Raw genomic sequence first — 230686 nt, 5'->3', positions numbered from 1 at the left:
CTCATAACGTCTGTGCGGTCATAGTCGATGGTAGGAGCTGTATCTTCTGTTGCTGCCACGGCTTTAGGTTGTGACCCTATCTTGATAGCCAGCATCAATGAACCCAAAGCGATAATGCAAACCCATAAGCCAATGGCAACGGTTTTTATCATTTGTACTGCCCGCTATTGACTGTGAAAGGATCGTAAGTCCCGTCTGTTTCCTGTTCGCGCGCCGCTTCCTGCATCATTTGCGAAAGTTCAGTCACAGCTTCGAGGTGAATTTTCAATAATTCACTGTTCCGCTCGAGTTTCTTTTTCAAACCACCCAGCAATGTCTCTACTTTACTTTCCACCACATTATCGAAATAACGGGCAACATCTGCCATGGACTGGTTCAAATCACGCAAACCGCGAGCTTTACGGGCATTAATGTCGTTATAGTCCGGATTTTGATGCTTTTCGAGTGCATCTGTTTCATAATCGACAACCTCTTCAAGAGAGTTGACAACGGCTGCAAACCTCGCCAAAGCGACATCCCGCGCGGCGGGATCATCAATGTGCACTTTTGCCGGAACCACGGCCGGATTCTGTTCACCCGATTGCTCAGCTAAAGACATGTGAAACTCCTTTGATCGAGCATGTTATCATAAATTGTTATAAAACGTTTAAGTATTTTTAGTCATTTGTTTACGCACGAAGTTAATATCGTGGTTGTGAACAATATTATCGACTGTGGCTTGTGTATTTTGGTCGGAGCGGGCAAGTTGACCAAAAGCAGCTCCCATTTCCTGATTGCCAACTTCCGGAACTTTACCTTGCTTGATCTCTTCATCGCGAGCGAGCATTTTCGCAACGCCAATTCCACCGCGGTCAGCCACTTCCTTGGCCATTGATTCAGCCATCATGGATTTCCAATATTCCCCGGCTTGTCCCTTACCAAAAACCGACGGTGTATCTGTCGTAAACATATTCTGGATAAAGGATTGCAACATAAAAGCTTCAAACTTTTTGTATGCCTCGGTATGATCGGCATTTGCCGATTTTTCTTTTATCTTTACCTGATTGACAGATTGGCCGGATTGGGAAACCGGACTTGTGTTATCATTCGTTCTTGCCAACTCGGAAAAACCGCCGTCCGCTATTTGCTGATTTGCAGCACGCACCGCACTTTGCGCGTTACGCAACTTTTCGACCGAAGCTCTATATTCGAGAGGATCAGCCGCTCTTGACACATCAAGTACCAAGTCTGAAGGTGGTTGAATGGCCATTATTTGTCCTCTTATAGCATATGCCCGATAAATCAGGCACCTCAATTGCCGGGAAACCCGTCCCTTCCTTAAAAATGATCAGGACCGTTTTTCCTCATGATTTACTATATTGAACAAAGCTTATCCCAAACTGGTGTCTTTGACGATTTTTGCCGCAACATATTCTTCAAGCATTTTGGCCATTTCTTTGCGCTCTTCTGCTTCTTCGGCAGCTTTACGTTTCTCGTCGATTACGTCGCACCGGCGCGACGACTGCAACAGTGTTTTTCTTTGTTGGGCAATGAGATTATCAAGAATAGCTTCTTTTCGTGCATTTTTATCAAGGCGTTTGGCAACCATCATCGGATCGAACAAACTGGAAGCAGAGCCATTTTCCATGAGAGAAAACAGAAATTTGTCTTCATCGGATAACGCCGAACGTTGGTTCTGTGTCCCCTCGAGTTCGGCTTCATCACGTGCCTTCACCAGTTTTTGTGCTTTTAATAATCTTGCATATCGTTGGCTTGATGTCGGCATCAGGGCCCCCTGTTCAACCATGAAGCATATTCTGCCCCGAAAAATGTTAATATTTCCGGCAATAGATAATAAATAAGCAAAAGACCACCGAACATAACAAATGGCATGGAAATAAAATAAACTGGAATTGTCGGCGTCAGTTTATTGATCAGCCCGACAGCGATATTGACCAATATGGAATAGATAATGAACGGCGAAGCAATACGCAATGTTGTCAGAAATGTTTGCGATAATGCATCCTGAAAATCGATTAAAGCCGATTGCGGTTCCGGCGTTAACGAAGGCGGGATAATTTGATAGGATGTCATTAACCCGCGAATGACAACCATATGAAGATCGGCCGCGAAAAACAACATCAACGCACCGATTGTGATCATATTGGCAACCTGTGTTTCGGGCATGGATTCAATCACACTCGTACCCGGTTGTCCGGAATAGCCGATCGACATGCCAATAATATTGGCCATAAATTGCAAAGCCCACATATAGGCTTGGGCAATAACGCCGAATGTAGCGCCTATGAGCGATTCACTGATTATGCCGCTCAGCAAAGTTGCCAAAGTCGGATTTTGCGCAATGTTTGTAAAATTGGAACCTGAAAGCGGTACCATGATCAAGGAAAAGGCGATGGCTAAAAACAATCTGAAATTCATCGGAATACGGGCACTCGATATGCCCGGCATCAACATCAGACATGCCCCCACACGCGCAAAGATCAACATGGCGACAATCACCAGCTGATCAATGGGCACCAGCTGATCAATGGGCAAAAGTGCAAAGGACATGTCCTATTCCTTTTAATCGGAGATCGTCCCCAAAGTCTTGACTTCGACACCGCGGGCAATTTCCGCGTGCGAAAGAACTGGCAGGGTCGCAAACAACCGTTCAATAATCATGCGAACATAAGGACGGGCTTCCGGCGAAGTGATAAGAACAAATCTTTCGCCCTTCTCCATATGTTTGCGAATAGCATTTGTAGCCTCTGTACCAAATTTTTCAAGTTCCCTCGGGTCGATATCGAATTCGACAATTTCGCCTTTTGAATCCCGTTTCAAGGCCTGATGGAAAACCAGATCCCAATGACTGCCGAGACGTAAAACATTCAATACACCATTATCTGACAGATCGCCACAAATCTGTTGCGACATACGCATCCGGACATGTTCAACAATCAGTTCGGCACGACGGACATGAGGAGCAATTTCGGCAATCGCTTCAAGTATCTGGTCAAGGTTACAAATCGAAACACGTTCAGCCAACAATAATTTCAAAACCGATTGTAAACCGGAATAAGAAAGATGTGCAGGACAAATTTCTTCAAGGAGTTTGCGGTATTCCGGTCCCAGACGTTCAAGAAGAATGCGCATATCTTTATAAGATAATAATTGTGCAAGATTATTCCGTAATACTTCACTTAAATGGGTGAGCAAGACCGAAAGATTATCAACAGCCATATATCCTTCGCGTGCAAGTTCGGAACGGAAAGTTTCAGACGTTGCAAAAGCACGCATTCCGAAAGCCGGTTCACGGACTTCCTCACCGGGAAGATTCGGTGCCGGTTTTTCGCCAAGCATAACCAACACATCGCCAATGCGCATTTCATAGGAAGCAACAACTGTCCCGTGTAATTTGATCTGATAGGATTTCGGCGGTGTTTTATAGTCGTCGGTCACTTCGATTTCAGGAATAACAAAACCGAAATCGGTTGCAAATTTCCGACGCATTTTGGCCACGCGGTTGGCAAGCTCTGTCTGGTGAGGCAAAAGACGGGTTGCCAATTGTTTACCCAAAGTAAGTTCAATTGCCGGTTTTTCAAGAGAAGCTTTGACAGACTGGCTTTCCTCTTTTTCAGCAATTGCATCGGCTTGAGCCTTCAAAGCTTGTTCTTCTTCAGCCTGACGTTGTAGGCGCCGCGGTATCGAAAAGCCGATGCCGGCGAGCAGTGCTGCAATGGTCAAAAATGGAAAAGCAGGTAAACCCGGCATCAAGCCCAAAACAGCAAGCAGGACCGAAGCCACAAACAAGGCCTTCGGATAACCACCCAACTGGCCAAAAACCGCTTTTTCTGTTGACCCGCGTGTTCCTCCCTTGGAAACCAGCAAACCGGCAGCAAGAGAAACGATAAGAGCAGGAATCTGGGTTACCAGACCATCACCAACCGAAAGCTTGGTAAAAACATCGGCAGCCTGTGAAATATCCATGCCATGACGGGTAACGCCAATGACAATGCCACCAAAAATATTGACTGCCGTAATGATAAGACCGGCAACGGCATCACCACGAACGAATTTGGAAGCACCATCCATAGAACCGAAGAAGGAACTTTCTTCCTCCAGCTCGCGACGGCGAACCTGAGCCTGCTTCTCATCTATCAAACCGGAAGAAAGATCGGCGTCAATTGCCATCTGTTTACCTGGAATAGCATCCAAAGTGAAACGTGCGCCAACTTCAGCAATACGTGTTGCACCTTTGGTGATAACCAGAAAATTTACAATAATCAGAATTGCGAAAACAACGAGACCGATAACAAAGTCGCCGCCCATCACAAATTGTGAAAAACCGTGAATAACGTGGCCGGCAGCCGTGTACCCCTCATCACCGTGGGTAAGAATAACACGTGTTGTTGCAATATTGAGAGACAAACGCAGCATAGTTGCAATCAGCAACACAGTCGGAAAGGCCGAAAAATCGAGAGGGCGTTGAATCCATAACGCCACCATCAAAATCAAAACCGAAAAAGCTATCGAAAATGACAGCCCCATATCCAGCACGAATGAAGGAACAGGTAAGAACAAAACGGTCAGAATAATGACAATACCGGCAGCGAAACCGATATCACTACCGGAAAATTTACTGCTTTTACCAATCGCGTTTACGGCACTTTGCTGCACGTTGATCTCCTTAACGCAAAAAAAGCGTGACAATGTGATCACAATTGTCGTGGCTTTTTACTCTTGCCACAAAAATAGAAAACGAAGCTTGCGCGAAGGTGGTGGTCAAAAATTTTGTCTTGCTCACGAAATTTTACAAATTAGTAACCAACGAGGCCTAAAAGTGATAGAAAAAAGGCAATTGTCCTAGATAAAGTGAAAGGCAGTTCCCCAAAAACTGCCGGAAATATCGGGAAAAACCGAAAAATAAAAAAAATTTTGGGAACTTTATGCAATTGCCCGAATTGTAACACATTGTTATATTACGTGTTGTAATGTATCGTGATAGACAGAAATATTCGAGGTGAAGTTATGGCTGATATGATGAAAATCGCAGTATTCTATTCCATGATGATTGTTAGCACGAATGTTGCAATCGCTTTTGCAGTAATGGGTTTGAACTGAGATTACAGATTTTTGCGTGCGTGAATGATATGTGCGCCATAGTATTTCGCATACGGCCAATTCGGGCCGATGCTTGACGAGTTGCGACGGGAGATGGATTAGATGATCCATTCTTTGCCGCAATAAATCTCGAAGTCGTTTTCTCTCGTGCGACCAATTAAAGTCATATTACATTTTTGACCTATTCGAATGGCCTCGGCCGTTGCTGCCGACACTGCTACCAGCGTAGAAACGCCTAAAACTGCAGCTTTTTGTACCATTTCAACTGACAGGCGGCTGGTTACCACAACAAAACCGGAACTGACATCCTTGCGATTTAAAAATAGATGACCGCAAAGTTTGTCCAGCGCATTGTGCCGGCCTACATCTTCACGAACTGCAATTATCCCTTTATTTTTTTCATAAAAAGCGGCGGCATGAACGGCTCTTGTTGCATTGTTCAGAATCTGTTTTCCGCAAATTTCACGTGCTGCGTTAAAAATTTCATCCCGATCAAAATGGATATCTGTCCGTTTTACCTTGTCTATTTCACGCATTGCCGCGTCAATTGATTCGATGCCGCAAAGACCGCAACCGACAGGGCCTGCCATAGAACGGCGGCGTTTGCGAAACGCATCACGCCGGTCAACGCGTAAAGCGATTTGTACATCTATTCCGCGCGATAGCGGGACAATATCAATATTTTCTATCTCATCCGGATCATTAATGAATTCTTCGGTCCGACTGAAGCCATAGGCAAAGTCTCTAAGATCATCGGGGGACGCCATCAAAACGGCTTGCGTGGTACCATCGTAAGAAAGCGCAATCGGCACTTCTTCGGCAACAGTCTTCTCGATCTGTTGTCTTTTCCCGTCGCTTGCTGAAACGACCTCCGCATCAACATGCACTGTATCACTGAATTTTGAATCCGTCTTTTCTTCGACAGAACATGCCTTTTTCAAAATAGTCATTTAACCGTCATTCATTTCGAATAAAATTGCTTGACCCGCCATATAACGCTATTCTGTTCAGCCTTATCGGTCATATTCATCTATTACCAAAACCGTGGGGCCGCTTTCAATTTTGATGTTTTATAAGTTGGAGATGTGCTTGCCAAGGCTCCGGCAACAGAATATTTTCATGAACACGTGACAATGAATATATTTTAGAGAGTGAATTTCTGATGGACTTGACCGAAATTGATGATGGCGTTTTCGTCTGTGGGCAGATTACGGAAGACTTTGTTGACGAACTTGCCAAAGCCGGCTTCAAGACAATCATTTGTAATCGCCCCGATAATGAACAGCAAAACCAGCCAACTTTTGCCTCTATTGAAAAAGTTGCCAAAGCTCATGGTCTCACAAGCTATTACATTCCCGTGACACCCCCGAATATAGAACAGAAAAGTATTGCCTCTATGAGAGACGCTTTAAAGACATGCGAATATCCGGTTCTTGCTTATTGTAAATCCGGACACCGGGCTCAAACACTTTATCACCTTGCAAAGAACTGAGCCCGCTTCTCCCCCTCATGTTTTTTCGGCTTTTCCGACATTTCGGAAATCATCAATCCAACGATAACTGGCGGTGGAATAATGCCCGTAAAAGAATGCAGATGACCGACGAAAGTCTTTATCCCGCTAGTCGGTTGGTCTTAAAGATGTGAGAAAAGCAAAGCATTAGGCTTCTTTATTGTAATGTGTGTCGCGATAAAGACTAATCCGATGGGCAACATCGCAAATAGCGCCAAAAACAGTCATCACGATACCAAAGGCCAGCAATAAAGTGGAAATATTGACAAGAGAGTCCACCACTTCGACGCGCGTCATTGTTATTGCGAGCGACACAGCACCCACAATCGTCAATATGGACGAGATGTCAAAAAATCTTGCCCATTCGCTATCTGATAGTGACTTCCATAAAGAAAAACCTAAAGAAATATTAACAATAATCACCAATAACGCGGCATTCATCAGTTGATAAGGTTGCCACTCAATTAAAGTATTTATATTATCCATTTTTCACTCCCCAATGTCTAATTAATATATGGGGATTAAATCGGTCAATATAAAGGCTTGTAAAAAAAATCACCGATCACATTTCATGAAAAATTGTATTAATTTTGATATGATATAAAAATTAAAACAATTCATTATAATATTATGATTATCTGAAACTACTATCTTTTATAATAGTAGTTCCAGTTTTTATTATATTAATTCAAGATCTTTTCAACCCATTTTCCAAATGATTGTACTATATTTGAAAAGAACTTGGCTGCATCATCATTGGCCGGTTTCCCGTCATCGGTGACCAAATCCTGAATTCTCCCGATATAGGCTTCAGGCTGTTGCATCGTCGGAACGTCATTGAACACCAAAGCCTGTCGCAATTGATGGTTGGCACCAAATCCGCCCAATGCACCTTGGGAAATGGAAACAACTGCACCCGGCTTGCCATTCCAGACGCCTTTACCATAAGGACGAGAAGCAACATCAATTGCATTTTTCAATACTCCGGGAATAGCCCGATTATATTCCGGCGTTATAAAAATAACCGCATCAACTTTCTTCAGCGCGTTTCTGAAATTTTGCCAGGCAGCCGGCGGAGTCTCTGTTTCCAAATCTTCATTATAAAGTGGCAAATCACCTATTTCGATAAAATCGAGAGACAAATTTTGCGGTGCAAGACCGATAAACGCCTTGCCCAGCTTCCGGCTATAAGATTCTTTGCGCAAACTGCCAATCAATATGGCTACTTTGAATCGTTTGGTCATTTTTTCCTCTATCATTTTTTAGGTGTTCTGCATTCTTTAATTAAATAGGATTTTTTCATCATGTTTCAAAATGAAGATCGTTCGACACACTGTCATCATTTGATTGACAATAAAATTTATTGTTTTTTAACCATGAATCTGAAAAGCACTTCCCGACCTTAATTTTAATTTCGATAAAGCTTCCTTTTGGGGCACTATGAAAGACACTACCAGAGTCTGTTGAAAGGTGAAGCACAATGCTCAAACACAGTTCGGATGCATTGCAACTGTCGACTTACACAAGAAGGTCGCATTTCGTTTATAGCGTATTCGAATATTTTCTGGTTATTATAGTTACACTGGCAGCAGCCGTTGTCATCTCTGCCATTTGTGTTGACGAATTTTCCAAATTGATTGAAATGAACGGCAATAGCCCGTTGATAAACACTGCAGTTGATAACCGGTAACACTGCTTTTCAAGCTTTTGTGCCAAAACGCTGGCAATAAACTTTCACATAAAGCATTGCTCTATTGCTCTGCGTTTGCAGCTTTATCTATCTTTAACCCGCTTTTTCAGCGCAATGTAAAATCAAAACGATAAGATGCCGAAATACCCATGGTAAACTGGTTCTTGTCCCCACGTTGGAAAACGAGAGATGAATCACCGGCATCGCCAGTTAACCGCTTATATTCGCCAAACACACTGGTTGTAATTTTGTTTGTGGCTTTCCAGGTAATTGCACCACCGGCACCAAAGGACCCCCAGCCACTATCGGGATGAAATTCTTTCAACCCCGAACGAAGAGATTCTTCTGCATCAACGCCGTAATAGGTTTTGAAATAGTCTTGTGTCGCGTAAAAAGCGCGCGGCCCGCCGGAAACCTGTACAGAAGGTGTCAAATTTTTATAGACGTCAACAGCAATGTCGGACGTAACACCATTATGACTGCGTATACCTTTACGCACTTCTGCTCTCGCCCGCAGCCAATCGAGCGGATAGATTTCGGCAAAGCCACCAATCTCGCCGCCCCATTTCACCCGTTTTAACCCCTTGAGATCGCCTGACGTGTCACTGTCACGCTCTTGCAAAATTTTTCCCACAACACCAAGACGAATAAGGCTCTTTTCCAACAAAGCAAAAGACATATTATCGTTGCGCGAAGAGAAACGATCGTCACCACCCCTTTTGCCTATGGAAAAAATCGGGTCAACAGCGATGTCGTAGGTGTCATCCCCTTCGAATTTCGGGGCTTCATAAACCGATGCGCCAAGGGTTAGCGACCAGTTTCCGCTGTAGAAATGTTTTTTGGCCGGTGCTGTCGAACGATAATTTTGGTCGTCGACCGCACGTTGTTCAGCCGAAACATTGGTAACTTTTCCCGTCTGGTAATCGTATAGCTCTTCTGCATTTGCCTGAAAACATGAAATCGTCATCAAGCCGGTCATGCCTGCGAAAACTACTTTCAATATATTATCCGACACCTATACACTCCAGACGCTTTGACAAAGCAGCTGATTAAACACTGCCAAACACCAACTCTTTGCAAACTGGCCAATCATAAATATTCAATCAACATTTTAAGAATGTCTTAAAACTTTATTTTCTCAGAAATGTTGTTGGCCTATCGTTACCGATTGGTAAATGTAAAATTTCTGTCCAATGCCGACAGCGGTGAAGCCGCAGAAAGTGCTGCTTCGGCTTCTTCTTTATCTTTATTCATTTGGGCAATCAATGGTTGTAAACCGTCAAATTTCTTTTCTCCACGCAAATATGAATAAAAGGAAACAGATGCCGTTTCATCGTATAAATTGCCATCAAATGAAAACAGAAAGCTCTCAAGCAATGGCACACCATCGCCCTCCACTGTCGGCCTTTTCCCGAAACTTGCGACCCCGTCATAAAGTGTTCCGTCACTCCGGCGAAAGCGGATTGCATAGATTCCGAAAACAAGGCCTGTTTCTTCGGGAAGCGCCATATTGGCAGTCGGAAAACCTAATGTCCGACCGAGCTTTGCTCCATGAATAACTTTCGAGCAAACGGTATAGTGGTAGCCGAGAAGGCCTGCTGCTTCCTCCACTTTTCCGTCAGCCAATAATGCACGAATGCGGCTTGAAGAAATGACTTGACCGTTTTCGTCACAAAAAGGCGGAACTTTAACAACAGCAAAGCCCAGTTTTTTTCCACAATCGGCAAGATAATCAGGCGTACCGACACGCTTGCTTCCGAAATGGAAATCACTTCCGGTAACCACTGCCGAAGCATGAAAATTTTCGCACAAAATATGTTTGACAAATTCTTCGGCAGTAAGGTGAGCAAATTTTGCATCAAAGTGCTGTTCGACAACACCATCAAATCCCATCAATTCCAGTATTCTGGCTTTTTCTGCTGCCGGTGTGAGCCGATCAACCGGCTTTTCCGGCTTAAAAAAGCTTTTGGGATGCGGTTCGAATGTATAAACAATTGCCGGACGGCCGGTTCGTTTGCCAATATTGAGAGCCTTTTCCAAAACTGCCTGATGGCCCCTATGGACACCATCAAAATTACCAATTGCTACAACCGAATTCCTATGACTTTCCGGCAATGCAGCGAGATTTTTCAACCGCAAAAATTTATTGGTCATTTAAGCGTCCACATGGTGGCAATAGGCTGGCTGCCATATTTGTTTAAAAATTCGGTCAGAAATGAACGGTTGATGTCGCCATCTTTGGCATATTCATTCTGATGGATGCCGCCAGAGATATAAAGCGTGTCAAGTCCATATTGTTGTCCGCCTTTCATGTCGGTCAATATGCCGTCCCCAATCGCGAGAATACGGTCTTTGGCTATTCTGCCTTTTCGTTCGGCGAGTTTGTCCATAGCCAAATCATAAATCGGGCGATGCGGCTTGCCGGCAATCAATGTACGCCCGCCCAATTGTTCATAAGCGCGCGCAAGTGCACCAGCGCACCATAATATCTTGTCGCCATGATGCACGGTAATGTCGGGATTGGCACATATAAAAGGCAAATTCTTCGATCTTAATCTGAGCAAAAGATCATGATAATCATCCGGCTCTTCATGCTCGTCGTCGAAAAGTCCTGTACAGACGATTGATGTTGCCTCGAATTCTTCAACAAGCTCGACATCAAGCCCGTCAAACAAGACAAGGTCACGCTCTGGCCCGATATGGAAAACTTTCCTCGGTGCTTCCTTGATGAGATGACGCGTTGCATCACCGGAAGTAACAATGTCATCATAAACTTCGGGGCCGATTTTCAAGGAAGCCAACTGCTTCGCCACACCGTCATGCGGACGGGGCGAATTGGTGAGCAATATGACCGATTTTCCGGATTGTCTGACTTTGATCAAAGCTGCAACAGCTTCTTTAAAAGCGTGAACGCCATTATGAATAACACCCCACACATCACAAAAAACAGCATCATAACGGTCGATTATTTCCTGTAAATTTTCAGGTTCTTCCATCTTGCTACCATACCCTATTAGAAACTCGCCATCTGTCGGAATTTCAGACCTTCGCAGAAATATTGCCTAGACACCTAACGCAAGACGAGGATGATGTCATCCTCTTTCTCGTGGGCTCACAAATATAGGCTATTCCAAGAACTTCAAATATAGTCTAGATTCCTTTCCAGTTACAAAAATGCGTCAGAAGCAGATCGGTCAATAATGAGCACTTCAACAAAAAATCTTGTTCTGATTGAAGAAAAAGATCTTCGTCAAAAAATGGAAGAACTCATCAAAAATGAAGAGGGTGCAGACATAGGTTTGAAAATCAAACCGAAAATTGTTTCACTTTTAAAGGCGACTATTGCTGATGGACAAAAAGAAGCGGAAATTATTCTTCAACAAAACGGTAAAGGGCGCCAATGCGCCCGCCGGTTAAGTTTGCTCATCGATACCGTCATCACAACACTTTATAATTTTGTTATCGAAAGAGTTTATCCCCTTCCCAACCCTTCAAGCGGTGAACGCATTGCTCTTGTCGCAGTTGGTGGTTATGGACGCGGAACCTTAGCGCCGCATTCCGATATAGATCTTCATTTTTTGCTGCCATGGAAACAGACACCATGGGGCGAACAGGTGATGGAATATATTCTCTATATGCTATGGGATGTTGGCCTTAAAGTCGGCCATGCAACAAGAAATATCGACGATTCAATCCGCATGGCAAAAGAGGATATGACCGCGAGAACCGCCCTCCTTGAAGCGCGTTTTCTGATCGGTAATCGGGGGATTTTCACCGAATTGATGCGCCGCTTCGAAGACGAAGTTGTCAAAGGAACTTCTCCGGCTTTTATTCGGGCAAAACTTCTGGAACGCGACCTTCGTCACAAAAAAGCCGGTGAAACACGTTATCTGGTCGAACCGAATGTTAAAGAAAGCAAAGGCGGTCAGCGCGATTTACAAACCCTGATGTGGATTGCCAAATACCATTATCGTATCACCTCGACCGACAAACTTGTAACACTTGGCGTGTTATCCAAAGCCGAGCTTCGTATTTTCAAAAAAGCCGACGATTTTTTATGGGCCGTTCGTTGTCATATGCATTTTCTAACCGGCAAGGCACAGGAGCGGTTGTCTTTTGATATCCAGCGCGATATTGCCCATCGTCTGGGCTATACCGCCCACCCCGGAATGGAAGATGTCGAACGCTTTATGAAGCATTATTTTCTTGTTGCCAAACAGGTTGGTGATTTGACGCGAATTGTTTCAGCGGCACTCGAAGAAGAATATGCAAAACCGGTTCCGGGATTAAATCGGGTATTTTTGACATTTTCCCGTCGCAAGAAAAAATTTGCCGATTATCCAGGCTTTGTCGTAGATACACAACGCATCAATATCGATGATGATGATGTTTTTATCCGCGATCCGGTCAATCTTATCCGCCTTTTTTATTTATCCGATATTCACGGGCTGGAATGCCATCCCCATGCTGTGCAGGAAGCCTCCCGTTCGCTCGGGCTCATCACCCAGAAAGTGCGTGACGACAAAGAAGCAAACCGGCTTTTTATTGCCATTCTGACCTCGCCCCGCAACCCGTCACTCATCTTGCGGCGAATGAATGAATCCGGCGTTTTGGGTAAATTCATCCCCGATTTCGGCAAGATTGTCGCGATGATGCAATTCAACATGTATCACCATTACACTGTAGACGAACATTTGTTGCGCTGTATCGCCTATCTTAGCGAGATCGATCATGGCGAAGTTTATCAGGATCATCCACTTGCTTCGGCAATTGTGCCAACGTTCAAAAAAGAGCGGACGATTCTTTTTGTTGCTTTATTTTTACACGACATTGCCAAAGGAAGGCCGGAAGACCATTCGACTGCGGGCGCAAAAATTGCCCGCAAGCTTTGCCCGCGTTTCGGACTGTCGCGAGCTGATACAGAGCTTGTTGCATGGCTCATCAAAGAACATCTCACCATGAGTATGGTTGCCCAGTCACGTGATCTCAATGACCGTAAAACAATCGAAGACTTTACCAATATTGTTCAGACAACCGACAGGCTCAAATTGCTGCTGGTTTTGACCATATGTGATATCAAAGCTGTTGGTCCCGGTGTATGGAATGGCTGGAAAGGGCAATTGTTACGCACACTTTATCACGAGACTGAAATTGTTCTGACCGGAGGTTTTTCACAAGTTCCAAGGACCGACCGCATCAACGCCTCGAAAGAACGCCTTTATAATGCACTTGAAAATTGGAGCGAAGCTGAAAAACAACATTATATCGGCCTGCAATACCCGAACTACTGGTTAACGGTTTCACCGGAAGATCAGGTCCGGCAAGCCAATTTTATCCGCGATGCCGATAAACGCAACGCCCCGCTTGCAACAATGTCGGACCCGCACCGTTTTGCCGGTGTCACAGAGCTTACAATTCTTGCGCCTGATCATCCGCGGGTTCTTTCCATTGTTACCGGTGCATGCGCTGCTGCTGGCGGCAATATTGTCGACGCCCAAATTTTTACCACCACAGATGGCCGCGCTCTTGATATCATTCTGATCACCCGCGAATTCGAGCTTGATGATGATGAAACAAGGCGGGCAAAACGTGTCGGTAAAATGATAGAAGATGCCTTGAAGGGAACCATCCGCCTGCCGGAAGTGATTGCACAACGCGCCAAACCGCGCCGTGCAGCCAAGGCCTTTGACGTTACACCAAGTGTGGAGATCAATAATACGCTGTCGGACAAATTCAGCGTCATAGAAATCGAGGGTCTCGACAGACCAGGGCTACTTTTTGAAATTACAAAAACGCTATCCGATCTTTCGCTTGACATTGCTTCTGCACATATTACGACCTTCGGAGAAAAGGTTATCGACAATTTTTATGTCAATGATCTTTTCCGTCATCAAATTATCAACCCGCAAAAACAGGCTGCTATACGCCGCAAATTACTGGCTCTTATTGCTGCTGAACAAATGGAAAATATAAAAAGAACATGAGCCTCATCAAACAATTCGCGACCGTTGCATCCGGCACGTTGATGAGTCGTCTGTTCGGCTTTGTCAGAGAAATGCTTATGGCAGCGGCTGTTGGAACAGGGCCTGTGGCCGACGCGTTCAACGCGGCCTTCCGTTTCCCCAATACATTCCGGCGCCTCTTTGCAGAAGGTGCATTCAATTCTGCCTTTGTGCCCTTGTTTGCCAAGCAGATAGAAGAAGACGGTGTCGACAGTGCACGGCGTTTTTCCGAAGAAGTCTTCGGTGTGCTGTTTTCGATATTATTGATCCTCACGATCATCATGGAGTTATCCATGCCTTTTCTGGTGCGTTATGTCATCGCACCGGGCTTTACCGATGATGCAACAAAATTCAATGCAACCATACGTTTTGCCGTGATCATGTTCCCCTATCTTGCCTGCATGTCACTGGCGGCAATGATGGGCGGAATGCTCAATTCTCTTCACCGCTATTTTGCTGCGGCAATCGCACCGGTTTTTCTCAATATTATTCTGATCGGCGTTCTCTTTTACGCATGGGTCTATAAGCTTGACCCCTGGCATGTCGGTATTGATCTTTCATGGGGCGTGATGGCCTCCGGTATTGTGCAACTCGTTATTGTGTGGATTGCCGTTGCTAATGCCGGTATGAAAATCGGTTTTCGCCTCCCGAAATTCACCGAAAATGTTCGCCGCCTCCTCTGGCTTGCATTACCGGCAGCGATTACCGGCGGCATCACACAGATTAACCTCCTCATCAATACCAATATTGCTTCTGCACAATCGGGCGCTGTCTCCTCACTTGTTTATGCCGACCGGCTTTATCAACTTCCATTGGGTGTTGTCGGCATTGCCGTTGCCACAGTACTTTTACCCGAACTTTCCCGTGCACTCAGAAGTGGCAATCTGAAAGAAGCCGATAACTTACAAAACCGGTCTGTCGAATTCACTCTGCTTTTGACCTTACCTGCTGCTGCCGCTTTTTTGGTTATGGCAGAACCGATTGTGCGCCTATTGTTCGAACGCGGGCATTTTTCTTCCCAATCAACGACAATCGTTGCAGGAATTTTATGCATATATGGTCTGGGTCTTCCGGCTTTTGTATTGATAAAAGCATTCATTCCGGGTTTCTTCGCCCGTGAAGACACCAAAACACCAATGATTTTTGCCGGAATTTCGGTGGTCGTCAATATATCACTTGCTTTGACGCTCTTTCCGGTCTTATCGGCCCGTGGAATAGCCATAGCCGAAATATCGGCCGGCTGGGTCAATGCCGTTTTACTGTTCATCACTCTTGTCAGAAGGCGCCAATGGGGACGCGATAAAGTTCTTTTAAAGCGTATTCCAAGAATATTGCTCGCGACATTGGTCATGGCAATCGCCCTCCATTATGCTGTCGGCTATCTTGATTATCCGCTGTCGGCAAAAGCTCCGTTAGCTTATCGTGCAAGCGGCGTACTTGCTCTGGTATTTGGAGCCATAATAGTCTATTTCGGTTCTGCATTTCTTTTCGGTGCAACAAATATATCGTTGCTTAAAAGAGGATTGCTGCGCAAGCGCTAAAGGTTTTCAAATGCTTTCAACAGAAAGCTTTGACACAAACAGTTATAATTTTTTGAAAGATCGGATTGTCTATTATGAGCACATTCAAACAACGTGTTTTTTCTGGAGTTCAAGCGACCGGAAATCTTCATCTGGGAAATTATCTCGGTGCGATCAAGCGTTGGGTTGAATTGCAAAAAGACTATGAATGTATCTATTGCGTGGTTGATATGCATGCACTCACTGTCAACCCCGATCCGCATGATTTGATGCGTTCAACGCGCGAAGTGACAGCAGCATTTCTGGCAGCCGGAATTGACCCGAAACACCACATTGTGTTCAACCAGTCACGCGTTCATCAGCATGCCGAGCTTGCATGGATTTTCAATTGCGTTGCCCGCATCGGCTGGATGAACCGTATGACCCAGTTTAAAGACAAAGCGGGAAAAGATCGTGAAAATGCTTCTCTCGGCCTCTTTGCCTATCCGAGTTTGATGGCTGCCGACATTCTGGTTTATCGCGCCACAAAAGTCCCTGTCGGGGAAGACCAGAAACAGCACATCGAGCTTACCCGCGACATCGCACAAAAATTCAATAATGATTATTCCGAACGCATTGCCGAACTCGGCGTGGGTGTTGAAATGCAGGTCGGTGACGAGACCGTCAACGGTTTCTTTCCGCTCACTGAAGGGTTGATCGGCGGCTCCGCCACACGTGTCATGTCACTGCGTGACGGAACGAAAAAAATGTCGAAATCCGACCCGTCCGATTTGTCGCGTATCAACCTCATCGACACGGCTGACGATATTTCCAAAAAAATCAAAAAGGCAAAAACCGATTCGGAGCCATTGCCTGACACTGTTGAGGGCCTGAATGACCGGCCGGAAGCCGATAACCTCGTAGGGATTTATGCAGCTCTTTCCGGATGTGACAAAAAAGCCGTTATAGAAGAATTTGCCGGTAAACAGTTTTCCGAATTCAAACCTGCACTTGTAGATTTGGCTGTCAGCAAATTGTCGCCGGTTACAGAAGAATTGCGTCGTCTCAATAACGAGCCTTCCTATATTGATCAGGTTTTAAGAGAAGGTGCGGAACGTGCGAGCGTTCTTGCCGAAGATACAATGAAACATGTGCGCGATATTGTGGGCTTCCTTCAAGGATGAGTTTCAAAACAATGATGATGAAGGTGCTTTAAATAAAAGCACCTTCATCTTGAAGTCCGCCGCCAAAAATAGTTTGCACAAAAAGCGAATTGCACTAAATTTGAAAATAGTGTCAATTTTCGATTGGAATATTGTGTGACGTTTTCTTTAAAAACCGAAAATAGAAAAACAGACAATAACAAGACTACCAAACCGGAGTTCCACGATAAGCTTGAAGGCGAGCGTTCCCGCTTTATTGCCGAAATCGATTTTTTAAAAGACCTTGTCCAGCAGGCACCGGGCTTTGTCATAGTTTTGCTCAATCGGGATCATCGTTTTTATCTTGTCAACAATGCCTTTATGGAACTTGTCGGTAGCAGAGAATTAATCGGGCGTACCGTCGCGGAAGCCATGCCGGAAATTCCCCGACAAGGCTTCATTGCTCTTCTTGATCAGGTTTGGGAAACCAAAGAGCCGTTCCGTGGTGCAAGTGTCCCGCTTCTCATTGAACGACCGGGCAGCGAAGAACCTGTTTTGCATTATGTCGATTTCATCCATCAACCGATCAAGAATAGCGATGGTGAGGTTATCGGTATCTATGTTCAGGGCATTGATATCACAGAACGCATCAATTTCGAAAACCAGTTACATATCCTTGCCGGCGAATCGGCCCACCGCGTTAAAAATATTTTGGCCATGGTCAATGCGGTGGTTGCACAAACACTCAAGAGCAGCTCCGATCTTGAAAGTGCGAGCGAAAAAGTGGGGGCAAGACTCAGAGCAATTGCCGAGGCGCAAAGCACTTTGAAAGAGGATAGCGGGAAAAAAAGCGACCTCAAGATACTTGTTGAAAATACTATGGCAGTTGCCATGGAAACTTATGGCAATATCAAAATCGGTGGCCCCAAGGTCAATGTATCGGAAAAGGCGGCGCTGGCGCTTGCTTTAACGCTTCACGAGCTTATGACCAATGCGATCAAATATGGAGCGCTTTCGGTTGCCTCCGGCCATGTTTCGGTGAATTGGTCTCTCTCGAAAGACGGAATTATCAATCTGAAGTGGAGTGAAAGCGACGGACCTGAAATTTCCTCCCATCATAAAAAGGGGTTCGGTTCAACGCTGATTGAACGGAGTTTGAGCTATAATCCGCATAATGACGTGAAAATTGATTATGCGCCTAAGGGGCTGATATGCCATATTCAGCTCGCTCCCGATAATGCTGCCAGCAGGTGAACAGACATGTTATCAAAACGATTAAGTCGCCAATACGGTCATAAGCGAAAATTTCTGGCAATTATTGATGAGACACCGGAATGCCGCCGTGCTGTCGCCTACGCATCAAGGCGGGCAAAAAACACCGGCGGAAGGTTGATTTTGCTTTATGTTATCGACAGTTCGGAATTCCAGCATTTCCTTGGTGTTGGTGATATTATGCGCGCTGAATCCCATGAGCAGGCGCGCCAGACCTTATCGGCAATTTCTGCAGAGGTAAGGGAAAATCTAGGGATAGAGACGGAAACCAAAATTTGCGAGGGGCAAAAGGCTGCTGAAATCGTCAAGCTTATTGAAAGTGATCAGGATATTGCGGTTCTTGTGCTTGCGGCCGGATCGGGGGCTGAAGGACCAGGGCCTCTTGTGCAGTCCATTGCGGCAAAAGGAAGCGCGTTTCCCATTCCTGTTACAATTATTCCCGATGGTTTGAGTGCGGAAGACATCGATTCCGTCGCCTGACCATTTTTTCCGCACGATTAGAAACAAAACTTTTCGTAAAAAGAAGCTCTTCACTGTAATATCATTTTGAAGGCCTGACTTGCCTCTTGAATTTTTGTTCCTTAAAGCAGCATATAAAGGTAATTGAATAATGCACCTTGCATGCCTTGACCATGAAAAGGAAATTATATGTTCATCCAGACAGAAACCACGCCCAATCCCGCAACACTAAAATTCCTGCCGGGGCGGGTTGTATTGGAAGAAGGCGTTGCCGAATTCCGTGACAAAGAAGACGCATCCGAACGTTCGCCTCTTGCTTCCAAACTTTTCGCTATTCCCGGTGTTACCGGCGTTTTTTTCGGCTATGATTTCATCACAGTCACAAAAGACAACACGGAATGGCAGCATCTGAAACCTGCAATATTGGGAACTATTATGGAACATTTCATGTCCAATAGTCCAATCATGGCAGCGCATGTCAATGATGTGCCCGATGTACCGGTTGGAGAAGAGTTTTTCTCTGACGAAGATAAAGATCTCGTTGACACGATCAAGGAGCTTATCGAAACACGGGTTCGTCCTGCTGTGGCCAATGATGGTGGTGATATCACGTTCCGCGGTTTCGAGCACGGTGTTGTCTATTTGAACATGCGTGGTTCTTGCTCGGGGTGTCCGGCTTCAACAGCAACCCTCAAACATGGAATCGAAAATCTTTTGCGTCATTTCGTTCCGGAAGTTGCAGGCGTTGAGGAATACCCCACGTGACGGATCCCGAATAGAGCGAATCCTGACTGTGGAAACTTAAAAATGTAACAATCCGAGTAGCTATGCTTGTGAATAATTCATTCTTTTTTAACCTTTTGCACAAGGACAGGATGAATCTTGTTACGATCGTTATTCTCGTCATTTGAGTGGCTATTCCGATTATTGGCGTTAAAGTAAGTTTCCTTTTTAAATTTGCGATAAGACATCCAAACGTTAGAAAAATATCTCTAGCCTTATGTGTTTAACCCATTGAAGCTTATATATTTGTTTGAATTTTTGCTCCTTTAGACAAACTCGATCGGGCCGCATTTTTTAAGCGCTGTCCGATCTCTTTTCATCAATGTTCCACAACATGCGGCTTTTTGCGCGCGTCTTTTTGCGTTGAAGGAACAAAGTTCCTAGAAGCCAATTCACTAAAAATTAAAACCACCTTCTTGACATTATAGGGGGCAATTTTTATCTGTTCTCATGAGTTAGCACTCTCTCATCGAGAGTGCTAATCGAGGAAATACCTCAACGAAATCGAGTTTAATTAAAGTTAAACATTTTAAGGGTTCAAGACATGGCAAAAACCAAATTCCGCCCATTACACGATCGCGTAGTCGTTCGTCGGGTTGAATCAGAAGAAAAAACCGCAGGTGGGATCATCATCCCAGATACAGCCAAAGAAAAGCCACAGGAAGGCGAAGTTCTCGCTGTAGGTCCGGGTGCACGTGATGAAAGCGGCAAGCTCGTTGCTCTTGACGTTAAAGCAGGCGACCGCGTTCTCTTTGGCAAATGGTCAGGAACGGAAGTCAAGCTTGATGGCGAAGACGTTCTGATTATGAAAGAATCCGACATTATGGGTATTCTCGGCTGATAGCCATTTTCCCATAAATTTTAAAAACAATTCCGGGATAATTCCCAAGGAGATATATTAAATGGCTGCAAAAGAAGTCAAATTTGGCCGCGACGCGCGTGAACGTATGTTGCGTGGTGTCGATATTCTCGCCAATGCCGTGAAAGTAACACTTGGTCCTAAGGGTCGTAACGTTGTCATCGACAAATCTTTCGGTGCTCCACGAATTACCAAAGACGGTGTTTCGGTTGCGAAAGAAATCGAACTTGAAGACAAGTTTGAAAATATGGGCGCACAGATGTTGCGCGAAGTTGCTTCCAAAACCAACGATATTGCCGGTGATGGTACCACAACAGCAACTGTTCTGGGTCAGGCAATTGTTCAGGAAGGCGCAAAAGCTGTTGCTGCCGGCATGAACCCGATGGATTTGAAGCGCGGTATCGATGCTGCTGTTAATGAAGTTGTCGAAAATCTTCTGAAAAAAGCAAAGAAAATCAAAACTTCAGCCGAAGTTGCACAGGTTGGTACCATTTCAGCAAATGGCGAAACCGAAATCGGTAAAATGATTTCCGAAGCCATGCAGAAAGTCGGCAATGAAGGCGTTATCACAGTCGAAGAAGCAAAGACTGCCGATACAGAGCTTGAAGTTGTTGAAGGTATGCAGTTCGACCGCGGTTACCTTTCACCTTACTTTGTAACCAATACAGAAAAAATGGTTGCCGATCTTGATGACCCTTACATCCTGATCCACGAAAAGAAACTTTCAAACTTGCAGGCTCTGCTTCCGGTTCTTGAAGCTGTTGTCCAGTCAAGCAAGCCTTTGCTTATCATTGCCGAGGATGTTGAAGGTGAAGCTTTGGCAACTCTCGTTGTCAACAAGTTGCGCGGCGGCTTGAAAATTGCTGCTGTCAAGGCTCCGGGCTTTGGTGATCGTCGTAAGGCAATGTTGGAAGATATCGCCATTCTGACATCCGGTCAGGTTATTTCCGACGATCTCGGCATCAAGCTCGAAAATGTCACACTCGACATGCTTGGCCGCGCAAAGAAAGTTACCGTTTCGAAAGAAAACACAACGATCGTTGACGGTGCTGGCAAGAAGCCTGAAATCAATGCACGTGTTAACCAGATCAAGGCTCAGATCGAAGAAACAACTTCCGATTATGACCGTGAAAAACTTCAAGAACGTCTTGCAAAATTGGCAGGCGGTGTTGCTGTTATCCGCGTTGGCGGTGCTACAGAAGTTGAAGTTAAAGAGAAAAAAGACCGCGTTGACGATGCTTTGAATGCAACCCGCGCCGCTGTTGAAGAAGGCATTGTTGCCGGTGGTGGCACTGCACTCCTGCGCGCAGCAGCCGATATCAAGGTTAAAGGGACCAATTCCGATCAGGAAGCCGGTATCAATATAGTTCGTCGCGCTTTGCAGGCTCCTGCCCGTCAAATTGCTACCAACGCTGGCGATGAAGCTTCTATCGTTGTTGGTAAAATTCTTGAAAACAAGAGCGAAACATTCGGCTACAACACAGCCAATGGCCAATATGGCGATTTGATTGCTCTGGGCATTGTTGACCCTGTCAAGGTTGTCCGTTCTGCTCTGCAAAACGCTGCTTCCGTTGCCGGATTGTTGATCACAACCGAAGCCATGATTGCAGAATTGCCAAAGAAAGAGGCTCCAATGCCTGCAATGCCGGGCGGCGGCATGGGCGGCATGGACTTCTAATAAAGTCTTAGACAACATTAATGAACGGGCCTTCGGGCCCGTTTTTATTTTAAATCATAATAAAACGCGCGAATAACAAATTCGCCATTATTCTATCAGGGGCTAATTTTTCAGCTTATCGCGATTTTAAAACGCGACCAAACAATTCATCCGATACGGATATTAAACAAGCCGAGATATTCGACAAGCTGATTTTCAAATTGTTCTTTTAGCCGGAGATGGTTCCCGTCCATTTATCTTCCCCCTCTAAAAATCCGTTTTTATCTCGATAATTTGTTTTAGCGGCGGTTTTTGCCATCGGAAGTCAAAATATCGGAAAAAAAATCCGCCGGATTTTAACAATCCCGTTATGGTCATCTATGTTTTATTCCAAACTTCGTTTTTTTTTCACCAAAATATGTTTAAAAACACGTTCAAGAAATAGATCTCATCCTGTTTAAGGCCTTTTCTCATTGGCTCTCTTGGTCTATCGTCTCCTCAACCACAGAGGAGTTTTATCATGGTAAAGACCCGCACAGAAACGGATACATTCGGTCCGATCGAGGTTCCTGCTGACCATTATTGGGGGGCACAAACAGAACGCTCTTTGCACAATTTCAAGATTGGCGGCGAAAGGCAGCCTCTCCCGCTCATTCACGCCTTGGGGCTTATCAAAAAAGCAGCAGCCATGGCCAATATGAAAGCGAAAAAGCTTTCGCCGGACTTAGGCAAAGCAATTATTGCAGCAGCCGATGAAGTTATTGACGGCAAACTTGACGACAATTTTCCTCTCGTCGTCTGGCAGACCGGCTCGGGTACGCAAACCAATATGAATGTCAATGAAGTCATTGCTAACCGTGCTATCGAGATGCTCGGCGGGGAAATGGGATCAAAAAAGCCTGTTCACCCCAATGACCACGTCAATATGAGCCAGTCATCAAACGACTCATTTCCGACAGCCATTCATATCTCGACAGCTTTAGAGACCATCAATAAACTTTTTCCGGCAATCGACCATCTGACGATCGCGTTGAAGGATAAGGAAAAAGAATTTTCCAAAATTATCAAAATCGGTCGCACCCACACACAGGATGCCACCCCGATTACGCTGGGACAGGAATTTTCAGGTTACCGTGCAGCGCTCGAACATAATAGAAAACGCATTGAAGCGGCACTGCAAGATGTTCTCAAACTTGCACAAGGTGGTACGGCAGTCGGTACCGGTTTGAATGCTCCAATCGGTTTCGACAAGGATTTCGTCGAAGCAGTGACCGACATTACAGGTGTTGCATTCGAAACGGCCGATAACAAATTCGAAGCTCTGGCAAGCCACGGCGCAATTACCAATTTCCACGGCAGTCTCAACGCTTTGGCGACCGATCTCTTCAAAATTGCCAATGATATTCGCCTTTTGGGCTCCGGCCCGCGCTGCGGACTTGGTGAATTGAGTTTGCCGGAAAACGAGCCCGGCTCTTCGATTATGCCTGGCAAAGTCAACCCGACCCAGTGCGAAGCGATGACTATGGTTGCTTGTCAGGTTTTTGGCAATGAAACCACGGTTACAGTTGCGGCAAGTCAGGGACATTTCGAGCTCAATGTCTATAAACCGGTTATCGCATTCAATGTTTTGCAATCGATCAAGATTTTGTCGGAATGCATGGTTTCTTTCGCAGATAATTGCGTCAAAGGCATCAAAGCCAATGAAGCACGCATCCATGATCTTCTCGAAAAATCCTTGATGCTGGTTACAGCACTTGCTCCGGCAATCGGATATGACAAAGCTGCAAAAATTGCGAAAACTGCTCATAAAAACGGTACAACACTGCGCGAAGAAGCTTTAAAGGCCGGTGTATCCGAGGCTGATTATAATCGTCTGGTCAAGCCGGAAAATATGATCCATCCGAAATGAATTAAACAAAACGAACGTTTATCGTTCCGGTTTGTTTTCGCTTCTTTAATTCAAAAGCCCTGTAAAAATTTACAGGGCTTTTTGTTATATTTGATTTACCATTTTAAAAAGGGCTTGCCGCGAGCGATAAGCGATAACTGAAAAGGCAAGGTCTATCCTTTATCTTGAAGGAACATTCCTGCCTCAACCCTCGCCTTTTATTCTCAAGTAATAACACTCGGTGCATCACGGCCGAGCTTTTTCTTCAAATCTACAAGCTCGTCGGCGGCAACAATCAAGGCAGCGAGTGCTTCTTGTGTGTTGTCATCCTGCTTCAGCGGATCCGCAACATAATGTTCCATATAAACGCGAACCGTGGCGCCCGATGTTCCGGTTCCTGACAAACGATAGACGATGCGTCCGCCACCTTCAAAGAAAATCCGGATTCCTTGATGCTCGCTTACCGAGCCATCAATCGGATCGTGATATGAAAAATCATCAGCCTTGGCGATCGTCAACCCTGCAACCTCGGTTCCGGCAAGTTTTCCAAGACGTGAGCGCAAATCCTCCATAAGAGCCTTGGCTGCGGTCTGATCAACTTCCTCGTAATCATGACGTGTATAATAGGAACGGCCGAATTGTTGCCAATGTTGTTCGACAATTTCACTTACACTTTTACCGGTTGCCGCAAGCAGATTGAGCCAGAACAATATTGCCCACAAACCGTCTTTTTCACGCACGTGATTGGAACCCGTGCCAAAGCTTTCCTCACCGCAAAATGTTACCTTTCCGGCATCAAGCAAATTGCCGAAAAATTTCCAGCCTGTCGGTGTTTCATAAATGTTGAGACCGAGTTTTTTGGCCACATAATCGGCTGCAGCACTTGTCGGCATAGAGCGTGCAATGCCGGCAATACCATTGCGATAGCCCTTAACGAGCTTTGCATTGGCAGCGAGAATAGCAAGGGAATCGGATGGTGTGACAAACCGTTTCCAGCCGACAATCATATTACGGTCGCCATCACCATCGGATGCAGCTCCAAGATCAGGCCCGTCTTCAGACATCATCAATTCATAAAGATCATGGGCATGAACGAGATTGGGGTCGGGATGGCGCCCGCCGAAATCGGGAAGCGGTGTACCATTCACAACTGTTCCTTCCTTCATGCCCAGACGTTTCTCGAAAATTTCATGAGCATATGGACCGGTCACAGCATTCAATGCATCAAAGCGGAATGTTAAACCGCCGGCAATTGCTTTGCGGATGAGGTCGAAATCGAACAGTTCTTCCATCAGATTTGCATAATCGACAACCGGATCAATGACTTCGACAACCATTGAACCGACTTGCGTTTTTCCCAGTTTTGCAATGTCGATATCGCCACAATCTTCTATTTTATAAGACGTAATTTTTTTTGAAGATTCAAAAATTGCTTTTGTTACTTTTTCCGGTGCAGGACCGCCATTGGAAATATTGTATTTGATACCGAAATCGCCGGATGGACCGCCCGGATTATGACTTGCCGACAGAATAATGCCGCCGAAGGCCTTATATTTGCGGATAAGATGGGAAGCGGCCGGTGTCGACAAAATGCCGTTCAAGCCAACTTTGATATGGCCGACTTTGTTGGCGGCAGCCATTTTTAAAATTTTCTGGATAACTTCTTTATTAAAAAAACGCCCGTCGCCTCCAAGAATAAAAAGTTTCCCGGAAACATCACCAACGCTATTGAAAATAGATTGGATGAAATTTTCGACGTAATTCGGCTTTTGGAAAACTTTCACCTTCTTCCGCAATCCGGAAGTTCCAGGATTTTGATCATCGAAGGCAGTCGTAGAAATTGTCAAAATCGCCATATTCATCACCATATGTTCTTTACTGTGATCAATTTAAAGCGATTAACCAAAAATATCGAGTATAAAATTATCAATCTTTCGGGGGCGAGCTTGCAAGTTAACGGCCGATCTCTTACCTTTCTTATGTGAATTCCGGCTCACACTGCCTGCCTTATCGGACAGGCCGAAGGATATAAAAATACAGGAGCAAATTAATGATCGGACAAAAAGTTCCAAATGTAACATTTCATACGCGTGTACGTGATGAATCTATTGGGGGTTCAAACCCGTTCCGTTGGCAAGATGTCAACACAGACGAATATTTCAAGGGCAAGCGCGTAGTATTGTTCTCCTTGCCGGGCGCATTTACCCCAACATGCTCGACCTATCAGTTGCCGGATTTTGAAAAACTTTATCCGGAATTCAAAAAGCTTGGCATTGACGAAGTTTACTGCCTTGCTGTCAATGATGCCTTCGTTATGAATGCTTGGGGCAGACACAACAAATTGCAGCACATCAAGCTTATTCCTGATGGCAATGGCGAATTCACTCGTAAAATGGGTATGCTCGTCAACAAATCCAACTTGGGTTTCGGCATGCGTTCATGGCGTTATGCTGCTGTTGTCAAAGATGGTGTTGTTGAAAAATGGTTTGAGGAAAAAGGTTTCTCGGATAACTGCGAGACTGATCCTTATGGTGAATCTTCACCACAGAACATTTTGAAAGTCCTCAAGGGCGAAAAGTAATATCAAACAAGGCTCCTGCATATCTTGGCAGGAGCCTTTTTTATTCAAGAGGTCTATATGGGTATTTCGTTCAATCTTGACGCACAAACATTGACAGCTTTGCAAAATTTCCTGCGTGATAATCATAAGATTAAAAGCGAAGCTCAAGCTGTCGAGTTTTTTTTAAAAAAATCGCTTCAGGAATTGGGCTATTTGGGTCGAGAACCGGGTGTAGGGACGAGTCCGGACCGTTTAAACTCCAGCAATGACGACTAATCTCAAAGCCGATAATTCTGATCCGGCTTCAATGGAAAAACGCCGCATTAGATCGCGTTTTTTTGTTTTGCTGGTTGCAGCTGTCATCCTTGTGATATTACTTGTCTTTATGACATTTATATTTTTCGATATGGCAGGCATCGACGCGCTGGATGCTATCGTTTGATTTAAAAAAACAAGTTTCCGCAATCAATCTCGTTCAAATTTCAGTTTTGAGCGGGAACAATTTTGCCCAATTTTTTGATAACTTCTTGAACTTCCGTCTTCTCGCGGCTTCTCAATGCCGAAACGAGCGATGCCTGTGACTTCAATATAACCCCGTCTTCCAATATCTTGAGCTTGTTTGCCCTGAGCGTCTCTCCGGTAGAGGTTATATCGACAATCATATCAGCCGAACCGGCCGCCGGTGCCCCTTCAGTTGCCCCGAGGCTTTCGACAATGCGATAGACTTGTATTCCGTGTTTTTGTGAAAAGAACTGCTGTGTCAAACGCCAGAATTTTGTTGCAATACGAAGCCGCCTTCCATGCCGTTGACGAAATTCGGCCGCAACGTCATCAAGGTCGGCCATTGTTACAACATCATGCCAGACATCAGGAACAGCAACCACCACATCGGCAAAGCCGAAACCGAGCGGAACTTCAACTTTTACTTTTGTTTCCGGATGAGCCAGTGTTTCGTTTATCAAATCTTGCCCTGTAACCCCGAGATCAACATTCCCGTAGCCAAGTTCGCGGGCAATTTCGGAAGCCGATAGAAAAAGAATATCAATATTCTTGTCATTGGCGACCGCCGCCCGATAGTTACGGTCATTATCGCCAAGAACAATCTCATAACCGGCGGCTTTCAAGGTTTCCAATGTCTTATCTTTAAGACGGCCTTTAGATGGAAGTGCAAGTGTAATTGTCATAACTATTTCCCTTGCCCCTTTTGAAACCCGATTGTGCTTTCTTCATCTTTCATGAGCCTGTCAAGCCAAACCGAAAAACCGACAGCCGGTATCGGTCGATCGGCGCCCAGCATTGTCATCAAACGATTATAACGTCCACCACCGATGACGACATCACCACTATTCTTACGAATTTCAAAAACAAAACCGGTATAATAGTCAAGCGGGCGGCCGAAAGCTGCGTCATATTCAACAGCTTCAAGCTTGATCCCTTTATTTAAAAAAGCGCGATTTCTTGCCTTGAACGGCATCAGAAACTGATCGCTCACCAATTCATATTTTTTCCCGAAATCGAAAAGTGCGTCTTCCGCGTCATCAAGGGGCAAGCGAATTGCCAAAAATTCTTCCAAAGCTTCGAGAACCGGTTTTGTAAGTTTTACTGAAGATAAAAGCTGTTTTTCCAACAGCCTTCTTGCAATTTCTGTCGGACTGCGTCCTGCCGACGGGGAAATGCCCGCATCAAGCATTTCTTCCTCTATGTAATTTGTCAATTCCGACTCATCTTGTGCTTCGACCAATTTCATAAGATTGTCCGGCAAGCTTTGTTCGCTTTTGGGTTCAGCCAGAATATGCAAAAGATCGCGTAATTGTTTGGCATTACCAAAACTGCGCAACAGCCTTTTTTGCCATGTCGGAACAAGCCCCAAGCCCTGAAGCACAGAAGCAAAAACATTCTGATCGCCCAGAAATATGGTATAGTCGATATTCGTCGATATATGCTGTAATAAGGCCGACGCATCATGAAGTGTGCGTGCATCGGCATTTGCCTCGTCGACATCTCCCAAATCTTCAATGCCTGCCTGATAAAAGCCGTTTTCGCCCGCGCGGCTCTGCCTGAAAACTTCGCCTATATAAGCATAGCGGCGTGGCGTTGTTGCACCTGTTTTAATATGCTCGATGCAGACAGGAATTGTAAATTCAGGCCGCAAGCACAGACTGTCGCCATTTTCATTTTCTGTCATAAAAATGCGGCGGCGCAAATCTTCCCCTGCCATATCCAAAAACGGTTCAGCCGGTTGCAAAATCGGAATTGAAACAGTTTGTAAATGATTATTGCCAAAAAAATCTTTGATTGCATTGGCTGTTATTTCACATCCGGTCATGTTTTTCCCGCTCGACACTATCTATTTTGTTCTTGCGCGGCGAGAATTTCTTTAACCGCGTCAACCATTTTGTTTTCGTCTACAGTAATCTGTGCCGGACGGCTTTCACGCCACGTTTTATTATCTTCAATTTCAGCCGACAATCTTGCACCTTCAACAAGGTCCTTGATCTGCACCTGATTTTCCGCCCGCTCTTGCGAACCTTGAATAATAACGCAAGGGGCATGACGGCGATCGGCATATTTCATTTGCGCTTTCATGCCCGAACCACCAACATAAAGTTCGGAACGAATACCGGCATTACGAAGCTGTGCAACCATATTCTGATAGCGTTCAAGCGAGGTCCGGTCTTTATCCATTACCAAAACGACAACCGGTCCTCTTTTTTCATCAAGGTCAAGTTTGCCAAGGTTTTTCAAGGCTGTCATCAATCTTGAAACACCGATTGAAAAACCGGTGGCCGGAACCGGTTCGCTGCGAAAACGCGATACCAATCCGTCATAACGCCCGCCGCCTCCGACCGAACCGAAAACAACTTTTTGCCCGTCTTCATTGACAACATCGAATAACAATTCGACCTCGAAAACCGGTCCCGTATAATATTCAAGCCCGCGAACAACAGATGGGTCAATTTTTATCCGTTTTTCATAACCGGCGGCTGTAAAAAGTGCCAACATATCCTGAAGCTCGTCAACGCCTTCTTTGCCACGGTTACTTCCAGCAACCACCTTCGAGAGATTATCAAGGGTGGCATGGCCATTTTCAGCACCGGCATTGATAAAGGAAAGAACTTTGGCAATTGCCTCGTCGGAAAGCTCTGCTCCTTTGGTAAAATCTCCACTTTCATCCAGCCGGCCTTTACCGAGGAGCAGCTTCACGCCTTCGGGACCGAACTTATCAAGCTTGTCGATAGCGCGAAGAACAGTGAGCCTTTTTTCTGCATTATTGTCACCTTGAAGGCCGACCAGCTCCAACACACCGTCAAGAATTTTACGGTTGTTTACGCGAACGACATAATCACCCCGATCAATACCGAGCTGTTCCATTGTATCGGCTGCCATCATGCAAATTTCGGCATCGGCAGCAACAGTCGGCGTTCCTACAGTATCGGCGTCAAATTGCATGAATTGACGGAAACGGCCTGGCCCCGGCTTCTCGTTACGGAAGACCCAGCCGACGCGATAACTGCGATAGGGCTTTGGCAGACTTTCAAAATTTTCAGCGAAATAACGTGCGAGCGGCGCTGTCAGGTCATATCGCAATGACATCCACTGCTCATCATCATCCTGAATAGAAAAAACACCGGCATTCGGACGATCCTGATCGGGGAGGAATTTTCCCAATGCATCTGTATATTCGAAAATCGGCGTTTCAACGGCTTCAAATCCGTAAAGCTCGTAGACATTGCGGATAACCGACATCATCTTTTCAGCGGCATGGAGTTCCGCACTCGTGCGATCAACAAAACCACGAGGAACGCGCGCTATCGTCTTTACCTGTCTATCTGCCATTTTATTCCTGCCGCTAAATTATTATTGAATTGAAGGATTGCTGGTTTGTAACCCATCCGACACAAAGCGGCAAGCCATGCGCGTCAAGCTCACAAAAGTTTATTTATATGAATGATTTCGGAAATTTCTTTTTTAAAAATTCAGGATACTGTTTTAATAGTAAATACCACCCTTCCGGATTTTGCCTTGCCGAACAAATAAAAGAATTTATCCACACTTTCTTTCGTCGATTGTCGACTATCAAACAAGTAAACCATTTTGTTTGTCAAAATTAATTGCTATCAATTCTACTTAATTAAATTGATCATCTTACAGTCGAAAAATGTTGAATTACCGGATTTTATTACTTGTTTTTGTATCCATTTTTTCCGTGAGCTGCGCGGATACCAAGAAAAATGACATTAATAGCGATGAAGCTGTTAATTTCTTCCAGAATACCATTTCCCAAAAAGGTGCGGCCATTGCTGTCAGAGTCGTTTATGAAGGCCGGTTTTGCCAAAGCACAACAATACGCTTGCGACAAATCGTTGGTGACAGGCTTGACCAGAAAAATTATACAAATATTTATTCCGGTAGAGATAATTATACAATTGCCGGTTTACCCGACAAAGCGATTTCGCAAACCAAATGGTTTCTTGGCAAATCGGATAAATGGTTCCTCGGTAAAGTAACCTTTGAGACGATTTCGGAAAAGCTCACCAATAAAACAATTGCAACAGCATTTTCTCCAATTGCTCCGGGCGATTATATATTGACGGGCCTTGAATGTAATATTGACGCAAATGCTCGTGTCTCGATGGGCGAAAGCGGGCACAATACCTTTTTCGCCGATTTATTTTCTCCCGAGAAGTTACCTGTGGCCGGTGCAAATTTTATCCATATCGACAAAAACGAACTTGTTGATGCCGGTATTCTCGACATAAGACATCAATCCAGTCACAGTTTTCTGTTCGGCTCCAACACTGGAACGGCAGAAGGGAGCCCGACTTCTGCCCGTTTTCAGGATTATTTGAATAGCCATTTTGCAGATCTTGCCAAAAAAATTAAATTTACCAGTTTTGAAGTTGAAAAAAGTCTGGCTTCAGCACCACAGGAAAATACCGAGAAAAAATAAGTCCGTTTTAATAAGGGAATTTGCTGTTTTCAAAAAGTCGGAACCACATATTTTAACGGCAAAAACAACCTTCGATATGGTCATTGACGATACCGATGGATTGCATAAAAGCGTAACAGGTCGTGGGGCCAACAAAGCTCCATCCGCGTTTTTTCAAATCTTTTGACAGGCGGATTGAAGCCGGCGTTGTCGGATTTAATTTAAGCGTTGCATAATCGACATGTTCGAACCGTTCGGATTCGGGCGGTTGAAAAGACCAGAAATAATCGGCAAGGCTTCCCTTTTCTTCAACAAGTTTACGAGCGCATCTGGCATTGTTTACAGTCGAACGGATTTTTCCGATATGACGGACGATACCCGGATTTTTCAATAGTTCATCTATTTTTTCTTCGTCATAAAAAGCAATTTTGTTAAAATCGAACCCGTCGAATGAATTGCGAAAATTTTCCCGTTTTCTCAATATTGTCAACCATGACAAACCGGCCTGAAATCCTTCCAGACAAATTTTCTCGAACAAATGATTGTCGTCATAAACAGGTTTGCCCCATTCATGATCGTGATAGGCTAAATAGAGAGCATCTTCGCCCGCCCATGCACAACGGATTTTTCCGTCAGCACCAAGCATCAGCCCTTCTGCAAGAGCTTTCAAAAGAGATCTCCCTGATTGTCATCATCAATCGGATGGCGTTTTTGTTTTTTCGCCGGCTGGTGGGTTCTGCCGATTGCCGTTGCGTCAATCGTGTCATCAGAAAATCTGATTTTCAAAAACCCGTTTTCAGGAACTTCACGAGCATTTTTGACGATTTTTCCTTCTGTATCAAGAACCAGTGCAAAACCGCGCTCGAGTGTTTTTTCATAAGAAACCGAGTTTAACAACCGCGCCGCCATATCAATTTTCTGGCGTTGTTTTTCAACAATGAGCACAAAAGCGTTCTGAAGGCGCATGAAATAAAACAAACCTGCTTCCTTGGATTTGTCCATAATGCTTTCGGCAAGTCGCGGGGTGAAACTCCTTGTCACCGACACAAGCTTTTGTCTTTTGCTTATCGTTAATGCAATAAATGCCTGTTCCAGTCGCAAGGCCAAATGGTTTGTCTTTTGACGATTCTGGTTGACAAGATTGATAACCAGATGCGGTGAAAGCCCGCGCGCCAACAGATTGAAAACCTGTCTTTTCTTTTCTGTATTGACCGAGAGGGACCGTTCCAACCTGCTTGCTGCTTCGTCAAAACGGCGGCGCGGCAATGCAAGGAGCTGGTCTACAGAGGGAAGTGCACGCACTGCACTATAGAGCTTTTGCTTGCGGAAATCGAATTGGCGGGAAATTCCGCCCAATAATCTCGCATAAAGAGAAGCAACACTTGCCTCCAGTTCCGCTTTGACGGGAACTGCCATTTCTGCAGCGCCGGTTGGTGTCGGGGCACGTACATCCGCCGCGTAATCCACCAATGTCCAATCAGTCTCGTGGCCGACAGCAGAGATTACCGGAATGAGTGAAGAGGCAACGGCCCTTACAACAATTTCATCATTAAAGCCCCATAAATCTTCAAGACTGCCCCCACCGCGTGCAACAATAATAAGATCAGGCTTCGGAATCGGGCCACCTGTTTTCAAAGCATTAAAGCCTGAAACTGCCGCTGCAACCTCGGCCCCGCAGGTCTCTCCCTGCACACGCACCGGCCAAACAATAATATGAAGGGGAAAGCGGTCGGAAATGCGATGGATAATATCGCGGATGACGGCGCCCGTCGGCGATGTTACAACACCGATGACCTTGGGCATAAAGGGCAATAATTGTTTGCTGGCAGCGTCAAATAGCCCTTCGGCAGCAAGTTTCTTTTTTCTTGCTTCCAGAAGTGCCATCAAGGCCCCTACGCCCGCTGGCTCCAGATTATCAATCACAATCTGGTATTTCGATGAACCGGGATAGGTTGTGAGTTTACCTGTCGCAATGACTTCCATTCCCTCTTCGGGAAGGAATTTGAGTTTGCCCATGACGCCGCGCCAGATAACCGCTTCAAGACGCGCTTTATCGTCTTTTAGTGCAAAATAGGCGTGGCCTGAAGCATGCGGGCCTCTGTAACCGGAAATTTCACCACGCACACGAACATGTCCGAACCGGTCCTCGACCGTGCGTTTCAAGGCGCCCGATATTTCGGAAACCGTATATTCGACCGCATTGCTTGCAGCACTATTTTCAGCAAAAAAGTCACTCATATGCGCACATTATATCAATTCTTCCGGTTAATCCACTAGGCACAAATTAGGCTGACTTCAAGACGTTTTTAAAACCGCCACCATGCGATTGTCGGGAACAATTATTTGCGTTTTTCGTTTAACTTGAATGAACTTCGGGAGTAAAAAATGGGAAAATTACCTGTAAATCATGAGCGCGCAAGTGACGTTGCAAAGGAAGTAACACCACCTTTGAAAGGCGGGAAACTTGAAAAGCAAGTGGAAAAAGAAAAGTCAACAAAAAACAAAAAGCGTTAAAAACTTCGGCAAAGAGTGTCACCGTATTTTTCAAGCAGAAACTGCAATGATTGCAGAAATTATTACTAGTTCTGTGCCCTTCCTCGCGGCCAAGATTCTTGCTACATTCCACTCTGCTGTTTGTCGTTTTATCCGGCTGCCTTTATTCAGCTGCCTTTATTCGGCTACTTTGAGTGACGAAAACGGTTTTGCCGGATAAAGTGCAAGTTGGATCACAATTTTGCATCAAGATTTGCGATGGTTTCGAAACACTATTTATAGCGATCGGCTCATCCGATATTCAAGAAAGATAGTCGTAAGAAAAGCCGGATTTGGATAATTTGCTCGTTTGAGGTTGGTTGTTATAGTCTTGAGGTTGAAAAAACGCAGATTGAACTTTAAACCGTTGAAACCTATTTATGGTTTTGTTTTGCACCCTTGAAGGATAAAAAATGTCAAAGCCACTCAATTCATTTCTTGGAGATACTCCCGGACGCGTTGTTATAAAATTGCTGGTTTTTTCTATCCTGGTCGGCATCGTTATGACACTTCTTGGCTGGACGCCAATGGATGTTGTTTGGAAAATTGTGCATTTCTTTAACTCGCTTTGGTCAATGGGATTTGATGCATTCGAAAAACTGTTCAACGTGGTGATTGTGGGCGCTGCAATTGTGATCCCGATATTTATCATTATGCGCATCCTGAACCTGATCCGTTAATGGCTTCGACTCTTGATCCGTTTAGCGACTGCCCGCGTTTATATGAGAATAACCCATTGTTTTGATTATATAATTATATATTTTCAGCAAAGGCCAAATTCGCAGTTTTTCGATATCAACGATATAAAAGCTAAAAATTTTATAGCTTGCCCAAGAAATTCCATAAAAGCTTAATAGTAACTTTAGCGAGTTTATAATTTTCGGTGCATTAATGCGAACGGTGTGGTGGCTAACTATTGTTTTTCATAGTCACGAATTTTAAAAGACCCGTTGTTTTTATGAACCTGTTAAATTGTTGGGTGATATTTTGCTGACACGTAGAAATTTTTTCGTCTTTTCCAGCGCTGTTATCATGAGTGCAACGGGGTTAATACCCGCCTTTGCTGATGATGAAGATCCGACGAAACTGATCAACGCTTTGCGATCTCAAAATGGACAAGGACCGCTTCAACCCGACAAACAATTGGAAAAAATGGCACAGGATCAAGCCAATTTAATGGCTGATGCCCAGAAAGTTGCCCATACTGTCAGCTTCGGTAATGATTTTGTAACGCGTTTGCGTAAATTCGGCATTCATGGCGCGGCAGGCGAAAATCTTTGTGCTGGCCGGTCGACTGTTGCAGCGGCTTATAATGTGTGGATGAATTCCCCCGGTCACAGAAGCAATATGCTTTATCCGAGTTTCCATTATTATGGTCTGGCAAAAGCAACGTCTCCAAAACGGCCGAATTACGTTTATTGGGCAATTGAATTCAAACGTTGAATAAAGAAAAGACCTATGGCATCGGGCTTCATAGGGCAACTTTTTGAATATATTTTCGAATGATATTCGTATTCAACGATCAGGATATCGTTGACGATTGGTTTCATAAATTCAAGGTTTATATTTTACCCGTTTCCAATGCCCGTGGGTCAAGTAATTGACATAAATTCCCCATAGCCCGATTTTTGCGCGTGAGAAAAAACGTTTTATTTCTCGCCTTAACGTCTTGGATGCGACACGCTTACTTTTATTCTCCCGATCGATTTTTATGCGGTCATCTGAAAGTGTGCTGATCAAGCCTGCCTGACGTACAATTGCCGGATCGAGTTGCCACATTTCGAAGTGTTCGAATACATGACATTTCGGATTAAAAAGAAAATGGTCAAAGGGAAAGGTAATTTTTCCCATCATTGCGCAAAGTTTTTTCGCCGCCTGTCGTGAAACAATATATCCGGCCGCCATGATATGACGACTTTTCAACGGCGCAATTTGATAGCCTTCTTTAAGACTTTGGCTTTTTCCGAGCCAGACTTTTTTGTTATGGGTTTCGATTTTTATAATATCGGCTCCAGCCGGAATCCAAAGGTCATTATTTAAAAAATCGCCCGCGTCTCCCGACAATATAACATCATCTTCAAAAATCGCGGCAAAATCATCATCTCCGGCTGCTACTTTTTCGAGCACTGCCCTATGACTTAAAAAACAGGCGATTTCTCCGCGCGTTAGCGGATCCGGCCAAAGCTGGTTTCGTCTAACATCGGCAATGAATTTTTCATCAAGATGAAGCCCGTCTATTGCAGCAACGCGCGTAAAGCCGAGGTTCAAATTCCCGAATATTTTTTCAAGACGGTCTAAACGGTCTGGTGAACGATCAAGATTGATCACATATAGCTTCATGATAAATTTAACCGGGAACTTGGCGAATATAGTCACGCATATTAAATAGGTTTTATGGACGACGATCAACGCAATTCAGTTCAGCAAAATGAACTTTCTCTTTTACCTGACCGGTTTTACAACTGGTTTCAGAAAAAAGGATGGAGCTTGCGTCCGCATCAGGCTGAACTTCTAAAACGTTCGAAAAGTGGACAATCAACCCTGCTCATTGCCCCCACAGGTGCCGGTAAAACTCTTGCCGGTTTTTTGCCTTCCATGGTTGCACTTTCTCGCACGAAACATCATCAGCATCTTCATACGCTTTATATTTCTCCACTCAAAGCATTGGCTCAAGATATTGAACGCAATTTGAAAACGCCCGTTCAGGAAATGGGACTTGATATTGCAATTGAAACAAGAACCGGTGATACCCCCCAACATAAAAGACAGAGACAAAAGTTCATTCCTCCTGATATATTATTAACAACGCCGGAGCAAGTGTCACTCATTCTATCATCACACGAGGCAGAAAAATTTTTCGGCTTTCTTGATACTGTCATTTTGGATGAGCTCCATTCTCTTGTCACCTCGAAGCGGGGACAATTGCTTTCTCTTGCACTTGCCCGTTTAAGGACATTGCGGCCGGATTTGAAAACAATCGGCCTTTCGGCCACGGTTTCCGATCCCGATTCCTTGCGGCGTTGGCTGGTAAGCCAGAAACAGAAATCAGCCATGGCAGGGCTTGTAACTGTCGACGGTGGTGCCAAACCGGAAATTCGTATTTTACAAACAAAAGAGCACATTCCCTGGGCGGGACACTCTGCCCGTTATGCCGTGAAAGACATTCTTGACCTTGTGAAACGCGCACAAACAACATTGATTTTCGTGAATACTCGCTCGCAAGCCGAAATGTTGTTTCAGGAATTGTGGCGGATGAACGAAGACAGTTTACCGATTGCGCTTCACCATGGTTCACTTGATGTCGGGCAACGACGAAAGGTAGAAGATGCAATGGCCTTGAACAAGCTTCGCGCCGTTGTTGCCACCTCGACACTTGATCTCGGCATAGACTGGGGAAATATTGATCTGGTCATCCATGTTGGTGCTCCGAAAGGCGCGAGCAGACTTGCCCAGCGTATCGGCCGCGCCAACCACCGCATGGACGAGCCGAGTAAAGCGGTGCTTGTTCCGGCAAACTGTTTTGAAGTTCTCGAATGTCAGGCAGCACTTGACGCAAATTATATCGGCGCACAAGATAGCCCTCATTTAAGCGAAGGTGCTATCGACGTTCTTGCCCAACATATTCTCGGTATGGCCTGCGCCGGACCTTTCAATGCCGACGAGCTTTATCAGGAAGTCAAAACGGCAGAACCTTATTCGACACTCAAAAGAGAAATATTTGATGAAACATTGAACTTTGTTGCAACCGGTGGATATGCCCTTAAAGCTTACGAGCAATACGCAAAAATAAGGCGCACAAAAGATGGCCGCTGGCGTGTTTCCAACCCTAGAATAGCGCAGCAATACCGGCTCAATATGGGAACCATTATCGAAGCGGCCGAACTCAATGTCAGGCTTGTTAAATCCGGCAATATGAACGCAATGCGGGGCGGCCGGATGCTGGGACGCATTGAAGAAAGTTTTCTTGAAAGCCTGACAAAAGGTGACACATTCATTTTTGCCGGTCATGTTCTTTGTTTTGAAGGCATCCGCGAAAACGAATGTTATGTGAGCTTGTCGAAAAAACCGGAAGCACGTGTTCCAAGCTATATGGGGGGACGTTTTCCGCTTTCGACCTATCTTGCGGAGAGATTGCGCAAAATGCTCGCAAACCCGAAAGAATGGCATGTTTTGCCCGGGCAAGTGCAAAAATGGCTTGAACAACAAAAAATCTCGTCCATTCTGCCCGACACCAATCAATTATTGATCGAAACATTTAATGAAAAAAACCGGTCTTTCCTTGTTGCCTATCCATTCGAGGGGCGCCTTGCCCATCAAACACTTGGAATGTTGTTGACACGGCGCCTCGAAAGGGCCGGTTTAAATCCCGTCGGTTTTGTGGCTACAGATTATTCCATAGGCCTTTGGGCACTTGATGATATGGGGGAAGCCATAAAAGCCCGAAGCCTATCGTTAAAAGAACTTTTTTCCGAAGATATGTTGGGCGATGATCTCGAAGCATGGCTTGATGAAAGCTATCTGCTCAAACGGTCTTTCCGTAATTGTGCCATGATCGCCGGTTTGATAAACCGTCGTCATCCGGGGCAAGAAAAAACCGGAAGACAAGTCACTGTCTCGACCGACCTTATTTTTGACGTTTTAAGGACGCATGAACCAAATCATATTCTGCTTCAGGCAACGCGGCAGGATGCGGCACGCGGACTTTTAGACATCAAGCGGCTGGGTGATATGTTGAAGAGGATCAAAAATCATATTATCCACCGTCCGGTTGACAAGATGTCGCCGCTTGCGCTTCCGGTTATGCTTGAAATAGGAAAAGAAATGATTCCGGGAAGTGCGGAAGACAATATATTAACAGAAGCAGCGGAAGAACTTATTCATACCGTTCTTGAAAATTGAAGCGAAGACGTATTTGAACATAAGAAGCAAAATTGAAAGTTTCACAATGGTCGTCAACGGCGCTGAAATAATTTGCGATTTCAGCGGTGCGGCTTTTTGGGAAGCTGAAAATTTGCTTATTGTTGCCGATCTTCATCTCGAAAAATCCTCATGTTTTGCCCGTCATGGGCAATTATTGCCTCCCTATGATAGTGAACGCACACTTAAGCGTTTGAAAAATGTGATTGAAAAATATCAACCGCAAAAAATTATCGCCTTGGGTGACAGCTTCCATGACAATCAGGCTTCTACGCAACTGTCGGGGAAAAACCGGCAATTGCTTGAAGACATCATTGCCAACCGCGAGATGATCTGGATTGCCGGAAACCATGATGATGAAAAAACCGAGTTTGCCGGTCAATGGACACATGAAATTCAAATAGGTCCGTTGATATTTCGCCATGAACCACGCGTTGGCGCACAGAACGGAGAAATGGCCGGACATCTTCATCCCGCGCTTCGAATCTTCAGACGTGGAATGTCGGTTAGACGCTTTTGTTTTGCAAGCGACGGAAACCGGATGATTTTGCCGGCTTTTGGTGCCTATGCCGGAGGAATGGATCTTACTCACAAGATTTTTTCAAATATTTTTAAAAAATCAGAACTTATCGCATGTCTTTTAGGAAAAAATACTATTTACCCAATTCACCAAAGAGATTTCTTTTCGCGCTAAAACATAGATACTATTGTCGATTGTTACAAAAAAACTAAATCTGTCTTCTGTTTTTATTTGTCCGGAAGGTTTGAGGAAATGATATATTTTTCTATGATATTTCTTGGCCTTGCGATTTTGTGTATGTTCCTACACGTTTTTAGTTTTATTGTCGTTCTGTGTCGTCGTTTTTGGAAACCGAAAGGCATATTCGGTGAGGGTGAAGAAGAAAAAGTTACTATTTTGCGCCCTGTCTCAAATCTCGAATACGGACTGCGGCGCACATTGGCTTCAACTTTCGAACTCGATCATAAAAATTATGAAATAATTTTTTGCGTGGCAGACAAAAACGACAAAGCCATTCCGTTAATTGAAAGCCTGATTTTAGAATATCCCGATGCCGATGCAAAATTGCTGATCGGTAATGATAAAATTAGCGATAATCCCAAGTTGAATAATCTCGTCAAAGGTTGGCATCAGGCAAAATATCCGTGGGTTGTCATGACTGATAGCAATGTACTGATGCCTAAAACCTATATTGCAGATATTTTTTCCCGTTGGAGAAAGAACACCGGCCTCGTCGCCTCTCCTCCTCTTGGAACAGAACCGGAAAATTTCTTTGCTAATCTCGAAGCTGCATTTCTCAATTCCTATCAAGCACGCTGGCAATTAACTTCCGATACAATCGGAAACGGTTTTGCACAGGGAAAAACATTATTCTGGTTTCGCGATATTTTAAACCGCGCCGGTGGCATTGAAGCATTGAATTGCGAACTGGCCGAAGATGCCGCGTCAACAAAAATTGTGAGGGAACAGGGATTAAAAGTGCGTCTCACACCAATGCCATTTGCCCAACCTTTGGGGAACAAAAGCTGGCGAGCTGTTTGGCAACGCCAGATACGCTGGGCAAAACTGCGACGAGATTCATTTCCCTTATTTTTTTATCTTGAAATTTTATCAGGCGTTGTTTTCCCCGCATTATGTTTGCTTCTCTTCTGTTATCTTGGCGGCGCCGCCTACTCGCTCATTCTTTTTTATTTCTTTATCTGGTATTTCGTCGAATTTTCCATAACATCAATCGTCGGTTGGCCATTTTCTCTTTCGCAGGCTTTAGCCGAAATCGTCCGCGATTTATTATTACCGGTATTATGGCTATCAGCTTTTTCAAGTCGTGGATATGAATGGCAAGGTCATAACGTCAATATCAAGAAATAAGAGCGATGCGGGGATGCCGGAAAGCATTTAATCTTTACGGAATATCAGCCGCCCCAGAATGCCGGTGAAAATTGCTACAAAGACTGCAACAAAACCGTAATAGATGCTGTTATCCTGAGCAAAACGGTAAATTGCATAGGCTGTGTGGGCTTTAACAATTTCAAGTTCTGTTGACACTGTTTCCACAAACTCGCCATCACGAAAGAGATAAGCATGAATTGTATGATGACCAACGGGGATATTGGCAGGCAGCTTGAAATTTGCTGAAAATAGCGAAGCAGAGCCAAAGGTGACAGCTCCGATATTTTCACTATAGAGATGTTGATCGCGCTTGATCTTGATAAGTTCGTCACGGAATAATTTGAGTTTATCTGCGTCCCCTGTTTCTGCACGCAGCGGTACATATTCAAGCCCCACGCCCAATCTTTTATAATTGATCGGGCTGGTAATATCCCTGATTTCACGTGTGGTTGCCATTTCATAGGATTGCGGAACCGCTACAAATGTCAGTGCATCCGTATTCACCCATACGCCCAGTTTACGCTTTTTCTCGCGCATCACCATCGGCCGTATCGGACCTTCCATAACAACGATAATATCATAACGCCCCTGACGCCTTAGTTGAGGATCGGCATTTTCGAGAACACCTGCAATATAGACGTTGCGACCGGCAAAATTGGTATCAAGTGTAATTTCATTGGTCGTCACAATGATCTGTATATTTTCTTTCGGTGCGGCAGATGGTGTCGCTGTATCCGCATATGTCGTTTCACATGTCAGAAAGGCTGCCAGATAAACCATTATTGCGGCTAAAAATATTTTCATTTTACCCGCCGATAAAGCTTAGCGAAAAAAGATCGTCGGGACGAACAAAGAGTTCGAATGCAAGACGGGCACAAACCAGCAAAACAAGGATTGCAAGAAGCATTCGCAATTGTTCGGCTTTGAGCTTTCTACCTATCCTTGTTCCATAAGTTGCACCGATAACGCCGCCAACCATCAACAGAAATGCCAGCACAATATCAACCGATTGGTTGGTTATACTTTGTAGAATTGTTGTGAAGGCTGTAACAAAAGTAATCTGGAACAGAGATGTGCCGACAACAACATTGGTCGGAACGCGCAACATATAAATGAGCGCAGGAACCATAATAAAGCCGCCGCCAACACCCATGACGGACGAAAGTAGGCCTATAACAAGTCCGATGCCGAGAACCGGAATAATGCTGACATAGATTTTCGATGCGCGAAACCGCATTTTCAAAGGTAAACGCTGTGCCAGACTATGGTGTCCGGGACGGTGAACAATAACGGTTTTCCCCTTTTTTGCATTGACAATTGCCCGCCAACTTTCAATGGCCATAAGGCTTCCGACCCCGCCTAAAAGGATAACATATAGCAGGGAAATAATGAGATCGAGCTGACCAAGTTTACGCAGATAAGTGAATAATTCGACACCAAGACATGATCCCAATATGCCACCAACGACCAGAAGAATTCCGAGCTTGATATCAAGTGTCCCGCGTTTGAAATGTGTGAGAGCACCAGTCACTGACGAAGCAATAACCTGATTTGCTCCCGTTCCGACAGCGATAGCCGGTGGAACATTGTAAAAAATTAGAAGCGGCGTAATCAGAAAACCGCCACCGACACCAAACATTCCTGAAAGAAAACCGACAACCCCGCCCATGCCGATAAGAATCAGCATATTGAGTGACATTTCTGCTATCGGTAAATAAATACTCACATCTCTCACCTAACAGGAAAACGAACCTTTGTTTTGCCGGTTTCTGCTGTTTGTTTTGTCTCTCAAGGTTGATACCAGAAAAGCCACAACAAGTGTTAAGATATATATCTTATAATCCGAACACCGATTGTCACTTCCGCCGGCCTATTAAACATATCAAAAATTCGTCAATTCATGTCGTAAAACGATTTTTAAAGCCAATCAATGGAGCAATGAAACAACCGATGCATTGTCGAGCATAGCGAAATGCTCCTTCAAACCGTAAGCCAATGCCACCATCAATAAAAGCGCGCTCACACGTGTGATTGTCTTTTTTGTTTTGTTATCTCCATTTTGTGCGCGCAGGACTTTAACTTTTTCCTCATGGATTTTGACTGCTCGCCCACATTTGTTCAATTGCGTAACTGTTTCTGAATCGCATTTTTGAAGGTCTGTTTTCAACTTGCTATCACCAATTTCGCACTTTTGAAGACCGACTTCATCTTCACGCCCGTATTTATCAAGCTCTACAGGTGTTTTATTCAGCTCCGAAGTTTGTTCCGGCGTTTTTTTTTCAGCCAATATGCGAATAACCGGCTTGTCGAAAGATTTTTTTATCTCAAGATGATTTTGTCCGCTATCGGATGCAGGCAATTGTTGCGGGCTTGTCGTTGACAGAAGCTCTTCGTCCAAATGCTCGCTCTTTTCTTCATGCGCACAACTTGTTGGTGATTTATCATGGGCATCAAGTGTCGCCTGAAGGTTTGTGATTTGCCGCTGGAGTGAAACAAGTTGAACAGAAAACCGTGATGCAGCAACGGCTTCGCGCAATTGGCGCGAAATTTCCTGATTAGTTTTCCGGCTCTCGTCGGCCAAACTTTTTGTTTGTTCGGTTAGTTCCTGTTTCAAGCGCGAGTGCACTTCACCGGCAATGGCGTTCGTCAATGCCTGCCTGTCTTTCTCCGCGCTCTGTTCAAGCTCCTGTTTGTTTGCCTCAAGAATTTGCTCGATTCTGGCAAGATGACGAACAAGTTGGGACTGTTCGGTCTTTCTTGCCTCATATTCTTTAAGCAAAGCGCGTGCTATATCGTCGAGATAAGCCTTTACATCATCGTTATTTTTCTGCGGAAAAGGCATAACATTTTCCGACTTGACCGGCGCTTTCGTTTTCATTTGTTCATGAACCGACCGCAACCGTGCGGCAATATCCGAAAGTGTGATCTCTCGGCGCTGTATTTCCTGTGTATCTATTTCTTGTGGTTGATGTCGCGCAAACTGCTTTTCACCCGCTTCATCTGAAATAAGCGATAAACGATTCATATTCATTGCACGGCCTTTTACTCAAAACACGACAGACTGAAACATTCCGGGCTTTAAGCGCTTGATGCCTTCAAGCCCTTGTTATTCATAGCCCGAGTTTGGTAAATTTAGGCTTAACTATAAATGCAATCATGGTTTCGGTGATCAACGGTTTGTTTCCCGCTTTGAACGCACCTACAATGCTTTTTCAACAAGAGGCACCACGTAATTTTATTTCGTGTAAGGAACTCAAAATTTTTCATATTTTACTTGAAAAACGCGTTTTTATAATTTTTCTTTTATCCTGATAGCCGATGTGGCAAACGAAAAACCAATTGAAATGCGATTTGCTGCATCACAATGAAATTATGGAATAAAAGAATGCCTGAAGGAACAGAACAATATCAATCCGGCGCAATAACTCTTCCACCAGCCGTCAAACTCGATGATGTAAGCGTGGTTTTCAACAATTTCACGGCTGTAAAAAAGGCTGATCTTGAAGTACCGTCAGGACAGTTTTTAGCAATTGTCGGCCCGACCGGATGCGGAAAATCGACTTTGCTCAATGTTGCAGCAGGACTCTTGCCAGCTGCACATGGCACATGCGAGATATTCGGTCATCCTCTTTCAGGCATCAATCACGAAGCCGGTTATCTTTTCCAGTCTGATTCATTAATGCCGTGGAAAACGGCCATAGACAATATTGCAATTGGTCTGGAAATCCGCGGTGTCAAAAGACAGGATGCATTAAACCAATCCAGAGAATGGCTTGCCCGTGTCGGACTCCAAGCATTCGGCAACCGCTATCCGCACCAATTATCGGGCGGACAAAGAAAGCGTATCGGACTTGCACAGGTTTTAATCCTTAATCCCAAGCTTATTTTGATGGATGAGCCGTTCGGACCGCTCGACGCACAAACACGGGTTCTGATGGGCGATCTCCTTTTGAAACTTTGGTCTAGAGACCGCAAGGCCGTTATGTTTGTTACACATGATCTGGAAGAAGCAATTACCCTTGCCGATCGCGTTATTATTATTTCGGCGGGACCTGCCTCACATGTCAAAGGTGATTATCTCATCAATTTGCCGCGCCCGCGCAATTTACAGGAAATCCGGCTCACAACCGAATTTGCCGAGATCCACCGGACATTATGGAACGATCTTAAAGAAGAGGTGCTCAAAGCCTATGAACAAGGAGATAAATCATGAAGCGTCTGAAGATTTTTCTGTTACAGCTTTCGGTTGCTATTATCTTCTTCTTTCTGTGGGAAATAGGAACAACTGTTCCGCTTTTTAACGGAAAACCCGTTCTGCCGCCATTCTTCTTTTCAACACCGATTGATATTTTCAAACGCATTGGCCTTGATTTCCAGAGCGGTAAAGTCTGGTATCATTTATGGATTACGCTGCTTGAAACAATTTTGGCTTTCGCGATCGGTGCAGGTGGCGGCATTCTGTTGGGCTTCTGGTTTGCACAAAAGAAAATGCTGGCTGCGGTTTTCGACCCTTATATCAAAGCGGCAAATGCTTTGCCGCGCGTCGTTCTGGCACCGATTTTCGCGCTGTGGTTCGGGCTTGGCATATGGTCCAAGGTTGCACTCGGCTTTACACTTGTGTTTTTCGTTGTGTTTTTCAACGTTTACCAAGGGGTAAGAGAAGTCAATCCGACTATTCTCGCAAATGCCCGTATGATCGGCATGAACGAGCGGCAATTATTGCGCCACGTTTATCTCCCTTCTGCCATGACATGGGTGTTCTCTTCGCTTCATACATCTGTCGGCTTTGCTATGGTGGGGGCAGTTGTCGGCGAATATCTTGGCGCATCTGCCGGTCTTGGTTATCTTATTTCGCAAGCAGAAGGTGTTTTTGATGTCACCGGCGTTTTTTCAGGTATGTTAATTCTCACCATTTTTGTTATTCTGATTGATATTCTCGTCAGTATGATCGAAAAACGGCTTCTGATCTGGCGGGCAGACCCGCGTGACAAACAATCTTGAGAAAAAAGCAATCTTGAGGAGAAAGCTTATGAAATCCAGTTCCCATTTCAGAAAATTCATCTTTCGATTGGGTCTAATGCTCGCCGTTTTGTCCGTCACACTCACGGGAAATGCTTTTGCCAATGACGAACCGGAAAAGAAAGACATCACTTTAAGCGTGGGCGGTGCACCACTTTTCTATTATTTGCCCTTGGCCATTGCCTCGCAAAAAGGCTTTTTCAAAGAGGAAGGACTGGATGTCAAAGTGGTGGATTTGAAAGGCGGTTCACAATCGCTTCAGGCACTTCTGGGAGGGTCGGCCGATGTGACGACCGGCGCTTACGATCAGGTCATTCGTATGCATTCCAAAGGTCAAGATGTCCGTGCCGTGCTGGAACTTGACCGTTATCCGGCAATTGTGCTTGCAGTCCGCGCCGATCTGAAAGACAAGGTAAAAAAGGTCGGCGATCTTAAAGGAATGAAAATCGGCGTTACAGCACCTGGTTCTTCAACAAACAATTTTCTCAATTATCTGCTGGATAAAGATGGCGTCAAACCCGACGAAGTTTCAGTGATCGGCACCGGAGCCGGTGCAACAGCGATAGCAGCAATGAAACGCGGCGAAATTGATGCCATTGTCAATCTTGACCCTGTGATCTCGACCTTGATGCACGACAATTCGGTTTTCATCCTTGTCGACACAAGAACCGAAGCGGACATGGAAAAAATATTCGGCACACGCACAATGTCTTCCGGTGTCCTTTATACAAAAAAGGACTTTATCGACAACTATCCGAACACTGTCCAACATATCACCAACGCTTTCGTAAAAGCCTTGAAATGGTTACAAACAGCAACACCGGATGATGTCGCCAATGCTGTTCCGCCAGAATATATCGGTAATAATCGCGAAGTTTATCTGGAAGCCGTCAAAAATTCGCTTCCTTCCTATTCGCATGACGGCATGATTTCGAGAGGAAGTCAGGAAGCAACTTTGAAGCTTCTTTCCTATGACAAAACAATCGACGGAAATAAAATTGATTTGTCGCAAACTTTCGATGATCGTTTTGTCAAAAGAGCACTTGAAAACCATTAACATTTGAAAGCCGGATATGATTTATTATCCGGCTTGCTGTTGAATTGATTTTTTAATAAAAATCTCGAAAAACTGGCGGAGGAGACAAAGTGGCAAATTTTATCGATTGGGTAGGAAAAACAGAAACGATCGAGGATGTGATCGATTATGTGCTGGTGGGCCGCATGGCCGCCACACTTGGCACAAAGCTTCCCGAGAGAACAGGTCCTCTGCCACATTTATGGCACTGGATGTATTTTCAGCCAACGCTTTCCTTTCATTCATTAGGTGAAGACGGGCATCCCTCACGCGGAGAATTTTTGCCTCCTGCAGAAAATCTCAACCGGATGTGGGCTGGCGGAAGGCTGAAATTTTTCCACCCTCTTATTATCGGAGAGCCTGCAAAACGTATATCGACTATCCGTAAGATTACCGAAAAGCAAGGCAGAAGCGGAAAACTTCTCTTTGTAACTGTCGAACATAACCATATTCAAAACGGTGAAACCGCAGTTCTAGAAGAGCAGGATATCGTTTATCGGGAACCGACAAAATTTGTGAATAAAAAATCGACACCTTGTCCTCACGGCCAATGGTCAGAAACACATGAAGCCAATAGTGTCACTTTATTCCGTTATTCGGCAGTGACTTTCAATGCCCACCGCATCCATTATGATTATCCCTATGTTACTGATAAAGAAGGCTATCCCGGCTTGCTGGTACAAGGCCAATTACTGGCAACTTTAGCACTTCAGGCTTTCAAAAATGCCAATCCGGATACGAGACTATCAAGCTTTTCCTTCCGCAGCCAAAGGCCAATTTTTTGTCCGGATAAATTTATAACGGCCGGTCAAAAAACAAGCACCGGCAAAGCCGACCTTTGGGTGGGGAATGAAAACGGCATTGCACAATCAAGCAGCGTCGAATTCACGCTTGAACACTAAAATTCTTCTCCAAAATAGCATCTTTCAAGAGATCGGTTCTCTGAAGATTGCCGATCTTCCGCTCTCTGTCGGTCACATTTTTAATTTCATACCGGTTTTATGGTGATGACCAAGTTTGATTTGATATTCAAGCCTTACAATTTTCTTCGCTTTCTTACCTATTGCTAGAAAGAATTTTGGATTTGTTATCTCGAAATTATCAACTTTCCGCATGGCCTTCGGTTACCCGACTTATATCCGATATATGAATAGCATTCATAATAACATGCGGCTTTTCCCGTCTAAACAGCGCAATGAATTATGTTAGTCTCTTCAAGAACAGCCCGTGGAATTTCATTGGCGAAGCTTGAATGTCGCATAACACTTTTCGATTCAAAAACTCGTTCAAGCGTCCGATCTGATCGGCAAATTTTGTCAAATGACAAGGCGCGCTTTGCCAATCGATTTTTCCGTGAAGTTAATAGAAGCAAGAACAAGCGTGCAGAAAACCACGTGAAAGTGTGAGGACCGGTTTCGTCAGGAACTTTACGGAAGTTAGCCCATCCAATCAATCACACTCAATTTTCACGCAATCTGTCCTTAAAGAGAAAAATAAATGAAATATACTCATCTTGGTCGTACCGGTCTTAAAGTCAGCCGTTTGGCATTGGGGGCGATGAATTTCGGCTATCTAACGGACGAAAAAGAAGCATTCAATATTATGGATGCTGCCGTTGACAATGGCATCAATCTGTTTGACACAGCCGATATTTATGGAACGCGTCAATATCCGAAAATTCCGAAAGGTAGCGGAATTTCGGAAGAATTTATCGGCAACTGGATCAAAAACAGCGGCAAACGTGACCAAATTGTCCTTGCCACCAAGCTCTATCAACCGATGGATTATGGCGTAAACGATAGACACCTTTCCGCCTACCATATAAGGCGTGCTTGTGAAGCAAGTCTGAAACGGCTTAAAACCGATCATATCGACCTTTATCAAATGCACCATATCGACCGTGGAACGCCTTGGGACGAGATATGGGAAGCAATGGAGGTTCTCATCACGCAAGGGAAAATATCCTATGTCGGTTCGTCGAATTTTGCCGGTTGGCACATTGCGACAGCGCAAGGCAAAGCCATTGCACGGCATATGCTTGGCCTTGTCAGTGAACAGGACATTTATAATCTCAGAAATCGCGCCATTGAAACCGAAGTTATTCCCGCCTGCCGCTATCACGGTTTGGGATTAATTTTATGGAGCCCGCTTGATGGCGGATTGCTCGCCGGTGCGCTTGACAAATTCGAAAGTGGCCGTCGTGCCGATCTTGAAAATGTTGTTGCCGAACACCACGACCAACTCGTTGCCTATGAAGCTTTATGCAAAGAATTGAACGAAAAACCGGCAGATGTGGCGCTTGCATGGTGTCTTCATAATCCCGCTGTGAGCGCTCCTATCATCGGGCCCAGAACAAAAGCCCAATTGGAAGCAAATTTGAGCGCTTTAGATATTTCTTTGTCGGCAGAAACACTGGATAAACTCGACAAAATTTGGCCCGGCCCGAAAGGCGAAGCGCCCGAAGCTTATGCTTGGTAATCACTATCGAAACCGGATAGAAAAACCGGCACCGCCGACAACCTCTCTTTATCAGGAAAGGCGGCAGTGCCGAATGGTTTGACGGGACGTGTAAGGCGGTTAGGCAAACACATAGGTTCGCCGTCAAATCTTTTTCACTTTGAACATATTGATAAAAAAATTTTTATCTTTTCCGTTGATAACGGCCAAGCCCGTTTACTCCCATCAAATTATTAAAATCCGTTTTGATGATAAGCATCTTGAAAATATCAACAATTATGGCAAGCTCAACACTTGAACATCAAACTTTATCCGGGGTTGTCAAGTCCAACAAAAATTGGTTGGATTAAGCCGGTGTTAATTCTATACATTTGATTGTCGACCGAATAACATAACATAAGGGAATGGTAACGATTAGCGGTTCTAGCAAAGGGATAGGCCTATGAAAATATTGGTAGCTGTAAAACGCGTCATAGATTACAACGTCAAACCGCTCGTAAAAAGCGACGGGACAGGCGTCGAGCTTGCTAATGTCAAAATGTCGATGAATCCGTTTGACGAAATAGCACTTGAACAAGCTGTTCGCGAAAAAGAAGCCGGTCACGCAAGTGAAGTTGTTGCCGTGAGCGTTGGTCCGCAAGCTGCTCAGGATACATTGAGGACAGCTTTGGCGGTTGGGGCGGATCGGGCCATTCTTGTCCAGACTGATGAAGAAGTCGAACCGCTCACGGTTGCTAAAATATTGAAAGCGGTCGTCGAAAATGAGAAACCGGATATGGTTTTCCTCGGCAAACAGGCAATTGACGATGATTCCAACCAGACAGGACAAATGCTTGCAGCATTGCTAGGCTGGGGACAAGCAACTTTCGCTTCGAAAATCGAATTGAAAGATGGCGAAGCCGTTGTAACACGTGAAGTCGACGGCGGCTTGCAAACCGTAGCCGTCAAACTTCCTGCTGTAATGACCGCCGATCTTCGTCTTAACGAACCACGTTACGCTTCTCTTCCTAACATTATGCGGGCACGTAAAAAGCCGATCGAACAGAAAACTCTGGCTGAACTTGGTGTGACCAACAAACAGAGATTAAAAATCCTGAAAGTGGAAGAACCGCAAACCCGCAAGGCCGGTGTAAAAGTCAAAAATGTTGCCGAACTTGTCGAAAAATTGAAACAAGACGCTGGCGTCCTCTGAGCATCAAGGGAAGGATTTATTCATGACCATTCTTTTATTGGCTGAACATAATAATGTTGCCTTGTCAGAACAGACAGCAAAAGCTTTAACCGCAGCCCATGCTATCGGGGGGGACATTGATATCCTCGTTTGCGGGAAAAATGCACAAACGGTTGCTGAACAAGCTGCAAAACTCGACAATGTCCATAAAGTTCTTCTGGCAGAAGCCGACTATCTCGAACAACAATTGGCCGAACCGGTCGCTGCAACAATTGTTGCTGAAAGCAAAGATTATGATGTCATCATGGCTGCTGCCACGACCAACGGTAAAAATATTATGCCACGGGTGGCAGCATCTCTTGATGTCATGCAAATTTCCGACATTATCGAAGTTGTTTCGCCCGACACATTCAAACGTCCGATTTATGCTGGCAATGCTATCGAAACCGTCCAATCAACGGATGGGAAAAAGGTTATTACGGTTCGTACCGCTTCATTCAAGGCAAAGGCAGGAAATGGTACAGCACCGATTGAAAAAATCACGCCGGCAGCAGACCCGTCCCTGTCACGCTATGTCAGTGAAGAGGTGAAGAAGAGTGACCGGCCGGAACTCACTTCGGCAAAAATAATTGTTTCGGGTGGCCGTGGCCTCGGCTCGGAAGAAAATTTCATGTCCATTCTGCTTCCGCTTGCCGACAAACTCGGTGCTGCTGTGGGTGCAAGCCGTGCAGCCGTCGACGCCGGTTATGCCCCCAATGATTGGCAGGTCGGACAGACCGGAAAAGTTGTCGCACCGGAGCTTTATATCGCTGTTGCGATTTCCGGTGCCATCCAGCACCTTGCAGGCATGAAAGATTCACGCGTCATCGTTGCAATCAACAAGGATGAAGACGCACCGATGATGCATATTGCCGACTATGCATTGGTTGGTGATCTTTTCGACATTATTCCGGAGCTTGAAAAGGCGCTTTGAAATGAATGAATTACCTCCGCGCGAAAGCATGGAATTTGACGTTGTTATTGTCGGCGCCGGTCCGGCAGGCCTTTCGGCTGCTATAAGACTGAAACAGATCAACCCTGATCTTTCGGTTGTTATTGTAGAAAAAGGTGTCGAAGTCGGTGCCCACATTCTGTCCGGTGCTGTTGTCGATCCAATCGGCATTGACACGCTGTTGCCGGATTGGCGCAACGAACAAAACCATCCTTTCACAACAGAGGTAAAAGAAGACCATATTTTCGTGTTGGACGAGACCAAAGCCAAGCAGCTTTCCAACCGGATTATGCCGAAGATTCTCTCCAATCATGGAAAATACATCGTCTCTTTGGGAAATGTTTGCCGGTGGCTTGCCACAAAAGCCGAAGCGCTTGGCGTGGAAATCTACCCCGGTTTTGCTGCCACGGAAGTTCTTTATAACGAAGACGGTGCTGTTACAGGCATTGCAACAGGCGATATGGGGGTTGAAAAAGACGGTGGTCAAGGCCCCAATTATATGCGGGGCATGGAGCTTCTTGGCAAATATGTTCTGATTGGTGAAGGAGCACGTGGGTCACTTGCGAAAACGCTCATCAACAAATTCGATCTTGATAAAGGGCGCTCACCCCAGAAATATGGTATAGGCCTGAAAGAATTATGGGAAATCGACCCGTCAAAACATCACGCCGGCCTTGTCCAGCATACATTGGGCTGGCCTCTTGATGACGAAACGGGTGGCGGTTCTTTTCTCTATCACATGAAAAACAACCAGATTGCGGTCGGTTTCGTTGTTCACCTCAATTATAAAAACCCTTACCTTTCTCCGTTTGAAGAATTCCAGCGTTTCAAAACACATCCGGCAATTCGCCCGATATTTGAAGGTGGAAAACGCATTGCCTATGGAGCCCGTGCTTTGACTGAAGGCGGCTGGCAATCCGTCCCGAAATTGACTTTTCCGGGTGGTGCTTTGATTGGCTGCTCTGCCGGTTTCATGAATGTTCCCCGCATAAAGGGGTCGCATAATGCGGTTTTATCCGGCGTTTACGCTGCCAACGCAATTGCGAGCGCCATAAAATCCGGTCGTAGTCATGATGAAATCAACGAAATTGAAAATGGCTGGCGCGACAGTGCAATCGGAAAAGATCTTTATCCGGTCCGCAACGTAAAGCCGTTATTATCGAAATATGGCACGAAAAGAGGTGTTCAACTGGGCGGCTTTGACATGTGGTGTCAGGCGCTCTTCCACTTTTCGTTTTTCGGCACAATGTCGCATGGTCTACCGGATTATCTTTCTCTTGAACCGGCAGAAAAACACAAACCGATCGACTATCCGAAACCTGATGGCATTGTCAGTTTTGACCGCCTCTCGAGTGTTTTTCTTTCCAATACCAATCATGAAGAGAATGAGCCTTGCCATTTGAAAGTAACCTCGCTTGATGTTCAGGAAAAATCGGAATTGAATATCTATGCCGGTCCCTCGACACGCTATTGTCCGGCGGGCGTTTACGAATGGATAGAAAAGGATGGCAGGGAAACCTATGTCATTAACGCGCAAAACTGCATCCATTGCAAGACATGCGACATCAAGGACCCGAACCAGAATATCACATGGACATGTCCACAAGGTGGCGAAGGTCCTGTTTACCCGAATATGTAATTGTGTTTCCCGATAAAGGCCTAAATATTTTAGCGAAATAATTGGCCTTCGGGCTGACAGAACCGGAGAGAACGCCTCATTGAGTTATTTTGTCTGAATAACAGCAGGCAAAATAACTCAACGGTTGCTTTCTGATTGATAAAAACCTGAACAGTTATTTCCTTGAATATCATTATAAATAAAATCGAACGAATTTACTTGATGTCGGGGGGATAACATCTCGCAACCGGTTTTAAAAAGAGCGCTTCTTGCTTTACGTAAAAACCACAGCGAAATTTGTGTAAATTTTACAACATAAAGTCTTCAGCAATGAAATTGCCGATATATGAAGCGAAGCACTCGTTTTGGGCGGAGCTTCAAACCTAAATTTCCGTGTTGAAGAAATTGCCTTGTTGACCGAAGGAAGTTTGCAAAAATCAGAGATTTTTCAAAACTTCTTCACACCAGAGATTGAAAATTTTTTCAGCTTTTGTTCTCAAATCCCCTTGGTATTTTTTTGCGTCATTGCGTAGATCAACCGGATCAATTCCGGCTTGCGAAAGCTCTGAGGCATGTCCTACCAACCAATGTTCAAAATAATCAAGATCCGCTTCAAGATGAAATTGTAACGCCAAAATATTTTCATAAGAAAACGCCTGATTGGGACAAATACCGGTTTCTGCCAAACGCTTCGCCCCTTCCGGAATTTCGAACTGGTCACCGTGCCAATGAAGAACCGGTGTTGTGCCGATCAATGAAAGCGGACTTTTCTGCCCCTCATCGGTTAATTGCAGGCTTGAAAAGCCGATTTCTTTTTTACCCATCGGTTGTACTTTCGCGCCGAGAGCACTTGCAATCAATTGTGCGCCTAAACAGACTCCGATCATCGGTTTTTTGATTTTCAAAGATTTTTCGATGAGCTTTAATTCCTGATTGATAAAGGGATAATGTTCTCCATCATAAACGCCGATAGGTCCGCCCAGAATAATGACGATATCTGCTTTATTGACCGGAAAAGCCGAAATGTCATCGCGCGTTGCATCAAGGTTTTTCAGTTCATATCCACGTTTGCCAAGAACATTCCCGATCAAACCGGCATTTTCAAATGCGAGATGTCGTAAAACAAGCGCTGTTTTCATTTTCTTCTCCGGTAGAACTTTATCGGCTTTTTGATTATGAAAAATATTAAATAACGAGTGTCAATTATATGAAAGAGGTATCTTCTGCCAACTTAAAAATATTTTTTGAGAAAAATTTCCGGTCTCTCTTATCCGTTTCTTACTCTTAAAGTTTAGTCCACTTCCAGGAACCGGATTATTGATATTTCATTTTATCGCTGCACCTGTTTAAACCCGGATTTGTAGAAATTATCTCGCCATAAATTTCATTGATTGAAAACGGCTTTATTTTTATTGTCCGGTAAAAATTTACCCTTAACTTTGAAAAATCCGCCTGTTGTAACTGAAGGTTACAAAAAGCTTCCGCGGCCTTAAAAAAGTGAACTATTTAGCTTTCAAGTTAGAATTTCGAATGCTGGCGAGGGCTTTGTAACCGCATTTTTATGAGCTTTTCGGGCAAAGATAAGTTTTGTTACTAAAGCAAAACACAAACACAACAGCCCTAACTTTTTCGCGCTCTAAAATTCAGACTATCTTTAGTTTGGAGTGCAAATATGGCAAAACCAGAAAAAATGACAAATTCTGATGCCAAGGCTTTCGAGTCTCGGCTACTTGCCGATGAAGCAAAATATTGCTCTTTCGGTGATACTGTCCACTACGTAAACCCGCCAAAAGTATTTGCCGGCTGTGAAGGCTCCTATATGTATGATCTCGAAGGTGTCCCTTACCTTGATCTGCAAATGTGGTATTCCGCCTGTAACTTTGGCTATGCAAATCCCCGCCTTGATAATGTTCTGAAAAAGCAGATCGACACTTTACCACAGGTTGCCAGCCAATATTTGCATCCGACAAAAATTGAATTGGCCAAAATCATCGCCGAAGATATGAAGAAGAAATTCGGTCTTGACGGGCGTATCCATTTCAATGTCGGCGGCTCGCAATGTATTGAAGATTCTTTAAAAGTCGTGCGTAATGCCAAGGCCGGAAAGAGCCTGATGTTTGCCTTTGAAGGTGGCTATCACGGCCGCACATTGGGCGCTTCTTCCATTACATCAAGCTATCGCTATCGCCGTCGCTACGGGCATTTTGGCGAACGCGCCATGTTCTTGCCTTTCCCTTATCCGTTCCGTCGTCCTAAAGGAATGACGGTTGAAGAATATGGCGAACATTGCGTCAACGAATTCGCCCGCCTGTTTGAAACAGAATATAATGGCGTATGGGATCCGAGAGCAAACGAAACCGAATATGCTGCCTTCTATATCGAACCTCTTCAGGGGACTGGCGGTTATGTTATTCCGCCGAGAAACTTCTTTAAAGGCATCAAGAAAGTTCTGGACGAGCATGGCATTCTTCTTGTGGTCGACGAAATCCAGATGGGATTTTATCGCACAGGCAAATTATGGTCGATTGAACATTTCGGCGTAACCCCTGATATTCTTGTTTTCGCCAAATCGCTTACCAATGGTCTTAATCCTTTGGGCGGCCTTTGGGCACGTGAAGAATTGATCAATCCGAAAATATTCCCTCCGGGGTCAACCCATTCAACATTCGCTTCGAATCCGCTCGGAACCGCGCTCGGTGTTGAAGTTTTCCATATGCTTGGTGAAACCGATTATGAAACCATGGTTATGGAAAAGGGCAAACATTTTCTGGAAGGATTGCAAGATCTTCAGAAACGCCATCCGGAAATTGGTGATGTTGACGGTTTGGGCTTGGCCTTGCGTGCCGAAATTTGCACCGAAGATGGCTTCACACCGAACAAAGCGCTTCTTGACCGCATGGTCGACATCGGCCTTTCGGGCGATCTTGACTGGCAGGGCAAAAAAACCGGACTGGTTCTTGATGTCGGTGGCTATTATAAAAACGTTATCACACTTGCACCGTCGCTTCTCATCACAACAGAAGAAATTGACAAAGCAATTTCACTGCTTGATCAATTGATTACGCGTGCAAAGAAAGAACAATAAAATGACGTCGGACCGGCTTCAATTCCGGTCCGGAAAACCATTTGTGTGAAGGGGGAAATTTCCCCTTCACAGTGTTTTCTAAAATGCTCGCTTCGCATTTTTTGAAATTCCAAGCTTTTTATAAAGCGTGGTGACGACAGTTCCGTACGAGGTGAAAACGCGTAAGCGAATTTCTATTCGCTTCTTTCAAAACATTTGATGGGTAAACCGGCGAAATATGGATAATCGAAAAGAGACAGACAATGCCATTAAAGCTTGGTCAAACAAGCTTGAACCCGATTATCTTTTAAGCGATTTTTTGCGCCACCCGCCTGTTGATTTCAAGGCAACCATTTCCGAAGTCGGACTTCCGGTTTTTTCAGCTCTCTTTGATCTCACCACAACAATGGATAATGAAGATCAGAAGCGTTTGAAAAAAATACCTTTCTATAAATTCTGGTCACGGCTGTTGAAATACAAAACATTGTTTGTCGGCACAACTGTATCGGAATTTTCGCCGCTGCCCACACCTTTTGATGCAACTCAAGCGGCGCTTTTTTTGAAAGAAAAAGAAGGCAAAAATTATCCGCTTGTTATTGTCAAAGATTTGCCCTCCCCTTCGCTATTAATATCCGATATAGACGCAAGAAAAACTGCCGATTTTCTTGAAAATCTGGAACAAGCGGGCTTTATTTCTGTTGCCGGACAAGCGCTTGCCTATGTGCCTGTCGATTATTCTTCACAGGATGATTTTCTTTCCCGTTTTTCTAAAAATCGCCGTAAGGATTTTCGCCGGAAACTCCGTGCCATGGAAAATCTGGAGATTGATGTTTTAACCGCCAACTCGCCTTATCTTCAAAGTGATGAAGTGATCAAACACTTCTACCAGCTTTATTTACAGGTCTTTCAACAGAGCGAAATCCATTTCGATCGCTTAAGCGAAGATTTTTTCTACGATTTGTTACATACGGACGACGAAAGCCTGCGGGTTATTGTCTATAAAAAATGTGGCAAGCTCATCGGTTACAATATCTGTTTTGCCTATAAAGACATGCTTGTCGATAAATATATCGGCTTTGATTACCCGCTTGCAACCGACAATAATCTCTATTTCATAAGCTGGTTTTTCAATCTTGAATATGCCCGCCTCAACGGTTTCAAATATTATGTTGCCGGATGGACCGATCCTGAAATCAAAGCCTATCTTGGCGCAAAATTCGTTTATACACGGCATGCTGTCTATATTCGCAATCCTTTATTGCGAGCGATATTGAAACACTTCCGGCATCATTTCGAAAGTGATGCCCATCTTGAACTTCAAGGAGACCAAAACTGATGAAAAATCCGGTTGTCCTCGATTTTGACAATAGTGTGGGAACATTCGACAATTCCATCAATATCGATTTAAGCGGATGGCAAGACCGTATCCGTTACGCTACGACTTTTGCCAATTTTCGTAAGCTCGAAATGGAACTTGAAAAACAAATGCCGGAAACTTATGGACCGGTTTTTCTTGGAAGTGGCGATTATCACCATGTCAGCCAATTATTGATAAAGCATTGTCACAAACATTTAAAACAAGAACCTTTAACGCTCATTGTGATTGATAACCATCCGGACAATATGCGTTATCCTTTCGGTATCCATTGCGGTTCATGGATCAGTCATGCTGCTTCTTTGCCATTTATCGACCATGTTCATGTTGTCGGCATTACCTCTGGCGATATTGGGGTTAAACACGCTGTCGAAAACCGCTTGAAGCCGCTTATGTCCAACAAATTGACCTATTGGTCTACAAAAGTGGATGTGAGCTGGGCAAATATTCTGGGCTTGAAAAATGCTTTCCAGACATTTGCCAATGTCGATGACATGATGTCAGCCTTTATCAGCAGCATTTATAAGGAAAATCTTCCCGTCTATCTGTCAATCGACAAGGATGCGCTCTCGCCGCAATTTATCCATACCAATTGGGATCAGGGCGAGATGGAGCCGCGGCATTTGACCGACCTTATCACCAATATCGGTTCCAGACTTAGAGCCTGTGATATTACCGGAGAAGTTTCCAATTACACTTATCACAGTTTCTGGAAAAGTCTTTTAAGTAAACTTGACGGGCAAACAAGCGTTTCCGACGAACTCGTTACAAAGTGGCAAAAAGAACAGCATGAGTTGAATAGCAAACTCATTGAAACGCTTTCCGCTTATCTTTAAAAAGCGTATTTTTCAAGAAAGCGCGTATTTTTCAGGCGCTCTCTCTAAAGCCCGAAGCGCATGACAAAACGTGCGCCTCCCAAGCGGCTTGAAAGGACAAAAGCCGAACCATGGTGGAGCTCGGCAATAGCCCGCACGAAAGAAAGACCAACCCCATATCCCTCATGTGAGCCGGATTTATCATTATCAAGCCGGAAAAAAGGCGAGAATATTTCTTCTCTGACGTTTTCCGCCACCCCCGGCCCATCATCATCGAATTCGAAAATCAGCGCATCATCCTGTTTATAAACATGGATGTAAACCTTTGAACGGGCATATTTGAAAGCGTTCAGAATGATATTGCGAAACGCCATTGCAGCCAATTTCGGGTCAATAAAACTATCCACATTGGCAATATTATAACTGACTTCAAATCCCTTTGGCTTCAACAATGACAGATCATCAATGATATTTTCTGCCCAACGCTTGATATGGACATTTTCAAGCTTTGTCGGCATGTTTTTGTTGTTCATGCGGAAATAATCGAGCGATATTTTTATCAATTGCTCAAGCTCGTCTATATCCTTGTCAATTCCTGCATAAAGCTTCTTTTTTTCTTCCGGATCGGAATCTTCCAACATGCTCAAACCAAAGCGCAATCGGGCGAGAGGTGTGCGGAATTCATGCGCCATAGCATGCATCATGGTACGGCTATGACCGACGAGAAGCTCAAGACGGGTTGCCATATCATTGATAACATGGCCGATCATTTTTAACGGTTCGCTACGAATTTTCGGAACACGTGCCGTCAAATTCCCTTCGCCCAATGCGTTGGCTGTCAATCTGATGGCTCGCGCTTCGCGCCACAATGTGGAAAAAGCAAAATATAAAATGGCAAAAAACAGCAAAGCGTTGACGATTGTGAGCAATGCCAGAAGAATGAAAATTGCGCTGGCATTGGCATCATTGATGTCGGTCGTAATGAGCGGCCCCAGTTTCAAATAGCCGCCTGATTGCAATTTGGCATAGATATGATCATCTTCATCATCATAAGCGAGATCATAAGATTTCAATTGCTCTTTCACATCGTCGGAGAAATGGTCGGGCTTATCGATATAAACGAGGCGGAAATGAAAATGCGGCTGCAACTCCTGAAGCACGTCAGCAGGATTCTTCATCGGCTCGCTCGCAATTGCCTGATCAATCATGTAGACGGTGCCCTGATGGGCATCGCGTTCAATATCCGCGTCGTCAATAATGCCGGTCCAGTTGGCAGGCAAAGCAAGAAACAATTGCAATGTTCCGTAAGCAACGCCACCTTGCAAGAAGAACAAAATGATAAGCACACTGATCGAGCGTAAAATAACCATGCGGCGACGGCTTTTTTGCAGCCCATCATGTTCTTCGTTCGTCATAGCATTTCACCCGTTATTGCCGTCATTCGCATTTTTCACGTAATTCGGCTTATCTTTCCCGAAGATTATAGCCGATTATCCACTTTTTATATCATTGGCAGATTTTAGGTTAAATCATTGGCAGATTGTATGCCATTTTGTTTGCTTCTTCCTGCTATCTTTTTATTCGGATCAGCTCTTCATCCTTGGCAACTGCTTCAGCCTATTTTCTTATTCTCCTTCCCATTGCAGAAAAAGATACCCTTTGGCGCGCACTGTTTTGATAAAACGCGGGTTTTCAAGGTCATCGCCAAGTCGGCGGCGAAGCCTTGAAATACGCGCATCAATCGACCGATCAAGCCCGTCAAATTCGATACCACGCAAAGCATTTAATATATCGTCGCGTGATAATATCTGTCCGGCGTGGCTTGCAAGAAGCCACAAGAGATCAAATTCGGCCGTGGTTAAATCAACCGGTTTATTATCAATCAGGACTGCTCGGTTATCCTTGTCGATGACAAGATTGCCAAAAACAAGTTTGGTGCGCGACAAAGGTGATGTTTCACTTTCCGGATGGCTTTCCTCGACAATTTCACTTTCTTTGCGCCTTAGAAGTGCCCTTATATGGGCAAGCAAACGGCGTGGCTCGACCGGCTTTGACATATAATCGTCGGCACCAAGTTCCAATCCGATAATTTCATCAATATCATCCTCGCTTGCCGTCATAATCAATATCGGGCCTTTATAGAAGGGTCTCACATCACGGCAGACATCGAAACCGGATTTTCCGGGCAGCATGACATCAAGAATAACAAGATCAGGCAGCAACTGCTTGATGACCTCTTCGGCTGTATCGCCGCGAGGATGCACCTCTACATCATAGTTCTGTCGCTTCAGATAATTGGCAACAAGCTCGGCAAGCCTTGTATCATCTTCTATTATAAGAATTTTCTTGTTCATGCAGGTCTTTCTTTTCCGGTTACAGAAATGCAACAAAGAACGCATAGTCGTCTTTATTGTTTATAGGTAAAAGGTCGCTATGTATCAAGCTGACCAAATTCCAGTTTATGGCTTCTATTGGAGATTAAGACGAATATGACAAGAACGTTCCCGAATGCTTTTCAAGCTTTGAGCGCTCCCGTATTCTCACAAGGGCCCATATTTTCCCGCGTCTTTGTCGATTTTGACGGCACAATTGCCGATAATGACGTGACAGACGTTCTTTTGGAAAGATTTGCATCTCCAAACTGGGAATCAATCGAACAGGATTGGCTTTCGGGCAAAATCGGTGCACGTGAATGCATGATGAGACAAATCGCGCTTATCAAGGCCTCGCCTGCCGAGCTCAAAAAATGTCTTGATGAAATGAAAATCGATCCGGCTTTTCCGGATTTTGTCCGCTTGCTTGACGAGCAAGGTGTCGATATTGCCATTTTAAGCGACGGGCTTGATTATAGCATCCGCACGATTTTGAAACGCTATGGTCTCGAAAACGTCAAGGTTTTCGCAAACCGTCTTCTTTATGCCGGTAACAATAATTGGCAGTTACAATTTCCCTACAAAAATGTTGCTTGCCCCGCCGGCAATTGCAAATGCCGCCATTTTGCCAATGCGGGTAACGGATTTACCCTTTATATCGGCGATGGAACATCGGATTTCTGTGCAGCCGGAAAAGCCGATCTTGTACTCGCCAAAGGAAAACTTGCCGATTATTGTGCGGCAAACAGCATTGACCACATCAAGGTCGATAACTTCGCCGAAATTATGCAAATCTGGCACAAACTGCAACGGCCGGAAAAAGCCCGCGAAAGGGTGGCTTCATGATTACCGATGTCAGCTTTTTCTATAAAGGTGGTCGGGCTGGCGTTCTTCTCATTCATGGTTTGACAGGTACACCGGCCGAAATGCAAATTCTGGGCAAAGGTTTGCATAAGCACGGTTTTACTGTTTACGGTATGCAACTTGCAGGCCATTGCGGTGATGAAAATGATCTTTTGGCAACAAGCTGGCATGACTGGTATGATAGTGTCATACGTGCAGCAGATCGGCTTTTGGAACATGTTGACACAATGTTTGTCGGCGGACTTTCCATGGGTGCGGTTCTGGCACTCAAATATACGGCCGATCACCCTGAAAATGTAAAAGGTGTCGGCGTATATGGTCCGACATTTGTTTATGACGGCTGGTCGATACCACGCTATATCCAGCAGTCTGTATTTTTGTTGAAATGGTTCAAAGCGCTTGGCATTTTCCAGAAAAGTGTGTTTATCGAACGGCCACCTTATGGTTTGAAAGACGAGCGTATACGCAAAACCATTTCCGAAAGTATGCTTTCTGGCGACAGTGCCAAAGGTGGACTTGCAGGAAATCCGCTCGGTTCACTTGCCGAAATGCAGGAACTTGCAAAACAAACCGAAACACAATTGCATGATATAAAAGCTCCCTGCCTTATCATGCATTCAAGCCATGATGACATTGCCAATATGGAAACAAATTCGGGACGTGTTGCCCGTTCGGTTTCAGGCCCCGTCAAGATGATACCATTGGAGAACAGCTACCATATGATAACAATTGACCGTGACCGTAAAAAAGTCATTCAGGAAAGCGCCGATTTCTTTGGTGCCTTATGCACAAAAGATCAATTGGTACCCCCTGCTGTAAACCCGTTTATTCGCGAGATGGCCTGACAATGAGTTGGCTGATTTTTCTGGTGTGGTTTGGAAATATTGTTTGTGACACTGTCGGCCAGCTTGCCTTCAAAGGTGCGGCCACAGAACCGGACGAGGAAAATAAACCTCAATCGCTTTTTCAATATTGGCTAGCACTTTTCCGTCAACCACTTCTATGGCTCGGCATAATCTCCTATGTCGCCGAATTTTTGTTATGGATGGCATTTTTAACATTGGTTCCGCTTTCGGAAGGCATATTGCTCGGATCAATCAATATCATTGTCATTATGGTATTGGGGCGGCTGTTTTTTGATGAAAAACTCACCTCTATGCGGGTTCTCGGCATCAGCTTTGTTGCCATTGGTGTTGCTATTGTGGGAGCTTTTTAATGCGTCGCTTCTATATTCTGGGCTTTTTCTTTTTGATGATGTTCGACACGCTCGGCCAGATCAGCTTCAAGCTTTCGGCAACCGCCGCCCTGCCCTTGGAAGCAAGCCTCGGATGGTTATACCGGATTTTTTCCCAACATTTTGTCTATTTTGCTATCCTCGGCTATGTCGGGGCATTCTTCACATGGATGACGCTTTTAAGACGTGCGCCTGTCGGTCCGGCATTTGCGGCGTCCCATCTTGAAGTCGTCACTGTCATGATTGCTTCCGTTCTGATATTCGGCGAAACAATTTCATTGGCACATTTTGCCGGTGCACTGTTTATTGTTGCGGGCATTGTGTGCCTTGCATTTGCTGAACGTGATGTTATCAAAAAAGAAAACGAGAAATCCTGACAATGACGAGACAAGGCGAAATTCCACCAACCGCCGGTCTCCCTATGGTTTGGCATGATTGGTTGCCAACAAAAAAAGAACTCTGCCCTAATTTAAGCGACTTGTTCGATTTGCCGCCGCTCATTCTGGAATGTTCAGGCACGGCGTCACTTATTGTTGCCCTTCAAACTCTGGCAAATATGCCCAAGAACGAAGGGCGAAGAGACGTTATCATACCGGCTTATAATTGCCCTCTCGTTGTGCTTGCCATTGCCCATTGCAATTTGACAGTAAAACTCTGTGATACCGCAAAAAACAGTTTCGATTTCGATTTTGATTGCCTCGACAAGCTGATCGACGAAAAGACACTGGCTGTTATTCCAACCCATATTGGCGGCCAATTGGCAGATGTTGAACAATGCGTTGAAATCGCTCACAAAAAAGGTGCTTATGTCATTGAAGACGGGGCACAGGCACTTGGTTCGGCAGCCGGCAAAACGGGGGATATTGCTTTTTTCAGCCTTGCCGTCGGAAAGGGGCTTACCCTTTATGAAGGCGGCCTTTTGACATCGTTTAATGATGAAATCCGTCTGGCATTAAAAGAAACCCACAAAAAAATAGTAAAACCCCGTTTTTTCTTTGAACTTAAACGCATAAGCGAATTGTTGGGATATTCTATCGCCTATCGTCCGCGGCTTTTGTCGCTCGCTTATGGCATGCCGAGGCGCAGGGAACTTGCAGCCGGCAATATAGAGGAAGCGGTCGGCGATGTTTTTGATGACGATATTCCCGTTCATCTTGTAAGCCGTTTCAGAATGAAAAGAGGTGCAAATGCCGCTTCAAGGCTCAAACCTTTTTTAGAGGACATAAAAAAACAGGCGCAACTTCGCGTCGACAAGCTTGCAAAAATTCCGTCGATCACGGTTGTTAAAGGCCTTGATGATGAAGGGGCTATTTGGCCATTTATTATGGTGCTTTTTAAAACCAAAGAAGCAAGAGACAAAGCACTTGAAACCTTGTGGCCTTCGCCATATGGCGTCACCCGCCTGTTCGTTCATGCTTTAGCGGATTATTCCTATCTTGAACCGCATTTCAACAAGCGTTTTTCAACCCCTAATGCCCGCGATTTTGCGGCGAGAATGTTGACCATATCGAATAGTCCATGGCTTGACGACGAGACGTTCGACAAGATTGTAACAATCATTGCAAGGTCTGTTTGAAAAAATGGACCGGCTATCACAAAGCTTGCACAACATGGATGCCGGTCAAAATGTAACTTTGAACAGGTCACCGAAAACTGTAGCCATTTATGTCATGGCAAATTTCAGCCCGTTTCACATTTCTGTTCCGGTCATGGCCTTCGGTTCAGCCATGCCGGACAAAACTTATTACAAGCCAATTCTGTTTTCAGAAAAAACCGGAATTGTTGAAGGTCAGGATACTTTCTCGATAAAAGTCGACCACGATCTTAAAAGCCTTGATGACGCCGATATAATCGTCATTCCTTATTGGCCGGATCCTGAACAACCGATCTCTTCAGACCTTAAGACACATCTTAACAATGAAGCGCGAAAAAATAAAACCATTATGGGGCTATGTCTTGGCACTTATGTTCTCGCCTTTAGCGGGCTTTTGAAGGGGAAAAGAGCTGCAACGCACTGGGCCTATGAAAAACAGTTTGCCGAACAGTTTCCTGATACGGAAGTCGATTTTAATGCCCTTTATGTCGAAGATGGTAATATCATCACATCTGCCGGCACTGCGGCGGGTATTGATTGTTGTCTTCACCTTATTCGAAAAAATTATGGTGGCGTTGTTGCCAATCATGCCGCACGGATGATTGTCACACCACCGCACCGCGAAGGTGGCCAAGCCCAATATCTTGCTACCCCTGTTCCAATATCGACAAGCGACCAGCGCATAAATTCACTGCTTGAAACAATCAGAAAAAACCTCGCCTCTCCCTATTCTCTTGACAATATGGCCAAGAATGTCGGTATGAGCCGACGCACATTCACCCGCCGTTTTCATCAGGCAACCGGCCGTTCACCAATGGAATGGCTTACTCATGAAAGGCTGCATTTTTCGAGACGCGCATTGGAAACAACAAAACTTTCCATCGAGGAAATTGCGCAACTTGCCGGATTTGTCTCTACCCAATCATTCCGTCGCAGCTTTATTGATGCATTTCAGGTCACACCTACCAAATGGCGCCAGACGTTTTCAATTTAACCAATCGTTTTATTTCGCCAAAAAAACTCCGCTAAATTTTGGCCCGATATGAATGCCTTTTGACCATCAGGCCAGTTTTTATTCAGAAAAAGCATGATTACATAAACTTCAAGAAATTGAAGAGGTTTTAACCATGAAATTCACATTCATTCGTAACGCAACGGTTATTCTTGATTACGCCGGAAAACACATTCTTATTGATCCGATGCTGGCAGAAAAAGACCGTTACCCCGGACTTCCCGGTACAGTTCATAGCGAGCGGCGGTTCCCGCGTGTTGAACTGCCTTTTGAAGCCAAAGACATTATCAAAAATGTGGATGCCATTTTTTTAAGTCATACCCATCCCGATCATTGGGACGAGGTTGCAACAGGACTTATAGACAAAGAACAAAAAATATTCGTCCAGAATGAAAAGGATAAAGAATTTCTTGAGAGCCAAGGTTTCAAAAATCTCGCCGTTCTGCCGCAAAAACTCGATTATGAAAACGGCATTCATGTAACCAAAACTTTATGCCAGCACGGAAGCAATGAAGCTTTCAAAAACCATGAGGTTGGCGAAGTCCTAGGCCATGCCACCGGTTTTATATTTGAAGCACCAAATGAACCAACGCTTTATTTTGCAGGCGATACAATATGGATTGACGCTGTCGAGGATAATTTAAAACACTATAAGCCGGAAGTTATTGTTCTTCATGCAGGTGACGCACAGCTTCAAGGCTTCGGTTCCATTATTATGGGCAAGGAGGACGTGGTTCACGCCCATAAGATCGCGCCACAATCAAAGCTCGTTGCTATCCATATGGAAGCCTGCAACCATGCTGTTTTAAGCCGGAAAGAACTTCGTTCTTATGTTGATAAAGCAGGTATTGGCCAATCGGTTATTATTCCGCTTGAAGGTGACAAACTCGAATTCTGAGCCACTTGCCAATGAAAAAGTGAAAAAGCGCTACCGGCTTTCATATTTTCAAGTCAAGTCTGTGCGCCCCTTTTAAAATGCTATTAAAAAAGGCCGGCAGTTAGGAAACTGTCGGCCTTTTATGTAAAACTTTCATTTTGCTGTTTTGAAAAACGATAACCAACAATGACCCATCAGGCTTTTATGATTTTGATTGTTGCGGCTTTCGCTCTCTCGCCCACCATTGGTCCGACATAGGGGCTTGGATCATATTTTTTGTGATAAGCCTCATCAATTTGATTGAGAACCGCCGGATCTTTGACAGCTTCGTAATGAACCGCTTCCATCTTTCCGGCCACAATAATTTTCCCGCTTTTTTGTTTGATTGCAGCCTGATACCAGCGCGAGGACGTGCCGCTATAGGCACGCACATAAAGGTCGCCATCAACAACCACTTCCCATATCCACACAGGTGTACCCGTTGTCTTTAAATCCTCATGGTAGGGAGCCATTTTGAGATCATCGGCTGCATCAATTGCCGCAACCTCGCTCTTTGTCCATTCACTCATTATTCAGCCTCATTCAGCCTCTTGAAAAACACTTCCATCAAAAAGTTCAACCATTCAGAAAGCTATCAAGCACTTCGCTTGCATGTTTTCCAACTTCCGGACAAACCTTCTCTTCAAGAATGGTAACAATTTCCTGCAAATCCTTTTTTTCAAGGCCGGTGTTCGTTCCCATCTGATAATGTGATTTCAATTGCGACTGCGCGCCTTGAAGTGCCGCAAGCATAGCAATTGTAGCAACTTCTCTTGTTTTATAATCAAGATTGTCACGCACAAAAATATCGCCAAAAAGGTGACTTTTCAAAAACTGGTCAATTGCGGGAGCAAATTCAAAAAGCGGGCCTGTCACCGGTTGACCGACCAGTTTTGTCTGGATTCCGGTTCCTACCTTCAACATTGTTTTATCTGTTTGGACGGGCGAGGCATCTCTGCCTTGTTCATCTTTTTTACCCGCGTTATGTCTTTTATTGACCACATCCATAAACGCGGAAAGTGCATTCAGACTTCTCGGGAACCCAGCATAAGCATAAGTCTGAACCAGAACTTCTTTGATTGCGTTGATCGCAACCTTGTCATCAAGTGCTTGCGTCAAAGCATTTCTTAACCCATCAATATTTCCTTCGGTTGCAAAAGCGGCAACAGGAACAAGTCTTTTTTGTTTAAGTGTCAACATTGTTTTTTCCTGTAATTTTGCAAAACTGTTTTGTGAAAAATAAGTTAGCGTGCTGGCAGAAATTAAACCCGCCTCAAAAAAACGTCGTCAATGAAGATTTAACGCCGATTTCAAGCGGACTTACCTGACGCAAAGTCGATAACAAACCGGTAGCGAACATCTTTGGCCATAACCCGTTCATAAGCGCGATCAATTTCGTCGGGTTTGATAAGTTCTATATCGGCCTCGATATGACGTGCCGCACAATAATCAATCACTTCCTGTGTTTCGGCAATGCCGCCAATCATCGAACCGGCAAGACTTTTCCGGCCAAAGCCATTGGCCATACCACTCAAACCGCCTGTCAATTCTCCAAGCGCACCAACATTAACGAGTGTCGCGTCAAGTTTGAGCATATTCATGAAAGGCTGCATCGGATATGAAACCGGCACTGTCGAGATCATCAAATCGAAATGATTGGCAAGGCGCTCGAAAGCTTTTTCGTCACTCCACAAAAATGCAGCATTTGCGCCCAAACGTTTGGCATCGGCAATCTTACCTTCCGTTGTCGTGAATACCGTGACATCGGCACGCATGGAATGGGCAAGTTTCAATGCCATATGGCCAAGACCACCAAGGCCGACAATTGCGATTTTCTGATCTTTTTGTAATTTCCAATGACGCATGGGGGAAAAGGTGGTCACACCGGCACAAAGAAGCGGCGCATAAGCAGCAAGATGCACTTGGGCTGGAATATGAATAACAAAACGCTCGTTTACAACCACGCGGTCGCTATAACCGCCAAAAGTATAACCACCGCTTATCTTGTCGGGTGAATCATAGGTAAAGGTGGTCCCGTTCAGACAGTTTTGTTCGCGGTCATCAAGGCAATTTTCACATGTACCGCACGAATCCACCATGCAGCCCACCCCGCCAATATCGCCGACTTTGAATTTCGTAACCTTTGAACCAACCGCCAGAACACGGCCGACGATTTCATGACCGGGCACGATAGGATAATGGGCGGCGCTCCAGTCCGAATGAACAGCATGAATATCGGAATGGCAAATGCCGACATAAAGAATGTCGAGAAGCACGTCGTCCGGTCTCAAAGCACGTCGTGTGATGGTGATCGGCGAAAAACCGGATGTTGCACTTTTTGCAGCATAGGCACGGGTTTCAAAAGGCTCCTTGCCAATAACCATCTTGCCTTCCGAAGGGGCTGCCTTTGCAGCTGTACTTGTTCCCATCAGTGCACCGGCGGCAAGAACAGACGCGCCACCTTCTTTCAAAAATTCGCGCCGCGGCAAAGTTTCGTGTTTTTTATGGCTAGAATTTCCACATGCTTCACACATTTTCAAATCTCCCGAACCGGCATAATGGATTTATCACCCTGTCAATCCGGTCCTTGCCGGTTCATCGCAAAGAGCCCTTAAGCCGTTGGCATTTTATCTAAATCCGGATGACAAGCCTGAGTGATGCCCGAATGACGGGTCTCAATGACAATCGTTCAAAGCGTACCCAGTTGACGAACTAACGCCTTACTTCATCCTGTTATTTAAAATCCATGACGCTCATAAAATAAGAGAATATTTGTGCATGTCTCTATGAATTCAATTCATAAATAAACGTGATATAATGGAGATCTTTTTCAATAACGGATTTTATCTCATAAAAAAATGCTTAGAGAAAACATCCATGATCTCATGTCTTTTTTCGTAGTTGCACGAGAAAAAAGTTTTACCCGTGCGGCAAGCAAACTGGGTGTCTCACAATCGGCTTTAAGCCATGCCATGCGTGGTCTTGAAGAACGATTGGGAATTCGTCTTCTCACACGGACAACACGCAATGTTTCCACAACAACGGCAGGCGAGCGGCTGATAGAAGAGCTTTCGCCGCTCATCGAGACAATGGACGAGAAGCTTGATCTCATCACCAATGCCGCCGAAGAGCCGAAAGGAAAAATCCGCATCACTACTGTGGATTATCCCGCTTCCTATATTTTGCGGCCGAAATTGCGGTCTTTTTTACAGAAATATCCGAAGATCGAGGTCGAGATTAATATCAATTATGGTCTTACCGATATTATCGAAGAACGTTTTGATGCGGGTATTCGTATTGGTGAACATCTCGCCAAAGACATGATTGCCTTTCCGGTTGGGCCAGCAATGCGAATGGCAATCGTCGGGGCGCCGAGTTATTTTGAAACACATAAAAAACCTGAAACCTTGCACGATCTGATGGAGCAGAATTGCATTAATTTGCGGGTTCCAACATCCGGCGGACTTTATCCGTGGGAGCTTGATGACGAAAATGGAGAGGTCAATGTGCGCCCGAAAGGACAGCTCATTTTCAACACCTATCCACATATTCTTGAAGCTGCGCTTGACGGATTCGGACTTGCTTATATTCCCGAACAGGAAGTCGAGGAATTTATGAGACAGGGGAGGCTCATCCGCGTTCTTGAAAAATATTGTTTACCGTTTCCCGGGTATTATCTTTATTATCCCAATCGTCGTCATCATCCGATTGCTTTCCGATTGTTCATTGAAGCCTTGAGGCGGCATGAACCCGAATAATTTTCCAACCTGAAAACTATTATCTATTCTATTTGACGTGCCCGTTTTCATTTTGTCGTCAAGCGATCTTTGTTGAACAGCTTGAACCATCCCGACATATTTTCTGTCAGATATTTCTTGTTGATTTAAAAATAGCTTGATTAGCAGAGCCTAACAGGCCATGTTCTTCGCGAGCCTTATAACCACTTCATCTCATGGAGAAGAAACCGCCTTTTTGCTTTGAACTGCTTTGCCGGTAACAGTAAAAAATTGCTTGTTACCCGAATTTCAATAATGCCGGAACAGCTTAATTTCAGGATCATTCATCAATGACAAGTTCTTTTCCCTTATTGGGTATCAAAGCTCGAAACATTTCTCTCGATTATGAAGGCAAACCGGTTTTCCGGTCGCTGGATTTTGATATTCCTGCCGGTGAATTTGTCGGGCTTTTAGGGCAAAGCGGAATTGGCAAAACCACCCTTCTGAAAATCATTGCCGGGCTAGTTAGCCCCGATAGCGGAAAAATTTCAGGTTCCGACGGTGACAGTCTTCATGGTCGTATAACCTATATGGCGCAACAGGATTTGCTATTTCCCTGGCTCAAGGTGATAGAGAATGTTTGCCTTGGAGCAAGACTGCGCCATGAGAAGAAAGACTACAAAAAAGCCGAAGAACTACTGGAAAAGGTCGGTCTTTTATCGGTCAAAGAGCAGCTTCCCGAAACTTTATCGGGCGGTATGCGCCAAAGAGTGGCTATTGCCCGTACATTATATGAAGACAAACCCGTTGTATTGATGGACGAGCCTTTTTCGGCGCTTGATGCGGTTACCCGCGCCACCATACAGGAACTTGCATTTGATCTTCTTAAAACTAAAACTGTATTGCTTGTTACCCATGATCCATCCGAAGCTGCACGATTATGTCGGCGTATACTGGTTCTTAAAGGTCAACCGGCAATTTTCCTGCCCGCTATCCTTGTCGAGGGAACAGCCCCCCGAAATTATGATGATAAAAACCGCATAAAGAGCGAAACCGAATTGATGCATTTTTTAAAGGGGATATAGTTTGCCGAACCGCTTCAATAAAAAACTTGCATTTTTCCTTCATGGTCTTGTGGTTTTCTTTGGCATCCTCGCGTTATGGTGGGCTGTTGCCATTATTTTCGATCTCAAAAAATACATATTGCCCTCGCCCCTTGTTGTTGCACAATCACTTTGGAATGGACGGCAATATCTTCTGGAAAATTCTTTGATTACAATTGTCGAAATTGTCATCGGTTTTGTATTGGGAATTTTGTCCGGTGCTGCTCTGGCGCTTCTTTTAATGTTTTCCAAGACATTGCAAAAATGGCTAATGCCGGTTCTCATTGTAAGCCAGTCAATACCGGTTTTCGCCCTTGCCCCCATTCTGGTTCTCTGGTTCGGCTATGGCATCCTCTCGAAAATCATCGCCGCAATACTGGTTATATTTTTCCCTGTCACAACAGCCTTTTTTGACGGTTTACGGAGAACGAACGAAGGGTACCTTGATCTTGCAAAAACTATGGGAGCATCTCCCTTGTCGCAACTTGTCCATATCAGGCTTGTGGCAGCGCTGCCAGCACTTGGTTCCGGTGTGCGTGTTGCTGCCGCCATTGCCCCGATTGGTGCAATTATCGGCGAATGGGTGGGGTCTTCCGGCGGGCTCGGCTATATCATGTTGAACGCCAATGCCCGCATGCAGACGCCGACATGTTTTGCCGCAATATTTATACTTTCTGTTATTGCAATGATTTTATGGTATATCACCGATATCATATTGAAATATGTTATCTACTGGGATAAAAAATCTGAACAAAATTGATTTTTCTTTTCATTATATTTCCGGAGGAAACGTGTTTAAAAAAATATTCTTTTCGATCCTCATCATTTTTCTCGGCGTTTTCGGTGCCAAAGCAAATGATAAACTTACAGTTGTTCTTGACTGGTATCTTAATCCCGATCATGCACCTTTAATTGTTGCCGAACAGATTGGCAGTTTTGAAAAACGCGGACTTGATGTCGAAATCGTCACCCCCTCCGACCCCAATATCGGACCGCGTCTGGTTGCATCCGACAAAGCCGATATTGCTTTATCCTATCAAGAACAGCTCTATGTGTTCATGGATGAAGACTTGCCGCTCACACGCATAGGAACACTCATAGAAACGCCGCTCAATACCGTTTTGGCGCTCCCCGATAGCGGGATTAAAACACCGGCCGATCTCAAAGGCAAAAAAGTCGGTTTTTCTGTGAGCAGTATCGAACCGGTGATCTTGGGGACCATGTTGGAAAATCAGGGGCTGACGATAAAGGATGTCGAGCTTATTAACGTCAATTTCAACCTCGTAAGCGGGCTGATGTCAAAACAGGTTGATGCTGTCATTGGTGGTTATCGCAATGTGGAGGGTAATGAAATACGCGAACAGGGCGTAGAACCTGTTATTATGAAGGTTGAGGACTATGGTATTCCCCCTTATGACGAACTGATTTTTGTTGCCAAAAAAGACCTCCAAAAACAAGACGCTTATAAAAAATTCCTTGAAGCCGTTCATGAAGGCCAGCAATACCTGAAGGCTCACCCGGAAGAAACATGGGACAATTTTGCGAAAAAATATAAGGAACTCGATACCGATCTCAATAAAAAGATATGGATGGAAACGGTTCCGTTATTCAGCGAAAATCCGCTCCACCTCGACAAAGAAAAATATATTTCTTACGGCGTCTATCTTTATAAAAAAGGCATTGTCAAAAAAGAATATCCGCTTGACAGTTTTGCGACCGAATTGAAATAAAAATCAAATGAAAAATCGGGCATGATGGGCGTTCATCATTGCCCGATTTTGTTGTTTTGCAAAACCTATGCCAGAGAGCGAGATAACAGCATAATATCTATTCAAAACAATATTTTATTATCCGCATATCCGGCTATCATAAAATTGGAATAAGGGCGCGAATAGCTTCCACCTTTCCCAAATCAATGTCGAAGGCCAGAAGGTCAGCCTCGCTCGCCAGACGTGCCCGCACACTGCCCGTCGGGTCGACAATGGAACTCTGTCCGATGCCGAGCGGTGCTGTTCCTTTTGGCGGTTGCCAAGCCTGATCGCAGGCAATTAACCAGGCCTCTGAATCGGCCGCACGGGCGCGAACCAACAAATCCCACTGCTCGGCTTTTCCAGGACCAGCTCCCCAGGAAGCCGGAACAATAATCAATTTTGCACCTTTTTTTCCCATTGCGGAAAACTGGTAGGCAAACCGCAAATCATAACAAATGGCAAAACCGATCTTGCCGAACACTGTATCGAGAACAAGGGAATCACGTCCCGCTTCAACGAGGTCTGATTCACGTGAGCCGAACGCGTCATATAAATGAACTTTCTGATAAGTGGCTTCTGTGTTTTTTCCGGTAATGATCAACTTATTGCGTATGCGCCCGTCATTTGCCGGTTCAAACATACCGGCAACAATCATCATATCATATTTCACTGCATAAGAGCGGATCAATGTCGCGAAAGGACCATCAAGCGGCTCTGCCTCATCCTTCAAAGCCGCTTCAAAGGAAATTTGGGCTGCTTCTGGGAAAACCAATATGTCGACTTTTTGCCCGGCAGCCTTTTTAACCATCTGAATAATTTGTTCGTTATTCTCGTCTTTGTTGACGCTGCTTCGGATCTGAGCCAACCCGACTTTGACTATTTCACCCATTTATTTTCTCCCTATACTTGCCAATATTCCAATTTCCTATATTCTTGAAATCAAATTCAAGTAATGTAGGATTATGGAAAAGAAATCTTCTGGTCGCGAACGGGCCTATTCTCATATCCGTAACACAATTCTGACAAATCCATCATCTGTCGGAACATTTCTGAACGAGCGGGAAATTGCTGATAGTTTGGGCATTTCGCGCACGCCGGTCAGAGAAGCTTTCATGATGCTTGCCAGTGAAGAGCTGATTGACCTGAAGCCCAATCGGGGAGCATTTGTTTCGCCTTTGAACGGAAAACAAGTCAATGATTTGTTTCAGGCGCGTGGTGTTGTCGAGAGCTGGAGTGCACAATATTGTATCTCCCACAATATCGACCCGACACCGGACATGATCAAGGAACTCAACCTCCAGAAGACGATGGCGCTTGATGATCCCTATCCTGACTTCATTGAACATGACCACGCTTTCCATTGTGCTTTGGTTCGGGCCACCGGCAATGAATTTTTAAATCAGATGTATGAGTTGCTTCGTGCCCGTTTTATTACTTTTGGTCTACGCGTAATGCATAATAATGCAATAAGGCGGATAGAGGCATTAAAAGAACACCAATTTATTCTGGATGCACTTTTAACCAAAGATATCAAAAAGGCAAAAAAAGCTATACTTGATCATCTTGATATGACACGCCGGCATCTTGATTGATCAAAAGAAATTTTATTCCTCCAGACTATATTCGGACTGCAACAGAAATAAGCTGCTCCAGTCCGTTTTGTGTTTTCATAATTGATGCGGGTGTCTCGTCATTGCAAGGCCGATCAATGTCAGGATACATGATAGCCCGATATAAAGACAAATGAAAAAACCGCTTGGGTCGAACGAGATGAACCAGGTGAGCAGGATCGGAGCAATTGCGCCACCAACAATACCGGCAAAAGTATAGGCAAGCGAGCTTCCTGTATAACGCAGACGCGCCGAGAATTGTTCTGCTATCAAAGATGCCTGAGGGCCATACATCAATGAGTGGCAAATAAGGGCGCCGGTAACGCCGATCAGAAGGCGGGCAAATGTCGGCTCCTGCATCATATAGAAAAAAACAAATGTCCATATTGCCGCACCTATTGTGCCGACAGCATAGATAAGACGCCGTTCTACTCTATCCGACAACCAACCGCTAAATGGAATAAAAAACACCTGAATGCCGGAAGCAATTGTTACGGATTCGATTGCATCGGAGCGTGGCATTCCCAAATATTGAGTAGCATAAGCGAGTACAAAAACCGTAAAGCATGAATAGAGAACATCCGGCCCGATACGCGCAAATAGACCAGCAAAAAGGGCTCTGCTTTCATGTTTGAATATTTCCGAAACCGGCGCGTTAGAGCGTTCATCATGTTGTTCAAGTTTTTTGAAAACAGGGGTTTCTTCAAGTGAAAAACGGACCCATAGACCGAATATCACCAATAGAGCCGAAAGCAGGAATGCTGCTCTCCACCCCCAATCAATAAACTGTTCCGTGGTCAAGACTTGCGAAAAGATTGCCAGAACACCATTTGCAAGCAAATTTCCCAATGGGGGCCCGACTTGCGCAGCAGATGCCCAAAATCCCCTTTGTTCCGGCTTGCTGAATTCGCTGGAAAGAAGAACCGCCCCTCCCCATTCGCCACCAACGCCGACGCCTTGCGCAAAACGCAATAAAACAAGAAGAACCGGAGCGAGGTAACCCACTGACGAGAATGTCGGCAAAAGGCCAATGATAAAAGTTGCTATACCAATCAGCAACAGCGTCCAAACCAGAACTTTTTTGCGCCCGACAATATCTCCAAGACGACCGAAAAATATGCCGCCTAAAGGACGGGAAATATACCCCACGGCATAAGTGCCAAACGCTTTCAAAGTACCTGCCAGCGAATCGCCATCGGGGAAAAACAAGTGGCCAAAGACCAAAGCCGCGCAGGCACCGTAAACAGCAAAGTCATACCATTCAAGAGACGTTCCACTTAAACTAGCCGCAAAAGCCTTGATAAGGCTCTTCCGTTCTATAGGTGGTTCAGTCTCTTCTATACTGCTTTCCATTCAGCGACCCCTTTATTATTGTATGTTTTTGGTATACGATTTGTATGCAATATCTCCCTATAGTTGGTTAGTCTACTATTTTTTTGCGGCAGAACGGGATGGAAAGTCCGGTTGTAGAAGTCTGGTTATATATGGCGTTGGCAGTGGCTTGAAGACTGTCAATGTCAATTGGGTGTTCAACGCAAGATAGGCCGGATATGATAGAGAGGAAGTCCTTCATCCTATAGAAGAACTTGCGATACTGGATGTCCCTGCCCCGCAAACTTTTCCGACATTTTATCCTTCAGGCTCTCATGTTATCTCGCAAGACCATCTTTATCCGGCCCCACATGATAAAACTTCGGATGAAGCTGAAAAGCTTTTCTCAATTGGTAAAAATGAAAACGAACATTTATCGATGGCTGCTCGCGATCAGACTGACCGAACATTGGAAGCCTTTGGCATCGACTGGTCAAAACAATCTGCGCCCGCTTTTATTGGCGATCTTGCCTTTCGTTATAATGCTGTAAAAGACCTGTTTGCCGTCTCTAGCTCGAAAGCATGAAGTAAGGATAAGAATGACAAAAACTTGTCAGAACAGGAAAGCCGGTCTTCTTATTGCTCCCTCCGAGGGGGTGAAAAAAGCTTGATGACGCACGCTTTACTCGCCTCCCCGAACATTACTACTGAGCGGGTGAATAGCTATTCAACCGGTTTGCCGAACATTTACATGTCGAATTTGGCGATCAAAAAGGCAATATCAGCCATGGTTCTTATCATATCGCACGGCTATTTGATGCTTGTGAATAGTGCTTGTAAAAGCAAAAAAGACACGAAGAGCAGGATTTTCCAGCCAAATCGATTGATAGAAGAACGACGTTTCGAATGATATCAATGGGGATAATTAAGGTTTCCTCACAAACTACCGATCTTTTCCTGATTAATATTTTGGACGCATCTCGAACTATCTCGGCAAAATGAATAGTGTTTCCGCGGGTAGAAGTTACAGGTTTTTCCGGAACAGTAAGCACTGCCACGTATTTTATCCAAACGCTCTAATCTCTCTAACATAACGATATAAATGTAACATTATTATAAAATATATTTTTGGACATTCCAAACATTCATCAACCGGAAAAATTATATCTCCTGCTGATGAATATTTTTAACTTTTTTATCGCGTGATAAAGATTAAGTCATATTTCGCCTTTTGCGTTAAACTCTTCCAACGACATACGGATATTTGCGGCAATTGTTTTAATTGGCTCGGGCGGGCACCATTTTGGATGGCTCGTCTTCAATAGATAACGCAATTCCTCGCTATCTATTCCACATGCAAGATCGGCAAGGTAATAGCCCAGCATAGAACTCCGTGTGAGCCCCGAACCATCGCCAACTGCAGCAGCGTAAACATGGGGGCTTTTTTGAAAGAAAAATGATGCTCCATTCAGTGTTAAGGGTATCATACCCCCATAAACAAATTCAAAATTGACATGTTTCAACTTTGGAAAACGGTTTTCAAATGCTCTGCGTAACATTTTCCGTGCCCGGAAAACACGTTCCGGAGAAAGGGTCAAATGGGTCGGAAATGTCAGACCATTGCGCACATAAATACGTTTTGTCGGGGTGAACCGAACGGTCGTACCGGCCGCATGTGCCGACGTGCATCCCCATGGTTTCACATTTTTAAATTCCGTAAGTTCATCTTCTGTCAATTCACGCGTGAATGCACCGAAACTGCCTGCCGGAGTCATTCTTCCTTTTTGCTCGATCCCGAAAGAGTCGATAAAAACACCGGATAAAAGGAGAAGATCACCTGCCTTCACATTTTTCCCGTTCACCAGTTGAATGTTGATTGTCTTGCCCTCATCAATCTTCAAGACAGGGGTTTCTTCGAATATATCGACATTTTCCGGCAAAACAGATGCAAAACCGCGCACCGTTTCGGAAGGATTTATCAGCACTGTTCCTGCTGTATAAACCGCTTTTTGATAATAGCGTGTGCCAAGCCTTGCTGCCAATTCTTCTCCGTCAATAAATTGGCTTTTTCCCCCTACACCCGCTACGATATTTGCCAAAGCATCAAGATTTTTCAAATATTTTGTTTCATGCCCCGCGAGATATTTTCCGGATTCCACCCAATCCACTTGAAGCTTATATTTATTTTTCAGATTACGCATGCGTTCAATAATAAGCTTGTTCAGGTGAAGCCGGTATTTGTGGTCATCCATCGTTACTCCCGGTTCACCAAATGAATGGGGAATATCCATCAAAAAGCCGGCATTTCGCCCGCTGTCACCCATGCCGATTTTGAGTGCTTCAAATAACGCTATTTTTGCATTCGGCCGGTTTTCTGCCAATTTATGTGCGGCATTCACACCGGCAAATCCGCCACCGATAATGACATAATCATAGTCTTTTTTAAGCTTTGATATGTCGGTAAATTTATGATCTTTGAAACGTGAAAGTTCGAACCAACCGAGATCGCCCGCCTTGGCCGGAAATCTTTGTATTTCTTCCATGCCTCTATCTCCTCCACGAAATATTAAGAAATATCAATCCAGATGGTTTTTAATTCGGTATATTGGTCATGTGCCCAAATGGATTTGTCACGACCTCCAAAACCGGACTCCTTGAAGCCTCCGAAGGGTGTCGTTGCATCCCCTTCCCCGAAACAGTTGACGGTAACAATTCCGGCTAAAATCGCTTGGGATAAAGACAAAGCATTGCGCAAATTGCTTGTATAAACCGAGGCCGCCAATCCATAGCGGGTATTATTGGCAAGCTTGATCGCTTCGTTGATTGTCGTAAAAGTCGTCACGCTCAAAACGGGGCCAAAAATTTCTTCCTGAAAAAACCGGCTCTTATCTGTCACATGATCGACAACTGTCGGTTCGACATAAATTTCCTGATCGGTTTTGCCACCGGCGACAAGATGCAATCCTTCTTTGTCGATTTCAGAAAGAAAATCCGATACTTTTTTAAAATGCGCGGGGCTTACCAATGTCCCTACGCGGTTTTTCGGATCAAGCGGATCGCCCATTTTCCAGTTTTTCATATGGACCAGAATTTTTTCGAGCAGCCGTTCTTTAATATCGCGATGAACAATCAAACGTGACGTGGCCGAGCAGTTTTCCCCCATATTCCAGAAAGCACCATTCACCACTTGTTCGGCAACCTTGTCGATATCGTCGACATCATCAAGAACAATTGCGGGATTTTTGCCACCACATTCAAGCACGATCCGTTTGAGATTGGATTCTGCCGAATAATGCAAAAAGCGCCTTCCTGTTGCGGTTGAACCGGTAAAACTGACCATATCGACATCCATATGCCGCCCTATCGGTTCACCGGCGTCGCGTCCCGATCCCGGCACAATATTGAGAACACCGGCAGGAATGCCCGCTTCATGGGCAATTTCGGCAAGTCTTAACGTCGAGAGGGTTGTTTCCTGTGCGGGCTTCAAGACGATTGAACAGCCCGCAGCCAAAGCCGGACCTATTTTCCACGCTGCCATCAAAAGCGGGAAATTCCACGGCAAGACCAGCCCCACAACACCGATTGGCTGGCGAACCACCATGGCTATGCGTTCCGCCCCTGTGGGGGCAGTATTATCGTAAATTTTGTCGATCAGTTCGGCGTGCCAACGAATTGTATAGATCGTATCGGGAACATCGCCATTCATACATTCGCCAACCGGCTTGCCGCTATCAAGGCTTTCCAGCACCGCCAATTCTTCGCTGTGCTTTTCGAGTAGATCGGCAAATTTTAGAAGGACCAGCTTGCGTTCCAATGGCGTGCGTTTCCTCCACACACCTTCGTCAAAGGATCTTCGTGCCGCTTTGACTGCTATATCGACATCCTCGCTATGACAATTGGCAATCGTTGCCAGTTCTTTGCCTGTTGCCGGATTACGGGTCACAAATCTATCACCTGCAACAGAGTTTACAAAAGCACCGTCAATAAAAGCATTGGTCGGAAATTTTAATTTGTCGGCAAGCTCGTGATAATATTGGCTGGTTTTAAGCTCGGTCATTTAACACCTTTTTGTATTGCTGCTATATTTGTTTTAAGAGTTTCAATAATCTGCGAGAGGCGTTCTTTTTCCTTTTCACTAAGCTCTTGCAAAGGCGCGCGAACGGGGCCAACATTCAGCCCTTGCAACTCACAACCATATTTGATTGATTGCACAAACTTTCCTTCATCAAGGAAATTCATCAAAGGCAGCATTTCCCGCATGATTTTACGCCCTTTGACGAAATCATTCTCAAGAATACAGCTTTCATAAAGCGCAATATGTTCGGCAGGAATAAAGTTAGATCCAGCACAAACCCAGGCCGGTGCACCCCATGCAAAGAATTCGAGCGCCTGGTCATCCCAACCGCATGCAAGCTTTATATTCGGATATTTCGATACAAATAAATGGATGCGATTAATGTCACCGGAGCTTTCCTTTATTGCCACGACGTTCTTCGACTGACTGACAATATCGAGATAGGTTTCCCCCATCGACATAGACATACGACCCGGATAATTATAAAGCATGATCGGTAAATTGGCCGCTTTATCAATGGCGAGCGCGTGGCGGGCATTTTCTTCTTCTGTGGGGACAGCATAAGGGGGCGTGGTCACTAAAATTGCGTCAGCACCGATTTCTCTCGCATGTTTTGCATAAATCACAGACTCTTCTGTGCGAATTGCACCTGTACCGATAATGAGAGGTAATCTGCCAGCGATGACCTTTTTGGCATATTCGGCAAGGTCGAGCCGTTCCTGTTGGGTTTGTGCGTAATATTCACCGGTAGAACCGGCAACAATGATGCCGTGAACTTTGGCATCAATCAATGACTCCAACACCTCTGCATAAGCTTTTTTGTCAATGGTATAATCTTGCTTATAAGGCGTAACAACAGGTGTATAAATCCCCTTGAATTGCATATTTTCCTCCGAAATTTTACGTAATAGTAGAGCGCTGCTTTTGGCATGTGCCAAAAACATCAAACAATAGAAATTGTATTTTAATTGACGAGCAGACTTGAGTTTCTGTTCTAAATATTGAAGTTATCAGGCGTGAGTGGCTGGGGGATCACAAACATTTCCATCCTCTCCCGGGATAAAACCCAATGTTGTGACACAAGATCTACAAACGCTTCCTGATCTCTTTCTTTTATTGCAGCAATAAATCCGTCATGGTGGGCGACCGCTTTATCCATTCTGGCTTTCATATCACCACTATTCTGGTTATAGAAAATACTGCCAATACGACTATGATCTATAAGAAGTCGTCTCAGACTTGCCTGCAAATAAACATTTCCCGACATTTCTCCGATAATTTCATGAAACCGGTTATTGCTGACTGTCATGGCAACAGCATTACCTTCTTCATTCGCTTTTCGGAAATCCTCCTGCACACTTTCAAGCTCGACAAGTTGTTTCTGTTTATAATTATTGACCGCCAGACGGCCGATTGCCGCATAAATCATAGGGGCGACGAGAAAAAAATTTCTCATTGTCGAATGATTCATTGAAGCAACACGTGCGCCTTTATTTTCTTGCAAAACAACATAGCCTTCGCCAGCCAAACGTTGCAACACCTCCCTTACGGGCGTTCTCGAAAGACTGTAAGACTTGCTCAATCGCAATTCATCCAAATACTCATCCGGATCAAGTTCCATACTCAGTATTTGACGCTTAAGGTCTTCGTAGAGAACGCTTTTTCCGTTCCTCATATTGCCTCTCCTGAAATAACAATAAGAGAAGCGATACCAAATACCGTTTCAATTTACGACATTTTTTTACAAGGTCAATAATAATTGTATATTTTTATTATTTATTATGTATTATAAAAAAATAAGGAAGGAGGAGGCGCTTTATAGCTATGCTTGAAGCGTAAAGGATAAAAGCGCGCTCTTTGCAAGTTTTACTTATGTTTTGTGAAAGGTGCGCAATGGTTTCGCCTGTTTCATATGTTTTAAAAACAGCAGCTAGCGATGTTTTGAAGTGTTTCCGTTCGTTCTTCACAATCATTCCGTTTTTTTGACAAAACCGGTTAAAGCATCTGTCAAAGCAATAAGCCGCAAGTTTGCAGCGTTTTTATCGGCCAGTGTTTTTATTCGTTTCACAGAGCGATCAGTTCCTGGTGTTCATAGAACATTGAAGGCTTATCGCATCTCTATTCGGCAGCGGTTCAGCCATTACACCGGTTTGTTATTGCTTTTCGATATTTCGGATCGGCGAGAAATGGAAAGCACAACAGTATCAGTGTTTCCGGTTCAGCCCGTCATTCAAAACAATCCGTTTCAACGTTTGGAGCTAACCGTTCTGCCATTGAATATCAGGTCCAGCGACGGGTTGTGACGTTGGTTATGACTATTATTGGCGCATTAATGACCGCGAAAATTTTATTTTGCGTCCGACATTCAAGCAAGAAGCGATCGGGATAATCCTTCGGCAGCATCACAGGAGATGATGCCGGTCGGATGACTTTCATAGAATGGGATTATAAAGTGGGAGGTATTTTATGAGCACTATAGTGCAATCTGTCGAAGATATAAAACTGAATAATTTTCATCGTCTTTTAAGTGTTCGCTCCGGTGGTGGCTCATTCGTCGACGGTTATGTCCTGTCCATCATCGGGGTTGGAATGCTACAGATAACTGCGGCTTTACACCTGACAAATTTCTGGCAAGGCATGATTGCTGCTTCAGCGTTAATCGGCATTTTTTTGGAGGTTTTGTCGGTGGGTGGATAACCGGAAAATTCGGTCGGCAAAAACCTTATTTCATCGGGCCGACTTTATTCATCATTTGTTCGATCGGACAATTCTGGGTTCAATCAGGTTATGCATTATTCATTTACCGGTTTTTTATCGGAGTAGCTGTCGGCATTGAATATCCTGTCGCGACAGCTTTGCTCGTTGAATTTTTACCCAAAAAATCACGCGGTCCGTTACTCGCGATGCTCACGATCATGTGGTTTGCCGGTGCTGCGGTTGCCTATCTCGTCGGTGATATGATCTTGCGCGCGGGAGGAGAAGACGCTTGGCATTATATTCTGGCAAGTACCGCAATTATCGGACTGTTATTATTTCTGGTTCGCCTCGGCACCCCTGAATCTCCCCGTTGGCTGATTGCTCAGGGTAAAATTGACGAAGCTGAAAAAGTCATCAAAAAAGTCTATGGCGAAGAATATTCACTCGATCATTTGCCTGAACAACCGGCCGAGCAAAAAGTCTCGTTCCTTGATTTGCTTCATTCAGGCTACGGAAAACGAATGTTTTTTGTTTCCACATTCTGGACATGTTCTGTCATCCCCGTTTTTGCCGTTTATGCCTTTGCTCCCAAAGTTTTGCTTGCTTTGAATTTACGGGGGGAATGGGCGTCCTTCGGATCTATCGCAATTACATTTTTATTTGTGGTGGGATGTATTATTGCAACCCAGCTCATCAATGTCATGGGGCGCCGCCCGATGTTGATATATAGCTTTCTGTTATCAGGCATTGCACTGTTTTTATTGGGTATGTTCTATAACAGTTCGGAAATCGTTATCCTCATTCTTTTCGGTGCCTATGCAGTGTTCATCGGAGGCGCACAGGTTCTTCAACTGGTTTACCCGAACGAGATTTTCCCGACAGAAATTCGCGCGACTGCCGTGGGTATCGGCACCTCGTTGTCACGCATAGGTGCAGCAATCGGCACATATCTTGTCCCATTATCGCTTGATAAATTCGGAATTTCAGACACGATGTATGCTGCTGCGGCTGTTACTTTTTTGGCCTGATCGTCTCGTATTTCTTGGCAACAGAAACAAAGCACCTCAATTTGAACGAAGCCGGCGTCCTTGATTGAGTTCACTAATTACATTAAAGGAAAGTATGTTGATAAATAGAACATACTTTCCTTTTTAAAAAGTCCTGAACCACTATTTTTTTCAAAAACAACAATCCGATTTTGCCTTAGGCAAACGCTCTGAAAATTGGCAATTCAAGATAAAAAACATATGTTGCGCATCTGGCACTTCATTACACAATTTTGCATCATTACCATCTAATTGGAACGGCATATGGTTTCCCGAAGAATAGCAGAAGTCCTATTGAACAGCTTTGATGACCCCTTCTATTTTCTAAATTAAAGCTGCATCAAGCGATTGCCGTAAAACGTCGGCAATATCGGATTTTTCCGGCTTATATAAAAGCAGATATTCAATATCCGGCAGACTTGGGAGATTATATAAATGTGTATAATCTTTAAGGCTGTCATCCATCGAATTTTTGTTGAGACAGCCGATGCCCAAGCCTGCTTTGACAGCCAATTGTAAACTGGCAACATTCGAGGCCGTATGTGTTAATCCATAAGAAACCGAACTATCGGAGAGAAGTTGAAGGGCTGCCTTTTGTATCATACAGCCTCTTTTCATACCGATCAGCGGCAATACTCCATCGGTTAAAAACCTCTTCTTTGCAGCACCTGCCCAATATAACGGATCCCGTTTTATAACGACTCTATCCGGATAGGCAGGTAAGGGTGTTCCGATAAGATGCGTGAGGATTATTATATCGAAACCACCTAGTTCGTTGTCGTGCACAAGCGTATTTGACCCGCTTTTAAATGTAAGGCTCAATTCGATGTTCGGACGATCTGCTGTCAACATTTCCAAAGCCTGTGCAACTTTTTCAGGCGTGAGGTAATCTGTAATCGAAATCGAGATATTTTCGTTTCCGGCGACATTATGCATATCGGCAAGCGCCAAACGGTTAAGTTTCAAAATGGCGAGAGCATGTTTTTGCAACTTCTCGCCATCAATTGTCGGACGTGTTCCTTTTTTCCCTCTTTCCAGCAGTTGACAGCCACAAACAAGTTCAAGTTTTTGCATTTGTTCTGTCAAGGCCGACTGGGAACGGTAAAGACGTTCGGATGCTTTTAGAAAGCTTCCGGTTTCCAAAATCGTTATAAAAGTCGTTAGCAGATCGGGATCCAGATTTTGCATCGGCTTGTCTTTCCATAATTCGGAAAAACCGAATCATTTTATAAAAAAATCCTGTTATATTTATAGATAATTCAATGCTACGCATTTCACAACTGAAAAAAGCGGAGCTGAATAATGAGTGAAAAAGCTTTCATAAACGACGGGGTCCATTCAAATGGTCACAAATGGAAAGTGCTGTTTACATGTGCTTTGGCGAATACCTGTTTTACATTTGTAATTGGTGGTGTTCCGGCCACAGCGCTCCTTTTACGGGATGATTATCAGATCTCGACACCAGTATTGGGCATGCTTATGGGAATTGTCGGAATAGGCATAGCTTTGGGTGAAGTTCCCTGGGGAATGCTGACCGACCGGCTTGGCGACCGCCCTATTCTTATAACCGGTTTGACGACAACCGCATTTGTTCTCGCCGTAACGGCTATTTTAATAAATGCTGTTCCGATTGTTTATGCACCGGTAACATTATTCATCGGGCTACTCATTATCGGTCTTTCAGGAGGCAGTCTGAATGGCTCGAGTGGACGCGCGATCATGCAATGGTTCGAGAAAGAGGAACGTGGGTTTGCCATGGGTGTCAGACAGACGGCTGTTCCACTCGGCTATGCCTTGGGAGCGGTGTTTTTCCCATTGATTTCCTATAAATCGAGTTTTGTCTGGTCACTTTATATCTCGGCTTTGTTCTGCATTCTCTTTGCATTTTTAACTTATCTTTGGGTTGTTGATATTGACCAGAAAAAGGGTACCGAGACAACAAAACCAGCCGAGAAAGAAACAGCTACCCATGTTTTCAAACAGTTGGCCATATGGCGTATTGTCGTGGCAATCGGCCTTTTGTGCGCACCGCAATTTGCTTTGATGACTTTTACAATGCTTTTCTTACATGACTTTGCCCATATCAATATCGAATATATCAGCGCGATACTGTTCTTTATCCAAATAAGTGCCGGTTTCACACGTATTTCCGGCGGCTATTATACCGATAAGAAAAACAATCGCGTAGGCTTTCTAAAAACGGTAACAATATTAAGCGCTATCGCGTTTTTTATCCTTACGCTTCTTACCTTTTTCTATGGCGAAATTCCATCGACACATCTCACGTGGGCACTCATCACCGCTGTTCTCGTTGCCGGCGTCTTTATATTATCATGGCAAGGTGTCGGCATGACCGAATTGGCTACAATGGCAGGCCCGAAAAGCGTTGCAACCGCTATGGCAATGGCAAATACCGCAACCTTCTTTATATTGTTCGCAACCCCGACAATTATACCGTGGATACTCCACGCAACATCCTGGACAGGTGTTTGGGGGGCTATGACACTAGTCTGTATCGGCGTGTTTTTTCTATTCTAATTGAAACTTGCAGAGGTACTTCTCTTGTCCATAATGGTTGAAGAATTGAATTTATCCTTTTCTTCAACCTCTTTCTTGCCCACCCCCAAGCACAGTCTTATTTCTAATAATGGATATTATTAAAATGCCTTGATATTGTCTTAATTTATTTTTATTTTTATAAAGCAAAATTATGTTTTATTTAATTTTAAAATATTTTTATTATTTAAGTCAAATATTAATAGGGTTAATTTCTATTTATATTGCCAATTAGAACATAGTTATCCTGTTTTTATAAAAAAATTCTTACTAAGCAATAATAGTCGATTTTATAGCCTTTTGTAATGCTCTGAATGCGGGTTTCGAAAGAGCTTTTGAATCTGTAACAAGATGATCGATTTTCTCGATTCCACAAAACTTCGTTTGTGGGTTTGCACCTATTTTTGTGTAATCGGCAATGATGATGGTTTGCTTGGCATTCTGCGACATTGCTCTGGCGATATCAGCAGCATCGGAATAATAATCGCTTGCTCCACGAACTACATCAATACTCCATGGTGTCAAAATAGCTAAATCAGCCATATAGCGATAGATTTCAATAATTGTAGACGAGCCAAAGGTTTCCATCGGGTCCTGTTTGAATTCACCGGTTAATAAAATAACCTTGAAGCGTGGTGATGGTTTTCCTGTTGGATCACTCAATTTGCGGGCAACGTCTAAAGCATTTGTTATAATAGTTAAATCCCTCAGACCATTGGCACCTGCAATTGCTTCTGCCATAACGACGCATGTCGAACCCGCGTCAATAAATATCGTTTGTCCACTTTTTATAAGTTTAAGTGCTGTTGCAGCTATAGCGCGTTTTTCCTGTAAGCGTTGTGTATGGCGTATGCGAAAACTTGAATTTTTTACTTCAACAGCAATAGCACCACCGCGAACCCTGCGTAATTCACCTGACTTTTCCATTTCCAGCAAATCACGCCGGATGGTTTCACGGGATACATCAAAATCTTCGGCGATTTTATCAATAGACACTTGTCCAAAGGCAGATAAGTAATGCCGAATTTTTTGTTGCCGTTCTTCCTGCCACATTAACGATTACTCCTTGAATTTTATATGTTTTTGTCCTTCAACAAATTGCGAGGCACGCTTTCCCCAATATGGCTTCTAAGAATTTTTTTATGAATGTCTCTCGCTTTTTTCCCCAAAATACGTGAATTAAAATCATATGCAACCGGCTTATTTTAAAAATTTATAAAAATGGCAATTCCACAAATTGACATAAAAAACATATAATGCCATATTTTGTTATTCTCGTAAGAACAAAAAACTACTTTATGCATAAAAAACGATAAGCCAAAAATTTCAAAAATGAGGTGAAAAATGGGGGGAATAATGACTGTTGGTGATGACCTTATAAATTTTGCCGTCGAGATGGCAGATGTCGCGCGGAAGCATATTACTGATAGAAATCGTAACGATATTGCAATCAGTCTGAAGCCGGATCGCTCATATGTTACCGAGATGGATGTCTCGATTGAAAAGCTATTGCGATCAATGATTCGAACTAAATACCCGGAACATGGCATTATCGGCGAGGAGCTGGACTGGGTGGAGCCGGACGCAGATTATGTTTGGGTTCTTGATCCGATTGACGGGACGGCGTCCTATATCGCAGGCATGCCCGTATATGGGACGTTAATTGCTTTGGCTTTTAAAGGGGTGCCAGTTTTAGGAATTATTGATATTCCACCTGTTGATGCGCGTTGGATCGGGGTAAGCGGTCGACAAACGACCAAAAATGGCGTGGCTTGTTCCGTAGGCAAATGCGACAGTCTTGCCAGCGCGATAATGTCAACCAGTAATCCCGATTTTTATGAGCCAGCCGAATTGCCAGCTCTTGATTGTTTAAGGTCACGAACGAGTTGGCGGATTTACGGCGGCGCCTCTCTTGCTTATGGTTTGTTGGCTCAAGGCGGCACGGATATCGCCCTTGATACCGGTTTAAAAATCTATGATTTCGCTCCATTTCGCCCCATTATCGAAGGAGCTGATGGGGTTATTAGCGACTGGGACGGACAGGCTATCACCTTAAAAACCGGTAAACGTATTTTAGCGGCGGGCAATGTCGATCAACACAGAGAAATCCTTCAGCTTATTAAAGAGCTCAATATTCCCAAATAAAACAATTAAAATATCAATGAGGAGAAAAAATTATGGGAATTGATATTAAAAATTTAAGTGTTCGTTATGGCGACGTGAATGTTATTAGCGATCTTGACCTGAAAATCCCTGAAGGGTGCTTTTTTACATTGTTAGGGCCATCCGGCTGCGGAAAAACTACACTTTTAAGAACGATCGCCGGCTTTGTACATGCCTCGAAAGGCAACATATATTTCCAATCGAAAGACGTAACCAAGCTTCCTCCCCATAAACGTAATATAGGCATGGTCTTCCAGGATTATGCGCTCTTTCCGGACAAGACAGTAGCACAAAATGTCGCCTATGGGCTTCTTGCACGAGGCATACGTGGTGAGGAAGTTACCAAGCGGGTAAAGCGCGAGCTCGAGCATATGGGGCTTGATCAATTTATGGATCGATATCCTGCTGCCCTTTCAGGGGGGCAAAGACAGCGCGTTGCCTTGGCGCGTGCGATGGTTATCAAGCCACAAGTATTGCTCATGGATGAGCCTTTATCAAATCTTGACGCAAAATTGCGTATACAAATTCGTGAAACAATTTCAGATCTCCAGAGAGAAGCCAACATTACGACTGTATTTGTGACACATGACCAGGAAGAAGCTTTGTCCATGTCCGATCAGATCGGCGTTATCAATCATGGTGCAGTAGAGCAACTTGGCACACCGCAAGATATTTATAGCAAACCACGTACCTCCTATGTTGCAGACTTTATTGGTGCTGCCAACAGGGTGGATGCAACGATCCAAAATATATATGAGGACGGATTTGCCCAAATAAACGTGCATAATTTAACAATCCGTGCTCGTAGCACCCTTGAAGCTAACCAGCAAAAGGGCATTCTTATCATGCGGCCGGAAGATTTGAAGCTGGTAACCAATAAAGACGATAATAACCAATGCTTTCCTGTAAAAATTGTAAAAAAGCAATATCTGGGTGCAAAAACGCATTATCGTGTTGCTCTATCCGACAATTTCATTGTCAATGTTGAATCCTCTGGCGATAACCATGATCGTTTCCCCATTGGCCAAGATATTGCGCTTGCTATTGATCCACGTAAAACTGTGTTGGTGGCATCATGAGACAAATAGATTTTCGTAGTCCTTGGCCATGGTTAAGTCTAGCCGCACTGGTCGTTTTAATAACTTTTATACTTTATCCGCTGCTTAATATTTTAACCGCGAGCTTTGGCAGTGGCGGTCAAAATGGCTGGGTCCAATTATTACATAATGATAAAGGGCTCGCAGCTATTGGCAATACATTAATTCTCGCAACAATCGTTACTTTCACAAGTTGTCTTATTGGTGTCCCGCTTGCTTATGTAACCGCCCGTTACAGTTTTCGTGGGAAGGCCATTTTAGCCCTTTTACCGCTCATCACATTAGTCATTCCCGAGGTAATAACAGCACAGACCTGGTTAATGATACTCGGCAATAATGGTATTATAACCCGTTTATTAAGAGATATCGGTATTATACTACCCAGTTTTTATGGCTGGTTCGGACTTATTACCGTTTTGACATTTATTTACTATACTTATGTCTATATCGGAACGGTTGCATCTATAAGTCACTTTGATGTGCAACTTGAAGAAGCTGCACAAAGTCTCGGAACTTCGCCAGTTAAATCACGGTTCAAAGTGATGCTGCCGGTGATTATGCCGGCAATTCTTGCTAGTGCCTTACTCGTATTCACTATGGTTGTCGGCAATTTTGCTGTCTCAACGATCTTATCCAATAAATTACCTTTATTATCGGTTGCGACATATCAGGCGGCCGTCTCCGAAGGCGGAAGCAATCCCGTAATGCAAAGTACTTTTGCATCGGTTTCGGTTGTTATGATTATGATCGTACTTTTTGCGAACCGCTGGATTGTAGCGCATGGACGTTACCAAATTACCCAGGGACGTGGCGCTACCCCAAGAAGGATGAAAGGGCGAGCCGGTATCATTATAGGACTTGTTGCCAGTCTCATTGTTATTCTTTCACTCTTGCCGCTTATCGTTGTTTGCGGCGGTGCCTTTACTGTTTCACGTGGTCCGGTTTTACGCTGGGGAGAATGGACATTCGCAAATATTGAGCGGGTCTTCGTAACTGCGCCACAACCGCTCATAAATTCAATATGTTATGCTGGTATGGCTACGCTTATCGGCATCTCGTTCAGTGCAATTGTAAGTTACCTCATTGTCAAGAAGAGAAATTTTATTACACCATGGCTTGATTATATTTCCTCTGTCCCTTTGGCTTTATCCGGAACAGTGCTTGGTATTGGACTTGTCGTTTCATTTAATAGCGGATGGTTACCTCTCACGGGAACTGCGGCAATTATGGTGCTGGCACTTTTAATCCGCCGTCTTCCTTTCGGTATGCGTAACTCGCAAGCAACCCTACATAATATTTCGAATTCTATGGAGGAAGCATCCATTAGCCTAGGTGCTCCGCCCTTTAAGACGTTTTATAAGGTTGTATTACCAATGATGGCACCGGCAATTGCATCCGCAGCCATTTTAACCTGGACAACAAGCATTGCTGAATTAAGTGCCTCTATCCTTGTTTATTCGGCAGGGCAAGAGACACTTACCATTCAGGTATTTCGACTTATTGGTAGTAATTTAATGGCTTATGCGTCTGCCTATGGCCTTGTTCTCATTGCTATTATTTTAATTCCCATTGTTATCGCTACAAAAATTTTCAAAGTTAATATTTTTGCAGCGAAATAACTACGGGCTTCGATAAAAGCTATAATATAAATTTAACAAACAACTCTGGAGGGGAAAAATGAAAAAATTAAAGATAGTTTTAACCGCAATTTTCTTCGGTCTATTTGTAAGTTCATTGGCAATGGCCCAAGAAAAACGTGTAACAATCTATAGCTCTAATCCCGAGCAATCTATCGAATTTGTTTCAAAGACAATAGAAAAGGAAATACCTAATATAAAAGTTAATTCTATCACAGGTGGTAGTGGAGTATTAATGCGCCGCATTCAAGCGGAAGAAAAAAATGTTCAGGCAGACATTTTTTGGAGTGCCAGTTATAATACTGTCGGTGCTTTTGAAAACTCTTTTCAAGCGTATAAATCACCAGTCCTTGATGTGATATCTGATAATATCCGTTATCCCGGCGATGTCTTTATTCCTGCGAATGTACATGTTGTTGTAATAATGGTAAATGAAGATCAACTTGGTAATATGCCTGCCCCTAAAAATTGGAAGGATTTACTTGATCCTTCATGGAAAGGCAAAATCGTCGTTGCAGACCCTGCAAATAGCTCCACCGGTTATACGATTTTATGGGGATTATCGAAAATGCTAACTCCGGATGAGTTCAAGCAATTAGCCGATAATGTTGTTATTAGTGCTTCTTCTTCTGCGGTACAAAATGGCGTTGCCATGGGCGAATATGCTATCGGATTGGCTTTTGAAGCAAATGCTTATCCTTATGTCGATGGCGGTCAAAAAGAAATAAAACTTATTTATCCTGAAGATGGTACTTTTATTACACCTGAATATGCAGGCTTGATAAAAGGAGCGCCGGGCGCGGAGAACGCAAAACGTGCAATGGATGCACTTTTATCGCAGCAATCACAAATCGGGCTTTTGCAAAATTCTTTCCGCCGTCCGAGCCGGAATGATATTGAAGTTTCAAAATATGTTGGTTTGCCCGAATTGAAAGACATTAAAGTCTTTGCAACAAACGAAAAAGATGCTGCCAATAATCGCGCCGATTTCTTGAAACAATGGTCTGATCTCGTTGCAAAAAATAAACATGAAAAAAACGCACAGTAAAAAGTTAATACTATTTACCGTGCCGAATAAAGCGGAGGTGTGACAAATCGCGACAATGATCATGCCATCATCCTTCGTAAATGCTGTATTTGCTCAATTGCTTTATTGCCTGCATTATCAGGCTCGCCAGACATAATGCTTTCAATCAGCTCGATATGAGCTGTTGCAGATCTGGGTATTGCGTCTTCTACACGATGTTAGCGATACCAAAACCGTTTTGAGTAAGGCTGTAAGGGGCTATACCCCTTACAGCCAAAATATTTCCCGCAGATCGTCCGTAATGTTCATCGCAACTTTTATCAGCATCACAAAAAAGGCCAGTATCATCAACTAATCTTTTAATTGGATGGTCGCTAAATTCATCCATTCAAAGTCAGCCGCTCCAGCGTAACGTGGCAGCATTACATGCAAATAAAGCTTCAAGCCAGTCTCGTGCACCAAATGACGCGGGCAAAATCTTGAAGTTCCAACGCCGTTACCATAGCACCAGAACGGGGACGTATTTCAAAAAATCCTTCTCATACCAAACTGTAAATAGCTCCACGCATGGGAGTGCACCCTATCCACGTTTCTTCGGCATAGCAGTAGAAACCAGCGACCTTGATTGGCATTATTAAATCAAAAAAGTGGTACTCATTCTTCCGAAACAGTTCTTTTCAATATCCATGAGCAAAATGATTAGGCGAGACAAAACCTGAAGATTATTGCTGTTCTAGTGCACACTTTATCCAATGGATATCAGGAGGATTCAAAAACATATGCACAAATTGGTGAACACGAGTGGATAGGGACGGTAAAAAAACAGACAAAATAAATTAATTTGTTGCCTGACAAACTGTCTGACAACAAAATATAACTTTTTCATTCTTTTTAAAAACTTTACCGGGTCATGCTTCTAACATAGGCGTCACGATAATATACGGATTGCTCTGCCGCCAGATCGCCCCCCTGATAAAACCAATAGACCCAAGAAGACAACAATTGTTCTTGGCTCATGGCCGCAACAGGCGGCTTAGATGCATGGGCAAGGCGGGGCGAGGACATCAGTCCAAGCGCCAGACCGCCCAAAATGGTGCTGCGTCTTGTCATATTCATTTGATCCATTTGCCCTGCCATCCTTCCGGCCGCCAATCGGGGTCATCAAGCCATAACTGCAACGGTATCGGCTTATCGTTATCGTGGTTCACGGCAATGCGCCGCGCATCGCTGAGATCGGATAATTCCTTATAGACTTCACTATCGACTGAAAGTGAAGCACGAAACTCCATCAGATAGGTTCGGGGGCATCCTTGCCGACGTCAGGGCTTAGCGGTATGGTCAAGCCGACATTGGAATAGGAATCATATGTCGCGACCTGTAATGAATATTTAAACAATTTGCCTCTATCGGGCAATTGCCATTTGCCGTAAGTATCCAGTTTGTATAGCCGGTTTTCGCCAAAGCTCTGCTCGGTCATGCCGGTGTTGCCGTGATAAAAAACATAGCCGGCATCTCGAAACGACTGGTCGATGGATTCCGCTATGGCTTTTATCTCGTCGAAAGACAAGGGCTTGACTGGCAATGTCTAACCTATATTGTGAATACGCTCTGCCAATATATTAAAAAAGCACAGGCGGCCCGCCAGGATATGAACGGCATTGAGATCAAGAAGATCAATGGCGTAGCCCAAAGGGTCTGTCTTCTTATTGATGTCGGCGGCATAAGCCATTGGTACCGGATTGTCATCAAGCACCGGTTCGCCAGCCGCAAAATCCATCGACCAGCGCATATTCAGCCAATCCGCCGGATCAATGTGGTTGACCTTCAGGAAATCTTTCCCTGTTTGCAACAATGCCGTTTTGAATGTGACGATTTCCTGCACCATGACTCTGCCTTATTCCCTCTCATTGAGATCACCGTTCGATAAGGAATTTAATTGCCAGAATTACTGTATATGGTCTTCGGCGGAAATTAAGTTTCCAGGATTATCGGCCGTATTGAACGGTATGCTCCCGCCAGCGTTGCAGAGCGTCGATATTAAGAATGCGCCTGTTTATACATCTGATCGACAAACCGCGACTGTTACGTTCTCGATAAACTATTCTGCATTGCCCGGTGAGGTCGAAAATATCTATCGAAACTTCTCGACACTTGACAGCTTGGCTTCAAGAACACTTCTACGACCGGCTAAGGAGCAAATCGCTTCGGTTTTGGTACTTTTACGGCCGACACAGCCATACGTGAACGTACTCGATTGAACACCGAACTTACAAAAGCCATCTCTAGCATTGGTGATGGTTTCATTAAGATCGAGGCTGTTCAGATTGAAAACATCACTTTCTCGAAGGCTGTAGAAGAGACCGCCGAACAACGTGCACAGGTAGAAATGGCCGTTCAGACGAAAAAACAAGAACTCGAACGCACAAAGGCTGAAGCCGAAATCACAGTAACGCGCGCTCAAGCGAGAGCCGATAGTCAATTAGCGGCAGCAAAAAGCAGAGCCGATTCAATTCGCATCGAGGGGCAAGCCTCTGCAGAGGCTATTAAGGAAGAGTGAAGCTCTTCATAACAATCCTGACTTGATTGACCTTACAAAGGCTGAACGTTGGAATGGTGCTTTGCCTAACACAATGATGTCCAACAACTCTGTGCCGTTTGTTAGTCTAAAATAATTCGGTCTCAAACAACAAAAAGGCATCATTTGATGCCTTTGTTTTTTGCAAATATGATTATGAAAATGCTTATCAAAAATATCTCTATCATTATATCAATCGTTCTCATTAGCTTCACCTTTGCTATAAGGGCACAAGCTGACCGCAACTGTTATTTGATTGATGACCCTGATGAACGCGCGTTGTGTCTTGGGTTGTCGGGCAAGGATTCTTGTTTTCAAATCGATGACCGGCAGATGCGACAACAATGTCTCGGTCAAACAAAAGTCGGTTCTTGTTATGATATTGAAGATCCGCAAGAACGCGCATTGTGTCTTGGTAAGACCGGTGAAGGCTCGTGCTATATGGTTGATGACCCTGAAGAACGCGCGATATGCGAAGGCAACTGTTACATGATTGACGCCCCGGATATTCGCGAGATTTGTCTTAGCTCTAAATGATAACCCGATGACAACCATTTGACACGTTGTGATGTGTTCATATATATTTAGATATATTCACTTAGAGAGGTAATTGATGTCTCACGCTAGCGTTAAAACACCTGACTTAGAACTTGACTTAAAAGAAGTCACTCAACGAGGTTGGACCGAAGCTGAGATGGACATTGACACGCTCAAGGCACTGGAAGAAATGGAAAAACCTGGTGCCAAAAGGTATAGGCATGAAGATGTTCGGCGCTTCATCATGAGCAAATTCACAGATAAACCTCTTCCTTGGCCAGATCCCATTTCTTAATATGCATGTTATCAAAGCGATTCAATGGGAAAGGTATGCCCTTCACCAACTTTATGAGATTACCAATTTTATAAAATACACTGATAAATCAGCGTCTGGTTCAGGTCCGAAAAGGGCGGAGCAACTGGTTGACGCGCTTGTTAATGCGGTTGAAGGCTTAAAAAATTTTCCTGAAAGCTATCCGGTCGTTAAAGGACTTCAAGCTGAAACACCTGTAAGACGTGTGCTTGTTAGTAAAAGGTACGAATTACGCTAGCTGATTGACGACAACCATATCATTCACATTGTTGCCGTTTACTACGTAAAAAAGCAAGACCGTCTATGTCAATCGATAAGTCGCGCCGCTAAGCCTGATCTGCGCTCACTGTCATTATAATAACGTGCTGCCTGCTGTATTGATTTATGGCCTGATTGCTGCATGGCTTCGGGAAGCGATATACCTTTTCGCGCAGCCTCAGTGAGATAACCTGCTCGCAAAGCATGAGCTGAAAAATCGTTAGGATCCAATCCGGCTTTTTTGACGCGCGATTTAACCATATTATTAATCGACTGGCCTGTAAGCGCTACGTTGTTGGTATTGCTCTACCTATCAATCGATCTGAAAATTGTGCCTTTATCAATATGTGCAGCAGGACGACCATTGATAAACATCGTTGGCGAACCCGCCGATTGCTTGCGTCCATGGTCAAGAACCGGACATGTGGAACACCCATTCACCGCAAAACTATCCGCCACCTGAACCGCAGGAATATCATTCACAAACACATCCGAACCTCCATTTGTTACTGCCGTTGGCGGATAATGGCAGATATGACCTCAACCGCTATCACCTTTGGGTATACTGGAGGACATTGATATCAATCTCCGAGACAAATTCTATTCATTATATCATAAGGCATATCGCCTTCATCTTTGACAAACAATGATGATATTTTTGTATTCCCTGATAACAGGATTTTTAAATAATCAACATTCTCTATATTTTTAATAAAAAATCTCATAATCATTATTTGTTGTTCTATAAATATTATTAATTGAAATTAAATTTATAACGTTATTATTAATAATATTTTTAAATTATTACAAATATATATATTTAACACCACAATTGATAAGTTAAATTAAGAAATTCCTCATCGATATAACTTTTACCCGTAATATCATCCACCGCTAGAAAATGAGTTAAATTTAACAAATAGCAATGGCATGATAACGTCTTCCCGGATAACTATCTTATCTCTTTTGCACATTTTTCTGCGTAAGAATTAAGCTCTACGAACGTAAAATTTCCATCAAAAAATGCGATTTCACTATATTAACATAATCCATCTTTCTAAAGCTCCAGAAATATACTTCATTATTTTTGTCAACAATACCGAAATGGATCGGATTAGTTGTATTATTTGCTCGATTCCAATCCATATCTGTATAAATTAGAGCTGCGCGTATGAGAATTGAGAGAAATGGAATATCTTTTATGTTTTTTGTACACCATATCCGAGGAGCAGGGTAACCTGACGTCGAAAATGCACCTGATTTATCTGTAAAATAAACAACGTCGTTGCCATACTCCTTCGTTGTTTTGTGATGTACATAGAAAGAGAATATCAAGCTAAAACAATAACAAAATAGAGCGAAAATTAATACGATTGCACATAAAAATGATAATATAGTCCGTTTCATTTTAGTCATTTCTCTCGCTGCTTACCGGTTTCAGGATCAGTAAAATGACCTGCTTGAAGGTCTTTCGAAAGATCGGTACTTTACAAGCTCCTAAATCGGCATCATCCGGAAAAGAAACAAAGAATATTATACCAACCGGAAGACTATTTTGCTTTCGTTTAATTTGACTTTCTCATTCTATCATCTATTTTTTGTTTTGACTGCATCGAGTTGTTTATAACAATTTTTCCGCTGCTTATAACCATTAAGCAGAGCTTTCGAACATTCATCCGTTCTTGTTTCGTTAGGTGCATCGAAACAGTTCCCATATCCGGGCTTTTTGATTTTGACGCAGGCTCCATCAAAATGCCATTGCCAGTCCAAATATTTGTGCCTTCACTTTACTCGTATCGATTAAGCAATCGGTTAACCAAAACGCGCACTCAAACAACGAAAAGGTTAGTGATAAATATCAATACAAGGACCACGCAGGATATCTTCAGCTTGAAGAAATCGGAGTGGATATCGCACGTAACACATAAGCGCTAAGAAGATATTTTATGGTGAGCTGTTAAATTATTTGAAATGTATGTCTTTACTCATGACATAAAAATATGACGTCATAATTTATAAATAACGTTATTAAAAAACGCAATTATTACATTTATTTTTGTTTTGTTAATATTTTTCTTAAAGACTTATAGTCGACTTTTGAACGATGGCGTCGATCTTTCGGGATATGTTTTACATATCGTAATTGAACTCCTCTTTTAATCATGTTTTTCGAGAAGTCACTCATTGCCGACGGCATTTTTCCGCTAATTGCCAAAACCATTTTATCATCTATCATCATTGCAGCAGCGGCTTTAATGCCCGGTTGCAATCGTGCCTCTATTTCGAGGGCAAAAGGGGAAAGATTATTATATTGAGTGCCAAGACGCCCTAAAAGCCATAGTTGGTTGTTAGCGTCGAAGTATCCAATATCACCGGTTCGATGATAGATTTTACTATCAATCTGACACTTCGTTTCGCCATTACGGCTTTTATCCAGATAGCTTTCATTGACATGTTTGCCGGCGACCATAATTTCATTGTTTTCGCCTAGTCTTACATTTGCGTATGGGCTTGGTTTTCCGACAGGCAAGCCGCCGCCTTGAAAGGCCCTCACCCAATCTTCCTTTGTTATATCATTCGTATCAAGATGGCTGATGGGTTCTGCTTCCGTTGAACCATAGAGAACCACAAGTTGAATGTTGGGAAATTCTCGCTCGAATTTTTGCATGATATCAGGGTAAAGGGGCCCTCCACCTGTAATAATTGTTCGAAGAGAAGATGATGAAGGTAATCTATTTTTTTGTTTTACAAGATTTTCAACTATAATTGGAGGAGCGATGAGACGCGTAACTTTGTTTTGCGTTGCATAGTCAAGGAGCGTTTCTATGTTTGCCTTGTCGTGACGCCTTAAGTTCCAATTGGGCAAGACGATTGTATGTCCATGCCCAAGGCAGCTAAGTGCAACGGCTGGAAAAGCGACAAGATCGGTTTCGGTCCTATTTGAACCTAAAATCTCTGCCAAAGCATTATGTTGGGCAAGCAATAAAGCGTGGCTACGTTCCATTGCTTTCGGTGCACCTGTTGTACCACTGGTAAAAGAAATCAAAGCACCATCTGTTTCCAAAGCATCATCGTTTAGAAACTCCTCATCTCCTCTTAAAGAAGGTGAATACGTATCTTTAATAAGTCGTAGATCTTTCATAAATGGTCGTATGGCGCGGATAGACGTAGCAGCGATCATTGCTTTGGGCGCAATTGTTTTTGCTGCATAACAAAGCCCTTTTAACCCCATCGCCGCTTCCGGAAAAACTGCCGTCACGCCAAGTCTCCAAAGGGCGGCAAGTGTTATATAAAGATCAATGCCCGGCCAAACAGCCACAAGAACTTTATCACCACGATTAATATTTCTTTGCTGCAAAGCATTTGCCATTAAGGCAGATTGTTTAGCGAGATCAGAAAAGGTTATTGTCTTTTTGTTTTTATCAACGATCGCAATTTGATCAGGGATGCGTTTTGCCTGCGTTAATAATAACGATATAATGGTCATAGTCGTTTTTCCATGAGCGCATAACGACGGAAAATCGTTGCATCAAAACGTTTGAGAGCCGATGTTGAATAGTTGCCATCACGCATCAAGCCGAAAACAGCTTGTTCAAAACCATAGTTTTTGCCACGCCATAAAATTTGTTCCATCAAATAACGGCCCGCGCCCGGCTCGGTAGCTGCATAAGTTTTAACAATCAAGGTTTTAGGCCAATTGGGGTCAGGGTAAGATAGAAGATAGGCAACCATTTCACCATTTTCATTCATGGCACTGAGCAGCAAACGGGGATCTGCGCGCTTCAATATTGGAATATAAGCCTGAATAAAGTCGTTTGCAGGAATAGGAGAAAAAAGCGGTGTTTTAGCAAAAGCCGTCATTGTAATGCGATGAACATCTTTCAATAACTTTTCCGGATTTTTACCATCCCACGCAGTCATCTTGAGGTTTTTAATGTGTTTGGTTGGCTCTGTTCTATTGGAGATATTTGCTTTTGCCGAAGAATGCATTTCGCCAATAATAAATCCGGCTTTTATATAAGCTTCTAGATCATAAACCCCCGATTGTGGTTCACCAATAAAAGACGGACTACCATCGCTATACATAACGAGGCGATATGGTCCCCAAGAGCCATTGTCCATAGGGCCGATAAGTGTTTCATAGCCTTTGTCACGTGCTTCTTGTTCGGCGCTTTTTAATATTTCCAGACCTTCATCAATATTTGCAAAATGATGTCCATTGACTGCTGCCGTTTTAAGACCATTAAAGGATGGAGCCGCTTTAATCATAATATACCTTCAGATTTTTTGAATAAAGTATTGCGCAAAGGTTACCGGTTTTTGAGAATTTTGAATTGCAAGAAGCAATCCTATTGTACAGATAAGAGTAGCAACAAGTGTTATTTTATAAATGATATGGCGTTGTGTAACCCTGTTAAAAAACGTAATACCAACGCATGAGAGAATAGCAAGCGCAGAGATAGCCCAAGCAGAGGGACGATTAAGCCAGCTAATATTGGTGTTACCAAAAACAATCAGTATATTCTCAAGAATAAAAACTAGCCCGCTAATGGTTATTGCAGCAAGCCACCTCACGCGTTTAGAGGAATCCGTAAAATGCAACATGAGTAATCCAGCCAACAGAGCAGCAAATGTATTGGTATAAAACTCGATTGCAATATAGCCCGTGACACGACCGGCAACGAGCCAGAAAACACCAACCAATGTCATTACAACGATAAGCTGGAGGTCTGTGTCATCAGATGGATGCGTTTTATTTCGCAATGAAATATTTGCGATAAGGGCTGCAAGAGGAAAAATAGCATAAAATATACTGGTTAGACCAACTGTCAGAAACAGGCAAATTACAGTTGAGCGACAGGCATGGGCTGATAAATTCAAAAAGGAAGCGCCAATTCTGGAAGCAACCATGATGACAATAAAAAGTGCTGCCAAGAGAAGCTGCATAATGAGGTTTGTCGGGTTGAAAGCAAGAAGAGCAAAAATACCAAGTGGTACAAATAAATTATCCAGTCCACGCCAACTGCTTGCTTCTACCAGTGCAGAAAATGCAGCAATAATGGTAGCCAATGGAATAATGTTTTCGCGTTCAATAGAGGGCGTTAAAATCATAATGATAACGCAGACAATCCACGTTACAATAAAGAAGACGGTTGTCCCTTCAATACTTTTTGTACGGTCTTTTGTGCCAAATTTTCGCCGGCCATATTCAGTGCCAATGACAGCTGCACAAGCATCCGAAATAGTAACAACTGCAAGAGGAAGGACATAAAGAATAGGATCACCTGCTGCAAGAAAAAATAAAACACTAACAGAAACAAGAAAGAGAATATCCCCCCAAGATGATCGCTCAACGGAATGGACAGCTGCTCCATAGGTTTTTCTGATAGGTGCAACCCGTAAAAGCAATAAGGCGGCCAAAGCAAAGAGAGCAAATACAGTAAAAGACTTACGGTCGAGAAACAATGGCAGGATTAGCGCAAAAATACCAACGCTTACATGAACAAGTTTGCGTTGTGTTTCGGCTGATAATGCATATTTATCACCGACAACCCGCACAAGTCCTGCGACCAAAACGAGTAGTACAACTGTTAATATGCCAAAAATAATACTAAAAGACGTCATGATAAAACATCTTCTATAATGAGAGCCGAGTAGAAAAAGGCTTTATCCTCAAGAGCAAGTTTACTTGCCTCAATGTCGTTCATTTTTACACGCTGGCTGAAATGAACAGACATTTGACGCTTCACCATCATATTCCAATAGACAAAACGCGCATCTGGTTGTGCTTTATCTAACAGTTTTTCATATACTTCCTGACTAAGAGATGGAGACATATATTCAAAGATATCAGAAAGATTAAAACCATCAAATCGACCAGATGCCTCCTGAATAGGACCTTTGAAAAATTCAATCCGGTCTACCCGATCTTTGATCGTCTGATAATGCTCTTTGCGCCATGCAAGAGGTAAAGCATATTGGTGGTGCCCCAGCAAAATCCATTGCATATACGGGTTATCATGTGGTTCCATATTGATAACCGCATGACGAACCTTATCTTGCACTTGCTTTGGCAAGTTTCCCTCTGCATAGTCAAAAAAAGCCGGATCACGACCGAGCTTTCCCATCATTTTTTCCGAAAAGAAAAACTTCGTTGCCAAGCGCCAACGCCAATTATTCCATTTTTTATTGAAAAACTCTTCACGCTGAGCTGCGCTCATTTTTTGAAATAATTCATTGCATGTTTTTTTACTCGCAATGAAAGGTAAAATATAGCGGCGAAAGAGTGAAAAATAGTTTTCAAACTTTCCTATTCCTGCCAAGCCGAGCTTTTCTATTGCATCAAGTTTTTCTTGCCAAAAAAGGAGCATGTCACCTTCAAAGTCACTGATGAGGTTTCGCGCTATATCGCGCCTCATGTTTGACGGTGTAGGCTCCATAAGCTCGATAAAGTCATCATAAGACAAGTGTTTGAACGCTTCGATACGCATTTGCAAACAGTAAAGTTGTGCTTGTGATAAATCTGCTGCAACGATTTTTTGGGGATCAAGTAATAAAAGTGCTAAAACATTATCGCCTGCTGCGGCGACTGATAAAAAGTGTTTTCCCGCAGCTTTTTTGTGATCCGATCCACTTGTTAAAGCTTTGATTAATACTTCCGCATCTTCCCAGCCTTGTGCGTAACGAATAATATCAAAACGGGCACGTGTTTCTATTGCCTGATCACTTATCGCATTTTCTGACAATTCCTTCACCCCCATCAACTTCGACAAGGTCCCCATCCTTCAGCCATGAGCATGCGCCTTTGACACCAACCACACAAGGTATACCAAGCTCCCGTGAAACAATAGCCGAGTGGGAAAGGATAGAGCCACGTTCCACGACAACAGCTGATGCATTGACGAAATGTGAAATCCAGCCGGGGTCCGTATTGCGGGCAACGAGAACCTCACCAAGTTCGAGAGGGGTCACAAGCGGGTCACGAACAACACGAACACGCGCTTTAACTTTTCCGGAACCGCAAGCAAGTCCACGACGCTCGGTTTCATTTTTACGTTCGGAGCCATGGACTATATTATCCATAAGTCGTGCTGCTTTATCTCCGACACCACCACGCAATAAAATACGCTCCCCCGGATCAGTCCGCGTTTCATAATCTGCTTGTTCAGTTTTTCGCAAATGAACAAGCCCTTTCAGATTGTGGCTTGTGGCAAAGCCTTCGATAGAGCCAAGAATTTCAGAAACATCCAGGAAAAAAATATCCTTTGCATTGTCAAGACGTGCATTCGCCTCGAATTCTTGCCCTATACGCAAAAATATGCGCCGGGCGCGGGCAAAAATACGGGTACGTTCAAACCGTAAATTCTCTCTGTCTTTGACCCGCGCCTTGGCATATTTCAACATTAATGAAGCGATTTGCTTACGAATAGGTTTATGCGCAAACAAAGTATCAAGATTGATAGAAGATGCGGCTTGTTGCTGTTTGTCGTCAGCACGCATAGAGGCTGCATAAATAGCCGATAAAAGCGGCGTTGGATCCTCGTCAAGAGTTGGAGACTCCAGCTTTAGTTCACCAACACGTCGGTCACCGAAACGTTTGATATAATCCTTGATTTTATTTCCAAGTGCTTGGTCTTGATAAACCTTTTCAATATCAAAGTCGGCAACAGCTTTTTTTAAATCATCAGAGCTGGTTTTTAAAATGTCGCCAGCCTCACGAATAAGTTTTGCCGGTTCTGCCGAGATAATATCGCCTTGGCCGATCATGACATCATTATGGAGCCGTATTCCGTCTTGACCGGCATGACGCTGAAGATATTTGCGTGAGCCGCCATAGGCCATCATGCATAAAACATCGTTCAGAATCGGGGCATCCCAACGATCAAGAAGGGCAGATTCAAGACGTCGATATTCTTTGCCAAGCTCCGACAAAGACATTGTATCCAAATTATAGGTGGGGTCGTCATCGCGCAGCGCTTTTTTCATTCTTTTATAGAAGTTTTTCCGCATGTGTGGGAAAAACAATGAACGGGCACTCAAAGAGACAATCATGCGTATTAACGCAAAAAACGATGGCGCTTTAACATCACTTATGGCTTCTTCCGGAATAGGGGATGATACCCCCATCATCGATTCCATATTACTGCGATTTTTCGAGAAGAAAGGAAGAAAAGAAAGAAGGCGATACCAATTGCCAAGGTTATAATACATTCGCCCGTCATAGCATACCAACATATTGGACAACATTGATCGTGCGTTGCTTATTGTTTGTTGGTCTGTGCCAACCATTGCAAGAAAGGCACGATACACTCGATCATAGGCTTGCGAGGCAAAACTAAAAGTTAAAGGAGATACAAAACCGGGATAACTTTCAACAATATTGGAATTATCAAGAACCGTTAAAAGTGTTTCACCATGGCCTTTTGCCAATAAAGGTGATGTTATCGGGCGATCTTGCAAGTGCCAAACTTTACCGGATTTATCAATCGTCCATTCAATGTCCTGAGCAGCTTGTTTGCGATTTTCGGCAGAGAGGCAAAGGGCAGCAATTTTTTTTACTTCTTCTTCGTTTAATACGCTTGCATTTAGAGGGCGAGCATAAATATCATTTGTTACTTTTCCAAGAAGCCAATTTTCACCATCTTCTTCACCGGAAACAAGACTTTCCCCCAAGCCATTAACAGCCGAAATAACAATTCTGTCGCGCCGTCCACTGACAGGATCGGCACTAAAGGCAACGCCGGATGCCCGGGCTTCTATTTGACGTTGAATAACGACACAAGGCAGTTCACTGCCGCCAAGCCCTCGTTGTGATCGATATTCTTTAACATGAGCAGCAAGGCCCGATTTAAAAACAGCTTCAATTGCGCTTAAAATTGTATCAGGTTTTTGCTCAAGAAGGGTTAGAAACTGTCCCGCATGGGAAGCTTGTAAACTATCTTCGGAAACTGCGGAAGAGCGGACAGCAAAACGGTCTGTCTTGTTTTTACTTAAGCGTTTGATTTGCATGAGAATATCGGGCTTGAAACTGGCTTTCAATGTACCGTTTTTATTGGCGCATTCAGATGTTACGACAAAAAAATCCGGAACCGGCGCTCCGGCTTTTCTTGCAGCAGCCAAAGCGTAGGCTTTCCCGCCAACAATATTGACACTTTCATTGAAAGCTTGGTCTTCATCAAGAACCATGTTCTATCCTTTCAGAAAAGGCAATAATGCGGCCAGAAGATAGCATGAGATAACCCATAACCCCGAACTGTTATCAAGTGCTTTTTGTCTATGCGGGGTGGGTGCACGTGAGAACGCCCATATCTGGTATAAAAAAGGCAGTGCAGCCAAAAAGCCCACCACGGCAAAGGGGAAAAGCAGGTTGTGATAAAGTGAAAGGCCTAATAACGCAGCGTAAGCAAGTGCTAAAACCCCTAAAAGTGCTGCTAATGAAAAAGGAATGCCCCAAGCAGAACTATAAGTTTCAACGCCTTCGCGCTCATTCACGGGTGCCCATATTTTGCGTGAAAACTCGAAAATACAACCATTTGCCAAACTAAGTAACAGAAAAGTCCATAAGCCTGTCGGCATTGATGTTCCATGAGGAAGCCATTCACATGCGGTTAAAACCATATCAATCAAGGGCATAACCAGCATATGCGTTACAAGTAATAAAAGCGGGGAAGCATGGAGGGCATGGGGGGCAAAAAATTCCGCCGTCATTAATCCCATCCAGCACCAGACAATAAAAACCAGAAATAGCAAAGATGGCAGATAAATATATGCTACCAGCACACTTATGATCATGGATAAAAATCCCAAAATGATTATAAGCTTTAAGGAAACGAGTCCTCGAGGTATAGGACGTTCCGGCCGGTAGCGTGTATCTGTTTCGTTATCTTTGTATTCATCGGCTGCGCGGAGTTGCCAGAAAAAGAAAAAGACCAGAATAAAAGCTGTCAAATATGCAGTAAAAGGAGGCAGCGACCGCCCGGCCAATTGTGCCGAGGCCGTTACTGATGAGGCGGAAAAAACAACCAGCAAAATAGCTGTTTTAATAACGGGAAAACGCTCGCTTTGATAGATCCACAAGCGTTTTAACAAACCTTGAGTTTCAGCTTCTAGTGGAGGCATTTGTTTTTCTTCCTCGTGCCAGTCTCATATGCGCCATACCGAATTGGCCACCGGCAACGGCAGCTGTCAAGGATAATTCACCACAGAGGATAAGACCCGCTGCAACTTCTGCAAAGGCGTTTGCATGCCCGCTCCCTTTTAATCCCATGAGCTCGAGGCCTGCTTTTTGGCTTGGTAAGCCGGTACCTCCGCCAACAGTTCCAACGATCAAATTAGGAAGTGTAACAGTAAACTTTAAACCATTTTCTGTTTCTTCCGCACGCGTAAAACCGATTGATGTTTCAGAAACACAGGCGACATCTTGTCCTGTTGCCAAAAAAAGTGCCGCGAGACCATTTGCATAATGGGCTTGAGCACCGATCTGGCCTGCCATTAAAGCACCAAGATTGGCGATGCGAACATATTCAAGAAACTGCTCGACACTAACGCCCAAAACACTTTCTACGATTGTATGGGATAACTCGACCTGTGCCGTTGCCTTGCGCCCACGTCCTTTCATCACAGATAAAAAACTCGCCTTTTTATCTCCGGAAAGGTTGCCTTCCAAAAACCAGGAAATCGGCTTTATGGGACAATGTTCCAAAATGTATTGGCACATTGCTTCACTTGCAAATGTTACCATATTTTGTCCGGAAGCATCACCCGTTGAAAAACCGCAAAGAATATAAACCAGTTCAGCATCGATCATCGGGGTTAATGCGATCAATTTTCCATGCGATGTTGTTGATTGTGCCGCTTTTATCAGCTCTTCTTCCTGGCGCGTAAGCCACTCGATAAAAAGACCTGATTGTAATATATTTTCAAACCGGAAAACCGGACTTCGCAAAACTGTATTTGCTAATGTTGTAACTGTTACTCCACCTGCTTTATTAACAGCTTTTGCACCACGGTTATAGGAAGCAACAAGAGCTGCTTCTGTCGTTGCCAACGGGATCAGATAATCACCGTTGGCATGAAGTCCATTCACGCGTAATGGTCCAATAACACCAACCGGTATTTTGACTGTCCCTATCATATTTTCAATATTGGCTTGGTAATTTTCAGCAGACTGGACTGTAAACGGGTCAGCCAGTTCTGTTTTGGCTTCTGCTGTTACCCCCATTTTTAAAAGCTGTCTCCAAATACGTTCGATAATAGAAGGAGAGCTGCGCGTAACTGTGCGTAAAGTTATCGGGATATTCTCGTATTTTGGGCTCAAATGTTCTTTTGCATCGTCAATTGTAAACTTTTCTCGCAACGCATCTAAAAAATTTTTAGCGCGATTTGATATTCCCATCCCAATTCCCCTTTTCGTTATAAATGATATTGTCAGACTAATTCCAACTTGTCGTTAAACGTCAGAGTAGCGACGTTTATACAAGCGTCAATTTAAACGGTGTTGTTCTCATTGTAAAAATAAATTTTATTTAAAAAAATAAAAATTAAAATACAATTTCATTATAATAAATAATTTATAAGTTAAAATTTATTTTTACTTTTTTAACCCATAGAATAGATTTCAAATAATTTAATTATAAAATTATAAAACACAATTTTTTAATATCGTATAAAAATACTATTTTTACATGAATTATATATTTTACCAACCCTTTCGGACATTTATTTTTCCTGAAGTGATCCTATAAAACTGGACTATATATTGAAGTGTCGTTCATATAAAGAATGAAAATAGATGCCGTTGCAGGAGTTCTTTTTAGGCCAAGATAGCTTTGGGAACCTTGCATCTAGACAAGACAATCCAGCAGATTTCTGCTTCCCGTCAACTTCACCCCAATCAGATAAATCAATGGAAGAGAAAGATAGAATCGAGCTCTTTGAAATCTTGTTGTATTAAATGGGGTAAAAAGACCACGGTAAGATCATTGTGTCTTAATGGCGGAGAGAAAGGGATTCGAACCCTTGATACGGTTGCCCGTATACACGCGTTCCAGGCGTGCGCCTTCAACCACTCGGCCACCTCTCCAGCGAGGCTGCAATATAACGGGAAAGACTCCGAGTTCAAGAGGAAACTTCATTTCATACCGGAAAAATCACTCATTCATCATTGTCTGCAGAGATATTGGCAACAGACAGCCGAAGAGTGTCCTAACGAAATGTCCTAATACGTGAAAACCTTATAACTCGTCCCCATTGCTGAACCGGAACTGCCTCATCCAGTGCTGAAGGCAGAGCAACAGCAATTAAGCAATAATACCGTCTTTCAATAATTATTAAAATCGGACGAACGTGCATGTTCGGCATTCCGTAAATTTCTTATGAAACAGGATATTATGGAAAGGGCAAATCTGCCAAATGAAAAGCCTGCCAGACATTCAGTCAAAAGCAGGCTTCTCTTCCCCTTGAAAACTATTGAATAATGAAAACTCTTGCAATAAGTTGCGCGGAATATTTATTCGCTTTTGCGATTATTACCCGCATATTTTAATCGTGTTTCAGGCTGCCTTTTCGTCGGCAAAAGCCTTTTTGACGCTATCGCGATTATTGATCTTTTCCATATAAGACGACAAGGCCGGCATATCGAGAAGATCAATCCCCACAAACTTGCACCATGTCAGGATTGTGAAAAGATAGGCATCGGCAACAGTGAAATGATCGCCTGCAATAAACTGGGAATTTTCAAGCTGTTTTTCAGCATATACCAACCGTTCGATAAGCTTTGCTTTGGCAGCCTTTTTTTCTTCCTCTGAACCGGGATGAAAAAGCGGTCCAAAACCTTTGTGAAGTTCGGTCGCAATATAATTCAGCCATTCCTGTACTTTTGCCCGCTCGTAAGTACCCGGTTTTTCGGCCAAATTCTTTTCAGGCTTGAGATCGGCCAGATATTGAACAATAGCAGTACCTTCTGTAATAACGCGGCCGTCATCAAGTTCCAGTGCCGGAACATAGCCTTTTTTCGTAACCGTCAGATAATCTTTGCCACTTGCCGTTTTCTTTTTGGCCAAATCAACCTTTTCAAGTTTGACCGGAATTCCGACTTCCAGCGCTACGATATGTGGAGAGAGTGAACAAGCACCAGGAGCAAAATACAATTTCATAATCTCTATCCCTTCAAAAATATTGCGGTCTTATAGCCCAAAATTGATACAGCTTTTCCATTTTTTCAATAAGCTTTTATCATTTTACAATGTCCAATTCGTTTGCGCATTTCAATTTATATTTATTACCCCGTTTTTTCATGTCATTATTTTCTATAGATAAAAGTCGATTTTTACAGCGAAAGTTATCCTCATAGCATTGCCTTTTATTCATAAAATGGTAAAATATTAGGCGTTTTTAAAATTGCACAACAAAAAGGCATAAGTGATTGACCTTTCTTTCCACACCTCTCAAAGTTGGCAATATCGAGTTTAGAAACCGTGTTTTTCTTGCTCCTATGTCCGGTGTGAGCGATTTACCGTTTCGCCAAAGAAGTTGGAGCGCCGGTGCCGGCATGGTGGTTTCGGAAATGGTGGCAAGTGCGGAATTATGTTCCGGCGCGGTTGAAAGCCAAATGCGCATAAATGGCAAGGGTCTTCCACAACATGTGGTGCAACTAGCCGGTCGCGAACCGGAATGGATGGCAAGAGCAACCGAAATTGTTCAGGATAACCATGCCGATATGATTGATATCAATATGGGGTGTCCTGCCAAAAAGGTTATCGGCGGATATTCCGGTGCTGCCCTTATGCGCGACTTGAAACTTGCTATGTCCTTGATCGAAGCGGTTTTAAAGGTAGCAAAAATTCCCGTTTCTCTTAAAATGAGGCTTGGTTGGGACGAAACAACGATCAACGCACCGGAACTTGCAAAAAAGGCTGAAGAAGCCGGTATTGCCATGATTACCGTGCATGGCCGCACAAGAATGCAATTTTACAACGGTCAAGCCGATTGGGATGCTTTGAAAAAAGTTCGCGATGTCATTTCAATTCCAATGGTAGCAAATGGCGATATTGGCAATCTTAAGGAAGCGGAAGAATGCCTGCGTCGTTCTGGAGCCGATGCGGTTATGATCGGGCGCGCATGCTATGGTGCACCGTGGTTGGCTGGAGAGATCGCAGGCCACCCCTTCTGCCAGAATCTCGGCCATTATATTTGCGACCATTATCGCGCAATGCTCGATTACTATGGCGAAAATACCGGCGTGCGTCACGCCCGAAAACATCTTGACTGGTATTTGAACAAACACGCCAAGGGCTTCTATAGCAGCGAAGAACGGCAGGATCTCGTGACCGCACGCAAGCCGGAACACGTTTTGACATTGTTGAATTCAATATTTTCGAGAGATTTGGGTAATCCGGAAAAGGCAGCCTGACGATGCAACAAAAAGTAAAAAATTCCGAACAAAATCTTGCAAGACTGGTGCTTGATGCTGTCCGCCATCCGGTTATCCTTGTCGACAAGGATAATAGCATCGCCTATGCCAATGCCGATGCCGAACAATTCTTCAAGGCTAGTTCTTCTGTATTGGCACGAAACAGACTCGAAACATTTTTACCCTTTGGTAGCCCTCTCCTCTCGCTCATCAATCAGGTCAGAGAAAAACCCAAACCGGTCAATGAATATCATGTCGATTTATCATCGCCGAAACTTGGTTATGACAAGCTCGTCGATATTTTTGTTCAACCACTACCGGAAATACCGGGAAGTGTCGTTGTGTTGTTTCAGGAAAAATCCATGGCCGAAAAGCTCGACCGGCAGATGACCCATAGAGGAGCTGCCCGTTCGGTGACCGGTCTTGCTTCAATGCTTGCCCATGAAATAAAAAACCCGCTTTCGGGTATTCGCGGTGCTGCGCAACTTCTTGAAAGTGTTGTCAGCGATGACGACAGGCAACTCACACGTTTGATTACCGATGAAACAGATCGTATCGTTGCTCTGGTCGACCGTATGGAAGTATTCTCTGATGAACGTCCTATCGAACGTTTTCCGGTTAATATTCATACAGTGCTTGATCACGTAAAAAGGCTCGCACAAAGCGGTTTTGCAAAAAAGATCAAATTTATTGAAAAATATGATCCGTCACTGCCTCCAGTCTATGCCAATCGCGACCAGCTTATCCAGATTTTCCTTAATCTTGTTAAAAACGCGACAGAAGCGCTGGGCAATGTAAAAAATCCGACAATTACGCTTACCTCCTCCTATCGGCCAGGCATCAAACTTTCCGTTCAAGGGCGACATGATAAAGTCACATTGCCTATGGAATTCTGTGTCGAAGATAATGGACCGGGTGTTCCCAAAGACATTCAGGAAAATCTTTTTGACCCGTTCATCACCAGTAAACCGAATGGATCCGGCCTCGGACTTGCGCTTGTTGCAAAACTTGTGAACGACCATGGCGGGGTCGTTGAATGCGAGTCACAGCCTGGAAAGACGACATTCCGTGTTCTCTTGCCCATGTGGCGGCCGGAAGAGACAGAACAAAAGTCAAGCGGAGAAAGCCAATGACCAAAGGGATGATACTTGTTGCCGATGACGACGCGGCAATCCGCACTGTTCTCAACCAGGCGCTCTCGCGAGCCGGCTATGATGTGCGGGTGGCACCGAATGCAGCAATGCTATGGCGTTGGATTGCCAATGGCGATGGGGATCTTGTCATTACCGATGTCGTTATGCCGGACGAAAACGCATTCGATCTTATACCCCGCATCAAAAAGGCACGTCCGGAAATTCCCGTCATTGTCATGAGTGCACAAAACACTTTTATGACCGCAATCAAAGCTTCGGAAGCCGGTGCCTACGATTATCTGCCAAAACCGTTCGATCTGTCGGAGCTGATCAATATTGTCGGACGGGCTATGGTTGAACCCCGCCCCGAAAATGAAAAACAAAAATCTGACGAAACGAGCGACACGATGCCGCTTGTCGGGCGTTCACCTGCGATGCAGGAAATCTATCGTATTCTTGCCCGCATGATGCAGACTGACCTTACCGTGATGATTACCGGCGAGTCAGGAACAGGAAAAGAACTTGTTGCACGCGCACTTCACGAATATGGCAGACGCCGCAAAGGACCATTTGTTGCAATCAATATGGCAGCAATTCCCAAAGATCTCATTGAATCAGAATTATTCGGTCATGAAAAAGGTGCCTTTACCGGTGCCAATACGCGTTCAAGCGGGCGTTTTGAACAAGCCAACGGCGGCACATTGTTCCTTGACGAGATTGGCGACATGCCCATGGACGCGCAAACCCGCCTCTTACGTGTCCTGCAACAGGGCGAATATATGACCGTTGGTGGGCGGACACCGATCAAAACCGATGTCAGAATTGTTGCTGCAACCAACAAGGATTTGCATCAGCTTATCAATCAGGGACAATTCCGCGAGGATCTGTTTTATAGACTTAATGTTGTACCGTTGCGCATTCCCGCTTTACGTGAAAGAGCCGACGATATTCCCGATCTTGTACGTCATTTCTTCAAAATGGCAACTGATGACGGCTTGCCTTTGAAACATATCAGCAATGAGGGGCTTGATCTGTTACGCCGCTATTCATGGCCCGGCAACGTCAGGGAATTGGAAAATCTTGTCCGCAGACTTGCCGCTCTTTATCCGCAGGAAGAAATCGCGGTTGATGTTATTGAGACAGAATTAAAAAACGAAACCGGAAATCATGATGCTCATAATTCGGCTTCTGTTAATGATAACGTCACAATTGCCGAAGCTGTCGAAATGAATATGCAGAAATATTTTGCATCATTCGGCGAAGAATTACCCCCTGCCGGGCTTTATCACCGCGTTTTGGAAGAAGTCGAATACCCGCTTATTCTCGCGTGCCTCACAGCAACAAAGGGCAACCAGATCAAAGCAGCAGAGCTTTTGGGGCTTAATCGCAACACCTTGCGAAAAAAAGTGCGCGATCTGAAAGTGAACATATATAAAGGAACCCGGACAAATTGAATTTGGCTCAAAAAAATTCAAATAAGTGATTGACCTTTAGCCAGAACCTTGTAAAGACTTGCGCATCCTTTTTGGAGGGGTGGCCGAGCGGTTTAAGGCACCGGTCTTGAAAACCGGCGTGCAGGCGACTGTACCGTGGGTTCGAATCCCACCCCCTCCGCCATATTTCGACAAAAACTAATTTCAAATCAATAAATTGAGATTTCTTATAGTTTTTTCATGCTCCATCTCATCCCCCAATAAAACCTGGAAGCAAACGGTATTATAAAGGACGATAAATGACGATAACCAATTGATATTGCTAAAAAAACTAAACGGGACGGCCTTGGACAGTCTGAACCAATAACAAAGGGTACTGTCCCTCCGCCATTAAGACGCGACGGTCTTACCATGGTTTCTTGTATCCTATTTGATGCAACAAGATTTCAAAGAGTGACATTCTATCTTTTTTGAGAAATTTTTTTGCTATTGTTTGACAATTTTTTTGCACTTTTTCTTTGTTTGCGTTTTATGGCGATGAAGATTGGAAATTTAACGAGTGTTTTAAAATAAAAATTATTTATTTTGTCTATTAATTAAATGGCATCAGTTTCCAATAATAATTTTTCTAATACGACGCATATTTCGATATTTAATATTGTGAATAGAGGCGTATTTTTATGAAACGGATATTTCCAATGGCATTTTTTAAATTAGTATAAATTATAGCGTCGTTTATTGCGCGATATAAATTTGTCGTTTGCTAACAGAAGAGCAAATAAATGATCACAAAGACACAGTTTTTGTTGCTTTCGCCTTTCGCGTCGATAAGCGCTGCTCAACGTAAATAAGGTCGAGACTGTTTCAGGCTGACAACACAAAAAAATTTTAAACATTAATTTCTGATAAATGAGGCTGAGCCGCCAAAATTGACTTCGCCAGATAGATCGTGAGCTATCTCATAGCTTTAAATTTTTTGCCAAAACAGCGATTGTTGGCGCATTTCAACGTGCGCATAATAGGTGTTCACATATTTTCTTTTTTGCTACCTACATTGCTGATATTGTTATCTTATTTCAAATTTTGAATATATTAATCAGCTAATTGGCCTTGCTCCGCTTTCTAAAGCTCTTTAGAAATGGCATTCACAAACAATCCACTAAAAAAGAGGTGATCGCTCTATGGCGGACCATAAAAAGAAAACACCGGATTTGGATTTTACTGCTAAGCTTTTTAAGGCAGCTGATAAATTACGCGGCAGTCTGGAGCCGTCGGACTATAAACATATCGCGCTTGGTTTGATTTTCCTGAAATATATTTCTGACGCCTTTGATGCGCGTTATCAGGAATTGCGGTGTGAAAAATATGCCGACCCGGAAGATCCCGATGAATATTTGGATCACAATGTTTTCTGGGTACCGAAAGAAGCGCGCTGGAGCTATTTGCAAGCCAACGCGAAGAGTCCTGAAATTGGCTTGTTAATTGATGGCGCGATGACAGCGATAGAAAATATTCCAGCCAATAAAAGCCTGAAAGGCGTTTTGCCGAAAAACTACGCTCGCCCGACGCTGAACAAAACCATGCTGGGCGAGCTGATCGACTTGTTCGCTAAAATCGGCATGCATGATAAATTTGACGAGGCGAAAGACTTGCTTGGTCGCGCCTATGAATATTTCCTGTCGCAATTTGCCGGTGCCGAGGGCAAGCGCGGAGGCGAATTTTTTACACCCCGTTCTGTTGTGCGTACATTGGTTGAGATGTTGGAACCTTATAAAGGCCGCGTTTATGACCCGTGTTGCGGCTCGGGCGGTATGTTTGTGCAATCCAAAAAATTTATAAATGAACATGGCGGCGACCGCAGAGCCATTGCTATTTACGGACAAGAAATCAACTATACCACATGGCGCCTTGCCAAGATGAATTTAGCGATTCAGGGCATCGATGCCATAATTCACTGGAATAATGAAGGCAGCTTTCATAAAGATGAATTTCCCGATTTGCGTTTCGATTACATATTGGCAAACCCGCCTTTTAATACTTCCGATTGGGGCGGCGAGCGGCTGGTTGATGATGTCCGCTGGAAAAAATATGGCATTCCACCAAAAGGAAATGCCAATTATGCCTGGTTAGAACATATCATCCACCATCTCGCGCCACGTGGTACCGCCGGCGTTGTGCTGGCCAATGGTTCGATGTCAAGCCAGCAATCAGGCGAAGGGGAAATTCGCAAAGCACTCCTGGAAGATGACAAGATCGACTGTATGGTGGCATTGCCGGGGCAATTGTTTTTCTCGACACAAATTCCCGCTTGTTTGTGGATTTTGGCCAAGAATAAGAGTGCCAATGGCCATCGAGAGAGAAAAGGCGAAGTGCTCTTCATTGATGCCCGTAAAATGGGCTTTATGGTAGATCGTGTCCGGCGTGAATTGTCTGACGTTGACATAGCCAAGATCGCTTCAACCTATCATCGCTTCCGTGCGAAACCTGAAAAAGGATTTGATCCTTATCAAGACGTGCCGGGTTTTTGCAAGGCGGCAACGTTGGAAGAGATCAAAGCCAATGATTATGTGCTGACTCCCGGCCGCTATGTTGGAACGGAAGAGGAGGAAGATGATGGTGTACCTTTTGAGGAAAAATTCGCTGCCTTAAAAGAGAAATTGTTAGGGCTGTTTGGCGAAAATAATAAACTTCAAAGGAAGCTAAATAATTTTCTATCTTTAAAGAAATGATGTACTTTTTTGACGAAATAGAACTAGGTGAGTTTATAGAACTCAAAAGAGGCTATGACCTTCCTTACACCAAGCGCAATAAAGGAAACATTCCTATTGTGACCTCGTCCGGCATCAATGATTTTCATAATGTTCCCATGGTACATGGGCCAGGTGTTGTGACTGGGCGATATGGAACAATAGGTGAAATTTTTTATCTCAACGAAGATTTCTGGCCATTAAATACAACTCTTTATGTGTGTGATTTTAAAGGAAATAACCCTAAATTTGTATATTATTTTTTAAAAACGATTGATTGGCAGCAATTTAATGACAAAAGTGGTGTACCGGGTATAAACCGGAATGATGTTCACGCTTTAATTGTTAAAGTTCCATCTACAGTAAAACATCAAACGCTAATTGCTGATGCTCTTTATTTGTTTGATCAGAAAATCGAACTCAATAAAAAGATGAATGAAACGCTGGAGCAAATGGCGCAAGCAGTGTTTCAGGATTGGTTTGTTGATTTTGGTCCTGTCAAACGCAAAGCAAAAGGCATCACTGATCCCGTTGCTATTCTTGGGGGCTTTATCCCCGATACCGCAAAAGCGCAAGAAATCGCCAACCTTTTTCCAGATCAATTTGCAGAGAATGGGCTGCCTGAAGGGTGGGTACAGTCCAAGCTCGGACATGAATTTAATGTTACTATGGGTCAATCACCACCTGGATCAACATATAACGAAATTAACGAAGGGTTGCCATTTTTTCAAGGTCGCAGGGATTTTGGTTTCAGGTTTCCGAAAAATCGCGTTTACTGCAACAAACCCTCACGTATAGCCGAGAAAAACTGGACGTTGGTTAGCGTTCGCGCTCCTGTCGGTGATATTAATCGGTCTCATGAAAAGAGCTGTATTGGACGAGGCGTTAGTACATTGATCCATAAATCAGGGTTGGCATCTTATACTTATTATTATGCGCTGGCTTTGAAACGAGTTTTTGAACATTATAATTCGAATGGAACTGTATTTGGATCAATTAATAAGAAGCAGCTTGAAGATATAACCATATTAGCTCCCAATTTATCTATTGTTCAGACGTTTGATGATTTAATAACAGGCGTTGATCAGTTTATTTTGAATAATACAGATCAAAACCACACACTCGCCGAAATGCGGGATTTATTATTGCCAAAGCTGATGTCAGGTGAAATATCTGTTGATGAGTTGGAAAAGAAAATGGGGGGTGTTTTATGAGTTTACCTTCACTTGGTTCTCTTAAAAAAGTTGATGTACGCCACATCTGGCAAACAGAAGCGCAGCATTTCACGCCTTGGCTTGCCCAAAACCTTGATATATTGGCCGAAACGCTGGATATGGAACTTGAAATAGAAGCGCAGGAAAAGAATGTGGGGCCATTTCGTGCGGATATCCTCTGCAGGGATACACTCGATAAGAGCTGGGTGTTGATTGAAAACCAATTGGAGCGCACTGATCATCTTCATCTTGGCCAGTTGTTGACCTATGCCTCTGGCCTTAAAGCTGTAACAATCATCTGGGTTTCTACGCATTTCACCGAAGAGCACCGCTCGGCACTTGATTGGCTTAACAATATTACCGATGACCAGTTCAAGTTCTTTGGCCTTGAGGTAGAGCTATGGCAGATTGGTGATAGTCCTGTGGCCCCCAAGTTCAATATTGTTTCCAAACCGAATGATTGGTCACGCTCGGTCGGGCAAGCTGCCCGTCAAATCGAAACGGGCACATTGACCGATATCAAGGCGGCACAACTCGAATTTTGGACGCAACTTGCGGAAAAGCTGAAAGAAAATTCTCATATTCGCCCGCAAAAACCTATGCCGCAACATTGGGCAGTTTTTCGCATTGGCCGCTCCGGCTTTCACATCAGCGGCCTTCACAATACACGTGATAAATGCATTGGCGTCGAGCTTTATATCGATCATCAAAACGCCAAGGATTTTTATAACCAACTCTATGAACAAAAAAATGACATTGAAGCAGAGATTGGTCATGAACTAATATGGAAAGAGCTACCAAACAAGAGTGCATCCCGTATCATTCTTTATTTGCGCAATGTTGACCCTATGGACCGTTCACGCTGGGATGAGTACCAAGATTGGTTGATCAAATATATAGAGGCTTTTGACCGTACTTTCCGCAACCGCATTCGCAATCTGGAGGCTTCCGATATGGGGGGCGACGATGATGATTTGTCGGAGCCTTCATAATCCTTTTGCAATCCCACAAAAAATGTAAAAATTAAAATCCTCCCTGATTTTGATATGGAGTTTTTTATGGATCGCGCTGACCTGAAAAAAGAATTGCTGAACAGGTTTGATAGCTTTGCATCAGAGCATCCCGACGGGCACCAGAAGAAAAAGATGAATCGTTATTTTGTACGCGGTTCCGGGTTGTGTTTTGCTTTTGAAAAGAACGATGGGCGAGCACATATAGTGGACGATGTGGCTGCACATATATGGTGCCCAATGAAAGTCGCTGCTTATGTTGAAGGCGTCAAGAAAAAACCATACCCCGCTTCTCGTCTTTGGACAAAAACAAATGCATCAGGCAAAAAACTCTATGGTCGCCATTCCGGTCTTAAAGCGACTAAAGAGCTTCGTGATATTGATTTGATTAGATTTACGCCATTGACACTTGACGAAGCCGAGCGCGTTATAGAAGGTCTTAAAAAAGCAGCCGAGCATAAAATCACGTAAGGGGGGGAGAGGTGAGGATGAACGAGTGCGATATTGAATGCGCAGGTTTGGAATATTTCGCCGAGCTTGGCTATGAAATTGTCGACCCCAAGGCGTCAAGCCCTGATGGAATCTTGCCATTGCGTAAAGCCTATGATGAAGTTATTCTCACCAAAAAACTTCTTGATGCCTTGGCGCGCATCAACCCGACAATTCCGGAAGATGCACGCCTTGATGCCTTGCGTAAAATACTGGCTGTTGAAACGCCTTCACTCGTTGAAGAAAATCGCCGCATCCACAAAATGATTATTGAAGGAGTTGATGTCGAATATGCCGATGATGATGGTGTGATCATTGGCAATAAGGTGTGGTTGATTGATTTCAAAAATCCTGAGAACAATGACTTTTTGGTTACAAATCAGTTTACCGTTGCTGAAAACGGTTTCACGCGGCGTCCTGATATCGTTGTTTTTGTCAATGGCCTGCCATTAGGCGTGATCGAATTAAAAAATGCTGCTTCCGAACAGGCAACTTTGAGCAATGCCTTTAACCAGTTGCAGACTTATAAAAAGCAAATTCCTTCCCTCTTTCGCACCAATGCGGTTTTAGTGACTTCTGATGGGCTTTCTGCACGCATTGGTTCACTGACTGCGGAGGAAGAACGATTTATGCCATGGCGCACCGTAACAGGTGCTGATGGTGATTTTACGCCAGCCGGCCCACGTGAATATGAAACGCTGATAAAAGGTGTTTTTGAAAAAAACAGATTTTTACGCCTCATTAAGGACTTCATCGTCTTTGGTAATAAAGGCAATGGGCCGTTCAAGATTGTTGCCGGATATCACCAATATTATGGTGCATTAAAGGCACTCAATCGCATTATTGCAGCAGCTGCTTGCGATGGCGACCGTAAGGGCGGCGTCGTCTGGCATACGCAAGGATCCGGCAAAAGCTTGTTAATGGCCTTTCTCGGCGGACTTATCGTCAAAAGCCCCGAACTTGAAAATCCTACACTGGTGGTGCTGACGGATCGCAATGATCTGGATGACCAATTGTTTCATACCTTTTCTATGTGCCGCGACCTGATACGACAGACACCGGAACAAGCTGAGGATAGAGATAGTTTACGAAGAATGCTCGACCGCGCTTCCGGTGGAGTTATCTTTACCACCATGCAGAAATTCAGTACTCTTCCTGAAGAGAACGAATACCCCGTCTTGACCGAACGGCGTAATGTCATTGTCATGGTTGATGAAGCGCACCGTAGCCAGTATGGTTTTGCGGCAAAAATTGATCGTAAAACAGGTGAAACACGCTATGGTTATGCACATTATGTACGGCAGGCATTGCCGAATGCCAGTTTCATAGGTTTTACAGGGACTCCAATTGAACGTGCAGACATCAACACGCCTGCAGTTTTTGGCTCTTACGTTGATATTTATGATATTTCCCGTGCTGTTGAAGATAAGGCAACCGTGCCGATCTATTATGAAAGCCGTCTTGTCCGGCTCGAACTTGATCCCGCTGTACAGAAACAGATCGACAATGCCGTTGATGCAATGATTGAGGGTGATGAACCTTCCGAGCAAGAAAAGCAAAAATCCAAATGGACAAGCGTTGAAAAATTGGTCGGAGCGCCAAAACGATTGTCAAAACTTGCCGAAGATATGATTGCCCATCTCGAAGCACGCCTTCATGCAATGGCGGGGCGTGCTATGGTGGTTACAATGAGTAGGCGCATTTGTGTTGATCTTTATAATCAAATCATTCGCTTGCGACCTGAGTGGCATTCTGAAGATGACAACAAGGGTGCCGTCAAAATTGTAATGACGGGTTCAGCTTCCGACCCTTTAGACTGGCAACAGCATATAGGCAATAAAAAACGTCGCGATCTTTTGGCAAAAAGAGCACGTGACCCCGAAGATCCGTTAAAGCTGGTCATTGTGTGCGACATGTGGCTCACAGGCTTTGATGCGCCGCCTATGCATACAATGTATATTGATAAGCCGATGCGAAGTCACGGACTCATGCAGGCAATTGCACGTGTTAATCGTGTTTTCAAGGATAAGCCGGGTGGTTTGGTTGTCGATTATATCGGAATTGGCAACAATCTGAAAAAGGCATTGGCCGAATATACCCAATCTGACCGGGACAAAACCGGTATAAGCGAAGAAGAAGCGGTGAGTGCCCTGCAAGAATGTCTTGATGTGGTGCGTGATATGTATCACGGCATTGATATAAGCAAGGGCTATACAGGTACACCCTCTGAAAAGCTTGAAGCTATTGCCGATGCGATGGATTGGATTTTGAAGTTACAAAACGAATCCGCCGCAAAAGCCAAAGATGAGAAAGAAAAGAAACGAGCGCATCGACGTTATTTTGATGCGGTAACAGCGCTAAAAAAAGCAAATGCTTTGGCAAGTGCCAGTGAATTGGCTTTAAAAACACGTGATGAAATCGGTTTTTATGAAGCTGTAAGGGCCGCATTAGCGAAACCGACAGTGCGTGGAAAAATGAGTGATGAAGCACGCACAGCGGCTGTCAACCAATTACTGGATAAAGCTGTTGTTACTGCCGAGGTTGTCGATATCCTGAAGGCCGCCGGATTGAAGACACCGGAAATTTCTATTCTTTCAGATGATTTTTTAATAGAAATCCAGAATATGGAGCGTAAAAATCTGGCTCTGGAAGCATTGCATAAACTCCTTAATGGTGAAATTACCAGTCGCAGCAAAACCAACATTATCGAGGCGCGCGCTTTTTCAGACCGTTTGAAAGAAGCAGTGGCGCGTTATCATTCTAATGCAATCTCGACGGTTGAAATGCTGCAATCCCTTATTGATCTTGCTAAAGATATGCGTGCCAAAGTACAGGCCGGTATGGAAAGCGGATTAAGCCCCGCTGAAGTTGCTTTTTATGATGCGTTGGCCGAGAATAATAGCGCAGTGGAGGCCATGGGTGATGAGAAACTGCGGGTTATTGCTATAGAGCTGGTTAAAGCCATGCGGGCTAAGGTTACAATTGATTGGAACCATAGAACACAGGCCAGAGCTGAAATGCGTGTGCTCGTCAAGCGCTTATTACGTAAATTTGGCTATCCACCAGATTTGTCCGATGATGCGGTTAAGAACGTATTGGCACAGGCGGAAACCGTTTTAAACTGCCTTTGTTAACACCAATTTCTTTAAACATAACGGAAAATTTAAAAACGGCAGGTCTTTTTAGAATAATTTCGTACTTTTTGTACGGCGTGATAAATTCTCACCGCAAGAAATGTTAATTCTTTCCTATCTCTTTTAAAGATGAATGTAATTGTTTAAACGGAATTGAGAATTTTAATAATTAATCAATGCGACGTAAGTACTGCTTTAATGATATTCCAGAGGAAATCCGAGTTTAACTGAAAACACGGCTCTTGACTTACTCAACATTTCAAGGATGAGTGTTACATTGAGGGAATAGAGCAAGCCGCCAATGACGAAACCATAAATTCCGCGTTTGACTATTTTTTATAAGCTGTGGACTTGCACATCAAAACCAATTTAATTGTAAAATAATCTGAACAAGTTCTTATATACTTTTCTAACTTTACCATTCGACAACGACCAAATCGCAACAGAATTCATCTGGTAACATTAACACGCTGTTATAAAACATGAATTAGGTTATTCTGTTCGCATTGAAATTATACTCGGAGCCCCGATTGAATGACCAAGGCTTTTTCAAAAACTCCCCCGCCTCCCTATTACATTGTTGCTTTTTCTTCCCGAAAAACAGAAGGAGATAATGGTTACGCAGAAATGGCAAAGGCAATGGAAGAACTGGCGTTACAGCAACCAGGGTGCCTTGGTGCTGAAAGTGCCCGCGGCGATGATGGTTTTGGCATTACCAATTCGTTCTGGAAAGATGAAGAGAGCATGAAAGTTTGGAAAGCAAATGTCGACCATAAACTTGCCCAGAAACTCGGTCGGGAAATATTTTACTCGCATTACGTCATTCGCGTTGCAAAAGTGGAACGTGACTACAGTTTTGAAAAAGCAGACATATGAAATTGACTGATCCATGATCGATTTCAACATCACATCAAGTTTTTGATGACGAACTCTGCTTAGTTTTGAGGAAAAGCTTTGAAAATAGACTGATTATAAGACAGAGCTTTGATCAAAGACTCCTAAATTTAAATCAACTGCCCTTAAAGTCATGCTCTATGCATCTCTAAGCTTGTCTCTCCCTTTTACTGTAAGAGATAATGTTAAAGGATGAAGACGATTACAGAAAAATATAAGTGGCTGAAAATACTTTACATTTCAAATTATAAAAATATTTTTTCCGGTTTATTTTCAAGTTAAAATCAACAAATAAAATATTAATTACAATAATAATTTAATTTTTTTGTTTTAATGAAAATAAAAATATAAATTGTTTTAAAAACAATAAAATATAGTTCACACATGAATACAGACATTATTTTAACATAAAATAAAAATTTTACTTGCGACTTGATGTTTTTCGCAAGCCAAATTTTTCGTAAAAGATGAATTCTTTCCGGTGACAATAGATATGTTTTTTCAAACATATCTTTATATTATCATTAGCGAACAGACTGGAGAAAAGCGACCGTTTCCGGACGTTGTGGATTTCTGATGACCTCGTCGGGCGTACCGATTTCGTGGATTTGTCCTTGGTGGAAAAACGCCACGCGGTTCGAAACATCTCTTGCAAAGGAAATTTCATGGGTAACAAGAACCATTGTCATCCCTTCTTCTGCAAGCAGGCGCATAGTATCCAAAACCTCGCCAACAAGTTGGGGGTCAAGAGCGGAGGTCGCCTCATCAAAAAGCATATAATCCGGAGACATGGCAAGTGCACGGGCAATCGCCATACGCTGTTGTTGTCCACCGGACAATTTATTCGGATATACATCAAGCTTTTGCCCCAAGCCGACATGTTCTAACTGTTTGATGGCAATTTCCCTTGCCTGTTCTTTTGACATTTTCAAAACTTTACGAGGAGCCAAAGAAACATTCTCTATAACAGTCAAATGTGGGAATGCATTCCATTGTTGAAAAACAATGCCGATTTTCTGTCTTAATTTGTCAAGATTGGTAGATGGAGAAAATACATCCGTACCGTCGACTTTAATCGCGCCGCTATCAATTTTTTCGAGACCATTAATACACATCAACAATGTCGACTTTCCTGATCCCGAACCGCCGATAACGGAAACAACTTCACCCTTGTTAACAGTCATTGAAACGCCTTTGAGAACCTTTAAGGCACCAAAGGATTTATGAACATTATCAATCTCAATCATTTATCACCCATTTATTTTCAAAACGCGAACCAATGTTGGAAACGACCCAACTAATGACGTAATAAAAAATCCCTGCCAGAAAGAAGATTACGAATGGCTCGTTCAATCTGATATTCAATTGTTGGGAAGCGCGGAGCAGCTCGATAATTCCTATCCAGAAAACCAGAGAGGTATCTTTCATGACCGAAAGGGTAAGATTGAGCCAACCGGAAAAGCCTACTCTGACCGCAAGCGGTATGACAATATAAAAGACATCCTGCCACCAGCTCAAACCAAGAGAACGGCTCGCTCTACGCAAATTTCCCGGCACCGCCAAAATGCCTCCCCGCACAACTTCGGTACAGTAAGAAGCCGTGTAAAGGCCAAGTACAAAGCAGGCGACTGTAAAAGCACTCCATTTAATGCCGATAACCGTCTTGAAAGAATTGAACAAGACAAATTGTATTGGCAAAGGTACACAACGGGGAATATCCAGAAACCAGGCTAGCGGCATGGATATTTTCGGCATTCCAGCGCGAATGAAACCGAATATAATTCCTAAAGCCGTACCGATAGCCATTGCCGCCACAGTCAGTTCTATCGTGACAAGAGCACCATTTGAAAGATAGACAAGATCGCTCCAGGTAAGTTTTGTTGTAAACATCTGTCCCTCTCCATCAATATCTCAGAATTTTCCATGCCGATAATCTGGCGAGGATAAGCAGCATTTTTGACATGATGTAATAAATGACTGCAGCGGCGAAGAAATATTCGAATGTGCGGTAGGAAGAGTCAGCCAAAGTTTTGGTAACAGCCATCAAATCCTTGTCCAATCCTACAACAACACCGAGCGATGTCATCAGAAGGGCCCAGATCAACTGGTTGGTCAATGGATAATAGACAACCCGCAAAAGTTGGGGAACCACGACAAGGTGAAAGGACTGGAAGGCCGTCATTCCCAATGAACGAGCGGCGCATGTCTGGGTTTCAGGAACGGCTTGCAAACCTCCACGGAAATTTTCTGCCAAATATCCGGCACTGTTAAACGTTATCCCAATCAATAAGGCCCACCAGGATGAAATAAAAATGCCGAAAGCGCCAAAACCGAAATATAGAAAATAAAGCTGTAAAAGCGCCGGCGTATTACGGGCAATCGATATCCAGGTGATGGCAATTGCTGCAAGCGGACGATTGGTAGAGCGCCTCATAACCAACAGAACCAACCCTATGAGGATTGATAAGACCATACAAATGGCTGTTGTATAAAGGCTAACCCACGCTCCTGCCAAAAGCTGGTTGATATGTTGCCAAACTGTACCCCACTGGAATTTATAATTGAACATGGCTTTTACTTTCGTTTCCATGAGCCGTAAGCCAATACGGTGGTTTTACTTCAAATTTTCCTTCGACTGCCGCTTGAACGCAATTGGCAAGATCGGAAAAACGCATAGTGCATTTTGTCAATCCTGCTCCGTAATGGGCATATTTCCCCGAATTTGTAAGAATAGTTTTATGATTGTTCTTGATAATTGGTGCACCAATCATGCACCAACATGTATCTGTTATGATTGTGGCACCAAAATCTTGAAGACTTTGGAAAGAGTGATGCTTTTCAAGTTCTGATAAACAATGCCGGCCCATAGTAATGTAAAGACCGGTATTGTGAGATCTGGTTTTGTTTTGACAAAGTTTCGCAAGAAGAAGTGCTTCTTCGAGCGAAAAATGGGGATTGCCGAGTGCTACAAGATCAATTTTGTCAAACGCTGGTGCATTATTGACATTTCTATTGCCCGCATTCCCGTTAAGGACATGCCATGCCTCTAATAGCTCTCCCCGCCCGATGCGAAAAGTTTCCAAATCAAGATCAAGCCAATCGCGATTATCGGAAATTTCTGCTGTTATACCTTCAATATGAAACATCGGAGCCGCAGAGGTTGTGGCGAATGCCGCAGACATTGCTTTCAAATTATCCCGATTTGGATGAAGTCCGGATAAACCGTTGATCAAAGGGATATGCGACCCCGAAATCAGCCCTGTCTGATAGCCAAGCAAAGGATAGAAAGAGTCATCAATAGAGTCCGGCTTTTCAACAATAATTCGAATGGTTGGCATCCTGTTGGCTTTTAGATGGCAGCCTGTCTTCGGTGCGCGTCCGGTAATTGCAATACAAGCATCCATAAAGTCCGGATTTTTTTGGCTATGAGCCCCAATAATACTATTGGCAAAAACAACTGCATTCGATTCTGCCCAACCGATTTCCTGCCCTTTCAATGGGGCGGAACAAAGCAGATAGGGAGCACAGGTAAAGCTTTCTTCGGCTCCGATTGCCAAATAATTTTCGGCAAGACGCTTCGCCGGAAGGGCAATCTTTTCTGGAACCGGCTGACGGCTTCTATTTTGAAGATCAATCGAAATAGCATTCAGCGTTGTCGGAACGGCCACTCTGGCATCAAGCATTTTCAGCTTTTCCGAAAAAGCGAGAGCGCCTTTGCCGGTATAAATACAGGCGTCAATATGTGCTTGTTGCACATTGATGAGAGATTTCGCATTTTGAAAAACAGCCATTTTACAAATAACTGTCATGGCAAGTCGGGCAGCTTCGCCATGTTTTCCCGAAAGCAATTCCTGATCATATGATGTCAAATCAAGTGACGGAAATTCTGTAAGCGAAAGTTCTTCAGGATGAACATTCTCCTCATCAGCCTCTCCGGCTGCCATCAATCCATTATGACAAAGCTTAACCCGTTCCATTGCGGCAATCCGCTGAAACTTTGCCTTTTGAACCACCATTACAGGAAGAGAACGACCAAAGAAAATTTTGGCAACGAGAACGCCAGCCAATAATATACTATCTGTTTCGGAAAGAATAAGTGCCGCAGGTGCTTTACCGTTAAGAAGCAGTTCCAGAACAATACTGCTCCCCGTGCATGAACCACGCCCTGATGGCAAAAGAAATATCTTGCCCGAGATAGTTTGGCCTGAAAGCGGATGATGGCTATCAATTACTTTCCCAGTCTGCGGATCTATCCCGCCCCAAAAACTTAATGGCGTTTCTGTATAGAGAACCTCACCACAAGCATCCCCATCAATATAGGTTGTTCCCGAAATAAAAGTCGGGTCTGGATATTGGAGTGATCCTTGCATCAGAATGTCCTGGACAGTAATCCGGAGTAGAGATGAGACGCCTCATCAATTCTCTTCATTCACAAAATTTCATTGATTATTTCCGGACGAGTGTTTGACCACTCGTCCTTATCACGTTTCGATCAACAATAGACCAACCGTTCAACGATAGACTGGCGGTTCAACGATAGACGAGCGGTATTGTAAGATCGACAGGTTCGTTCTTGAACCACTTTTTATAAAGCTCAGCGTAACGACCGGTGCGTACCTGCTGGTGAACAAACAGGTTAAGATAATTGATGAAACCGAATTCATCACGTTTTGTCGCAATGGCGTAATAGTCCGGAATATAAGGGGCTACACCGGTGATAACGAGATCAGGGTAATTACCTGAATTGATAGCGAGTTGCGCAACGCTTTCGGTCAAGACCGTTGCGTCAATATGCCCTTGGGCGACAGCAAGAATTGTATCGTTTTGTGATTGGTAGGAGCTATAGCTGCCGCCACCCCATTTTTCAATGTCGGCTTTGAGTTTTCCCTCTTCATAAGTGCTAGCGGTATTACCGAGTTTCTTGCCCTTCAAATCCTCATAAGAAGAGATACCCGTATTCTTTCTTGTAAGAACGATCATCCGGTTGACCATATAAGGTATAGAAAAACCGACGACTTTTGCTCTTTCAAGTGTGTCCGACGTCGAAGCGATAACAACATCGGCCCGATCCGACATTAAAGCAGGCACTCTATCAGGAAAAGGCGTTTCCACAATCTCGGTTTTAACGCCGAGGGCTTTGCCCAAATCGTTACAATAATCAACATCAAAACCGATCGGCTGATTATTTGCATCACGTGATCCCATGGGAGCAAAATCAAGCGTTACGGCACAACGTAACGTTCCGGCACTGATAATATCGTCGACTTTATCTGCCAAAGCTTCACTTGTGATACCGGTAGCCAAAGCTAAACCTATAGCGGAAATGCGTGTGATGTTTTTCATGTCTATGCTCCCATTTTGTCATCGCTCACTTGTTGCTCGCTATCAAATTAAGACTTCCAGACGGACCATTTCTGATGATGGTTGTTCCCACTTAATGTTATATAGTTTTGTCTGTTGATCTATAACTGATATATCTCTATAAGATCACAGTTGTTTTTAAAGTGCAACCAAGAATTTTCAACTTGTGTAAAAACGCAATTTTATGTTTTGTTTCAAAGCAAAAAAATAACAATACCCAATCACCATTTACCATTTGATTTTACAATAGAAACAGACTGTTACGCTGACATTACTCGCGGAATGAAAATTCCGTTTGCAGATTGTTTGTAAAAAAATGAAATGAATTTTGCCTCTTCGAAAAGATGATCTCTAGTGAAAATATTTATCAAGGTGGCGATAGTAAGGAGGCTTTCCAAACCACCACAATTTTTAAGGGCGTGGGGGGCGCTCCATCATAGAAGGCAAATAGTATCAAACCCGAAATTTTTTAAATTTCGCTTCCGTTTTGACTATCAAATGGACCAAGGGGCAGTAAATTTCAAAAATCTGTCTGCGTCTCTTCCATGGTGGGGGAGAACGTCAAGGCCGGCTTCCCGCTTTTTATCAATTGATAAGAAAAGGAAGCCGGGATCAGCCTGATCCATATCTGACCTATACCAGTATTTGGCTACATCAGCACTTGGCTTATATCGGTTCTCATACAAGATTTTTATAAGAGACGTGTTTCAAGCATCAAAATAGTCTAGAAATCACGGGACCATTTTTCGTAAATGTTCCATCAGTTTCATTGCTCTATTGCCAGCTACATCCGGTTTACCGCTGACAATCCCTTCAATCAGTGAAATATGTGCATTGGCAGAGTTTATAATAGCTTCCTGTCCGCGGTAGAGACGGAACCAGAAACGTCGGGAATGGGTTTGCAAAGGTTCGACAACCCGAGCTGCAAATATATTGCCTGCGGCTTTACCTAATGTTTCATCAAAAAGCTTGTCCGCATCCAAAAAATTATAAGGATCATTTTCTTCAGCCGACTTTTTCAAATTCTCTGCCGCCATTTTCATTCGATCAATGTCAACGGCTCCGGCAAAACGCGCGGCATCCCGTGCAAGCAGAACTTCTATCCCCTGACGTACGTCAAGCACACGACCGAAGTCCTGTGGTTCAAGATCGGCAACACGAACTCCTGAACGGGGGCGAATTTCAAAAAAACCTTCCAATGCCAAGCGCTGAATAGCTTCCCTGACAGGAGTGCGCCCCATTCCGGTTGCATCAATCAGTGAACGTTCATTGACCACCATGCCCGGCTCGAGAGCCAATGTCACAATCATGCGTTCCAGACTTCTATAAGCTATGTCCGCCTGACTTTCATTGACTGCCATTACTTTCATATTTTCCATATCTACCTTTAATATATCACTTGACAAGCGTATTTTATATGATATTTTTTTGATATATCAATACCTCATAACATTGGGTAGTAATCAATATATCTGTGATTGCGGCGCTGAGTGCCACTGTCAATTTTGATATCAACAAATAAAATTTTACGGTCGCTTTGTGAAGAGGAACCGCGCAAGCGCCAAACAAGGGGAATATTATGGATTCTAGTATATTTTCAGGGGTCATCCCTGCATTAATGACGCCTTGCAAACAGGACAGGACGCCGGATTTTTCTGCTCTTGTTGCAAAAGCAAAAGAGCTTATCGCCACAGGGATGTCGGCTGTAGTCTATTGCGGATCAATGGGCGACTGGCCACTGTTGACCGATGAAGAGCGTATGGAAGGTGTTGAAAGCCTGGTTAATGCCGGAATTCCGGTCATTGTCGGCACCGGTGCGGTTAATACGAAAACCGCGGTAAGACATGCAGCTCACGCCCAGAAGGTCGGTGCAAAAGGTTTGATGGTTATTCCGCGCGTTCTCTCGCGTGGTAGTGTATTGGCTGCCCAGAAGAACCATTTCAAAGCTATTTTATCGGCAGCACCCGATCTTCCCGCCGTGATTTATAACAGTCCTTATTATGGATTTGCTACGCGCGCCGATCTTTTTTTCGCTTTACGGGCAGAACATAAAAACCTGATCGGCTTCAAAGAATTCGGCGGGGCTGACGATATGCTCTACGCCGCCGAAAACATTACAAGCCGTGACGATAATGTCTCTCTTATGATCGGTGTTGATACAACAGTTGTCCATGGTTATGTCAATTGTGGCGCTACAGGCGCGATCACCGGCATCGGTAATGTCTTGCCGAAAGAAGTCATCCACCTATGCCGTCTGTGTGAAGCCGCAGCAAAGGGAGATGTCGAAGCACGCCAACGTGCTGAAGAACTCGAACAGGCTTTGGCTATTCTTTCGTCATTCGATGCCGGTCCCGATCTCGTACTATTTTTCAAACATATGATGGTTTTGAAAGGCGACAAAGCTTATAAGCTCCATTTCAATGAAACCGACGAACTTACAGAAAGCCAGCGTGGATTTGTCGAAAAGCAGCTTAAGCTGTTTGATACATGGTATAAGAAATGGAGTGAATTGCCGGGAGCAGTTCAAAAATACAAAGTCGCATAAATAGCTCTTTGAACAACATCTGGCCGGATAAGACGTGAGCGAATTTTTATTTGTGACGCCGGCCAGATTAAAAATTTACATGATTGCATCAGCCCGAAAGACAAAAATCATAATGATCGGGGGAGGATAATAAGCGATGCAGGCGAAAAAGTCGGTTTCAATAATCGGAGGCGGTATCGTCGGCGTCGCTACGGCTGCCATTCTTTCTGAAAACGGATATGACGTTACCGTCATCGACAGAAGCGGGATATGTGAAGAAACAAGTGCAGGAAATGCGGGGGCATTTGCCTTTACGGACGTATTACCGATTGCGTCAAAAGGCATATTAAGAAAACTACCCGGATGGATGATGGATCCCTTGGGACCTTTCACAATCCGTCCGACATACTTGCCAAAACTTATGCCTTGGTTCATTCGTTTCTTGAAGGCAAGCCGAAAAAAAGCCCAATTGGAAACCATCAAAGCGCAAGTAGCAATCATGCGCCTTGCAGAGAAAGAAATGATGGGCTTGCTCGCCAGAGCCGAACTTTTGAACGAACTCGGAACCGAAGGTGAACTTGAGGTTTACGAAAGCGAAAAAGAATTTCAGGCAGCACTTCCTAGTTGGAATTGGCGTGAAAGTTTCGGCATAAAAGTACGCCATATCGATTCTGACGAATTGCACAATATGGTTCCCGGCCTTTCGAAACAATTTGTAAAAGCTTCCTATGTTCCTTCCTGGCGCAATGTGAAGGACCCGAAATTGTTCGGTAAAGCCCTGTGGTCCTATGCGAGCGGACTGGGCGCAAAATTTATCAAATTGCCGGTTCTTGATCTATCCCAAGACGAAGGCGGCGTTACACTGACAACCAGCTCTGAAAAAATCCGAAGCGATTTTGTGGTTGTTGCTTGTGGTGCGTGGTCAAATACATTTGCGCGGTCTCTCGGGGATAATATACCGCTTGATACCGAACGCGGTTATAATACGACATTACCGGTTGATAGTCTCAAGCTTCAACATCAGGTAACATTCGGTGGTCATGGTTTTGTTGTTGTTCCGCTCAGTACCGGAATAAGAGTTGGCGGGGCCGTTGAAATGGGCGGGCTTGATTTGCCTCCCAATTATAAACGCTCCCAAGCCATGCTGAAAAAAGCGAAGGAATTTTTCCCTGATTTGAAGCTCGAAAACGGGGTGGAATGGATGGGGTATCGGCCGTCGATCCCCGATGGTTTACCGGTTATCGATTATGCGAAAAACAGCCGGCGAATATTATATGCTTTCGGTCATGGCCATCTTGGCTTGACACAATCGGCAGCGACCGCCCGTCTCATACACAATCTCATTGAACATAAAGAGCCTGCTCTTTCAATTTATCCATTTCGTGCCGGGAGGTTTTGACATGGCGAAATATTCGTTTTTCTGTATTGATGGTCATACATGTGGTAATCCTGTTCGTCTGGTTGCCGGTGGCGGTCCGCTTCTGCAAGGCAACACCATGATGGAAAAACGCCTGCATTTTTTACGTGAATACGACTGGATCAGAACCGGTTTGATGTTTGAACCGCGCGGGCATGATATGATGTCCGGCTCTATTCTTTATCCGTCAACACGCGATGATTGTGATATCGGCGTTCTCTATATCGAAACTTCCGGATGTTTGCCCATGTGCGGACATGGCACAATCGGAACCGTTACAATGGCCATCGAATATGGACTTATTACGCCGCGCATTCCGGGAAAACTCAGTCTGGATACTCCTGCTGGAAAAGTCGACATTACATATGAGCAAAATGGCCCTTATGTGGAAAAAGTTCGCCTGACAAATGTGCCTGCTTTCCTTTACAAACGGGACCTTGAGGTCGAATGTCCGGACTTGGGCCTTCTTAAAGTGGATGTAGCTTATGGTGGTAATTTTTACGCCATTGTCGAACCACAAGAAAATTATACCGATATGGCCGACTATAATGCATTAGAGCTTATCGCATGGAGTCCAGTCTTAAGAAAAAGGTTGAATGAACTCTATAGCTTCCAGCACCCTCAAAAACCCGAAATCAATGTCTTGAGCCATATTATGTGGACAGGAAAACCGACAAAGCCCGGAGCCAATGGACGCAATGCTGTGTTTTACGGCGATAAAGCCATTGACCGCTCGCCTTGCGGGACCGGAACCTCGGCACGAATGGCACAATTGACAGCCAAGGGAATTCTGAAAGCCGGTGATAATTTTGTCCATGAATCGATCATCGGTTCTATTTTTGAAGGCCGTGTTGAAAAATTGACCGATGTAGAGGGGCTTCCGGCCATTATTCCATCCGTTGCGGGATGGGCCAGAATGACAGGCTTCAACACCATATTTATCGACGATCGTGATCCATATAAGCATGGTTTCGTCGTTAAATAAGCATAGAAATAATTACGAAGAACCATGTTTAAAACAGTTGCTCCAGCGGCTTTATACGCTGGAGCAAAAAATTTATTGGGCTGTTTTTTTCTTAACCTCGTCAAAACCGGTGCGTTTGATTTCGCCCCATGACGTTTTTCCCGAAAAATATTCTCCGGCGGCTTTTATCCGCCAGAATGTATTGATTTGACGATAGCCGAAACATTCAATGATTGAAGATAGAAAAAGAATAAATATGTATTTTGCTTTACGCAAAAAACCGAGATGCATTTGTTCAAGCGATATTGAAAACAAGCTGACGAATATTCCATACATAAACGCCATAAAAATGAACGAAAGTAAAAACTCGAACGTCATGGCTTTGAAATAAAAGACAATCGGAAAAAGAATATAGCTGAATAGTTCCAGCAGTGGATTTACAACATCTATAACAAACACCATCGGCATGCCGACAAAACCGATGCGTCCATAGCGTCTGTTGAACATAATGTCCTGATGGCGAAAATAAACTTCCAAAGCGCCTCTTTGCCAACGCGTGCGTTGTTTGGCAAGAACAGAAAGACTTTCCGGCGCTTCCGTCCAGCAAACAGCATCGGGCACAAAAGTAATACGATAATCGCGTTTGTTTTCCAGCATATATCGATGTAGCTTGATCACCAAATCAAAATCTTCGCCGACGGATCCCCGCGTATAACCGCCAACAGCCATAACCTCACGTCGGCTAAAGACGCCGAAAGCACCCGATATCAATGTTAAACAATTGACGTAACTCCACGCCACACGAGCCATTAAAAACGCGCGCAAATATTCCAGAATTTGAAAATAAACAAGAAAATTGAAGCGTATGGCAACGCGCGTCAATCGGCCGGAACTGATTTTGGAGCCATTGGCTATCATTACGCTCCCACCCACCGCAACTGTGCGCGCCGGATCGTCAATAAAAGGCTGGACCATGCGCAAAAGACCATCCGGCTCCAGAATAGTATCGGCATCCACCATGCAAAGAAGCGACATACGCGAAACGCTGATTCCGGCATTTTGCGCGTCTGCCTTGCCACCATTTTCTTTGTCGACGACGACAAGACGACCAAATTTTTTCGAAACATAAATATTACGGATGGGATTGAAAGCCAGAATTGTTTCATATTCTCTGTTGCTCTCTTCCAGTTCGAATTCTTTGATCAATTCGTCGAGCATGTTGTCTTTCGAGCCGTCATTAACGATGATGACCTCGAAAGCAGGATAGTCCAGCGAGATGAGAGAATAAACCGACTGGACGATGTTTTTCTCCTCATTATAAGCCGGAACGATGATCGAAATTGGCGGTGCAGTATCAAAATAACGGTGCCAAAGAAGACCATTCTTCGGCACCGAAGCACGACTGAAATAGGCATAAAGAGCCAAAAACAGCTGAACGAGCATGATAATGACCCACAAACTGAAAAAAACAAATATAATGGAAAATGTTACGGTAAAAAGCCAGAACTTTAGCGAGTCAATCATTCTATTTTCTCGCTCCTCAGAAAAAAAGCAGCTACCCTTTTTGCCCGTGGGCTTCCATTCTGTCTGGTATGTTCCAATATTTCGTGCCCACGATCTCCCGTCTTCAGTAATGCCTTGCCTGCCGCATAAAGTACCGGTAACGCATCATCATCCAGAAGATTTGCAAATACCTTGTTAAATTGTTCGATATCGATTTCCTCGTCATTCAACGAAACGGTTTCGTTATACCGGTCATCAGCCTTATCGTCTTCAGGTATTTTGAAAATTGGTTCTCTGTATTCTTTGGAAGAAGATAAATCATTGTTGCTCGCAATATTAATTTTTTGTGTCATTGCTAGCGATAAAGTTTCAAAGCCGGCATTTTGGGCCAAGATATTAATTGCATCGCAGCGCATGAGCGGTGGCATAATTGTTAGACTGGCCACATTGGTCAGTTTTTCAACACGACTTTCATTTTCCACATCAGGTCTTAAATATTTACTTACGTTTGTTTTGGAGTTCGGCAGGCTTGAAACAACATCATAGAGCCACCATGGAGCATCATTCTCCATTAAAGCGATAGCCGAAGCGAGACGAACTTTTTGCGAAACATCCTTTAACCCGTCATGCAAAACTTGTTGAGCAGTTTTATCCGGAAACAATGCAAGAGTTTCGATAATTTGCACACGCTTCGAACGTAAAGAAAAACGCATTTTTTTGGCTAACACCTTAACCAAACCTGTTTGAATAAAATATTCTATGGCCAATTGATGCTTTTTTTTATCCGGAATAGCCCGGAAGTAAGGCACAAGACGCATAAGTTGCCGCGTTGAAAATTTTTTCTTCTGTTTTGAAGATATTTTGCCCTCTTCCAGACTATCCAAAAAGGTCTCGAATTTTTCTCTGAGTTTGATCATCTGCTTGCGGTTGTTGACCATCCTGAAATGAAAGACGATCATGACGACCAGCATCAATACCGCGAGGCAAGCATAAAAAAGGCCTATAAAAATTGCCCCCATTATCCATTGAATGTTAATGTTGATCATCAAAAACGCCGCGTCAAATTCAAACCATAAACCAAGCGATTATAAGCATTCGTACGCTGTTCCTTGGACAGGTTAGCACCAATTGTTAAGTCTTCTGTTATATCGAACGCGATATTTCCGAATATCGTCTTTGTCGGGATAAGAACATCACCTGACGATTCCAGAGTACTCGAATATCCTATATTAAAGTGAAACCGGTCGACAGGATTGGTCTCTGCGCGCAAAAGATAGCCTCCCGAATGTTTGTTCTTCTGGTCAAACACATTAATCCATTGGGCAAATATGGTCATACGATCTTTGAAGAAAGTCTGCCTCAAGCCGGGAGTTATAGTTTTGACAACGCCATTGTCATACCATTCGCTTTTGGTATCGAGTGTCGCTCCGAGCATGCCCACTTTTCCCAGTCTACCAATATTGCTGCTACCACCCGCGCGTAAAATATATCGTGCCAGAAAATCTGCATCCGGTGTGACAACCCCCGCCAAATAACCCCAAACAGCCGGTCGGAATTGATGGGCAATTGCAAGCTCGAACTGCTGGTCATCCATATTGAAGCGATTGGAAAGACCTAACCGGCCAGTCAATATCGTTGCTTCTGACAATTGATAGGAAAGCGCCACGCCACCTTCCCGCCAGTTTTTATAAGGTGCAGTCAACTCGCTATAAGTACTATCAATGTCAAGACGCCACCGTTTACGGATAGGCCTTTGAATACGCTCGAGAGTTTCTCTATTGTCAGGAGCAATTATACGGGCCTGATCGTAATCATTAACGGCTTCCCGATCACGTAAAAGGCCACGTTTGGCATCCCCCATGCCTAACCATGCCTGAAGATTTTTGCTGTTTTTCTCCAAAATGCGGTTATAGACTGTGATTGCCCGCTTATATTGATGTTCCGCCATATAAAGCGACGCGTCGGACAAAGCCACCTCTTCGTTTTCAGGGTGCCGAAGCAACAATGCATCAATACGATGTCTGGCTAGCGCATAATCATTTTGCCAAAGCGCTACATTCACTTTGCCAAGCGAGGCTTCAAGAGCATCCGGCGAAATTTCGAGAGCCAGATCAAATATCTTATCGGCTTCAGCAAATTTCTTCTGAAACGATAGAACATTGCCGAGCTTTATTAACAGATCAACATTTTGAGGCGTTAGGGATAAAGCCTGTCGATAAAGAGCTTCCGCATGGGCGAAGTTTTTTCCTGAAGCAACAATTTGCGCTGCTTGTTGAGCGAGATGATTACTCTCGACGAGCTGCGGGTTATCTTTTCCCGTTCCATTGGACGAATTGCCGGTACCGCCATGTTTGGCGATTTTGTTTTTTGAAGCGATCGCGCGTTCAATGTCTTTTAACAGGCTCGTCAATTCTTCATTGTCGGGTGACTGCGACAATGCCATTTCACAAAGAGCTTTTGCTTTATCAAGTTCGCCTTTCCAATAGGCGATACGTGCCAAGCCCAAATTCGCATCGATGTAATCTGGTGCTATCATTAAAGCCCGACTAAAATTTTCTTTTGCCGCATCCAGATCTCCTAGCGCAAGAAGTGTGAGCCCCAATTGAACAAGGATATCCGCATTGTCCGGTTCGAGAGCTAAAGCAGCTTCAAAATGCTGTTTGGCAAGGTCAAAATGCTGGGCTTTCCGTTCATTGCTGCCAATTTCGTATAACTGCCCCACAGTTTTCTGTTCATTGTCCGAAACATCACTCAATGGTTCTCCAGACAAGTTTTCGTTCTTAATTTTATCTTCCGTCTGTGAAAATTTTATGGCAGCGTCTATACGGAATTTGAAGTCGCGCGCAATTGAATTTTCCGGCTCTATCGCTATGACGTGATCGACCATTTCCTTGGCTGCAAAGAAATCTCCTTGCCAATACAATATTGCGGCTTTTCCCAGTTGTGCCAAGCTCAGCGTTGGCGCTAAACCCAGAGCTTTTTCGAAATCTGCTTGAGCTTCCTCCACTTTGCCCATAGTGAGAAATATAAAACCGCGTTTGGCCAAATCACCAGCCACACTACGATCAGGAACATTTGACCGGATGGCGGCAGAAAGTCTTAGAAAATAATTGCTCGTCAGGTTTTCACTTATAGTGTCGGGTAAATTGTCTGATCCGGCATTTTTCTCAACTTTGTCATAATCTTTATTGCCAAAGTGCAGATTTATTGATTTCAAATCATTTATGGATGGCGAACGGATGACGGAACTCGCTCTGGTCGTATGTTCAAGCTTTTTCTGAAAAACTATGGCATTCAATATTTCTGTTTGAAGCGACTTCACTTCCTCATTATCCGGCTTTAGTGCCAATATTTCTTCAGTGTAATGCTTTGCCTCTTCAAGATTGTTATGAGCGTAATCTATTTTTACTAAACCGGTTTTTGCCTCGATATCATCCGGAACCATTTCAAGGAGTTGACGAAATATCGGTTCGGCTTTGTCAAGCTCGCCGAGCCCCATGAAAGATAACCCCAATTCTCTTAAAATATCTGGATTGTCGGGTGATAAAGCAGAAGCTTTTTCCAGTTTTTCTATTGCTTCTTTATAATGACCCTGTTGTCGCGCTTGATAGCCCTGTTCAAAAAGAACTTTGACATCACTATTAATTAGAGAGCGGCTTTTAACTCCGGGTGGTGACGCTTTTTCCAATGGAATATCAAAATTCAAAGGCTTTCCAGCACGCGCCATGGATTTTGCATCTGCCAGTTTCTGATGGTTGCGAACTGGCCAAAACTTATCATTTGCCTGTGCTCCGGACGGCACCTGCGCAAATGCCGACGCGGTAAAATATACTCCTGAAGACGAAATAATCGTTATCAGCAGTCTGAAAAAAAGTTTATCATCGCCTCTATGGCATGCCACTTAACCACCATGCTTCTCGTCAGAAAAAAATTACACTCGTGTTCTAACAAGAATTTTTATTTGTATATATTGCGACCCACAAAATATGACCTAATTCTAAATAAATCTTTTATCTTGTTTTTCCAGAGATTGCTCTTAAAAACTTTTCGACTTGCTATGATTTCAAATCGGAATTGTCCTGAAAGACTATATCATAGGTTGATATTATTCTGGCATACCGTTGTAACCTCGGTCTTTAGTCATTGCCTCAATCAAAGAAGACCGTGAATTGCTAATCCGTTGAAACTGCTAAAAGCTTTGAAATACGGACTTAGCCGTAAAACAACGCCGCTTAAGTCTTCTGTCCGCTTGAGAAAGCTTATTTTGGCAGCGTCCGGTTGTTCGATATGGCCAAGTTGATAGACTGTTTTATCTCCTCCATTTGCAGTCCTTGCAAGAACAAGAAAAACAGATCCGTAATTCTGTTTGTTTGTTTCTTTTGCAGGCGTGAAATAGAGTTTTGCTGGCCCGTTAACCGGTCCGTTTTCCAACGCGACAGAAATTTTGTATTGAATTTTTCCCCCCACATTAACCAGCGCGCAGAAATAGCATTTATTTCCGTTTCCTTGGTGCGGTAAATCATAACCGTAAAACTTCCCAGATCCTTGATACTTTCCAAAGCATTTTTCCCGTCATTGCTATTCTGTATCCAGTACGGAATGATGACATCAATTGGTCCGCCCCAGATTTCATGCATTTTATAAGAGTTGCTGCCCAGTTAACCCACATTCTGGATGGGTCTTCCGAATATTTCGGAACGGTATAAGGCTCTATGTCAAATTGCAGTCCCGCCAACTTTGCATTTTCCGGAAGCCGTTTCTGGAATGCCACTAAGGATTGAGTTCTTTGAAATGCGAGATCTTGACCTTTTCCGACAATCATATCCGCATCCCCTTCAACTGCATAAATATCAATCGATCTTTTATGCGCCTCACCAAGAAACTCGACGAGCTGTTCTTCATCGACAATGACATTATCCTGAATATCGACCTGAACATAAAGCTTGTTGATATGATATTGTTGCGCCCAATCAAGTAAACCGGCGGGTGAGTGAAGCCAATTCTGTTTGTGCCAAACCCAGGTAGCGATTGAATTTTCACTCGTTGCAGTTTTAATCGTTATAGCGGCAATATCGAAATGTGCGGCCTCTTCAGGGCATTCGATTACGATCTTGCTACTGTTTTTTTCTGAAGATGGCAGTTCAAACAAATCGAAATCCGACCGATCATCAGTCTTTGATTGCTTTTCAGAATGAACAGGAAAGGTCTTTGCATCATCCGCTACAAAATTAGTTTTGTCTGCAAACCCCAATTTGAAACGACCGTCTGCTCTGCCACTTATGATAAACGATGAATTGGTTGTTTGCGGAAAGCTTCCGAACGGGGCACTCAGAGCCACACCGGCATACTCTTTTCCGGAATGACAAGTCAAACTTAGAATTCCATTTTTTTCCTGAACTCTAACGCGTCCTTCCGGCGAAAATAAAGACCAGTCCATCCGACTTAACAAATTATGATTTTGCCCTTCGGGTGTTTCCCGATCTTCGGTATTTCCACTTTTTACTTTTGTGTCATTAGCAGCCGGCATTGGAGCGAATGTCAGAACTGTGTTTGACGGGAAAAACCGGTTTGCTTTATATTCACCTTCCAATTGGATTAAGGCCGGTTTTTCTTCAGATCTATCTATCGTTCCTACCCACGATAAATAAAAACCGGATGTGGTATCAATATGCGGGCAAGCACTATCTGTAGCCTCGTCGTCATTATCTGTCGCGCTATATAAACATAATGTATCGGACATCGCATTACTCACATGAAAGACCGACAAGAGAAGAGCCGATAAAGCCAATATCCATCTTGAATGGAGAAATCTTCCCATAACCTGGTTCCCCGAATTGTTGCTGATTTTTGTCTTGCAAACTATATAACAATGTCATTCAAGTTGAACAACCTTCTAAAAATTTCCTCCTGCAAAACCAACAAATTCATGAAATAACTTTTATATTCAATATTTCAAAATGAAAAAAATTATAATAAATATATATTATTATTTATTCAATAAATAATTATATACCAAATTCAAGGAGAAATACTCCTTTAATAAATAGAATCAAATTTCTATCAAATATTATTAAATAACACTGTATTTTTTATGTTTTATAAAGTTACCATGGTTTGGTGAGCAAAAGCAACATCCGATCTTTCGGAAACAATCTCATTTGCTTCACAGCAGCTTGTTTCCTCCTGCCATGGATTTCACAACCATCGGAGACAACAACTGCGTCAGTTATTCAAACAGAGCTGCTATTACATCATCACAACAACACTTGTTCTTCTATCAAGAGAGGATAGTTGGGGGCAAACGGCTAGTCCGGGTGCTCCGGTCATTCTAAAACCGGTTATACTTGATAGCAGAGAGAACTCTCATGCAATCCCGAATAGACGGTTCGCTTTGATGGTGGGTGCCGTCAGCGTCATTGACAAAAATGAAATGCCTTTTTCGATCAAAAAGCAGCAGCAAACATGAGGGCGCATTTTCTTTATTTTAGAAAAATCCGTTATTGCGGGCAAACTTCCAATTTATCCGGTTATCTATTTATCAGATCAGACAGTGTATCTGCCAGAGTTTGCTCTAAAGGTCTGAATTGAAGCCCCAGAATTTTCTCATATCTTTCACTGCTGAAATGCGTTCTATCATATTGGCTTGCCATCAAACGGACCGACGCCAATGATAATAAAATGGGCTTTCCCGTAAGCTTGCCATAAATTTCCTGCAAAACAGCAATGCAGTACAATAGCGGCATTGGTATTGTCTTGGTTGGCGTTTTGACATTGGCATAATGACCGATCATGGATACAAGGTCTTTCATATGAATGTGACGCCCTGCAACGAGATAGCGTTCTCCAGGCTTGCCCTTGAACGTGACCATGATCAGGGCAGCAGCAACATCTCTTGCATCAACAACCGAGAAGGTCCCTGGAACAATAGCAGGCAACTTCCCGTTCATGACATCAAATGCAAGTTGTCCTGCCGAGGTAGGCCCCAGATCACCAGGGCCCCACATCCACCCCGGTAAAATATAATAGCAGTTCATCATCGGATGCCGAGCGGCAAATTCTCTCACTGTTCTCTCACTGATGATTTTGCTTCGATAGTAATCATCCGAATTTTCTATATTTCTATCACATGTCTCATCAATCAATGTGCCAGCCTCACCATCGAGAACTGCAATTGAGGAGACATGAACAAACTGTTTGACACCCGCTTTTAAGGCCGCTTCCAATAAGCATTTTGTACCATTAATGTTGATCTTTTCCAGATCGGCCCAATGGCTGCCGCCTTTATAATTATCGCGGAAAAATGCTGCGGTATGGAAAACGGTGTCGCAGCCATCCAGATGGATTTCAAAACTAGTGACATCGGTCATATCGCCTTGAATAATTTCAAGTTCAACATGAGCGGCGAATTGCTTGTTTGCCTTTTGTCGCGACCGGACCAGTGCTTTGACATGATAGCCTTCGTCGATCAATTGGCGAACCAGATTATTGCCTAATAGTCCGGTGGCACCGGTTACGAAAACTGTTTTCTTCATCAACGATTCCAAATATCAATTGAAATTCATATATCACATGATATTTATATTTCATTTGATAACTTGTCAAATGAAATGTCGGATGATATCTGGAATTTATGGTCAAACAGATAAAACCGCGCAAAACAAGATTGGAAAGCCAGCAAGAGACGCGCCAGAACCTTCTGGAGGCTGCACGCATGCTGTTTACAGAATTGGGCTACGAGGCAACCTCCATCAGAGGAATCTGCGATAAAGCGGGCTATTCACAAGGAGCCTTTTATTCCAATTTCAATAATAAGGACGAAGTTCTTCTAGAGCTTCTCGAGCAGTATAAATCATTCGAGGCAAATTCACGAAAACAGCTCATTGATGATGCAGGGGGGAATTTTGAAAAAGCCCTGAATGACATGATCTTATGGTTTGAACGCAATGATCACAATATGTCCCACACAATTCTGTTCCTTGAAATGCAACTTCACGCTTTGCGCCATCCGGAATTTGTAAAAATTTATAACAATCTTATGGACGAACAAAAATCGTTCTATACGACGCTCGTACAACACCTGTTTGCTATGAGAAATATAGAACCTCCCTTTGATTGCTCGATTGTTGCAGAAGGGTTAATGGCACTTGGGGCTAATGAAGCAGTTGCCAGACGATTGAACCCGAAGCGGGAGAAGCAAAATCCATTTTCGGCCTATCTGAAATTGATTTTCCGGATAGAAGAGAAATAGACAAATTTGAAGCTTTTTAAAGCGATATATTGATTATATCGGCATGAAATATTTCTCTTCCTCTTTTTCATAAATATCTATCATGAAGCTTCACTATTAAAAGTCTGATAAATTTCCGATTTCAAAGAAAATAAGAACGATAACCAATAATTTTTCCGGAATTTCATTGATTGAAAATTTGTTTTATCGCTCTGAAAATTTATATAAGCCAAATTATTATGCAAACGCGTGATCTGCCATTATATGAATGTTTATTTTTCAAATAAGTTCATAGAGCGTGCAGAGTAACCGTCTCTTGTCCCTGATAAATTTGTTCGCCATTTTTCTCCGGAAACCGATGCAACGTGAAATCCTCTTTCGCAAAACAGATAGAGATTGAGCCCTTCATGAAACATGATAAATTAATACTTGTTTTTTATTTTCATGTTTTATAGAGTTGCCAAGGTTTGGTAGGGAAAGCAACATCCGATCTCTCGGAAACAATCTGATTTACTTCTTGGCAGCTTGTTTCAAAAGGGGTCATCTCATCTGACTTTAGTTAAAAGCAATAAATTTTTGCTCCTGCCATGGATTTGACAACCATCGGAGACGGAAATTTGCGTCATTTACTTAAAAAAACCTGCTACTACACCATCACAACAACACTTGTTCTTCTATCAAGAGAGGATAGTTGGGGGCAAACGGCTAGTCCGGGTGCTCCGGTCATTCTAAAACCGGTTATACTTGATAGCAGAGAGAACTCTCATGCAATCCTGAGTAAACGTTTCGCTTCTATGGCGGGAGCCGTCAGCGTCATTGACAAAAATGAAATGCCTTTTTCTGGTAATTTGACAATGGCACGTGCTTTGGAACAAACGCCCGGAGTTGTGGTTCAGAATTTTTTCGGAGGAAATGATCAACCCCGCATACAAATTCGTGGATCAGGCCTTCAGCAAAATCCGGTCGAGAGAGGTATCCTTGTTATGCGCGACGGCTTGCCACTCAACCGTGCCGATGGCTCATATATAGCCGGTTTAGCTAATCCGAGAGACGCCGAAACCCTTGAAATTTATCGTGGCTATATGGCCAACCGTATCGGCGCCACTGTATTGGGAGGCGCCATTAACAGTGTATCACCTACAGGAACGAGCGAACCGGGGGCAGTCTTATCGGGAAGTGGTGGAAGTTTCGGCCAATATAATTTTGGCGGGCAAGTCGGTTTTTCCGACGAAACGCGTGACGGCTTTTTTTCATTTGAACATAATAACCGGGAAGGCTTTCGGGATTACAATTCCTCTGACAGGACAGGCCTATCCGGCAATATCGGTTTTAGAGTAAATGATATCACGACAACGCGTTTTTTTGCCGGATACACCGATCTGGGTTTCGATGTTTCAGGACCAATTCCAAAATATGAAATAAAAAAACATCCGGAAATGAGCTGGTCGGGTCCTATAGTTACTCCACAAGGGGTTGTAAATCCGGGCCCCAATGTTTGGCGCGATCGGCCACGAAGGGATGCCAGCCAATATCTCATTGGCAACCGTTCAACAATCGAGCTCGGCTCCCATATTTATGATATTGCTTTGGGCTATACAAATACGGAAGATATGTTTCGTTTTCCTATATCCGCCGGTGTCAAACAGAGCGATGGCGGTGATTTTACCGGACTATTCCGTTACGCATACACCCCTGATAAAAGCAATCCTTTGCCACTTGTAGAACTTGCCGGCAATTACACCAACGGTTCTATGGATCGCGATTATTATTTGAATTTTTCGGGCGGAAAGGGCGACAAATTCGGTGACAATAAATTAAAGTCAACGACAGTGTCATTTTTTGCCGGTATGAATATTCCTCTTTTTCAACGCTTTACTATTTCGCCATCACTCTCTTATGCTCATGCACGTCGTGACAATGACGACGAATGGCGGAAAAATACCCGGCCAACAATAGCATATAATCCTCGTATGCCGGATCGGCTTTTGCCGAACGGTGCAGTTCCTGCGGAAAATACAAGCTATAACCGTTCTTATTCGGGATTAAGTCCGGCTTTGGGCATTAGCTACGCCCTCACCCAAAGACAAACTTTATACACTGCATTAAGCCGCAGCTTCGAGCCTCCGACGCATGATGATCTTCTCGCAACAGTTAACGGCACTCCGAACACCAGTGCCGGCCGTCCAAATCCTGCTATGCCCAATTTGAAGTCCAAAATGTTTGCAACACCCGATCTTGATGATCAAACAGCAACCACTCTGGAAGGCGGATGGCGAGGCAATTTTGAAGGCTATTCCTGGGATTTATCGACCTATTATTCATGGGTTAATGACGAATTACTGAGCTTGCGTGATGTCAGTGGAGCGCCGCTCGGTGCGGTTAACGCCGATAAAACCCGCCATTTTGGCATTGATGCTGCAATCGGCTGGAAAATCAACGCTTCGATAACAGCGCGTATTGCCTATACCTATCAACGCTTTACATTTCATGATGACCCGTTACGTCATAACAACTATCTTGCCGGTGCACTACGCAACATCATCAATACCATGATTCAATATCACCCGACCGAGCCGTGGATATGGCAGGGTAATATCCATTGGGTACCGACAAGAACACCCGTTGATAATATGAACACACTTTATTCGGATGATTACGTTGTTGTTGATTTGAGGAGCGAATATAGCCTTAACAAAAACCTTCGTATCTTCGGTGAAATAACGAATATTTTTAACGAAAAATATGCGTCATCCACCATTATTTCCGATCGCGCAACCCCTGATCAAGCTGCATTCCTCCCCGGGGAGGGAAGAGGTTTTTTTGCCGGAATAAAAGCAAAGTTTTGAAATTTTTAATTTGAGGGATAAACTCTTATTTAAAATTTAAATTTTAATCAAAATACCTGACCGTCCATTGTGTTATTTTTGGTCCGGTATTTGCCAATCGAGGTGGATGATGCTTACCCAAACACGCCGTCATTTTTTAATTGGTGCTTCACTTCTTCCCGTTGTTTGCGCATTTCCCGCCAATGTGGTTGCAGAAGAAAATAAACCCGTCATTTGGGGGCCTCCTGCCGGGCCATCTCTTGTTGCTGCTTATGCAGTAAAAACCGGCATGCTTGATCAACTGTTACCCGGTTGCCAATTCAAAGTCTGGAATAATCCCGATCAGATCCGGGCCGGACTCGGTTCCGGCTCAATCAATATGGCCATTTTGCCAAGTTATAGCGGCGCAAATTTATATAATAAAGGCCTTGGTGTAAGATTGGCGAATATTCTGACAGACGGGCTTCTTTATATCGTCGCACCGGAAGCATCCAATATAAAAACACTTCAGGATCTTGTCGGCAAAAAACTTGCTGTACCATTCAAAAACGATATGCCCGACTATATTATGCAAGCAATTTTAAAGGCATATGACATCAAACCGGATGCAATCGACATACAATATACGGGGAGCCTCCCCGAAGCTATGCCGCTTCTCATGATCGGACGTGTTGATGCAGCAGTCATTGTGGAGCCTGCTGCCTCTACAGTGATTTCCATGAGCACGGCATCCCCTAAAAAAATTGTTCGTGCTCTTGATATTCAAAAGCTTTGGGAAAAAGTGTCGAAAACCGATGCCATTCCGCAAGCCGGCCTTGTTGTCGGCAAAGGTTTCGAAGGCGACGAAGGAAAAGACAAAATAAAAGCGCTCAATGCATGTTTTTCTAATGCACTTGAAAAAATTAAAGCTGACCCCGAAAAAGCAGCCGACGAGATCAGCGGTCTTCTCGATTTTCCACCGCACCTGATAGCCACATCCATCGCTTTCAGTCATCTTGTTGTTCATAATGCAAGCGAAGCAAAACCGTCGCTGGAAACATTTTTCAATGTTCTCATCGAACAAAATTCTGCAATTCTAGGCGGAAAACTGCCTGATGACGGATTTTATGCCTGATGAATTTCCATAAGACCATTTCTCATCTTGTATCGCTTGGAAACTACTTTTGGGGAGGCTTCGCAGGGCTTGCCGGTTGCTTTTGTTTTTTTGCCGTTTGGCAGTTGGCCCATGAACTTTATGGCAGTTATGTGCTCCCCTCTCCGCAACAAACTTTGCAAGCGATGGTCTTGCTTGTCCAAACGGACAAATTTGCCGAGATGGCGAAAATTACGGCTGAACGTTCCTTCATGGGCTTTGCGCTAGCCGGTTCGATCGGAATTCTCGGTGGCGTGTTGTGCGGTTATTCATTTGCGGCAATCCGTCTGATGAGGCCGATCATTATCATTCTTCTCGGCGTGCCTCCAATAGGCTGGATTGTGCTTGCGCTCATCTGGTTTGAAAACGGTGGCGGCTCGGTTATCATGACGATTGCTGTTGCGTCCTTTCCACTCATTTTCATCAATAGCGTTCAGGCAATTGCCACACGCGACCGGTCACTCGACGATATGGCGCGTGCTTTTAACATCGGCATATTCAAACGATTTCGTACAATCACATTTCCGCAAATGGTGTCCTATATTTTTCCGGCCTTGTCGCTTTCGGCCGGAAGTGCCTGGAAAGTCGCCGTAATGGCTGAACTTTTGAGCTATTCCGGCGGGCTTGGGGGCCTCCTTTTTGAAGCGCGCAGCACTTTTGATGTTCCTGAAGTAACGGCCATTATTATGATCATTGTGTGTTTTGCCCTGATAACCGAATTCGGTATTATTCATCCGATACGGGAATTTTTTGAAAGCTGGCGACATGCATCCGAGCCTTGGGGCGTTAAAAAATGAGAATTGAAATGCAGGATATCGCGTTTTCTTATCTTGGAAGACGCATTCTTGAAAACGTCAATATCCACGTCAATGACCACGAAACGCTGGTTATTCTCGGTGCGTCGGGTGCCGGAAAAACCACAATATTGCAGATTGCTGCAGGCTTGTTGACGCCTAACAAAGGCCAAATCAGAAAAACTTATCGCCAACAGGCAATTGTTTTTCAGGAACCGAGATTGCTCCCTTGGAAAACAACTTATGAAAATATTGCTTATGGTTTGAAAAATTCACACCGACCATCCGGAAAAAAAGATTTCATTTCCGATTGTGCAAAAAAAGTCGGTCTAAAAATAACCGATCTTGAAAAATATCCGGCCGCCTTATCGGGCGGCATGCGCCAGCGCGCAGCCGTTGCGCGCGCACTTGCTGTTAATCCCGATATCATATTTTTCGACGAGCCGTTTTCGGCAGTCGATATCGGCCTCAGGCGTAACCTTCAGGACATTGTTATTGAAGAGGCAAAAGGCCAAGGTTTTTCATCATTGTTTGTTACCCACGACCTTCACGAAGCACTGCGCATTGCTCACCGTTTGTTACTGGTCGGTGGCGATCCTGCAACAATTGTCGCTGAAAGACATGTCGAAGGTGAACCGGGAAAGCGAAGCGAACGGGAAATATTCGACATGAGCGAACAATTCGCCAAAGATCGGGATTTTTACGACCTTCTTTATAGAGACAGGGATTAACGCAATGGGACTTCGCAAAAAGATAAAAGCAGTCATTGCTCATAATCCCTTTTTTACCGAAGGCGTATTTTTATTCTTTCCGGTATCGGCCTGTTATGCTCTACTCATGCCGTTTATCTGGGTAATTGTCTATCAACTCGACTATCCCGGTACACGCTATATTTTCCCTCAGCAATGGCATGCGCACGAGATGATTTTCGGCTTTTATTCGGCAGCTCTTGCCGGATTTTTATGTTCCGCCGTTGCCGAATGGACAGAAACAAAGCCGTTAAATGGCATGAGACTTTTCTTGCTGCTTTTATTATGGCTTCCCGGTCGCATTGTCGGTTTTTTGGGTTCGGATTACCTGATGGTCATCGGCAGTGTATTTGATTTCGCTTTTCTGGCACTTATGATCTTATATGTCGGCTTGCCAATTCTTTCGAAAAGAAAATGGAAAAACTTGTCATTTTTGCTATGGCTTATTGTTCTTTTTACACTTGAAATTGTATTGAAAATTTTATGGTGGCGCGAAGAAACGGAACTATCGTCCCGCATATTGTGGACGATTATTGCTGTTTTTGTTGTTCTATTTTCCTTGGCAATCTCGCGCATCAACACTGTGGTCACCAATCTTTCATTGGATCCTTCAGGTGAAACAAGCCCTTATCGCCCGCATCCGGGCAGACGCAATCTATCTGCATTTTTGACAGTCTTATATGCTCTCTCGATGCTTTTTCTGCCGTCTTCACAAATGCAATATTATCTCGCTTTTGCTGCCAGTGCCGGTTTTATGGACAGAACTGCAGAATGGTTCATCGGTAAAGCCGCATTAAAAGCAGAAGTCATATGCCTAGCGCTTGCCAATGTCAGCGCGGCAATCGGTTTTTTTCTTATCGGTCTTTCCGGCTTTAACGAAAGCATACCGATTTATGCGGGCTTACATATATTGACCATTGCGACATTGGGACTTGGCGTGATGGGTGTTTTTACAATTGCCGGTTTACGCCATTCAGGACGGAAATTAATACCGATCCCCTGGCAATCAAAAGCGGCTATCGCATTTATTATACTCGCCGTCGCCATGCGCGTCCTACCGGAAATAACCGATCTCTTCGCTATCGGCAGTTATCATTATGCATGGGCTGCTATTTTCTGGTCTTTGGCTTTCTTCCTCTGGTTATGGGGATATCTGCCGCTCCTTGGACATCCGGTAAATAACTGACCTATATATCGGCTATTTAACTTGATAGACATTCATAAAACCCACGCGTCGAGATAAAGCAATCGACGACGTAAAACATAAAAATTAACGATCGTTACAAAAAAATATATTATAAATATAGTTCATATTCAATATATGTTTAATGTTTTATTTTAATGAAATTTAGAATAAATAATTAATAAAAAACAATACTAAAATAAATATATTAACTATAAAATATTTTTATTTATTGTATTGAATAAACAAATCAATCAATCAATTAAACAAAACATAATATTTTTTGATCCATCCGATAGATTTTGAGGGTAGAAACTAAAATTATCAGTTAAATGCGTTGCAAAAATATGCCTGGTGCCGCATACTGGCAGTACACTTCTTTATAACGCATTGTAAATATTATTATTTTTCCGTTTTCTTTTTTTAAAATGTGTTACATTTTTGGCTAATTTTTCAATATCTTAAAAATTAAAAAATAAAAAACATAATAAAAACAAATACTTACATGATTTTTATTGGTGCCGCATGCCGGAATCGAACCAGCGACCCCATCATTACGAATGACGTGCTCTACCAACTGAGCTAATGCGGCACAGATTCTTGTCTTCAAGACAGAACCGGTATCGGGTGATAGCCAAAAGATCGTCTGAAAGCAAGCGCCCAATTTTATCTTTCGGTAATTTTCGTTATGAACCGGCAACGCAATGTCAAAACACAAGCTTTTTTTAAAATCATCAACAATAGAATTGGTTTGCCTATTTTTCACCTGATGCTTATTCTAGATTTCAATGTTTTTAGTTTGAGGAGAATTTTTCTTGGCTAGTGCCGAGCAAGCCATCCGCAATGCATTGCTTAGAATTGACGCCAGCAATGTTGCTCAAAGGCGGCAGATTTATGAATCTGCATGGAACGCCCATGAGCGTGCATTGTTGGCTCAACATGATTTGAGCAACGAGAGTCGTTCCAAGCGACGCGATGCATTGATGCAAATTATCCGGAGCATAGAACAGGATTACATTGTTCAGGCTCCCGAAGAAAAAACGCAATACTATAATGAACTCGCTGCAGAAGGCCCCGAAGAACAGATAAAAATTGAAGTAAACGGAGCGACAAATTTCGATAACCGGAGTTTGCATCGGGCTAGAACAAGACGGCGTTCCAAAATTCTGCTGATTGTTGCTCCATCGATTCTTGCAATTATTATGGTTTTAGGCTTCACCGCGTGGTCGTTTTTTAACAGTTTTTCAGGCCGTGCTCTTGTTGAACGTCAAAAGGAAGCGGCTGAGCAAAACCCGCGTTCCACGTTGATGCAACCTTTCCGTCAAGAAACCGAAACCAATGACGGTTGGATTAGATTTTTCCGTCCGGGTGATGCCTCGGCGCTCACAGTCTATGGTCGCACATCGGTCGATATACGTGATGACGCCGGAATACCATATACCCATATTTCAGCGAATAGCGAGCAAGATATTGTCGTTATTGAAATTGGCGCGGGTGTTTTATCCGGCTTACGCGGTAAAAAAGTACTCATTGATATCAACGCCAAAAGTGATGGAACAGAGCCAAGCCAAATGAGTATAACATGTGATCTCGGCAATAATGCCGATTGTGGACGGCGGCGTTTTGAAGTTCCGACAAATCGGAACGACCTATTATTTGACCTAACAATACCGGCCGAAGGATCAGGTTCAGCAAAACTTTATTTGACAAGCGACCTTATGGGTGAAGGTCATGGCATTGATATTTACGGTATGAAAATCAAAGCAACAGATTGAGATTTATGGCACAAGAACCGATAGCAGTAGATGAAACATTGATTGAAGCCGTTGTGCGCACATTTTACGCGCGGATCAGAAAAGATTATATGCTAGGTCCTATTTTTGAAGAACATATTCACGATTGGGAGCCCCATTTACAAAATATGTTCGCCTTCTGGTCATCGGTCATGCTGCATACCAACCGTTATAACGGACGCCCTATGCCCAAGCATGTCGTTTTACCGATTGATGCTGCGCATTTCGACCATTGGCTCGAAATTTTCAAAAATACCGTTGAAGAACTTTGCGTGAGGGTAGATGCCGAATTGTTCATGAAAAAAGCAACCCAGATCGCCCACAGTCTCGAGTTGGGCCTTGCCTTCAACAATAAGGTTCTTTTACAACCCGGCGAACGCTATATCAGAAATAAGGATCACGCATTGTGATTGAAAAAGATCGTCTTACCGAGGTCGAAATCAAACTTGCCGAACAAGAGCGACTTGTCGACGAGCTTTCTACTGTTCTCGCTGAACAATGGAAAACAATCGACCTTATGGATAAAAAATTAAAAGCACTAACCAAACGCTTTCTGGAACTTGAAGAACAAAGCCAGCCTGACATTCCTGTCACCCGACCACCGCATTGGTGAAATTGTTCAACAGTTCTTGCTCGAAAAATATTGATACTGAAAAATCGGGAAACATCATGTTTCCCTCTACCCTGTCGAATAATCGTCACCAAGTTTTTTATTGGCATCAATTTATTTTTCAATATGGTTCAGAATAATCCGGTTATTTGCCAAAAATTATTACAGAGCTTTCGCCTGCTATTTTTGACCGGAAAATGTCAGGACATATTTGCCAATATCCCGGCGTCCTATATTCCAAACGCCGATAAATTCATGAATTGCTCCGATAGGTTATGCACAATCAGCCTCGTGGAACGGGGCAAGAAACACCGGTTCCCTTTAGTCCACAATAGCCATTAGGGTTTTTTGCGAGATATTGCTGGTGATAACCTTCGGCAAAATAGAATGGCCCTTCTAACGCAATTTCCGTTGTAATCGGCCCCAATCCCTTGGATTGAAGTGCCTTTTCAAATTGCGCTTTGCTTTTTTTTGCAATTTCCAGATCATGTTCATTGGAAAGATAGAGAGCCGAACGGTAATTATTGCCGATGTCGTTTCCCTGCCGCATGCCTTGTGTGGGATCATGCTGTTCCCAGAAAGTTTTCAATATTTCATTGAGAGGCAGTATCTTCGGATCATAGACGACGAGGACCGCTTCTGTATGACCGGTTTTACCCGTACAAACTTCTTCATAAGTCGGGTTTGGTGTGAAGCCACCGGTGTAACCGGCAGCCGTCACATAAACGCCCGGCATTTTCCAGAACAGCCGTTCAACGCCCCAGAAACAGCCCATTGCAACAATGATATGATGCATATTTTCAGGATATGGACCTTTCAGATTGTGGCCGTTGACGAAATGTTTTTCCGAGGTTTCGATTGGTTCACTTCTGCCGACAAGTGCATTTTCTTTTTTCGGCATAGTGAGTTTTTCCGAAAGCGACAAAATATCAAACATTTTCTTCACCAAAACCTGTCTTTTCCAAAACGGCCTCACGATCATATCCAACACTATAAAATACCAACGCAAAAGCTCCCGAAATGATCCATGTTGGACAAAGAGTGATCATTCTAGCAGCTATAGATAGATATGGAGGTGAAAGATGCGCAATAACGTTATCAAATTCCTGTGCGCTCAAACTAAATATAAACGATAGTGCAGACCGGGCCGGCGTAAACACAATTTGGGATGCACCGACTGAACGGGCTGCGTCGATAACAAGCGCTATAATCGTTATCACCAGAAATATAAACGACACAAAACGAAATAATCGACGCATTAAACGCACAGAAATAATCCTTAACTGACGATGATTTTTGTTCAAACGAACAAAATCTGATTACCATTAAAACCGTAGAGCATGGCTAATCCGGTTTTCATCATGAGGTCAGTTATAATCAGACAGGCTCCCGTTTGTCGATAAGCTTGTCGGGGTGGGCAAAATCGATAAATTTTTGTCTGTCGGTAAAGACTATTCGTGATCCGTCGACATTGACACCATGTTTTGCAATGGTTGCAAATGCCCGTGAAAGATTTTCAGGAGTCATGCCGAGTTTATAGGCAAGAAGTTTTTTCTCGAACGGAATATCGATATAATTAGCCTCGACCTGCGTATCGGCTTCAGCCAAAATCCAGTTTGCCAGCCGTTCACTGCCGTTTCTCAATTTCTGATTTTTCAATTCCTTGATGGTCGTACGATAACGGCGCGAAAGTTCGCGAACAACCGCATGCATGAAAGCAGTATCATTGTCGATTGCCTCCCTGAAACGGGCTGACGGAATCATCAGAACTTCCGCTTCGGTTAATGTGCGGGCTGATTGAAGGCAAACATCATCATTCAAAATTGCTGCGAGAATGAAGAGACTTACCGGCTGGATAATATCGAGAATTGTTACACGCCCATGGCTGGTCGCATACATCTCGACCTGACCATCGACCAATATGTAGAGAAAATCCTGCATGGTGTTTTCATTGACGAGAACCACCCCCGGAGGAAAACGTTGGAAAAAACCCGGGCCAATTAAAGAATCGAATGTTTTGTCACTCGCTTGCGAAAAAATATCGAGATTTTGAATTTTTAACCGATCTTCTGATCTCATTTCGTTCCTCTAATTAACATATTTCATTTTGTTCTTAACATCTATCAAGTGTAGTAGAGCAATATTTCAAGACGTCATCATCATTATTTCAAAATAAGCTTTTCTTTTATTTTAAATAAAACTCATTTGATTTTGATCAAGGTGCCCTATTTCACTCATTACTACATACCCCCTCAACAAAAAGGAAGAATTTATCTGGTGGTAAAAATGGAACAAACTGACACCCCGATCAAAGGCTCGTCAGAGGCCTTATGGCTGAGCTCTTTGGCCTTTACCGTCTGTTTTGCGGTATGGACAATTTTTTCGATTATCGGCATTGCGATCCAGAAAAAATTGGGCTTGAGCCAGTCTGAACTCGGACTCCTCATAGCGACACCCGTACTCACCGGTTCACTTGTGCGCATTCCACTTGGCATCTGGACCGAACAGATCGGTGGACGCATTATTTTTGTTTTATCGATGCTGGCTTCGGCCTTATCGACATTTCTCCTCACTTTTGCCCACACCTACACGTGGATGTTGGTAGCGGCTCTCGGGATTGGCATTGCCGGCGGCACATTTTCTGTGGGCGTTGCCTATGTTTCACGCTGGTTCAGCGCCAAAAGACAGGGCCTGGCACTGGGCATTTTCGGTGCAGGCAATGTCGGTGCAGCCGTTACCAAGCTTGGCGCTCCATGGGTGATGAGCTGGTGGGGAAGCTGGGAAGGCGTGGCCTATATCTGGGCACTGGTGCTCGTTATTACGGCTGTGATCTTCTGGCTCTTTACCTCCGACGATCCCGTGCTTGTCGAACAGCGCCGGTTGGGCATCAAGCCGCAAAGCGCTTTGCTTGAACTTGCACCTTTGAAGAAACTGCAAGTGTGGCGGTTTTCCTTCTATTATTTCTTCGTATTCGGTGGATATATCGCTTTGGCAACGTGGTTGCCGCACTATTTGCAGGATGTTTATTCAATCGATCTGTGGCTTGCAGGCGTCATTGCTGCACTCTATTCGATACCCGCATCGCTCTTCCGTGCCTATGGCGGTTATCTTTCTGATAAATATGGAGCACGCCGTGTCATGTATTGGACACTCACAATGTGTACCATTACATGTTTCATTCTCTCCTACCCTCCGACACAATACACGGTTGAAACTGCGAAAGGTCCATTCACCTTCACATTTGCTATCAGCCTTGTCGGTTTTGCGATTGTCGTTGCCATACTCGGCTTCTTCATGGCTCTCGGGAAAGCGGCTGTTTATAAGCATATTCCTGTTTATTACCCGAAAAGCGTCGGTGCCGTTGGCGGCCTCGTCGGTATGATGGGCGGACTTGGCGGATTTATCCTGCCCATTCTCTTCGGTGAAGTCCTCGACATCACCGGAATCTATTCAACCTGCTTCATGATTTTATTTGTCATTTCACTCGCGGCACTCATCTGGATGCATGTTTCAATCCTTCTGATGGAGCACCGCAAATTGGTAGAGCTCGGGCAAAAAACGCCTGAATTTCAGGAGTAATTCGCATGTCCAATCAAATTAATAAAGGTTATGTATTAACCGAATGGAATCCCGAAGATAGCAGTTTCTGGAATAATTACGGGCGCAAAATTGCCAACAAGAATCTCTGGTTGTCTATTCCGGCTCTGCTTCTCGCTTTTGCCGTGTGGCAGGTTTGGTCAGTGGTTGTGGCTGAATTGCCGCGCGCCGGTTTCAAATTCAGCTCGACACAATTGTTCTGGCTTACCGCTTTGCCGGGGCTTTCCGGAGCAACACTCCGCATATTCTATTCCTTCATGGTGCCGATATTCGGTGGCCGTCGCTGGACGGCACTCACAACCGCGTCTTTGTTGATACCGGCACTCGGAATCGGTTTTGCTGTGCAGGACGTCAATACCCCTTATTGGGTGATGGCGCTTCTTGCACTATTGTGCGGCTTCGGTGGCGGAAACTTTTCTTCTTCCATGTCGAATATTTCGTTTTTCTACCCGAAAGCCGAAAAAGGCAAAGCCAGCGGCCTTAATGCCGGTTTGGGCAACCTCGGTGTGTCGGTTGTGCAATTTGTTGTACCGCTTGTTATTGCCACCAACGCTTTCGGCTGGTTGGGCGGCCACCCGCTCACTGTTACAGAAGCGAATGGTCACACTTCCGAGCTCTGGCTACAAAACGGTGCCTTTGTTTTCGTCCCCTTCATTGCTTTATCAGCCATATGCTGCTGGTTCGGAATGAACGACATTGCCGATGCCAAGGCTTCATTTTCCGATCAAGCTATTATTTTCAAACGTAAAGATAACTGGCTGATGTGTATTCTTTACATGGGAACTTTTGGCTCGTTCATCGGTTTTTCTGCTGCATTTCCACTTCTAATGCGGTTGACCTTTCCGGATGTAAATGTGGTGAACTATGTATTCTTGGGACCACTGATTTCGGCACTTGCACGTGCGGGTTTTGGTGGCGTAAGCGATAAAATCGGCGGTGGTCGTGTAACCTTCTGGGCATTTATCCTGATGATGCTTGCTCTGGGAGCCGCGCTTTATTTTGTTGCAAATCCCGGTAGCGCCGTTGCTTTCCCCGGTTTCTTTGCTGCGTTCATGGTTTTGTTCTTTGCAACCGGTGTCGGCAATGCTTCAACCTTCCAGATGATACCGGTTATTATGAGCCGTGTTATCGACAAAACCATGCCAAATGCCACGGAAGAACAAAAGCGCCATCAAAGCGACCGTGAATCGGCTGCAATTACCGGCTTTACCGCCGCCATTGCTGCCTATGCCTTCTTTCTTATACCCGTAAGTTTTGCACTATCCAAAGATGCAACGGGTGGCCCGCAAGCCGCACTTTGGGGATTTATGATCTTTTACGTTATTTGCCTCGCCATCACATGGTTCTGTTACATCCGTAACGGTGCAATCCTCCATGTTGAAGGTCGTCGGACACAAAAATAACGCTGTAAGTTAAGGAGACCATTGATGAGTCTACTACTCGACCGCCTGAATTTTCTGGCACGAAAAAAACAACCGTTTTCTCATGGACATGGTGTTACAACCGATGAAAACCGTTCATGGGAAGACGCTTATCGCAAACGCTGGCAATATGACAAAATCGTGCGCTCGACGCACGGTGTCAATTGCACCGGCTCGTGCTCGTGGAAAATCTATGTCAAGGGTGGTATTGTCACTTGGGAAACCCAGCAGACCGATTATCCGCGTACCCGCCCTGACCTGCCCAACCATGAACCACGTGGCTGTCCGCGAGGCGCAAGCTATAGCTGGTATATGTATTCGGCAAACCGTGTAAAATATCCGCTTATCCGCTCGCGTCTTATCAAATTATGGCGCAAGGAACGCGTGGTAAAAACACCGGTTGGTGCATGGGCTGCAATTCAGGAAAATCCTGAAAAACGGTCCGAATACCAGAAGGTGCGCGGGCTTGGTGGCTTTGTTCGTTCTACATGGGACGAAGTCAACGAGATTATCGCTGCTGCCAATTCTTACACAATCAAGAAATATGGTCCCGACCGGATTATCGGCTTTTCGCCGATTCCGGCAATGTCCATGGTCTCCTATGCTTCCGGTTCGCGTTACCTGTCACTTCTCGGCGGTGTATGCATGTCTTTCTATGACTGGTATTGCGATTTGCCGCCTGCTTCGCCCATGACATGGGGCGAACAGACAGATGTGCCTGAATCTGCCGACTGGTATAATGCCGGTTTCCTTATGCTTTGGGGCTCCAACGTGCCGCAAACACGCACACCGGACGCGCATTTTTATTCGGAAGCCCGCTATAAAGGCACAAAATCGGTGGTTGTTTCACCCGATTATTCGGAAGCAAGCAAGTTTGCCGATCTCTGGCTTCATCCCAAGCAAGGAACCGACGCAGCACTTGCCATGGCGCTCGGTCACGTTATTTTGCGTGAATTTCATCTGGAGCGTCAGGCCGAATATTTTGAAGATTATTGCCAGCGCTACACAGATATGCCGATGCTCGTCAGACTGGTGAACAGAAATGGCCACTTCATTCCTGACCGGTTGCTGCGTGCCTCCGACTTTGCCGACAAGCTCGGTGAAACCAATAATCCCGAATGGAAGACTGTCGCCGTTGATATGAAAAGCGGTGAATATGTTGCGCCACTCGGTTCTTCCGGTTTCCGTTGGGGTGAAAAAGGCAAATGGAACCTTGAATCGAAAGATGGCAAGGGCCGTGATGTCACATTGGAAATGAGCTTCATGCTTGAAGGCGAGCATGACGCCGTTGCCGATGTCGATTTCCCCTATTTTGCAAGTCGCGAACACAGTTTCGATGACGGCACCGATCATGAGAGCATTCTCACACGCAAAGTGCCTGCCCGCAAATTGAAATTGCCGGAAGGCGAGGTTGTCGTCGCTACCGTTTTTGACCTGTTCGTTGCCAATTACGGCTTGGAACGCGGTTTCAAAGACAAAAACTGTGCAAGCTCTTACGATGAAAATATTCCTTATACTCCCGCATGGGCAGAAAAGATCACGGGCGTTTCACGCGACAAAATCATAACTGTTGCACGGGAATTTGCCCGCAATGCCGAAAAGACCAAAGGTCGCTCGATGGTTATTCTCGGTGCCGGTATCAATCACTGGTACCATATGGATATGAACTATCGCGGCATTATCAATATGCTCGTTATGTGCGGTTGTATCGGTCAATCCGGCGGTGGCTGGAGCCACTATGTGGGACAGGAAAAATTGCGCCCGCAAACCGGTTGGGCTCCGCTTGCTTTCGGTCTTGACTGGTCGCGCCCGCCACGCCAGATGAACGGCACGTCGTTTTTCTATGCCCATACCGATCAATGGCGCTATGAAACTGTGAAAGTGAGCGAATTATTGTCGCCAACTGCTCCCGAAGGGCCGTGGGATGGTGCATTGATCGACTATAATATCCGTGCCGAGCGCATGGGATGGTTGCCGTCGGCACCGCAATTGAAAGCAAATCCGATCAACCTTGTGAGAGAAGCGGAAGCTGCCGGTAAAGACCCGAAAGATTATATCGTTGACAGTCTGAAATCGGGCAGCCTGCAAATGTCGTGTGAAGATCCGGATGATCCGGTCAACTGGCCACGCAACATGTTTGTCTGGCGTTCGAATATTCTCGGTTCGTCAGGTAAAGGACACGAATATTTCCTTAAGCACTTCCTTGGCACAGCCAATGGCGTGTTGGGCAAGGATTTAGGAGATCAGGGACGCGTCGAGACCAAAGAAGCTGTCTGGCATGACGAAGCGCCGGAAGGCAAACTTGATCTTCTGGTAACGCTCGATTTCCGTATGTCTACAACCTGTGTCTATTCCGATATCGTGTTGCCGACTGCAACATGGTACGAAAAGAACGACCTTAACACGTCGGACATGCATCCCTTCATCCACCCGCTTTCAAGCGCAGCTGATCCGGCTTGGGAAGCAAGATGCGACTGGAATATTTTCAAGGGCCTTGCCGAGAAATTTTCCGAAGTGTCGAAAGAAGTTCTGGGTGTTGAAAAAGATGTTGTTTTGTCTCCGAGCCAGCACGATACTGCGGGCGAGCTTGGTCAGCCATTCGATGTCAAGGATTGGAAAAAGGGCGAAATCGAACCTATTCCCGGCAAAACAATGCCGGCCATTGCAGTGGTTGAGCGCGACTATCCGAACATCTACAAGCGTTTTACCGCCCTTGGTCCTTTGATGAAAAAGGTCGGCAATGGTGGCAAAGGTATCAACTGGAAAACCGAAGAGGAAGTCGATCTCGTCGGCCGTATCAATGGCGTTGTTGAAGATGAGGGCGCCACAAAAGGCATGCCGAGCATTGCAACCGATATTGATGCAACCGAAGTCATTTTGACTCTTGCACCGGAAACCAATGGTGAAGTTGCTGTCAAGGCATGGGAAGCTTTGGGTGAACATACAGGGCGTGACCACACACATCTGGCACTGCCCAAGGAAGACGAGAAGATCCGTTATCGCGACATTGTTGCCCAACCGCGTAAGATCATTTCGTCACCTACGTGGTCCGGTCTTGAATCAGAAAAAGTCTGTTATAATGCCGGCTATACCAATGTTCACGAATTGATCCCGTGGCGCACCATAACCGGTCGTCAGCAACTTTATCAGGATCATTTGTGGATGCGTGCCTTTGGCGAAGGTTTCTGCGTTTATCGCCCGCCAATCGACACCAAAACGGTGACAACAGAGATTGAAGCCAAGGCCGGTGACAAGCCGCATCTGATTTTGAACTTCATAACCCCGCACCAGAAATGGGGTATCCATTCGACCTATTCCGACAATCTGTTGATGTTGACCTTGAACAGAGGCGGTCCGGTTGTCTGGATTTCGGAAAATGATGCTCGAAAGGCCGGTATTGTCGATAATGATTGGGTGGAAGCTTTCAATGCCAATGGTTCGCTTGTTGCCCGTGTCATCGTTTCACAGCGTATGAAAGACGGAACGGTCTTCATGTATCATGCCCAGGAAAAAATCGTGAATGTTCCGGGCTCGCCTTTAACCAAACAACGCGGAGGGATCCATAACTCGGTGACCCGCGTTATTACCAAACCGACCCATATGATCGGCGGCTATGTCCAGCAATCATACGGTTTCAATTATTACGGCACTGTCGGCGCCAATCGCGACGAGTTTGTGGTGGTACGCAAACTTGACCATGTCGATTGGATGGATGGTGAAGAAAATTCAGCAATGAAGGAGGCCGCAGAATGAAGGTTCGCGCGCAAATAGGTATGGTTTTAAACCTTGATAAATGTATCGGTTGCCATACCTGCTCTGTCACCTGCAAAAATGTCTGGACGAACCGTGAAGGCGTTGAATATGCCTGGTTCAACAATGTCGAGACCAAACCCGGCATCGGTTTTCCCAAAGATTGGGAAAACCAGAAACGCTGGAATGGCGGCTGGATAAGAAAATCGAATGGCAAGATACGTCCGCGCATGGGCGCAAAGTGGCGTGTTCTTTCCAAAATTTTTGCCAATCCCGATTTGCCGGAGATTGACGATTATTATGAACCGTTCGATTTCGACTATGAGCATCTGCAAACGGCAAAAGAGTCAAAAACCATGCCGGTTGCCCGTCCGCGCTCGAAGATTACCGGCGAGCGCATGGAAAAAATCAAATGGGGCCCGAATTGGGAAGATGTCCTTGGTGGCGAATTTTCCAAGCGCTCCGAAGATTACAATTTTGCCAATGTCGAAAAAGAAATTTACGGCGAATTTGAAAATACATTCATGATGTATTTGCCGCGTCTTTGCGAACATTGCCTCAATCCTGCCTGCGTGGCCGTTTGCCCGTCGGGAGCAATTTATAAGCGCGAGGATGACGGTATTGTTCTCATTGATCAGGAAAAATGCCGCGGCTGGCGTATGTGTGTTTCCGGCTGCCCCTATAAGAAGATCTATTTCAACTGGTCTTCCGGCAAATCGGAAAAATGCATTTTCTGCTATCCGCGCATTGAAAGCGGTATGCCGACAGTTTGTTCGGAAACTTGTGTCGGTCGTATCCGTTATCTTGGTGTGATGCTTTATGATGCCGACAAGATTTCCGATGCTGCCGCTGCAGAAGGCGAACAGGATCTTTATGAGGAACAATTGAAGATTTTCCTTGATCCGAATGACCCTGCTGTTATCGAACAGGCACGTAAAGACGGTGTTAGTGACGAATGGATTGAAGCTGCCCAACATTCGCCTGTCTATCAAATGGCGATGAAATGGAAAGTAGCCTTTCCGCTTCACCCTGAATATCGCACCTTGCCGATGGTCTGGTATATTCCGCCGCTTTCGCCGCTGCAATCGGCAGCCGAAGCCGGTAAGCTTGCAATGGACGATTTCATTCCCAATGTTCGTTCGTTGCGCATCCCCGTGCGTTACCTTGCCAATTTGTTGACTGCCGGAAAAGAAGCACCGATCGTTTCGGCACTTGAACGTATGCTTGCCATGCGCGCTTATATGCGTGCCAAATCTGTCGATGGTGAATATCGTCCGGAATACGCGGAAAAAGTCGGCCTGACACCTGAAATGATCGAACACATGTATCAGGTCATGGCGATCGCCAATTATGAAGACCGTTTTGTCATTCCGACATCCCACCGTGAAGTGAGTGAAGATGCCTATGATCTGCGTGGATCTTGCGGCTTTTCATTCGGCAACGGATGTTCGGGCGGCAATTCAAAAGGTGATCTTTTCGGTTCAAAGGGCAAGAAAGTCGTCACAACACCGACTGACTTATTGAAGGAGAGCGCGTAATGAATTCCGATCTCAAAATCATTTCCTTACTTTTAAGCTATCCGGAAGAAGAATTGCAGCAATCGGGCAATCTTATCAGAGCAACGCTCGATCAGCTTTCCGATCTTGATGCGGCAGAAATTGTCGGCCTGAAAAGTCTGGTCTCGGCAATTTCCGATCGCGACATTTACGAAGTACAGGAAGACTACGTTTTGCTTTTTGACAGAACGCGGTCTTTGTCGCTCCATCTTTTTGAACATGTTTATGGTGAAAACCGCGATCGCGGACAGGCTATGGTTGATCTCAAGGACATGTATGATCAGGCCGGTTTTGAAATCGATGCTCACGAAATGCCGGATTATCTGCCGATGTTTCTGGAATTTCTGTCAACAAGAAGTGACGAGGAAGCACGCCATCTTCTCGGCGAAACCTTGCACATCATTTCCGCAATCCGGCAAAGATTGCAAAAACGCGGGTCGGTTTATGCTGCTGCATTCGTGGCACTTGAAAGCCTGTCTGGTAAAAAACCCGACGAGGTATTAACGGCCGAAATCGTCAACCGTAAAGAAGATGACCCGAATGACCTTGAGGCTCTCGACCGTATTTGGGAAGAGGAAGCCATTACTTTTGGTGGCAACCAGGGTGAAAATGATTGCGGGCCCGACCGGTTACAACGTCGCATCCGCGCCCAGCACCGCGATGCTTCTACGCAAATTTAAGGATAGATAGACAATGTTGCACTTTTTCCATACACTCATATTCGGGGTCTATCCCTATATTGCTTTGACTGTTCTGGCACTTGGTTCGATTATCCGTTACGATCGCGAGCCTTATACATGGCGGGCAAGTTCCAGCCAGTTGTTGCGTCGTAAACAATTGATGTGGGGGTCTGTTCTTTTCCATGTCGGTGTGTTGTTTATTTTTTTAGGCCATTTTGTCGGGCTTCTCACACCTATTGCCGTTTGGGATGCCTTGGGCGTCAGCCATAGCTTCAAACAGGTTGTTGCCATGACAGCCGGTGGCATTGCCGGAGCCATGGCCATTATCGGCGCAACAATGCTTGCCCACCGGCGGTTGTTCGACCCGCGGGTCAGGGCAACCTCAAGCACAACAGATACATTGATTATTCTTCTGTTGTGGGCACAGCTTTTCCTCGGCCTTGCAACCATACCTTTTTCGATGCAGCATCTCGACGGGCATGAAATGGTCAAGCTGATGGATTGGGCACAGGGAATATTCACCTTCAACCTTGCAGCTTCAAGCTATATCACCGATGTGGCTTTTGTATTCAAGCTGCACCTTTTCCTCGGTCTTACCATTTTGCTTTTGTTCCCGTTTACACGTCTCGTTCATATGCTGAGTGCACCGGTGCGTTATATCTGGCGTACGGGATATCAGGTTGTTCGTAAAAAAGACCGCCTGCCCGTTCACATCCGTAGAGAAGTAACGGAGTAAAACTGCGGATAAAGGAGTAATTGTCTATGGCGACAACGGTAAAAGTCGAACATTCGGGATTAAAAAAATTAGTGGTTCCCCCCTCCCCCACAAAGCAGGAAATCGACACGAGAATTCCGCCAAAAGCAAAGCCGCTATTCAAAGAGGTCAGCGTCAATGGCGTTGTCATCCCCGAAGTCGATATTCTTCAAGAAGCACAAAATCATCCGGCTCAAACGCCGGGTGAAGCGCTTCTTGAAGCCGCGCGTTCATTAGTTATCCGTGAACTTTTGTGGCAGGAAGCAAAAAACAAAAATCTTGTTCCCGATAATGAAGACAGTGCACGGGAAGAGAGTGCTGGTGAAGATAATGCGGGAGAAGATAGTGGCCGGCAAACAAAGCTTGATGCGGCAATCTCTGCCCTTCTTGAGAGTGAAATAAAAACACCTGAAGCAAGTGAAGAAGATTGCAAGGCTTTTTATGATCGTGACCCGTCACGTTTTTCAACCGAAACGATCTGGCAGGTCAGACACATTCTTGTTAGCGCCAATCCGAAAGACAAAAAAGCTTTCGATCAAGCACGAGAGAAAGCTTATGCCATTTTGGAACAGGTGAAAAAAAATCCGCAAAACTTTGCCACAATTGCGAAAGATATTTCTTCCTGCCCTTCAGCAGCTCAAGGTGGCAATCTTGGTCAGATAACACGCGGGTCGACTGTGCCGGAATTTGAAAATGCTTTGAAAAAAGCAAAAAAATCCGGATTATTGATGCAACCAATCGAGAGCCGTTATGGTTATCATATTGTCGAAATAAACCAGATTATCCCGGGAGAAATTCTTCCGCTCAAACTGGTAAAAGAAAAAATTGCTGCCTGGCTCGAGGCATCAAGCTGGTCAAAAGCTGTTCAACAATATATAGCAATTTTGGCCGGGAAATCCCATATCACGGGTATTGATTTGAAATCCGGTGAGGGACCTCTTGTCCAGTAAGGAGTTTAGAGAGTGCAAAAAACACCAGAATCAAAGTTGGTTGATCCTTTTGGCAGAAAGATCAGCTATCTGCGACTTTCTGTAACCGATCGTTGTGATTTACGCTGTGTGTACTGCATGGCGGAAGAAATGGTGTTTTTACCCAAAAAAGAGCTTCTGACAATCGAAGAACTCTACCGCGTTGCAAGCCGGATGATTGATCTTGGTGTCACCAAAATCCGTCTTACCGGTGGTGAACCACTGGTACGGCGCAACATTATGGTATTGTTTGAAATGCTGGGGAAGCATCTCGGACATGGTCTTGAAGAATTGACATTGACAACCAATGGAACATTGCTTGCCCGTTATGCCGAGGCACTTGTTCAAAATGGTGTCAAACGTGTCAACGTCTCTCTTGATACACTTGACCCTGTCCGCTATCACCAACTGACCCGTCGCGGTGACATTGCCCATGTGCTTGCCGGCATTGACGCGGCACAAAAAGCCGGATTGAAAGTTAAATTGAACGCTGTTGCCATGCGTGGCGGCTTTCTCGGTGAGGTCGACGATCTCATCCATTTTGCCCACGGGCGCGGTATGGATCTTACAGTCATTGAAGAAATGCCTATGGGCTATACCGGTCATGACCGTTATGAAACATTCCTGTCACTCGGCGCTTTGCGTAAAAGTCTTGAACAACGCTGGACATTAGTTCCGGATGCGCATTGTTCAGGTGGCCCTGCCCGTTATGTAACAGTCAAGGAAACAGGGGGTAGACTTGGGTTTATTACCCCGCTTTCATGCGATTTCTGTGCTTCGTGTAATCGTGTGCGCATCGGTTCGACCGGTAAACTTTATCCTTGCATGGGGCAATCCGGCATGGTCGAATTGCGTGAAGCTATCAGAAGCTCCGAAAGTGATGAAAAACTGACAGAACTTATCCTGAAAGCAATCGACAGCAAGCCGAAGGGACATGAATTTTCAATCGAAAAAGATGGCATTTGCGGGCTAAGCCGTCACATGTCAGAGCTTGGCGGCTGACCGCAATTCACTTTCAACATAAAAGCTGACAGAGCCGCTTAAACAGAACGGAAAACATCGTTATTTGTAACCGGAATTGGTCGTCGGGCACGAACTCTATAATGCGTTCGTTTTCTTGGTGATGGTCAAAATTACCAGCGCCCGTTTTCAAGCGCATCCTCTGCGGTGTGAGTTAGACGATCAAACCAGATTTTTTGTCTTTTATCTGATCAAACAGGAAAGTTTCAAAACCTCTTTCCAGCGGCTTTAAACAGGCAAAAAACTTGTTCAATCAATCTTCCCATCAAATAAAATAAGCACTGTATCGGGCTACAGTGCTTATATTCCCGTTTACCAACTTTTTCGATGATAAATTTCGTAAAGAATGCGCTTTTTTAAAAGCATTCCTAAACTAACCGCCAAGAGACCGTTTTTCTCTTCCCCGACAGAAATTCAACCTCAAAGTTTAACTTCTGAAGGCAAGGGTTTGTCGGCAAAAAAGGCGTCGATATTTTCCACCACAAGATCGGACATTCTGTCGCGTGTTTCAACAGTACCACTGCCATGGTGGGGATAGAGAACCACATTCTCAAGCTTATAGAATGCCGGATTGATATTCGGCTCGTTAAGATAGACATCAAGACCGGCCGTTTCCAATTCTTTGCTTTGCAAGGCTTTAATCATGGCATCTTCGTCGATAACCGTGCCGCGCGAAATATTGATAAGAGAACCGCGGTTTCCAAGTGCTGCAATCACCTCTTTAGAGATGAGCTTTTCAGTTTCCTTGCCGCCGGTTACTGCAACAACCAGAATATCCGACCATTTGGCAAGTTCGACAAGCGAGGGGAAAAACTGATAAGCGACATCCGGTTTTTTATGGCGTCCGTAATAACCGATTGTGAGCCCGCAACTTTCAAACCGTTTGGCTATAGCGTGTCCAATCCGCCCGAGACCGACGACACCGGCGCGTTTTCCGGCAGTCGTTTCTGTGAGCGGCATCGGGCCTTTCTTGGCCCACTCGCCGGAACGCACATAATGATCGCCAAAAACAAGCCTGCGACGGGCGGCAAGCATCAACATCAATGCGACATCGGCAACGTCATCGGTTAATACATCCGGCGTATTGGTTAAATGGATTTTATGCTCTTTCAAATCCTTGAGATTAACCTGATCGAACCCCGCCGTTACACAGGCGACAAGCCCGACCTGAGGCAATTTTGAAATCAGATTTTTGTCAAAAACAATATTGCCTGTGCTGATGACTGCACGACAATTTTGTGCATTTTTATCAATAAAATCGGCCCTATCTTTTGCAAGATCCGCGCGCAACAAGTGATAACGCTTGTCGATGTCTTTCATTTGACGCTCTTCAAGCGGACTTAGTACCAATATATCCTGTTTCACATTATTCTCCCTCTGGTTTTATTAAAATATTTTTCAAGGAAAGATATTAATGAATGAAAAACTGTAATGTCTATCGAAAAATTCAAATACCACCAATGATTTAAAAGTCCTGATAAGCATTGCTCCGATTTTGCCGTTTTTCCTGTCTCTATGTTTCCAAAGTCGCTTTGACATAGCGGGTAAAACTATTATCATTTGCTCGAAAAATACGTCGTTTCGCGATTTTTAAATTTAAAAGGAAAACCTCGCAATGAATGAAGACCAATCTGTTATCGATCCTCAAAAACTTGACCGGCTCGCAGAAGTGGCTGTCAAGGTCGGTCTCAACCTGCAGAAAGGTCAAGATCTCGTTCTCACAAGCCCGCTTGCTGCACTTCCACTCGTACGCCGGATTGCCCATCATGCTTATAAAGCCGACGCCGGTGTCGTTACCCCTATTTTCAGTGATGAAGAAATGACGCTTGGCCGTTTCAAAGATGCTCATGACAAGAGTTTCGACAAGGCAGCAAGCTGGCTTTATGAAGGTATGGCAAGAGCCTATGCAAACGGTGCGGCACGACTTGCTATTGCTGGAGATAATCCGTCGCTTCTTGCTAACGAAGACCCTGCCAAAGTTTCACGGGTCAATAAAGCTACATCTCTTGCCTATCAACCGGCGCTCGAAAAAATTGCGGGCTTTGATATCAACTGGAATATCGTTTCCTATCCCAATCCGTCATGGGCGGCTGTGGTTTTTCCCGATTTGCCAATCATCGAGGCGACAAAAAAACTTGCTGATGCGATATTTGCTGCTTCCCGTGTTGATAAACCGGATGCAATCGGCGCATGGAAAGACCATAATGCCAATTTGAAAAAACATGCAAAATGGCTAAACGACCAACGCTTCTCCGCTCTCCATTATAGTGGTCCCGAAACAGATTTGACCATCGGCCTTGCTGATGGCCACGAATGGCAAGGTGGCGCCTCGAAAGCAAAAAATGGCGTTATCTGCAACCCGAATATTCCGACCGAAGAAGTTTTCACAACGCCACACGCCCATCGTGTTGAAGGTTATGTAAGCTCGACAAAGCCCCTATCCTATCAAGGCACATTGATTGACAAAATCAAAGTCCGTTTTGAAAAGGGGCGCATTGTCGAAGCGCACGCTTCGAAAGGCGAAAAAGTATTGCAACAGATCCTTGATACCGATGAAGGTGCTCGCCATTTGGGCGAAGTTGCACTCGTTCCCAATTCGTCGCCGATTTCTGCAAGCGGTCTGTTGTTCTATAACACATTGTTTGATGAAAATGCCGCCTGCCATATTGCCCTTGGGCAGTGCTATTCGAAATGCTTCTTGAAAGGAGCCGCACTTTCTAAAGAGCAAATCGAAAAACAGGGTGGCAATAAAAGCCTTATTCATATCGACTGGATGATCGGGTCCGGAGAAATCGATATTGACGGTATCACTGCTGACGGGAAAAAAGTTCCGGTTTTCAGGAAAGGCGAATGGGCTTAATTACGCCCATTTTTTTGAACAACCCGATTTAAAAAGACGGATTTCGTTTTTTGCTAAAAATTCGAAATCCGTTTTTAAAATAACTAAAAACAACAAAAAGGCCGGGGAAAACCCGACCTTCCGTTATACGTTGACTGCCAGTACATCCGTGGTCAATCATCGCGTTGTTAAGCCTTATCTGTGGTCGTTATCTCTGTTTTTCAAGATGATAACATTTATTTGTACTTAGAAATTGACAGAAAAAGGTTAACAATTGGTTAATTTGCCAATTCAATCATCCATATTAAAGTGACATTATTTAATGACCCGATTTTTCATGAACCGCTTTAATGAGTGCATATTCGGTAAACCTTGATCCGATGACAGTTTTAAAAAGTTGATGATTTATTGTTCAATAAAAATGACATTCCGTCATTTACAACATTCTTTTTTCGTGAGAAAATTTTTTATCTTACCTTAAAATCGGCTTTCGCAACGATTATTTTGTAAAAAACAATGTTATATGCCTGAACCGGAGCGGTTGAAACAAATTCCCGCTTAGAACCCAAGAACAATCGGATATGCCTGAACTTCCTGAAGTTGAAACTGTAAAGCGTGGTCTCGAACCAAGTTTCACCCATGCAAAGATAATAAACGTTAAACAAAACCGGCCGGATTTACGTTTTCCATTTCCGGAAAATTTTCAATCCCGTCTTACGGGGCGCGAAATTATCGGCCTCGGACGACGGGCAAAATATCTGCTTATCTATCTTGATAATGAGGAAACAATCATAAGCCATTTGGGTATGTCGGGTTCCTGGCGTGTCGAAAATAGAACACCCGGTTCCTATTATCATGAAAAAAACAAGCTTGCTGTACATGACCATTTTGAAATGGATATCAGAACAGAAAACGGCGAGCTTTTACATGCCGTCTATAATGATCCACGCCGTTTCGGCTTTATGCTGTTGACAAAAACGGCTGACCTTGAACACCATAAATTATTGGCCCATTTAGGCCCCGAACCAACCGGAAACAGTCTTTCCGGTGCCTATCTTAACGAGGTTCTACGTAACAGGTCAGCCCCTCTTAAAGCCGCACTTCTTGACCAGACCATCATTGCCGGACTTGGAAATATTTATGTCTGCGAGGCCTTATGGCGAAGTCACCTTTCTCCGAAACGGAAATCGCTAACACTCGGAAAAAAATCGGCAGCAGCGCAACAAAAATCGAAATTGCTCGCACAAAATATTCGTGATGTTATCAACAAGGCGATAGAGGCAGGCGGCTCTTCCTTGCGCGATTACGTCCATACAGATGGTTCGCTCGGCTATTTCCAACACCATTTTTCGGTTTATGGTCGTGAAGGAGAACCGTGTCTCCAATGCGGAACCCCAATAAAACGCATTGTCCAATCCGGTCGTTCGAGTTTTTATTGCCCCCATTGTCAAACATAACGGCGGAAAGTTGTAAAAGCAGAAAATATCGTATCGACTATAAGAAGAGCGACGTGAACATGCCAAAAATGATGTTAACAACTTGCAAAACGGCTTAAGAGGCTTAAAGTTGTTTTCCAATCAACAAACCGCAGGTGCACTCCATGCTTGACAAAGTTTTATCCCGTCTTGATTCAAATCTTGATAATAGTCTCGAACATCTTTTCGAACTTTTACGTATTCCTTCTATTTCCACGGATCCCAAATATAAAGAAGATTGCCGCAAAGCTGCCGATTGGCTGGTCAATGACTTGAAATCGATCGGTTTTGAAGCTTCGCGCCGCGATACCACAGGCAATCCTATGGTTGTCGCCCACCATCCGGGTCCGACAAAAGATGCACCCCATGTTCTGTTTTATGGTCACTATGATGTACAGCCGGTTGACCCCCTTAACCTTTGGGAAGATGATCCCTTTGACCCGAAAATAAAACAGTTAAACGGTGAAAAGGTTATTGCTGCGCGCGGCGCCGGTGATGACAAGGGACAGCTTATGACCTTTGTCGAGGCTTGCCGTGCTTTCAAGAAGGAAACCGGTACCCTTCCGATTGCGATCACAATTCTGTTCGAGGGGGAAGAAGAATCCGGCTCACCTTCACTACAACCCTTTTTACATGCCCATAAAGACGAGTTGAAAGCCGATTATGCTCTGGTTTGTGATACCAGCATGTGGGATGCCGATACACCGTCCATATCCATCGCGTTAAGAGGCATGGTAAGTGACGAAATCATTATCCATGGTGCCGATCGCGATCTTCATTCCGGTCATTTTGGTGGTGCTGCAGCAAATCCTATTCAAATTCTTGCAAAAATTATTGCAGGCCTGCACGATGAAAACGGCCATGTAACCCTTAAAGGATTCTATGACGGGGTTGAAGAAACACCGGAAGCTGTCTTGAAATCCTGGAATGCACTCAATCGTGGTCCTAAAGAATTTTTAGGACCTGTCGGCTTATCGATTCCGGCGGGCGAAAAAGGCCGTTCCGTTCTTGAACTCGTATGGGCAAGACCGACCGCCGAGGTCAATGGCATCAGCGGCGGCTATGAAGGAGAAGGCTTCAAGACAGTGATTGCTGCCAAAGCCAGTGCAAAAATTTCTTTCAGACTTGTCCACAAACAGGATCCCGCAAAAATCAGAAAATCATTCCGTGATTATGTTCGCTCACAAATTCCGGCTGACTGCTCTGTCGAATTCAAAGATCATGGGGCTTCGCCGGCAATCGAACTGGCCTATGATTCGCCACTCGTTCAACTCGCCAAGAAAGCTTTGACCGAAGAATGGCACAAACCGGCTATTCTTGCAGCCATGGGCGGCTCGATTCCGATTGTCGGAGATTTCCAATCTTTCCTCGGAATGGAATCGCTGCTTGTCGGTTTTGGATTGGATGACGATCGCATCCATTCGCCGAATGAAAAATATAATCTCAAATCATTCCATAAAGGACAGCGATCCTGGGCAAGAATTCTAACTGCCCTGGCTAATAAATAGGATAATAAGAATGGCTAAAATACGCGTTCACAAAGGCGATTTGCCTGACCTGAAACATTATAATGTCAAGGAAGTTGCCATTGACACTGAAACTTTGGGACTGCACCCCCATCGCGACCGGCTCTGCGTCGTCCAGATTTCACCGGGAGATGGCACAGCCGATGTTATACAAATTGCCAAAGGGCAAAAGACAGCGCCCAATCTTGTAAAAATCCTTAAAGATCCGGATATTACCAAGATATTCCACTTCGGACGTTTTGACCTTGCTGTATTGGCTTTGACATTCGGTGTCATGCCGAGACCGGTTTTCTGCACTAAAATAGCCTCGAAACTCACCCGGACTTATACAGACCGGCATGGTTTGAAAGATCTGGTCGCCGAACTCCTCGAGATCAATATCTCCAAACAACAGCAATCCTCCGACTGGGGTGCTGACGAGCTTTCACCGGCTCAGGTTGAATATGCCGCAACAGATGTTCTCTATCTCCATCAATTAAAAGCGATACTTTCGGCAAGGTTGATCAGGGACGGACGCGAGAGTGTGGCAAAATCATGTTTCGAATTCCTGCCGTCAAGGTCGGAACTTGATCTTATCGGCTTTCCCGATGTCGATATTTTTGCCCATAGTTGATTCGCAAATCATATTTACAAATTAAAAAGCGCCGGTTTTCCGGCGTTTTTTATACTTTGTTTACCATACTGAAGAGCTTTTGGTCCGAAAGGCCTAAAAAAATGCTCATTCGACTTGCTGTGGCATTTTGTTACAGACTTTATGACCACACAAACTATATTGACCTCAATCGCAATACATTTCGCGTGGAGTTAACAAATGAAAATAAAATATCTCGTTGCTGCTTCGGCTTTGGCTTTAACCGCTGCTTCCAGCGCACAAGCTGCTGACGTTGTCATGAATCAGGAACCGGCTCCGGTTGTTGCCGCTCCTGCTTTCTCCTGGACCGGCTTCTATGCTGGTGGTCAAATCGGTGGTTCATGGTCTGACACAGACCAGAAGATCAAAGGCCGTAGCAACGTACAGAACTTTGCCGGCTTCGGTAAATCCTTCTCTCCGGATCCGTCAGGTTTCATCGGTGGTCTTTATGCCGGTTACAACTATGATCTCGGCAACAACATCGTAATTGGTGCCGATACCGACTGGGTATGGGGTGATATGGACGAAAGCGACAGCGCGACCTACCTCAAAGGCCAAGAAGGCGAATACAAAGTTAATGGCAAGATCAAAGAAAAATGGGCTGGATCAACCCGTGCTCGTATCGGCTACGCAATGGATCGCTGGATGCCTTATTTTGCTGGCGGTGTTGCTTATGCCAAGATCGACTCGGACGCCAAGTTCTCGGGTGCTCGTAACAGCAAGGTCAGTGATAGCGATACTTTGACCGGCTATACTCTGGGTGCCGGCGTTGATTATGCTATGACCGACCACATCATCCTTCGTGCTGAATATCGTTACACCGACTTCGGTGACCAAGACTACGGCAACAAGGACTTCAAATATAATGTAGATTACAAGACCAACGATGTACGCGTTGGCGTTGCCTACAAGTTCTAATTCTTTTTGAAGAATTAAAAAGAAGCCCCGCAGAAAACTGTGGGGCTTTTTTTATTATCTTGTTCAACCTTTTTATCTCTTGTTTTGACTCCTTTTTATCTCTTGTTTTGCCTATTGATAGAACCAGAAGACCTGCATTCAATGGAAAGTTCGTCACAAAACCGGATAAAATGCAGGGCTATTCCATAAAAATGGAACATGGGAAACGGCTCTGGTCTCTTCTCTTTGACACAAAAATCGATTTGGCATATAAGTCGCCGTCTTGAAAAATTAACGGAAAATTTGCGAATCGACGTCGTAAAGCCCGGTTTTGATTCTGGTCAAAAAGCGTTTTCGACACTTTTTTAAAGAAACGACCTGCATTTTTTCTATATTTTTCAACCCTCCTCGCATTTTATTGAGGTTTTTGTTTCAGTTTTTGCGAGGTGTGTCTTTCGTGCTACAGCAATTCTTATCCGGATAAACTATATAAGTTCAGACGGCATTTTATTGCATTGGAGAATAAAAATGAAAATTAGATATCTTATTGCTGCTTCTGCAGCTGCTCTTACAGCAGCTTCTTCAGCACAAGCTGCTGACGTTGTAGCAAATCAGGAGCCGGCTCCTGTTGTTGCAGCTCCGGCTTTCTCATGGACCGGTTTCTACGCTGGTGCTCAGATCGGTGGTTCCTGGTCAGATACAGACCTTCATGGCAAGTATCGTACAAGCGCTACCAATTTTGGCGGTAGACAGGGCTTTTCGCCTGATCCGTCAGGTTTCATCGGTGGCATCTATGCCGGTTATAACTATGACCTCGGCAACAATATTGTCATCGGTGCCGATACCGACTGGGTATGGGGCGACATGGACGAGAGCGACAAGCACTCTGTAACATATAACGACGGCCAAACCGGTTCTTTCCAAGGCAAGTTGAAAGAACAGTGGGCTGGTTCTACCCGTGCACGTATCGGTTATGCAGTTGATCGCTGGATGCCTTACATTGCTGGCGGTGTTGCTTATGCCAAGGTTGATTCGAGCTACCGTATGAAGGATTCTGCTGGCAAGGTTGTACCTGGCTTTTCAGCTAGCGATAGCGACACACTCGTCGGTTGGACAATCGGCGCTGGTTTCGACTATGCTATGACAGACCACATCATCTTGCGTGCTGAATATCGTTACACCGACTTCGGTGACGAAGACTACAGCAAGAACAACGTTAAATACAATGTTGACTACAAGACCAACGATTTCCGCGTTGGTGTAGCTTACAAGTTCTAATTTAAACGAACTTTGTTTTGGAAAGGCTCCGTATTTTACGGGGCCTTTTCTTTTTCTCGATTTTTCAGTTTTCTTTCTGTTTCATCTCATGATAAAGCCATGCATCATGAGTGTATATGACCCTGACCTGATAACGTTACGAATTATTAGCCCGATCTTCACCCTTGCTTGAACATTGCAATGGTATGGAAGGTCGGGAGTTCGATGATTGCAAAACAGTAACGCCTACAGGAATTTTTAACATGTCAAATAAAGACCAAGCCATGGATTATTCAAAAACCCTTTATCTGCCTAAGACCGATTTTCCTATGCGTGCCGGCCTTCCCCAAAAAGAACCGGAAATTGTCAAACGTTGGGAAGACATGGATCTCTATGGCGCATTACGCAAACAGGCAGTTGATCGTCCCCTTTATGTTTTGCATGATGGTCCTCCTTATGCCAATGGTGACATTCATATCGGGCATGCCTTGAACAAGATCCTGAAAGATACCATCGTGCGGTCTTTCCAGATGCGGGGTTATAATGCCAATTATGTACCCGGCTGGGATTGCCATGGCCTGCCTATTGAATGGAAGATCGAAGAAAAATATCGGGCAAAGGGCAAGAATAAAGACGATATTCCGATCAACGAATTCCGTCAGGAATGTCGGGAATTTGCCAAACATTGGGTCAAAATCCAATCGGAAGAATTCAAACGGCTTGGAATTATCGGCGATTTCAAAAATCCCTATACAACCATGGCGTTCCATGCGGAGGCTCGTATTGCCGGTGAACTGATGAAATTTGCCATGTCTGACCAGCTTTACCGCGGTTCCAAACCCGTTATGTGGTCGGTCGTTGAAAGAACCGCTTTGGCAGAGGCGGAGGTCGAATATCACGATGTTGAATCCGATACAATCTGGGTCAAATTTCCGGTTCTGAAAGCCAAGGCTGATGATTTGTCGGGAGCTTTTGTCGTCATCTGGACAACCACACCATGGACAATTCCCGGTAACCGTGCTGTTGCCTATTCTTCGCGTATTCCTTATGGGCTTTATCAGGTGGTGGATGCCGAAAATGATTATGGCCCGAAGCCCGGTGAAAAACTGATATTTGCTGAGGCGCTCGCTGAAGAAAGTGCAAAGAAAGCAAAACTGACTTTCAGAAAGCTTCGCTCATTGAATCCTTCCGAGCTTGATACGATGCTGCTTTCGCATCCGCTCAAAGGTTTTGCCAATGATTATGCCTTTAAAGTTCCCCTGCTCGATGGAGACCATGTCACGGCCGATTCCGGTACCGGTTTTGTCCATACAGCGCCAAGCCATGGGCGCGAAGACTTTGAAGTATGGGTTGCAAATAAAGGGAAAATCGAAAACCTCGGCATTGATTCATCCATCCCCTTTCCGGTTGATGATGCCGGTTACTACACCAAGGACGCGCCGGGTTTCGGCCCAGATCGCGAAGGCGGTGCTTCGCGTGTTATTGATGATAACGGTAAATATGGTGATGCCAATAAAACCGTTATCGCTCTGTTGATTGAAAAAGACATGCTCTTTGCCCGCGGGCGTATCAAGCACTCTTACCCGCATAGCTGGCGCTCGAAAAAGCCTGTTATCTTCCGCAACACGCCACAATGGTTTGTCTATATGGACAAGAAACTCTCTGACGGAACCACATTGCGCGAACGCGCTCTCAAGGCCGTTCAGGATACACGTTTTGTACCACCGGCAGGACAAAACCGTATTGGTGCCATGATGGAAGATCGTCCCGACTGGGTATTATCCCGTCAACGTGCATGGGGTGTTCCCATTGCAATTTTCGTCAAGGAAAACGGTGAAATTCTCAAAGACGAGGCTGTCAACAAACGCATTGTCGATGCTTTCGAAAAAGAAGGTGCCGATGCCTGGTTCAAGGAAGGTGCGAGAGAGCGTTTTCTCAGTGAACATGCCAAAGAAGATTGGCAACCGGTTCATGACATTCTTGATGTCTGGTTCGATTCGGGCTGCACACATGTCTTTACACTTGAAGACCGCCCCGATTTGAAATGGCCAGCCGATCTTTATCTTGAAGGATCCGACCAACACCGCGGATGGTTCCATTCTTCGATGCTGGAAAGCTGCGGAACGCGGGGAAGAGCACCCTATAATACTGTTTTGACACACGGATTTACGCTCGATGAACAAGGCAAGAAAATGTCGAAATCATTGGGGAATACCGTCGCGCCTCAAGATGTTATCAACACTTCTGGTGCCGATATTTTGCGCCTTTGGGTCATGACAACCGATTATTGGGAAGATCAGCGTCTGGGAAGAAATATCATTCAGACCAATGTCGATTCCTATCGGAAACTGCGCAATGTTATTCGCTGGATGCTCGGTACACTTGCCTATGACGAGGGCGAAAATATCGCCTATGAAGATATGCCGGACCTTGAAAAGTTTATGCTGCATCGCCTTTACGAGTTGGACAGGCTTGTCAACGAAGCTTATGACGGTTTCGATTTCAAGCGCATTACCCGTGCATTGCTCGATTTTTCAATCGTTGACCTCTCGGCTTTCTATTTCGATATCCGCAAAGATTCGCTTTATTGCGATGCGCCTTCTTCTATAAAGCGCAAATCAGCAATCCATGTTGTGCGCGAGATTTTTGAACGCATGGTCACATGGCTTGCTCCGATGTTGCCATTCACAATGGAAGAAGCCTGGCTTGAACGGCATCCGGAAAGCAAATCGGTTCACTTTGAACAATTCCGCAAAACACCGGATAGCTGGTGCGACAATAAACTGAATGAACGTTGGCGCAAAATCCGTCAGGTCCGTAAAGTTGTCACAGGTGCTCTTGAACTTGAAAGAGCTGAAAAACATATTGGCTCTTCTCTGGAAGCAGCACCCGTTGTCTATATTTCCGACCTTGATTTGTTGAAAGCTGTCGAAGGTATGGATATGGCGGAAATTGCGATCACAAGCGATATTGTTATTACCAATGCCGAAGCCCCGGAAAATGCTTTCAAGCTCGATGATGTCAAGGGTGTTGCTGTGGAATTTCATAAAGCTGACGGTAAAAAATGTGCCCGTTCATGGCGCTATACACAGGATGTCGGCAGTGATCCCGAATATCCTGATGTGTCTGCACGTGATGCCGCCGCATTACATGAACTCCATGCACTTGGAAAAATCTGATCTCAATAAAAAAGACTGGCAAAGTTTTCCTCTTTGCCAGTGAAGACTGTCTCTTGAGTGAACTTCACTACTTCCTGGTTGGTAGGGATTGCCGTAGAGGCATATGTCATGATATGGAAATGGACTATAGGTGCTAATGAACGGCACAAAATCATGGTTGTTATCTGCCTCAGGGTGGAATGGTGAAAGCAATTTTTGGCGGCACAGCCGGGAAACGGATTAGCAGTGAAGAAACGCGAAGTAGCATTTATTGTATCGAGTATGGTTACGGCCGGTCTTATGCTGACAGGATGTGGTGTTTCCAGTCCGACTTATGGAACAGATAAATCCACGGGCAAGCAACTGATTGACGATTTTTCGAATATTGCATCAATCAGATCCAACACCAATAAAAATCAGGTTGACACCAAGCCGCGCCCCGAGCTTGTCCGTCCGGCTCCCGGCACAAAAGGCGTTCTGCCACAACCGCAAACCAACGTCGCCCAAACCGGAACACCGGATTGGCCGGAATCGCCGGAACAAAAGCGGCAGAGATTGCGCGACGAAGCAACGGCGAACCAGAACAATCCGAATTATGTTTCCCCGATTGTTCCTGATAGCGGCAAAGAAACAAAACCTACCGGATCGACGGAATGGCTTGACGGTATTCATCGCAACGAGCAAGTCAATAACGATAAGGAACAACGTGCCGAATATTTACGCCGCAAAAAAGAAAATGAAGGCGGCTCTCCAACCACACGCAAATATTTAAGCGAACCGCCTTTGAGTTATCGTCAACCGGCTGCCTCCGCACCAGTTGGAGATAAAGGCGAGGATGAAGCGAAAAAAGAGCGTGAGAGGAAAAAAGCACTCAAAGAAAGCTCCGGCAAAAAGAGCTGGTGGCCTTTCTAAATATCAAGGCTGCCCCCTGAAATCTTTATTCTTTTGTCGAGACACTCCTGTCCTTTTCCGATAGGGGAAAGTTGGATTTTATTTATTTGAAGGGCATGAGGACTGTTCGTTTTTTAACTAAAACATTCATTTTTTTAACTAAAACACCGGCGAAGTCACTCCGTTTTTCTGTTCAAAACGTCTGACCCTCCCGTCACACGTCATATTACCTTTTTTGCCGCATGTTCCATTGACCTCACTCATCACATGTTACATCAACAATGTGAAAAACTCGGAACTTGTAGCACGATGTTCCAGCCGGTTCCGGATTGAAACTTTTCGCCCTATCAAACGGCTATGGCGATGGGTGCATATATATAATCTATTTGTCTCGATAAATGCCGCTATTCGACCACCCCGAAAGCCCGCCTCGGGTGAAAGCCTTATCGTTCATTTTTATTCATAAAACGCATGATAAAAATAGTATTCTCTGTTTCATTCGCTCACTTGTTTCGAATGCTTGATAAGCCAATCTTCAGTCAATAAAAATTTCCGGTTGTGTCTCCAAACCGGTCATTGATTAAACAGACTATTCAGGAATAGGTTAGACTTCCCGAACGGATTGGATATCCTAAAATAGGTGTTTTCCCCCCTTTTCAGGTTCAAGATTTTAAAATCTTCTTCGTTTTCTTGGGGGCAAAAAAACTGTCATGCTTGTTATGTCATGCTTGTTATACAGTGTTTTTCACCATTTCCAGCCGATCATTCGAAGCGTTCGACTTTCAAACTTTACTTTTATCAAATAACTTCGAGCGGCTGTTTTCGTGTCGGTGGCAAAAATATTTTATCAAGAGCTTGCAGGACATCGTGATCGAGTGTGAGATCAAGCGCTTTGGTGTTTTCACGCAAATGTTTAATTGACGAGGTCTTCGGAATGGCAATCATCAGCGGATTGCGGATAACCCAAGCAAGAGCAAGAACTGATGGTGCAACATTGAGCTTTCCCGCAAGATCCAGAAGATCATGGTTTTTCATGATCCGGCCCTGTTCGATCGGTGCATAGGCCATAACCGGAATATTATGGTCTTCACACCATGGGATAAGATCGAATTCCGGTCCTCGACGTGACAAATTATAAAGTATCTGGTTGGTCGCAATGTGTCCTTTTGGGGCTATTTGTGCAAGATTTTCCATGAGTGCGGTATCGAAATTGCTTACCCCCCATGCGCCGATTTTGCCTTGTGTGACAAGTTTTTCCAGAGCTTCCACGGTTTCGCTCAAAGGCACGCTGCTTTGCCAATGCAGAAGATAAAGGTCGATTTTTTCGATTTTTAAATTTTTAAGGCTGCGTTCGCATGCTTCGATTGTGCCTTTTCTTGAAGCATGGCTTGGCAAAACTTTTGAAACAACAAAGGCATCGTCACGTCGCCCGGCAAGCGCTTTACCAACCACTCTTTCGGAACCACCATTTCCATACATTTCAGCCGTATCAATGAGCTTCAATCCGAGATCAAGGCCTGCACGCAGAGAATCAGCTTCAATGTCTGCGGGAGAAATCCCCTCTCCCATACCCCATGTCCCCTGTCCTAAAGCCGGTACGATCGAACCATTCGGGAATGTTACTGTTTTCATCATTCTTCTCTTTTTCCAGCAAAAAAATTTTTGAGCAACCGGGAAGCCTGTCTTTCGCCCAAGCCCGAATAAACTTCCGGACGATGATGACATGTTGGCTGGCTATAGAAGCGGACACCATGCTCAACCGCACCACCTTTTTCGTCGCTTGCAGCAAAATAAAGTCTCCTGATACGGGCAAAAGATATGGCAGCTGCGCACATTGTACAGGGCTCCAATGTCACATAAAGGTCGCAATCGACCAATCGCTCGCTTCGAAGCGCCTCGCATGCCAAACGAATAACCCGCATTTCCGCGTGACCTGTCGGATCAAACTTTTTATGCGTGAGATTGGAAGCCTTGGCGATCACCTGTCCGTCCTTGACAATCACGGCGCCAACCGGCACTTCGTCATTGGCATTTGCCGAAATTGCTTCTTCAAGTGCTATTTCCATTGGCGTTTTTGTCATTTTTGCCTTTTAATCATTTTGAAGCGCCGGAACAATTGGATTTTATACGCCGTTTATGTCATTTATGACAGTTTATCAAAAACAACTGACGAAAGAGATTCCATATCAGAAAAAAATAAGCTAGAGCGGTAAAAAAATGAACAATGCGCCCCCGGTGCTTCTAAAGGATGATGTGAGATGACATATGATCGCGGCAATAAGAAACCGCAAAACGACACGGGGGACACAAGAAATAATTTCGACCCACGTGGAAAAAAAGACAAAAAAGCCCCGAAGGTAAAAACCGGTGATGAAAGTGATGGCAGTGAACGCATTGCCAAAAGATTGGCACGTGCCGGAATAGCTTCGCGGCGTGATGCCGAAACCATGATTGCCGCAGGTCGTATTGCGGTTAATGGCAAGGTTCTTGATACTCCCGCGTTCAATGTCAAACGCACCGATGCAATTACTGTTGATGGAAAACCTTTGCCCCCCATTGAGCGCACCCGCGTCTGGCTTTACCATAAACGCGCAGGACTGGTGACGACCAACCGCGATCCGGAAGGTCGGCCAACTGTATTCGACAGTCTTCCGGAAGGTATGCCACGCGTACTTTCGGTCGGGCGACTCGATATCAACACCGAAGGTTTGTTGCTCCTTACTAATGACGGGGGGCTTGCGCGGGTTCTTGAATTGCCATCAACCGGCTGGGTGCGCAAATATCGTGTCCGTGCACACGGCAAAGTCACGCAAGCCGATCTTGACGCGTTGAAAGATGGTATTGCCATAGATGGCATTTTTTACGGTGCTGTAGAAGCAACACTTGAGCGCGAACAAGGAACAAATGTCTGGCTGACAATGGCTTTAAGAGAAGGTAAAAACCGCGAGGTCAAGAATATTCTGGGCGCTCTGGGCTTGACTGTCACGCGCCTTATCCGCATCTCGTTCGGCCCATTTCAACTTGCCGATCTTGAAGAAGGCGCTGTGCGCGAATTGAAAGGGCGCACACTGCGCGACCAATTAGGCGAACGCCTTATCGAAGAGGCCAATGCCGATTTCGATTTGCCAATTTTGAAGCCTTTTTCCAATGCCCCTGTTGTTGGAGAACAAAAGCCGCGTGAAAAGCCTACTGTTTCGGATGACGGCTGGATTTCTTCAACACCGGAAGCACCCCGCTTTAATAGACGCTGGAAAAAAGCCGATTTTGCCGAACGTGGCCGCGACCAGCTTTCAACAAGGCCGGACAGTTTCAATAAACGGGGCGGTAAATTCGTGAGAAGTTCTGCTCCCCTTAAGAAAGCTTTCGAGAAAAAGCCTGAAGCAGAACCGCAACGATTGCGTAGCGCCAATGTCTGGATGGCTCCCGGTGCCCGCCCTCAAACCGCGCATAAAAAATTCTGGCGCATGAGAGACGAAGAGGAAAGAAACGACAACGGCTTTGAAGAAAGAGCCGCCCGCCGTCATCCTCATCGCGCTTCACAGGGTGAAAGCGACACACATTTCAACCACCGTGAGAAACATTTCGACAAATCGAACCGCAAACCCGATTTCAAACAGAAATTCCGGAAAGACCGCTCGTTTGAAGATGATGATGCGTCACGGGGCGATAGAAAGAATCGGGATTATAAGAAAACCGGAAATTATGCTGGAGCAATAAAAGAGCGGTCCGGCTATAGTCACGACCGTGGTTTTGAAGGCGGGAAAAAACAGTTTCAGCATCATTCAGGGGGAGCTGGCGAAAGACCGGCAAGAAAATATAATACAGAGCGGAAATTTTCCGAAAAGCGGGAATTTAATGCCCCTGAACGGAAGTTTGATCACCCTCGAAAAAACTATCGCAGTTCTTCTGAACATCACGAAGGTGGATTTGACTTTCCACGCCGTCATTACGGGAAGAAAAATCCGGAAGAGCAGAACCAGAAAAGATCATCCCGTTTTTCCGGCAATCGTTCCGAAAAACCATTTTCTTCAAAAAATGACCGCAGCGGGAAGAAAGCTTTTACCGGCAAGTCCGAGAAAGCAGGCAAATTTCTAGATCGTAAAGGCGGTGCCAAAGGAAACGGACGTTCCGATAGAGAACGTTCCCGTAGCCAACGTTCCGGACGGTCAAATGGAGGATCAGGTGCGGGTCGTCGGCGGTAAGTTCTCCGGACGCCATCTTGCAACGCCCACAGGACAGGCAATCCGTCCGACAACAGATCGCACGCGTGAAAGCCTGTTCAATATTCTGGGATCGCGACAAGAGAATTTCTGGAATGGCAAACGCGTGCTTGATCTCTTTTCAGGAACCGGAGCGCTCGGCATAGAAGCACTTTCGCGCGGTGCAGAAACATGCACCTTTGTCGAACAGTCGGTTGAGGGGCGCGGGCTAATTCATGAAAATATAGAAGCCTTCCGATTACAAGGCGTTACCCGACTATTGCGCCGTGATGCAACCCGTTTAGGACAGATCGGAACAATGCAACCCTTCGATGTTGTTTTTGCCGACCCGCCATATGGGCATGGTCTGGGAGAAAAAGCTTTTTCTGCCGCTATCGAAGGCCAATGGGTAAGAAACAATGCGCTTTTTGTGCTTGAAGAGACAAAAGAAGCCACAATTCGCTTACCCGACATTTTTAAGCTTGACGACGAGCGCCATTATGGTGGCACAATTATTTATATATATATGTTACAATTGTGATCATACATTCGCGAGAGGATTTGCCTGTGCCTGAATTGTTGAGAAAAACGTTTTTGAAAGCGACGTTTGGCGTTCTTTTATCTACGAGCGCGCTTTTTCCTCTTTATGCAGCGGAAACGAGCGAGAAAACCCCGACAGAGTCACAAATGACAACTTCAACCACTCCGGATCTTCCGGAAATCACAAAATCGGGTCCGACGCAAAGCTTCACCTTGAAAAATGGCCTTCAAGTTGTCGTGATTGAAAATCATCGGGCACCCGTTGTCACGCAAATGATCTGGTATCATGTCGGTTCTGCCGACGAACCGAAGGGGCATACCGGCATTGCCCATTTCCTTGAACATTTAATGTTCAAAGGCACAGCAAATCATAAAGATGGCGAATTTTCGAAATTCATTGCCAAAATCGGCGGCGAAGAAAACGCTTTCACCTATTATGATTACACCGGTTACTATCAAAGCGTTGCTTCCGATTATCTCGAAACAATTATGGAATTCGAAGCAGACCGGATGGAAAATCTGGTTTTGACAGACGAAGTGATAGCGCCGGAAAGAAACGTGATCATTGAAGAAAGACGTATGCGTACCGATAATAATCCGGATGCAATGCTAGCCGAGGAAACGCGGGCAACATTATTTATGAACAGTCCCTACCATAATCCGGTGATCGGCTGGAAACAGGAAATGGAAAAGCTGACACGCGATGACGCGATCGCTTTCTATAACAAATATTATACCCCGAACAATGCAACCCTCATTATTTCCGGTGATGTTACGGCCGAGAAAGTGCGTGAACTCGCGACAGAGATCTACGGGAAACTACCTGTCCGTTCACAGATTGGTCCGCGTATTCGCCCTCAGGAGCCTGAAAAGCAAACGCTGCGCACAGTGACAATGCACGACCCGCGTGTCACCGAGCCAAGTTTCCAAAAAATGTGGGTGGTTCCTTCCTATCACAATGCAAAAGACAAAAAAGAGGCTCAAGCACTCGATTTGCTTGGAGAGATTCTCGGTGGTGCACCACGTGGACGGCTCTACCAGTCATTGGTTGTAAAAACCGGTTCGGCCGCGTCAGTGGGCGCAAATTATAGCGGCAATGCAGTCGACGACGGTGTATTTTACCTCTATGGAATGCCGCGGGGAGGTGCAAGTCTTGAAAATGTTCAAGAACAAATTGCTCATGAGCTTGCCGAAATCCGGAAAAATGGCGTGACAAAGTCCGAACTTGATCAGGCACGCAACCGCTTTATCAAGAATATGATTTTTTCACTGGACAGCCCTTCCGGTCTCGCGCAAATTTACGGCAGCTCCCTTTCGGTTGGAATGACTATAGAAGATGTAACGCATTGGCCCGATAGACTGAAAGAAGTGACAACAGATGATATAAAAGCGGTCGCCAATCGCTATCTTGATCCCGACAAAAGCGTTACCAGCTATTTGTTACCTCCGGTTGGCGAAAGAACATCCGCAAATATCAATCAAAGCAAGAAAAACAAATGAGGATTGCTATGAACAAGAAATCGAATATTTTTCATTGTGCTTCAATCCTTGCATTCTCGCTTTTTTGAGTCTCGGTTTGGGAATAACAACCGCAAGTGCCTTGAATATAGAAAATGTGACATCAAAAAAAGGGATCCATGGCTGGCTCGTTGAAGATAGAACCGTGCCGGTTGTAGCAATCCAATTTTCTATTGGTGGTGGAACAACACAGGATCCGGAAGGCAAAGAAGGTTTGGCAAATCTGATGACCGGACTTTTTGATGAAGGTGCCGGTGATTTTGACTCCCAGTCCTTTCAGGGCCGGCTTGATGATCTCGGTGCAGAAATGGCATTTTCGGTCAATCGTGACCGGATGCGCGGCAGCATGAAAGTGCTCGCCGATAATCGCAAAGAGGCTTTCAACCTGCTTGCACTTGCTGTTCAGAAGCCCCGCTTTGATGATGACGCTATTGATCGTATTCGTGAACAATTGGTGGCTGAACTCAAAGCATCTGAAAAAGACCCGAAAACCATTGCCCAAAATCGCCTTTTGACCTTGATCTACGGCAAGCATCCTTATGCCCGTCGCGGAGAAGGAACACCCGAAACGCTGACAAGCATAAATCACGATGATCTCGTCAAAGCACATCACAACATGTTTGCCCGCGACAATATCCATATTGGCATTGTAGGCCCTGTTTCACCCGACGATGCCGCAACAATCATTGATCAAATATTTGGCGACTTGCCAGAGAAAGCCGTGCTTCAAAAAGTAGAAGAAGCAAAACTCAATCTGGGTGGTATGGCGAATGTCAATTATGATTTGCCACAAACATCCTTGATGCTTGTTTACCCCGGTATCAAACGTAATGATCCGGACTTTTTTGCTGCCTATTTGATGAATTATGTTCTGGGTGGGCCCGGTCTTACCTCGCGCCTGTTCTCGGAAGTACGTGAAAAACGCGGCCTTGCTTATACTGTCGGTTCGTCTTTGATGCTTTATGACCATTCGGCAAGTTTGGCTATTTCTACCGGCACCCGTTCGAGTGAAGCTCAAAAAACCCTTGCAACCATTCGTAATGAAGTGAAAAGAATGGCCGATGAAGGTGTGAGCGAACAAGAACTCGAAGATGCAAAAAGTTACGTGATCGGTTCTTATGCTGTGCAAAATATGGGGTCATCCTCGGAAATTGCGGCAACACTCGTCGGCTTGCAGGATGAAAAATTACCTATTGATTATATTGATCAAAGACGCGCACTTATTGAGGCTGTAACCCGTGATCAGGTCAAAGCGATCGCAGAAAAGCTACTTCGTCCGGAACCGGCTTTATTGGTCATTGGTCCGTCAAAAGGTTGAACAAGCGGGTCTTGATTCTCTAAAAATCAAGAAAGCGACCGGTTTTGTCTATTTGTTGGCGAGGCGCTCTATCGACTCCTCTATAATGCCGACTCGACTAAAAGGGTCGGCATTTTAATAAAATGCATTCATCCGGTTTTATTTTTTGCTTCAATCTCAAATGTTCGCGTTAAAACATAAGAATATATAAATTTCACGAAGAGTGCCGGACCATTTTTACTGAAATCAATTGATCTCCGGTTTATAATTTTGAACATAGTCGCCGTTATATTTCTGAAAACTGCTGTTCATTCTGCATAAAGTTTAAAAAATTGTGAGGGTCTTCATCACAGTGCCTGATCTCCGAGATTTTACCTATATTTAATGAAAAGAATTGAGTTTTATAGCTTAAGTTTTATAAAATCTTATGCAAAATGATCGAGAGGAATCTTCTATGGTCCATGATAGCCAAATTGATAAAGCTTCGGCATTGGTCGAAGCAGCACGCAAAGCCGGCGCCGATAGTGCTGATGCAGTCATCATCGGCTCACGTTCGGTAAGCGTATCGGTGCGTCTTGGCAAAGTGGAATCAACCGAAGCATCGGAAAATGATGATTTCTCGTTACGGGTATTTGTCGGCAAAAGGGTAGCGAGTATTTCGGCAAACCTTTCGGCCGACCCGATAAGCCTTGCCGAACGGGCGGTTGCCATGGCCAAAGTTTCACCTGAAAATCCTTTTGAAGGTTTGGCTGATCGCTCTCTCCTTGTTAAAAATCCGAAAGATCTTGATCTTTACGATCCTTTTATACCCGACAGCAAACGCCTGACAGAAGAGGCCTTGGAGATTGAAAATGCAGCATTGTCGGTAAAAGGTGTTACCAATTCGGGCGGTGCAACCTCTGCTTATGGGAGCGGCGGTCTGGTTCTTGTCACCAGTGACGGTTTTTGCGGCAGTTATCAGTCAAGTCGCTTTTCCTATTCATGTAGCGCACTTGCCGGTGAAGGCACGGCGATGGAGCGTGACTATGATTATACAACAGCTCTTCACCACGACGCTCTCGATAAGACAACTAAAATAGGCAAGAATGCCGGTGAACGTGCGGTTCGGCGGTTAAATGCGCGGAAGCCAAAAACCGGAACTGTCAATGTTATTTTCGAACCGCGCATGGCACGCGGTATTGCAAGCCACATTGCCTCAATGGTGAATGGTGCCGCCGTTGCACGCAAAACCAGCCTGTTGCAAAACCGCATGGGCGAACAAATTATGAAGCCGACAATTACGGTCACTGATCAACCGTTGAAAAAACGCGGCAATGCCTCCCGTCCTTTTGATGGCGAGGGTGTCGAGGGAACGCCGCTCAATGTCATTGAAAATGGCGTCCTCAAGCACTGGTTTTTATCTTCATCAGTTGCCCGCGAACTTCATCTTGAAACCAACGGTCACGGTGTACGGTCTGCTTCATCGGTGCAACCGGCAAGTACCAATTTTGCGATTGAACCGGGCGATAAAACGCCGGAAGAAATCATGCGAGAAATCAAAACCGGATTTTACGTCACCGAATTGGTTGGCCATGGTGTCGATCTTGTGACAGGTCAATATAGCCGTGGCGCTTCAGGTTTCTGGATTGAAAATGGCGAGCTTGCTTATCCGGTAAGTGAAGTAACGCTAGGCTCCAATCTACTTGATATGTTGGCTCATCTTACACCGGCAAGTGATATTGACCGTCGCTATGGCACGGCAGCACCCACTCTGTTGATTGAAGGAATGACCCTTGCAGGCAAATAGTACAACCAATTCGGAAGATCTGGAGCTTATCGTCAATGCTGCCCATCAAGCGGGAAACACGGCTTTAAGCTATTTCGGACACGACCCTAAAGTCTGGATCAAACCGGGAAATTCACCGGTGAGCGAAGGCGATTTTGCTGCCGATAAAGTTCTCAAAGAACTCTTGTTGAAGGCCCGCCCCGATTATGGCTGGATATCGGAAGAAACCAGAGATGAACGCCCGCATAGCGACTATAAACGATATTTTGTGGTTGATCCGATTGACGGAACACGTGGTTTTCTTTCCGGTTCGAAACATTGGTGTGTATCTGTCGCAGTCATAGAAAACGGAATTTCGCAAGTTGGCGTTCTTGATTGTCCTGCAACCCGTTCGGTCTATAAAGCTGAAAGAGGTAAAGGAGCAAGCCTTAATGGCAATAAGCTTCCGCTTCTAGAAAGTCATGAGGGAAAACTCGTTGTTTCTGCAACCGGAAAACTTGAAGCCAAGCTTCCGGAAACCTTCAAATCACAGGTCAATTTTGCCCATTACCTGCCTTCGCTTGCCTATCGTATTGCACTTGCTGCAGAAGGAAAGATCGACATCGTTCTTGTCAAACCTGACAGCCATGATTGGGATATTGCCGCTGCCGATCTTATTTTGCAGGAATGTGGCGGTGCAATAAAGGATATGGACGACAAAGAGCCGCTTTATGGAAAAGCGCCTTTCGAACACGATTTTTTGATTGCAGGCATGAACAGCGAACTTAATAACGTGATAGATATTGTCCGTAAAATTCGATTGGGATAATCGTTTAACGACTCGAGAATGGGTAGAGAATAATAGGAGGTCTATATGAGCGCGACAGGTGAACCAAAACAATTGTTGCATCTGGTCTTTGGTGGAGAATTGAAGAATCTCGATAGCAACGAATTTCGTGATCTCGATAATCTTGATATCGTTGGAATCTTCCCCGATTACAAATCTGCCGAAGCTGCCTGGCGAGCGAAAGCCCAGTCAAGTGTCGATAATGCTTTGCAACGTTATTATATTGTGCACCTTCATCGCCTGCTCGATCCTGAACATTCCGGTAGCAAATAGATATTTGCCTATTTTGAAACGAACCAATATAGTTTTAACACTTTTTGAAGCATTTTCGCATTCTTCGCAGAGCATTTGATTGCCATGTCTTGATCTTGGCCGGAGATTATGACAATGACATTTCGTGGTCTCGGACTGGCTTTTCAAATGCCTTCGCGGGCTTATATTATTTTCAAGTAAGAGGATTGCGGCCAGCCTCGTGAAAAGTGATTGGTTCGACAGTTGAATGACTGAAAAGAAAAAACAAAAAAATTCGGATATATTGAACCGCTTGTGGCGTAAAATCCGCTATCCACTGATGAACGCCCGTGTAACCAAAGCGATTGTTGTATCGCTTATGGCCAATTATTTGCGTCTGGTTTATTGGACCAATCTACGGCTTAAAGGTTCGGATGACCCGCAAAAGGCTCATGATGCCTATAACCCGTTCATTATTACATTCTGGCATGGGCGTCATATTATGGGGCCGTTTTTGCGCCCGAAAAAAGAACATATCATTGCCATGTTTTCGCGCTCTGCTGATGCCGAGATCAATGCACGGGTCGGTGAAAAACTGGGGCTTGAAACAGTGCGCGGTTCGGGCGGACGATCCAAACACCAGAATACCGATAAAGGCGGTGCGAGGGCGCTTCTCACGTTAAAACGCGCCTTGCAAGAGGGTAAAACGGCGGCAATGATTGCTGATATTGCTCATGGAACAGCGCGCGAAGCCGGTAAGGGTATCATATTGCTTGCCAAAATATCCGGCCGCCCCATTGTCCCTTATATCTATTCCTTTTCTCATGTAAAAATTTTGGAAAAAACATGGGACAAAACCGTAATTCCGCTCCCTTTCGGACATTCCATATTTCTGATGGGAGATGCATTCTATGTTCCTGAAGATGCCGATGATGACCTCATGGAGCAAAAACGCATCGAACTTTCCGATATTATGAACCGTCTGACGGACGAGGCAGAAAAACGTCTTAGGGAAGGGAAATAACGGGGGCAATCATGAAAGAATTCAAGGCGCGAACAGCATTATATCTTTATCGCGTTGCGGGCGGCTTGATCCGACCTTTCGTTCCCTTCTATCTATCTTTAAGGGCGGCACGCGGCAAGGAAGACCCGCATCGAAAACGCGAGCGTATGGGGCGCACCGATAAAAAGCGTCCCGAAGGACCGCTTATCTGGCTTCATGCCGCAAGTGTTGGTGAAACGCTGGCACTCGTTCCCCTCATTGAACGCATCTTGCAGCTTCATATCAACGTGCTTTTGACAACCGGCACAGTTACATCTGCAAGTCTCATTGAAAACCGGTTTGGCAGTCGGGTTATTCATCAATTTGCGCCGCTCGACATCAAACCGGCGATAAGAAGATTTCTTGATCACTGGAAACCCGATCTGGCACTCGTTTGTGAATCCGAAATCTGGCCATTGCGCATTAGCGGACTTGCGCGCCGCCACATTCCGCAAGTTATGGTCAATGCACATATGTCCGGCCGTTCATTCCATTCATGGCAAAAGCGGTCGGCTCTCGCTTCGCACATTTTCAGACAGATAGATGCGGCCATCGGACAAAGCGAAAGTGATGCCGAACAATATCATGCGCTCGGTGTCAAAACAGTTGCTGTTTCGGGAAATCTGAAAGCCGACATTGCACCGGCAGCCGACAAAAATCTGTTAATGCAATATCGGGAAAGTCTGCATAACCGGCTGGTTTGGGCGGCCATCTCCACCCATGAAGGTGAAGAGAATATTGCTGCCGAAGTTCATCTTGCTTTAAAAACACGATTGCCCAATCTTTTGACAATCATTGTGCCCCGTCATCCTGAACGGGCTGACGAGATTATGGAGGAACTTGCTAAAAAGTCCCTCAATGTCGTCCGGCATAGTGAAAAACAAATGCCCACCGCCGATACAGATATTGTTCTCGTGGACACAATTGGCGAGATGGGCGTGTTTTTGCAACTTGCAAAAGTATCCTTTATCGGCAAATCTTTAACAGAAACCGGCGGGCACAATCCGCTTGAACCCGCACTTTTAGGATCTGCCATACTGACAGGCCCGCATGTGGAAAATTTCAAAGATACGTTCGATGTATTTTTTGCCAATAATGCTGCAAGAGTCGTTGAAGATGCGACGCAATTGGCTGTCCAGCTCAACACACTTTTGACCCACGAACCGTTACGCTATGAAATGATTGAAGCTGCCTATGATACGGCTACCAATATGAGCGGAGCGCTCGAGCGCACGTTAAAAGTGCTCCGCCCGTTTATTGATCCGTTGATCATGCAGGCAAAACTTCATCATCAGGATACCAATCATGGTTGGTGAAGCACCCAATTTCTGGTGGAACGACCAAAAATTGATGCGTTGGCTTTTGCTGCCGGTTTCGTGGATTTACGGTTTTTTTGCCCGCCGTAGAATGGAACGGGAGAATATTCCGGTGATTGATCTTCCAGTTTTGTGTGTCGGCAATTTTACGCTTGGTGGAACGGGAAAAACTCCCGTCGTCATCAGCCTTGCGGAAGCGGCCAAAAAACTAGGTCTTAATCCGGGAATTATTTCGCGTGGTTATGGTGGTGAAATACATAGCCCGCATCTCATCGACCCCGAATTTGACAAAGCTCGCGAAGTCGGTGACGAACCATTGCTTCTTGCCCGACATGCACCGGTTGCTGTAGCAACCGACAGGTTGGGAGCCGCAAAACTTTTACAAAAACAAGGATGCAATCTCATCCTGATGGACGATGGTTTTCAAAGTCGCCGCCTATTCGCCGACTATGCTTTGATGGTGGTGGATGGCATGCGTGGCTTGGGGAACAATGCAGTATTTCCGGCGGGACCGCTCCGTGCACCGCTTGTAACCCAACTTGCCTATACCGATGGTGTGCTGATGATTGGCAATGGTGACAAAGGTAACGAAGTTATCCATATGGCCGCCCGTGCCGCAAAACCGTTAAACTTTGCCCATCTTGTGCCTTCTGCCACCGATGCTGTTTCTGGCAGAAAATTTTTGGCCTTTGCAGGCATAGGAAATCCGCAAAAATTTTTCCGTTCGATTGGTGAATTGGAAGGCAAAGTTGAACAAACTCGGATTTATGCCGACCATCATTTTTATACAGATTTCGACCTTGATGACATTATCGGCTCGGCAAAGGCAAAACAGCTTTCCCTAGCTACCACCGCAAAGGATTTTGCCCGTTTAAAAACCGATGGACAGGACAAGAAACTTGAAAATCTTGTTGTGTTCGATGTCGAGGTTTCTTTTGATGATCCGGACTTTTGTAAGCAACGGATAAATGAAACACTCGAAGCGTTCAAAAACCGCTCTTATGAGGAATAAAAATACAAAAAGCGCCTCATATGGGCGCTTTTATTAAACACAATGCATAAACCGGCAATAACGCTTATTTTTTAAGTGTTGTGCCCAAAAGTTTACGTAAACGGGGATCACATTCAAGTTCACGGCGATAGGAAATTTCGCAACTTGCATAAGCTTCCTGACGTGATGCACTCCAATATCTCAACTCGTCCAGCGGAATTTTCTCGCCTGTAATTGCACATAAAACATAAGTTCCGTGTGTTAAAACCTCATAATCGCCACTCAGGTAATGGAGTTGCGCCTCGCGTTCACCACCGGGAAACATCATTATTCTAAACCTTTCAGATTGCTCATTGGCAATCATTATAAAGCGTCGGGTGAAACTATAAAAGCCTTAAATCCTCCGCTCACGAAACTATTGATCTCGTTTCAAACATATCATGCATTTGGAGAAAGTGACATTTTATCTCCTCTATCCATTATCCTATAGAGACGGTTTTCTCTTCCCTTCAGAATTTTTGTTGTTCAAGCTTTTCGCACCTCTCCGACACGAATTATCAAACCGGAAGCCGGACGGTTTTGTTATCAGGAGAAAACCCCGCCGGTAAATTCCAACCAATAGATTCACTGTAACCTGAGGTACAAATTTGTTTTGTCTAAAATCGAATCTTCAAACTTCTTGATTGCTGAAAGATAGCCGCGCTTAAAGACAATCAACGGCGGCCGAACAATCTTTCAATATCGGTAAGCTTCAACTCGACATAGGTCGGGCGTCCATGATTACAGGTTCCTGAACCCGGGGTCGCTTCCATCTGGCGTAAAAGCGCATTCATCTCTTCCGCACGCAACAAGCGGCCGGAACGCACCGAACCGTGGCAGGCCATGGTTGCCGCAACATAATCGAGCATGGCTTTAAGCCCGTTTGTGGTATCATAATCGGCTGCTTCATCAGCCAAATCGGCAATAAGGCCTTTGACATTCACCTCGCCAAGCATCGCTGGTGTTTCGCGGACCGCGACAGCACCGGGGCCAAAAGGTTCAATTTTCAAGCCGAATTTTTGCAGTGTCTCTGCATGTGTCAAAAGCCGGTTTGCGTCTTCTTCCGGCAATTCCACAATTTCGGGAATAAGCAAGATTTGGGATGGCAAAGGCTTGGAATAAAGTGCCTTTTTCAAAGCTTCATAAACCAGCCTCTCATGTGCTGCATGTTGATCGACGATAATGAGGCTGTCTTCAGTTTGGGCAATGATATAGTTTTTATGAATTTGCGCGCGTGCAGCACCAAGGGGAAAACGCTGTTCCTCGACACTTGGAATTTCCATTGCCGGACGACTATCTGTTGTTGGTTGATCGAGATCGCCCAAGACATTTCCATAGTCTTCATTGAAGCCTGATAAAGGCGCATTATAAAGCGGTTGGTTGACCATTTGCGCTGCCGGTGACACAGGCGCTCTTGAAAAAGAATTATAGGAAAAAGCTCTATTATTATAATAGGTCTGGTGCGGTGGAACAGACGATGAAGGTTGAATACCATCGGGACGGAAACTTTTAAGCATAGCGTCTGCCCCCGTCGTTGCAGGGTGAATGCCGGCATGGCTTAAAGCTTCGCGAATGCCACCAACAATAAGCCCGCGCACAAGCCCCTGATCACGAAAACGCACATCCGCCTTTGCCGGATGGACATTGACATCAACATCGGATGAAGGAAGATTGATGAAAAGCACACAAATCGAATAGCGGTCGCGCGCCATTGCATCGGCATAAGCCCCGCGAATGGCGCCAAATATCAATTTATCGCGCACCGGTCGACCGTTCACATAAGCAAACTGATGAAGACTGTTACCCCGATTGAATGACGGTATGCCTGCAAAGCCTTTAAGCTCCACCCCTTCTCTTACCGCGTCAAGAGTAATAACGTTGGGGGCAAAATCTTTTCCCATAATCTGGGTAATACGCTGTAATTGCGCCTCTTCACCTGTACCGGTCGCGGGATAGTCAAGCATCGAGCGATCTGTACCGGAAAGCGAAAAACGGACATTCGGAAATGCAATGGCAATCCGTTTGACAATATCGGTTATCGCATTGGCTTCGGAACGATCTGTTTTCATGAATTTGAGACGTGCCGGTGTGACGTAAAAAAGATCGCGCACTTCGACAATTGTTCCCGCGTTACCGGCTGCAGGACGCGGCCCATCAACATGTCCGGCATTGACAACAATTTCAGCCGCATGTTCCGAAGAAGCTGTGCGTGACACCAGTTTCAACTTTGAAACCGACCCGATTGACGGCAAAGCTTCACCACGAAATCCAAGTGAATGGATGTCGTGAACATCATTGTCAAGTTTAGATGTGCAATGGCGCGAAATTGCCAGTTCAAGTTCGTCCTCGGCAATACCGCACCCGTTATCGGACACGCGGATCAGGCTTTTTCCGCCGCCGGCTGTCACAATTTCAATCCGTGTCGCACCGGCATCAATAGCATTTTCGACGAGTTCCTTGACCACACTTGCCGGACGCTCGATCACTTCGCCCGCTGCAATCTGGTTAATTACGGTTTCACTTAGATGATGTATTGTCATGAAGCCGTTATAACCAATTTATGAACCGGCGTATAGCAAAAGCACATTTGTGCTCCGGCATTATCCCCCTTGAATAGATAATCCTGATTGAGACTGTTTTAAAAAAGCGCAAGCTTTTTAAAAAAGCTTGCGCTCATATTTTGAACAATCCGGATAACGGATTTATCAGAGTGTCGCGTTCAATGCCTGTTCGACATCTTCCAGCAAATCGTCAACATCTTCGAGACCAACCGAAAAGCGCAACAATCCGTCACTGATACCAAGTTCGGCACGTGCTTCGGGACCGATGCTCTGGTGGGTTGTGGTTGCGGGATGGGTCATGATGGAGCGTGTATCTCCAAGATTATTGGAAATAAGCGGAATCGTCAGATGATCGCAGAAGGAAAAAGCGGCCTTTTTGCCACCCTTCAATTCCAAGGCAATCATTGTCGAACCGCCTGTCATCTGCTTTTTTATAATATCCCTTTGTGGGTGGTCATCACGTCCCGGGTAAACACATTTTGCGACCGCCTTATGCCCACTGATAAAATCGGCAAGTTTTGCTGCCGAGCGTGTCATTTCTTCAACACGAAGCGGGAGCGTTTCGAGACTTTTCAACATGAGCCATGCGACATAGGGGCTCATTCCGGGCCCCGTATGACGGAAGAAGTCCTGAAAATTTTCTGTCATCCATTCTTCACTCGATAAAACCATTCCACCGAGACAGCGCCCATGCCCGTCAATATGTTTGGTGGTCGAATAGACAACGACATCAGCACCAAGTTCGAGCGGCTTTTGATAAAGCGGCGTCGCGAATACATTATCGACAATCACGGTTGCACCAACTTTGTGGGCAAGTTCCGAAACCGCTTTAATGTCGACTATTTCTAAAGTCGGATTGGCCGGTGTTTCAAAAAATATCCCGCGTGTATTGGGGCGAATTGCTTTTTCCCAATTTTCGATTTTGCGCCCGTCAATGATTGAAACCTCGACACCATAACGGGGCAAAACTTTTTCAATGATATAACGGCAGGAACCGAACATGGAACGGGCGGCAACAAAATGGTCGCCGGCTTTCACAAAACATAAAATAGCTGTCGAGACAGCAGCCATTCCCGAAGCAAGCGCGCGTGCACTTTCAGCCCCTTCCAACGCACACATACGTTTTTCAAACATATCGTTGGTCGGATTTGCATAACGTGAATAGACAAAGCCCGGATCCTCTCCGTCGAAACGCCTTTCGGCCGCTTCGGCACTCGGATAGGTAAAGCCCTGGGTTAAATAAATCGCTTCACAGACTTCTCCATAAGGAGAGCGTTGAGTCCCCGCATGAACCATTTCTGTAGCGGTACGGTATTTACGATGCGGATTAAGTGTCATAAGTCACCTGCTTTCATCAAAAAAACCTTTGCCGTCATGGTAAAGATTGAAAAACAAGATGCCAAAAGTCCGCTTGATCTCACGGCCTTTTAGCATTTCAAGAGGATTGAATGGAATCAGCATCGAAGACTTTACGTTGTCATCCGAACGCGTTTATATTCCATAAACCCCAAGCGTGGCTGCAAGCCGGCCGGCCCAAATCACCACGGGATAAACCTTCCATATGCCCTTCAACCGCTTGCGTCAATCCGTGAACAGGTTAAAGAGAGAATGGAAAACAGGAAAAGGTAGTCATCATGGCACGCTCAAGCGGCATTCTGGCAGATAGCGATATTCAGGGTTTATTTGAAAACAATATTTTGAAATCGGATCGCCCGTTAGACAAAGATCAGATACAACCGGCCAGTCTCGATTTGCGGTTGGGCAAAAAGGCCTATCGTGTCCGTGCTTCTTTTCTCCCTGGTCCTGAAAAACAAGTGATTGATAAGCTTGAACAATTCAAGCTACATGAATTCGATCTCGAAAATGGTGCGGTGCTTGAAACGGGTTGCGTCTATATTGTCCCACTCATTGAGACACTCGCTCTTTCTGACGAATTGAGTGCCTCTGCCAATCCGAAAAGTTCAACCGGACGGCTTGATATTTTTACCCGCATCATTACCGATTACGCACAAGAATTTGATAAGGTCACCAGTGGTTATCATGGGCAACTTTATCTCGAAATAAGCCCGCGCACATTTCCCGTCATTGTCCGCACCGGCTCAAGATTGTCGCAAATCCGTTTCCGTAAAGGCAAAAGCGGGTTGAATGAAAGCGAACTCTTGACCCTCCACAAAAAAGAAATGCTGGTTTCCGACGAGCACCCCAATATTACCGCAAGCGGTGTCGGGCTTTCGATCGATCTTACAGGCAATTCTTCGGGACTTGTCGGTTATCGCGGCAAACATCATACCGGCGTTATCGATGTCGACAAGCGTGGCGTAGCCGATGTGCTCGATTTTTGGGAACCGATTTATGATCGGGGTTCGCATTCGCTTATCCTTGATCCGGACGAGTTCTATATTCTCGTCTCGCGTGAAGCGGTTCACGTCCCGCCGCTTTTTGCTGCCGAAATGACACCGTTTGACCCGTTAATCGGCGAATTTCGTGTTCACTATGCCGGTTTCTTCGACCCCGGTTTCGGTAACCACGAAGCGGGTGGCAAAGGCTCGCGCGCCGTTCTCGAAGTGCGCAGCCATGAAGTTCCCTTCATCCTCGAACATGGACAAATCGTCGGCCATCTCGTTTATGAACATATGTTGAGGCACCCGAAATCTCTCTACGGGCGCGATCTCGGCTCGAATTATCAGGCTCAGGGCTTGAAACTGTCAAAACATTTTAAACCACTTTGATGAGAGGGTGCTTGACAAAAAGCATTAAAGATTGCATCCGTGTGTCACGCATTTTGCGGGTATGATGTAATGGTAGCCTGTCAGCTTCCCAAGCTGAACGCGCGGGTTCGATTCCCGCTACCCGCTCCAGCTCTTTGACTGTTTCCTGCTGCCCTTATCTCGTATTTTTCTCGCTACTTATATTTTTTAATTTCTAATAATTTTAAACAAAATATAATCATTTTCGTGATTTAAAAAACAGAATTTTTATATTGCGTTTTATAATTATTATAATTCTATATTTACTTTATTTAAATATATTATACGAAACAACATATCTAAACTTATGTTAAATTTATCTAATTATTGAATAGAAAATTTTTTGTATAAAATATTGTTATATATTTATCTTATAAAGACCATCATTCATCACACTCATATGAACGGCTGCCGAATTGACGTTGTTTTGACTTTATGCAAAAGCTTTCCAAAAACAACAATCTGAAAAACCCCGAATTTGTTTCCAATCAGTGGGAAGTTCAAATGATAAAGTTCAAAAATGGCCCGTCGAGAATGACCGTTTGTCTGGTTATTCTGTTAAGCTTGCTGGTATTGGCAGCGGGGCTTTATTTCACTCTTCTTGGCGGCTATCTCATTTATCTTGGCAGCCGGACATGGTATTATCTGGCGCTCGGTATCCTGTTGCTTCTGTCAGGTTTGTTCATGATCCGGCTCAACCGTTTCAGTGTATGGATTTTCGCTTTTATCTATGTGATGAGCGCAATATGGTCTTATCATGAAGCAGGGCTTGATTACTGGCAGCAATTTTCCAATCTCTTTGCTTTGTCTGTAGCCTTTTTTCTGGTGTTACTTGCCTATAGAGCAATGGCAAAAAAACAGGGGAAAATCGCAGGCTCCACATCACTTGTTTTGGCCGGTTTGGTGTTTATTGGTATGGCGGCTACAATTGCCAGCTCGTTTATACCGAAAAATGTCATCCACGCGGCAGAAAAAGCCACGCCTGCACGACCGGTGCAACCGGTTAATGAACAAAAAGACTGGAAAAGCTGGGGCAATGACGATCATGGTAGCCGTTTTGCAGCCCTTGACCAGATAACGCCTGCCAATATCAAAAAACTTGATGTGGCCTGGATTGCCCATACCGGTGACATCCCCCAAAGTAACGGTTCGGGGGCAGAAGACCAGAACACTCCGCTACAGATCGGCACCAATCTTTATGTTTGTACTGCCTATGGCAAGGTGCTTTCATTCGACGTCGATAGTGGAAAACAGAACTGGATGTTCGACCCTCACGGGACCGGACCGAACTGGCAACGTTGCCGCGGCTTGGGTTATCATGAGGCACAGTCAATCAAAGCTGTGAAAGCTGATAATACCTGCGAAGCGCGGCTGTTTTTGCCAACGGGAGACGCAAGACTCATCGCACTTGATGCAGCAACTGGAAAGCCTTGCGAAGAATTCGGAGATAAAGGTACTGTCGACCTTAAAACCGGTATGGGTGAAGTAAAACCCGGTTATTACCAGCAAACATCGACACCCCTTGTTGCCGGTGACGTTGTCATTGTCGGCGGGCGTGTGGCCGACAATTTCTCGACCGATGAACCGCCGGGCGTTGTCAGAGCCTATGACGTGAACGACGGTCATCTTGTCTGGGCTTGGGATCCCGGTAATCCCGATATTCACGGACTTCCGCCGGAAGGGCAAACCTATACACGTGGAACACCGAATGTCTGGGCGGCAATGTCATATGACGAAAAACTCGGACTTGTCTATTTACCGACAGGCAATTCAACCCCCGATTTCTGGGCCGGCTATCGCACGCCCGAAGACGATAAATACTCGTCTTCCGTTGTGGCTGTCGATGTGAAAACCGGCGAGGTGCGTTGGCATTATCAATTTGTCCATCATGACATTTGGGATTTTGATACGCCTGCACAACCTGTTCTGCTTGACGCACCCGATAATGACGGCAATATCGTACCAGCACTCGTTCAGGTGACAAAACAAGGAGAGGTCTTCCTGCTTAACCGTGAAACCGGCGAACCGATTGCGGATGTCGAAGAAAAACCGGTACCGCAAGGGAATGTTGCCGGTGAACGTTATTCGCCAACACAGCGCTTCTCGGTTGGAATGCCGTCATTCGGCAATGCAACTTTAACAGAAGCCGATATGTGGGGAACCACACCGTTCGACAAGCTTCTATGCCGTATCGAATTTGCCAAAATGCGCCATCAGGGTGTGTTCACCCCTCCGGGGCTTGATTATTCATTACAAATGCCGGGTTCGCTCGGCGGTATGAATTGGGGATCTGTCTCGATTGATCCGACATTGAACTATGTTTTCGTCAATGATATGAGGCTCGGCCTTGCCAATTATCTTGTCAAGCGCAAAGATATTCCTGAAAGCGCGTCCGGCATTGAAATGGGCATTGTCCCCATGGCCGGAACACCTTTCGGTGCTATGCGCATGCGCTTCCTTTCGCCGCTTGGCGTCCCGTGTCAGAAGCCGCCTTTTGGCACAATGTCGGCAATTGATCTCAAAACCCGTAAAATCGTCTGGCAAGTTCCGGTTGGCACTGTCAGGGATACGGGACCGCTTAATATCGCACTCGGTGTGCCCGTTCCGATCGGAATGCCGACACTCGGAGCCTCTTTAGCAACACAATCCGGCCTTGTGTTCTTTGCCGGAACGCAGGATTTCTATTTGCGTGCGTTCGATAGCCGCACAGGCAAAGAAATCTGGAAGTCGCGTTTGCCTGTCGGCAGCCAGGGCGGCCCTATGACTTATATTTCGCCAAAAACCGGCAAACAATATATTGTCATTACCGCAGGTGGTGCCCGTCAAAACCCGAAACGGGGTGACTATGTCATTGCCTATGCTTTGAAGGATTAACTGTTATAAAACGATAAAATTTTCCGGTTCCCAAACGTTTGAAATATCCCCAATGTTGGAACCCTCTAAAACCGGACCCGCCGCATTCATGTGGCGGGTTTTTAGACATTATTCAATATTATTATTTTAAAATAAAAAATAATTATGAATAGATCGAACCCACATAAATTTTTATAATACTATTGTCATCATATATAATATATTGTTTTACGGTTTTATTATTTTTGATTTTAATAAATTCTATAAAAACAATGCAAAGACGAATATATCTGTTTTATGTTACCTTTAAAAAACAGCATGCTATAAAATTCTCCAGCGAGTGCAAATGTTTCGAACATAAGCAGAAAGTTCGCAAACCATAACAGCCTTAGAAAACAAGTCGGAAAAAACTGCCAGAAAACACCCCCACCAATAAAAAGCCCGCAATTCATTGCGGGCTTGATGCATAAAGTCGTTTGTAAAAATGCCCTTTCAATCAGGCGATTTCACAAAAATTCATCAGAACCTTTTGTTCTTATCCTGTTTTTGTAAAATAGCGCCAATTTCATCAATCTTCTCTTTTGACGGGGTCGGATAACCAACAGTTGTCGAACCTGTCTGTGTATGGTCCACCGAACGGGCCGCCGGCTTCGGGGCATAATTATAATGCGCATCGGCAACCATAACCTGTTTTGGCGCAGGAGTAGGTGCTGTCTGGAAAGGTAGATAGGGTTCTTCAACCTTTGCAACCGGTTTTGCATGGGAAGCTGCCGGTTTTGCATCTGCTACAACAGTATTCGTTTGATGCGTAGCTACGCTTTTCTGTGATGAAAAAGGTTTGGCTTCAACCGGCACAGGTTGCGCCTGAGCAATCATCACAGGTTCGCTTGTCGGAGCTGTCTTGACCGGTAGTGCAGGTGCCGGTTCTGAAACCGCTTTTGGCGCTACCGGCTGGGCACCCCGACCCGGAGTTGTGAATTGCGGTGCATTGCCGTTCTTTTCTTGAGCAAAAGCAAACGCTACATCATAAGGTGCATCATTTGCCGGAACTTGCAGTTCGCCGTTACGACCGCGCTTTTCATAAAATGCGTTACCACCAGCGACTTGCACATAATGGATATTTTTATACGGGAAGGTTAATCCGGCGGTGTGAAAAAACATCGCGTTTTTACTTTTTTTGGCACGCTCGCCACGCAAAACTGCGTCGGCGGCTTCACCTGCTCTTGCCATTGCAGCAGGTTCACTCATCGGTTTTGTCAAAACACCGGGAGCAAATTGGTTGGGTTGCCCGACAACGCCGCAAATTGTCTTCGGATAGGCTGTCGAATTTACACGGTTCATGACCACAGTTCCTACAGCAATCATACCGTCGCGGCTTGAGCGGTTTGATTCAAAATACATTGCCCGCATCAGGCAAGTACGTTCTGTCAGGGGAAACGGGGCTGGTTGATTGGTATTTTTGTGACCGAATAAATGGTTTGATGCACATCCAGTAACGACGAGCGGTGCGAGCATAATAGCAGCGGTACTTGCCCAACGGAGTTTTTTCATCTTTCCAATACCATTCCTGTGTTTCGTTTTCTTTTCGACCGCTTAAAAACAAAAGCAAAAAAAGGCCAAATGAAGGCAGATTTTTCGCGTCACTTTTGTCAATGCGCGTTTTAAGAGGCAAAAAGCTTTAAAATCACTATGACTTTAAACCTTTTAAAAACTATTAATTGCGTTTTAAGGCACTCTTTTTGGGTTCTTGGAGCATTATTTTGAAAATTGTCGTTGAATGATAAAAGGAGAGCTGAATAATTATTATAACACATTGTTTTATTTATATATTTTTAAATTCATAAACTATCTTAAAAATATCCGCTCCCGACTTTTCAGTTGCCTTGCTACGGCCCGACAAGGCTGCCTGTTCACTTATTATTAACGCTAAATCCACAAAGTGTAGCCGATAAATGAATTTCATCGACAAAATCGGGCAGAATAAGGCAAAAAACGACCAGGAAGACTGTTCTAGATCATCTTTCGTTTAAAATAAGACTGTTATTAATGAGCTTAAAAGCCCATAGCCGAACATAATAAAATTTCATTGGTGAATATTGCGGAGAAAACCTGCTCCGGATAAATCCAAGCAGTATTTGCGGTTCGGTTCGCAAAACAAAAGAACGCATTTCGCTAGACTGTTGTTATGAGTAAGTTGCGTGCTCATGAAAATGAAAACAGTCATTGAAACCTATGCGGGTTGATTACGAAATTCTCAATGAGAAAATTGGGCATATATTCAGACAGGTAAATTCCTATTGAGAGAAGTAAATTTTAGGCAATAAACCGAAGGACACGGAGGAGCCACGACAGATCGCAGCTATCCGCCCGATATGATCTATTTCCGGAAGCTATTTCAATAATCGATATTTTTGGGCACAGCTTCAGTTATTTTTCAGTTTTTTCGTCTGCTCCAACCTTATAGGTCGTATCATCGCGCGGACGATCTGTGCTCAAATATGTACCGGTCATGATATAGTGCAATGCCTCGGCAATATTGGTTGCGTGATCGCCAATGCGCTCGATATTTTTGGCGCAAAATAACAAATGCGTGCAAGCGGTAATATTGCGCGGATCTTCCATCATATAAGTGAGGAGCTCGCGAAACAGCGATGTATACATAGCGTCAATTTCTTCATCCCTGTTACGCACGGCATCAATCCGTTCAAGCGAGCGGCTGGCATAAGCGTCCAAAACTTCCTTGAGCTGATTAAGTGTCAATGTCGCGAATGATTGAAGGCCATGATATAGGCTCGCCGGTTGCCGGCTTTCGACAATCGCGGCCGCCCTTTTTGCAATGTTTTTCCCCATATCGCCAACGCGTTCCAGATCGGCAGCAATGCGCATAGCCCCGATAATTTCGCGCAAATCCACCGCCATTGGCTGGCGTTTGGCGATAATTGCCACCGACTTTTCATCAATTTCGCGTTCGGTCTCATCGAGAAACATATCATCGGAAATGACCTTTTTAGCCAAATCCAGATCATTATTCACAACAGCATTGACTGCTTCTTCGATCATCTCGCTAGCAAAAGTTCCCATTTTGGCAATTTTTGCTTCAAGGTAGCCCAACTCCTCATCGAATGAACGGACGGTATGATTTATTGGCATAAGCGTGCTCCCTGAATTTAACCGAAACGACCGGTAATATAATCTTGTGTACGTTGCTCTTTTGGTGAAGTGAACATCATCTCGGTTTCGCCTACTTCAACGAGATCTCCCAAATGGAACATCGCCGTATATTGCGAAACGCGTGCAGCCTGCTGCATTGAATGGGTAACGATAACAATCGTAAAATTCTCGCGCAAATCATCAATCAATTCTTCAATGCGCGCCGTTGCAATCGGGTCGAGTGCGGAACATGGTTCATCCATCAAGATCACTTCCGGACTGACCGCAATAGCGCGTGCAATGCACAAGCGTTGCTGCTGCCCACCGGAAAGACCGGTTCCGGCATCGTTCAAACGGTCTTTGACCTCATCGAACAAACCGGCTTTGACAAGGCTTTGTTCAACGATCATATCAAGTTCCTTGCGTGATTTGGCAAGTCCATGAATACGCGGCCCATAGGCGACATTCTCGTATATGGACTTCGGGAAAGGATTGGGTTTTTGAAAGACCATACCGACACGGGCGCGCAATTCGACAACGTCGATATCCGGATCATAAATATCCTGCCCGTCAAGAGTGATAAGACCGGTTACTTTTGCCCCGTCAATTGTATCATTCATACGATTGAGACAACGCAGGAAAGTTGACTTGCCGCAACCGGACGGACCAATCAATGCCATAACCTGATGTTCGGGAATATCAAGGCTGACACCATGCAAAGCTTCTTTGGCGCCATAAAACACTTTGACATCCTGACCACGCATCTTGATTTTCATTATCGACCTAATCCTATTTCGTCTTGAGCCAGAATGGGCTCGCTAAATCAATATGTTCAACTTCAACTTTACCAGCGCCGTTCAAATTTACGGCGCAGCAATACTGCGGCTATATTCATGATAGCGAGAAACGCCATCAAAATGATGATCGCTCCGAATGTACGTTCATTAAAGGCACGTTCCGGCTCATTTGCCCACATGTAAATTTGGACCGGAAGGGCTGTTGCGGGTTCCATCGGGGTTGCCGGATAATTTGCAACAAAGGCGACCATGCCGATCAATAAAAGTGGCGCTGTTTCCCCCAAAGCCCTTGCAAGACCAAGGATTGTACCGGTGAGAATTCCAGGCAAGGCAAGCGGCAAAACATGACCAAAAATGGTTTGCGTTTTTGATGCACCAAGTCCCAACGCTGCATCCCGTATTGAAGGCGGAACTGCCCGCAAAGCAGCACGCGTTGCAATAATGATTGTTGGCAGCGTCATGAGCGTTAATACGAGCCCCCCGACAATTGACGAGGCGCGCGGCAGATGCAGAAAATTGATAAAGATGGAAAGCCCTAGCAAACCGAAAACGATAGACGGCACAGCTGCAAGATTATTGATGTTCACCTCTATTATATCATTGAACCTGCTGCGGCGGGCAAATTCTTCAAGATAAATGGCTGTTGCAACTCCAATCGGCAAAGACAATATCAACACGATTGCCATCATATAAGCCGAACCGATAATGGCAACGCCAAGTCCGGATGTTTCCGGCCGGCTTGAAGCCCCGAATGTGAAAAGCCCTTTATTGAAAGCTTTATGCAATGTGCCGTCGGAAGCGAGTTTTTCCATCCACCCGATCTGGCGATTAGTGACCTTACGATTTTGTTCTGGAACAGAAAGGTCGATTTGCCCTTTGAAAGCAGAATCGATATCGGCGGCGGCTAATACATCAATCGTGCGGGTTTTACCGATATAATCGGGATGCTCAATAAGAAGCTTACGTATTTCAACGCGCACACCACCTGAAATCATGCGGTTGAGTTCACGCATTGCGCCATGGTTATTCTTATCAACGCCAAGCTTGTCTGCGAGAGTATTGCGCACAAGCAGCGGATAATTTGCGGTAATGAGGACTTTGGGATTTGTGAGCCGCTCGCCTTTCGGGTCAATAATCTGTTCATCGAAATAGACAGGCAAGGTCATCGTTGTCTGTTGAAACGCACTCACCCCTTGAGCAATAATCGACCACAAAAGAATAACGAGAAATAAAAGCCCGACCCCGATTGCTAAAAGCCCATAGGCGCGGAAACGCCGTTCCGCCCGATAACGGCGCTTTAACCCGATGTCGCGTCTTGGCGTTTGAACAACGTTACTCATTCATATTGTTCCCTATATTTACGCACAATATAAAGCGCAAAAACATTCATCAAAAGTGTCAGTACAAAGAGCGTCATACCGAGGGCAAATGCAACCAATGTCTGCGGCGAATTGAATTCAAGGTCACCGGTGAGCTGATTGACGATTTTTACTGTCATCGTTGTCATGGCCTCGAACGGATTAAGGGTCAGATTTGCTGCAACACCGGCTGCAAGAACGACAATCATTGTTTCGCCGATAGCCCGTGATGCGGTCAACAACACTGCACCCACAATCCCCGGCAATGCTGCCGGAAGGACAACCTTTTTAATGGTTTCCGATTGTGTGGCGCCAAGCCCGTATGAACCATCACGCAAAGCTTGCGGTACTGCCGATATAATATCGTCGGAAAGCGAGGATACAAAAGGTATTAACATAATTCCCATAACGAGACCGGCAGTCAAAATGCTTTGCGACATAATGAAACCTTGTCCGCCAGCAATGGCAATTGAAAGATCCCGCAAGAACGGCCCGACAGTAACCAGAGCGAAAAACCCGTAAACAATTGTCGGAATACCGGCCAGAACCTCCAATAGCGGTTTGATAATTGCACGCACACGGCGGGAAGCATATTCCGACATGTATATAGCCGCAAAAAGCCCCACCGGAACCGCAAAAATCATTGAAACCAAGGCAATATAAAGTGTACCGGCGAGAAGCGGCAGCAAACCGAATTGCCCGACAGCACCGGCCGAACCGCTTGCGCTAAAACGCGGGTCCCAAACAGTACCGAAAAAGAAATTCGACAACGGCACAACTTTGAAAAAACTGATTGTTTGGAACAGCATTGAAAAGAAAATGCCGATGGTTGCAAGAATGGCCACGATAGAGGCAATAACGAGGCCGACAAACACCATCTTCTCGACTTTGTTGCGGGCGCGTTTTTTCTCGCCCACCCCCAAAATACCAGAAAACAGGCCGACAATTGCAATAACCAATGTGACAATCAAACAATAGAAATGGGACTTCGTTGCCCCTTTATACCAGTCTATAGCAACCGGAATAAGGCTATCTGCTCCCTCACTCGGCAGCATAATGCCTTTTTTTGCCATATCATCGCTTATTGTTTTATAAGTGAGCGGGGATGCCGGATGATTAAGATCAAGATCTGCAATGTCGGTTTTGGCGGTCGAAAAAGCGCGGGTAAGACTGTCAACCGTGCTTAATGCCAAACTGTGATTTAACGTCTCTCCGCTTTTTACAATTTCAGTCAATCCGGTCGAAGCGCGTTCTTCAAGATAGACAGCACTTCCCAATTCCCACAATATAAGAACGAGAAAAGCGGGAACGACCGTCAGCAAAAATGTCCACCAGCCAAAATAATATGGCCGCGAATGCAATTTTTTACCTTGTTTCTCGATTGAAGCGGCACGCTTTCCCGAAATGACAAACCCGGCTATGCCAAGAGCAAAAATAACCAAGATTAATAGTGATATGGACATTCCATTTTCCGGTTTTATTTCAAAAATAACGCGGGAATTTCCCGCGTTTGCTCACTTCATTTGTCAATTGACATGACAGTTCCACTCTCGAATGCAGCCCTTTGCGCTTCCCGTTCGCTATCAGGAGCGGGAATGAGGCCATAATCTGCAAGTGGACCATCCGGTCCGATCATCTGGTCAGACAAGAAAAATTCGATATAGTCTCTCATGCCCGGAATGACTCCCAAATGGGCTTTCTTGACATAAAAAAACAGCGGACGGGAAACGAGATACTTTCCGCTCGAAATCGTGTCAACATTGGGAGTAACACCATTAACGGTAGCAACTTTCAGCTTGTCGGCATTATTTTCATAAAATGCCAGTCCGAAAACGCCTATCCCTGTTTTATTCGACATGACACGTGCAAGGGTTTCCGAATAGTCACCATCAATATCAATAGCCCTGCCATCCTTGCGAATACTTATACAAGCGGCAGTGACTGCCGTGTCATCCATCGAAAGAGTTTTCATGCTTTCGGCTGCACCACTTTTTTTGCAGCCTTCAGCCATCAATTTTTCCTCGAAGACTTCTCTTGTGCCATGTTTTTCGCCGGGGATATACGCGTTGATCTCCCAATCGGGTAATTTCGGGTCAATCTCGTTCCATTTTTTAAAAGTGTTAGCAACAAGTTTCCCCTCAACAACGATTTTTGCTGCCAATGCCTTATAAACATCGACAGGTGTCAAATCGATGTTAGGACCGTGAATATCGCTTGCAAATACAATCCCGTCATAGCCGATGCGGACTTCTTCGACTTCGGTGACACCGGCATCAAAACAGGCTTTCAATTCGGTATTTTTCATCGGTCGGGAAGCATTGGCAATATCAATGGTATTGTCACTGATGCCGCGGCAAAATTCTTTGATTCCGGCCCCCGAACCACCCGATTCGATAACAGGTGTACGATAATTGGTAAAAATTTCTCCGAATGTTTCTGCAACTATTTTTGCATAGGGTAAAACTGTCGATGAGCCGGACACTTGGATATAATCGCGAGCCAAGGCAGTTCCCGACAAACTGGTTGTGACCAATACCACCCCCACAACCGTTGCAAGCAATCTGTTCATCCATGCACTCCTGGACAACCGGCAGCTTTTTTTAACAAGGCTAACAATGGATTGTTATTTCTCTCATAATGCTTGTTGCAGTGTCTGTTAAAAACCTCATACAGTCTAAAGCCATTTTTGACTATCTTTATATTGGCTTTTTCAACCTTTTAATTTGTTTTCCACATGATCCCAGAAGATTTTGGCAGCATCGGCACCACCGAAACGTTTCAGTTCGCGGATACCGGTTGGCGAAGTGACGTTAATTTCGGTCATGTAATTGCCGATGACATCTATTCCGACGAGGAGAAGACCGCGTTTTTTCAAGGAAGGTCCAATCCGTTCACAAATTTCAAGGTCACGGCGAGTAAGCTCGGTTTTCTCTGCCCGTCCACCAATATGCATATTCGAACGGGCATCGGTCGAGGCTGCAACGCGGTTGATGGCTCCCACGGCCTCTCCGTCAATCAATATAATGCGCTTGTCGCCGGCACTCACATCTTTCAAATAACGTTGCACGACAAAAGCTTCCGGATAAAGCTCGTTGAACATTTCAAGGAGCGAGCCGAGATTCTTGTCGTCCTTTTTCAACAGGAAAACCCCTGCTCCGCCATTTCCATAAAGTGGTTTGATAATAATATCACCAAATTCGGAGCGAAAAGCATTGACCTCTTCGGCGTCACGGGTGATGAGCGTTTCCGGCATTAGGTCAGGAAATTCGGTAACAAAGAGTTTTTCAGGACTATTGCGTACCCAATTCGGATCATTCACGACCAAAGTCTTATCCATTATCCGTTCAAGAATATGCGTGGTCGTAATATAATTCATATCGAATGGCGGATCCTGCCTGAGCAGCACGACATCCATTTCTTGAAGTGGTGTGCGCTTAGCCTCACCCAATTCGTAATAATTGTTTTCCTCGTCGCGCACTTTCAACGCTTCGATACGAGCGGTCACTTCGCCATTGAGCATCGAAAGCCGGTCGGGTGTATAATGGAACAGTTCGTGTCCCCGCCTTTGCGCCTCCAATGCCAGAGCAAATGTTGTATCTCCCTTGATATGGATGGTCGAGATATGATCCATCTGGATAGCTATTTTCATAAGATTTGCCTCATATAATCAAAGCGGGTAATCAAAGCAGGCTAGTCAATCGTACCATGAGTCACTAGATAGGAATGAAATATGACAAGGGTTAAGGCATGACGCAAGCACCAGACGAAAAATTAAACAAGGAAGAAATAGAGCGCTATGCACGCCACATTCTTTTGCCGGAAATCGGTGGTGCCGGTCAACAGAAACTTAAAGCTGCGAAAGTGCTGGTTGTCGGTGCAGGCGGGCTTGGAGCGCCGGTCTTAACCTATCTTGCGGCCGCAGGTGTCGGCACTCTCGGCATTATCGACGATGATGTGGTTTCGCTTTCAAACCTGCAACGGCAGGTTATCCACAAAACTTCGGCAATCGGAGAAAAAAAGACTGAAAGTGCTGCCGAAACGCTCGAAGCGATCAACCCGTACGTGAAACTCGACCTTTACCCTTTAAGACTAACGGAAGAAAATGCTGCTGAAATTATCGGCAAATACGATCTTGTCATTGATGGTTCGGATAATTTTACCACCCGTTATCTTCTCGCCGATAGTTGCGAAAATTTGAAAAAACCGCTCGTCAGCGGTGCAATCGGGCGTTTTGACGGCTCTTTAACGGTCCTCATGCCTTATCTTGGCGGTGAACACCCCTCCTATCGCGATCTCTTTCCGACCCCGCCGCCCAAAGGTGTTGTACCGACATGTGCAGAAGCCGGCGTCATCGGTGCTCTTCCCGGTGTTATCGGTTCGTTAGAAGCCATGGAAGCTATAAAAATCATTACCGGTTGCGGTGAACCGCTTGTCGGGAGACTGCTCCTTTATGACGGGTTATCAGCCCGTTTCGAAACAATCCGCTATAAAAAAAGAGCCTCGACACAAAAATAAAAACGCTGTTTGTCTTGTTTAAAACAATGCCTTGTTTTTTTAAAACAACGCCTCTTGAAGCACTATTTTTAGCCGCGTCTTTCCAACTCTGTCATTCTAGCCCTGTCTTTCTAGTAAAGTCGGGCTATTTTGAATGTCGGGACCAGTTATTCTAAAAGGACTATTTCTGTTTGTCGGTCGATAAATTATCGGAAGCAATGTTCTTTTCCAATAATGGGCTGTCGGAATCCGATAATGGGCCATTATAATCTTCAAGATTACCCGCATCGAGAAGCGTTTCATTGGTTTTATAGGCAGTACCATCTGGCATAGTCTCGTGACGGCGCTCATGTCTATTTTCTGGCCTGTTTTTATGTTCGGGTGACTTATGCCCATTTTTATGTGCTTTTATCATAATGTCTTTCTCCTGAAAGTCTCACAGCTAAAAGACATTGAGCGGATTAAAAACTTTTCAAGACTTCAGGCTTTATTTCGTTGAAAGGCTCTATCGCTCTTTCATAACTTCGGCAAAACACTTCCGACAATTGCCGGTTTTGAAACCCGAAAAATCCTCTCTTATGCGCATTGTTGAACAAAAAAGTAATTTTGAGAATTGTTATTTCACGGGGCTATTTTAGCCATGTGATGCACTTTCGCCTTGATGTTTCTGCTGATGTTTTATTGCTCCGATTTTTATTTCACTTCAAAGAAAACACAAGAAAAATTCAAAATTCTTTCAGGCAGAAATTCGACCAATCAGATAACTTTTCCAATCAAAAAGCTGGACGATCTAAAACTGGTTAACCAAAAAACTTGGCCACTAAAAAAACCGGCCGATCGGTTTTGTTAAGCAGACATAGAATTTTCGCTTTGCTTGTCCACATTCACGCTTGATAAATATCAAGCTTCATCAATGTCATTCTTATCGACACTCAAATCGAAAGCGGCATTCATCAAAGCTCTGGTATATTCGGTTTTGGGTGATGAAAACACTTCTTCTGCCGGTCCATGTTCGACCATTCGACCATTTCTCATGACAATAAGATCATTGGCCAATGCTTTGACGACTTTCAGATCATGGCTGATGAAGAGATAGGCAAGATTGTGTTTTTGTTGAAGAGTGCGCAACAAATCGACCACTTGTGCCTGAACGCTCATATCAAGTGCCGATGTCGGTTCATCGAGCATCACAAAACGTGGATTGAGAACCATGGCGCGGGCAATTGCAATACGCTGGCGTTGACCACCGGAAAACTCGTGCGGATAGCGATTGCGCGTCTCGGGATCAAGATCGACTTCTTCTAAAGCACGGACAACTCGCTCATCGCGTTCTTCGTAATTCAGATTTTTCTCGTGAATGAGGAGTCCTTCGGCGATAATTTCACCGACTGACATTCTTGGCGACAACGAGCCGAACGGATCCTGAAAAACAATCTGGATATGACGGCGCAAAGGTCGCATCTGTTTGAAGGAAAAATGTTCAATATTTTTCCCGTTAAAACGAATATGGCCTTGTGAAGAGATCATACGCGTGAGTGCCAGACCCAGCGTGGTTTTTCCCGAACCGGATTCGCCAACAACGCCCAATGTCTGTCCTTCACGTATGGTCACGTCAATATCATTAACCGCCTTGATATAATCGACCGTGCGGCGGAAAAAACCTTTTTTAACAGGAAACCAGACCCTGACCTTTTCCCCTTCCATCACAACAGGAGCGTTTTTATCGGCTTTCGGCGGATTTCCTTTCGGCTCTGCGGCAAGCAGTTTTTTGGTATAGTCATGTTGCGGGCGATTAAAAATATCGGCGGTTTTTCCTGTCTCGACAATTTTGCCCCCGGTCATCACACAAACGCGGTCGGCAAATTTCCTCACAATACCGAGATTATGGGTAATAAAGAGCATCGACATAGAACGCTCTTGCTTGAGCTTTTCAAGAAGTTCGAGAATTTGCGCCTGCACTGTTACATCAAGTGCTGTTGTCGGCTCGTCGGCAATAAGAAGTTTCGGATTATTGGCAAGCGCCATTGCAATCATAACGCGTTGCCGCTGACCGCCCGATAATTGATGGGGAAATGACGACAAGCGTTTTTCCGGCTCGCGGATTCCCACTTGAGTGAGAAGCTCGATCGTGCGTTGGCGAGCGTCTTTATCCGACATGCCCTCATGAACTTTCATCACCTCGCCGACCTGCCGCTCGACCGTGTGAAGGGGATTGAGCGAAGTCATCGGTTCCTGAAAAATCATTGCAATGTCTTTGCCACGAACTTTCTGCAAAGATTTTTCATCAAGCTTCATCAAATCCTTATTGTCAAAAAAGATTTCGCCTGAAGGGTGGCTCGCCATCGGATAGGATAAAAGCTTCAGAATAGAAAGCGCGGTTACAGACTTTCCCGAACCCGATTCGCCGACAAGCGCGAGTGTTTCACCGGAATTGATGTCAAACGAGATGTGATCGACGGCAAGTGTTTCCTTGCCATCCTGACGAAACATCACTGAAAGATCGCGAACACTGAGCAAAGCTGTCATTGGAACGTCTTCCTCGGATCGAAAGCATCACGGGCGGCTTCACCGATAAAAGCCAGAAGCGACAACATGACCGCAATAGCAACAAAGCCGGTAATGCCAATCCACGGAGCATTGAGATTGGTTGCTGCCTGCCGCATGAGTTCTCCAAGCGAGGCCGACCCCGGAGGCAAGCCGAAACCGAGATAGTCAAGCGCAGTCAAAGTCGAGATACCGGCTGTCAATAAAAACGGCAAATAGGTGAGTGCTGCAACCATGGCATTGGGAAGAAGATGGCGTATCATGATCGTGATATTCGGCACACCCAGCGCCCTTGCTGCATTGACATATTCAAAATTTCTTGCCCGCAAAAATTCTGCACGCACCACGCCCACCAGCGCCACCCACTGGAACAGCAACATAATTCCCAACAGAACCCAGAAGCCTTGGGCAAGAACCGCCGCCATAATGATGATGAGATAAAGCGCGGGAACCGAAGACCAGATTTCGATAAAACGCTGGAAAATGAGATCGACCCAACCGCCGAAATATCCCTGCACCGCACCGGCAGCAATACCGATAATCGAAGAAACAGCCGTCAAGATAACCGTAAACAATATGGAAACACGAAAACCGTAAAGCACACGCGCAAAAACATCACGTGTCTGGTCATCTGTACCAAGCCAGTTCCAGTTTCCGATTGTGCATTCGGGATCCTTTGCACCGAGAGCATAATTCTTGCAGCGCTCGTCTTTACTTTGAAGCCAGAATGGAGGAGCCAGCGCAACAGGCTTGTTGCCGACTGTTGTATCATAGGAATAATGCACCGGCGGCCATATCGCCCAGCCATGTTCGTTGATTTCTTTCTTGATATAATCTTCCCGGAAATCGACCGTTGCAAGAACACCGCCAAACTTGGAATCGGGATAGTCGAAAAGCACCGGAAAAAGCAGCTCGCCCTTATAGGATGCGATAATCGGCCGGTCATTTGCAATGAAATTGGCACCAAAAGAAAACAGACAAAGAATAAGGAAAATCCACAACGACCACCAGCCGCGACGGTTTTTCTTGAAGTTTCTCCAGCGCCGTTCATTAAGCGGCGACAAAAACGGTCTTTTGTTGCGGCGGGGTTTTACTGGCTTTGCCACGCCGATTGTCTGTCCGGAAGTTTGCTCGCTCATCAAACGTCCCTCTTCTCGAAATCGATACGCGGATCGACAAGCATGTATGTGAGGTCGGAAATAAGGCTCACAACAAGACCGATCAACGAGAAAATATAGAGCGAGCCGAACACAACCGGATAATCACGATTGACAATGGATGTATAGCTTAAAAGCCCCATTCCGTTTAACGAATATAGCATTTCGATAAGCAGTGAACCGGTGAAAAATGAAGCGATGAATGCTGCCGGAAAACTTGCAATAACAACAAGCATGGCGTTGCGGAAAACATGCCCGTAAAGAACAGCGTGTTCGCTTAAACCTTTTGCCCGTGCCGTCACCACATATTGCTTTCTGATTTCTTCCAGAAAACAGTTTTTGGTCAGCAATGTTGTGGTGGCGAAAGCCGAAATAACCATTGCTGTGAGTGGCAAAGCAAGATGGTGGAAATAATCCAAAATTTTGCCGCCAAGCGACAATTCATCAAAATTTTCCGATGTCAAATGGCTCAATGGAAACCAGTCGAAGAATGACCCTCCGGCAAAAAGGACCATTAACAGAATACCGAACAGGAAACTCGGTATTGCATAGCCGATAATGATAACGGCACTTGTCCATATATCGAATGTGGAGCCATCCTTGACGGCCTTGCGGATACCGAGAGGAATGGAAATCGCATAAGAAATCAACAATTGCCACAGCCCTAAAGAAATCGAAACCGGCAAGGCACCTTTAATAAGATCCACAACAGAACGGCCTTGCGTATAGGAATCCCCGAAATCGAAACGGATATAATTCCACAACATCGTAAAATAACGTTCAAGCGGAGGTTTATCAAAACCGAACTGTTTTTCGAGTTTTGCAATAAATTCCGGATCAAGGCCGCGTGCACCACGATATTTTGCACTCGCGTCGCTACCCTGTAACGTTACCTCTGATGAAAGCCCGAGGTCACCACCACCGCCGGCAACCCGCCCCATGGCATCGCCACCGGTGCCTTGCAATTGCGCAATAATATTCTCGATAGGGCCACCGGGAGTAAATTGCACAATGACAAATGTCACTGTCAAAATGCCGATCAATGTCGGTATAATCAGCAGCAAACGCCGCGCTATATAGGCCGCCATATCTCTCTTTCATCCTCTTTCCGGTATGAGTTTTGTTAGGCTCGCAACATGCGAATCAAACCGGTGCGTTCAATTGAACCCCTATTCTGGAACATTTATGGTAAACAAATGACAAACGGCTGATTTTTCAGCAATTCCGGTTCTTGGCAATTCTAGCCCACCGCAGTTCTAGTTTTTGTCGTTCTTTACCCACCATGAGGGAATATCAACGCCGCTTGCTTCCGGTTGCGGTTCGGGAATGCCGAATTTGTCCCAATAGGCAATATTGAGATGTTCGGCATACCATTGGGGAATAACATAATAATTCCACAACAAAACACGGTCGAGAGCACGGGTTGCAGCAACGAGTTCCTCACGATCTTTTGCATAGATGACACGTTCGATAAGTTTGTCGACAGCCGGATTTTTAATACCCGCAACATTATAGCTACCCGGCCGATCAGCGGCTTTCGAGCCCCAATATTCCAATTGTTCATTGCCGGGTGAATCGCTTTGGCCGATGACCTTGATGACAAGATCGAAATCGAAATTTGCTTCACGATTTTGATATTGTGAAGCATCAACCACACGCATGGATGCATCGATTCCCAAACGTTGAAGATTGGCTATAAAAGGTGCTGTCGCACGCTCGAATGCCATATCACTCAGCATCACTTCCAATGTAAAAACTTCACCCTTTTTATTGACAAGCCGGTTCTGCTCCAAATGCCAACCGGCTTCATTCAACAAACGCATGGCTTCTGTCAGATAGCGCCTTGATGAATCGGGCTTGTCATAAACGGGGTTGGAAAAGGGTGTGGTAAAGACTTCGGCCGGCACTTCATCTTTAACCGTTTCAAGAATTTCAAGTTCCTTTCCCTGCGGCAAACCTTTTGCCGCCAGATCAAGCCCGTCAAAATAGCTCGAGATGCGATGATAATCATTAAAAAACAACGATTTATTGAGAGACTCGAAGTCAAAAGCGAGGTTGAGTGCCTGACGCACGCGCCGGTCGGCAAATTGCGGACGGCGGGTATTGATAAAAAATCCTTGCATACGTCCCGAGCCATGAAAGGCGAAACTGCGCCGGATAACTTGCCCGTTTTTGACCGCTGGAAAATCATAGCTCTGGTTCCAGCGCTGGATACGGTTTTCCAAATTCCAGTCGACGAGATTACCTTTTTTGAAAGCTTCCCATGCAGCGTTCGGATCAAGAAAATAGCTATAATGCTCTTTATCGAAATTGAACCGCCCACGATTGACAGGAAGATCGGCTGCCCAATAATTTTCAACCCTTTTCCAGGTAATCGATTTTCCGGCTATAAAACTTTCAACCTCGTAAGGCCCTGACCCCAAAGGTATTTCGAGAGTTGGCGCAGTAATATCCCGTTTTTTACCTGTTGCATCGGTTCCTTCCCACCAATGTTGAGGTAAAACCGGCATTTGCCCCATCACATAAGGGAGTTCGCGATTGCCTTTTTCTTCAAACAGAAAGGTGACTTCATGTTCACCGGTTTTTTCGGCTTTTTTGACCGAATGATAATAATTGTTGAAAAATGGCGAATTGCTTTTCAAAACATTGAAGCTCCACACCACATCCCCGGCAGTAATGGGGCGACCGTCATGCCATCGGGCTTTTTTGTTCAAGCGGAATTTTACCCACGAAAAATCGTCCGGATATTGTGCAGCCTCGGCAATAAGGGGATAGTTGACCGACGTTTCTTCGGTCGAAGGTGCCATCAGTGTATCATATTGTTCCCCGCCGCCGCGGGAAGAAAAACCCGCAGCAGGTGTACCTGTAACAATATAGGGGTTGAAACTGTTGAATGTGCCGGTGCGACTATCATTAAAAGTGCCGCCTTTGGGCGCATTCACATTGACATAATCATAATGGGTAAAATTGTCGCCATATTTGGGTTCAACACCGAGAGACAGGCTTGTGCGCCACTCTGGATCGGCGATAGCTATACTATTAAGGGCGAAAAAGAGACAAAAAGCCAATCCGAGTTTCATCAAATCCCCAATCGATTTCAAGATAGCCGATAGAAAACAGATTTTATTGATTGTTATTCTTAAGGGGTTAAATGTGGCAATTCAACCGGCGCATCGGAAAGACTACGCAAATAAAGAATAAGATCGGCTCTGTCTTTCTCATCCTTCACACCATTGAAAGCCATGGCCGTTCCGGGAATATATTTACGCGGGGAAGCAAGATAGGCGTCAAGCGTTGCAAAGTCCCATGTCTTGCCATTTTCTGCCCGCATGGCGCGCGAATAAGTATATTCGGAAACGGAAGCAAATGGCCTTCCCACTATTCCATATAAAGGTGGGCCGACACGTGCAGGGCCATTTTTTGCCGGTGTATGACATAAACCACATTGGCCGAATACTTTGCGGCCATTTTCAATATCGGCCTGCTGAAGCCTTGTCACCAGTGATATTTGTTGTTTCGGCTCTACCTTTTCGGTAACCGGTACTTCTTCACCGTTGATTGAATAAACAATTTTTGCCGGTTGCTGATGGTCATAAACAAGGTCACTGCCATAAACGATTAGAAAAAGAAAAACAGCCCAGAGAAGACAGGCGGCGATAAGGTCATTGACAGTGGATACCTTCATAAAAAATTCGGTCGCTTAAATTTTATAGATGTTGAAAATTTAAGTCTTTTGCGTCATCAACGCAATATCTATAAATCGGATAGAATAAACTGGGATAATAATCTTCAGGACGATGATGATGGCTTTTTCTACTCTTATACTTATTCCTGCCCGCATGTCTTCAACACGACTTCCCGGAAAGCCTCTGGCCGATATTGCCGGAAAGCCGATGATTGTACATGTTGCCGAACGCGCCAATAAGGCAAATCTCGGCAGGGTAGTTGTTGCAACCGACCATGAAGACGTTGCCAATGCTGTCAAAGCACATGGAATGGAAGCTGTCATGACCCGTCCCGACCACCAGTCGGGTTCGGACCGTATCTATGAGGCATTAACGCTTCTTGATCCGGATAACCGTTTTGATGTCATCGTCAATGTACAAGGTGATTTGCCGACGATCGCGCCGCATGAAATTGCCGCAGCATTGGAACCACTTGAAAACCCTGAAACGGATATTGCCACTTTGGGGGCTGAAATTTCGGTTGAAGAGGAAAAAGTCAATCCGAATGTGGTGAAAATCGTCGGTTCGCCGATCGGAAAAACCAGATTGCGCGCCCTTTATTTTACCCGTGCCACAGCACCCTATGGCAAGGGGCCGCTTTACCATCATATCGGCCTTTATGCCTATAAGCGCAAGGCACTTCAACGTTTTGTCTCGCTACAACCTTCCTATCTTGAAAAGCGGGAAAGCCTTGAACAATTGCGCGCACTTGAAGCAGGTATGCGCATTGATGCGGAAATTATCGAAACTGTGCCTTTAGGGGTTGATACAATTGAAGATCTTGAACATGCAAGAGAAATGATCAGAGCGGGAAAATGACAAAAACCAATAAAATCGCATTTCAAGGTGATTACGGCGCCAATTCCGACACAGCTTGCCGGAACGTATTTCCGGATATGGATCCGTTACCCTGCACGACATTTGAAGACGCTTTGCATGCGGTCGAGAGCGGAGAAGCCGACCTTGGCATGATTCCGATTGAAAATACGCTTGCCGGACGTGTTGCCGATATTCACCATTTGCTGCCGCAAACAAAACTTTTCATCATTGGCGAATATTTTTTACCAATTCATTTTGAATTGATGGTGCTGCCGGGTGTCAAACGTGAAGAGATAAAATCGGTTCATAGCCACATCCATGCACTGGGACAATGCCGCAAAATTATCCGGGACAACCATTGGCAGGCGGTCGTTTCATCCGATACGGCGGGTGCTGCCAAATTCATCAAGCAGGCAGGCGACCGCACACAGGCAGCCCTTGCACCAAAACTTGCTGCCAAACTTTACGGCCTGGATATCATTGAAGAAAATGTCGAGGATTCGGAAAATAATGTAACGCGTTTTGTTATCCTTTCGCGGGAAGAGAAACGCGCACCAAAACCAGAAAACGGCGAAAAGGTCATGACCAGTTTTCTTTTCCGTGTGCGCAACGTTCCGGCAGCGCTTTATAAAGCCATGGGAGGTTTTGCAACCAATGGCGTCAACATGACCAAGCTTGAAAGCTATCAGGTTGGCGGCACATTCAACGCAACACAATTTTTTGCCGATATTGAAGGCCACCCCGATCAGCTGATGGTGCGCCTTGCTTTGGAAGAACTAGGCTTCTTCTCGACCAAGGTCAGAATAGTCGGTGTCTATCCGGCAAGTCCTGTCCGCGACACGAAAATCTATGGGTGAGGTTCACCGGCTTAGCGGGACGGTGCTCGTAAATCACAGAAATTGGCAGAAATTTGTCGATTGCTATTTGTGCGTTTCGAGCATGAATTTTCACCCGAACTTTTGTCCTGCTTTTGGCAAGCCATACTGTTTATAGATTGAAGACAATCGGGTAAGAATTTTTTGGCCATAATGATGAGGGGTAGAGAAATAGCCGCTCTCAAAGCTTGAGATAAACAAAAGTGGTTTTTGTATTTTCCGTTCGGTCAGAGTGTTCGGTTGCGAGCCGTAAAGACAAGCTGTTTCAAACAAAAAACCACAAACGGATAGTTTTCGAGGCACTCGGCTAAATTATATAGCGGCGATTTTTCAAAGTTCACAAAAACCACCGCCACCAAAAGCAATATCCTAGTCGATAAACTTCTTTTCCAGCCATTCCTTTATCAGAAAATTGGCAATTGCCGCGCGAGGTGGCAAATGCAAGCCTTGTTCATGGCGACCGGCCATCATGAGTGCTACTTCCTGACGGGTAAACCAGCGCCCGTCTTCCATCTCGTCATAGCCGATGGTAATCTTATCGTCGAGCGCTTCGGCATGACAACCGAGCATCAAAGAATGCGGAAACGGCCAAGGTTGGGACGCAATATAGACCACCTTGCCCACCGGTATTCCCATTTCCTCGCGTGTTTCCCGACGCACTGCCATTTCCAATGTCTCGCCCTGTTCGACAAAACCGGCAAGGCAGGAATAACGCCCCTTTTCAAAACTCGGTGTGCGGGCAAGCAGGCACTTGTCCCCAAAATGGACAAGCATGATGGCAACCGGATCTGTTCGTGGAAAATGCTCGGTCCCGCAAGCCGTGCAGATGCGCTTTGCACCACCTGCCGCAATCCGGCTGGGCTTGCCACAACGCGAACAAAAACGGTTATTTTTGTGCCACATGAGCAATGAATAGGCTTGTGCGAGAACGCCCGATTGGGTCTGGCTGAAAAGTGCGCGGCTATAAGCTTCCCTCAATCCCACCTGATTGAATGGTGAAGGGGGTTGACCGGCAAATTCTTCAACCGGCAAAGCAATAACCGGATTTTCGTCTTCCCAACCAAGCAGGCAGGCTTCTTCCCATTGCGGCTTGAAGAGCTCTAATGATTTTTCATCAAGATAGAGATCGGCTATCCCTTTAATATTCCGATAGACGATTGAAAAACCGTTGAGCACAATAAAACGCGCATGATGGTTTCTCTGGTCGGCCACGATTGTATCCGTACGCTTTTCAAGCTGACGGTTGATAGGGTTTCCGATAAATGCAATTGCAGAAGATGTCATATTCAATCCAGCCTTAATTTCAATCGAGCCTCAGTTGCAGCTTACGAATAAACTTGCGAGCGGCTTCATCGCTATAGGGAACGGGTTCTCCGTATCCCCAGACCGTTTTCGGCCAATTTATATCGCCTTCGTTGCGCGCGATAATATGCACATGAAGTTGTCGCACGATATTGCCGATAGCGGCTGTATTAACTTTATCGCATCCGGTGATGGCTTCAAGTGCTACGGCAACCTCGTTCATTTCGGCAACAAGGACCTGTTCATCATCAACGGAAAGATGATGTATTTCTTCCGCTCCGGCAATGCGAGGCACAACAATGAGCCACGGCCAACGGGAATCATTCATGAGCCGGACATCGGACAAGGCAAGCTCGACAATGAAAAAACTGTCTTTTTCCAAACGTGGATCAAGTTTAAATGGCTGTTGCAACGTATTTATCTCCATGTTTTTCGTTTCACGACTTGCTTTTTGTTTCAAATTAGCGATATCAACGCCGGGAGGTTGGTGGTGGACGAGCCACTCGCCAACCGGGTCAGGTCCGGAAGGAAGCAGCCCTAACGAGCTTCGGCACGGGTCACAGTGCCAGCCTCCCACTCATTATACCAATCACATCTTATTCAGGTCACGTCTTGTTTATTGGAAAATTCGGGCAATGGTATTGTGAAAAATTGCCTGAACTGTCGAAAATCCCCACCTGAAATCCTATATTCAACACAATTGGTTGACGCAGACGTCGTCAAAGTTCACATTCAGGAAAATCACATTTCGGAAACTGGAAGAACACATGGAAAGCACTGAGGCAGAGACAGGTTATCGCGTTCTCGCCCGAAAATATCGGCCGCAAAATTTTTCCGACCTTATCGGTCAGGAGCCGATGGTGCGCACACTTACAAACGCATTCGATAGTGGACGTATACCGCAAGCATGGATGTTGACAGGCGTTCGTGGCGTTGGAAAAACCACGACAGCCCGCATTCTTGCGCGTGCCCTCAATTACAAGACCGACACAATCGATAAACCGACAATCCATATGGACAAGCTCGGTGAACATTGTAAAGCTATTATGGAAGGCCGGCACGTCGACGTGATCGAAATGGATGCGGCATCCCATACCGGTATTGACGATATAAGAGAAATCATCGAACAGGTTCGCTATCGTCCGGTTGCCGCCCGTTTCAAAGTCTATATTATCGACGAAGTCCATATGCTTTCGACACAGGCCTTCAATGGTCTGTTAAAAACGCTGGAAGAACCACCGCCGCATGTAAAATTCATTTTCGCCACAACAGAAATCCGCAAAGTTCCGGTGACTGTCTTGTCGCGTTGCCAACGCTATAATTTGCGGCGGGTTGATTCGAATGTTCTGGCGGCACATTTGAGAAAAATCTCCGATCTTGAAAAAATCGAGGCCGAAGACAATGCTCTTGCCATGATAGCTCGTGCCGGAGAAGGTTCTGTTCGCGATGCGCTTTCAATTCTTGATCAGGCGATTGCCCATGGTGGCGGCAAAGTCGATGCCGCTTCTGTGCGTACCATGTTGGGGCTTGCCGACCGCACCCGCATTATCGACCTTTTTGAAATGATTATGAAAGGCGATGTTGCCGGCGCTTTGAAGGAATTTCGCGATCAATATGACGGCGGAGCCGATCCGCTTGTCATTTTGAACGAGCTTGCCGATTTCAATCATCTGGTGACCAGACTGCGTTTTACGCCCGAAATTGCTGATGATATTTCGCTTGTCGAGGAAGAGCGGGAACGCGGGCTTGATTTTTCCAAAAAACTGTCGGTGCGCGTTCTCTCGAGCACCTGGCAGATGCTTCTTAAAGGCACACAAGAGGTTGATTCGGCTGCAAGTCCTATCGATGCTGCCGAAATGCTTCTGATCCGCCTCACACATGCTGCCGATTTGCCAACGCTTGACGAGGCGCTGAAAGCCCTTGGCGAGGGAAAGCCTGCCATCAAACTTCCACCAAGTTCCGATGGGGCACAAGGCACAGATGATTCGCATAGTGTGAGCGGCAATTCCGAAAAAAGCAGTGCCAATTCCGGAAAAAATATCATGGCAGAAAAATCCGCACCAAAACATGCATTGGCGGATAATTCGACCGGCAGTGGCAATGCTTTTTCGACAGAAACTCATGAAACTGCCCGTGCAGAGAGTGATAATAGCTCTCGCAATAACGCCGTTGCAGAACAGAAGAATTTGCAAAGCTCTTCCCCGCAAAAAGTGCCAACCATGCAATTGGTGAGCACGTCTTCAGCCGCGTTGGAGCCGGACGAACAGGCTTTACAAGACACCGCAAAAAATAACGAAACAGCCGAAAAGAACAGCGAACCGGAAGTAAACAAGGTTATTCTTCATTCCTTGCAGGATGTTGTCGATCTTGCCGACAAACATAATGACATGCAGTTCAAACTGCTGGTCAAGGAATTTGTGCGCCCGGTTTCGTTCCGCCAAGGCCGTATCGAGTTTGAACCTGCTGAAGGTATGCCTCGCTTTTTTGCTCATGACATAGCAAAAATGCTCCGAGAGTGGACAGGCGAACGCTGGACAGTAACGGTCGTCAACGAGGGCGGCGGATTAACTTTGCGTGAAGAGGACGAGAAAGCCCATCAGGCACTTCTATCTGATGCCGAAGCCGACCCCGATATTGCCAAGATTTTGAGATATTTCCCCGGTTCAAAAATTGTCGATGTGCGTGTCAACAAATCCGACGATGGTCTTGATTTGACCAATAATGACGATATGACTGGTGAAGACGACGAAAATGACCAAGGAGAGTAAATCCCATGCGTGACATGATGGGTATGATGAAAAAAGCCAAAGAAATGCAGGCAAAAATGCAGGCCATGCAGGATGAAATGGCAAATATTCAGGAAACGGGAACATCCGGCGGTGGTCTGGTCAGCGTGACTTTGACCGGTCAGGGAACGATTTCTGCAATCAAGATTGATCCTTCACTGGTAAAAGCTGATGAAGTTGAAATTCTCGAAGACCTGATTATGGCTGCCCATAATGAAGCCAAAGCAAAAATTGAAAATACAATGGCTGAAAAAACCAAAGAAATTACTGCCGGCCTACCAATCCCTCCCGGTTTCAAACTGCCGTTCTGATATATTTGCGTCGATTCTCGCCGAAAGATGAGGGCAAATAGAAGCCATCACAAAAGCTTTGTTTTATTAAAAGAACAACGGCTTTTGTTTTCGGTGAGCTAACCACAACCGGTAAACGGCCTGTCAAATAGCTATCAGACTTCAATTCTTCCGTTACAACCCTGTACTTCATGTCTTGCAGCTTGATCTGTGAATAAGTGCATCTTGCATAAGAATGCTTTTGCTTTTTTCACAAAAGGGAGAATTAAACTGGATAATCATGCTGTCGAAACGTAAGCAAGAAATGGCGTGAAGAAGAATTGCTTGAAGCAATCATTTTGATTAAACGTTCCTTGTTTTACGCCATTCCGTCCCGCTCTTCCTATCAGAAAAGAGCCCGATTTACCGGTTTCACTCAACAACTGGTATTTTCCGGAAGTTTGCATATATATTTTTAAAAGAGTTCATCCATGTCAAAACATCTCGCGGGTCCAGAAATAGAAAAGCTCATCCAACTTCTTGCACGTGTTCCCGGTCTCGGGCCACGTTCGGCAAGACGGGCTGCACTTTTCCTGATCAAGAAAAAAGAAGCTTTATTGAAGCCGCTAGGCCTTGCCATGCAGGATGCTGCCGAAAAGATACGTATCTGTTCTGTCTGCGGTAATGTGGATACATCCGACCCGTGCTCTGTGTGCACCGACCCGAGGCGCGATCAATCCACAATCATTGTTGTCGAAGATGTCTCCGATCTTTGGGCGCTGGAACGGGCGGGCACCATGCAGGTCAAATATCATGTTCTGGGCGGGCACCTGTCGCCTCTTGATGGCATTGGGCCGGATGATCTTAACATTGCAGGTCTTGTGAACCGTGTGGCCGAAGGCAATGTCAAGGAAGTGATACTTGCGGTCAATGCAACGATTGAAGGCCAGACAACAGCCCATTATCTCACTGACCAACTTCACCCCTATCCGGTGAAAATTACGCGTTTGGCACATGGAGTTCCTGTTGGCGGTGAACTTGATTATCTTGATGATGGTACTTTGGCTGCGGCGTTACGAGCAAGGACGAGTCTTTGAAGAATGTTGAAAACGCTCCGTTTTTTTACAGCATTTATCCTTCTCTTTGCCGCTTTGGTGGCAAATGCCTCCGCCGTTGATCGCGACGCGATCAACGGGCAATTTACAAATTGGCTTAACAAGGATTTTTATAAAGAGGCTCTCAAATCCGGAATTTCGGCCGGAACATTTTCTGAAGCCCTTTCCACAGTTGTGCCCAATCTCGCATTACCCGACCTTGTGATTCCGGGAGAAAAACCGAAAACGCAAAGGCGCCAACATCAGGCGGAATTCAGCGCACCGGCCAATTATTTTTCGGCAAAAACACTTGCTCGCCTTGTTAGTGACGGCAAAACACAATTGTCAGAAAATCGTGGAGCTTTAAAAAAATTAGAAAAACAATATGGCGTTCCGGCCTCGATTGCACTTGCCATATGGGGACGGGAAACCAATTATGGTAATGTTAAAATTCCCTATAATGCTTTTGAAGTTCTCGCAACCAAAGCGTTTATGAGCACACGAAAAGACATGTTCAAAACCGAGCTTATCGCTGCCTTGACGATTGTACAGGACCATTACATGGATGCGGCTTCCATGAAAAGTTCATGGGCGGGTGCGTTAGGCCAACCGCAATTCATGCCAACATCCTATTTGAAATACGCTGTCGATTTTGATGGTGATGGCCATCGTAATATCTGGACATCAACACCCGATACTCTCGCATCTATTGCAAACTATCTGAACCTTAACGGTTACAGGGCGAATGCCGGTTGGGGCTATGAAGTTAAAGTTCCCGAAACTGTCGGCTGTTTTCTGGAAGGGCCCGATCAGGGGAAAATGTTAAGCGAATGGCAAAAGCTCGGCATATTACCTCAGTCCGATAAAAACGTCTCCGCGCTTGATAAAAGTCGTCCGCTCTATCTCCTGATGCCGGAGGGACGTCTGGGACCAGCCTTTCTTGTAACCGACAATTTCTATGTCTTGAAATCCTATAATATGAGCGACCTTTATGCGCTTTTTATCGCTACAGTCTCTGACGGAATTGAGGGAAAACGTGGCTTTATCGAGCCATGGCAAAAAATTGACGAGCTTTATCAATCGGACGTTTTAAACTTGCAAACAAAATTGCAATCGCAAGGATATGATATCGGCAAAGCTGATGGTTTTGCAGGCTTCAAAACTCGCCGTTCAATTGGCTTATGGCAGCAAAAACACGGACAGAAGCCGACCTGTTTTCCAAGTCGTTCTTTAATTGCGGATATTCGCTAAATGGCATCACATTCCGGTTCCAAAACAGTCATCTATGCGGCACTCGCAGGCAATCTTCTCATTGCGCTTACTAAATTTGTTGCCGCTTCTTTCACCGGTTCGTCGGCGATGTTGTCAGAAGGTGTGCATTCGATTGTCGACACCGGCAATGAATTATTATTATTGCACGGTCTCAAGCGTGCATCCATTCCACCTGATCGTGTGCATCCTTTCGGCCACGGACGGGAGCTTTATTTCTGGAGTTTTATTGTTGCCTTGCTGGTCTTTGCATTGGGTGCCGGCGTATCCTTTTTTGAAGGTGTTTTACACGTTCTCAACCCTGCGGAAATCCATAATGTAACCGTCAACTATATTGTCTTGGGTCTATCGGTGTTTTTTGAAGGAACGTCCTGGCTTTTGGCTTTGCGACATTTCCGCCGCACAAAAGGTAAACTTGGCTATCTTGCTGCTGTTCACCGTTCCAAGGACCCGACTGTTTTTTCCATTCTTTTCGAAGATAGTGCGGCACTTTTAGGTATCGCGATTGCTTTAAGCGGCATTACCGCTTCAATTCTTACCGGCAATTTTATTTTTGATGGTATCGCTTCACTTGGAATTTCCGTCATCCTTGCTGTCACTGCAATTTTTCTTGCACGCGAATGTAAAGGATTGCTGCTTGGCGAGGCTGCCCTTCCCGAGGTGCAAAAAGCAATTTTCAACATTGTATCTGCCGACCCCGACGTGCAAAAAGTCAATGGAATTATCACCCAGCAAATGGGTCCCAATCAGGTGGTCGTCAATGTCAGTCTCGAATTCGAAGACAAACTGACCGCACCAAAGATAGAAGAATGCGTACTTCGTATTGAAAGGAATTTGGCGATTGCAAGACCGGAAGTGGTGGGTTTTTTCGTAAAGCCGCAAACAGCCGGTATCTGGGCGAGAAGACGGAAAAAAATTGAAGCAAACCACGAAGACAATAATGATAGCGATGAAGAGTAGAAAATAGTCGCACCGCCTCTATAAAGCCGGTCTTTCCGGTTTTAATTCAACAAAATAAAATTTTAAAAAATTACTATGAACTCAATAATATAATAATCCTCATCTCTCCGACATGCTCGGCTATTTTGTCGAACAGGATATGAGCATTCAAAAGAACAGTGAAAACCGCTGCCGTCCGCCTTTAACAAAACCGGCACTTAACAAAACCCGCACTGCTTTATGCCTGCGCGTGCTGCCAGAATATGCTTTTAGCAGTTCGAAAGTTCCGGTTCATGTTACCAGAATTTCTGCAGTAAATATAATTCGAAACGATAGTCTTTGACCGTCTATCCGGCTTAATCTTTCTGGCGCAATCTTACGATAAGATCGACATGGGAAATCTCCATGCCTTCCGGTGGTTCGGGCAAATTGCCGACAATCGGTTCTCCTTCGGGGCCCGAAGGAATATCCACAATCTCGTTCTCGCCTTCCAGAAAGAAGTGATGGTGATCGGATGTATTGGTGTCGAACCAGGTTTTCGAACCTTCAACGGCGATAATCCGCAAAAGCCCTGCCTCGGTAAATTGATGAAGCGTATTGTAGACTGTTGCCAGAGAAACCGGAATCGAAGCCTTCACCGCTTCCTCATGCAATTCTTCAGCGGCAATATGACGGTTTCCTTTGGAGAATAATAGATCAGCCAAAGCCATGCGTTGCCGTGTTGGCCGCAATCCTTTTTCGCGTAAGCGTTTTTCCAATTCTACCGGCGAATGATAAATCACTATTTTTTCCGCGTTGTTTGATGTTTCCCACCAATTCCGGCTAAATTATATATACTGAAAAGCATTTGCAATCAAGTATACTTGAATATTGTCATCACCTTTAAAACCGCGTTTTTCCCCACTTCTACCGGCTTATTAACATCAATATCGCAAATAAAATTGACCGAGATCACGATTTGTCATCAAAAACTGTCGAAAAGCGGTTTCAACATTGTTGAATATGCTCTAAGAGTATGTCGTAAAAAAGCGCTAAGAGTTATAAAGTGCTGACGGATGGAGTAACAATGGCTGAACAAAAGTCTAGCTACACGTATGAAGAGCTTTTAAGCTGCGCACGCGGTGAAATGTTCGGAAAAGGCAATGCACAATTGCCGGCTCCGCCAATGTTGATGTTCAACCGTATTACCGAAATCAGTGAAAATGGCGGTGAACACGACAAAGGTCTGATTCGTGCCGAATTCGATATCACTCCGGATTTATGGTTTTTTGCCTGCCATTTTATTGGTGATCCGGTCATGCCTGGCTGTTTGGGGCTTGATGCTTTATGGCAACTCACCGGTTTTTTCCTCGGTTGGCTGGGCGAACCCGGCAAGGGACGTGCGATATCAACAGGAGAAGTGAAATTTTCCGGAATGGTTACCCCGAAGACAAAACTTGTCGAATATGGAATTGATTTCAAGCGTGTCATGCGTGGTCGGCTCGTTCTCGGTATTGCCGATGGCTTTGTCAAAGCTGATGGTGAAATAATTTATAAGGCAGCCGATTTGCGTGTAGCCTTATTCAAGGAAGAGTGAGTATTCTTTCAAATAGGAAGGGCGATAGAGGCCAGTTCTATATGAACCCAAGGAGATACTGATGCGTCGAGTAGTTGTAACCGGTATGGGAATTGTCTCATCAATCGGGAATAACCCTGAAGCTGTCCTCAATAGTTTGCGCGAAGCGAAATCCGGTATCAGTTTTTCGCAAGAATATGCAGATCTGGGCTTCCGCAGCCAGGTCTACGGCATGCCGCAGATTGACATTGAGGCACTGGTTGACCGGCGTGCCATGCGTTTTCACGGGCGGGGAACTGCTTGGAACCATATTGCTATGGATCAGGCAATTGCCGATGCAGGGCTTTCATCCGACGAAGTTTCCAATCCGAAAACCGGTATTATTATGGGCTCCGGCGGACCTTCAACGCGGACAATCGTAGACTCGGCCGACATTGCCCGCCAAAAAGGCCCCAAACGCGTTGGTCCTTTTGCTGTGCCAAAAGCGATGAGTTCGACTGCATCGGCAACATTGGCCACTTTTTTCAAGATAAAAGGCGTGAACTATTCTATTTCATCCGCCTGCGCGACATCCAACCACTGCATTGGCAATGCCTATGAACTTATCCAGTTTGGCAAGCAGGATCGTGTTTTTGCCGGTGGTTGCGAAGATCTTGATTGGACATTGTCGGTGCTCTTTGATGCGATGGGGGCAATGTCGAGTAAACGCAATGCAACGCCTGAAAGTGCTTCACGTGCCTATGATGCCGGCCGTGACGGTTTTGTCATTGCCGGAGGCGCCGGCGTTCTGGTGCTTGAAGAGCTGGAAGTTGCCAAAGCACGTGGTGCAAAAATATATGCCGAGATTGTCGGTTATGGTGCAACATCCGATGGTTACGATATGGTCGCTCCCTCTGGTGAAGGGGCCGAGCGCTGCATGCGCATGGCTTTATCGACTGTCAAAAATAAAATTGACTACATTAATCCCCATGCCACATCCACACCTGTTGGCGATCCACCGGAAATAGAAGCGATCCGCAAGATTTTCGGCTCGGGTGATTCGTGCCCGCCGATTTCGGCAACAAAATCGCTGACCGGCCATTCACTTGGAGCTGCCGGTGTGCAGGAAGCAATTTATTCCCTTCTTATGATGAAAAATAATTTCATCTGTGAAAGTGCTCATATTGATGAGCTTGATCCGGCGTTTGCGGATATGCCGATTGTACGCAAACGTCTTGATAACCAAAAACTGAACACAGTCCTGTCAAATACTTTCGGCTTTGGCGGAACCAATGCAACGCTGGTTTTCCAGCGTTACGAATAAACCGGACACTTTCGCTACGAGAGTGCCACAGGCTTACGGAGAATATGATGGAAGGTTTGATGAAGGGCAAGCGCGGCCTCATAATGGGCGTCGCGAACGACCATTCAATCGCCTGGGGAATAGCATGTCAGCTCGCAAAAGCGGGGGCTGAACTGGCTTTTACCTATCAAGGAGATGCATTTGGAAAGCGTGTCCACCCCTTGGCAGAAAAACTTGGATCCAAGCTTTTGCTTGAATGCGATGTTGAAAATATCGATTCGGTCGATGCTGTTTTCAATCGACTGGAAAAAGAATGGGGCACACTCGACTTTGTGGTTCATGCGATCGGTTTCTCGGACAAATCGCAGCTTAAAGGACGCTATGTCGATGTGACAACACGGGAAAATTTCAGCCGCACAATGGTTATTTCGGCATTTTCCTTTACCGAAATTGCCCAGCGCGCAGGAAGACTGATGCCTAACGGTGGCGCATTGCTGACATTGACCTATGGTGCCTCACAGCATGTTGTTCCGAATTACAATGTTATGGGCGTTGCGAAAGCCGCACTTGAAGCCATGGTGCGCTATTTGGCGGCTGACTTCGGACCGCAAAATATCCGTGTCAATGCAATTTCAGCGGGGCCTGTTCGCACACTTGCCGGTAATGGTATTGGAGCGGCACGTGCGATTTTCTCTTACCAGAAGCGCAATGCACCTTTGCGTCGCACAGTTGATATTAATGAAATCGGCAAATCGGCACTTTATCTGTTATCCGATTTGGCTTCCGGTGTGACCGGTGACATTCATTATGTCGATTGCGGCTATAATATTATGTCCATGCCGATACTGGAAGAGCTCAAAGACAGTGACGAATCACGCGGCGAATAATTTTCGCCGCGTTTTATTTCGGGGCGATTGGTTGTATTTGCTTTTTCCTTATCGTCACCAAAATCAGCGGTCGGGATAATTCTGACAAATAATCAAACACGTTTACGAAGTCTTTTCACCCGCCTCTTTAAACCCTTTTCATAAACGTCATTTGCGCGCTTCAATCACTTTGAAGCCGTTCTGTTCTTCAAGAAGCAGTACTTTTCGGAAACATTTTTGCAAAGTCGTTTCATAAGGCAATTGCCGGTTTGCTACCATGAGAAAGCAACCACCGGGTTTTAACCTTTGCGCTGCAACACTTATGAATTTTTGCCCCAATGAGACATCTGCCGCGCGCCCGTCATGAAATGGAGGGTTCGACAGGATTGTATCATAAATCCGATCTATCGGCTCGCTTGTAATATCCTGCCATAAATAATCGACCTTAAGGGACGTGTGAAGGCTGCCTATATGTGTTTTCGCAGCTTCCAGTGAATTATAATCGGCCTCATAAAGATCGAGCTCGGCAAGCTTTTTTGCCTGTTTTATCGCTTCATAGGAAAGATAGCCCCAGCCGGCACCAAAATCGGCCGTTTTGCCAAACACTACTCTCTCCATATGTTTGACCAACATTTGCGAACCTTGGTCAATGCGCCCGTTTGAAAACATGCCTGCCTGTGTTGTGAAGGCATTTTCAAAACTCTGCGGAAGCTGTTGAAGCGTTTCCAGCTCTTTTTCCGGAAGATCCTCCGGTAC

General features: G+C 44.8%; 197 protein-coding genes, 4 tRNA genes, 1 other RNA gene, 5 pseudogenes and 1 riboswitch (2 of these 208 only partly in view). Of the genes and pseudogenes, 116 read left to right on the top strand and 91 right to left on the bottom strand.

What is annotated here, in order from left to right:
- From BBC0178_RS02570 to fdhD, 7 genes and pseudogenes are all read right to left on the bottom strand, one after another.
- Positions 1-152 carry the beginning of a hypothetical protein gene (locus BBC0178_RS02570; protein ID WP_077970487.1) on the bottom strand. 313 nt of this gene lie to the left of the window's left edge, so 152 of the gene's 465 nt are visible here — the first part of the coding sequence; it begins with the start codon at positions 150-152; its stop codon lies beyond the left edge, outside the window.
- Positions 149-598: a flagellar protein FlgN gene (locus tag BBC0178_RS02565; RefSeq protein WP_077970485.1), complete on the bottom strand. Its 450-nt coding sequence runs from the start codon at positions 596-598 to the stop codon at positions 149-151. Before BBC0178_RS02565 ends, BBC0178_RS02570 begins: the two co-directional genes overlap by 4 nt.
- A 227-nt stretch (positions 599-825) precedes the next feature.
- Positions 826-1249, bottom strand: a pseudogene (locus tag BBC0178_RS02560) (rod-binding protein); the annotation flags it as partial.
- Positions 1250-1369: 120 nt separating this feature from the next.
- A complete protein-coding gene (locus BBC0178_RS02555; RefSeq protein ID WP_149867406.1) occupies positions 1370-1765 on the bottom strand; it encodes a hypothetical protein in 396 nt (131 codons plus the stop codon).
- Positions 1765-2535 carry a flagellar biosynthesis protein FliR gene (gene fliR, locus BBC0178_RS02550; RefSeq protein ID WP_188317779.1) on the bottom strand — a complete coding sequence of 257 codons (771 nt, stop codon included), beginning with the start codon at positions 2533-2535 and terminating at the stop codon, positions 1765-1767. Before fliR ends, BBC0178_RS02555 begins: the two co-directional genes overlap by 1 nt.
- Positions 2536-2562: 27 nt before the next feature.
- On the bottom strand, positions 2563-4656 hold the full coding sequence (gene flhA, locus BBC0178_RS02545) for a flagellar biosynthesis protein FlhA (RefSeq protein WP_077970477.1): 2094 nt from the start codon (positions 4654-4656) through the stop codon (positions 2563-2565).
- Positions 4657-5198: 542 nt separating this feature from the next.
- Positions 5199-6050, bottom strand: coding sequence for a formate dehydrogenase accessory sulfurtransferase FdhD (gene fdhD, locus BBC0178_RS02540; RefSeq protein ID WP_078039108.1), 852 nt, complete (start codon positions 6048-6050; stop codon positions 5199-5201).
- Positions 6051-6262: 212 nt separating this feature from the next.
- On the opposite strand from fdhD, the gene BBC0178_RS02535 reads away from it, so the two are divergent.
- Positions 6263-6592: a protein tyrosine phosphatase family protein gene (locus tag BBC0178_RS02535; protein WP_078039107.1), complete on the top strand. Its 330-nt coding sequence runs from the start codon at positions 6263-6265 to the stop codon at positions 6590-6592.
- 165 nt (positions 6593-6757) lie between these two features.
- Here BBC0178_RS02535 and BBC0178_RS02530 read toward each other — a convergent pair whose 3' ends face one another.
- Together BBC0178_RS02530 and BBC0178_RS02525 are read right to left on the bottom strand one after the other, a co-directional pair.
- A complete protein-coding gene (locus BBC0178_RS02530; protein ID WP_149867405.1) occupies positions 6758-7096 on the bottom strand; it encodes a hypothetical protein in 339 nt (112 codons plus the stop codon).
- 197 nt (positions 7097-7293) lie between these two features.
- A complete protein-coding gene (locus tag BBC0178_RS02525; RefSeq protein WP_078040317.1) occupies positions 7294-7854 on the bottom strand; it encodes an NADPH-dependent FMN reductase in 561 nt (186 codons plus the stop codon).
- A 236-nt stretch (positions 7855-8090) separates the two neighbouring features.
- On the opposite strand from BBC0178_RS02525, the gene BBC0178_RS02520 reads away from it, so the two are divergent.
- Positions 8091-8300, top strand: a complete 210-nt coding sequence (locus BBC0178_RS02520; RefSeq protein ID WP_078039105.1) for a hypothetical protein — start codon at positions 8091-8093, stop codon at positions 8298-8300.
- Between the two features lie 106 nt (positions 8301-8406).
- Here the strand turns inward: BBC0178_RS02520 and BBC0178_RS02515 are convergent, their stop codons facing one another.
- From BBC0178_RS02515 to BBC0178_RS02505, 3 genes are all read right to left on the bottom strand, one after another.
- Positions 8407-9300, bottom strand: coding sequence for a MipA/OmpV family protein (locus BBC0178_RS02515; protein WP_225868334.1), 894 nt, complete (start codon positions 9298-9300; stop codon positions 8407-8409).
- 161 nt (positions 9301-9461) lie between these two features.
- Positions 9462-10454: a bifunctional riboflavin kinase/FAD synthetase gene (locus BBC0178_RS02510; RefSeq protein ID WP_078039103.1), complete on the bottom strand. Its 993-nt coding sequence runs from the start codon at positions 10452-10454 to the stop codon at positions 9462-9464.
- Positions 10451-11296 (bottom strand): TIGR01459 family HAD-type hydrolase, encoded by an 846-nt coding sequence (locus BBC0178_RS02505; RefSeq protein WP_078039102.1) that lies wholly within the window; start codon positions 11294-11296, stop codon positions 10451-10453. Before BBC0178_RS02505 ends, BBC0178_RS02510 begins: the two co-directional genes overlap by 4 nt.
- Before the next feature lie 204 nt (positions 11297-11500).
- On the opposite strand from BBC0178_RS02505, the gene BBC0178_RS02500 reads away from it, so the two are divergent.
- From BBC0178_RS02500 to fumC, 9 genes are all read left to right on the top strand, one after another.
- Positions 11501-14284: a [protein-PII] uridylyltransferase gene (locus BBC0178_RS02500; RefSeq protein WP_078039101.1), complete on the top strand. Its 2784-nt coding sequence runs from the start codon at positions 11501-11503 to the stop codon at positions 14282-14284.
- Positions 14281-15843: a murein biosynthesis integral membrane protein MurJ gene (murJ, locus tag BBC0178_RS02495; protein ID WP_078039100.1), complete on the top strand. Its 1563-nt coding sequence runs from the start codon at positions 14281-14283 to the stop codon at positions 15841-15843. The genes BBC0178_RS02500 and murJ overlap by 4 nt, the downstream gene beginning before the upstream one ends.
- A 74-nt stretch (positions 15844-15917) precedes the next feature.
- Positions 15918-16985: a tryptophan--tRNA ligase gene (trpS, locus tag BBC0178_RS02490; RefSeq protein ID WP_078039099.1), complete on the top strand. Its 1068-nt coding sequence runs from the start codon at positions 15918-15920 to the stop codon at positions 16983-16985.
- Between the two features lie 135 nt (positions 16986-17120).
- The gene (locus BBC0178_RS02485) at positions 17121-18197 is read left to right on the top strand and encodes an HWE histidine kinase domain-containing protein (RefSeq protein WP_225868333.1); all 1077 of its coding nucleotides are present in this window, start codon (positions 17121-17123) and stop codon (positions 18195-18197) included.
- Between the two features lie 6 nt (positions 18198-18203).
- Positions 18204-18695, top strand: coding sequence for a universal stress protein (locus tag BBC0178_RS02480; RefSeq protein WP_077970458.1), 492 nt, complete (start codon positions 18204-18206; stop codon positions 18693-18695).
- A 168-nt stretch (positions 18696-18863) separates the two neighbouring features.
- Positions 18864-19439, top strand: a complete 576-nt coding sequence (locus BBC0178_RS02475; protein WP_078039098.1) for a NifU family protein — start codon at positions 18864-18866, stop codon at positions 19437-19439.
- Between the two features lie 562 nt (positions 19440-20001).
- On the top strand, positions 20002-20298 hold the full coding sequence (groES, locus tag BBC0178_RS02470; RefSeq protein ID WP_075870318.1) for a co-chaperone GroES: 297 nt from the start codon (positions 20002-20004) through the stop codon (positions 20296-20298).
- Between the two features lie 61 nt (positions 20299-20359).
- Positions 20360-21994 carry a chaperonin GroEL gene (gene groL / locus BBC0178_RS02465; RefSeq protein ID WP_077970455.1) on the top strand — a complete coding sequence of 545 codons (1635 nt, stop codon included), beginning with the start codon at positions 20360-20362 and terminating at the stop codon, positions 21992-21994.
- 499 nt (positions 21995-22493) lie between these two features.
- Positions 22494-23882, top strand: coding sequence for a class II fumarate hydratase (gene fumC, locus BBC0178_RS02460; protein WP_078039097.1), 1389 nt, complete (start codon positions 22494-22496; stop codon positions 23880-23882).
- Positions 23883-24085: 203 nt separating this feature from the next.
- Here fumC and BBC0178_RS02455 read toward each other — a convergent pair whose 3' ends face one another.
- Positions 24086-25717 (bottom strand): alpha-D-glucose phosphate-specific phosphoglucomutase, encoded by a 1632-nt coding sequence (locus BBC0178_RS02455; protein WP_078040315.1) that lies wholly within the window; start codon positions 25715-25717, stop codon positions 24086-24088.
- 194 nt (positions 25718-25911) lie between these two features.
- On the opposite strand from BBC0178_RS02455, the gene BBC0178_RS02450 reads away from it, so the two are divergent.
- Together BBC0178_RS02450 and BBC0178_RS11805 are read left to right on the top strand one after the other, a co-directional pair.
- A complete protein-coding gene (locus BBC0178_RS02450) occupies positions 25912-26442 on the top strand; it encodes a peroxiredoxin (RefSeq protein WP_077970451.1) in 531 nt (176 codons plus the stop codon).
- A 244-nt stretch (positions 26443-26686) separates the two neighbouring features.
- Positions 26687-26863, top strand: a complete 177-nt coding sequence (locus tag BBC0178_RS11805; RefSeq protein WP_188317759.1) for a hypothetical protein — start codon at positions 26687-26689, stop codon at positions 26861-26863.
- Positions 26864-26903: 40 nt separating this feature from the next.
- Here BBC0178_RS11805 and hisG read toward each other — a convergent pair whose 3' ends face one another.
- From hisG to hisS, 3 genes are read right to left on the bottom strand one after another with little or no spacing between them, the layout of a single operon-like run.
- On the bottom strand, positions 26904-27605 hold the full coding sequence (gene hisG, locus BBC0178_RS02440) for an ATP phosphoribosyltransferase (RefSeq protein ID WP_078039095.1): 702 nt from the start codon (positions 27603-27605) through the stop codon (positions 26904-26906).
- 2 nt (positions 27606-27607) lie between these two features.
- Positions 27608-28747: an ATP phosphoribosyltransferase regulatory subunit gene (locus tag BBC0178_RS02435; RefSeq protein WP_078040314.1), complete on the bottom strand. Its 1140-nt coding sequence runs from the start codon at positions 28745-28747 to the stop codon at positions 27608-27610.
- Between the two features lie 17 nt (positions 28748-28764).
- The gene (gene hisS, locus BBC0178_RS02430) at positions 28765-30258 is read right to left on the bottom strand and encodes a histidine--tRNA ligase (RefSeq protein ID WP_078039094.1); all 1494 of its coding nucleotides are present in this window, start codon (positions 30256-30258) and stop codon (positions 28765-28767) included.
- Between the two features lie 370 nt (positions 30259-30628).
- Here hisS and BBC0178_RS02425 point away from each other — a divergent pair, with 370 nt between their 5' ends.
- Positions 30629-31372, top strand: coding sequence for a hypothetical protein (locus BBC0178_RS02425; protein WP_149867404.1), 744 nt, complete (start codon positions 30629-30631; stop codon positions 31370-31372).
- Positions 31373-31424: 52 nt separating this feature from the next.
- On the opposite strand, the gene BBC0178_RS02420 is transcribed toward BBC0178_RS02425, so the two are convergent.
- Both BBC0178_RS02420 and xseA read right to left on the bottom strand, forming a co-directional pair.
- On the bottom strand, positions 31425-31997 hold the full coding sequence (locus BBC0178_RS02420) for a DNA-3-methyladenine glycosylase I (RefSeq protein ID WP_078040313.1): 573 nt from the start codon (positions 31995-31997) through the stop codon (positions 31425-31427).
- Between the two features lie 89 nt (positions 31998-32086).
- Positions 32087-33589 (bottom strand): annotated as a pseudogene (xseA, locus tag BBC0178_RS02415) (exodeoxyribonuclease VII large subunit); the annotation flags it as partial.
- A gap of 147 nt (positions 33590-33736) precedes the next feature.
- Between xseA and BBC0178_RS12195 the strand changes: the two are divergent.
- The 3 genes from BBC0178_RS12195 (at position 33737) to BBC0178_RS02405 (ending at position 35326) form a co-directional block, all read left to right on the top strand.
- A complete protein-coding gene (locus BBC0178_RS12195) occupies positions 33737-33865 on the top strand; it encodes a hypothetical protein (protein ID WP_255519332.1) in 129 nt (42 codons plus the stop codon).
- A 431-nt stretch (positions 33866-34296) separates the two neighbouring features.
- Positions 34297-34563 carry a DUF6460 domain-containing protein gene (locus BBC0178_RS02410; RefSeq protein ID WP_078039091.1) on the top strand — a complete coding sequence of 89 codons (267 nt, stop codon included), beginning with the start codon at positions 34297-34299 and terminating at the stop codon, positions 34561-34563.
- Between the two features lie 352 nt (positions 34564-34915).
- Positions 34916-35326 carry a CAP domain-containing protein gene (locus BBC0178_RS02405; protein WP_149867403.1) on the top strand — a complete coding sequence of 137 codons (411 nt, stop codon included), beginning with the start codon at positions 34916-34918 and terminating at the stop codon, positions 35324-35326.
- Between the two features lie 111 nt (positions 35327-35437).
- On the opposite strand, the gene BBC0178_RS02400 is transcribed toward BBC0178_RS02405, so the two are convergent.
- Entirely contained in the window at positions 35438-36223 is a 786-nt protein-coding gene (locus tag BBC0178_RS02400) for a glycosyltransferase family 25 protein (protein ID WP_078039089.1), read from the bottom strand.
- A gap of 54 nt (positions 36224-36277) precedes the next feature.
- On the opposite strand from BBC0178_RS02400, the gene BBC0178_RS02395 reads away from it, so the two are divergent.
- From BBC0178_RS02395 to BBC0178_RS02385, 3 genes are all read left to right on the top strand, one after another.
- Complete coding sequence (locus BBC0178_RS02395; protein ID WP_078039088.1) at positions 36278-38782, top strand: ligase-associated DNA damage response DEXH box helicase; 2505 nt, start codon at positions 36278-36280, stop codon at positions 38780-38782.
- Positions 38783-38828: 46 nt separating this feature from the next.
- On the top strand, positions 38829-39494 hold the full coding sequence (gene pdeM, locus BBC0178_RS02390; RefSeq protein WP_078039087.1) for a ligase-associated DNA damage response endonuclease PdeM: 666 nt from the start codon (positions 38829-38831) through the stop codon (positions 39492-39494).
- 78 nt (positions 39495-39572) lie between these two features.
- Entirely contained in the window at positions 39573-40688 is a 1116-nt protein-coding gene (locus tag BBC0178_RS02385; protein ID WP_078039086.1) for a ceramide glucosyltransferase, read from the top strand.
- Between the two features lie 27 nt (positions 40689-40715).
- Here the strand turns inward: BBC0178_RS02385 and BBC0178_RS02380 are convergent, their stop codons facing one another.
- The 3 genes from BBC0178_RS02380 to BBC0178_RS02370 form a co-directional block, all read right to left on the bottom strand.
- On the bottom strand, positions 40716-41513 hold the full coding sequence (locus BBC0178_RS02380) for a TIGR02186 family protein (protein ID WP_188317758.1): 798 nt from the start codon (positions 41511-41513) through the stop codon (positions 40716-40718).
- A 1-nt stretch (position 41514) separates the two neighbouring features.
- Complete coding sequence (locus BBC0178_RS02375; protein WP_077970428.1) at positions 41515-42435, bottom strand: sulfite exporter TauE/SafE family protein; 921 nt, start codon at positions 42433-42435, stop codon at positions 41515-41517.
- 201 nt (positions 42436-42636) lie between these two features.
- Complete coding sequence (locus BBC0178_RS02370; RefSeq protein WP_078039085.1) at positions 42637-43740, bottom strand: hypothetical protein; 1104 nt, start codon at positions 43738-43740, stop codon at positions 42637-42639.
- Positions 43741-44094: 354 nt separating this feature from the next.
- On the opposite strand from BBC0178_RS02370, the gene BBC0178_RS02365 reads away from it, so the two are divergent.
- From BBC0178_RS02365 to BBC0178_RS02340, 5 genes are all read left to right on the top strand, one after another.
- Positions 44095-44922 carry an ABC transporter ATP-binding protein gene (locus tag BBC0178_RS02365; protein ID WP_149867402.1) on the top strand — a complete coding sequence of 276 codons (828 nt, stop codon included), beginning with the start codon at positions 44095-44097 and terminating at the stop codon, positions 44920-44922.
- Complete coding sequence (locus BBC0178_RS02360) at positions 44919-45710, top strand: ABC transporter permease (protein ID WP_077970422.1); 792 nt, start codon at positions 44919-44921, stop codon at positions 45708-45710. The genes BBC0178_RS02365 and BBC0178_RS02360 overlap by 4 nt, the downstream gene beginning before the upstream one ends.
- A gap of 28 nt (positions 45711-45738) precedes the next feature.
- Complete coding sequence (locus BBC0178_RS02355) at positions 45739-46785, top strand: ABC transporter substrate-binding protein (protein ID WP_078040311.1); 1047 nt, start codon at positions 45739-45741, stop codon at positions 46783-46785.
- A gap of 89 nt (positions 46786-46874) precedes the next feature.
- Positions 46875-47705 carry an HTD2 family dehydratase gene (locus BBC0178_RS02350; RefSeq protein ID WP_078039084.1) on the top strand — a complete coding sequence of 277 codons (831 nt, stop codon included), beginning with the start codon at positions 46875-46877 and terminating at the stop codon, positions 47703-47705.
- 595 nt (positions 47706-48300) lie between these two features.
- Positions 48301-49281, top strand: coding sequence for an aldo/keto reductase (locus BBC0178_RS02340; protein ID WP_078039082.1), 981 nt, complete (start codon positions 48301-48303; stop codon positions 49279-49281).
- On the opposite strand, the gene BBC0178_RS12190 is transcribed toward BBC0178_RS02340, so the two are convergent.
- A complete protein-coding gene (locus BBC0178_RS12190; protein WP_257787875.1) occupies positions 49269-49394 on the bottom strand; it encodes a hypothetical protein in 126 nt (41 codons plus the stop codon). The two genes, BBC0178_RS02340 and BBC0178_RS12190, sit on opposite strands and share 13 nt — an antisense overlap.
- Positions 49395-49702: 308 nt before the next feature.
- On the opposite strand from BBC0178_RS12190, the gene BBC0178_RS02335 reads away from it, so the two are divergent.
- Genes BBC0178_RS02335 through BBC0178_RS02325 form a run of 3 tightly spaced genes read left to right on the top strand, consistent with a single transcriptional unit; the run spans position 49703 to position 53061 of the window.
- A complete protein-coding gene (locus BBC0178_RS02335; RefSeq protein WP_077970412.1) occupies positions 49703-50452 on the top strand; it encodes an electron transfer flavoprotein subunit beta/FixA family protein in 750 nt (249 codons plus the stop codon).
- Positions 50453-50474: 22 nt separating this feature from the next.
- The gene (locus tag BBC0178_RS02330) at positions 50475-51404 is read left to right on the top strand and encodes an electron transfer flavoprotein subunit alpha/FixB family protein (RefSeq protein ID WP_078039081.1); all 930 of its coding nucleotides are present in this window, start codon (positions 50475-50477) and stop codon (positions 51402-51404) included.
- Position 51405: 1 nt separating this feature from the next.
- On the top strand, positions 51406-53061 hold the full coding sequence (locus tag BBC0178_RS02325; RefSeq protein ID WP_078039080.1) for an electron transfer flavoprotein-ubiquinone oxidoreductase: 1656 nt from the start codon (positions 51406-51408) through the stop codon (positions 53059-53061).
- Between the two features lie 416 nt (positions 53062-53477).
- On the opposite strand, the gene BBC0178_RS02320 is transcribed toward BBC0178_RS02325, so the two are convergent.
- Positions 53478-54179 (bottom strand): glutamine amidotransferase, encoded by a 702-nt coding sequence (locus BBC0178_RS02320; protein WP_078039079.1) that lies wholly within the window; start codon positions 54177-54179, stop codon positions 53478-53480.
- A gap of 533 nt (positions 54180-54712) precedes the next feature.
- Between BBC0178_RS02320 and BBC0178_RS02315 the strand changes: the two genes are divergently transcribed.
- From BBC0178_RS02315 to BBC0178_RS02305, 3 genes are all read left to right on the top strand, one after another.
- Complete coding sequence (locus tag BBC0178_RS02315) at positions 54713-56125, top strand: aspartate aminotransferase family protein (RefSeq protein WP_078039078.1); 1413 nt, start codon at positions 54713-54715, stop codon at positions 56123-56125.
- A gap of 217 nt (positions 56126-56342) precedes the next feature.
- On the top strand, positions 56343-57440 hold the full coding sequence (locus BBC0178_RS02310) for a GNAT family N-acetyltransferase (protein WP_078039077.1): 1098 nt from the start codon (positions 56343-56345) through the stop codon (positions 57438-57440).
- A complete protein-coding gene (locus tag BBC0178_RS02305) occupies positions 57440-58315 on the top strand; it encodes an arginase family protein (protein ID WP_078039076.1) in 876 nt (291 codons plus the stop codon). The genes BBC0178_RS02310 and BBC0178_RS02305 overlap by 1 nt, the downstream gene beginning before the upstream one ends.
- A 44-nt stretch (positions 58316-58359) precedes the next feature.
- Here BBC0178_RS02305 and BBC0178_RS02300 read toward each other — a convergent pair whose 3' ends face one another.
- Both BBC0178_RS02300 and BBC0178_RS02295 read right to left on the bottom strand, forming a co-directional pair.
- Positions 58360-59709 (bottom strand): ATP-binding protein, encoded by a 1350-nt coding sequence (locus BBC0178_RS02300; RefSeq protein WP_078039075.1) that lies wholly within the window; start codon positions 59707-59709, stop codon positions 58360-58362.
- Positions 59710-59919: 210 nt separating this feature from the next.
- Positions 59920-60648 (bottom strand): response regulator, encoded by a 729-nt coding sequence (locus BBC0178_RS02295; RefSeq protein ID WP_078039074.1) that lies wholly within the window; start codon positions 60646-60648, stop codon positions 59920-59922.
- Between the two features lie 135 nt (positions 60649-60783).
- Here BBC0178_RS02295 and BBC0178_RS02290 point away from each other — a divergent pair, with 135 nt between their 5' ends.
- The 7 genes from BBC0178_RS02290 to BBC0178_RS02260 all read left to right on the top strand — a co-directional run bounded on the left by BBC0178_RS02290 (position 60784) and on the right by BBC0178_RS02260 (position 66268).
- Positions 60784-61512, top strand: a complete 729-nt coding sequence (locus tag BBC0178_RS02290; protein ID WP_078039073.1) for an MtnX-like HAD-IB family phosphatase — start codon at positions 60784-60786, stop codon at positions 61510-61512.
- On the top strand, positions 61509-62375 hold the full coding sequence (locus BBC0178_RS02285) for an alpha/beta hydrolase (RefSeq protein WP_078039072.1): 867 nt from the start codon (positions 61509-61511) through the stop codon (positions 62373-62375). Before BBC0178_RS02290 ends, BBC0178_RS02285 begins: the two co-directional genes overlap by 4 nt.
- A 2-nt stretch (positions 62376-62377) precedes the next feature.
- Positions 62378-62746, top strand: coding sequence for an EamA family transporter (locus tag BBC0178_RS02280; protein ID WP_077970384.1), 369 nt, complete (start codon positions 62378-62380; stop codon positions 62744-62746).
- Complete coding sequence (locus tag BBC0178_RS02275; protein WP_078039071.1) at positions 62746-63141, top strand: DMT family transporter; 396 nt, start codon at positions 62746-62748, stop codon at positions 63139-63141. Before BBC0178_RS02280 ends, BBC0178_RS02275 begins: the two co-directional genes overlap by 1 nt.
- Before the next feature lie 2 nt (positions 63142-63143).
- The gene (locus tag BBC0178_RS02270) at positions 63144-64340 is read left to right on the top strand and encodes an aminotransferase class V-fold PLP-dependent enzyme (RefSeq protein ID WP_078039070.1); all 1197 of its coding nucleotides are present in this window, start codon (positions 63144-63146) and stop codon (positions 64338-64340) included.
- A gap of 4 nt (positions 64341-64344) precedes the next feature.
- The gene (locus BBC0178_RS02265) at positions 64345-65352 is read left to right on the top strand and encodes a GlxA family transcriptional regulator (protein WP_210187168.1); all 1008 of its coding nucleotides are present in this window, start codon (positions 64345-64347) and stop codon (positions 65350-65352) included.
- Positions 65353-65485: 133 nt separating this feature from the next.
- Positions 65486-66268 carry an MBL fold metallo-hydrolase gene (locus tag BBC0178_RS02260; protein ID WP_078039068.1) on the top strand — a complete coding sequence of 261 codons (783 nt, stop codon included), beginning with the start codon at positions 65486-65488 and terminating at the stop codon, positions 66266-66268.
- A gap of 173 nt (positions 66269-66441) precedes the next feature.
- On the opposite strand, the gene BBC0178_RS02255 is transcribed toward BBC0178_RS02260, so the two are convergent.
- Genes BBC0178_RS02255 through BBC0178_RS02245 form a run of 3 tightly spaced genes read right to left on the bottom strand, consistent with a single transcriptional unit; the run spans position 66442 to position 68820 of the window.
- The gene (locus tag BBC0178_RS02255; RefSeq protein WP_078039067.1) at positions 66442-66816 is read right to left on the bottom strand and encodes a DUF2255 family protein; all 375 of its coding nucleotides are present in this window, start codon (positions 66814-66816) and stop codon (positions 66442-66444) included.
- A 46-nt stretch (positions 66817-66862) separates the two neighbouring features.
- Positions 66863-67549, bottom strand: a complete 687-nt coding sequence (locus BBC0178_RS02250; protein WP_225868353.1) for a carboxymuconolactone decarboxylase family protein — start codon at positions 67547-67549, stop codon at positions 66863-66865.
- Between the two features lie 47 nt (positions 67550-67596).
- The gene (locus tag BBC0178_RS02245; RefSeq protein WP_078039065.1) at positions 67597-68820 is read right to left on the bottom strand and encodes an NAD(P)-dependent alcohol dehydrogenase; all 1224 of its coding nucleotides are present in this window, start codon (positions 68818-68820) and stop codon (positions 67597-67599) included.
- Between the two features lie 324 nt (positions 68821-69144).
- On the opposite strand from BBC0178_RS02245, the gene BBC0178_RS02240 reads away from it, so the two are divergent.
- From BBC0178_RS02240 to BBC0178_RS02225, 4 genes are all read left to right on the top strand, one after another.
- Positions 69145-70044: a LysR family transcriptional regulator gene (locus BBC0178_RS02240; RefSeq protein ID WP_078039064.1), complete on the top strand. Its 900-nt coding sequence runs from the start codon at positions 69145-69147 to the stop codon at positions 70042-70044.
- Between the two features lie 308 nt (positions 70045-70352).
- Positions 70353-71087 carry an ABC transporter ATP-binding protein gene (locus BBC0178_RS02235; RefSeq protein WP_078039063.1) on the top strand — a complete coding sequence of 245 codons (735 nt, stop codon included), beginning with the start codon at positions 70353-70355 and terminating at the stop codon, positions 71085-71087.
- 1 nt (position 71088) lies between these two features.
- Positions 71089-71865, top strand: a complete 777-nt coding sequence (locus BBC0178_RS02230; protein WP_078039062.1) for an ABC transporter permease — start codon at positions 71089-71091, stop codon at positions 71863-71865.
- 31 nt (positions 71866-71896) lie between these two features.
- Entirely contained in the window at positions 71897-72835 is a 939-nt protein-coding gene (locus BBC0178_RS02225; RefSeq protein WP_078040310.1) for an ABC transporter substrate-binding protein, read from the top strand.
- A 136-nt stretch (positions 72836-72971) separates the two neighbouring features.
- On the opposite strand, the gene BBC0178_RS02220 is transcribed toward BBC0178_RS02225, so the two are convergent.
- Entirely contained in the window at positions 72972-73745 is a 774-nt protein-coding gene (locus tag BBC0178_RS02220; RefSeq protein ID WP_078039061.1) for a nitrilase-related carbon-nitrogen hydrolase, read from the bottom strand.
- A 73-nt stretch (positions 73746-73818) separates the two neighbouring features.
- Here BBC0178_RS02220 and BBC0178_RS02215 point away from each other — a divergent pair, with 73 nt between their 5' ends.
- A complete protein-coding gene (locus BBC0178_RS02215; RefSeq protein ID WP_078039060.1) occupies positions 73819-74448 on the top strand; it encodes a GntR family transcriptional regulator in 630 nt (209 codons plus the stop codon).
- Positions 74449-74523: 75 nt separating this feature from the next.
- Here the strand turns inward: BBC0178_RS02215 and BBC0178_RS02210 are convergent, their stop codons facing one another.
- Positions 74524-75819, bottom strand: a complete 1296-nt coding sequence (locus tag BBC0178_RS02210) for an MFS transporter (RefSeq protein ID WP_077970365.1) — start codon at positions 75817-75819, stop codon at positions 74524-74526.
- A 202-nt stretch (positions 75820-76021) separates the two neighbouring features.
- Here BBC0178_RS02210 and BBC0178_RS02205 point away from each other — a divergent pair.
- Positions 76022-76363 (top strand): annotated as a pseudogene (locus BBC0178_RS02205) (DUF2848 family protein); the annotation flags it as partial.
- Positions 76364-76994: 631 nt separating this feature from the next.
- On the opposite strand, the gene BBC0178_RS02195 reads toward BBC0178_RS02205, so the two are convergent.
- From BBC0178_RS02195 to BBC0178_RS02180, 4 genes are all read right to left on the bottom strand, one after another.
- Positions 76995-78320, bottom strand: coding sequence for an NAD(P)/FAD-dependent oxidoreductase (locus BBC0178_RS02195; protein WP_078039057.1), 1326 nt, complete (start codon positions 78318-78320; stop codon positions 76995-76997).
- Between the two features lie 23 nt (positions 78321-78343).
- Positions 78344-79834 (bottom strand): aldehyde dehydrogenase, encoded by a 1491-nt coding sequence (locus tag BBC0178_RS02190; protein WP_078039056.1) that lies wholly within the window; start codon positions 79832-79834, stop codon positions 78344-78346.
- Positions 79831-80736: a dihydrodipicolinate synthase family protein gene (locus BBC0178_RS02185; protein WP_078040309.1), complete on the bottom strand. Its 906-nt coding sequence runs from the start codon at positions 80734-80736 to the stop codon at positions 79831-79833. Before BBC0178_RS02185 ends, BBC0178_RS02190 begins: the two co-directional genes overlap by 4 nt.
- Positions 80737-80846: 110 nt before the next feature.
- The gene (locus tag BBC0178_RS02180; protein WP_078039055.1) at positions 80847-81527 is read right to left on the bottom strand and encodes a GntR family transcriptional regulator; all 681 of its coding nucleotides are present in this window, start codon (positions 81525-81527) and stop codon (positions 80847-80849) included.
- A 791-nt stretch (positions 81528-82318) separates the two neighbouring features.
- Between BBC0178_RS02180 and BBC0178_RS11940 the strand changes: the two genes are divergently transcribed.
- Positions 82319-82549 carry a hypothetical protein gene (locus tag BBC0178_RS11940; RefSeq protein ID WP_225868332.1) on the top strand — a complete coding sequence of 77 codons (231 nt, stop codon included), beginning with the start codon at positions 82319-82321 and terminating at the stop codon, positions 82547-82549.
- On the top strand, positions 82480-83577 hold the full coding sequence (locus tag BBC0178_RS02170; RefSeq protein ID WP_225868352.1) for an MFS transporter: 1098 nt from the start codon (positions 82480-82482) through the stop codon (positions 83575-83577). The genes BBC0178_RS11940 and BBC0178_RS02170 overlap by 70 nt, the downstream gene beginning before the upstream one ends.
- A gap of 342 nt (positions 83578-83919) precedes the next feature.
- Here BBC0178_RS02170 and BBC0178_RS02165 read toward each other — a convergent pair whose 3' ends face one another.
- Positions 83920-84783: a LysR family transcriptional regulator gene (locus BBC0178_RS02165; RefSeq protein ID WP_078039053.1), complete on the bottom strand. Its 864-nt coding sequence runs from the start codon at positions 84781-84783 to the stop codon at positions 83920-83922.
- A gap of 114 nt (positions 84784-84897) precedes the next feature.
- Between BBC0178_RS02165 and BBC0178_RS02160 the strand changes: the two genes are divergently transcribed.
- Positions 84898-86133 carry an MFS transporter gene (locus BBC0178_RS02160; protein ID WP_078039052.1) on the top strand — a complete coding sequence of 412 codons (1236 nt, stop codon included), beginning with the start codon at positions 84898-84900 and terminating at the stop codon, positions 86131-86133.
- Between the two features lie 288 nt (positions 86134-86421).
- Here BBC0178_RS02160 and BBC0178_RS02155 read toward each other — a convergent pair whose 3' ends face one another.
- Positions 86422-87204, bottom strand: a complete 783-nt coding sequence (locus tag BBC0178_RS02155; RefSeq protein WP_078039051.1) for a DeoR/GlpR family DNA-binding transcription regulator — start codon at positions 87202-87204, stop codon at positions 86422-86424.
- A gap of 303 nt (positions 87205-87507) precedes the next feature.
- Between BBC0178_RS02155 and BBC0178_RS02150 the strand changes: the two genes are divergently transcribed.
- Genes BBC0178_RS02150 through BBC0178_RS02135 form a run of 4 tightly spaced genes read left to right on the top strand, consistent with a single transcriptional unit; the run spans position 87508 to position 92096 of the window.
- Positions 87508-88296, top strand: coding sequence for an inositol monophosphatase family protein (locus tag BBC0178_RS02150; protein ID WP_210187167.1), 789 nt, complete (start codon positions 87508-87510; stop codon positions 88294-88296).
- A gap of 32 nt (positions 88297-88328) precedes the next feature.
- Positions 88329-89393, top strand: coding sequence for an ABC transporter ATP-binding protein (locus tag BBC0178_RS02145; protein ID WP_078039049.1), 1065 nt, complete (start codon positions 88329-88331; stop codon positions 89391-89393).
- Complete coding sequence (locus tag BBC0178_RS02140) at positions 89390-91030, top strand: ABC transporter permease (protein ID WP_078039048.1); 1641 nt, start codon at positions 89390-89392, stop codon at positions 91028-91030. Before BBC0178_RS02145 ends, BBC0178_RS02140 begins: the two co-directional genes overlap by 4 nt.
- Before the next feature lie 58 nt (positions 91031-91088).
- Positions 91089-92096, top strand: coding sequence for an extracellular solute-binding protein (locus tag BBC0178_RS02135; RefSeq protein WP_078039047.1), 1008 nt, complete (start codon positions 91089-91091; stop codon positions 92094-92096).
- A 187-nt stretch (positions 92097-92283) separates the two neighbouring features.
- Here BBC0178_RS02135 and BBC0178_RS11675 read toward each other — a convergent pair whose 3' ends face one another.
- From BBC0178_RS11675 to BBC0178_RS02120, 5 genes are all read right to left on the bottom strand, one after another.
- Positions 92284-92463: a hypothetical protein gene (locus BBC0178_RS11675; protein WP_149867401.1), complete on the bottom strand. Its 180-nt coding sequence runs from the start codon at positions 92461-92463 to the stop codon at positions 92284-92286.
- Between the two features lie 512 nt (positions 92464-92975).
- Positions 92976-93200 (bottom strand): hypothetical protein, encoded by a 225-nt coding sequence (locus tag BBC0178_RS02130; protein ID WP_149867400.1) that lies wholly within the window; start codon positions 93198-93200, stop codon positions 92976-92978.
- Positions 93188-93364: a hypothetical protein gene (locus BBC0178_RS11800; protein ID WP_188317756.1), complete on the bottom strand. Its 177-nt coding sequence runs from the start codon at positions 93362-93364 to the stop codon at positions 93188-93190. Before BBC0178_RS11800 ends, BBC0178_RS02130 begins: the two co-directional genes overlap by 13 nt.
- Entirely contained in the window at positions 93364-93657 is a 294-nt protein-coding gene (locus BBC0178_RS02125) for a hypothetical protein (RefSeq protein ID WP_149867399.1), read from the bottom strand. The genes BBC0178_RS11800 and BBC0178_RS02125 overlap by 1 nt, the downstream gene beginning before the upstream one ends.
- A 3-nt stretch (positions 93658-93660) precedes the next feature.
- On the bottom strand, positions 93661-93960 hold the full coding sequence (locus BBC0178_RS02120) for a hypothetical protein (protein ID WP_078039044.1): 300 nt from the start codon (positions 93958-93960) through the stop codon (positions 93661-93663).
- A gap of 369 nt (positions 93961-94329) precedes the next feature.
- On the opposite strand from BBC0178_RS02120, the gene BBC0178_RS02110 reads away from it, so the two are divergent.
- From BBC0178_RS02110 to BBC0178_RS02100, 3 genes are all read left to right on the top strand, one after another.
- On the top strand, positions 94330-94632 hold the full coding sequence (locus BBC0178_RS02110; RefSeq protein ID WP_078039042.1) for an SPFH domain-containing protein: 303 nt from the start codon (positions 94330-94332) through the stop codon (positions 94630-94632).
- A 147-nt stretch (positions 94633-94779) separates the two neighbouring features.
- On the top strand, positions 94780-95187 hold the full coding sequence (locus tag BBC0178_RS02105) for a hypothetical protein (RefSeq protein WP_078039041.1): 408 nt from the start codon (positions 94780-94782) through the stop codon (positions 95185-95187).
- 76 nt (positions 95188-95263) lie between these two features.
- Positions 95264-95482 (top strand): hypothetical protein, encoded by a 219-nt coding sequence (locus tag BBC0178_RS02100; RefSeq protein ID WP_078039040.1) that lies wholly within the window; start codon positions 95264-95266, stop codon positions 95480-95482.
- A 324-nt stretch (positions 95483-95806) separates the two neighbouring features.
- Here BBC0178_RS02100 and BBC0178_RS12295 read toward each other — a convergent pair.
- The 10 genes and pseudogenes from BBC0178_RS12295 to gstA all read right to left on the bottom strand — a co-directional run bounded on the left by BBC0178_RS12295 (position 95807) and on the right by gstA (position 108912).
- A pseudogene (locus BBC0178_RS12295) lies at positions 95807-96292 on the bottom strand (tyrosine-type recombinase/integrase).
- Positions 96293-97808: 1516 nt separating this feature from the next.
- Complete coding sequence (locus BBC0178_RS02075) at positions 97809-99245, bottom strand: AMP-binding protein (RefSeq protein WP_078039036.1); 1437 nt, start codon at positions 99243-99245, stop codon at positions 97809-97811.
- The gene (locus BBC0178_RS02070) at positions 99242-100027 is read right to left on the bottom strand and encodes a hypothetical protein (protein WP_078039035.1); all 786 of its coding nucleotides are present in this window, start codon (positions 100025-100027) and stop codon (positions 99242-99244) included. Before BBC0178_RS02070 ends, BBC0178_RS02075 begins: the two co-directional genes overlap by 4 nt.
- A 9-nt stretch (positions 100028-100036) precedes the next feature.
- A complete protein-coding gene (locus tag BBC0178_RS02065) occupies positions 100037-101383 on the bottom strand; it encodes a diacylglycerol/polyprenol kinase family protein (RefSeq protein ID WP_078039034.1) in 1347 nt (448 codons plus the stop codon).
- Positions 101380-102531: a DUF3419 family protein gene (locus BBC0178_RS02060; RefSeq protein ID WP_188317755.1), complete on the bottom strand. Its 1152-nt coding sequence runs from the start codon at positions 102529-102531 to the stop codon at positions 101380-101382. The genes BBC0178_RS02065 and BBC0178_RS02060 overlap by 4 nt, the downstream gene beginning before the upstream one ends.
- Positions 102482-104944: a PEP/pyruvate-binding domain-containing protein gene (locus tag BBC0178_RS02055; RefSeq protein WP_078039032.1), complete on the bottom strand. Its 2463-nt coding sequence runs from the start codon at positions 104942-104944 to the stop codon at positions 102482-102484. The genes BBC0178_RS02060 and BBC0178_RS02055 overlap by 50 nt, the downstream gene beginning before the upstream one ends.
- Positions 104945-104947: 3 nt before the next feature.
- A complete protein-coding gene (locus tag BBC0178_RS02050; RefSeq protein WP_078039031.1) occupies positions 104948-105877 on the bottom strand; it encodes a UbiA family prenyltransferase in 930 nt (309 codons plus the stop codon).
- Positions 105858-107153 carry a hydroxymethylglutaryl-CoA reductase gene (locus tag BBC0178_RS02045; protein WP_078039030.1) on the bottom strand — a complete coding sequence of 432 codons (1296 nt, stop codon included), beginning with the start codon at positions 107151-107153 and terminating at the stop codon, positions 105858-105860. Before BBC0178_RS02045 ends, BBC0178_RS02050 begins: the two co-directional genes overlap by 20 nt.
- 597 nt (positions 107154-107750) lie before the next feature.
- Positions 107751-107840, bottom strand: a tRNA-Ser gene (locus BBC0178_RS02040).
- Positions 107841-108309: 469 nt separating this feature from the next.
- Positions 108310-108912, bottom strand: coding sequence for a glutathione transferase GstA (gene gstA / locus BBC0178_RS02035; protein WP_078039029.1), 603 nt, complete (start codon positions 108910-108912; stop codon positions 108310-108312).
- Positions 108913-109181: 269 nt separating this feature from the next.
- Here gstA and dusB point away from each other — a divergent pair, with 269 nt between their 5' ends.
- From dusB to BBC0178_RS01985, 10 genes are all read left to right on the top strand, one after another.
- A complete protein-coding gene (gene dusB, locus BBC0178_RS02030; RefSeq protein WP_078039028.1) occupies positions 109182-110168 on the top strand; it encodes a tRNA dihydrouridine synthase DusB in 987 nt (328 codons plus the stop codon).
- A gap of 2 nt (positions 110169-110170) precedes the next feature.
- Positions 110171-111301, top strand: a complete 1131-nt coding sequence (locus tag BBC0178_RS02025; protein WP_078039027.1) for a two-component system sensor histidine kinase NtrB — start codon at positions 110171-110173, stop codon at positions 111299-111301.
- Positions 111298-112755 (top strand): nitrogen regulation protein NR(I), encoded by a 1458-nt coding sequence (gene ntrC / locus BBC0178_RS02020; protein WP_078039026.1) that lies wholly within the window; start codon positions 111298-111300, stop codon positions 112753-112755. Before BBC0178_RS02025 ends, ntrC begins: the two co-directional genes overlap by 4 nt.
- Before the next feature lie 73 nt (positions 112756-112828).
- A tRNA-Ser gene (locus BBC0178_RS02015) sits at positions 112829-112918 on the top strand.
- Between the two features lie 997 nt (positions 112919-113915).
- On the top strand, positions 113916-115463 hold the full coding sequence (locus BBC0178_RS02010; RefSeq protein ID WP_078039025.1) for a class I SAM-dependent DNA methyltransferase: 1548 nt from the start codon (positions 113916-113918) through the stop codon (positions 115461-115463).
- Positions 115460-116695: a restriction endonuclease subunit S gene (locus BBC0178_RS02005; protein WP_078039024.1), complete on the top strand. Its 1236-nt coding sequence runs from the start codon at positions 115460-115462 to the stop codon at positions 116693-116695. The genes BBC0178_RS02010 and BBC0178_RS02005 overlap by 4 nt, the downstream gene beginning before the upstream one ends.
- Positions 116692-117687, top strand: coding sequence for a DUF4268 domain-containing protein (locus BBC0178_RS02000; RefSeq protein ID WP_078039023.1), 996 nt, complete (start codon positions 116692-116694; stop codon positions 117685-117687). Before BBC0178_RS02005 ends, BBC0178_RS02000 begins: the two co-directional genes overlap by 4 nt.
- Positions 117688-117753: 66 nt before the next feature.
- Positions 117754-118176: a hypothetical protein gene (locus BBC0178_RS01995; RefSeq protein WP_078039022.1), complete on the top strand. Its 423-nt coding sequence runs from the start codon at positions 117754-117756 to the stop codon at positions 118174-118176.
- 17 nt (positions 118177-118193) lie between these two features.
- Complete coding sequence (locus BBC0178_RS01990) at positions 118194-121328, top strand: type I restriction endonuclease subunit R (protein WP_078039021.1); 3135 nt, start codon at positions 118194-118196, stop codon at positions 121326-121328.
- Positions 121329-121862: 534 nt separating this feature from the next.
- Positions 121863-122204, top strand: a complete 342-nt coding sequence (locus BBC0178_RS01985; protein ID WP_078039020.1) for an antibiotic biosynthesis monooxygenase family protein — start codon at positions 121863-121865, stop codon at positions 122202-122204.
- Positions 122205-122746: 542 nt separating this feature from the next.
- Here the strand turns inward: BBC0178_RS01985 and BBC0178_RS01975 are convergent.
- The 6 genes from BBC0178_RS01975 to BBC0178_RS01945 form a co-directional block, all read right to left on the bottom strand.
- Positions 122747-123469, bottom strand: coding sequence for an amino acid ABC transporter ATP-binding protein (locus BBC0178_RS01975; RefSeq protein ID WP_078039018.1), 723 nt, complete (start codon positions 123467-123469; stop codon positions 122747-122749).
- The gene (locus BBC0178_RS01970) at positions 123462-124112 is read right to left on the bottom strand and encodes an amino acid ABC transporter permease (RefSeq protein ID WP_078039017.1); all 651 of its coding nucleotides are present in this window, start codon (positions 124110-124112) and stop codon (positions 123462-123464) included. Before BBC0178_RS01970 ends, BBC0178_RS01975 begins: the two co-directional genes overlap by 8 nt.
- A 13-nt stretch (positions 124113-124125) precedes the next feature.
- Positions 124126-124791 (bottom strand): amino acid ABC transporter permease, encoded by a 666-nt coding sequence (locus BBC0178_RS01965; RefSeq protein WP_078040308.1) that lies wholly within the window; start codon positions 124789-124791, stop codon positions 124126-124128.
- On the bottom strand, positions 124778-126592 hold the full coding sequence (lhpI, locus tag BBC0178_RS01960; protein ID WP_078039016.1) for a cis-3-hydroxy-L-proline dehydratase: 1815 nt from the start codon (positions 126590-126592) through the stop codon (positions 124778-124780). The genes BBC0178_RS01965 and lhpI overlap by 14 nt, the downstream gene beginning before the upstream one ends.
- A gap of 160 nt (positions 126593-126752) precedes the next feature.
- Complete coding sequence (locus BBC0178_RS01955; RefSeq protein ID WP_077970286.1) at positions 126753-127565, bottom strand: ABC transporter substrate-binding protein; 813 nt, start codon at positions 127563-127565, stop codon at positions 126753-126755.
- A 749-nt stretch (positions 127566-128314) separates the two neighbouring features.
- Positions 128315-128962, bottom strand: a complete 648-nt coding sequence (locus BBC0178_RS01945; RefSeq protein WP_149867398.1) for a GntR family transcriptional regulator — start codon at positions 128960-128962, stop codon at positions 128315-128317.
- Between the two features lie 200 nt (positions 128963-129162).
- Between BBC0178_RS01945 and BBC0178_RS01940 the strand changes: the two genes are divergently transcribed.
- The 3 genes from BBC0178_RS01940 (at position 129163) to BBC0178_RS01930 (ending at position 132509) form a co-directional block, all read left to right on the top strand.
- Positions 129163-130128: a dihydrodipicolinate synthase family protein gene (locus tag BBC0178_RS01940; protein WP_078039013.1), complete on the top strand. Its 966-nt coding sequence runs from the start codon at positions 129163-129165 to the stop codon at positions 130126-130128.
- A 136-nt stretch (positions 130129-130264) separates the two neighbouring features.
- Positions 130265-131506, top strand: coding sequence for an NAD(P)/FAD-dependent oxidoreductase (locus tag BBC0178_RS01935; RefSeq protein ID WP_078039012.1), 1242 nt, complete (start codon positions 130265-130267; stop codon positions 131504-131506).
- A 1-nt stretch (position 131507) separates the two neighbouring features.
- On the top strand, positions 131508-132509 hold the full coding sequence (locus tag BBC0178_RS01930; protein ID WP_078039011.1) for a 4-hydroxyproline epimerase: 1002 nt from the start codon (positions 131508-131510) through the stop codon (positions 132507-132509).
- Between the two features lie 72 nt (positions 132510-132581).
- Here BBC0178_RS01930 and BBC0178_RS01925 read toward each other — a convergent pair whose 3' ends face one another.
- The 6 genes from BBC0178_RS01925 to BBC0178_RS01900 form a co-directional block, all read right to left on the bottom strand.
- Positions 132582-134012 (bottom strand): glycosyltransferase family 2 protein, encoded by a 1431-nt coding sequence (locus BBC0178_RS01925; RefSeq protein ID WP_078039010.1) that lies wholly within the window; start codon positions 134010-134012, stop codon positions 132582-132584.
- Positions 134009-135037, bottom strand: coding sequence for a HEAT repeat domain-containing protein (locus tag BBC0178_RS01920; protein WP_078039009.1), 1029 nt, complete (start codon positions 135035-135037; stop codon positions 134009-134011). The genes BBC0178_RS01925 and BBC0178_RS01920 overlap by 4 nt, the downstream gene beginning before the upstream one ends.
- Entirely contained in the window at positions 135037-137892 is a 2856-nt protein-coding gene (locus BBC0178_RS01915; RefSeq protein WP_078039008.1) for a tetratricopeptide repeat protein, read from the bottom strand. Before BBC0178_RS01915 ends, BBC0178_RS01920 begins: the two co-directional genes overlap by 1 nt.
- 251 nt (positions 137893-138143) lie before the next feature.
- A complete protein-coding gene (locus BBC0178_RS01910; RefSeq protein ID WP_078039007.1) occupies positions 138144-138458 on the bottom strand; it encodes a hypothetical protein in 315 nt (104 codons plus the stop codon).
- 52 nt (positions 138459-138510) lie between these two features.
- A complete protein-coding gene (locus tag BBC0178_RS01905) occupies positions 138511-139809 on the bottom strand; it encodes a hypothetical protein (RefSeq protein WP_149867397.1) in 1299 nt (432 codons plus the stop codon).
- 709 nt (positions 139810-140518) lie between these two features.
- Positions 140519-141523 carry an SDR family oxidoreductase gene (locus BBC0178_RS01900; protein ID WP_078039005.1) on the bottom strand — a complete coding sequence of 335 codons (1005 nt, stop codon included), beginning with the start codon at positions 141521-141523 and terminating at the stop codon, positions 140519-140521.
- Between the two features lie 98 nt (positions 141524-141621).
- Between BBC0178_RS01900 and BBC0178_RS01895 the strand changes: the two genes are divergently transcribed.
- The 6 genes from BBC0178_RS01895 (at position 141622) to BBC0178_RS01870 (ending at position 148904) form a co-directional block, all read left to right on the top strand.
- On the top strand, positions 141622-142239 hold the full coding sequence (locus BBC0178_RS01895; protein ID WP_078039004.1) for a TetR/AcrR family transcriptional regulator: 618 nt from the start codon (positions 141622-141624) through the stop codon (positions 142237-142239).
- 596 nt (positions 142240-142835) lie between these two features.
- A complete protein-coding gene (locus tag BBC0178_RS01890) occupies positions 142836-145064 on the top strand; it encodes a TonB-dependent receptor family protein (protein WP_210187166.1) in 2229 nt (742 codons plus the stop codon).
- Between the two features lie 106 nt (positions 145065-145170).
- Positions 145171-146157 carry an ABC transporter substrate-binding protein gene (locus tag BBC0178_RS01885; RefSeq protein WP_078039002.1) on the top strand — a complete coding sequence of 329 codons (987 nt, stop codon included), beginning with the start codon at positions 145171-145173 and terminating at the stop codon, positions 146155-146157.
- Complete coding sequence (locus BBC0178_RS01880; protein WP_078039001.1) at positions 146157-146972, top strand: ABC transporter permease; 816 nt, start codon at positions 146157-146159, stop codon at positions 146970-146972. The genes BBC0178_RS01885 and BBC0178_RS01880 overlap by 1 nt, the downstream gene beginning before the upstream one ends.
- Positions 146969-147700 (top strand): ATP-binding cassette domain-containing protein, encoded by a 732-nt coding sequence (locus tag BBC0178_RS01875; protein WP_077970254.1) that lies wholly within the window; start codon positions 146969-146971, stop codon positions 147698-147700. Before BBC0178_RS01880 ends, BBC0178_RS01875 begins: the two co-directional genes overlap by 4 nt.
- Before the next feature lie 4 nt (positions 147701-147704).
- Positions 147705-148904 (top strand): NnrS family protein, encoded by a 1200-nt coding sequence (locus BBC0178_RS01870; protein WP_078039000.1) that lies wholly within the window; start codon positions 147705-147707, stop codon positions 148902-148904.
- A gap of 513 nt (positions 148905-149417) precedes the next feature.
- Here the strand turns inward: BBC0178_RS01870 and BBC0178_RS01865 are convergent.
- Positions 149418-149493: transfer RNA gene (locus BBC0178_RS01865), tRNA-Thr, on the bottom strand.
- 223 nt (positions 149494-149716) lie between these two features.
- Here BBC0178_RS01865 and BBC0178_RS01860 point away from each other — a divergent pair.
- From BBC0178_RS01860 to BBC0178_RS01850, 3 genes are read left to right on the top strand one after another with little or no spacing between them, the layout of a single operon-like run.
- Complete coding sequence (locus BBC0178_RS01860; RefSeq protein WP_077970250.1) at positions 149717-150676, top strand: hypothetical protein; 960 nt, start codon at positions 149717-149719, stop codon at positions 150674-150676.
- Positions 150677-150681: 5 nt separating this feature from the next.
- Positions 150682-151104, top strand: a complete 423-nt coding sequence (locus tag BBC0178_RS01855; RefSeq protein ID WP_078038999.1) for a group III truncated hemoglobin — start codon at positions 150682-150684, stop codon at positions 151102-151104.
- A complete protein-coding gene (locus BBC0178_RS01850) occupies positions 151104-151307 on the top strand; it encodes a SlyX family protein (protein ID WP_370541271.1) in 204 nt (67 codons plus the stop codon). The genes BBC0178_RS01855 and BBC0178_RS01850 overlap by 1 nt, the downstream gene beginning before the upstream one ends.
- Positions 151308-151587: 280 nt before the next feature.
- Here the strand turns inward: BBC0178_RS01850 and msrA are convergent, their stop codons facing one another.
- The 3 genes from msrA to BBC0178_RS01835 all read right to left on the bottom strand — a co-directional run bounded on the left by msrA (position 151588) and on the right by BBC0178_RS01835 (position 153383).
- Positions 151588-152241, bottom strand: a complete 654-nt coding sequence (msrA, locus tag BBC0178_RS01845; protein ID WP_077970241.1) for a peptide-methionine (S)-S-oxide reductase MsrA — start codon at positions 152239-152241, stop codon at positions 151588-151590.
- The gene (locus BBC0178_RS01840; protein WP_149867396.1) at positions 152234-152572 is read right to left on the bottom strand and encodes a hypothetical protein; all 339 of its coding nucleotides are present in this window, start codon (positions 152570-152572) and stop codon (positions 152234-152236) included. The genes msrA and BBC0178_RS01840 overlap by 8 nt, the downstream gene beginning before the upstream one ends.
- A gap of 109 nt (positions 152573-152681) precedes the next feature.
- Positions 152682-153383, bottom strand: a complete 702-nt coding sequence (locus BBC0178_RS01835; RefSeq protein ID WP_078038997.1) for a cyclic nucleotide-binding domain-containing protein — start codon at positions 153381-153383, stop codon at positions 152682-152684.
- A 207-nt stretch (positions 153384-153590) separates the two neighbouring features.
- Here BBC0178_RS01835 and BBC0178_RS12230 point away from each other — a divergent pair.
- From BBC0178_RS12230 to moaA, 7 genes and pseudogenes are all read left to right on the top strand, one after another.
- Positions 153591-156304: pseudogene (locus BBC0178_RS12230) on the top strand (nitrate/nitrite transporter).
- Positions 156305-156328: 24 nt separating this feature from the next.
- The gene (locus BBC0178_RS01825) at positions 156329-160075 is read left to right on the top strand and encodes a nitrate reductase subunit alpha (protein WP_078038996.1); all 3747 of its coding nucleotides are present in this window, start codon (positions 156329-156331) and stop codon (positions 160073-160075) included.
- Positions 160072-161610: a nitrate reductase subunit beta gene (gene narH / locus BBC0178_RS01820; RefSeq protein WP_078038995.1), complete on the top strand. Its 1539-nt coding sequence runs from the start codon at positions 160072-160074 to the stop codon at positions 161608-161610. Before BBC0178_RS01825 ends, narH begins: the two co-directional genes overlap by 4 nt.
- On the top strand, positions 161610-162308 hold the full coding sequence (narJ, locus tag BBC0178_RS01815; RefSeq protein ID WP_078038994.1) for a nitrate reductase molybdenum cofactor assembly chaperone: 699 nt from the start codon (positions 161610-161612) through the stop codon (positions 162306-162308). Before narH ends, narJ begins: the two co-directional genes overlap by 1 nt.
- 13 nt (positions 162309-162321) lie before the next feature.
- A complete protein-coding gene (narI, locus tag BBC0178_RS01810; RefSeq protein WP_078038992.1) occupies positions 162322-163044 on the top strand; it encodes a respiratory nitrate reductase subunit gamma in 723 nt (240 codons plus the stop codon).
- A gap of 26 nt (positions 163045-163070) precedes the next feature.
- A complete protein-coding gene (locus tag BBC0178_RS01805) occupies positions 163071-164012 on the top strand; it encodes a peptidylprolyl isomerase (RefSeq protein WP_225868331.1) in 942 nt (313 codons plus the stop codon).
- 12 nt (positions 164013-164024) lie between these two features.
- A complete protein-coding gene (moaA, locus tag BBC0178_RS01800) occupies positions 164025-165032 on the top strand; it encodes a GTP 3',8-cyclase MoaA (RefSeq protein ID WP_078038991.1) in 1008 nt (335 codons plus the stop codon).
- Positions 165033-165470: 438 nt separating this feature from the next.
- On the opposite strand, the gene BBC0178_RS01795 is transcribed toward moaA, so the two are convergent.
- Positions 165471-166415: a 2-hydroxyacid dehydrogenase gene (locus BBC0178_RS01795; protein ID WP_077970232.1), complete on the bottom strand. Its 945-nt coding sequence runs from the start codon at positions 166413-166415 to the stop codon at positions 165471-165473.
- 250 nt (positions 166416-166665) lie between these two features.
- On the opposite strand from BBC0178_RS01795, the gene BBC0178_RS01790 reads away from it, so the two are divergent.
- From BBC0178_RS01790 to BBC0178_RS01755, 8 genes are all read left to right on the top strand, one after another.
- A complete protein-coding gene (locus BBC0178_RS01790) occupies positions 166666-167910 on the top strand; it encodes an aminopeptidase (protein WP_078038990.1) in 1245 nt (414 codons plus the stop codon).
- A 560-nt stretch (positions 167911-168470) separates the two neighbouring features.
- A complete protein-coding gene (gene mutM / locus BBC0178_RS01785; RefSeq protein WP_078038989.1) occupies positions 168471-169346 on the top strand; it encodes a bifunctional DNA-formamidopyrimidine glycosylase/DNA-(apurinic or apyrimidinic site) lyase in 876 nt (291 codons plus the stop codon).
- A 143-nt stretch (positions 169347-169489) separates the two neighbouring features.
- Complete coding sequence (locus BBC0178_RS01780; RefSeq protein WP_078038988.1) at positions 169490-170872, top strand: dipeptidase; 1383 nt, start codon at positions 169490-169492, stop codon at positions 170870-170872.
- Between the two features lie 10 nt (positions 170873-170882).
- Positions 170883-171503, top strand: a complete 621-nt coding sequence (locus BBC0178_RS01775) for a ribonuclease D (RefSeq protein ID WP_078038987.1) — start codon at positions 170883-170885, stop codon at positions 171501-171503.
- Between the two features lie 198 nt (positions 171504-171701).
- A complete protein-coding gene (locus tag BBC0178_RS01770) occupies positions 171702-172439 on the top strand; it encodes an outer membrane protein (protein WP_077970224.1) in 738 nt (245 codons plus the stop codon).
- A gap of 507 nt (positions 172440-172946) precedes the next feature.
- A complete protein-coding gene (locus BBC0178_RS01765) occupies positions 172947-173696 on the top strand; it encodes an outer membrane protein (protein ID WP_078038986.1) in 750 nt (249 codons plus the stop codon).
- Positions 173697-173938: 242 nt separating this feature from the next.
- On the top strand, positions 173939-176854 hold the full coding sequence (gene ileS / locus BBC0178_RS01760) for an isoleucine--tRNA ligase (protein ID WP_078038985.1): 2916 nt from the start codon (positions 173939-173941) through the stop codon (positions 176852-176854).
- A 261-nt stretch (positions 176855-177115) separates the two neighbouring features.
- Positions 177116-177745 (top strand): hypothetical protein, encoded by a 630-nt coding sequence (locus BBC0178_RS01755; RefSeq protein WP_078040306.1) that lies wholly within the window; start codon positions 177116-177118, stop codon positions 177743-177745.
- 777 nt (positions 177746-178522) lie between these two features.
- Here the strand turns inward: BBC0178_RS01755 and BBC0178_RS01750 are convergent.
- A complete protein-coding gene (locus tag BBC0178_RS01750; RefSeq protein WP_078040305.1) occupies positions 178523-179356 on the bottom strand; it encodes an aldo/keto reductase in 834 nt (277 codons plus the stop codon).
- Positions 179356-179805 carry a nucleoside deaminase gene (locus BBC0178_RS01745; RefSeq protein WP_078038984.1) on the bottom strand — a complete coding sequence of 150 codons (450 nt, stop codon included), beginning with the start codon at positions 179803-179805 and terminating at the stop codon, positions 179356-179358. Before BBC0178_RS01745 ends, BBC0178_RS01750 begins: the two co-directional genes overlap by 1 nt.
- Before the next feature lie 177 nt (positions 179806-179982).
- Here BBC0178_RS01745 and BBC0178_RS01740 point away from each other — a divergent pair, with 177 nt between their 5' ends.
- From BBC0178_RS01740 to lpxK, 10 genes are all read left to right on the top strand, one after another.
- Positions 179983-181926 (top strand): pseudouridine synthase, encoded by a 1944-nt coding sequence (locus BBC0178_RS01740; protein WP_078038983.1) that lies wholly within the window; start codon positions 179983-179985, stop codon positions 181924-181926.
- Positions 181907-182464 carry a 16S rRNA (guanine(966)-N(2))-methyltransferase RsmD gene (rsmD, locus tag BBC0178_RS01735; protein ID WP_078040304.1) on the top strand — a complete coding sequence of 186 codons (558 nt, stop codon included), beginning with the start codon at positions 181907-181909 and terminating at the stop codon, positions 182462-182464. Before BBC0178_RS01740 ends, rsmD begins: the two co-directional genes overlap by 20 nt.
- Positions 182465-182610: 146 nt before the next feature.
- Positions 182611-183963 carry a M16 family metallopeptidase gene (locus BBC0178_RS01730; protein WP_188317751.1) on the top strand — a complete coding sequence of 451 codons (1353 nt, stop codon included), beginning with the start codon at positions 182611-182613 and terminating at the stop codon, positions 183961-183963.
- Positions 183964-184078: 115 nt separating this feature from the next.
- The gene (locus BBC0178_RS01725; protein WP_225868330.1) at positions 184079-185299 is read left to right on the top strand and encodes a M16 family metallopeptidase; all 1221 of its coding nucleotides are present in this window, start codon (positions 184079-184081) and stop codon (positions 185297-185299) included.
- Positions 185300-185732: 433 nt separating this feature from the next.
- Positions 185733-187064, top strand: a complete 1332-nt coding sequence (locus BBC0178_RS01720) for a TldD/PmbA family protein (protein ID WP_078040301.1) — start codon at positions 185733-185735, stop codon at positions 187062-187064.
- Positions 187051-187851, top strand: a complete 801-nt coding sequence (locus tag BBC0178_RS01715; RefSeq protein ID WP_078038982.1) for a 3'(2'),5'-bisphosphate nucleotidase CysQ — start codon at positions 187051-187053, stop codon at positions 187849-187851. The genes BBC0178_RS01720 and BBC0178_RS01715 overlap by 14 nt, the downstream gene beginning before the upstream one ends.
- A 45-nt stretch (positions 187852-187896) precedes the next feature.
- Complete coding sequence (locus BBC0178_RS01710; RefSeq protein ID WP_077970212.1) at positions 187897-188142, top strand: DUF4170 domain-containing protein; 246 nt, start codon at positions 187897-187899, stop codon at positions 188140-188142.
- A gap of 226 nt (positions 188143-188368) precedes the next feature.
- Entirely contained in the window at positions 188369-189124 is a 756-nt protein-coding gene (locus tag BBC0178_RS01705) for a lysophospholipid acyltransferase family protein (protein ID WP_078038981.1), read from the top strand.
- Between the two features lie 11 nt (positions 189125-189135).
- A complete protein-coding gene (waaA, locus tag BBC0178_RS01700; RefSeq protein ID WP_077970210.1) occupies positions 189136-190458 on the top strand; it encodes a lipid IV(A) 3-deoxy-D-manno-octulosonic acid transferase in 1323 nt (440 codons plus the stop codon).
- Positions 190448-191470, top strand: coding sequence for a tetraacyldisaccharide 4'-kinase (gene lpxK / locus BBC0178_RS01695; protein WP_078038980.1), 1023 nt, complete (start codon positions 190448-190450; stop codon positions 191468-191470). Before waaA ends, lpxK begins: the two co-directional genes overlap by 11 nt.
- 64 nt (positions 191471-191534) lie before the next feature.
- Here lpxK and BBC0178_RS01690 read toward each other — a convergent pair whose 3' ends face one another.
- The 3 genes from BBC0178_RS01690 to BBC0178_RS01680 all read right to left on the bottom strand — a co-directional run bounded on the left by BBC0178_RS01690 (position 191535) and on the right by BBC0178_RS01680 (position 195387).
- Positions 191535-191774: a DUF2093 domain-containing protein gene (locus tag BBC0178_RS01690; RefSeq protein WP_078040300.1), complete on the bottom strand. Its 240-nt coding sequence runs from the start codon at positions 191772-191774 to the stop codon at positions 191535-191537.
- Positions 191775-192162: 388 nt separating this feature from the next.
- Positions 192163-194028 carry a DNA mismatch repair endonuclease MutL gene (gene mutL / locus BBC0178_RS01685; protein WP_078038979.1) on the bottom strand — a complete coding sequence of 622 codons (1866 nt, stop codon included), beginning with the start codon at positions 194026-194028 and terminating at the stop codon, positions 192163-192165.
- Between the two features lie 165 nt (positions 194029-194193).
- Positions 194194-195387 carry an O-succinylhomoserine sulfhydrylase gene (locus BBC0178_RS01680; protein ID WP_078038978.1) on the bottom strand — a complete coding sequence of 398 codons (1194 nt, stop codon included), beginning with the start codon at positions 195385-195387 and terminating at the stop codon, positions 194194-194196.
- 172 nt (positions 195388-195559) lie between these two features.
- Positions 195560-195595: riboswitch (SAM riboswitch) on the bottom strand.
- Positions 195596-195683: 88 nt separating this feature from the next.
- Here BBC0178_RS01680 and BBC0178_RS01675 point away from each other — a divergent pair.
- The 3 genes from BBC0178_RS01675 (at position 195684) to BBC0178_RS01665 (ending at position 199670) form a co-directional block, all read left to right on the top strand.
- Positions 195684-196778 (top strand): 2'-deoxycytidine 5'-triphosphate deaminase, encoded by a 1095-nt coding sequence (locus BBC0178_RS01675; protein WP_078038977.1) that lies wholly within the window; start codon positions 195684-195686, stop codon positions 196776-196778.
- Between the two features lie 55 nt (positions 196779-196833).
- Positions 196834-196907: transfer RNA gene (locus tag BBC0178_RS01670), tRNA-Gly, on the top strand.
- 393 nt (positions 196908-197300) lie between these two features.
- Positions 197301-199670, top strand: coding sequence for a membrane-bound PQQ-dependent dehydrogenase, glucose/quinate/shikimate family (locus tag BBC0178_RS01665; protein ID WP_078040299.1), 2370 nt, complete (start codon positions 197301-197303; stop codon positions 199668-199670).
- Between the two features lie 498 nt (positions 199671-200168).
- On the opposite strand, the gene BBC0178_RS01655 is transcribed toward BBC0178_RS01665, so the two are convergent.
- From BBC0178_RS01655 to gshB, 7 genes are all read right to left on the bottom strand, one after another.
- Positions 200169-201200 carry a cell wall hydrolase gene (locus tag BBC0178_RS01655; protein WP_078038975.1) on the bottom strand — a complete coding sequence of 344 codons (1032 nt, stop codon included), beginning with the start codon at positions 201198-201200 and terminating at the stop codon, positions 200169-200171.
- A gap of 876 nt (positions 201201-202076) precedes the next feature.
- On the bottom strand, positions 202077-202799 hold the full coding sequence (gene phoU / locus BBC0178_RS01650) for a phosphate signaling complex protein PhoU (protein ID WP_078038974.1): 723 nt from the start codon (positions 202797-202799) through the stop codon (positions 202077-202079).
- A 17-nt stretch (positions 202800-202816) separates the two neighbouring features.
- Positions 202817-203575, bottom strand: a complete 759-nt coding sequence (gene pstB / locus BBC0178_RS01645) for a phosphate ABC transporter ATP-binding protein PstB (protein WP_078038973.1) — start codon at positions 203573-203575, stop codon at positions 202817-202819.
- 68 nt (positions 203576-203643) lie between these two features.
- Positions 203644-204936 carry a phosphate ABC transporter permease PstA gene (pstA, locus tag BBC0178_RS01640; RefSeq protein WP_078038972.1) on the bottom strand — a complete coding sequence of 431 codons (1293 nt, stop codon included), beginning with the start codon at positions 204934-204936 and terminating at the stop codon, positions 203644-203646.
- Positions 204933-206417: a phosphate ABC transporter permease subunit PstC gene (pstC, locus tag BBC0178_RS01635; RefSeq protein WP_078038971.1), complete on the bottom strand. Its 1485-nt coding sequence runs from the start codon at positions 206415-206417 to the stop codon at positions 204933-204935. The genes pstA and pstC overlap by 4 nt, the downstream gene beginning before the upstream one ends.
- Before the next feature lie 56 nt (positions 206418-206473).
- Complete coding sequence (locus tag BBC0178_RS01630) at positions 206474-207523, bottom strand: PstS family phosphate ABC transporter substrate-binding protein (RefSeq protein WP_078038970.1); 1050 nt, start codon at positions 207521-207523, stop codon at positions 206474-206476.
- Between the two features lie 141 nt (positions 207524-207664).
- Positions 207665-208603, bottom strand: a complete 939-nt coding sequence (gene gshB / locus BBC0178_RS01625; protein ID WP_078038969.1) for a glutathione synthase — start codon at positions 208601-208603, stop codon at positions 207665-207667.
- A 98-nt stretch (positions 208604-208701) separates the two neighbouring features.
- Between gshB and BBC0178_RS01620 the strand changes: the two genes are divergently transcribed.
- Complete coding sequence (locus tag BBC0178_RS01620) at positions 208702-209469, top strand: molybdopterin-synthase adenylyltransferase MoeB (protein ID WP_078038968.1); 768 nt, start codon at positions 208702-208704, stop codon at positions 209467-209469.
- A 160-nt stretch (positions 209470-209629) separates the two neighbouring features.
- On the opposite strand, the gene BBC0178_RS01615 is transcribed toward BBC0178_RS01620, so the two are convergent.
- The 6 genes from BBC0178_RS01615 to BBC0178_RS01585 form a co-directional block, all read right to left on the bottom strand.
- Entirely contained in the window at positions 209630-209863 is a 234-nt protein-coding gene (locus BBC0178_RS01615; protein ID WP_078038967.1) for a hypothetical protein, read from the bottom strand.
- Between the two features lie 485 nt (positions 209864-210348).
- On the bottom strand, positions 210349-211974 hold the full coding sequence (locus BBC0178_RS01605) for an ABC transporter ATP-binding protein (protein ID WP_078038965.1): 1626 nt from the start codon (positions 211972-211974) through the stop codon (positions 210349-210351).
- Positions 211971-213131 carry an ABC transporter permease gene (locus tag BBC0178_RS01600; protein ID WP_078038964.1) on the bottom strand — a complete coding sequence of 387 codons (1161 nt, stop codon included), beginning with the start codon at positions 213129-213131 and terminating at the stop codon, positions 211971-211973. The genes BBC0178_RS01605 and BBC0178_RS01600 overlap by 4 nt, the downstream gene beginning before the upstream one ends.
- On the bottom strand, positions 213131-214237 hold the full coding sequence (locus BBC0178_RS01595) for a microcin C ABC transporter permease YejB (RefSeq protein ID WP_075915216.1): 1107 nt from the start codon (positions 214235-214237) through the stop codon (positions 213131-213133). The genes BBC0178_RS01600 and BBC0178_RS01595 overlap by 1 nt, the downstream gene beginning before the upstream one ends.
- A 168-nt stretch (positions 214238-214405) precedes the next feature.
- Positions 214406-216229 (bottom strand): extracellular solute-binding protein, encoded by a 1824-nt coding sequence (locus BBC0178_RS01590; RefSeq protein ID WP_078038963.1) that lies wholly within the window; start codon positions 216227-216229, stop codon positions 214406-214408.
- Between the two features lie 59 nt (positions 216230-216288).
- Positions 216289-216834 carry a c-type cytochrome gene (locus tag BBC0178_RS01585; protein WP_078038962.1) on the bottom strand — a complete coding sequence of 182 codons (546 nt, stop codon included), beginning with the start codon at positions 216832-216834 and terminating at the stop codon, positions 216289-216291.
- 118 nt (positions 216835-216952) lie between these two features.
- On the opposite strand from BBC0178_RS01585, the gene BBC0178_RS01580 reads away from it, so the two are divergent.
- Entirely contained in the window at positions 216953-217693 is a 741-nt protein-coding gene (locus BBC0178_RS01580; RefSeq protein ID WP_078040298.1) for a 3-deoxy-manno-octulosonate cytidylyltransferase, read from the top strand.
- Entirely contained in the window at positions 217690-218550 is an 861-nt protein-coding gene (locus BBC0178_RS01575) for a prephenate dehydratase (RefSeq protein ID WP_078038961.1), read from the top strand. The genes BBC0178_RS01580 and BBC0178_RS01575 overlap by 4 nt, the downstream gene beginning before the upstream one ends.
- Before the next feature lie 387 nt (positions 218551-218937).
- Here BBC0178_RS01575 and nudC read toward each other — a convergent pair whose 3' ends face one another.
- Together nudC and BBC0178_RS01565 are read right to left on the bottom strand one after the other, a co-directional pair.
- The gene (nudC, locus tag BBC0178_RS01570; RefSeq protein ID WP_078038960.1) at positions 218938-219852 is read right to left on the bottom strand and encodes an NAD(+) diphosphatase; all 915 of its coding nucleotides are present in this window, start codon (positions 219850-219852) and stop codon (positions 218938-218940) included.
- Positions 219853-219871: 19 nt separating this feature from the next.
- Positions 219872-220282, bottom strand: coding sequence for an HIT domain-containing protein (locus tag BBC0178_RS01565; protein ID WP_078040297.1), 411 nt, complete (start codon positions 220280-220282; stop codon positions 219872-219874).
- A gap of 67 nt (positions 220283-220349) precedes the next feature.
- Here BBC0178_RS01565 and ffs point away from each other — a divergent pair.
- The 6 genes from ffs to BBC0178_RS01535 all read left to right on the top strand — a co-directional run bounded on the left by ffs (position 220350) and on the right by BBC0178_RS01535 (position 226248).
- Positions 220350-220447: signal recognition particle sRNA small type (gene ffs / locus BBC0178_RS01560), an RNA gene on the top strand.
- Between the two features lie 190 nt (positions 220448-220637).
- Positions 220638-222638, top strand: a complete 2001-nt coding sequence (locus BBC0178_RS01555) for a DNA polymerase III subunit gamma/tau (RefSeq protein WP_078038959.1) — start codon at positions 220638-220640, stop codon at positions 222636-222638.
- 5 nt (positions 222639-222643) lie between these two features.
- Positions 222644-222967 carry a YbaB/EbfC family nucleoid-associated protein gene (locus tag BBC0178_RS01550; RefSeq protein WP_077970174.1) on the top strand — a complete coding sequence of 108 codons (324 nt, stop codon included), beginning with the start codon at positions 222644-222646 and terminating at the stop codon, positions 222965-222967.
- A gap of 449 nt (positions 222968-223416) precedes the next feature.
- Positions 223417-224022 carry a recombination mediator RecR gene (gene recR, locus BBC0178_RS01545; RefSeq protein ID WP_077970172.1) on the top strand — a complete coding sequence of 202 codons (606 nt, stop codon included), beginning with the start codon at positions 223417-223419 and terminating at the stop codon, positions 224020-224022.
- A gap of 3 nt (positions 224023-224025) precedes the next feature.
- The gene (locus tag BBC0178_RS01540; RefSeq protein ID WP_078038958.1) at positions 224026-225270 is read left to right on the top strand and encodes a lytic murein transglycosylase; all 1245 of its coding nucleotides are present in this window, start codon (positions 224026-224028) and stop codon (positions 225268-225270) included.
- The gene (locus BBC0178_RS01535) at positions 225271-226248 is read left to right on the top strand and encodes a cation diffusion facilitator family transporter (RefSeq protein WP_077970163.1); all 978 of its coding nucleotides are present in this window, start codon (positions 225271-225273) and stop codon (positions 226246-226248) included. It abuts the gene before it with no gap.
- A gap of 335 nt (positions 226249-226583) precedes the next feature.
- Here the strand turns inward: BBC0178_RS01535 and irrA are convergent, their stop codons facing one another.
- Complete coding sequence (irrA, locus tag BBC0178_RS01525; RefSeq protein WP_078038956.1) at positions 226584-227009, bottom strand: iron response transcriptional regulator IrrA; 426 nt, start codon at positions 227007-227009, stop codon at positions 226584-226586.
- A 284-nt stretch (positions 227010-227293) separates the two neighbouring features.
- Here irrA and fabA point away from each other — a divergent pair, with 284 nt between their 5' ends.
- The 3 genes from fabA (at position 227294) to fabI (ending at position 229951) form a co-directional block, all read left to right on the top strand.
- The gene (gene fabA / locus BBC0178_RS01520) at positions 227294-227803 is read left to right on the top strand and encodes a 3-hydroxyacyl-[acyl-carrier-protein] dehydratase FabA (protein WP_077970160.1); all 510 of its coding nucleotides are present in this window, start codon (positions 227294-227296) and stop codon (positions 227801-227803) included.
- Positions 227804-227864: 61 nt separating this feature from the next.
- Positions 227865-229085 (top strand): beta-ketoacyl-ACP synthase I, encoded by a 1221-nt coding sequence (fabB, locus tag BBC0178_RS01515; RefSeq protein WP_077970159.1) that lies wholly within the window; start codon positions 227865-227867, stop codon positions 229083-229085.
- A 47-nt stretch (positions 229086-229132) separates the two neighbouring features.
- Positions 229133-229951, top strand: coding sequence for an enoyl-ACP reductase FabI (fabI, locus tag BBC0178_RS01510; protein ID WP_077970157.1), 819 nt, complete (start codon positions 229133-229135; stop codon positions 229949-229951).
- 147 nt (positions 229952-230098) lie between these two features.
- On the opposite strand, the gene BBC0178_RS01505 is transcribed toward fabI, so the two are convergent.
- Positions 230099-230686, bottom strand: partial view of a class I SAM-dependent methyltransferase gene (locus BBC0178_RS01505; RefSeq protein WP_078038955.1) — the 3' portion only. Its footprint extends 414 nt past the window's final position; the window shows 588 of its 1002 coding nt (coding positions 415-1002); its start codon lies beyond the right edge, outside the window; the stop codon is at positions 230099-230101.

Origin of the sequence: Ditibartonella apihabitans (genome assembly GCF_002007485.1) — a bacterium.
GTDB lineage: Bacteria > Pseudomonadota > Alphaproteobacteria > Rhizobiales > Rhizobiaceae > Bartonella > Bartonella apihabitans.
This window is presented reverse-complemented; position numbering and strand designations above follow the sequence as displayed.

Coding starts and splice junctions, on each gene's coding strand:
- BBC0178_RS01965 (WP_078040308.1), bottom strand. CDS start 124,791: ATGTTCAATTATAAATTCCAGTGGGGTACAGTTTGGCAACATATCAAC.
- BBC0178_RS02235 (WP_078039063.1), top strand. CDS start 70,353: ATGACAAGTTCTTTTCCCTTATTGGGTATCAAAGCTCGAAACATTTCT.
- waaA (WP_077970210.1), top strand. CDS start 189,136: ATGAAAGAATTCAAGGCGCGAACAGCATTATATCTTTATCGCGTTGCG.
- BBC0178_RS02245 (WP_078039065.1), bottom strand. CDS start 68,820: ATGTGTGAAGCATGTGGAAATTCTAGCCATAAAAAACACGAAACTTTG.
- BBC0178_RS01585 (WP_078038962.1), bottom strand. CDS start 216,834: ATGAAGGTATCCACTGTCAATGACCTTATCGCCGCCTGTCTTCTCTGG.
- pstA (WP_078038972.1), bottom strand. CDS start 204,936: ATGAGTAACGTTGTTCAAACGCCAAGACGCGACATCGGGTTAAAGCGC.
- BBC0178_RS02165 (WP_078039053.1), bottom strand. CDS start 84,783: ATGCAAAATCTGGATCCCGATCTGCTAACGACTTTTATAACGATTTTG.
- BBC0178_RS11940 (WP_225868332.1), top strand. CDS start 82,319: ATGAGCACTATAGTGCAATCTGTCGAAGATATAAAACTGAATAATTTT.
- narI (WP_078038992.1), top strand. CDS start 162,322: ATGTTGCACTTTTTCCATACACTCATATTCGGGGTCTATCCCTATATT.
- BBC0178_RS02120 (WP_078039044.1), bottom strand. CDS start 93,960: ATGGTGCAGGAAATCGTCACATTCAAAACGGCATTGTTGCAAACAGGG.
- BBC0178_RS02300 (WP_078039075.1), bottom strand. CDS start 59,709: ATGACGAACGAAGAACATGATGGGCTGCAAAAAAGCCGTCGCCGCATG.
- BBC0178_RS01925 (WP_078039010.1), bottom strand. CDS start 134,012: ATGATTGACTCGCTAAAGTTCTGGCTTTTTACCGTAACATTTTCCATT.
- BBC0178_RS02355 (WP_078040311.1), top strand. CDS start 45,739: ATGAAATCCAGTTCCCATTTCAGAAAATTCATCTTTCGATTGGGTCTA.
- BBC0178_RS01770 (WP_077970224.1), top strand. CDS start 171,702: ATGAAAATAAAATATCTCGTTGCTGCTTCGGCTTTGGCTTTAACCGCT.
- BBC0178_RS11805 (WP_188317759.1), top strand. CDS start 26,687: ATGACGACTAATCTCAAAGCCGATAATTCTGATCCGGCTTCAATGGAA.
- BBC0178_RS12190 (WP_257787875.1), bottom strand. CDS start 49,394: ATGTGTTTGCCTAACCGCCTTACACGTCCCGTCAAACCATTCGGCACT.
- pstB (WP_078038973.1), bottom strand. CDS start 203,575: ATGAAAATCAAGATGCGTGGTCAGGATGTCAAAGTGTTTTATGGCGCC.
- hisG (WP_078039095.1), bottom strand. CDS start 27,605: ATGACAATTACACTTGCACTTCCATCTAAAGGCCGTCTTAAAGATAAG.
- lpxK (WP_078038980.1), top strand. CDS start 190,448: ATGGTTGGTGAAGCACCCAATTTCTGGTGGAACGACCAAAAATTGATG.
- BBC0178_RS02240 (WP_078039064.1), top strand. CDS start 69,145: ATGCTTAGAGAAAACATCCATGATCTCATGTCTTTTTTCGTAGTTGCA.
- BBC0178_RS02360 (WP_077970422.1), top strand. CDS start 44,919: ATGAAGCGTCTGAAGATTTTTCTGTTACAGCTTTCGGTTGCTATTATC.
- BBC0178_RS12195 (WP_255519332.1), top strand. CDS start 33,737: ATGGGAAAATTACCTGTAAATCATGAGCGCGCAAGTGACGTTGCAAAG.
- BBC0178_RS02055 (WP_078039032.1), bottom strand. CDS start 104,944: ATGGTTCTTGATGAAGACCAAGCTTTCAATGAAAGTGTCAATATTGTT.
- BBC0178_RS01540 (WP_078038958.1), top strand. CDS start 224,026: ATGTTGAAAACGCTCCGTTTTTTTACAGCATTTATCCTTCTCTTTGCC.
- BBC0178_RS02150 (WP_210187167.1), top strand. CDS start 87,508: ATGACTGTTGGTGATGACCTTATAAATTTTGCCGTCGAGATGGCAGAT.
- ntrC (WP_078039026.1), top strand. CDS start 111,298: ATGACCAAAGGGATGATACTTGTTGCCGATGACGACGCGGCAATCCGC.
- BBC0178_RS01765 (WP_078038986.1), top strand. CDS start 172,947: ATGAAAATTAGATATCTTATTGCTGCTTCTGCAGCTGCTCTTACAGCA.
- BBC0178_RS02310 (WP_078039077.1), top strand. CDS start 56,343: ATGGATAATCGAAAAGAGACAGACAATGCCATTAAAGCTTGGTCAAAC.
- BBC0178_RS02295 (WP_078039074.1), bottom strand. CDS start 60,648: ATGAACAAGAAAATTCTTATAATAGAAGATGATACAAGGCTTGCCGAG.
- BBC0178_RS02160 (WP_078039052.1), top strand. CDS start 84,898: ATGAGTGAAAAAGCTTTCATAAACGACGGGGTCCATTCAAATGGTCAC.
- BBC0178_RS02330 (WP_078039081.1), top strand. CDS start 50,475: ATGACCATTCTTTTATTGGCTGAACATAATAATGTTGCCTTGTCAGAA.
- BBC0178_RS02025 (WP_078039027.1), top strand. CDS start 110,171: ATGCAACAAAAAGTAAAAAATTCCGAACAAAATCTTGCAAGACTGGTG.
- BBC0178_RS02325 (WP_078039080.1), top strand. CDS start 51,406: ATGAATGAATTACCTCCGCGCGAAAGCATGGAATTTGACGTTGTTATT.
- gshB (WP_078038969.1), bottom strand. CDS start 208,603: ATGAAAATAGCTATCCAGATGGATCATATCTCGACCATCCATATCAAG.
- BBC0178_RS02335 (WP_077970412.1), top strand. CDS start 49,703: ATGAAAATATTGGTAGCTGTAAAACGCGTCATAGATTACAACGTCAAA.
- BBC0178_RS01780 (WP_078038988.1), top strand. CDS start 169,490: ATGCTTGACAAAGTTTTATCCCGTCTTGATTCAAATCTTGATAATAGT.
- mutM (WP_078038989.1), top strand. CDS start 168,471: ATGCCTGAACTTCCTGAAGTTGAAACTGTAAAGCGTGGTCTCGAACCA.
- BBC0178_RS02180 (WP_078039055.1), bottom strand. CDS start 81,527: ATGAGGAACGGAAAAAGCGTTCTCTACGAAGACCTTAAGCGTCAAATA.
- BBC0178_RS01880 (WP_078039001.1), top strand. CDS start 146,157: ATGAATTTCCATAAGACCATTTCTCATCTTGTATCGCTTGGAAACTAC.
- BBC0178_RS02000 (WP_078039023.1), top strand. CDS start 116,692: ATGAGTTTACCTTCACTTGGTTCTCTTAAAAAAGTTGATGTACGCCAC.
- BBC0178_RS01580 (WP_078040298.1), top strand. CDS start 216,953: ATGGCTTTTTCTACTCTTATACTTATTCCTGCCCGCATGTCTTCAACA.
- BBC0178_RS02190 (WP_078039056.1), bottom strand. CDS start 79,834: ATGACCGAGCTTAAAACCAGCCAATATTATCACGAGCTTGCCGACAAA.
- BBC0178_RS02455 (WP_078040315.1), bottom strand. CDS start 25,717: ATGGCGATTTTGACAATTTCTACGACTGCCTTCGATGATCAAAATCCT.
- BBC0178_RS02400 (WP_078039089.1), bottom strand. CDS start 36,223: ATGAAGCTATATGTGATCAATCTTGATCGTTCACCAGACCGTTTAGAC.
- BBC0178_RS01855 (WP_078038999.1), top strand. CDS start 150,682: ATGGCACAAGAACCGATAGCAGTAGATGAAACATTGATTGAAGCCGTT.
- BBC0178_RS01705 (WP_078038981.1), top strand. CDS start 188,369: ATGACTGAAAAGAAAAAACAAAAAAATTCGGATATATTGAACCGCTTG.
- BBC0178_RS01720 (WP_078040301.1), top strand. CDS start 185,733: ATGGTCCATGATAGCCAAATTGATAAAGCTTCGGCATTGGTCGAAGCA.
- phoU (WP_078038974.1), bottom strand. CDS start 202,799: ATGCCAATAAATCATACCGTCCGTTCATTCGATGAGGAGTTGGGCTAC.
- BBC0178_RS02320 (WP_078039079.1), bottom strand. CDS start 54,179: ATGAAAACAGCGCTTGTTTTACGACATCTCGCATTTGAAAATGCCGGT.
- lhpI (WP_078039016.1), bottom strand. CDS start 126,592: ATGCAAGGATCACTCCAATATCCAGACCCGACTTTTATTTCGGGAACA.
- nudC (WP_078038960.1), bottom strand. CDS start 219,852: ATGACATCTTCTGCAATTGCATTTATCGGAAACCCTATCAACCGTCAG.
- BBC0178_RS02100 (WP_078039040.1), top strand. CDS start 95,264: ATGTCTCACGCTAGCGTTAAAACACCTGACTTAGAACTTGACTTAAAA.
- recR (WP_077970172.1), top strand. CDS start 223,417: ATGTCAAAACATCTCGCGGGTCCAGAAATAGAAAAGCTCATCCAACTT.
- BBC0178_RS01825 (WP_078038996.1), top strand. CDS start 156,329: ATGAGTCTACTACTCGACCGCCTGAATTTTCTGGCACGAAAAAAACAA.
- BBC0178_RS02480 (WP_077970458.1), top strand. CDS start 18,204: ATGTTATCAAAACGATTAAGTCGCCAATACGGTCATAAGCGAAAATTT.
- fdhD (WP_078039108.1), bottom strand. CDS start 6,050: ATGACTATTTTGAAAAAGGCATGTTCTGTCGAAGAAAAGACGGATTCA.
- BBC0178_RS01675 (WP_078038977.1), top strand. CDS start 195,684: ATGGCACGCTCAAGCGGCATTCTGGCAGATAGCGATATTCAGGGTTTA.
- BBC0178_RS02380 (WP_188317758.1), bottom strand. CDS start 41,513: ATGAAAATATTTTTAGCCGCAATAATGGTTTATCTGGCAGCCTTTCTG.
- BBC0178_RS02405 (WP_149867403.1), top strand. CDS start 34,916: ATGAGTGCAACGGGGTTAATACCCGCCTTTGCTGATGATGAAGATCCG.
- BBC0178_RS02105 (WP_078039041.1), top strand. CDS start 94,780: ATGCCTTTGTTTTTTGCAAATATGATTATGAAAATGCTTATCAAAAAT.
- BBC0178_RS02420 (WP_078040313.1), bottom strand. CDS start 31,997: ATGCTTGGTGCTGACGGAAAAATCCGTTGTGCATGGGCGGGCGAAGAT.
- BBC0178_RS01875 (WP_077970254.1), top strand. CDS start 146,969: ATGAGAATTGAAATGCAGGATATCGCGTTTTCTTATCTTGGAAGACGC.
- BBC0178_RS01600 (WP_078038964.1), bottom strand. CDS start 213,131: ATGAGCGAGCAAACTTCCGGACAGACAATCGGCGTGGCAAAGCCAGTA.
- BBC0178_RS02525 (WP_078040317.1), bottom strand. CDS start 7,854: ATGACCAAACGATTCAAAGTAGCCATATTGATTGGCAGTTTGCGCAAA.
- BBC0178_RS01730 (WP_188317751.1), top strand. CDS start 182,611: ATGACAACTTCAACCACTCCGGATCTTCCGGAAATCACAAAATCGGGT.
- BBC0178_RS02340 (WP_078039082.1), top strand. CDS start 48,301: ATGAAATATACTCATCTTGGTCGTACCGGTCTTAAAGTCAGCCGTTTG.
- BBC0178_RS02285 (WP_078039072.1), top strand. CDS start 61,509: ATGATTACCGATGTCAGCTTTTTCTATAAAGGTGGTCGGGCTGGCGTT.
- BBC0178_RS01870 (WP_078039000.1), top strand. CDS start 147,705: ATGGGACTTCGCAAAAAGATAAAAGCAGTCATTGCTCATAATCCCTTT.
- BBC0178_RS02270 (WP_078039070.1), top strand. CDS start 63,144: ATGACGAGACAAGGCGAAATTCCACCAACCGCCGGTCTCCCTATGGTT.
- BBC0178_RS01710 (WP_077970212.1), top strand. CDS start 187,897: ATGAGCGCGACAGGTGAACCAAAACAATTGTTGCATCTGGTCTTTGGT.
- BBC0178_RS02255 (WP_078039067.1), bottom strand. CDS start 66,816: ATGAGTGAATGGACAAAGAGCGAGGTTGCGGCAATTGATGCAGCCGAT.
- BBC0178_RS01995 (WP_078039022.1), top strand. CDS start 117,754: ATGGATCGCGCTGACCTGAAAAAAGAATTGCTGAACAGGTTTGATAGC.
- BBC0178_RS01805 (WP_225868331.1), top strand. CDS start 163,071: ATGGCGACAACGGTAAAAGTCGAACATTCGGGATTAAAAAAATTAGTG.
- BBC0178_RS02290 (WP_078039073.1), top strand. CDS start 60,784: ATGACAAGAACGTTCCCGAATGCTTTTCAAGCTTTGAGCGCTCCCGTA.
- BBC0178_RS01550 (WP_077970174.1), top strand. CDS start 222,644: ATGCGTGACATGATGGGTATGATGAAAAAAGCCAAAGAAATGCAGGCA.
- fumC (WP_078039097.1), top strand. CDS start 22,494: ATGGTAAAGACCCGCACAGAAACGGATACATTCGGTCCGATCGAGGTT.
- BBC0178_RS01755 (WP_078040306.1), top strand. CDS start 177,116: ATGGTTACGGCCGGTCTTATGCTGACAGGATGTGGTGTTTCCAGTCCG.
- BBC0178_RS01590 (WP_078038963.1), bottom strand. CDS start 216,229: ATGAAACTCGGATTGGCTTTTTGTCTCTTTTTCGCCCTTAATAGTATA.
- BBC0178_RS01955 (WP_077970286.1), bottom strand. CDS start 127,565: ATGAAAAACATCACACGCATTTCCGCTATAGGTTTAGCTTTGGCTACC.
- BBC0178_RS01615 (WP_078038967.1), bottom strand. CDS start 209,863: ATGATAAAAGCACATAAAAATGGGCATAAGTCACCCGAACATAAAAAC.
- fabB (WP_077970159.1), top strand. CDS start 227,865: ATGCGTCGAGTAGTTGTAACCGGTATGGGAATTGTCTCATCAATCGGG.
- BBC0178_RS02075 (WP_078039036.1), bottom strand. CDS start 99,245: ATGACCATTATATCGTTATTATTAACGCAGGCAAAACGCATCCCTGAT.
- BBC0178_RS02305 (WP_078039076.1), top strand. CDS start 57,440: ATGAAAAATCCGGTTGTCCTCGATTTTGACAATAGTGTGGGAACATTC.
- BBC0178_RS01630 (WP_078038970.1), bottom strand. CDS start 207,523: ATGAACAGATTGCTTGCAACGGTTGTGGGGGTGGTATTGGTCACAACC.
- BBC0178_RS01790 (WP_078038990.1), top strand. CDS start 166,666: ATGAATGAAGACCAATCTGTTATCGATCCTCAAAAACTTGACCGGCTC.
- pdeM (WP_078039087.1), top strand. CDS start 38,829: ATGGTCGTCAACGGCGCTGAAATAATTTGCGATTTCAGCGGTGCGGCT.
- BBC0178_RS02195 (WP_078039057.1), bottom strand. CDS start 78,320: ATGGAAGAAATACAAAGATTTCCGGCCAAGGCGGGCGATCTCGGTTGG.
- trpS (WP_078039099.1), top strand. CDS start 15,918: ATGAGCACATTCAAACAACGTGTTTTTTCTGGAGTTCAAGCGACCGGA.
- BBC0178_RS01680 (WP_078038978.1), bottom strand. CDS start 195,387: ATGACACTTAATCCGCATCGTAAATACCGTACCGCTACAGAAATGGTT.
- BBC0178_RS02520 (WP_078039105.1), top strand. CDS start 8,091: ATGCTCAAACACAGTTCGGATGCATTGCAACTGTCGACTTACACAAGA.
- BBC0178_RS01945 (WP_149867398.1), bottom strand. CDS start 128,962: ATGGAAAATATGAAAGTAATGGCAGTCAATGAAAGTCAGGCGGACATA.
- BBC0178_RS02365 (WP_149867402.1), top strand. CDS start 44,095: ATGCCTGAAGGAACAGAACAATATCAATCCGGCGCAATAACTCTTCCA.
- BBC0178_RS02435 (WP_078040314.1), bottom strand. CDS start 28,747: ATGACCGGATGTGAAATAACAGCCAATGCAATCAAAGATTTTTTTGGC.
- BBC0178_RS02220 (WP_078039061.1), bottom strand. CDS start 73,745: ATGGGTGAAATAGTCAAAGTCGGGTTGGCTCAGATCCGAAGCAGCGTC.
- msrA (WP_077970241.1), bottom strand. CDS start 152,241: ATGTTTGATATTTTGTCGCTTTCGGAAAAACTCACTATGCCGAAAAAA.
- BBC0178_RS01620 (WP_078038968.1), top strand. CDS start 208,702: ATGACGCAAGCACCAGACGAAAAATTAAACAAGGAAGAAATAGAGCGC.
- BBC0178_RS01665 (WP_078040299.1), top strand. CDS start 197,301: ATGATAAAGTTCAAAAATGGCCCGTCGAGAATGACCGTTTGTCTGGTT.
- BBC0178_RS02500 (WP_078039101.1), top strand. CDS start 11,501: ATGAGCACTTCAACAAAAAATCTTGTTCTGATTGAAGAAAAAGATCTT.
- BBC0178_RS01935 (WP_078039012.1), top strand. CDS start 130,265: ATGCAGGCGAAAAAGTCGGTTTCAATAATCGGAGGCGGTATCGTCGGC.
- BBC0178_RS01940 (WP_078039013.1), top strand. CDS start 129,163: ATGGATTCTAGTATATTTTCAGGGGTCATCCCTGCATTAATGACGCCT.
- BBC0178_RS02280 (WP_077970384.1), top strand. CDS start 62,378: ATGAGTTGGCTGATTTTTCTGGTGTGGTTTGGAAATATTGTTTGTGAC.
- BBC0178_RS11800 (WP_188317756.1), bottom strand. CDS start 93,364: ATGGAGTTTCGTGCTTCACTTTCAGTCGATAGTGAAGTCTATAAGGAA.
- BBC0178_RS01975 (WP_078039018.1), bottom strand. CDS start 123,469: ATGATTGAGATTGATAATGTTCATAAATCCTTTGGTGCCTTAAAGGTT.
- BBC0178_RS01655 (WP_078038975.1), bottom strand. CDS start 201,200: ATGAAAAAACTCCGTTGGGCAAGTACCGCTGCTATTATGCTCGCACCG.
- BBC0178_RS01885 (WP_078039002.1), top strand. CDS start 145,171: ATGATGCTTACCCAAACACGCCGTCATTTTTTAATTGGTGCTTCACTT.
- BBC0178_RS02260 (WP_078039068.1), top strand. CDS start 65,486: ATGAAATTCACATTCATTCGTAACGCAACGGTTATTCTTGATTACGCC.
- BBC0178_RS11675 (WP_149867401.1), bottom strand. CDS start 92,463: ATGGATGAATTTAGCGACCATCCAATTAAAAGATTAGTTGATGATACT.
- BBC0178_RS02315 (WP_078039078.1), top strand. CDS start 54,713: ATGGCAAAACCAGAAAAAATGACAAATTCTGATGCCAAGGCTTTCGAG.
- BBC0178_RS02385 (WP_078039086.1), top strand. CDS start 39,573: ATGATATATTTTTCTATGATATTTCTTGGCCTTGCGATTTTGTGTATG.
- BBC0178_RS02265 (WP_210187168.1), top strand. CDS start 64,345: ATGGACCGGCTATCACAAAGCTTGCACAACATGGATGCCGGTCAAAAT.
- fabA (WP_077970160.1), top strand. CDS start 227,294: ATGGCTGAACAAAAGTCTAGCTACACGTATGAAGAGCTTTTAAGCTGC.
- BBC0178_RS01555 (WP_078038959.1), top strand. CDS start 220,638: ATGGAAAGCACTGAGGCAGAGACAGGTTATCGCGTTCTCGCCCGAAAA.
- BBC0178_RS01535 (WP_077970163.1), top strand. CDS start 225,271: ATGGCATCACATTCCGGTTCCAAAACAGTCATCTATGCGGCACTCGCA.
- BBC0178_RS01930 (WP_078039011.1), top strand. CDS start 131,508: ATGGCGAAATATTCGTTTTTCTGTATTGATGGTCATACATGTGGTAAT.
- BBC0178_RS01605 (WP_078038965.1), bottom strand. CDS start 211,974: ATGACAGCTTTGCTCAGTGTTCGCGATCTTTCAGTGATGTTTCGTCAG.
- BBC0178_RS01750 (WP_078040305.1), bottom strand. CDS start 179,356: ATGAAAACAGTAACATTCCCGAATGGTTCGATCGTACCGGCTTTAGGA.
- BBC0178_RS01775 (WP_078038987.1), top strand. CDS start 170,883: ATGGCTAAAATACGCGTTCACAAAGGCGATTTGCCTGACCTGAAACAT.
- BBC0178_RS02155 (WP_078039051.1), bottom strand. CDS start 87,204: ATGTGGCAGGAAGAACGGCAACAAAAAATTCGGCATTACTTATCTGCC.
- BBC0178_RS02410 (WP_078039091.1), top strand. CDS start 34,297: ATGTCAAAGCCACTCAATTCATTTCTTGGAGATACTCCCGGACGCGTT.
- BBC0178_RS02135 (WP_078039047.1), top strand. CDS start 91,089: ATGAAAAAATTAAAGATAGTTTTAACCGCAATTTTCTTCGGTCTATTT.
- BBC0178_RS01905 (WP_149867397.1), bottom strand. CDS start 139,809: ATGGGAAGATTTCTCCATTCAAGATGGATATTGGCTTTATCGGCTCTT.
- BBC0178_RS02070 (WP_078039035.1), bottom strand. CDS start 100,027: ATGATTAAAGCGGCTCCATCCTTTAATGGTCTTAAAACGGCAGCAGTC.
- BBC0178_RS01970 (WP_078039017.1), bottom strand. CDS start 124,112: ATGTTTACAACAAAACTTACCTGGAGCGATCTTGTCTATCTTTCAAAT.
- BBC0178_RS02505 (WP_078039102.1), bottom strand. CDS start 11,296: ATGGAAGAACCTGAAAATTTACAGGAAATAATCGACCGTTATGATGCT.
- BBC0178_RS01690 (WP_078040300.1), bottom strand. CDS start 191,774: ATGTTTCCCGGTGGTGAACGCGAGGCGCAACTCCATTACCTGAGTGGC.
- BBC0178_RS02370 (WP_078039085.1), bottom strand. CDS start 43,740: ATGAATATGAATCGTTTATCGCTTATTTCAGATGAAGCGGGTGAAAAG.
- hisS (WP_078039094.1), bottom strand. CDS start 30,258: ATGGCAGATAGACAGGTAAAGACGATAGCGCGCGTTCCTCGTGGTTTT.
- BBC0178_RS02215 (WP_078039060.1), top strand. CDS start 73,819: ATGGAAAAGAAATCTTCTGGTCGCGAACGGGCCTATTCTCATATCCGT.
- BBC0178_RS01835 (WP_078038997.1), bottom strand. CDS start 153,383: ATGAGATCAGAAGATCGGTTAAAAATTCAAAATCTCGATATTTTTTCG.
- murJ (WP_078039100.1), top strand. CDS start 14,281: ATGAGCCTCATCAAACAATTCGCGACCGTTGCATCCGGCACGTTGATG.
- BBC0178_RS01745 (WP_078038984.1), bottom strand. CDS start 179,805: ATGACAAAAACGCCAATGGAAATAGCACTTGAAGAAGCAATTTCGGCA.
- BBC0178_RS02565 (WP_077970485.1), bottom strand. CDS start 598: ATGTCTTTAGCTGAGCAATCGGGTGAACAGAATCCGGCCGTGGTTCCG.
- BBC0178_RS01985 (WP_078039020.1), top strand. CDS start 121,863: ATGACCAAGGCTTTTTCAAAAACTCCCCCGCCTCCCTATTACATTGTT.
- BBC0178_RS01575 (WP_078038961.1), top strand. CDS start 217,690: ATGACAAAAACCAATAAAATCGCATTTCAAGGTGATTACGGCGCCAAT.
- BBC0178_RS02045 (WP_078039030.1), bottom strand. CDS start 107,153: ATGGGAATATCAAATCGCGCTAAAAATTTTTTAGATGCGTTGCGAGAA.
- groL (WP_077970455.1), top strand. CDS start 20,360: ATGGCTGCAAAAGAAGTCAAATTTGGCCGCGACGCGCGTGAACGTATG.
- fabI (WP_077970157.1), top strand. CDS start 229,133: ATGGAAGGTTTGATGAAGGGCAAGCGCGGCCTCATAATGGGCGTCGCG.
- ileS (WP_078038985.1), top strand. CDS start 173,939: ATGTCAAATAAAGACCAAGCCATGGATTATTCAAAAACCCTTTATCTG.
- pstC (WP_078038971.1), bottom strand. CDS start 206,417: ATGTCCATATCACTATTAATCTTGGTTATTTTTGCTCTTGGCATAGCC.
- BBC0178_RS01740 (WP_078038983.1), top strand. CDS start 179,983: ATGACATATGATCGCGGCAATAAGAAACCGCAAAACGACACGGGGGAC.
- BBC0178_RS02050 (WP_078039031.1), bottom strand. CDS start 105,877: ATGCCTCCACTAGAAGCTGAAACTCAAGGTTTGTTAAAACGCTTGTGG.
- BBC0178_RS02555 (WP_149867406.1), bottom strand. CDS start 1,765: ATGCCGACATCAAGCCAACGATATGCAAGATTATTAAAAGCACAAAAA.
- mutL (WP_078038979.1), bottom strand. CDS start 194,028: ATGACAATACATCATCTAAGTGAAACCGTAATTAACCAGATTGCAGCG.
- gstA (WP_078039029.1), bottom strand. CDS start 108,912: ATGAAATTGTATTTTGCTCCTGGTGCTTGTTCACTCTCTCCACATATC.
- BBC0178_RS02510 (WP_078039103.1), bottom strand. CDS start 10,454: ATGACCAATAAATTTTTGCGGTTGAAAAATCTCGCTGCATTGCCGGAA.
- narH (WP_078038995.1), top strand. CDS start 160,072: ATGAAGGTTCGCGCGCAAATAGGTATGGTTTTAAACCTTGATAAATGT.
- BBC0178_RS02130 (WP_149867400.1), bottom strand. CDS start 93,200: ATGGATCAAATGAATATGACAAGACGCAGCACCATTTTGGGCGGTCTG.
- BBC0178_RS02010 (WP_078039025.1), top strand. CDS start 113,916: ATGGCGGACCATAAAAAGAAAACACCGGATTTGGATTTTACTGCTAAG.
- BBC0178_RS02395 (WP_078039088.1), top strand. CDS start 36,278: ATGGACGACGATCAACGCAATTCAGTTCAGCAAAATGAACTTTCTCTT.
- BBC0178_RS01920 (WP_078039009.1), bottom strand. CDS start 135,037: ATGATCAACATTAACATTCAATGGATAATGGGGGCAATTTTTATAGGC.
- narJ (WP_078038994.1), top strand. CDS start 161,610: ATGAATTCCGATCTCAAAATCATTTCCTTACTTTTAAGCTATCCGGAA.
- groES (WP_075870318.1), top strand. CDS start 20,002: ATGGCAAAAACCAAATTCCGCCCATTACACGATCGCGTAGTCGTTCGT.
- BBC0178_RS02210 (WP_077970365.1), bottom strand. CDS start 75,819: ATGGAAAGCAGTATAGAAGAGACTGAACCACCTATAGAACGGAAGAGC.
- BBC0178_RS02475 (WP_078039098.1), top strand. CDS start 18,864: ATGTTCATCCAGACAGAAACCACGCCCAATCCCGCAACACTAAAATTC.
- BBC0178_RS02275 (WP_078039071.1), top strand. CDS start 62,746: ATGCGTCGCTTCTATATTCTGGGCTTTTTCTTTTTGATGATGTTCGAC.
- BBC0178_RS02145 (WP_078039049.1), top strand. CDS start 88,329: ATGGGAATTGATATTAAAAATTTAAGTGTTCGTTATGGCGACGTGAAT.
- BBC0178_RS01595 (WP_075915216.1), bottom strand. CDS start 214,237: ATGGCGGCCTATATAGCGCGGCGTTTGCTGCTGATTATACCGACATTG.
- BBC0178_RS02140 (WP_078039048.1), top strand. CDS start 89,390: ATGAGACAAATAGATTTTCGTAGTCCTTGGCCATGGTTAAGTCTAGCC.
- BBC0178_RS01990 (WP_078039021.1), top strand. CDS start 118,194: ATGAACGAGTGCGATATTGAATGCGCAGGTTTGGAATATTTCGCCGAG.
- BBC0178_RS01900 (WP_078039005.1), bottom strand. CDS start 141,523: ATGAAGAAAACAGTTTTCGTAACCGGTGCCACCGGACTATTAGGCAAT.
- BBC0178_RS02535 (WP_078039107.1), top strand. CDS start 6,263: ATGGACTTGACCGAAATTGATGATGGCGTTTTCGTCTGTGGGCAGATT.
- BBC0178_RS01895 (WP_078039004.1), top strand. CDS start 141,622: ATGGTCAAACAGATAAAACCGCGCAAAACAAGATTGGAAAGCCAGCAA.
- BBC0178_RS02530 (WP_149867405.1), bottom strand. CDS start 7,096: ATGGATAATATAAATACTTTAATTGAGTGGCAACCTTATCAACTGATG.
- BBC0178_RS02005 (WP_078039024.1), top strand. CDS start 115,460: ATGATGTACTTTTTTGACGAAATAGAACTAGGTGAGTTTATAGAACTC.
- BBC0178_RS02185 (WP_078040309.1), bottom strand. CDS start 80,736: ATGCAATTCAAGGGGATTTATACACCTGTTGTTACGCCTTATAAGCAA.
- BBC0178_RS02065 (WP_078039034.1), bottom strand. CDS start 101,383: ATGACGTCTTTTAGTATTATTTTTGGCATATTAACAGTTGTACTACTC.
- BBC0178_RS02450 (WP_077970451.1), top strand. CDS start 25,912: ATGATCGGACAAAAAGTTCCAAATGTAACATTTCATACGCGTGTACGT.